This is a genomic window from Flavobacterium xinjiangense, from assembly GCF_900142885.1.
Classification (GTDB): domain Bacteria; phylum Bacteroidota; class Bacteroidia; order Flavobacteriales; family Flavobacteriaceae; genus Flavobacterium; species Flavobacterium xinjiangense.
Genome location: NZ_FRCL01000001.1, coordinates 223,982 through 454,667, shown reverse-complemented (window position 1 = coordinate 454,667; position 230,686 = coordinate 223,982). Strand labels below are relative to the sequence as shown.

Annotated in this window: 193 protein-coding genes, 7 tRNA genes and 1 pseudogene (2 of these 201 cut by a window edge); 129 read left to right on the top strand and 72 right to left on the bottom strand. The window is 33.9% G+C overall.

The annotated features are described in order from the left end of the window. Positions 1–2,592, bottom strand: partial view of a DNA polymerase I gene (polA, locus tag BUC23_RS01930; RefSeq protein WP_073204537.1) — the 5' portion only. 249 nt of this gene lie to the left of the window's left edge; the window shows 2,592 of its 2,841 coding nt (coding positions 1–2,592); it begins with the start codon at positions 2,590–2,592; its stop codon lies beyond the left edge, outside the window. Positions 2,593–2,962: 370 nt separating this feature from the next. On the opposite strand from polA, the gene BUC23_RS01925 reads away from it, so the two are divergent. The 7 genes from BUC23_RS01925 to BUC23_RS01895 all read left to right on the top strand — a co-directional run bounded on the left by BUC23_RS01925 (position 2,963) and on the right by BUC23_RS01895 (position 9,234). Continuing rightward, positions 2,963–4,441 (top strand): hypothetical protein, encoded by a 1,479-nt coding sequence (locus BUC23_RS01925; protein ID WP_073204535.1) that lies wholly within the window; start codon positions 2,963–2,965, stop codon positions 4,439–4,441. Positions 4,442–4,699: 258 nt separating this feature from the next. Then, entirely contained in the window at positions 4,700–4,888 is a 189-nt protein-coding gene (locus tag BUC23_RS01920) for a hypothetical protein (protein ID WP_073204532.1), read from the top strand. Between the two features lie 172 nt (positions 4,889–5,060). Next, positions 5,061–5,762, top strand: coding sequence for a response regulator transcription factor (locus BUC23_RS01915; protein ID WP_244153758.1), 702 nt, complete (start codon positions 5,061–5,063; stop codon positions 5,760–5,762). Between the two features lie 11 nt (positions 5,763–5,773). Then, the gene (locus BUC23_RS01910; RefSeq protein ID WP_244153757.1) at positions 5,774–7,111 is read left to right on the top strand and encodes a sensor histidine kinase; all 1,338 of its coding nucleotides are present in this window, start codon (positions 5,774–5,776) and stop codon (positions 7,109–7,111) included. Positions 7,112–7,212: 101 nt separating this feature from the next. Then, the gene (locus BUC23_RS01905) at positions 7,213–7,407 is read left to right on the top strand and encodes a hypothetical protein (protein WP_073204520.1); all 195 of its coding nucleotides are present in this window, start codon (positions 7,213–7,215) and stop codon (positions 7,405–7,407) included. 221 nt (positions 7,408–7,628) lie between these two features. Then, complete coding sequence (locus BUC23_RS01900; protein ID WP_073204517.1) at positions 7,629–8,864, top strand: metallophosphoesterase; 1,236 nt, start codon at positions 7,629–7,631, stop codon at positions 8,862–8,864. Positions 8,865–8,937: 73 nt separating this feature from the next. Continuing rightward, entirely contained in the window at positions 8,938–9,234 is a 297-nt protein-coding gene (locus BUC23_RS01895; RefSeq protein ID WP_073204514.1) for a thioredoxin family protein, read from the top strand. Positions 9,235–9,247: 13 nt separating this feature from the next. On the opposite strand, the gene BUC23_RS01890 is transcribed toward BUC23_RS01895, so the two are convergent. After that, positions 9,248–9,892, bottom strand: coding sequence for a polysaccharide deacetylase family protein (locus tag BUC23_RS01890; protein WP_073204818.1), 645 nt, complete (start codon positions 9,890–9,892; stop codon positions 9,248–9,250). An 83-nt stretch (positions 9,893–9,975) separates the two neighbouring features. Continuing rightward, entirely contained in the window at positions 9,976–13,251 is a 3,276-nt protein-coding gene (locus BUC23_RS01885; protein WP_073204507.1) for a glycosyltransferase family 117 protein, read from the bottom strand. Between the two features lie 247 nt (positions 13,252–13,498). Between BUC23_RS01885 and BUC23_RS01880 the strand changes: the two genes are divergently transcribed. The 5 genes from BUC23_RS01880 (at position 13,499) to BUC23_RS01860 (ending at position 18,913) form a co-directional block, all read left to right on the top strand. Then, a tRNA-Gln gene (locus BUC23_RS01880) sits at positions 13,499–13,569 on the top strand. Between the two features lie 323 nt (positions 13,570–13,892). Beyond that, complete coding sequence (locus tag BUC23_RS01875; RefSeq protein WP_073204502.1) at positions 13,893–14,726, top strand: helix-turn-helix domain-containing protein; 834 nt, start codon at positions 13,893–13,895, stop codon at positions 14,724–14,726. 91 nt (positions 14,727–14,817) lie between these two features. Beyond that, positions 14,818–16,128, top strand: a complete 1,311-nt coding sequence (locus BUC23_RS01870) for a TolC family protein (RefSeq protein ID WP_073204497.1) — start codon at positions 14,818–14,820, stop codon at positions 16,126–16,128. Between the two features lie 17 nt (positions 16,129–16,145). Then, positions 16,146–17,297 carry an HlyD family secretion protein gene (locus BUC23_RS01865; protein ID WP_073204492.1) on the top strand — a complete coding sequence of 384 codons (1,152 nt, stop codon included), beginning with the start codon at positions 16,146–16,148 and terminating at the stop codon, positions 17,295–17,297. A gap of 2 nt (positions 17,298–17,299) precedes the next feature. Further along, on the top strand, positions 17,300–18,913 hold the full coding sequence (locus BUC23_RS01860; RefSeq protein WP_073204490.1) for an MFS transporter: 1,614 nt from the start codon (positions 17,300–17,302) through the stop codon (positions 18,911–18,913). A gap of 184 nt (positions 18,914–19,097) precedes the next feature. On the opposite strand, the gene BUC23_RS01855 is transcribed toward BUC23_RS01860, so the two are convergent. Beyond that, entirely contained in the window at positions 19,098–19,922 is an 825-nt protein-coding gene (locus BUC23_RS01855) for a universal stress protein (RefSeq protein WP_073204487.1), read from the bottom strand. 177 nt (positions 19,923–20,099) lie between these two features. Here BUC23_RS01855 and rimP point away from each other — a divergent pair, with 177 nt between their 5' ends. The 3 genes from rimP to infB all read left to right on the top strand — a co-directional run bounded on the left by rimP (position 20,100) and on the right by infB (position 24,814). After that, entirely contained in the window at positions 20,100–20,564 is a 465-nt protein-coding gene (gene rimP / locus BUC23_RS01850; RefSeq protein WP_073204483.1) for a ribosome assembly cofactor RimP, read from the top strand. Between the two features lie 13 nt (positions 20,565–20,577). After that, positions 20,578–21,831 carry a transcription termination factor NusA gene (gene nusA / locus BUC23_RS01845; RefSeq protein ID WP_073204480.1) on the top strand — a complete coding sequence of 418 codons (1,254 nt, stop codon included), beginning with the start codon at positions 20,578–20,580 and terminating at the stop codon, positions 21,829–21,831. Positions 21,832–21,931: 100 nt separating this feature from the next. Further along, on the top strand, positions 21,932–24,814 hold the full coding sequence (infB, locus tag BUC23_RS01840; protein WP_073204476.1) for a translation initiation factor IF-2: 2,883 nt from the start codon (positions 21,932–21,934) through the stop codon (positions 24,812–24,814). A gap of 1,155 nt (positions 24,815–25,969) precedes the next feature. Here infB and BUC23_RS01830 read toward each other — a convergent pair. Further along, positions 25,970–26,359 (bottom strand): SPOR domain-containing protein, encoded by a 390-nt coding sequence (locus tag BUC23_RS01830; RefSeq protein WP_073204469.1) that lies wholly within the window; start codon positions 26,357–26,359, stop codon positions 25,970–25,972. A 217-nt stretch (positions 26,360–26,576) separates the two neighbouring features. Here BUC23_RS01830 and BUC23_RS01825 point away from each other — a divergent pair, with 217 nt between their 5' ends. The 10 genes from BUC23_RS01825 to queG all read left to right on the top strand — a co-directional run bounded on the left by BUC23_RS01825 (position 26,577) and on the right by queG (position 40,273). After that, the gene (locus BUC23_RS01825; protein ID WP_073204464.1) at positions 26,577–27,911 is read left to right on the top strand and encodes a c-type cytochrome; all 1,335 of its coding nucleotides are present in this window, start codon (positions 26,577–26,579) and stop codon (positions 27,909–27,911) included. A gap of 29 nt (positions 27,912–27,940) precedes the next feature. Next, a complete protein-coding gene (locus BUC23_RS01820; RefSeq protein ID WP_073204461.1) occupies positions 27,941–30,997 on the top strand; it encodes a TAT-variant-translocated molybdopterin oxidoreductase in 3,057 nt (1,018 codons plus the stop codon). A 38-nt stretch (positions 30,998–31,035) separates the two neighbouring features. Next, the gene (nrfD, locus tag BUC23_RS01815; protein WP_073204459.1) at positions 31,036–32,439 is read left to right on the top strand and encodes an NrfD/PsrC family molybdoenzyme membrane anchor subunit; all 1,404 of its coding nucleotides are present in this window, start codon (positions 31,036–31,038) and stop codon (positions 32,437–32,439) included. Beyond that, on the top strand, positions 32,432–32,956 hold the full coding sequence (locus BUC23_RS01810; RefSeq protein ID WP_073204456.1) for a DUF3341 domain-containing protein: 525 nt from the start codon (positions 32,432–32,434) through the stop codon (positions 32,954–32,956). The genes nrfD and BUC23_RS01810 overlap by 8 nt, the downstream gene beginning before the upstream one ends. A gap of 8 nt (positions 32,957–32,964) precedes the next feature. Then, positions 32,965–33,513 carry a c-type cytochrome gene (locus tag BUC23_RS01805; protein WP_073204452.1) on the top strand — a complete coding sequence of 183 codons (549 nt, stop codon included), beginning with the start codon at positions 32,965–32,967 and terminating at the stop codon, positions 33,511–33,513. Positions 33,514–33,540: 27 nt separating this feature from the next. Beyond that, positions 33,541–35,022: a quinol:cytochrome C oxidoreductase gene (locus BUC23_RS01800; RefSeq protein WP_073204449.1), complete on the top strand. Its 1,482-nt coding sequence runs from the start codon at positions 33,541–33,543 to the stop codon at positions 35,020–35,022. A 20-nt stretch (positions 35,023–35,042) separates the two neighbouring features. Further along, complete coding sequence (locus BUC23_RS01795) at positions 35,043–36,203, top strand: cytochrome c oxidase subunit II (RefSeq protein WP_073204445.1); 1,161 nt, start codon at positions 35,043–35,045, stop codon at positions 36,201–36,203. Between the two features lie 28 nt (positions 36,204–36,231). Next, on the top strand, positions 36,232–38,022 hold the full coding sequence (locus BUC23_RS01790) for a cytochrome c oxidase subunit I (RefSeq protein ID WP_073204442.1): 1,791 nt from the start codon (positions 36,232–36,234) through the stop codon (positions 38,020–38,022). Between the two features lie 161 nt (positions 38,023–38,183). Then, positions 38,184–39,206 (top strand): Holliday junction branch migration DNA helicase RuvB, encoded by a 1,023-nt coding sequence (ruvB, locus tag BUC23_RS01785; protein ID WP_073204438.1) that lies wholly within the window; start codon positions 38,184–38,186, stop codon positions 39,204–39,206. A gap of 134 nt (positions 39,207–39,340) precedes the next feature. Further along, on the top strand, positions 39,341–40,273 hold the full coding sequence (gene queG / locus BUC23_RS01780; protein WP_073204434.1) for a tRNA epoxyqueuosine(34) reductase QueG: 933 nt from the start codon (positions 39,341–39,343) through the stop codon (positions 40,271–40,273). Between the two features lie 44 nt (positions 40,274–40,317). Here the strand turns inward: queG and BUC23_RS01775 are convergent, their stop codons facing one another. From BUC23_RS01775 to BUC23_RS01750, 6 genes are all read right to left on the bottom strand, one after another. Next, the gene (locus BUC23_RS01775; RefSeq protein WP_073204431.1) at positions 40,318–41,343 is read right to left on the bottom strand and encodes a LacI family DNA-binding transcriptional regulator; all 1,026 of its coding nucleotides are present in this window, start codon (positions 41,341–41,343) and stop codon (positions 40,318–40,320) included. Between the two features lie 230 nt (positions 41,344–41,573). Further along, entirely contained in the window at positions 41,574–42,593 is a 1,020-nt protein-coding gene (locus BUC23_RS01770; protein WP_073204428.1) for a LacI family DNA-binding transcriptional regulator, read from the bottom strand. A gap of 156 nt (positions 42,594–42,749) precedes the next feature. Continuing rightward, positions 42,750–44,495: a glycoside hydrolase family 13 protein gene (locus BUC23_RS01765; RefSeq protein ID WP_084538284.1), complete on the bottom strand. Its 1,746-nt coding sequence runs from the start codon at positions 44,493–44,495 to the stop codon at positions 42,750–42,752. Positions 44,496–44,521: 26 nt separating this feature from the next. Next, positions 44,522–45,430 carry a carbohydrate kinase family protein gene (locus BUC23_RS01760; protein WP_073204421.1) on the bottom strand — a complete coding sequence of 303 codons (909 nt, stop codon included), beginning with the start codon at positions 45,428–45,430 and terminating at the stop codon, positions 44,522–44,524. Beyond that, positions 45,423–46,754 (bottom strand): sugar porter family MFS transporter, encoded by a 1,332-nt coding sequence (locus BUC23_RS01755; protein WP_073204418.1) that lies wholly within the window; start codon positions 46,752–46,754, stop codon positions 45,423–45,425. The genes BUC23_RS01760 and BUC23_RS01755 overlap by 8 nt, the downstream gene beginning before the upstream one ends. A gap of 52 nt (positions 46,755–46,806) precedes the next feature. Continuing rightward, on the bottom strand, positions 46,807–48,402 hold the full coding sequence (locus tag BUC23_RS01750; protein WP_073204414.1) for a glycoside hydrolase family 32 protein: 1,596 nt from the start codon (positions 48,400–48,402) through the stop codon (positions 46,807–46,809). A 198-nt stretch (positions 48,403–48,600) separates the two neighbouring features. Here BUC23_RS01750 and BUC23_RS01745 point away from each other — a divergent pair, with 198 nt between their 5' ends. The 27 genes from BUC23_RS01745 (at position 48,601) to BUC23_RS01610 (ending at position 91,417) form a co-directional block, all read left to right on the top strand. Continuing rightward, entirely contained in the window at positions 48,601–50,607 is a 2,007-nt protein-coding gene (locus BUC23_RS01745; protein ID WP_073204410.1) for a kojibiose hydrolase, read from the top strand. A gap of 534 nt (positions 50,608–51,141) precedes the next feature. Next, positions 51,142–54,114, top strand: coding sequence for a SusC/RagA family TonB-linked outer membrane protein (locus BUC23_RS01740; protein ID WP_244153755.1), 2,973 nt, complete (start codon positions 51,142–51,144; stop codon positions 54,112–54,114). A 10-nt stretch (positions 54,115–54,124) separates the two neighbouring features. Continuing rightward, positions 54,125–55,645 (top strand): RagB/SusD family nutrient uptake outer membrane protein, encoded by a 1,521-nt coding sequence (locus BUC23_RS01735; RefSeq protein WP_073204405.1) that lies wholly within the window; start codon positions 54,125–54,127, stop codon positions 55,643–55,645. 268 nt (positions 55,646–55,913) lie between these two features. Then, a complete protein-coding gene (locus BUC23_RS01730) occupies positions 55,914–59,231 on the top strand; it encodes a VCBS repeat-containing protein (protein WP_073204400.1) in 3,318 nt (1,105 codons plus the stop codon). After that, a complete protein-coding gene (locus tag BUC23_RS01725) occupies positions 59,224–62,484 on the top strand; it encodes a VCBS repeat-containing protein (protein ID WP_073204812.1) in 3,261 nt (1,086 codons plus the stop codon). The genes BUC23_RS01730 and BUC23_RS01725 overlap by 8 nt, the downstream gene beginning before the upstream one ends. Positions 62,485–62,558: 74 nt before the next feature. Then, positions 62,559–63,884, top strand: coding sequence for a vanadium-dependent haloperoxidase (locus tag BUC23_RS01720; protein WP_073204397.1), 1,326 nt, complete (start codon positions 62,559–62,561; stop codon positions 63,882–63,884). Continuing rightward, a complete protein-coding gene (locus BUC23_RS01715) occupies positions 63,885–64,802 on the top strand; it encodes a GyrI-like domain-containing protein (protein ID WP_073204394.1) in 918 nt (305 codons plus the stop codon). 129 nt (positions 64,803–64,931) lie between these two features. Beyond that, a complete protein-coding gene (locus BUC23_RS01710; protein ID WP_073204391.1) occupies positions 64,932–66,242 on the top strand; it encodes an MFS transporter in 1,311 nt (436 codons plus the stop codon). Beyond that, the gene (locus BUC23_RS01705) at positions 66,235–67,410 is read left to right on the top strand and encodes a glycoside hydrolase 100 family protein (protein WP_073204388.1); all 1,176 of its coding nucleotides are present in this window, start codon (positions 66,235–66,237) and stop codon (positions 67,408–67,410) included. The genes BUC23_RS01710 and BUC23_RS01705 overlap by 8 nt, the downstream gene beginning before the upstream one ends. A gap of 1 nt (position 67,411) precedes the next feature. After that, the gene (locus tag BUC23_RS01700) at positions 67,412–68,350 is read left to right on the top strand and encodes a carbohydrate kinase family protein (RefSeq protein WP_073204385.1); all 939 of its coding nucleotides are present in this window, start codon (positions 67,412–67,414) and stop codon (positions 68,348–68,350) included. A gap of 32 nt (positions 68,351–68,382) precedes the next feature. Beyond that, on the top strand, positions 68,383–71,460 hold the full coding sequence (locus BUC23_RS17805) for an MFS transporter (RefSeq protein ID WP_084538283.1): 3,078 nt from the start codon (positions 68,383–68,385) through the stop codon (positions 71,458–71,460). Between the two features lie 72 nt (positions 71,461–71,532). Then, complete coding sequence (locus tag BUC23_RS01685) at positions 71,533–71,967, top strand: CBS domain-containing protein (RefSeq protein ID WP_073204382.1); 435 nt, start codon at positions 71,533–71,535, stop codon at positions 71,965–71,967. Between the two features lie 154 nt (positions 71,968–72,121). Then, complete coding sequence (locus tag BUC23_RS01680; RefSeq protein ID WP_073204377.1) at positions 72,122–74,404, top strand: NADP-dependent malic enzyme; 2,283 nt, start codon at positions 72,122–72,124, stop codon at positions 74,402–74,404. 94 nt (positions 74,405–74,498) lie between these two features. Next, positions 74,499–75,080 carry a Holliday junction branch migration protein RuvA gene (ruvA, locus tag BUC23_RS01675; protein WP_073204374.1) on the top strand — a complete coding sequence of 194 codons (582 nt, stop codon included), beginning with the start codon at positions 74,499–74,501 and terminating at the stop codon, positions 75,078–75,080. A 23-nt stretch (positions 75,081–75,103) separates the two neighbouring features. Beyond that, on the top strand, positions 75,104–82,261 hold the full coding sequence (sov, locus tag BUC23_RS01670; protein WP_073204369.1) for a T9SS outer membrane translocon Sov/SprA: 7,158 nt from the start codon (positions 75,104–75,106) through the stop codon (positions 82,259–82,261). A 94-nt stretch (positions 82,262–82,355) separates the two neighbouring features. Then, positions 82,356–82,736 carry a glycine cleavage system protein GcvH gene (gcvH, locus tag BUC23_RS01665; protein ID WP_073204366.1) on the top strand — a complete coding sequence of 127 codons (381 nt, stop codon included), beginning with the start codon at positions 82,356–82,358 and terminating at the stop codon, positions 82,734–82,736. Then, on the top strand, positions 82,729–83,109 hold the full coding sequence (locus BUC23_RS01660) for a VanZ family protein (RefSeq protein WP_244153754.1): 381 nt from the start codon (positions 82,729–82,731) through the stop codon (positions 83,107–83,109). The genes gcvH and BUC23_RS01660 overlap by 8 nt, the downstream gene beginning before the upstream one ends. A 176-nt stretch (positions 83,110–83,285) precedes the next feature. Next, positions 83,286–84,029, top strand: coding sequence for a deoxyribose-phosphate aldolase (deoC, locus tag BUC23_RS01655; RefSeq protein WP_073204359.1), 744 nt, complete (start codon positions 83,286–83,288; stop codon positions 84,027–84,029). 19 nt (positions 84,030–84,048) lie between these two features. Then, a complete protein-coding gene (locus BUC23_RS01650; RefSeq protein WP_073204807.1) occupies positions 84,049–86,172 on the top strand; it encodes an energy transducer TonB in 2,124 nt (707 codons plus the stop codon). A 104-nt stretch (positions 86,173–86,276) separates the two neighbouring features. Further along, a complete protein-coding gene (gene cyoE, locus BUC23_RS01645; protein ID WP_073204355.1) occupies positions 86,277–87,179 on the top strand; it encodes a heme o synthase in 903 nt (300 codons plus the stop codon). A gap of 2 nt (positions 87,180–87,181) precedes the next feature. After that, on the top strand, positions 87,182–87,772 hold the full coding sequence (locus BUC23_RS01640; protein WP_073204352.1) for a cytochrome c oxidase subunit 3: 591 nt from the start codon (positions 87,182–87,184) through the stop codon (positions 87,770–87,772). A 42-nt stretch (positions 87,773–87,814) separates the two neighbouring features. Further along, positions 87,815–88,792: a cytochrome c oxidase subunit 3 gene (locus BUC23_RS01635; RefSeq protein ID WP_073204349.1), complete on the top strand. Its 978-nt coding sequence runs from the start codon at positions 87,815–87,817 to the stop codon at positions 88,790–88,792. 16 nt (positions 88,793–88,808) lie between these two features. Next, positions 88,809–89,159 carry a cytochrome C oxidase subunit IV family protein gene (locus tag BUC23_RS01630; protein WP_073204346.1) on the top strand — a complete coding sequence of 117 codons (351 nt, stop codon included), beginning with the start codon at positions 88,809–88,811 and terminating at the stop codon, positions 89,157–89,159. A 75-nt stretch (positions 89,160–89,234) separates the two neighbouring features. Next, positions 89,235–89,876, top strand: a complete 642-nt coding sequence (locus BUC23_RS01625) for a hypothetical protein (RefSeq protein WP_073204343.1) — start codon at positions 89,235–89,237, stop codon at positions 89,874–89,876. Between the two features lie 12 nt (positions 89,877–89,888). Then, complete coding sequence (locus tag BUC23_RS01620; RefSeq protein WP_073204341.1) at positions 89,889–90,575, top strand: SCO family protein; 687 nt, start codon at positions 89,889–89,891, stop codon at positions 90,573–90,575. Between the two features lies 1 nt (position 90,576). Further along, positions 90,577–91,158 (top strand): DUF420 domain-containing protein, encoded by a 582-nt coding sequence (locus tag BUC23_RS01615; RefSeq protein ID WP_073204337.1) that lies wholly within the window; start codon positions 90,577–90,579, stop codon positions 91,156–91,158. Next, positions 91,151–91,417 (top strand): hypothetical protein, encoded by a 267-nt coding sequence (locus BUC23_RS01610; RefSeq protein WP_073204334.1) that lies wholly within the window; start codon positions 91,151–91,153, stop codon positions 91,415–91,417. The genes BUC23_RS01615 and BUC23_RS01610 overlap by 8 nt, the downstream gene beginning before the upstream one ends. Positions 91,418–91,455: 38 nt before the next feature. On the opposite strand, the gene BUC23_RS01605 is transcribed toward BUC23_RS01610, so the two are convergent. Beyond that, a complete protein-coding gene (locus BUC23_RS01605; protein ID WP_073204331.1) occupies positions 91,456–92,865 on the bottom strand; it encodes a DUF4403 family protein in 1,410 nt (469 codons plus the stop codon). A gap of 335 nt (positions 92,866–93,200) precedes the next feature. Here BUC23_RS01605 and BUC23_RS01600 point away from each other — a divergent pair, with 335 nt between their 5' ends. The 3 genes from BUC23_RS01600 to tsaB all read left to right on the top strand — a co-directional run bounded on the left by BUC23_RS01600 (position 93,201) and on the right by tsaB (position 96,766). Further along, a complete protein-coding gene (locus tag BUC23_RS01600; RefSeq protein ID WP_073204804.1) occupies positions 93,201–94,565 on the top strand; it encodes a TolC family protein in 1,365 nt (454 codons plus the stop codon). A gap of 6 nt (positions 94,566–94,571) precedes the next feature. Then, positions 94,572–95,870, top strand: a complete 1,299-nt coding sequence (locus BUC23_RS01595; RefSeq protein WP_073204328.1) for an efflux RND transporter periplasmic adaptor subunit — start codon at positions 94,572–94,574, stop codon at positions 95,868–95,870. Positions 95,871–96,097: 227 nt separating this feature from the next. Then, complete coding sequence (gene tsaB, locus BUC23_RS01590; protein WP_073204325.1) at positions 96,098–96,766, top strand: tRNA (adenosine(37)-N6)-threonylcarbamoyltransferase complex dimerization subunit type 1 TsaB; 669 nt, start codon at positions 96,098–96,100, stop codon at positions 96,764–96,766. A gap of 10 nt (positions 96,767–96,776) precedes the next feature. Here tsaB and BUC23_RS01585 read toward each other — a convergent pair whose 3' ends face one another. The 4 genes from BUC23_RS01585 to BUC23_RS01570 all read right to left on the bottom strand — a co-directional run bounded on the left by BUC23_RS01585 (position 96,777) and on the right by BUC23_RS01570 (position 99,705). Next, the gene (locus BUC23_RS01585; protein ID WP_073204801.1) at positions 96,777–97,604 is read right to left on the bottom strand and encodes a mechanosensitive ion channel family protein; all 828 of its coding nucleotides are present in this window, start codon (positions 97,602–97,604) and stop codon (positions 96,777–96,779) included. 81 nt (positions 97,605–97,685) lie between these two features. Beyond that, complete coding sequence (locus BUC23_RS01580; RefSeq protein WP_073204322.1) at positions 97,686–98,282, bottom strand: hypothetical protein; 597 nt, start codon at positions 98,280–98,282, stop codon at positions 97,686–97,688. A 214-nt stretch (positions 98,283–98,496) separates the two neighbouring features. Beyond that, positions 98,497–98,697 (bottom strand): dodecin family protein, encoded by a 201-nt coding sequence (locus BUC23_RS01575; protein ID WP_073204318.1) that lies wholly within the window; start codon positions 98,695–98,697, stop codon positions 98,497–98,499. Positions 98,698–98,805: 108 nt separating this feature from the next. Beyond that, positions 98,806–99,705 (bottom strand): NifU family protein, encoded by a 900-nt coding sequence (locus BUC23_RS01570; RefSeq protein WP_073204316.1) that lies wholly within the window; start codon positions 99,703–99,705, stop codon positions 98,806–98,808. Positions 99,706–99,856: 151 nt separating this feature from the next. Here BUC23_RS01570 and BUC23_RS01565 point away from each other — a divergent pair, with 151 nt between their 5' ends. Next, positions 99,857–100,855, top strand: coding sequence for a PorP/SprF family type IX secretion system membrane protein (locus tag BUC23_RS01565; RefSeq protein WP_073204313.1), 999 nt, complete (start codon positions 99,857–99,859; stop codon positions 100,853–100,855). A gap of 15 nt (positions 100,856–100,870) precedes the next feature. Continuing rightward, positions 100,871–101,383 (top strand): gamma carbonic anhydrase family protein, encoded by a 513-nt coding sequence (locus tag BUC23_RS01560; RefSeq protein WP_073204310.1) that lies wholly within the window; start codon positions 100,871–100,873, stop codon positions 101,381–101,383. 13 nt (positions 101,384–101,396) lie between these two features. On the opposite strand, the gene murI is transcribed toward BUC23_RS01560, so the two are convergent. The 8 genes from murI to BUC23_RS01520 all read right to left on the bottom strand — a co-directional run bounded on the left by murI (position 101,397) and on the right by BUC23_RS01520 (position 109,736). Further along, positions 101,397–102,173, bottom strand: a complete 777-nt coding sequence (gene murI / locus BUC23_RS01555) for a glutamate racemase (RefSeq protein ID WP_073204308.1) — start codon at positions 102,171–102,173, stop codon at positions 101,397–101,399. 112 nt (positions 102,174–102,285) lie between these two features. Beyond that, the gene (locus tag BUC23_RS01550) at positions 102,286–102,786 is read right to left on the bottom strand and encodes an OmpH/Skp family outer membrane protein (protein ID WP_073204304.1); all 501 of its coding nucleotides are present in this window, start codon (positions 102,784–102,786) and stop codon (positions 102,286–102,288) included. 20 nt (positions 102,787–102,806) lie between these two features. Further along, a complete protein-coding gene (locus tag BUC23_RS01545; RefSeq protein WP_073204301.1) occupies positions 102,807–103,829 on the bottom strand; it encodes an OmpH family outer membrane protein in 1,023 nt (340 codons plus the stop codon). A gap of 35 nt (positions 103,830–103,864) precedes the next feature. Next, entirely contained in the window at positions 103,865–106,594 is a 2,730-nt protein-coding gene (gene bamA, locus BUC23_RS01540) for an outer membrane protein assembly factor BamA (protein WP_073204299.1), read from the bottom strand. Next, entirely contained in the window at positions 106,527–107,267 is a 741-nt protein-coding gene (locus BUC23_RS01535) for an undecaprenyl pyrophosphate synthase (RefSeq protein ID WP_073204799.1), read from the bottom strand. Before BUC23_RS01535 ends, bamA begins: the two co-directional genes overlap by 68 nt. Positions 107,268–107,271: 4 nt before the next feature. Beyond that, on the bottom strand, positions 107,272–107,955 hold the full coding sequence (porG, locus tag BUC23_RS01530) for a type IX secretion system protein PorG (protein WP_073204296.1): 684 nt from the start codon (positions 107,953–107,955) through the stop codon (positions 107,272–107,274). Between the two features lie 156 nt (positions 107,956–108,111). Next, a complete protein-coding gene (locus BUC23_RS01525; RefSeq protein ID WP_073204294.1) occupies positions 108,112–108,996 on the bottom strand; it encodes an NAD kinase in 885 nt (294 codons plus the stop codon). 80 nt (positions 108,997–109,076) lie between these two features. Further along, a complete protein-coding gene (locus tag BUC23_RS01520; RefSeq protein ID WP_073204291.1) occupies positions 109,077–109,736 on the bottom strand; it encodes a CBS domain-containing protein in 660 nt (219 codons plus the stop codon). A 113-nt stretch (positions 109,737–109,849) separates the two neighbouring features. Between BUC23_RS01520 and BUC23_RS01515 the strand changes: the two genes are divergently transcribed. The 15 genes from BUC23_RS01515 to BUC23_RS17420 all read left to right on the top strand — a co-directional run bounded on the left by BUC23_RS01515 (position 109,850) and on the right by BUC23_RS17420 (position 123,633). Next, positions 109,850–110,563 (top strand): pyridoxine 5'-phosphate synthase, encoded by a 714-nt coding sequence (locus tag BUC23_RS01515; RefSeq protein ID WP_073204287.1) that lies wholly within the window; start codon positions 109,850–109,852, stop codon positions 110,561–110,563. A gap of 145 nt (positions 110,564–110,708) precedes the next feature. After that, a complete protein-coding gene (locus tag BUC23_RS01510; protein WP_073204284.1) occupies positions 110,709–111,470 on the top strand; it encodes an alpha/beta fold hydrolase in 762 nt (253 codons plus the stop codon). Between the two features lie 53 nt (positions 111,471–111,523). After that, positions 111,524–111,868 (top strand): phage holin family protein, encoded by a 345-nt coding sequence (locus BUC23_RS01505; protein WP_073204281.1) that lies wholly within the window; start codon positions 111,524–111,526, stop codon positions 111,866–111,868. Between the two features lie 85 nt (positions 111,869–111,953). Beyond that, positions 111,954–112,319, top strand: coding sequence for a hypothetical protein (locus tag BUC23_RS01500; protein ID WP_073204278.1), 366 nt, complete (start codon positions 111,954–111,956; stop codon positions 112,317–112,319). Positions 112,320–112,470: 151 nt separating this feature from the next. After that, on the top strand, positions 112,471–113,364 hold the full coding sequence (locus BUC23_RS01495) for a DUF3347 domain-containing protein (protein ID WP_073204275.1): 894 nt from the start codon (positions 112,471–112,473) through the stop codon (positions 113,362–113,364). A 2-nt stretch (positions 113,365–113,366) separates the two neighbouring features. After that, a complete protein-coding gene (locus tag BUC23_RS01490) occupies positions 113,367–113,927 on the top strand; it encodes a helix-turn-helix domain-containing protein (protein WP_073204272.1) in 561 nt (186 codons plus the stop codon). A 107-nt stretch (positions 113,928–114,034) separates the two neighbouring features. Further along, the gene (locus BUC23_RS01485; protein WP_073204269.1) at positions 114,035–114,601 is read left to right on the top strand and encodes a heavy metal-binding domain-containing protein; all 567 of its coding nucleotides are present in this window, start codon (positions 114,035–114,037) and stop codon (positions 114,599–114,601) included. Positions 114,602–114,755: 154 nt separating this feature from the next. Continuing rightward, positions 114,756–115,466, top strand: coding sequence for a DUF3347 domain-containing protein (locus BUC23_RS01480; protein ID WP_073204265.1), 711 nt, complete (start codon positions 114,756–114,758; stop codon positions 115,464–115,466). Next, positions 115,467–115,937, top strand: a complete 471-nt coding sequence (locus BUC23_RS01475) for a heme-binding domain-containing protein (RefSeq protein ID WP_073204261.1) — start codon at positions 115,467–115,469, stop codon at positions 115,935–115,937. A gap of 239 nt (positions 115,938–116,176) precedes the next feature. After that, positions 116,177–116,488 (top strand): heavy metal-binding domain-containing protein, encoded by a 312-nt coding sequence (locus BUC23_RS17610; protein ID WP_073204257.1) that lies wholly within the window; start codon positions 116,177–116,179, stop codon positions 116,486–116,488. Positions 116,489–116,564: 76 nt separating this feature from the next. Then, positions 116,565–119,102: a heavy metal translocating P-type ATPase gene (locus BUC23_RS01465; protein WP_073204253.1), complete on the top strand. Its 2,538-nt coding sequence runs from the start codon at positions 116,565–116,567 to the stop codon at positions 119,100–119,102. A 194-nt stretch (positions 119,103–119,296) separates the two neighbouring features. Beyond that, positions 119,297–119,746: a universal stress protein gene (locus tag BUC23_RS01460; RefSeq protein WP_073204249.1), complete on the top strand. Its 450-nt coding sequence runs from the start codon at positions 119,297–119,299 to the stop codon at positions 119,744–119,746. A gap of 200 nt (positions 119,747–119,946) precedes the next feature. After that, on the top strand, positions 119,947–120,522 hold the full coding sequence (locus BUC23_RS01455) for a membrane or secreted protein (RefSeq protein WP_073204246.1): 576 nt from the start codon (positions 119,947–119,949) through the stop codon (positions 120,520–120,522). Between the two features lie 190 nt (positions 120,523–120,712). Beyond that, positions 120,713–123,388 (top strand): multicopper oxidase domain-containing protein, encoded by a 2,676-nt coding sequence (locus BUC23_RS01450; protein WP_073204243.1) that lies wholly within the window; start codon positions 120,713–120,715, stop codon positions 123,386–123,388. 107 nt (positions 123,389–123,495) lie between these two features. After that, a complete protein-coding gene (locus BUC23_RS17420) occupies positions 123,496–123,633 on the top strand; it encodes a hypothetical protein (protein ID WP_167365544.1) in 138 nt (45 codons plus the stop codon). Between the two features lie 128 nt (positions 123,634–123,761). Here BUC23_RS17420 and BUC23_RS01445 read toward each other — a convergent pair whose 3' ends face one another. Together BUC23_RS01445 and BUC23_RS01440 are read right to left on the bottom strand one after the other, a co-directional pair. Beyond that, entirely contained in the window at positions 123,762–123,941 is a 180-nt protein-coding gene (locus BUC23_RS01445) for a hypothetical protein (protein WP_073204240.1), read from the bottom strand. 76 nt (positions 123,942–124,017) lie between these two features. After that, positions 124,018–124,389 (bottom strand): hypothetical protein, encoded by a 372-nt coding sequence (locus BUC23_RS01440; protein WP_073204238.1) that lies wholly within the window; start codon positions 124,387–124,389, stop codon positions 124,018–124,020. A 281-nt stretch (positions 124,390–124,670) separates the two neighbouring features. On the opposite strand from BUC23_RS01440, the gene BUC23_RS01435 reads away from it, so the two are divergent. After that, positions 124,671–124,742: transfer RNA gene (locus BUC23_RS01435), tRNA-Glu, on the top strand. A 206-nt stretch (positions 124,743–124,948) separates the two neighbouring features. On the opposite strand, the gene BUC23_RS01430 is transcribed toward BUC23_RS01435, so the two are convergent. The 6 genes from BUC23_RS01430 to BUC23_RS01405 form a co-directional block, all read right to left on the bottom strand. Beyond that, positions 124,949–125,857 (bottom strand): NmrA family NAD(P)-binding protein, encoded by a 909-nt coding sequence (locus BUC23_RS01430; protein ID WP_073204234.1) that lies wholly within the window; start codon positions 125,855–125,857, stop codon positions 124,949–124,951. A 120-nt stretch (positions 125,858–125,977) separates the two neighbouring features. Next, a complete protein-coding gene (locus tag BUC23_RS01425; RefSeq protein WP_073204231.1) occupies positions 125,978–126,196 on the bottom strand; it encodes a hypothetical protein in 219 nt (72 codons plus the stop codon). A 119-nt stretch (positions 126,197–126,315) separates the two neighbouring features. After that, positions 126,316–127,059 carry a hypothetical protein gene (locus tag BUC23_RS01420; protein ID WP_073204227.1) on the bottom strand — a complete coding sequence of 248 codons (744 nt, stop codon included), beginning with the start codon at positions 127,057–127,059 and terminating at the stop codon, positions 126,316–126,318. A gap of 61 nt (positions 127,060–127,120) precedes the next feature. Next, the gene (locus tag BUC23_RS01415) at positions 127,121–127,381 is read right to left on the bottom strand and encodes a hypothetical protein (RefSeq protein WP_073204224.1); all 261 of its coding nucleotides are present in this window, start codon (positions 127,379–127,381) and stop codon (positions 127,121–127,123) included. Between the two features lie 233 nt (positions 127,382–127,614). After that, on the bottom strand, positions 127,615–128,382 hold the full coding sequence (locus BUC23_RS01410; protein ID WP_073204221.1) for a hypothetical protein: 768 nt from the start codon (positions 128,380–128,382) through the stop codon (positions 127,615–127,617). 233 nt (positions 128,383–128,615) lie between these two features. Further along, positions 128,616–130,151 carry a P-loop ATPase, Sll1717 family gene (locus BUC23_RS01405; RefSeq protein WP_073204218.1) on the bottom strand — a complete coding sequence of 512 codons (1,536 nt, stop codon included), beginning with the start codon at positions 130,149–130,151 and terminating at the stop codon, positions 128,616–128,618. A 476-nt stretch (positions 130,152–130,627) separates the two neighbouring features. Between BUC23_RS01405 and BUC23_RS01400 the strand changes: the two genes are divergently transcribed. From BUC23_RS01400 to serB, 7 genes are all read left to right on the top strand, one after another. Further along, positions 130,628–131,953 carry a trigger factor gene (locus tag BUC23_RS01400; protein ID WP_073204215.1) on the top strand — a complete coding sequence of 442 codons (1,326 nt, stop codon included), beginning with the start codon at positions 130,628–130,630 and terminating at the stop codon, positions 131,951–131,953. Between the two features lie 309 nt (positions 131,954–132,262). After that, positions 132,263–132,937 carry an ATP-dependent Clp endopeptidase proteolytic subunit ClpP gene (gene clpP, locus BUC23_RS01395; protein WP_073204212.1) on the top strand — a complete coding sequence of 225 codons (675 nt, stop codon included), beginning with the start codon at positions 132,263–132,265 and terminating at the stop codon, positions 132,935–132,937. A gap of 86 nt (positions 132,938–133,023) precedes the next feature. Further along, positions 133,024–134,256: an ATP-dependent Clp protease ATP-binding subunit ClpX gene (clpX, locus tag BUC23_RS01390; protein ID WP_073204209.1), complete on the top strand. Its 1,233-nt coding sequence runs from the start codon at positions 133,024–133,026 to the stop codon at positions 134,254–134,256. Between the two features lie 199 nt (positions 134,257–134,455). Continuing rightward, positions 134,456–134,869: a VOC family protein gene (locus BUC23_RS01385; RefSeq protein WP_073204796.1), complete on the top strand. Its 414-nt coding sequence runs from the start codon at positions 134,456–134,458 to the stop codon at positions 134,867–134,869. Between the two features lie 29 nt (positions 134,870–134,898). After that, entirely contained in the window at positions 134,899–135,339 is a 441-nt protein-coding gene (locus BUC23_RS01380; protein WP_073204206.1) for an SRPBCC family protein, read from the top strand. Between the two features lie 24 nt (positions 135,340–135,363). Next, positions 135,364–135,798 carry a VOC family protein gene (locus tag BUC23_RS01375; protein ID WP_073204203.1) on the top strand — a complete coding sequence of 145 codons (435 nt, stop codon included), beginning with the start codon at positions 135,364–135,366 and terminating at the stop codon, positions 135,796–135,798. Positions 135,799–136,093: 295 nt separating this feature from the next. Continuing rightward, positions 136,094–137,332: a phosphoserine phosphatase SerB gene (gene serB, locus BUC23_RS01370; RefSeq protein WP_073204200.1), complete on the top strand. Its 1,239-nt coding sequence runs from the start codon at positions 136,094–136,096 to the stop codon at positions 137,330–137,332. A 67-nt stretch (positions 137,333–137,399) separates the two neighbouring features. On the opposite strand, the gene BUC23_RS17415 is transcribed toward serB, so the two are convergent. Together BUC23_RS17415 and BUC23_RS01365 are read right to left on the bottom strand one after the other, a co-directional pair. Further along, a complete protein-coding gene (locus BUC23_RS17415; RefSeq protein ID WP_167365543.1) occupies positions 137,400–137,549 on the bottom strand; it encodes a hypothetical protein in 150 nt (49 codons plus the stop codon). A 12-nt stretch (positions 137,550–137,561) separates the two neighbouring features. Continuing rightward, the gene (locus BUC23_RS01365) at positions 137,562–139,085 is read right to left on the bottom strand and encodes a GH3 auxin-responsive promoter family protein (RefSeq protein ID WP_073204197.1); all 1,524 of its coding nucleotides are present in this window, start codon (positions 139,083–139,085) and stop codon (positions 137,562–137,564) included. Positions 139,086–139,180: 95 nt separating this feature from the next. Here BUC23_RS01365 and BUC23_RS01360 point away from each other — a divergent pair, with 95 nt between their 5' ends. Beyond that, positions 139,181–139,975, top strand: coding sequence for a DUF2797 domain-containing protein (locus BUC23_RS01360; protein ID WP_073204792.1), 795 nt, complete (start codon positions 139,181–139,183; stop codon positions 139,973–139,975). A 229-nt stretch (positions 139,976–140,204) separates the two neighbouring features. Here the strand turns inward: BUC23_RS01360 and BUC23_RS01355 are convergent, their stop codons facing one another. Together BUC23_RS01355 and sppA are read right to left on the bottom strand one after the other, a co-directional pair. Beyond that, positions 140,205–142,838 carry an AsmA-like C-terminal region-containing protein gene (locus BUC23_RS01355; protein WP_073204194.1) on the bottom strand — a complete coding sequence of 878 codons (2,634 nt, stop codon included), beginning with the start codon at positions 142,836–142,838 and terminating at the stop codon, positions 140,205–140,207. Between the two features lie 177 nt (positions 142,839–143,015). Beyond that, positions 143,016–144,776: a signal peptide peptidase SppA gene (gene sppA / locus BUC23_RS01350; RefSeq protein ID WP_073204189.1), complete on the bottom strand. Its 1,761-nt coding sequence runs from the start codon at positions 144,774–144,776 to the stop codon at positions 143,016–143,018. Between the two features lie 136 nt (positions 144,777–144,912). On the opposite strand from sppA, the gene folK reads away from it, so the two are divergent. Beyond that, positions 144,913–146,046, top strand: coding sequence for a 2-amino-4-hydroxy-6-hydroxymethyldihydropteridine diphosphokinase (gene folK, locus BUC23_RS01345; protein WP_073204186.1), 1,134 nt, complete (start codon positions 144,913–144,915; stop codon positions 146,044–146,046). Between the two features lie 16 nt (positions 146,047–146,062). Here the strand turns inward: folK and BUC23_RS01340 are convergent, their stop codons facing one another. From BUC23_RS01340 to BUC23_RS01330, 3 genes are all read right to left on the bottom strand, one after another. After that, on the bottom strand, positions 146,063–148,240 hold the full coding sequence (locus BUC23_RS01340) for an Ig-like domain-containing protein (protein ID WP_073204182.1): 2,178 nt from the start codon (positions 148,238–148,240) through the stop codon (positions 146,063–146,065). Positions 148,241–148,281: 41 nt separating this feature from the next. Next, a complete protein-coding gene (locus BUC23_RS01335; protein ID WP_073204788.1) occupies positions 148,282–148,818 on the bottom strand; it encodes an RNA methyltransferase in 537 nt (178 codons plus the stop codon). Positions 148,819–148,892: 74 nt separating this feature from the next. Continuing rightward, on the bottom strand, positions 148,893–149,351 hold the full coding sequence (locus BUC23_RS01330) for a DUF1573 domain-containing protein (protein ID WP_073204179.1): 459 nt from the start codon (positions 149,349–149,351) through the stop codon (positions 148,893–148,895). Positions 149,352–149,512: 161 nt separating this feature from the next. Between BUC23_RS01330 and mutS the strand changes: the two genes are divergently transcribed. The 4 genes from mutS to BUC23_RS01310 all read left to right on the top strand — a co-directional run bounded on the left by mutS (position 149,513) and on the right by BUC23_RS01310 (position 152,931). Further along, entirely contained in the window at positions 149,513–152,119 is a 2,607-nt protein-coding gene (mutS, locus tag BUC23_RS01325; RefSeq protein WP_073204175.1) for a DNA mismatch repair protein MutS, read from the top strand. 148 nt (positions 152,120–152,267) lie between these two features. Beyond that, positions 152,268–152,343 (top strand) — tRNA-Gly (locus tag BUC23_RS01320). An 11-nt stretch (positions 152,344–152,354) separates the two neighbouring features. Beyond that, positions 152,355–152,440 (top strand) — tRNA-Leu (locus BUC23_RS01315). A 143-nt stretch (positions 152,441–152,583) separates the two neighbouring features. Continuing rightward, positions 152,584–152,931, top strand: coding sequence for a DUF1508 domain-containing protein (locus tag BUC23_RS01310; protein ID WP_073204171.1), 348 nt, complete (start codon positions 152,584–152,586; stop codon positions 152,929–152,931). A gap of 163 nt (positions 152,932–153,094) precedes the next feature. On the opposite strand, the gene BUC23_RS01305 is transcribed toward BUC23_RS01310, so the two are convergent. Continuing rightward, positions 153,095–153,340: a PG1828 family lipoprotein gene (locus tag BUC23_RS01305; protein WP_073204169.1), complete on the bottom strand. Its 246-nt coding sequence runs from the start codon at positions 153,338–153,340 to the stop codon at positions 153,095–153,097. A 278-nt stretch (positions 153,341–153,618) separates the two neighbouring features. Further along, a complete protein-coding gene (locus tag BUC23_RS01300) occupies positions 153,619–154,863 on the bottom strand; it encodes a 3-deoxy-D-manno-octulosonic acid transferase (protein ID WP_073204165.1) in 1,245 nt (414 codons plus the stop codon). A 176-nt stretch (positions 154,864–155,039) separates the two neighbouring features. Between BUC23_RS01300 and BUC23_RS01295 the strand changes: the two genes are divergently transcribed. Continuing rightward, on the top strand, positions 155,040–156,170 hold the full coding sequence (locus BUC23_RS01295) for a DegT/DnrJ/EryC1/StrS family aminotransferase (RefSeq protein ID WP_073204162.1): 1,131 nt from the start codon (positions 155,040–155,042) through the stop codon (positions 156,168–156,170). Between the two features lie 6 nt (positions 156,171–156,176). Continuing rightward, entirely contained in the window at positions 156,177–157,190 is a 1,014-nt protein-coding gene (gene galE, locus BUC23_RS01290) for a UDP-glucose 4-epimerase GalE (RefSeq protein WP_073204159.1), read from the top strand. Positions 157,191–157,329: 139 nt separating this feature from the next. Here galE and BUC23_RS01285 read toward each other — a convergent pair whose 3' ends face one another. From BUC23_RS01285 to BUC23_RS01245, 9 genes are all read right to left on the bottom strand, one after another. Continuing rightward, positions 157,330–157,581 (bottom strand): hypothetical protein, encoded by a 252-nt coding sequence (locus tag BUC23_RS01285; protein ID WP_073204156.1) that lies wholly within the window; start codon positions 157,579–157,581, stop codon positions 157,330–157,332. Between the two features lie 132 nt (positions 157,582–157,713). Then, positions 157,714–158,586 (bottom strand): ACP S-malonyltransferase, encoded by an 873-nt coding sequence (gene fabD, locus BUC23_RS01280; protein ID WP_073204152.1) that lies wholly within the window; start codon positions 158,584–158,586, stop codon positions 157,714–157,716. A gap of 210 nt (positions 158,587–158,796) precedes the next feature. Continuing rightward, positions 158,797–159,018, bottom strand: coding sequence for a (4Fe-4S)-binding protein (locus BUC23_RS01275; RefSeq protein ID WP_073204149.1), 222 nt, complete (start codon positions 159,016–159,018; stop codon positions 158,797–158,799). A 2-nt stretch (positions 159,019–159,020) separates the two neighbouring features. Continuing rightward, on the bottom strand, positions 159,021–159,428 hold the full coding sequence (locus BUC23_RS01270; protein WP_073204147.1) for an OsmC family protein: 408 nt from the start codon (positions 159,426–159,428) through the stop codon (positions 159,021–159,023). A gap of 2 nt (positions 159,429–159,430) precedes the next feature. Continuing rightward, on the bottom strand, positions 159,431–159,715 hold the full coding sequence (locus tag BUC23_RS01265; RefSeq protein WP_073204144.1) for a GNAT family N-acetyltransferase: 285 nt from the start codon (positions 159,713–159,715) through the stop codon (positions 159,431–159,433). 11 nt (positions 159,716–159,726) lie between these two features. After that, positions 159,727–160,443 (bottom strand): pirin family protein, encoded by a 717-nt coding sequence (locus tag BUC23_RS01260; RefSeq protein WP_073204142.1) that lies wholly within the window; start codon positions 160,441–160,443, stop codon positions 159,727–159,729. 175 nt (positions 160,444–160,618) lie between these two features. Continuing rightward, the gene (locus BUC23_RS01255; RefSeq protein WP_073204139.1) at positions 160,619–161,194 is read right to left on the bottom strand and encodes a Crp/Fnr family transcriptional regulator; all 576 of its coding nucleotides are present in this window, start codon (positions 161,192–161,194) and stop codon (positions 160,619–160,621) included. A 6-nt stretch (positions 161,195–161,200) separates the two neighbouring features. Continuing rightward, positions 161,201–161,527 carry a DUF6370 family protein gene (locus BUC23_RS01250; RefSeq protein ID WP_073204785.1) on the bottom strand — a complete coding sequence of 109 codons (327 nt, stop codon included), beginning with the start codon at positions 161,525–161,527 and terminating at the stop codon, positions 161,201–161,203. A 59-nt stretch (positions 161,528–161,586) separates the two neighbouring features. Next, entirely contained in the window at positions 161,587–161,949 is a 363-nt protein-coding gene (locus BUC23_RS01245; protein WP_073204136.1) for a DUF983 domain-containing protein, read from the bottom strand. 93 nt (positions 161,950–162,042) lie between these two features. On the opposite strand from BUC23_RS01245, the gene BUC23_RS01240 reads away from it, so the two are divergent. Further along, on the top strand, positions 162,043–162,906 hold the full coding sequence (locus BUC23_RS01240) for an AraC family transcriptional regulator (protein WP_073204133.1): 864 nt from the start codon (positions 162,043–162,045) through the stop codon (positions 162,904–162,906). Here BUC23_RS01240 and purT read toward each other — a convergent pair whose 3' ends face one another. From purT to BUC23_RS01225, 3 genes are all read right to left on the bottom strand, one after another. Next, entirely contained in the window at positions 162,907–164,082 is a 1,176-nt protein-coding gene (gene purT / locus BUC23_RS01235) for a formate-dependent phosphoribosylglycinamide formyltransferase (protein ID WP_279625669.1), read from the bottom strand. A gap of 223 nt (positions 164,083–164,305) precedes the next feature. Next, positions 164,306–165,508, bottom strand: coding sequence for a pyridoxal phosphate-dependent aminotransferase (locus tag BUC23_RS01230; protein WP_073204783.1), 1,203 nt, complete (start codon positions 165,506–165,508; stop codon positions 164,306–164,308). Positions 165,509–165,554: 46 nt separating this feature from the next. Further along, on the bottom strand, positions 165,555–166,649 hold the full coding sequence (locus BUC23_RS01225) for a fatty acid desaturase family protein (RefSeq protein ID WP_073204127.1): 1,095 nt from the start codon (positions 166,647–166,649) through the stop codon (positions 165,555–165,557). 104 nt (positions 166,650–166,753) lie between these two features. Here BUC23_RS01225 and rsmG point away from each other — a divergent pair, with 104 nt between their 5' ends. Then, on the top strand, positions 166,754–167,383 hold the full coding sequence (gene rsmG / locus BUC23_RS01220) for a 16S rRNA (guanine(527)-N(7))-methyltransferase RsmG (RefSeq protein WP_073204124.1): 630 nt from the start codon (positions 166,754–166,756) through the stop codon (positions 167,381–167,383). Positions 167,384–167,492: 109 nt separating this feature from the next. Here rsmG and pruA read toward each other — a convergent pair whose 3' ends face one another. From pruA to BUC23_RS01205, 3 genes are all read right to left on the bottom strand, one after another. Next, positions 167,493–169,121, bottom strand: a complete 1,629-nt coding sequence (pruA, locus tag BUC23_RS01215; protein ID WP_073204121.1) for an L-glutamate gamma-semialdehyde dehydrogenase — start codon at positions 169,119–169,121, stop codon at positions 167,493–167,495. A 293-nt stretch (positions 169,122–169,414) separates the two neighbouring features. Further along, entirely contained in the window at positions 169,415–169,801 is a 387-nt protein-coding gene (apaG, locus tag BUC23_RS01210) for a Co2+/Mg2+ efflux protein ApaG (RefSeq protein ID WP_073204118.1), read from the bottom strand. Positions 169,802–169,882: 81 nt separating this feature from the next. Then, on the bottom strand, positions 169,883–171,142 hold the full coding sequence (locus BUC23_RS01205; protein ID WP_073204115.1) for a type IX secretion system plug protein: 1,260 nt from the start codon (positions 171,140–171,142) through the stop codon (positions 169,883–169,885). A gap of 174 nt (positions 171,143–171,316) precedes the next feature. On the opposite strand from BUC23_RS01205, the gene BUC23_RS01200 reads away from it, so the two are divergent. After that, a complete protein-coding gene (locus tag BUC23_RS01200) occupies positions 171,317–174,127 on the top strand; it encodes a M16 family metallopeptidase (protein ID WP_084538287.1) in 2,811 nt (936 codons plus the stop codon). 77 nt (positions 174,128–174,204) lie between these two features. On the opposite strand, the gene BUC23_RS01195 is transcribed toward BUC23_RS01200, so the two are convergent. From BUC23_RS01195 to BUC23_RS01155, 9 genes are all read right to left on the bottom strand, one after another. Further along, positions 174,205–174,975 (bottom strand): class I SAM-dependent methyltransferase, encoded by a 771-nt coding sequence (locus BUC23_RS01195; RefSeq protein WP_073204112.1) that lies wholly within the window; start codon positions 174,973–174,975, stop codon positions 174,205–174,207. After that, the gene (gene map, locus BUC23_RS01190) at positions 174,975–175,793 is read right to left on the bottom strand and encodes a type I methionyl aminopeptidase (RefSeq protein ID WP_073204108.1); all 819 of its coding nucleotides are present in this window, start codon (positions 175,791–175,793) and stop codon (positions 174,975–174,977) included. The genes BUC23_RS01195 and map overlap by 1 nt, the downstream gene beginning before the upstream one ends. A gap of 44 nt (positions 175,794–175,837) precedes the next feature. Beyond that, on the bottom strand, positions 175,838–177,226 hold the full coding sequence (locus BUC23_RS01185) for a TolC family protein (protein WP_073204094.1): 1,389 nt from the start codon (positions 177,224–177,226) through the stop codon (positions 175,838–175,840). Beyond that, positions 177,226–178,572, bottom strand: coding sequence for an HlyD family secretion protein (locus tag BUC23_RS01180; protein WP_073204091.1), 1,347 nt, complete (start codon positions 178,570–178,572; stop codon positions 177,226–177,228). The genes BUC23_RS01185 and BUC23_RS01180 overlap by 1 nt, the downstream gene beginning before the upstream one ends. Beyond that, a complete protein-coding gene (locus tag BUC23_RS01175) occupies positions 178,566–180,236 on the bottom strand; it encodes a peptidase domain-containing ABC transporter (RefSeq protein WP_073204088.1) in 1,671 nt (556 codons plus the stop codon). The genes BUC23_RS01180 and BUC23_RS01175 overlap by 7 nt, the downstream gene beginning before the upstream one ends. Before the next feature lie 14 nt (positions 180,237–180,250). Next, complete coding sequence (locus tag BUC23_RS01170) at positions 180,251–180,922, bottom strand: TetR/AcrR family transcriptional regulator (RefSeq protein ID WP_073204085.1); 672 nt, start codon at positions 180,920–180,922, stop codon at positions 180,251–180,253. A 123-nt stretch (positions 180,923–181,045) separates the two neighbouring features. Beyond that, positions 181,046–182,563 (bottom strand): 2,3-bisphosphoglycerate-independent phosphoglycerate mutase, encoded by a 1,518-nt coding sequence (gpmI, locus tag BUC23_RS01165; RefSeq protein WP_073204081.1) that lies wholly within the window; start codon positions 182,561–182,563, stop codon positions 181,046–181,048. Between the two features lie 141 nt (positions 182,564–182,704). After that, positions 182,705–185,122, bottom strand: coding sequence for a DUF5916 domain-containing protein (locus BUC23_RS01160; protein ID WP_073204077.1), 2,418 nt, complete (start codon positions 185,120–185,122; stop codon positions 182,705–182,707). 181 nt (positions 185,123–185,303) lie between these two features. Further along, positions 185,304–187,697: a DUF5916 domain-containing protein gene (locus BUC23_RS01155; protein ID WP_073204074.1), complete on the bottom strand. Its 2,394-nt coding sequence runs from the start codon at positions 187,695–187,697 to the stop codon at positions 185,304–185,306. Positions 187,698–187,886: 189 nt separating this feature from the next. On the opposite strand from BUC23_RS01155, the gene BUC23_RS01150 reads away from it, so the two are divergent. The 3 genes from BUC23_RS01150 (at position 187,887) to BUC23_RS01140 (ending at position 189,153) form a co-directional block, all read left to right on the top strand. Continuing rightward, positions 187,887–188,609: a murein L,D-transpeptidase catalytic domain family protein gene (locus tag BUC23_RS01150; RefSeq protein ID WP_073204071.1), complete on the top strand. Its 723-nt coding sequence runs from the start codon at positions 187,887–187,889 to the stop codon at positions 188,607–188,609. A 348-nt stretch (positions 188,610–188,957) separates the two neighbouring features. Next, a tRNA-Gly gene (locus tag BUC23_RS01145) sits at positions 188,958–189,030 on the top strand. Between the two features lie 47 nt (positions 189,031–189,077). Next, positions 189,078–189,153 (top strand) — tRNA-Gly (locus BUC23_RS01140). Between the two features lie 128 nt (positions 189,154–189,281). On the opposite strand, the gene pepE is transcribed toward BUC23_RS01140, so the two are convergent. Then, positions 189,282–189,989, bottom strand: a complete 708-nt coding sequence (gene pepE / locus BUC23_RS01135; RefSeq protein ID WP_073204777.1) for a dipeptidase PepE — start codon at positions 189,987–189,989, stop codon at positions 189,282–189,284. Positions 189,990–190,157: 168 nt separating this feature from the next. Between pepE and BUC23_RS01130 the strand changes: the two genes are divergently transcribed. The 8 genes from BUC23_RS01130 (at position 190,158) to BUC23_RS01095 (ending at position 197,079) form a co-directional block, all read left to right on the top strand. After that, the gene (locus BUC23_RS01130) at positions 190,158–190,922 is read left to right on the top strand and encodes a hypothetical protein (protein WP_073204068.1); all 765 of its coding nucleotides are present in this window, start codon (positions 190,158–190,160) and stop codon (positions 190,920–190,922) included. Continuing rightward, positions 190,909–191,676: a carboxypeptidase-like regulatory domain-containing protein gene (locus tag BUC23_RS01125; RefSeq protein WP_073204064.1), complete on the top strand. Its 768-nt coding sequence runs from the start codon at positions 190,909–190,911 to the stop codon at positions 191,674–191,676. The genes BUC23_RS01130 and BUC23_RS01125 overlap by 14 nt, the downstream gene beginning before the upstream one ends. After that, positions 191,663–192,391: a peptidase associated/transthyretin-like domain-containing protein gene (locus tag BUC23_RS01120; protein ID WP_073204061.1), complete on the top strand. Its 729-nt coding sequence runs from the start codon at positions 191,663–191,665 to the stop codon at positions 192,389–192,391. The genes BUC23_RS01125 and BUC23_RS01120 overlap by 14 nt, the downstream gene beginning before the upstream one ends. Further along, positions 192,381–193,136, top strand: a complete 756-nt coding sequence (locus tag BUC23_RS01115) for a BamP family beta-barrel-assembly machinery protein (RefSeq protein ID WP_073204058.1) — start codon at positions 192,381–192,383, stop codon at positions 193,134–193,136. The genes BUC23_RS01120 and BUC23_RS01115 overlap by 11 nt, the downstream gene beginning before the upstream one ends. 126 nt (positions 193,137–193,262) lie before the next feature. Then, positions 193,263–193,766: a DUF6702 family protein gene (locus BUC23_RS01110; protein ID WP_073204055.1), complete on the top strand. Its 504-nt coding sequence runs from the start codon at positions 193,263–193,265 to the stop codon at positions 193,764–193,766. A 64-nt stretch (positions 193,767–193,830) separates the two neighbouring features. Further along, on the top strand, positions 193,831–196,074 hold the full coding sequence (locus tag BUC23_RS01105) for a M1 family metallopeptidase (RefSeq protein ID WP_073204052.1): 2,244 nt from the start codon (positions 193,831–193,833) through the stop codon (positions 196,072–196,074). A 109-nt stretch (positions 196,075–196,183) separates the two neighbouring features. Continuing rightward, positions 196,184–196,510: a Sec-independent protein translocase subunit TatA/TatB gene (locus BUC23_RS01100; RefSeq protein ID WP_073204048.1), complete on the top strand. Its 327-nt coding sequence runs from the start codon at positions 196,184–196,186 to the stop codon at positions 196,508–196,510. Continuing rightward, the gene (locus tag BUC23_RS01095) at positions 196,510–197,079 is read left to right on the top strand and encodes a phosphatase PAP2 family protein (protein ID WP_073204046.1); all 570 of its coding nucleotides are present in this window, start codon (positions 196,510–196,512) and stop codon (positions 197,077–197,079) included. Before BUC23_RS01100 ends, BUC23_RS01095 begins: the two co-directional genes overlap by 1 nt. A gap of 169 nt (positions 197,080–197,248) precedes the next feature. Here BUC23_RS01095 and BUC23_RS01090 read toward each other — a convergent pair whose 3' ends face one another. After that, the gene (locus BUC23_RS01090; RefSeq protein ID WP_073204043.1) at positions 197,249–197,890 is read right to left on the bottom strand and encodes an O-methyltransferase; all 642 of its coding nucleotides are present in this window, start codon (positions 197,888–197,890) and stop codon (positions 197,249–197,251) included. An 80-nt stretch (positions 197,891–197,970) separates the two neighbouring features. Here BUC23_RS01090 and rlmN point away from each other — a divergent pair, with 80 nt between their 5' ends. Beyond that, complete coding sequence (rlmN, locus tag BUC23_RS01085) at positions 197,971–199,014, top strand: dual-specificity RNA methyltransferase RlmN (RefSeq protein ID WP_073204040.1); 1,044 nt, start codon at positions 197,971–197,973, stop codon at positions 199,012–199,014. A gap of 53 nt (positions 199,015–199,067) precedes the next feature. On the opposite strand, the gene BUC23_RS01080 is transcribed toward rlmN, so the two are convergent. Beyond that, complete coding sequence (locus BUC23_RS01080; RefSeq protein WP_073204037.1) at positions 199,068–199,949, bottom strand: hypothetical protein; 882 nt, start codon at positions 199,947–199,949, stop codon at positions 199,068–199,070. Between the two features lie 241 nt (positions 199,950–200,190). Between BUC23_RS01080 and BUC23_RS01075 the strand changes: the two genes are divergently transcribed. The 5 genes from BUC23_RS01075 (at position 200,191) to dnaG (ending at position 205,741) form a co-directional block, all read left to right on the top strand. Next, positions 200,191–201,168, top strand: a complete 978-nt coding sequence (locus BUC23_RS01075) for a polyprenyl synthetase family protein (RefSeq protein ID WP_073204033.1) — start codon at positions 200,191–200,193, stop codon at positions 201,166–201,168. Positions 201,169–201,317: 149 nt separating this feature from the next. Beyond that, on the top strand, positions 201,318–201,878 hold the full coding sequence (locus tag BUC23_RS01070; protein WP_073204030.1) for an RNA polymerase sigma factor: 561 nt from the start codon (positions 201,318–201,320) through the stop codon (positions 201,876–201,878). Next, entirely contained in the window at positions 201,865–202,578 is a 714-nt protein-coding gene (locus tag BUC23_RS01065) for a hypothetical protein (protein ID WP_073204027.1), read from the top strand. Before BUC23_RS01070 ends, BUC23_RS01065 begins: the two co-directional genes overlap by 14 nt. A gap of 32 nt (positions 202,579–202,610) precedes the next feature. Next, entirely contained in the window at positions 202,611–203,651 is a 1,041-nt protein-coding gene (locus BUC23_RS01060) for a hypothetical protein (protein ID WP_073204024.1), read from the top strand. A gap of 113 nt (positions 203,652–203,764) precedes the next feature. Then, positions 203,765–205,741: a DNA primase gene (gene dnaG, locus BUC23_RS01055; protein WP_073204021.1), complete on the top strand. Its 1,977-nt coding sequence runs from the start codon at positions 203,765–203,767 to the stop codon at positions 205,739–205,741. A 1-nt stretch (position 205,742) separates the two neighbouring features. On the opposite strand, the gene BUC23_RS01050 is transcribed toward dnaG, so the two are convergent. Next, positions 205,743–206,372, bottom strand: a complete 630-nt coding sequence (locus BUC23_RS01050) for a response regulator transcription factor (RefSeq protein ID WP_073204018.1) — start codon at positions 206,370–206,372, stop codon at positions 205,743–205,745. Positions 206,373–206,466: 94 nt separating this feature from the next. After that, positions 206,467–207,267: an NAD(+) synthase gene (nadE, locus tag BUC23_RS01045; RefSeq protein WP_073204015.1), complete on the bottom strand. Its 801-nt coding sequence runs from the start codon at positions 207,265–207,267 to the stop codon at positions 206,467–206,469. A gap of 98 nt (positions 207,268–207,365) precedes the next feature. On the opposite strand from nadE, the gene gldB reads away from it, so the two are divergent. Next, positions 207,366–208,322 (top strand): gliding motility lipoprotein GldB, encoded by a 957-nt coding sequence (gldB, locus tag BUC23_RS01040; protein WP_073204012.1) that lies wholly within the window; start codon positions 207,366–207,368, stop codon positions 208,320–208,322. Next, positions 208,322–208,657 carry a gliding motility protein GldC gene (gene gldC / locus BUC23_RS01035; protein ID WP_073204010.1) on the top strand — a complete coding sequence of 112 codons (336 nt, stop codon included), beginning with the start codon at positions 208,322–208,324 and terminating at the stop codon, positions 208,655–208,657. The genes gldB and gldC overlap by 1 nt, the downstream gene beginning before the upstream one ends. An 88-nt stretch (positions 208,658–208,745) precedes the next feature. Here gldC and yihA read toward each other — a convergent pair whose 3' ends face one another. Together yihA and BUC23_RS01025 are read right to left on the bottom strand one after the other, a co-directional pair. Next, positions 208,746–209,366, bottom strand: a complete 621-nt coding sequence (gene yihA / locus BUC23_RS01030; RefSeq protein ID WP_073204007.1) for a ribosome biogenesis GTP-binding protein YihA/YsxC — start codon at positions 209,364–209,366, stop codon at positions 208,746–208,748. Positions 209,367–209,392: 26 nt separating this feature from the next. Next, positions 209,393–210,169 carry an alpha/beta fold hydrolase gene (locus BUC23_RS01025; protein WP_073204004.1) on the bottom strand — a complete coding sequence of 259 codons (777 nt, stop codon included), beginning with the start codon at positions 210,167–210,169 and terminating at the stop codon, positions 209,393–209,395. A 372-nt stretch (positions 210,170–210,541) separates the two neighbouring features. Here BUC23_RS01025 and mraZ point away from each other — a divergent pair, with 372 nt between their 5' ends. The 19 genes and pseudogenes from mraZ to BUC23_RS00920 all read left to right on the top strand — a co-directional run. Further along, positions 210,542–211,015, top strand: coding sequence for a division/cell wall cluster transcriptional repressor MraZ (gene mraZ / locus BUC23_RS01015; protein ID WP_073203998.1), 474 nt, complete (start codon positions 210,542–210,544; stop codon positions 211,013–211,015). After that, positions 210,990–211,898, top strand: coding sequence for a 16S rRNA (cytosine(1402)-N(4))-methyltransferase RsmH (gene rsmH, locus BUC23_RS01010; RefSeq protein ID WP_208609300.1), 909 nt, complete (start codon positions 210,990–210,992; stop codon positions 211,896–211,898). Before mraZ ends, rsmH begins: the two co-directional genes overlap by 26 nt. Before the next feature lie 12 nt (positions 211,899–211,910). Next, entirely contained in the window at positions 211,911–212,258 is a 348-nt protein-coding gene (locus BUC23_RS01005; RefSeq protein WP_073203992.1) for an FtsL-like putative cell division protein, read from the top strand. Beyond that, on the top strand, positions 212,249–214,252 hold the full coding sequence (locus BUC23_RS01000; RefSeq protein ID WP_073203988.1) for a penicillin-binding protein: 2,004 nt from the start codon (positions 212,249–212,251) through the stop codon (positions 214,250–214,252). Before BUC23_RS01005 ends, BUC23_RS01000 begins: the two co-directional genes overlap by 10 nt. Further along, positions 214,249–215,712, top strand: a complete 1,464-nt coding sequence (locus BUC23_RS00995; protein ID WP_073203985.1) for a UDP-N-acetylmuramoyl-L-alanyl-D-glutamate--2,6-diaminopimelate ligase — start codon at positions 214,249–214,251, stop codon at positions 215,710–215,712. Before BUC23_RS01000 ends, BUC23_RS00995 begins: the two co-directional genes overlap by 4 nt. A gap of 6 nt (positions 215,713–215,718) precedes the next feature. Then, on the top strand, positions 215,719–216,948 hold the full coding sequence (gene mraY / locus BUC23_RS00990; protein ID WP_073203982.1) for a phospho-N-acetylmuramoyl-pentapeptide-transferase: 1,230 nt from the start codon (positions 215,719–215,721) through the stop codon (positions 216,946–216,948). 1 nt (position 216,949) lies between these two features. Then, a complete protein-coding gene (gene murD, locus BUC23_RS00985) occupies positions 216,950–218,281 on the top strand; it encodes a UDP-N-acetylmuramoyl-L-alanine--D-glutamate ligase (protein ID WP_073203979.1) in 1,332 nt (443 codons plus the stop codon). Between the two features lie 72 nt (positions 218,282–218,353). Then, positions 218,354–219,643 carry an FtsW/RodA/SpoVE family cell cycle protein gene (locus BUC23_RS00980; RefSeq protein ID WP_073203976.1) on the top strand — a complete coding sequence of 430 codons (1,290 nt, stop codon included), beginning with the start codon at positions 218,354–218,356 and terminating at the stop codon, positions 219,641–219,643. Positions 219,644–219,700: 57 nt separating this feature from the next. Then, the gene (gene murG, locus BUC23_RS00975; protein WP_073203973.1) at positions 219,701–220,789 is read left to right on the top strand and encodes an undecaprenyldiphospho-muramoylpentapeptide beta-N-acetylglucosaminyltransferase; all 1,089 of its coding nucleotides are present in this window, start codon (positions 219,701–219,703) and stop codon (positions 220,787–220,789) included. A gap of 27 nt (positions 220,790–220,816) precedes the next feature. Then, positions 220,817–222,166 (top strand): UDP-N-acetylmuramate--L-alanine ligase, encoded by a 1,350-nt coding sequence (gene murC, locus BUC23_RS00970; RefSeq protein WP_073203970.1) that lies wholly within the window; start codon positions 220,817–220,819, stop codon positions 222,164–222,166. Next, positions 222,153–222,875 (top strand): cell division protein FtsQ/DivIB, encoded by a 723-nt coding sequence (locus BUC23_RS00965; RefSeq protein ID WP_073203966.1) that lies wholly within the window; start codon positions 222,153–222,155, stop codon positions 222,873–222,875. Before murC ends, BUC23_RS00965 begins: the two co-directional genes overlap by 14 nt. A 6-nt stretch (positions 222,876–222,881) precedes the next feature. After that, the gene (ftsA, locus tag BUC23_RS00960; RefSeq protein WP_073203963.1) at positions 222,882–224,264 is read left to right on the top strand and encodes a cell division protein FtsA; all 1,383 of its coding nucleotides are present in this window, start codon (positions 222,882–222,884) and stop codon (positions 224,262–224,264) included. 89 nt (positions 224,265–224,353) lie between these two features. Beyond that, positions 224,354–226,300 carry a cell division protein FtsZ gene (gene ftsZ / locus BUC23_RS00955; RefSeq protein ID WP_073203960.1) on the top strand — a complete coding sequence of 649 codons (1,947 nt, stop codon included), beginning with the start codon at positions 224,354–224,356 and terminating at the stop codon, positions 226,298–226,300. 346 nt (positions 226,301–226,646) lie between these two features. After that, positions 226,647–227,096: a GatB/YqeY domain-containing protein gene (locus tag BUC23_RS00950; protein ID WP_073203957.1), complete on the top strand. Its 450-nt coding sequence runs from the start codon at positions 226,647–226,649 to the stop codon at positions 227,094–227,096. A 155-nt stretch (positions 227,097–227,251) separates the two neighbouring features. Further along, positions 227,252–227,497 (top strand): GIY-YIG nuclease family protein, encoded by a 246-nt coding sequence (locus tag BUC23_RS00945; protein WP_073203954.1) that lies wholly within the window; start codon positions 227,252–227,254, stop codon positions 227,495–227,497. Position 227,498: 1 nt separating this feature from the next. Continuing rightward, positions 227,499–227,572, top strand: a tRNA-Arg gene (locus tag BUC23_RS00940). Positions 227,573–228,923: 1,351 nt separating this feature from the next. Then, complete coding sequence (locus BUC23_RS17605; RefSeq protein WP_208609299.1) at positions 228,924–229,151, top strand: M90 metallopeptidase family protein; 228 nt, start codon at positions 228,924–228,926, stop codon at positions 229,149–229,151. 238 nt (positions 229,152–229,389) lie between these two features. Beyond that, positions 229,390–229,515, top strand: a pseudogene (locus BUC23_RS17830) (zinc-dependent peptidase); the annotation flags it as partial. A gap of 394 nt (positions 229,516–229,909) precedes the next feature. Then, on the top strand, positions 229,910–230,686 hold the start of the coding sequence (locus BUC23_RS00920) for a hybrid sensor histidine kinase/response regulator transcription factor (RefSeq protein WP_073203945.1). It continues 1,947 nt past the right edge of the window; only the first 777 of its 2,724 coding nucleotides appear in the window; its start codon is at positions 229,910–229,912; the stop codon falls past the right edge of the window.

Here is a 230,686-nt window from a genome sequence, read left to right as displayed (position 1 = left end):
TGCATTTACCGCATTTCGTTCTGCGCCTCCACGAACAATGGCATTTTGGGAATTTATATCTTTTAAATAGCGACGACGTCCAAGAATAGTTTGAACGTAGCCATTCTCTCTTGCAAATTCTACTTGTTCGTGTATGTAGGATTTTAATCTTGGATAGGTTTGATAATATGCCTCAATTAGATCAGCGCTTTCTTTGCGTGATAAGTTAGTTTGATTGCTCAATCCAAAAGCCGAAACACCATATATAATTCCAAAATTCACCGTTTTCGCGTGACTACGTTGTTCTCTCGTCACTTCTTCTAAAGGAACATTGAAAACTTTTGAAGCCGTAGATTTGTGAATGTCTTCATGATTTTGAAAAGCTTTTATCATGTTTCCCTCACCACTTAACGCTGCTATAATTCGAAGTTCTATCTGAGAATAATCGGCAGAAACGATAGTGTAATCTTCGTCCCTGGCTACAAATGCTTTTCTAATTTGTCTTCCTCTCTCCGTACGAATTGGAATGTTTTGCAAGTTCGGGTTATTAGAACTCAAACGTCCTGTTGCAGCTACTGTTTGCATATAATCAGTATGAATGCGATTCGTAATCTTATCTACTTGATTGGGTAAAGCCTCTATATAGGTGTTTTGTAACTTAACCAATTGTCGCCAGTCCAGAATATCTTTTACAATAGGATTTTCAGTCGCTAAATAACTTAATATTTCTTCGCCCGTAGCATATTGACCCGTTTTGGTTTTCTTTTGTTTAAGTCCGCCAATTTTTAATTTATCAAACAAAACGTCACCGAGCTGTTTTGGCGAAGCCAAATTAAATTTCTCGCCGGCAGTTTCAAATATGTTTGCTTCTAATATTTTAATATCGTCATCTAATGTTTTTGAAAGGGATTTCAGGAAATCAACATCCACACGAATTCCTTCCTTTTCCATGTCTGCCAAAACTTTTACTAATGGAATTTCTATTTCTTCAAATAGTTTTTTGGTACCTGTTTTGTCTAATTCTAAAGTGAATATTTCCTTGAGCTGCAAAGTGACATCGGCATCTTCAACGGCATATTCTTTGATTTCTTCCAGTTCAATATCTCGCATTGATTTCTGGTTTTTTCCTTTTTTTCCAATTAAAGCTTCAATAGATTTCGGGGAATATTTTAAATATGTCTCGGATAAAATATCCATATTATGACGCATATCGGGGTTGATTAGATAATGCGCAATCATCGTATCAAATAATTTTCCTTTTACGGTAATGTTATAATTAGAAAGAATTTTTAAATCATATTTTAAATTTTGTCCAATTTTCTCGATGTTTTCATTTTCGAAAAACGGAATAAATTTCTCGATTAAAGTTTGTGTTTCTGCCTGGTTTTCAGGAAACGGAACATAGAATCCTTTTCCTTTTTCATAGGAAAATGAAATTCCAACTAATTCTGCATGCAAGGCATCGAGTCCAGTAGTTTCGGTATCAAAACAAACGGATGATTGGCCTAGCAAATTTTGAAGCAGTAATTTGGTTCCCAAGTCACCTTGAATTATCTGGTAGGAATGCTCCGTGTTTTCTAATGTATTATAATATTGATGACGTGTTTCTTCTGAAGTATCGACGGGAATTGTGCTTCCAAAAAGATCGAATTGTTCTTCATTTTTAGGTTGTGGCTTTTTGTATAATTTTGCGTCATCAACTGGTTTGTTAGCCGTCGCGGTTCCGCCTTTTTTAAATATGGCATCAAACTGTTCGGCCATTCTTCGGAATTCCAGTTCGTTGAAAAGTGCATCTGTTTTTTCTACATCAGGAGTTGATAATTCATAATCTGTTTCATCAAAAACTACAGGACAATCCAGTAGTATGGTTGCTAAAGTTTTAGATAATAAACCTTTCTCTTTATTGGCTTCTATATTTTCTTTCATTTTTCCTTTTAGCTTGTCAGTATTGGCTAAAAGATTTTCCATGGTGCCAAATTCCTTTAATAATTTCTTAGCGGTAACTTCGCCTACGCCAGGCAATCCGGGAATATTATCTGCTGTATCGCCCATCATTCCAAGAAAATCAATCACTTGATCAGGTCTTTCGATTTCAAATTTTGCCAATACTTCCGGAATACCCCATATTTCAATTCCATTACCCATTCTTGCGGGTTTGTACATAAATATATTTTCAGAAACCAATTGTGCAAAATCTTTGTCGGGGGTTACCATAAAAACTTTGTAGTTCTGCTTTTCCGCCTGTTTTGCGATGGTTCCAATTAGATCATCGGCTTCATAACCTTTAACTTCTATAATAGGAATATGCATCGCTTTTAATAGATCTTGTATATACGGAATAGCAATTTTTATTGCCTCTGGCGTTGCATCACGATGGGCTTTGTATTCAGGGAATATGTCATTTCGTAGTTGGCTTCCTCCATTATCAAAAGCAACTGCTAAATGATCTGGTTTCTCTCTTTTTATCACATCCATCAATGAATTCATGAATCCCATAATGGCGGATGTATCCATTCCTTTCGAGTTGATTCGAGGGTTTTTTATAAAAGCATAATAACCGCGAAAGATTAAAGCATAAGCATCAAGAAGGAAAAGGCGTTTTTGTTGTGACATGATTGTGATTTTGTAAAGTTTTCAAAAGTACAAAACTTGTCAGATAAAGGAGTGACAGATTGAAATATTTCTTCCTTATTCTTGTCTTGCAGTTTGTTTTTTAAACACGACTATTGCAAAAAAGCAGATCTAAATAAATTTAAAATTATTTAATTGAAAATCATTGATGTTGTTTATTTAGAGGAAAAATATCAATAAATCATTTATTGTTTAAATTAGTAATTATTTTTTGTAGGAAATTAACAATATTTTGTAAAATAATATGTAGTTAATCGATTAAATAAGCATTTAACCGATGTAATTCTTATTTTTGTAGAACAAATTTGAATGCCGATTTCGGTTCTTTTATTTAATCTTTTATTCGTTTTTTATGAAAAAAAATTACTCTGCTAAAAAGGTATTGCAAGCCTGTCTCTTATTTTTCATGATAATAACGACAAATATGTTTGCTCAAGTGGGTATCGGAACAACTACTCCAAATGCGAGTTCGATTCTAGACTTAACATCTTCAACTCAAGGACTTCTAACACCTAGGATGACTACTGTGCAAAGAATGGCTATTGTGTCCCCAGCGGATGGATTGATGGTGTATGACACAAATTTGAAATCATTTTTTCATTATGACACTAGTCTTTCGACTTGGGATAAACTTAATAGTGATGCTAACTATGGAAGGATTAAATTTAAACGTGTAAAATCTACTGATGTTTTGGCAACTGTTTTGGCAGCTGAAAAAACAGCAGGAGGTGGAAGTAAATATCTTTTGGATACTGGTACATTGTATGAAATTAACGGGACAATTAATGTTGATTTTCCAATAGAATTAAATAATGCGTATCTTATTGGTCAGGATAGTAGTGAGGACAAGTTAGTCAAAGCGTCAGGTGATCTTTTTGTAGGTACAACTGGTGGGTCAATTAGAGTCGTGACTTTAACTGCCACAGCAGGAAAAGTTTTTAATATCACAGGAGGAGGTACTCAAAATTTAATTTTTAGAGATGCGATTGTGGCTAGTTCTTCGAATGTAGGTGTAATTGATGGATTTTCTTTGGTATTTGTAAGCATTGTACAATATGCGGCAAACACGACTGGAATTATTTATAAGGATGTTAGCAAATTATTGATTAATAATGCTGGATGGTTCGGGAATAATTCGGGTACTTATGAAACCCTGCAAGGAACTTTTGGCTTGATTCAAAAAGGAGGAGGTTTTACGGAAGTTAACGGAACTAGTGTTGGATTAGACGTTTCTTCAAATCCAACAATAACTGGCGATGCACTACTTGAAATGGTAGTTTTTACAGGTACAAATACCACTGGATATGTAAAAGCATATACAGTTGGAAGTTATACTGGTTTTTATTTTAATGATAGATGGAACGTGCGAAGTTCAGGAATTCCAGTTGAAGGTGATGCAGTGGCGTCAGGAGATGTAAATTTTGATTATGCTGTTGGGTCCGGAGCTTCAACGACAATTACAGGTTTAAATACTCCTGTAAAATTAGCAGGTGCAACTACTTCAGGTGCTCTATACAGATTTGCCGATGGTGGTACGGATAATAAATTAATTTACAAAGGTACAAAAAGGCGATATTTTCGTGCTGCCGCTACATTTTCTTTTCAGTCATCAGTTGCCACTGCTGGAGTATTCATTTTTTATATTGCTAAAAATGGTGTTGTCATCAGCCAATCTAAAGTGTATTGCGGTGTGAATTCAAGTGATATTGATGGTGGAACTATTTTGACAAAAGTAGATATGTCAACTAATGATTATCTTGAAGCATGGGTTTCAAGGTTTTCAGGAACTGGAAATGTGCTGACTGTTTCTTTGAATTTAGTTGTTAATTAATAGTTACGCTTCATATTTAAATCTTGTTGGTTTAAATTTTTTTATTTTTTTTAACAAAAAATGGTTATCAAATAATTTATTTGGTAACCATTTTTTGTTTTTGCTAAAATCAAAAATCTTAGTAAATTGATTTAGAATTGCTAAAACCTTAATAATAAGTTAAACTTTTTTACGAAAGTAAATCTTCATCTTGTCTTCATTTATCACTAGTACATTTGATCTATAAATAACAAATTATTAATATTAAATTTAGAAATCATGAAAAAAGTATTGATGTTAGTTGCAGTATTATTAGGAACAAGCGTTATGGTAAATGCTAAAACAGTTCCAACAAAAAACGCTCCTGTTAAGGAATTGAAAGTTGAAAAATACAAAAAACACAGAAAAGCAAGAGCAGAGAAAAAGGCAGAGGCTCCGGCAATGGAGACTTCCAAAGCAAAAAAATAACTGATGTTTCTATTTTGCTTTCATAAGAAATATAAAAAGGTTATGTATACGTCTGCAAAAAAGAAAGATTAATTATTAAAAGCTGGTAAACATATTTATCAGCTTTTTTTATATCAATTTTGAGTTATTTTTTAAATTATTAGAACAGTTTTATTCGCATTATTTTGTTACCTTGAATAGTTTTATACCACAATTGTTTATGAATATTCTTATTGTTGAAGACAATCCCGAATTAGCCATTGAATTGAAAGATTATCTTTCGATTAGCGGTTATGTTTGTAGAATTTCTAAAAATTGCGAAGCAGCATTAGAAGAAATTAGCAGCAACGATTATGATATTATGTTGTTAGATTTAGGTTTGCCAGATGGGAGTGGTTTTGATGTGTTAAAATCTGTACGGAAAATACAATCGAAGATGGCAGTTGTTATCATTACTGCTCGTGGCGAACTAGATGATAGAATAAATGGTTTGCAACTTGGTGCTGATGATTATCTCACGAAACCTTTTGCTCTGACAGAATTGGGTGCTCGTTTATTTGCGATTATTAGACGTATACATGGTTTTACGGTTAATGATCTGGATATTCATGGTTTTAGTTTGCAGTTGCAAGATTACAAATTGCATTATGGTGGGATTCCAATTAAACTTACTAAAAAGGAGTTTGATATTTTTCAATATTTAGTATTAAATAAAAACCGAGTTATTACCAGATTACAGTTAACTGAACATATTTGGGGAGATATTTTAGAAGTTAATTCTGATTCAAATTTTATCGATGTTCATGTCCGTAACCTTAGGAAAAAATTAGACAAACACGCAGTTATAGAATGGTTTGAGACTGTTAGAAGCGTTGGTTACAGAATAAACGCTTAAATTATTTAGGAGTGAAAATTAAACACCAGTTAACTATATTCAATGCTATAACCCGATCATTAGTAATTTTGATTTTATGGTTAATGCTTCCTGTTTTGGTAGAACGAGTAGTTTACAAGCACATCAATAAAAGTTTACTGGAAAAAAAGCAAAAATTTATTGAACATTTAGATAAGGAAGAAATTAACGATTTTATCATTAGAAAAGATACCACAGAAACGTATGCCAGTTTTTCCACATTGCATAGTGAATTTCTGCAATTATCTAGATTGCCTAAAAATTCTGAACTAGATAAGACGGTTTTTATTAATGAGTCCAGAATTATTGAGGGGGAGCAAGATGATTATAGGATTTTGCAATATCAATTTCTTTACGGCAAATTGCGATATCAACTTGAAATAGGGAGTAGTTTAGGTGAAATCGAAGAACTTACTTTTATCATTAAGCTTTTTGTTTTAATTGTACTAATGATTACGATGATTGTTACATTTTTGATAGATACATTCTACATAGAATATCTCTTGAAACCATTTTATAAAATTATTGACACGAAAATTCGTCGTGTAAATGAACCCGATACTTTTGATCATACTCCGATCAATTCGCATTCTGCAGATTTTCAAGAGTTAGATGTGGTTTTAAACCAAATGATGAATAGAATCAGTGACCTTTTTAAAAAAGAAAAACAGTTTATCGCCAATGTTTCTCACGAGCTTTTGACACCAATTGCTTTGCTGAAAAATAAATTTGAAAACCTCCTACAAAATGATTCATTAGATGATAATGCGGTTGATAAAATTGCTGGTTCTTTGAAAACGCTTGACATGTTGAAAAAAGTTATTAATAATCTATTACTTATCTCAAGAATAGAGAACCATCAGTACGAGTCTAAGGAGATTGTAAATTTGCAAGAAATAGTTAACGATTTGCATGAGGATTTGCAAGATCGTATTGATGAAAAAAGAATAATTGTAAACATTGATATCCGCCATAACTATGAGTTAGTTGGGAATAAAACGCTAATCCATATTCTTCTGTATAATTTAATGGTAAACGCTATTAAATACAATAAAAACAATGGTCTTATTACTATTGTTGATGGATTTTCTCATTCTAATTATTTCTTATCTATTTCAGATACTGGAATTGGAATGACTGAAAATCAGATTGAGAATATATTTAATCGTTTTACACGTAGTAATTCTACTGAGGATGGACACGGTTTAGGACTTGCCATTGCTGAAAGTATTGCGCTTTTTCACCATATAATTATAGAAGTTACTTCAGAGCCAAACGAAGGAACGATATTCCTGTTACGATTCGCAAATAAGGAAAAACTTAAAAAATAGTTAAAGTTTTTTGCACTACTAAATCTTCATTCAATCCTCATTTAGCGATACTACATTTGATTTATAAATAAAAACAAATTAGTAATATAAAAATCACAATCATGAAAAAAGTATTGATGTTAGTTGCAATGGTTTTAGGAACAACAGTAATGGTAAATGCTCAAACAGCTCCAGCAAAAACAACTCCAGCGAAAGAAGTTAAAGCAGAGAAAAAAGCAGCAAAAAAAGCAGAGAAAGCTGCTAAAATTACTAAAGCGGAACCAACTAAAATGGAAGCTACAAAAGCAAAAAAATAATTGACACTTTTGTTTCACTAACGTAAACTGAAAAAGTAATTATAAAAGGTAGTTAGGAAAACAATAGTTTTAATTTAAGCAAAGCTGATAAAGTAATTTATCAGCTTTTTTTATAAAAAAAAGTCGTTTTAAATTGATTTGGTGTAATTTTAGTTAAATTTAGACTAATAAAAACGCATAGTGTTCTCTTAATTTGTTATTTTGTCTAAAATTTTATAAAAATGATTCTTCGAATACTTTTATTATGTATTGTCCTCCTTGTTATTGAACTCTATGCTTTCCAAGCACTACGAACCTTGATAAAGGTCAAATGGGTTTTAGTCTCTTATCAAATTATTAGTTTACTGCTTTTTATATTTATTATTTATTCGTTCATGCAATTTGACCGTTCAGTCGGTCAAACGAAGCAAACCATGTTTACTATGGGTTTGGTGCTTCTTGTATATGTGCCTAAAATGGTTTTGGCTCTTGTGTTACTTGGGGAAGATATTTTTAGAGTGGGAGCGGGATCAATCAACTATTTTATCGAGAATAATGATAAGGCAACTTTTTTTGCTTCAAGAAGAAAATTTGTCAGTCAGGTAGGATTAGGTCTGGCGGCAGTTCCTTTTTTGTCTTTAATTTATGGAGTGACTGTCGGTAAATATAATTATAAGGTTATCAAACAGCGTATATTTTTTCCAGATCTGCCGGATTCTTTTGATGGTTTTACCATTACTCAAATATCGGATGTTCACAGCGGAAGTTTTGATAATCCAGAGAAGATAAATTATGCTATAGATTTAGTCAACGAACAGAATTCGGATATGATTTTGTTTACCGGTGATATTGTCAACACTGATGCGAAAGAAATGCATCCTTGGATCGAAACTTTTAACCGAATCAAAAAGCATGAGTATGGTAAATATTCGGTTTTAGGGAATCATGATTATGGCGAATATGTGACGTGGCCTTCAGAGGCAGCCAAAGAAAAAAATTTTCAAGATATAAAAAATCTCTACGAACAAATTGGTTTCAAGTTAATGTTGAATGAGCATACTTTTATTGAAAAAGGAACCGATAAAATTGCATTAGTTGGAGTGGAAAATTGGGGTCAAAATTTTAAAAAGGCAGGTGACATTACTAAAGCTTCTGAGCAATTAAATAAAGAGGATTTTAAAATTTTAATGAGTCACGACCCGAGTCATTGGGATTATGAAATCAAAAATCACGATAAAAACTTTCATCTTACCTTATCCGGGCATACACATGGAATGCAATTTGGGATAGAAATTCCGGGTTATTTCAAATGGAGTTTGGCGCAATATGTTTATACACAATGGGCTGGTTTGTATGAAAATTTGGGAAGATATGTATATGTAAATAGGGGTTTTGGCTTTCATGCGTATCCTGGAAGAGTAGGAATCATGCCTGAAATCACGGTCATTGAACTAAAAAAGGGTAAGGCTATGGCTTAATTCGTTAAAAATGTTACATTTGTATAATAATTATCTCTTTTTAGTAAATTTAGAAAATTAAATTTTTGGTTTTATGTCAAAATTTGGAGAACTTATAAACGCACAAATACCTGTGTTGATTGACTTTTATACGGATTGGAATGAATCATCAGTTTCGATGCATCCTGTAATCAGAGATGTAGCGGCCGCTCTTGGCGATAAAGCAAAAGTCATAAAAATTGATGTGGATAAAAATCAGGAATTAGCCGAAGCTTTACGAATAAAAGGACTTCCTACGTTGATGATTTATAAAGAGGGTTTGATGATCTGGAGACAATCTGGGGAGTTAGATGCTAATACTATAATTAATCTTGTTCAAGAGCAGTTGTAGTTCTTTGTTACTGCTATTTTATAACTTCACAGACAAAATTATTTTCTTTTAAGTATATTAAGGTTTTGGGTAATACATATTCAAGGTTCTTGAAAGCTTTTATGCTGTCATGAAAAACGATGATGCTTCCCGATTCTATATTAGAAAGAACATTTTGCAAGCATTTTTCTCTTGATAAATTAGAATCAAAATCTACGCTGAGAACATCCCACATTATTATTTTATAGCCTGATTGGCGTATTGCTTTCGCTTGTGATCTTTTTATCTTGCCATATGGGGGACGAAAGATTTTTGAAGTCAGATTGCTGATTTCAAATTTTTGAATAGTTTCCTCACATCGTTCAAAATTTGCTAAATACGTTTCAGTTGTTGTTTTCCAGCCGTTCAAATGATTGAAAGTGTGATTTCCAATAGCGTGTCCCTCACCAATTACCTTTTTGAATATTTCGGGATGTTTGACAATGTTATCCCCAATGCAGAAAAACGTTGCTTTAATATTGTTTTTTTTTAATTCTTCTAAAACCCATTCGGTAATTTCGGGTATGGGGCCATCGTCAAACGTTAGGTATATTTTATTTTCAGTATTGGGTATGTCCCAAATGTATTTCGAGAATATTTTTTTTATTAATGAATTTGTTTTTATCCAATAAAGCCTCATTTTTTTTATTTTAAAGGTAAAAAAAAATAGCGACATTTTTCAATATCGCTACATTTTCTAATTATCTGATTTTCTCATTAATGTCATTCTTTCTCACGACCAAAACGTTCGAACATTTTAATATAGGTATTAAAAGAGGTTCTGTTCTGATTGTAAAATACGGTGTCTCCACTTTCTTTCATTACTTGCAGTAAGCCTCGATAGCGTTCGATATCGGTTATAATGTCAATTGCAATACTTGTTTGATCTGAAGCGCTCAAGTTACCGTAGTAATTAAGATTCTCTTTGTATTTAGACGTCAACTTATTTAGAAGTTCTTGCGCTTTTACTTTTTCACCAATCGCATAATACCCTTTAGCAAATGGCTCAACCAGTGAATAATATCCAAATCTATCCAAAGGCATTTTGGTCATGGCTAAATCGATGATGTTTTTAGCTTTGTCTTTCTTTCCTTCGGCGATTAATTGATCCATCAACCGGGCAAGATTCATTCTATAAGTGATACTGTTTCTTCTGGTTTCAGGATCATGATATATTTTTGGGCTGTCACTATTTCCCCAATCCCATTTCATAACATTGGCGTACATTTTATCCGAATCAATTTGACCCATGTCCATTTGTCCATCGTCTTTTTTAAGCTTAGTTCTAATTGGTACTAATTTATAAACCATTCCGTCTAGTTGAAGATATTCTTTCATCCAGATATAATCTTCATTATCAAATGCTCCACCGCTGAAATAAATAGGTCTTTTCCAATTGTTATTGGCAACGATATCAAGCATCATTAGCCTGTTTTTATACAATGCATTTCCTTTGATGTCAATATCGATGTAAGGAACGATAGAGTCATTGTATTTGGCCGAAACAACTTTATTATTGATGATCATATTTTTGTCAACAGGAATTCTAATTTTATTTGTTGGATAAAAATGTATCGTCTGCCCATTCTGCATTTCAACAGTAGATTTTGGATTTTTGATAAAATCTATAAAATCTTTTATTTCCCATCGGCTTTCCACTTTTGGAATATGAGCTACATAATCCAGTTTGTCTCCTACATATTGGTCGTGTGTAAATGAAATAGGTAAAGGGTCAGATTCGTACGTTTTAGTTTTCATTTGATCGATATACCAATCGGTCATGAAAAGACTCGTGTTTACGATTTTAACGTCTGTTCTTACCTTTTCTATTTCTTGGGCATACCATAATGGGAAGGTGTCATTGTCACCAATAGTGAATAATATGGCATCCTTATCGCAAGAGGTCAAATAGGCTTTTGCCATAGCTACAGCGGTATATTTGCCAGAGCGGTCATGGTCATCCCAGTTTTGTGAAGCCATTAGAACCGGAGCTGCTAATAAACTCGCAGCAATAAGTAATGGACCGGCAATTTTTGGTGCTAAATATTTCTGGGCACTTTCGTAGAGTGCGTAGACACCAAATCCTATCCATATGGCAAATACATAGAAAGAGCCGACTAAGGCATAATCTCTTTCGCGAGGTTCGAAAGGTCTTTCGTTTAGGTAAATTTTTAATGCAATTCCTGTAAATAAAAATAGCGCGAGTAAGACATAAAAGCTCTTTAAATCTTTATTGGCATGATACATCAAACCGATTAGTCCAAGTATAAATGGTAAAAAGAAATATACATTTCGACCTTTATTATTTAGTACATCTGATGGGAGATTATCTTGAGAACCAACATGTAAATTATCAATAAATTTAATTCCGCTAATCCAATTTCCGTCTAAATTATCGTATTTTCCTTGCACATCACTTTGACGTCCAACAAAATTCCACATTAAATATCTCCAGTACATGTATCCAAATTGATATTCGAACATGAAACTTAAATTATCAACAGTTGTTGGTTTTTCAATAATCAAATAATCTCCGTAACTTTTCAAGAAAGAAACATAACCATCATTGTCAATTTGCTTTTGAGCGTAGGCTTGTCTAAACTCATTTATCGTTTTTTCAACCTCGTTTTTCAACTGTGCGATGGCTTTGTTGTATTCCTCTTCAGTTAATTTGCTTGGATCAATACCGTATTTTGCCAAATCATCCTCATAAGGATAATCCGGATTGATTTTGAATGCCGGAGGGTTTGAGAAATTCATGTAATTTGCTACATGCTCCGTACTCCACATTCTAGGCAAAATAGTTTTTTGGTGGTCGTCACTATTTTGTTCGGCATTTTTAAAATTATTTGTAATAATATATTTACCGGTTTTTAAATCTCTTTCGTAGTTAGTCGCTTTGTCTAAGTAAGGATTTTCTTTGTCTAAGCCAGTAAAGGTTTCTGTGTATTGAGGTCCGTAAAACAAAGGATTTACACCATATTGTTCTCTGTTGTAATACGCCAGAACTTCCGCTGCATCTGATGGTTTGTTTTCGTTAATTACCGTATTAGCATTTGCTCTAATTGGTAACATCATCCAAGTGGAGAATCCAATTAAAATAAACAAAATACAAAGAATGATAGTGTTATAAAATATTAAACCTTTTTGTTTGGTGTATTTTAAACCAAAGTAAAAGAAAGCGATAAATAGTAATGCAACAAAAATACTTCCGGAATTAAATGGCATTCCTAGTTCATTCACCATGAAAACTTCTGTCTTTGCAAAGAAAGCCATGGTCAATGGCAGCAATAACTTGAAGATAAATAATAAGATGGCAATAACGAAAACATTGGCAATTATAAAATTTTTGACAGTAACAACTTTATAATGTTTGAAAAAATAAAGAAAACCAATAGCTGGGATGGTCAATAAAGCCATGAAATGAACTCCGAACGAAAGTCCAACAACTAAAGAAATGATCAGTAACCATTTATTTCCTCTTGGCGTGTCCATGTCTTGTTCCCAACGCAATCCCAACCAAAAAAGTAAGGAAATAAATAGAGAAGCCATGGCATAAACTTCGGCCTCTACGGCGTTGAACCAAAAACTATCGGAGAAGGTATAGGCTAACGCTCCTACAAATGAACTTCCAAGAATAACTATTGCGTTGTCTTTGTTTATGTCAGAAAATCGAGAAATTAATTTTTTCAATAGCATTGTAGAAGACCAATACATGAATAAGATTGTAAAGGCACTTGAAAAAACGGACATCATGTTGACCATTAATGCAATATGTTTGTCATCTGTGGCAAACATCGCAAAAAAGGCTCCAATCATCTGGAATAAAGGAGCTCCGGGTGGATGTCCTACCTCTAGTTTAGCGGCGGTTGCAATATATTCTCCACAATCCCAAAAACTCATTGTGGGTTCAACAGTAATCGTATATGTTACTAATGCTATTGCAAATGTAAGCCAACCTATAATCGTATTCCATTTATTGAAATTGAATGTTACCATATTTCAGACTAAAATTTAGTTAAATTTTTTGAGATACAAAGAAAATGTTTTTTTGTCGAATGATGCGAGCATTAACAAAATTTTCAAAAAAAAAATGAACTTTGGTAATCAATTGGTTTTTAGCTATTTTGAAAATAATATTCGATAGGAGTCGAAGAGAATGAAAATTTTTTAAAAAAAACGCATTAAAAAATTTGTGTAGCTTAAAATTTGTATTAAATTTGCACTCGCTTAACAGCAATGGAATTGGTCTATGGTGTAATGGTAACACAACTGTTTTTGGTGCAGTCGTTCAAGGTTCGAGTCCTTGTAGACCAACTGGTATTTTTGAAGAACCCCGTAAACATTAACGTTTACGGGGTTTTATTTTTTAGGGCGTAAAAAATCACGTAGTAAGTGCTTATAGTGATGTATTTCTTCAGTGTCTATTAAAAACCCCAAAGAAGAGTTAGCCCATTCCCTCAGCGGTAGAAAAGCGATTTCAAATTAACTTTCCTAAGAGTAATATGCTGTAAAGTCATGAAAAGGAGAAATGTACTTTTCAGCATCAATATTTTGAAAATATTAAAATTTCAAACTCTTTTAATCACTCTTGTGAGTATGTAGATGTTTCTTTAGTTAACTTTGCTTAAAATGTAACTTTGGAAAAACCCATCCAGATTTTTGATGCTCACAATATTTTTGATTTTATCGAAATCAATCACCCGTATCACCCAAAGAATCCCGCATTTTTAATTCTGAAGAAAGGGAAACTAAATTTTACCGAAAACTTGAACAGCATTGAACTCGCTGAAAATTATGTGGCACTGATAGATTCGCGTAAGGTTTATGAAATCCTCGAAATTAGTGACGATCTGGAAATATTTCTGGTAGCTTTTGACAAAGAATTTACAGAAAAGCTTCCACTGAAGATCAACCGTCTTAATGCCTATGTTTACTTCCGAAATGAACTGGTATGCCATTTTCAGTTAGGAACTCCGCAGTTCGAAAAAATCTGGAAAAATGTAGACCTTCTGAAAAACATTTTGGAGAGTGAAGACTTTACCACCCATCATGACGAAATCATCCGACATCTGTTTTCCTCTTTAGTGTATCAGTTCGGAGATACCGTTTCTAAAAATTCAGATTTTTCAAAGGAAAAAATTTCAAGAAAACACGAACTCGTCCTTCATTTCCTTAAAAAGGTAGGCGAACATTTTCTGGAAGAGAAGGAGGTTACCTTTTATGCCGAACAACAGTTTATTACTTCCAGACATCTTTCAGCTGTATTAAAAGAAGTTACAGGTAATACCGCAGGACAGGTTATTGCTGCTTTTGTTATGAAGGAAGCAAAAGCGCAGCTTTCTTCCACTGACAAATCGATATATGAGATTTCGATGGATCTTAAGTTTAGTGACCAATACTCCTTTGGTCATTTTTTCAAGAAGCATTCCGGCGAAAGCCCACACGTTTACCGCAAGCGTTTCAAAAATTAAATCTTACTTTTGAACATTTTATTCATTGTTTCGGTCATTTCTTATGGGATAGAATACTTTGTATCTTTGCTTATTCAAAACAACGGAAAATATGAAACTGAAATACAGAATGACTCTTTTATTGCTGAGTCTGTTTATTTTCACTGCCAACGCTCAAACTTCGGAACGTAAAATGTCACTTGATGAAGTGGTGCAAACGGCTTTAGAAAATCACACACAGCTGAAACTGTCAAAGGAAAACATACAGATTACAAAGCAGCAGACAAGAATTATCGAACTCCAGAAACTGCCCACAATCAATGCCTCGGCCAATGCATTTTATCTTGGTGATGCTCTAATTCTTGACAAAGACTTCACGAAAGTGGCGACTTTAAGTATGCCTCATTTTGGAAATACCTATGGCGTTCAGGCATCGGAACTGATCTTTAAAGGTGGGATTGTAAAAAAATCCATAGAAATATCGGAACTTAGAGAACAGCTCGCTGAACTGGATTTAGAGAAGGATCAACAAAATATAAAGTTTCTGGTCACTTCGAATTATCTGGATATCTACAAAATCATCAACCAAAAAAATGTATTCCTTAATAACCAGAAACTGGCTACAGAACGTCTTGAAAACGTAAAGAAATTTTACAAACAAGGTATGGTGACCAGAAATGAAATCATCCGTGGGGAACTTTTACTGAAGAATCTTCAACAGGGAATCTTGGTTCTGGATAACAACCGTGCAAGCATAAACTATCAGTTAACAACCGCCATCGGAATCTCAACGGATATCCTTATTGAACCTACCGATTCGTTCAGCGATATCCCGGAAGCTCAGAATCTGAAGTATTATCTTGAACTGGCTCATCAAAATCACCCCGTTTTGAAATCTGCCCAAACCGGAATCAAGATAGCCGGTAAAAACATTGAAATCATTAAAACGGACAGAATGCCCACCATTGCGGCATTCGGAGGATACAATATGGCAAGACCGATTACGGCTACAATGCCAGCTAAGGATTTTTACACCAATTCCTGGCAGAGCGGACTTTCTATAAGCTACAGCATTGACAATCTTTATAAAACCAAAGAGAAGGTAAAGTTAGGTAAGTTTCAGCTCAATCAGGCCAACAACGTGCTGGATTTGCAGCTACAGCAACTTGATGTACAGACTAACGCCGCTTACCTGAAATGGCAGGAAGCGGTGAAACAAGCTCAACTTTATAAGGAAAGTGAAGCGCTTGCCAACGAAAACTATAAAATCGTCGAAGCTAAATATCTCAACCAACTCGCGTTGCAGGCCGACATGACCGATGCAACGAACGCTAAACTGGAAGCTGAATTACTATCTGCAAACAGTGAGATTAACGTTCACTATCAGTATTACAATTTAATGAAAACAACAGGAACTTTATAAAACTAAAACATACAGATATGTCAGAACAAACTCCAGATAAAGCAAATGCAATTCCGCCTGAAGCCGAAGCAAAAGTTTCAGGACAAATGGTTGAAGCAAAAGAGACGGTGGCTCCTAAAAAACTTAAGAAAAAAAGCAGTACCGTTAAAACAACGGTCATCAACTTAATCGTTTTTGCGATTGCGGTTGTCGGATTTTACTGGCTTGTCACGCATTATTTTCATTTGAACGACGATAATTTCACCAATTCCGCGCAAGTAGAAGAATTTATTAATCCGGTGAACACAAGAGTTCCCGGTTATATTAAAGAGATTAAATACAAAGAACATGAGGCGGTAAAAAAAGGGGACACATTGGTGATTCTGGATGAACGCGAACTCCTAACCCAGTTGGCACAAGCAGAAGCGGCGTATCAAAATGCGCTAGCCTCCAGAAACGTTACCTCTTCGGCTGTCAATACGGTTTCGAATAACATAAATGTAGCCAATGCTAACATAGCGGGTGCGAAAGCAAGACTATGGAATGCTGAACAGAATATGAACCGCTACAAAAACCTTTTGGCTTCTGAAGCCGTGACCAGACAACAATACGACCAGGTAAAAACGGAGTATGATGCAACCAAAGCTATGTATCAAACCCTAGTTAGTCAAAAAAACACAGCGAGTCTCGCTACCGGTGAGACCAGAAGCCGACTCGGCGTAAACGATGCCGAAATTAAGAGAACAGCAGCCATGCTAGATATGGCTAAAATTAATGTTTCTTACACGGTGATTACCGCTCCCTATGACGGAATCATGGGCAGAAGGCTGATTAATGAAGGGCAACTGCTGCAAGCCGGTCAGCAATTGGGTACCATTGTATTGAATGGTCAAAAGTGGATTACTGCTAACTTTCTGGAGAGCCAGATGCACCGTGTGAAAATTGGTGAAAAGTTGAATGTGACAGTAGACGCTTTAGGCGGAAAAAAATTAGTAGGTGAGGTAACTGCTATCTCTGCCGCCACAGGGTCAAAATATTCGAATGTTCCCGTTGATAATTCAACAGGAAACTTTGTGAAAGTACAGCAAAGAATCCCTGTAAGGATTGAATTCACCTCAGAAAATAAAGAGGAAGATCTGAACCAGCTCCGTGCCGGTATGAATGTAAATGTGACTTTAAATAAACCGTAATAATGGCTGATTACAATCAAGGGCTTTACAAAAGCTGGGTGCCTAAGCCGGTGCAGCTTTTACTCATTGTGGTATTTACTTTTTTTATTTTATCCATGAATCCTGTAAACGCAGGGAACATCGGTATGATGGTAGGCGATTTAGGAACCATGCAGGAATACCTGATTATGGCCAATTTTGCTACATTTATCGGAATGGGAGCCTCAATACCCCTAATTTTAAGGGCGAAGTTGAGATTCCGCTCCAAAGAGATTATGGTATTTTCACTTGCTGTAACCGCGCTGCTTTCTTTTGTTATTGGCACCACTAATTCCCCGGAACTCATTATCGCCAGTTCATTCCTGATGGGATTTTTCAAGATGTTGATGTTGATGGAATTCATCTTGCCGCTGATGTTTATTTTAACTCCTGACGGGAAAAGAGGAAAATTTTATTCCATCTTTTATCCTTTTTCAATTGTTACCGGAAATATTTCGGGATATTATTTCGCAAATCTGGCCTACCAAACGACATGGCAATATCCGCATCTACTTACGGCGGGGCTCTGTTTGTTGTTGATCATGATTTCATTGCTATTCCAGCATAATCAACGTTTCGCGCGCAAAATGCCCTTGTTCCAAATTGACTGGGTGAGCATCGTTTTTTTTGCTGGCACCTTTCTTTTTATGTCCTATTTTCTGTCTTTTGGAAAGACGCTGAATTGGTTTGATGCCCGAAACATCCGCATTTCCTTTTGGGGTTCTTTGATTAGTTTTGTGCTACTTACTTTGCGACAGTTGCAGTTGAAGAGGAGTTACATTTCCTTCGGTATTTTTACTAAAAGTAATGTACGGAGCGGTTTAATTATGTTGCTTTTTATGGGGGTTTTCCTGGGATCAAGTTCTTTGCAGAATACCTTTACGGTCGGAATTTTGGGATATGATATGGTGACCAATGCATCGCTGAACCTTATGATGATTCCGGGTGTGATTCTAGCAGGAGTGGTTGCCTATTTTTGGTTTAAAAATGAATGGCCGATAAAGATGTTCATCTTCTCCGGTTTTGCGGCTTTTTTTCTAAATTCAGTGATAATGTATTTCATGATGGTTACTGAACTTAATTATGAAAGTTGGCTTCTACCCATGTTTCTTAAAGGTTACGGATTAAGTGCAATATATATCGCGGTTTGGTTTTATATCCTCGACAAACTTGAAATGGAACCAATGCTTCAGGCGATTGGACTTGTTCTGGTGTTCCGGAGTTTTGTGGCCACTGCTGTATTTTCCTCCTTTTTCTCCTGGCTGCAGTATCAGTTTCAGTGGGAGAGTGTGAATAATCTTGCCGTTTATCTGGACGGTAATTTGATGTCATCGCAAGTTGCATTATCCGGCTACAAAAATATACAGCTCAATGCCATTTTAGCCGCTAACAAAAAAATATATGGTCTTATTTGTATCGCATCTATCGGGATGATGATTTATGTAATACAGCATCATTTCGGGAAAGTAAGGTTTTCAAGGTTGCGATGGGAAGAAGTCAGGTTCAACGGTGTTTTAAGAAAAAGAAAAACCAGCGAAGCAAAAATACTGCGTGAAAGAGCGGAAGAAATAAAAGGTGCAGCAGGAGCAACATTTTAGAAAGGAAGCAAAATCCATTTAAGAATTGCTAATCGCTTCCCTCTGTGCTACCATTTTTACGCACTTCCCATTGGGAATGGTGTTTGGTCATTTTATATTTTATACTTGCAGTAAAGCCTCTCGTTTTTTGAGAGGCTTTTTTATTGTATAGGTATTTTAGGTTTTTCCTTTTTTGAAAAAAAAACTAAATTTTGAAGGTGATTACGGGTTTGACTGTATGATTAACCAGATCTTCACTAATACTTCCGTTGAAAAAATGCGCCAATCCAGTTCTTCCATGGGTGCAAAGTCCAATTAAATCAGCATTGATAGAATTTGCAAAATTGAGTATTCCGTTTTCAATGTTGGAATCGTTGAAAATGTGCATGGAGTAGTTTTTTACATCAAAATCCTTAGCAAAATCATTCATTATTTTTTCTGCAGCGAGAGTAGTTTTGAAGCTGTTAGGCGTGCATATCATTACTAAAAAAAGATTTGCATCAAAAATTTCGGTGAATTCAACCATTTTTTTAAATGGTTTTTTTATTTCTTGTGAAAAATCAGAAGCGAAAACGAAATTTTTAGGTTCAAATTTTCCGGGGTCTTTTTTTATAACCAGAACAGGAATGTCGGAAAGTCGTACTACTTTCTCCGTATTAGAGCCAATAAGTATTTCTTCAATTCCTGAAGATCCATGAGAACCCATAATGATTAAGTCAATTTTATTTTTTTTGCTGAATGATAATATACCCTGTGAAGCTCTTTCAAATTGAACCGTTTCAGTTACCGAAATTCCGTTCAATAATGTGCTTTCCTTGATTTTTTGCAGCGTTTCGTTTGCTTTTTTGATAAACAGCATTACCTCAGGGATTCCACTTCCGCCTGAAATTGCATCGCTCATTTGACCGGGTAATTCCAGCATGTGCAATAAGAAAATTTCACACTTGGTTTTTTTTGCGATTTGGGCTGCTAGCTTTAAAGCATCTTCTGCGTGTTTGGAAAAATCAGTTGGTACTAAAATTCGTTTCATAAGTAAAAGGTTTAAATTATCGGAAAAAAACTATTATTTTATGACTTAATAAAGGTAAGAAATATTTTAACAGTAATTGATTATTTATTTTTATAAAAAAAAACACTATATTTGCACCGTTATTTATTAAAATCTAGATAATGAGGGGACTAAGTGTCCCCTCTTTTTATAAAAAATATGACATTTAAAGAAAAAGTAAATACAGTGCTGGCGGAAGCCCTTTTAGAGAAGCCTTCGGTTTTTCTAGTTGACTTGATTATTACGGATGCTTTTAAGGTAATTGTGACCTTAGACGGTGATAATGGAGTGGTTCTGCAAGATTGTATCGACGTTAGTCGTGCAATAGACAATAATATCGATAGAGAAGAGCAAGATTTCTCTTTGGAAGTAGCTTCAGTAGGAGTTGGTTCGGCTCTGAAATTTGTACGTCAGTACAAGAAGAATATTGGTAGAACATTGATTGTTAAGACTGGGTCAGAAATTATTGAGGCAGAATTAGTAGAAGCTAATGATGATTTTGTAATTTTGTCGTGGAAAGCAAGAGAGCCGAAAAAGTTAGGAAAAGGGAAAGAAACGGTTCAAAAAGAACTTAAGTTACCTTACGCAGATATAAAAGAAGCAATTGTTACAGTAACATTTTAATTAAAGAATTCGCATGGAAAATTTAGCATTAATCGATTCATTCTCAGAGTTTAAAGATGATAAACTTATTGATCGTGTAACGCTTATGGCAATTTTGGAAGATGTATTTAGAAATGCATTGAAGAAAAAATACGGTTCAGATGATAATTTCGATATTATTATAAATCCTGATAAAGGAGATATGGAAATTTGGAGAAGAAGAGTAATCGTTGCTGACGAGGATCTAGATTTTGAAAACGAAGAGATTACTTTGACTGAAGCAAGAAAAATTGAAGCGGATTTTGAAATTGGCGAAGAAGTTTCTGAAGAGGTAAAATTAATTGATTTGGGAAGAAGAGCTATTTTAGCTTTGCGCCAAAACTTAATTTCAAAAATTCACGAACACGATAATACGAATCTTTACAAGCAATTTAAAGATTTAATTGGAGATATTTATACGGCGGAAGTACATCATGTACGTCCAAGAGTTGTAATTTTGGTTGATGATGAAGGAAATGAAATCATTTTGCCAAAAGAAAAACAAATACCTTCTGACTTTTTCCGTAAAGGAGATAATGTTCGTGGTATAATTGAAAGTGTTGAATTGAAAGGGAATAAACCTCAAATTATTATGTCTAGAACTTCAGAGAAGTTTTTAGAAAAATTATTTGAACAAGAAATTCCTGAAGTTTTTGACGGATTAATTATGGTTAAAAAAGTGGTAAGAATTCCAGGTGAAAAAGCAAAAGTAGCCGTAGATTCTTATGATGACAGAATTGACCCAGTTGGAGCATGCGTAGGTATGAAAGGTTCTCGTATTCACGGTATTGTTCGTGAATTAGGAAATGAAAATATTGATGTTATCAATTATACCAGTAATATTCAATTGTTTATAACTAGAGCGTTAAGTCCGGCTAAAGTTTCTTCTATCAAAATTAATGAAGAAACAAAAAGAGCAGAAGTGTTCTTAAAACTGGAAGAAGTTTCTAAAGCAATTGGTAGAGGTGGGCATAACATAAAGTTAGCTGGTTTGTTAACTGGATATGAATTAGATGTTATCAGAGAAGGTGATGTTGCTGGTGCAGCCACTGATGATGATGATGTTGAATTAACAGAGTTTTCAGATGAAATTGAAAGCTGGGTTATTGAAGAATTTGCAAAAATTGGTTTAGATACTGCAAAAAGTATTTTGAAACAAGATGTAGAAGATTTAGTAAGAAGAACAGATCTTGAAGAGGAAACAATTCAGGAAGTAATGAGAATATTGAAAGAAGAATTCGAGAGTTAATCTTGAATTCTTTTAAAAAATAAATCTTGATTTTATTTTCCCTATAAGTAGTTAGGGTTCAGTCAAGAAACACAACAAAAGGTAATAATAAAAAGGTTTTATGTCTGAAGAGAGAATTATTAGAATAAACAAAGTTTTAAGGGAATTGAATATTTCTTTAGAAAGAGCTGTGGATTATCTAAAAGATAAGGGAATTGCTATTGAAGCAAATCCAAACACAAAAATTTCTGATGATGTATACAATGTCTTGTGCGGTCAGTTTGCTGGTGACAAAGGGAATAAAGAGGCTTCGAAAGAAGTAGGGGAAGAGAAAAGAAAAGAAAAGGAAGCTTTACGTGTGGAGCGAGAAAAAGAGATCGAAGACAAGCGTAAGCTGGATGAAGAACGATTGAAACAACAAGAGGTTATAAAAGCGAGAGCGGTTATAAGTGGACCTGTGCAAGTTGGGAAAATAGATCTTAATCCAAAAAAACCTGTTACGGTACCAACTCCAAAAGCGGTAGAGAAGATTGAAGTTCCTGTTGTAAAAGTTACAGAAGAAAAACCTGTTGTAACGGAGGCTGTTGAAAAAGCGCCTGCTCCAAAAGCACCGTTGCAAGAAAAACCTGTTTCAGACAAAAAAGAAGTTAAGCCTGTTGTTGGAATAAAAGAAGTGAAGAAAGAACCTGTGAAAGAGGTTGTTTCGGAACCTGCAAAAGTTGAAAAAGTGGATGAAGCGCCAGTTGATGAAACCATCACAACGCAATATCAGAAACTTTCTGGGACTACTTTGACGGGACAAATAATTGATTTGTCTCAATTCAACAAACCGAAAAAGAAAAAAGAAGAGCCTAAAATCACTCCGAATAAACCGGGTGCTCCAGGTTCGGCTGCAGCTAATGCAAATAAAAACAAGCGAAAAAGGATTGCTCCTAAACCGGGTGCTCCAAGACCGCCTGCAACACCGGGAGTTCCTGGTGCTCCTAATCCTAATAAGATTACACCTAATGTAGGTGGTGGAGGTTTCAATGCTAACAGAAGTGCAAGACCTGGTTTCGTAAAAGGAAACAGACCTGCGATTGTTGCAAAAGTGGAGCCTACAGAGGAGGAAGTTAAAAATCAAATTAGAGAGACTTTAGAAAAACTACAAGGAAAAGGTGGTAAATCTAAAGCAGCTAAATATAGAAGAGACAAAAGAGATACGCACCGTCAGAAATCTGATGATGAGCAAAGAGCTATTGACGAAGGAAGTAAAACTATTAAAGTTACTGAGTTTGTTACTGTAGGTGAAATTGCAATCATGATGGATGTGCCAATTACTAAAGTTATTGGAACTTGTATGTCACTTGGAATCATGGTTACCATGAATCAACGTCTTGATGCAGAAACATTGACTATTGTAGCTGATGAATTTGGTTACGAAGTTGAGTTTATTACTGTTGATATTGAAGAAGCGATTCAAGTGGTTGCTGACAAAGAAGAAGATTTAGTCTTTAGAGCACCTATCGTTACTGTAATGGGTCACGTCGATCACGGTAAAACATCTTTACTGGATTACATTCGTAAAGAAAACGTAATCGCAGGAGAGTCTGGAGGAATTACACAACATATTGGTGCCTACGGAGTAACATTGGATAACGGACAAAAAATCGCATTCTTAGATACACCGGGTCACGAAGCGTTTACCGCGATGCGTGCGCGTGGTGCTCAAGTTACAGATATTGCTATTATTGTAATTGCAGCTGATGATGACATCATGCCGCAAACCAAAGAAGCAATTAGTCATGCTCAGGCAGCTGGCGTTCCTATCATATTTGCTATCAATAAAATTGATAAGCCAAATGCTAATCCTGAAAAAGTAAAAGAAAGATTAGCAAGTATGAATTTACTTGTTGAAGACTGGGGTGGAAAAATTCAATCACATGATATTTCTGCCAAAGTAGGAACAGGTGTGAAAGAATTATTAGAAAAAGTATTGTTAGAGGCAGAACTTTTAGATTTGAAATCAAATCCAAATAAAGCGGCTTCGGGAACTGTTGTTGAGGCTTTCTTAGATAAAGGAAAAGGATATGTTTCTACTATATTAGTTCAAAACGGAACTTTGAAAATTGGAGATTATATGTTGGCTGGTAAACATCATGGTAAAATTAAAGCCATGCATGATGAACGTGGGAATATTGTTACTGTTGCAGGTCCTTCGACTCCGGTTTCTGTTCTTGGTTTAGATGGTGCAGCAACTGCTGGTGATAAGTTCAACATCTTTGAAGATGAAAAAGAAGCAAAACAAATTGCATCTAAACGTTCTCAATTAATGCGTGAACAATCAGTTCGTACACAAAGACATATTACATTAGATGAAATTGGACGTAGAATTGCATTAGGTCAGTTTAAAGAATTGAACATTATCCTTAAAGGAGATGTGGATGGTTCTGTTGAAGCATTGTCAGATTCGTTCTCTAAATTATCTACTGAAGAAATACAAATTAATATTATCCATAAAGGTGTTGGAGCAATTACAGAGACTGACGTTATGTTGGCTTCTGCTTCTGATGCGATCATTATCGGATTTAATGTTCGTCCTGCAGGAAATGCAAGACAATTGGCAGACAAAGAAGAAATTGATATCCGTTACTATTCTATTATTTATGCAGCTATCGATGACTTGAAAGATGCAATGGAAGGAATGCTAGCTCCAGAAATGAAAGAAGAAATTCTGGGAACTGCTGAAATTAGAGAGATATTTAAGATTTCTAAAGTTGGTTCTATTGCTGGAAGTATGGTTATGGATGGTAAAATTGTTAAAAACGCCAAAATGAGAATCATTAGAGAAGGTGTTGTTGTTTTCACAGGAGAACTTCTTGCACTGAAACGTTTCAAAGATGATGTGAAAGATGTTGCCAAAGGATACGATTGTGGTATTCAAGTAAAAGGATACAATGACATTGAAGAAAGAGATGTTATTGAATCGTACCATGAAGTAGCAGTTAAAAAGAAATTGAAATAAAATTTCAATATATTAAAAATTAAAATCCCGAGCTATCGGGATTTTTTTTGTTTCATGGTAACCCAGTTGTCAGGAGTGAGAGTTATTTGGGTTTTATTTGGGCGTGCCACCAGCTAGAAAAAAGGGCTAGCAACTTACCGGTCATTGCCCTTTTTTCTAGCTGCTGTCGGGCTATCCGCGCTACAGGGTAGCTAGCTTCTATCCCTCACGCGAATAAAAGATCGTTATCACTAATGAGAGTTTCTTTTAAGAGTGCCTGTTTTAATTTTATATGGAAATTGCTTATGTTTGGTTTTAATATAAGAGTTTAAAAAGTATATTGCATAACAGTGTTCTCTATTTTTTAGAAGCAATGAGTTAAAATAAACTAAACAAAAAATGAAATCTGAAAATTTGATATTGTTTATCATCTTTTTCTTTGTTTGGATACCCACCTTTATCTATCCTAGGTCACATAAGATTTTACGAAGTACAAAATTTTATAATTATAGTTCTGTTGTATCAATATTGATTTTAATTTTATCGATGATGAAATATGAAATGCTTCTTTCACAAAACGAGAAAATTCAAATTCTCATTTCTCTTAGTCCGATATTATTTTTGATTCTCTATAAACAGTTTGACAAAATCATTTTAAGAAAACTAAACCGAAACATGTATTTTAGTGCTAAATATCTAAACGATAAAGAATCTTTAGGTCAAACTTCATTAGAAAGTTTATTTCAGTTTACTCTAGTTTTTATTCCATTGATATGTGCTGCAATAGGGTTATTGATTTTTTAAGATCTTAAAAGAAAAGTACTGGTTGTAATTGTTGTGTGCGCATCACGAAAAATGAGCCAGTGTTGAACTGATCAAGATAGTTTGGGCATGGTGATACAACGCTATAGTAGATTTATGATTTGCGACAGCAAAGTTTTGCCAGCAAAGAAGATCGGCCAGGAATAGCAAAAAGCAAATGAAAAATTGCTGTAAAGAAAATCCTTCCTCTCTCATTTATCGTAGTTTTTTGAAGATCGAGTTTGTCGAGTACCTTCTTAAATTAAAAACGGAAACGTATCGTTTGTAAGAGGATTAAAATAAAAAAGCAACTCTTTATGAGTTGCTTTTTTTTAATAATTAAAGTGCTTTTCTGGAGTAAGTAGTATTGCAAGATTATTTGCTAGGTTTTATCAAGAGTACATTTTTATATTTCTTTCTAATGTCAATCAAATTTCGTTCCGCTTCAATGCGGGTTTTAAAATTACCAACCCAAACTTTATAATTAGGTGTGTTAAATACTATAGTTCCATCAATATCACTAAATTCTTGCTTAAAGCTTCTTAATGTCTTTTTTGCATTTTCGCTGTCCCCGCTAAAAATTTGAATTTTATAACGGTCATTCACAGAGGTTGAAACATTTAATTTTCGCTTTTCATTCAGCAATTGCTCAAATTTAGGGTCTTGACTTACTCTAACTTTCGCGTCTTGAGCATGTATGCAGGATGAAGTAATTATTAAACTTAGAGTGTAAAAAATAACTTGTTTGGGAGCTAAAATTCTCATAATGTGATTGTTTTTATGCAAAAATAGTATTTATAGAATGAAACATAATATTAAATATTATTTAGAATTAATATAAATTGAATTTAAGACTATTTTAAGGTTTTGTGAATAGTTCTTAAGTCGTATTTTTGTGCAAGTTTTAAAGAATGTATTAGTTTTTTCTAAAAGTATTAATAGAAAAAACCGTACCAATTTTAGTAGATAATCATTATACTATATGAAAAAGGTGGGTAACCATAATTCGATCACAAGAAAATTATATTTAAGCTTAGGGCTTACTTTAGTTTTCTCCTTAACATCAATTGCACAAGTTGCGGCTCCGGAAGCAGCAACACCAGCTCCAGCAGATGCTGTTGCTGCGTCAGGTGGTGACCCTGTAAAGGGAAAAGAACTTTTTAATGCAAATTGCGCAGCATGTCATAAATTGGATGCTAAAGCAACAGGGCCTATGTTGAGAGGTATATCTGCAAAGCATGAAATGGCTTGGATTTACAAGTGGGTTCACAATAGCTCTGATATGATAAAATCAGGTGATGCTGCCGCTGTAAAAGTATTTGAAGAAAACAATAAGTCTGTCATGACTGCTTTTCCTCAATTATCAAATGCTGATATAGACAATATTATTGCTTATACTTCAGAGCCAAAAGCGGAAGCTGCCGCTGCTCCTACGGGAACTGCTGGAGTTCCTGGTACTGCTGCTCCAGAAAATGCTATATCAAACAATGTTATTCTAGGTGCGTTAGGATTGGTTATGGCTATGTTAGTAGTTATGTTATTCTTAGTGAATAAAGTGTTGTCGAAAGTAGCAAAAGCAAATGGAATAGTGGTTGCTCCAAAAGAGCCTACTATGCCGATTTGGAGAGCATTCGCAAAAAATCAATTTTTAGTTTTGGTGTCTTCAATATTTTTACTGTTGACGGGAGCATATCTAGTATATGGTTTCTTGATGCAAGTTGGGGTTGATCAAGATTATGAGCCAATTCAGCCAATTCACTATTCTCACAGAATACATGCTGGTAGCAACGGAATAAGTTGTAAGTATTGTCACTCTTCTGCTAGAGTTAGTAAGCATTCTGGAATTCCTTCTTTAAATGTTTGTATGAATTGTCATAAAAACATTGCAGAGGTTTCTGATACGACTGCAACTCCAGATCATTCTAAAGCTTTTTATGATGGTGAGATCCAAAAATTATATAAAGCAGTGGGTTGGGATCAATCTACTCAAAAATACACTGGAAAAACGGAACCTGTAAAATGGATTCGTATTCACAATCTACCAGATTTCGTTTACTTTAATCACTCACAGCACGTAACTGTTGCGGGTATTGAGTGTCAGACTTGTCATGGTCCCGTTCAGACTTATGAAGTGATGAAGCAGTTTTCTCCTCTTACAATGGGTTGGTGTATTAATTGTCACAGAAAAACGGAAGTTAAGATGGAAGGCAATGAATATTATACCAAAATTCATGAGGAACTTTCTAAAAAATACGGTGTAGACAAATTGACTGCAGCACAAATGGGAGGTTTAGAATGTGGTAAATGCCACTATTAATCAAATTATTAAGATTTTAATATTTATATATGTCATCAAACAAAAAATACTGGAAAAGTGTTGAAGAACTAGACGAAAATAGTTCTATTGTTGAGGCGCTTAAAAATAACGAATTTGTTGAAGAAATTCCTACTGATGAATTTTTAGGAAATAATGATGCTTTGTCATCTTCATCAACATCACGTCGTGACTTTTTAAAGTACGTTGGGTTTAGTACTGCAGCAGCTACGCTTGCAGCTTGTGAAGGGCCGGTACACAAGTCAATACCTTATGTACTACAACCAGAACAAATCATCCCTGGAGTAGCTGATTATTATGCAACTTCTGTTTTTGATGGTTTCGATTTTGCTAATTTATTGGTGAAGACACGTGAAGGGCGTCCTATTAAAATAGATAACAACACTATTGCGGGAGCAAAATTTGCTGCTAATGCTAGAATTCATGCGTCGATATTGTCATTATATGATAGTATGCGTTTGAAAGAGCCGAAAATTGAAGGTAAAAATTCAACTTGGTCCGCTGTTGATTCTGCATTAAAATCTAGTATTGCTGATGCTAAAGCAAAAGGCGGTCAAATAGTGTTATTGACTAATACATTAGCAAGTCCTTCTACAGAAGAATTAATTGCTCAATTTATTGGTAAAAATCCAAATGCTAAACATGTTGTTTACGATGCAGTTTCTTCGTCAGAAGCATTAGATGCTTTTGAAAGCGTTTATGGAGAAAGAGCGTTAGTTGATTATGATTTTTCAAAAGCATCGCTTATCGTTTCGGTAGGTGCTGATTTTCTTGGGGATTGGCAAGGTGGAGGATATGATTCTGGTTATGCTAAGGGTAGAATACCTAAAGCAGGGAAAATGTCTCGCCATTTTCAGTTAGAATCAAATATGACTTTATCTGGTGCTGCTGCTGACAAACGTTTTGCAATGTCAACTGCAAATCAAAAACAAGCATTAGTACTTATATATAATATCGTTACTGGTTCATCTGCGACAGTAAATTTAGATAGTAAATTAAAAGCTGAAGTAACTAAAGCGGCTCAACAGTTAAAAGCTGCAGGTTCTAAAGGAGTTTTGGTTTCTGGGATTCAAGATAAGAATGCACAGTTATTAGTTTTAGCTATCAATCAAGTTTTGGCTAGTGAAGCTTTCACTACTTCAGGAACAAGACAAATTAGAAAAGGTTCTAACGAAAAAGTTGCTCAATTAATCAATGATATGAAAGCTGGAAGCGTTCATACTTTAATTATGAGTGGTGTTAACCCTGTTTATACTTTAGCAGATAGTAAAATATTTGTTGAAGCACTTAAAAAAGTAAAAACATCTGTTACTTTCTCTTTGAAAGAGGATGAGACTGCTTTACTTTCTACAATTGCAGCTCCTGCTCCACATTATTTAGAGTCTTGGGGTGATTTAACTTTAACAAAAGGTTCATACAGTATTACTCAACCAACAATTCGTCCTTTATTTAACACTAAGCAATTTCAAGAAATTTTAATGTCTTTGAATGGACTTACTGGTTCTTACTACGATTTTGTAAAAGCAAATGCTTCAACAATCGTTTCGGGTTCTACTTGGAATAAAGTGTTGCATGACGGTGTTTATGTTGGTGTGGTATCATCTGTGTCTGGTGGTTCAGCTGATTATTCTGCTGCCGCTAATGCATTGGCTCAAGCAAAACCTGCACAGGCTTTTGAATTAGTATTGTATACTAAAACAGGTTTGGGTGATGGACAACAAGCGAATAACCCTTGGTTACAAGAGTTACCGGATCCAATCACAAGAGTTTCTTGGGATAATTATGTTACTGTTTCGAATGCCGATGCTAAAAAATTAGGATTGTCTAATGAGATTGTTGCAAATGGTGGTTTGAATGGTAGTTATGCTACTATTACAACGGTTGATGGTTTGAAATTAGAAAATGTTCCAGTAATTGTTCAGCCAGGACAAGCTGTTGGAACTGTAGGTTTAGCTTTGGGTTATGGACGTAGAGCAGCCTTAAAAGAAGAAATGCAAGTAGGTTTAAATGCTTACTCATTATATAAAGGCTTTAACGATGTGCAATCTGTATCATTAGCTAAAGCGGATGGAGAACACGAATTTGCTTGTGTTCAAGGTCAAAAAACATTGATGGGTAGAGGTGATATTATTAAAGAAACTACTTTAGAGATATTCAATACTAAAGATGCTGAATTTTGGAACGAACAACCAATGGTATCTTTAGACCACAAAGAAGTGGCGGCTACATCAGTAGATTTATGGGATTCATTTGACCGTTCTACAGGTCATCACTTTAATCTTTCTATTGATTTAAATGCTTGTACTGGATGTGGTGCTTGTGTAATTGCTTGTCATGCTGAAAACAACGTTCCAGTTGTTGGAAAAGCAGAGGTTAGAAGAAGTCGTGATATGCACTGGTTGCGTATCGACAGATATTATTCTTCTGAAAGTACATTTGCAGGAGATAACGAAAGAAAAGAAAATATCGCCGGATTATCAAGTTCATTATCTACATTTAATGAAATGGAGAAAGCGGGAGATAATCCTCAGGTTTCTTTCCAACCGGTAATGTGTCAGCATTGTAATCATGCTCCTTGTGAGACTGTTTGTCCAGTTGCTGCAACTTCACATGGTCGTCAAGGTCAAAATCAAATGGCTTACAACAGATGTGTTGGTACTCGTTACTGTGCTAACAACTGTCCTTATAAAGTGCGTCGTTTTAACTGGTTCTTGTACAACAAAAACAGTGAATTCGATTATCATATGAATGACGATTTAGGACGTATGGTATTAAATCCAGATGTTAATGTTCGTTCTCGTGGTGTTATGGAAAAATGTTCTATGTGTATTCAAATGACACAAGCTACAATTTTAAATGCAAAGAGAGAAGGAAGAGTAATCGTAGATGGAGAATTCCAAACGGCCTGTTCAAATGCTTGTTCTACTGGAGCAATGAAATTTGGAGATGTAAATGATAAAGAAGCCGAAGTAACTAAATTAGCTGCTGACGATAGAATGTATCATTTATTGGAGCATGTTGGAACAAAACCAAATGTGATTTACCACGTTAAAGTTAGAAATACCTAGTACAAAAAATAATTAATTAAGAATCAATATAAAGGATTATGTCGTCTCACTACGAAGCAACCATTAGAAAACCCTTAGTTATAGGTGATAAGTCTTATCACGATGTAACTGTAGATGTAGCTGCGCCTGTTGAAGGTAAAGCAAATAAACATTGGTGGATTGTATTTTCAATTGCATTAATAGCCTTCCTTTGGGGATTAGGTTGTATCATTTACACTGTATCTACGGGTATTGGAACATGGGGATTAAATAAAACTGTAGGTTGGGCTTGGGATATCACTAACTTCGTTTGGTGGGTAGGTATCGGTCACGCAGGAACATTAATTTCAGCCGTATTATTGCTTTTCCGTCAAAGATGGAGAATGGCAATTAACCGTTCTGCGGAGGCAATGACCATATTTTCTGTAATACAAGCAGGTTTATTTCCAATTATCCACATGGGACGTCCATGGTTAGCGTATTGGGTTTTACCAATTCCGAATCAATTTGGATCTTTATGGGTGAATTTTAACTCCCCTTTACTTTGGGACGTTTTTGCAATCTCTACTTATCTTTCTGTTTCATTAGTTTTCTGGTGGACTGGTTTGTTGCCTGATTTTGCGATGTTGAGAGATAGAGCGATTACGCCTTTTAACAAAAGAGTTTATTCTATATTGAGTTTTGGTTGGAGCGGTAGAGCAAAAGACTGGCAACGTTTTGAAGAAGTTTCTTTGGTTCTTGCAGGTTTAGCAACTCCACTTGTACTTTCTGTGCATACTATTGTATCGATGGACTTTGCTACTTCAGTAATACCAGGATGGCATACTACTATTTTCCCTCCTTACTTTGTTGCTGGAGCTGTATTCTCTGGATTTGCGATGGTAAACACCTTGCTTATCATTATGAGAAAAGTTTCTAATCTAGAAGCGTACATTACGATTCAACATATAGAGTTAATGAACATTGTAATCATGATTACTGGTTCTATTGTTGGGGTTGCCTATATTACTGAGCTTTTCATCGCTTGGTATTCAGGAGTAGAATATGAGCAATATGCGTTCTTAAACAGAGCGACCGGACCTTATTGGTGGGCATATTGGTCAATGATGACTTGTAATGTTTTCTCTCCACAATTTATGTGGTTCAAAAAATTAAGAACAAGTATTATGTTTTCTTTTATTATTTCAATTGTAGTAAATATTGGAATGTGGTTCGAAAGATTTGTAATTATCGTAACTTCGTTACATAGAGATTATTTACCATCTTCTTGGACAATGTTCTCACCTACGTTTGTAGATATTGGAATATTCATTGGTACAATAGGTTTCTTCTTTGTTTTGTTTTTGTTGTACTCTAGAACATTCCCTGTAATAGCTCAAGCGGAAGTAAAAACAATATTAAAAGGAACTGGAGATAATTACAAAAGAGAAAGAGAAGCTAATAAAGATTTACATCATGAGTAATAAAGTAATATACGCCATTTATAATGACGATGATATTTTGATGGATGCGGTTAAAAAAACCAGAGCAGCTCATCATCATATTGAAGAAGTTTTTTCTCCATTTCCCGTTCACGGTTTGGATAAAGCCATGGGACTTGCTCCTACTAGATTAGCAATTTGCGCTTTTATCTATGGCTTGATTGGGTTATCATTTGGAACTTGGATGATGAACTACATAATGATTCAGGATTGGCCTCAAGATATTGGTGGTAAACCAAGTTTTAGTTATATTGATAACATGCCGGCGTTCGTGCCAATTATGTTTGAAGAAACGGTATTTTTTGCGGCTCACTTAATGGTTATTACTTTTTATATGAGAAGTAAATTATGGCCTTTTAAAGTTTCGGAGAATCCAGATGTTAGAACTACGGATGACCATTTTTTGATGGAAGTTGCTGTAAATGATAATGAGGATGAATTGATTTCCTTTTTTGAAAGTACAGGGGCGGTAGAAGTTAAAGTAATTGTAAAGAATTAATTGTCGATATGAAAAGTCTATATAAAATAACATTTTTAATTTGTATTACTATTTTAGTTTCGTCTTGCCACAATAATTCGAAACCTAATTACCAATACATGCCTAATATGTATGAGCCGGTAAGTTATGAAACTTATGAGGAATCCAGTGCATTTAAGAACGGCAAGGAAGGACAACTTCCTCCGGCAGGAACGATAAATAGAGGTTTTGAGCCTTATGAATATGAAAATTCTACTGCAGGGTATGATTTAGCTAAATTAAATTTAAAGTCTCCTCTCGATACTATATCTGAAAAAGATGTTGAAAAGTCAAAGGAGTTATTTGATATTTATTGTGCTATTTGTCATGGTACCGAAGGTAATGGTAAAGGAAAATTGGTAACACAAGGTAAATATCTTGGAGTTCCTAGCTATAAAGATAGAGTGATAACGGAAGGAAGTGTTTTTCATGTTCAAACTTACGGTTTAAATTCAATGGGGTCTTATGCGAACCAATTGAATTCTCATGAACGTTGGTTAGTAGCATCTTATGTTATTAATCTGAAAGCTAAATTATAATTGTTGAACAAACTGATCGTAATAGATATGTATACATTTTCAAGTAAATTAAAAACATTTTCTTTTGTCTTAATGGCTGTTGGTCTATTAGGAATTGGATATGGTTTTTTAACTGCACCAAAAGATATTCAAGAAGTTGAAAAAATTCTTGCTGCTGAAAGTCATGGTGCTCACGGTGAAGCTAAGCATGAAGCAAACACTTCTGCTGAAACCTCACATGAAGTTGCAGCTAGCCATAGTGAAGCTACCGTAGAGAAAAAGAAGGAAGCATCTCCTGAAGCTGTTGCTGCGGATGATACCACAAAAGTTACTGAAAGTACAGTTGCTGAACCAGTTCACGTTGAAAAAGTTACTAGTAAGGAAAGTAATGAAGTTTCAGAAGCTGCTGAACATAAAGAGCACGCTGAACATGTTTTGCACCAATTGCAAAATAAACCGTGGGCTTCTTTATATGTAGCTTGTATTTTCTTTATGTTGCTTTCAATGGGAGTTTTGGCTTTTTATGCCATTCAACAAGTGGCGCAAGCTGGTTGGTCTCCTGTTCTGTTTAGGGTTATGCAAGGAATAACAGCATATTTACCGGTAGGATCTGTTATCTTTTTCATAATACTTGTTGTTTGTGGATTAAATATTTTCCACTCTAATAGTTTATTTATATGGTTAGATCCGGAAGTTGTTGCGCATGATAAAATCATCGCTAACAAATCAGGTTATTTAAATTTTCCTTTTTGGATAATTAGAGCAGCAATTTTCTTAATTGGGTGGAACTTATACCGTTACTATTCAGCGAAAAATTGTTTGGCGCAAGATCAAGCGTCTGATGACCTTAACTATAAAAAGAATTTTAAAATGTCTGCTGGATTTTTAGTTTTCTTTATTGTTACTGAATCTATTATGTCGTGGGACTGGATTATGTCAATAGACCCACACTGGTCTAGTACTTTATTTGGATGGTATGTTTTCGCCAGTTTCTTTGTAAGTGGAATTACGATGATTACAATGGTATCTTTATACTTGAAGTCTAGAGGGTATTTGGAATATGTTAATACAAGTCATATTCATGATTTAGCTAAATTTATGTTTGGAATCAGCGTATTCTGGACTTACTTATGGTTTTCGCAATTCATGTTGATATGGTATGCTAATATTCCTGAGGAGATTACTTATTTTGTAACTAGAATTCAATTATATAATCTGCCATTTTTTGGTGCAGTAGTTATGAATTTCCTATTTCCAATTTTGATATTAATTAATACTGATTTCAAAAGAATAACATGGATTTTAGTAATGGCTGGTACAGTAATTTTGTTGGGACATTATATAGATTTCTTTAATATGGTTATGCCAGGAACAGTTGGAGACAGATGGTTCATTGGTATCTCAGAAATTGCATCCGTTCTTTTCTTCCTTGGATTGTTTATTTATGTTGTTTTCTCGGCATTAACTAAAGCACCTTTGTTACCAAAAAGAAACCCATTTATAGAAGAGAGTAAACATTTTCATTATTAATATTTAAAATAAGTAAACAGATGACAAGTTTGTTGGTAATTATAGTTTTAGTTTTATTAGCCGTTGCTTTATGGCAATTGACGAAAATATTTGATCTTACTCAAGTAGGGGCAAATTCGGACAGTTCTCAGGTAGCTTCTGATAATGATAATAATGTTCAGGGTTATTTAATGTTTGGTTTCCTTGCATTCTTATATATATTCACGATATATGGTTTGTTTAAGTGGGGTCCATTAGTTCTTCATACACCTGCTTCGGAACATGGTTCTTTAGTAGATAGTTTAATGAATATATCGTGGGTACTTTTATTCGTTGTTCAGGCTATAACTCAAGCGTTATTGCATTATTTTGCTTTTAAATACAAAGGTAAAAAAGAGCAAAAAGCATTGTATTTTGCGGACAATAATAGATTAGAGGCGCTTTGGAGTGTTATTCCAGCGGTTGTACTTGCAGGTTTAATTCTTTATGGTCTTTATGCTTGGACTAATATTATGTTCATTGATGATGAAGAAGATACGGTTGTTATCGAATTGTATGCACAGCAATTTAAATGGACTGCCAGATATGCTGGTCCTGATAAGGTTTTAGGTAAAGCTAATGTTAGGTTAATTGAAGGTGTAAATACACTTGGTGTTGACTTATCGGATCCATACGCACAAGATGATATTGTTATTAGTGAATTGCATATACCTAAAGGTAAAAAAATTCATTTCAAAATGCGTTCTCAAGATGTGTTACACTCTGCTTATATGCCTTATTTTAGAGCGCAGATGAACTGTGTTCCTGGTATGGTAACGGAATTTGCTTTTACACCTATTTATACTACTGATGAGTATAGAGAATTGCCTTATATGGTAGAGAAAGTAGCAAATATAAATGCTATTAGAACTAAGAAAAGTATTGAACTTGTTGCAAAAGGACAAACAGCGTTAGATCCTTATAGTTTTGATTATTTATTGCTTTGTAATAAAATATGCGGTGCTTCTCATTACAACATGCAAATGAAAGTAATTGTTGACACTCCTGAAGATTATAAAAAGTGGTTACAAGATAAGCCTACAATAGTGCAAGAAGTAAAAACAGCCAAAACTCCTGCTGCCCCAGTTGATGGCGCTAAAGGCGTCGATTCCACTAAAGGTAAGGATACTGCAGCAGCTGTCGTTAAAATAGCAATGAAATAATTATTAAGAAAATTTAAAGTAAACGTATATGTCAGCAGAAGCTCACGATCACGATCTAGAACACGAACACCATCATAAAGAGACTTTTATTACTAAATATATTTTTAGTATAGATCATAAAATGATTTCCAAACAATATCTTATTACCGGTATTATAATGGGTGTTATTGGTGTGAGTATGTCAATGCTTTTCAGAATGCAACTAGCTTGGCCTGAAGAGTCTTTTAAAATATTTAATGTATTATTAGGTGATAAATTTGCTCCAGATGGAGTAATGGCAAATGATATTTATTTAGCGTTGGTAACCATTCACGGAACTATTATGGTCTTCTTTGTGTTGACCGCAGGTTTAAGTGGAACCTTTAGTAATTTATTAATTCCGCTTCAAATTGGTGCAAGAGATATGGCTTCTGGATTCATGAATATGATATCTTATTGGTTGTTCTTTGTGTCGGCTGTAATTATGATTTGTTCTTTATTCGTTGAAGCTGGTCCTGCATCAGCTGGATGGACAATTTATCCGCCTTTAAGTGCATTACCGCAAGCTATTCCAGGTTCTGGTATGGGAATGACACTTTGGTTGGTTTCTATGGCGATATTTATTGCGTCTTCTTTAATGGGGTCATTAAATTATATCGTTACGGTTATTAATCTCAGAACAAAAGGGATGACAATGACTAGATTGCCATTAACCATTTGGACGTTCTTTGTAACGGCTATTATTGGAGTTATTTCGTTTCCAGTATTACTTTCAGCTGCTTTATTATTGATTTTTGATAGAAGTTTTGGTACTTCTTTCTTCTTGTCTGATATTTATATTGCTGGGGAAGTATTGCATTATCAAGGTGGTTCACCGGTTTTGTTTGAACACTTATTCTGGTTCTTAGGTCACCCTGAAGTTTATATCGTAATTTTACCTGCGATGGGTATTGTCTCTGAAGTTATGGCGACAAATTCACGTAAACCAATTTTTGGTTACAGAGCGATGATTATGTCAGTTTTGGCTATTGCATTTCTATCGACAATTGTTTGGGGACACCATATGTTTATTTCAGGAATGAATCCATTTTTAGGTTCTGTATTTACTTTTACTACTTTATTGATTGCAATTCCTTCTGCCGTAAAAGCGTTTAACTGGATTACAACGCTATGGAAAGGTAACTTGCAGTTGAATCCTGCAATGTTATTTTCAATTGGTATGGTTTCTACTTTTATTACCGGTGGATTGACAGGAATTATTCTTGGAGACAGTACCTTAGACATCAACGTGCATGATACTTATTTTGTTGTAGCTCACTTTCACTTAGTGATGGGTATTTCTGCTCTTTACGGTATGTTTGCTGGGGTTTACCACTGGTTCCCTAGATTATACGGAAGGATGCTTAATAAAAACTTAGGATATGTTCACTTTTGGGTTTCAGCAATTTGTGCTTATGGCGTATTTTTCCCAATGCACTTCATCGGTTTAGCCGGATTACCAAGACGTTATTACACAAATACTAACTTTCCATTATTTGACGATTTACAAAATGTAAATGTACTTATAACTACATTCGCTTTAATTGGTGGTATTTTTCAATTGGTGTTCTTGTACAACTTTTTCAGCAGCATTTTCTACGGTAAAAAGTCGGTACAGAATCCTTGGAAATCTAATACTCTTGAATGGACTGCACCAGTAGAACACATTCACGGTAACTGGCCTGGAGCAATTCCTGAAGTGCACCGTTGGCCTTATGACTACAGTAATCCTGCACATGATGTGGATTTTGTTCCTCAAAATGTACCAATGAAAGAAGGTGAAGAAGTTTTACATCACTAAAAATTTTATGATCAAGTCTCTGCGAAAGTAGAGGCTTTTTTTTGTGCTCTTTTTCTATTTTTTATTTGTGGTTTATATTGTTTTCAAATCACTTTTTTGAAATTTTATAGCATTTAGAATTTATAATTTAGAATTCAATATTGCTTTGCTATCTTTGTTAGATGAATGAAAATTTAGACCCAACTACGAATGGTTACAATTCTGAAGAGCTTGATCTTGAAAAAAGATTAAGACCTCTTTCTTTTGATGATTTTGCCGGTCAAGACCAGATATTAGAAAACTTGAAAGTTTTTGTGCAGGCTGCAAATCAAAGGAATGAAGCGTTGGATCATACGCTTTTTCATGGCCCTCCTGGTTTGGGAAAAACTACGTTGGCTAATATTCTTGCCAATGAATTAAATGTTGGAATTAAAATTACTTCAGGACCTGTTTTAGATAAACCTGGTGACTTAGCTGGTTTACTCACCAATCTTGAAGAGAGAGATGTATTGTTTATTGATGAAATCCATCGTTTAAGCCCTATTGTTGAAGAATATTTATATTCGGCAATGGAAGATTTCAAAATTGACATAATGATTGAATCTGGGCCTAATGCAAGAACAGTTCAAATTAATTTAAATCCCTTTACTTTAATTGGTGCAACAACGCGATCCGGTTTGTTAACAGCTCCAATGAGAGCTCGTTTTGGAATCGCTTCTCGTCTTCAATATTATACAACCGAATTATTGACTACCATTGTGGAAAGAAGCGCTAGTATATTTAAAATGCCAATATCGATGGAGGCTGCTATCGAAATTGCGGGTAGGAGTAGGGGAACTCCCCGTATCGCCAATGCTTTGCTGCGTAGAGTACGGGATTTTGCTCAAATCAAAGGGAATGGTACCATTGATATTGAAATTGCTCGTTATGCCTTAAAAGCGCTTAATGTTGACGCTCATGGTTTAGATGAAATGGACAATAAAATACTGTCAACAATCATTGATAAATTTAAAGGTGGTCCTGTTGGTTTATCAACTTTGGCCACAGCGGTATCTGAAAGTAGTGAAACCATCGAGGAAGTATATGAACCTTTCTTAATCCAAGAAGGTTTCATTATGAGAACACCAAGGGGACGTGAAGTCACAGATAAAGCTTACAAGCATTTAGGGAAAATAAACACTAATATTCAAGGTGGTTTATTTTAGTATTTGGAACTATTTACTTTGTCAGTTCGCTACGCTCGCGTCCTGGTACTCGCTAAATATATTTTGTCAAAAAATATGATAGGATATCGATTGTTTCAGGCTAGTATTTAGTTGTAAATTTTAATTTTTTAGTCATAATTCAAAAATCTAAATATACAGAGTTTATTAAATCCGAAGCAAAACGCCTTGGATTTTTAGCTTGCGGCATATCCAAAGCCGGGTATTTAGAGGAGGAAGCTCCACGGTTAGAAAATTGGTTAAAGAACAATCGAAATGGTGAGATGTCATATATGGAAAATCATTTCGATAAAAGGTTAGACCCGACTTTACTTGTTGATGATGCAAAAAGTGTGATTTCTCTGTTACTGAATTATTATCCTGATCAGTTGCAATCACAAATCGTTACGTCAGAAACCTACAAAATCTCAAAGTATGCTTACGGGTACGATTATCATTTTGTCATCAAGGAAAAGTTGAAAGAATTACTTTTTGCAATCCAGTCATCTATCGGCGATGTTTCCGGGCGTGCATTTGTAGATTCTGCACCAGTGCTAGACAAAGCATGGGCTGCGAAAAGTGGTTTAGGATGGATAGGTAAAAACAGTAATTTGTTAACGCAAAAAGTAGGCTCTTTTTACTTCATTGCGGAACTAATTGTTGACTTAAATTTGGAATATGATAATGCTACTACTGATCATTGCGGAACTTGTACCGCATGCATAGACGCCTGTCCCACTGAAGCAATAGTTGCTCCATATATCGTTGATGGAAGTAAGTGCATCTCTTATTTTACAATTGAACTTAAAGAAAATATTCCTCAGGAGATGAAAGGAAAGTTTGACGATTGGGCTTTTGGATGTGATGTTTGTCAGGACGTTTGTCCGTGGAATAAATTTTCGAAAGCGAATAACGAACCTTTATTTAACCCAAATCCTGAACTTCTTTCTATGACCAAAAAAGATTGGAAAGAAATCACAGAAGAAACTTTTAGGGTGGTTTTTAAAGATTCACCTTTAAAAAGAGCAAAATTTAAAGGAATTAAAAGGAATATTGATTTTTTGCAATAATAGAGTAGATACGGTTTGTGTGAATCTGTATTTGTTTATAAAGACTATGGTCTAACCGTAGATTCTCTGATTATATTACAAGTTTGTAGCTCAACAGTTCTTGGCGTATAGTGTAAACCTTCTTTATGACAAATCATTTCTTCCAATAGCAAAGTGAATGATTGAACTCCCATTTCGTGGCTGGGTTGTTCTACACTGCTTAATTTTGGCGTAAGAACTTGAGACATAAACCAGTTACTGAAACCGATTATGGCTACTTGTTCAGGAATTTTAATGTCGTTATCGTTAAAATAAGTTAAAACACCAACGGCTACTAAATCTGTAATTGCAAAGATTCCGTCCACATCAGGATGCTCCTTTATTATCTGTCTGGCAAAATCGAATCCTTCTTCAAAAGTTACTTTTTCACAAGTGTAAACCAATTTAGCATCAAAAGGAATATGATTTTTTTCTAATGCTTTTTTATAGCCAATATATCGGTCAATTGAATTTTGAGGGTTTAATGGACCTCTGATATGAACGATTCTTTTACAGCCAGTATCTATTAAGTGTTGGACTGCATTAAAAGCCGCCTTTTGGTCATCAATTATTACTTTTGAGCAGGTAGTAAGTTTATTGATTTTGTCAAACATAACAAAAGGAATGTTCCTGCTGATTATTTCCTTAATATGGTCATCATTATTTGACTCGTTTGAAAGGGACATAATGATGCCATCAACGCGCTTATTAATAAGTAATTCAACTTGTTTTTTCTCTAGTTCTAAAGACTCATTGGATTGCAGAATGATGACTAGATAACCATTTTTTTCAGCTTCATCAATAATTGCGTTAACTACATTCGAAAAAAAATGGTGTACTACCTCAGGAATAATTAAACCAATTGTTTTTGATTCTTTAGTTCTTAAATTTACGGCAAAACTATTTGGTGTGTAATGTAGCGTTTGTGCAAGATCAATTACTGCTTTTTTTGTTTTGGCACTGACATCTGGATAGTTTTTCAAAGCTTTTGAAACTGTGGTAATCGAAATTCCCAATTTAGTTGCAATTTCTTTAAGGGTAATATCTTTCATGAATCTATTTTGTACTTATTTTAGTTTAGAAAAATATTTTTCAGCAAAATCATTCTACCTGAATCCTATATATATATTTATATCTTGCTTTATGTCGATGGGTACTATAACAACATAAAATATTCCTTACCAAGATATTAATTTTAATCTAATTTCTTATGATTTTAGCAAAATAAACAAATTAATATTGATTAGTTAAATTAAATAAATAGCAGATTAGGTTGTTATTTTTATGTTGACTGCCTTTCAATTATACTTGTTTCTAGTTCAATTGATTGAAAAACTATAGGTAGGTTATTTTTTTTTGAATAGATTTCATCAAATAAAATTGCTGCTGCTGTTCTTCCAATTTCAAACCCAGGTTGGTCAATTGTACTGAGTTTTGGGGTAATAAGGGAAGACATAAACCAGTTGCTGAATCCGAAAATGGCAATCTGTTGTGGGATTTTGATACCCCTTTCGTTAAAATATTTGATTGCGCCAATTGCAACCAAATCTGTCACTGCAAAAATAGCATCGATCTCTGGTTGCTCGGCAATTGCTTTTCTAGCATTTTCATATCCATCTTCGAAATCCGTGTTGTTATCGCATACAAAAACTAATGATGAATCATAGTTGATATCGTGGTCTTCGAGTGCTTTTTTGTAACCTAAAAAACGATCGATAGAATTTTGAGGCATATACGAACCTCTGAAATGTGCAATTTTTTTATATCCTTTTTTTATAAGATAAGTGACAGCATCATAAGCCGCTTTTTTATCATTTATGCTAACTTTTGAACAGTTGACTATTTTTGCAATTTTATCAAAAAGTACTAAGGGAGTATTGTGTTCAAAAATAGTTTTCAGGTGATGGAATTCTCCCGTTTCATTAGATAAGGAAAGTAATATTCCATCGACTCTTTTGCTTAATAGTAAATCAATTTGTTTTTTTTCAAGTTCATATTTTTCATTAGATTGTAAAATAATAACCAGATAGTTCCTTTTTTCTGCTTCTTCAAGAATTCCATCAATCACTTTTGAAAAAAAATCGTGCAAAACGGTAGGAAGTATTAAACCTATGGTTTTAGACTCTTTGGTTCTTAGATTAACGGCAAAGCTGTTAGGAGTATAGTGCAAAGCTATCGCTAAATCTTTGACGGCTTTTTTGGTGGATTCACTTACATCAGGATAATTTTTTAACGCCTTTGAAACTGTTGTAATAGAAATTCCAAGTTCTGTGGCAATTTGCTTAAGAGTGGTTTCTTTCATGATTGCCCAAATTTTAAAATAAAAAGTAACTGTTTCGTGAAAACAAACTTACAATTTTTATCATTGTAAATCAATTTTCAAAAAAACAGTTTAGCTTTAAGTATTTTTTATGTACGGGTTAGGTTCTTTGTTTAGATTAAATTTAAATAATAGACGCTATTTAAGTTCTATTATTTGCGCCTCATAAGGTTGCAATATATTCGGTTTTATACCTTTCCGGCTTTTATAATTACCTAAAATAATTTTTGACTTAAGGGTTAAAAATCCAATATTATAATTTGCATCTGTATCAGAAAAATTCAATAAAACAATAAATTTTTTGCCATTTAGTTCTCTTTTATAGGCATAAACGTTTGGGTTTTCTTTGTCTAATAACGTGTAATTTCCATAAACAAATGCAGGTTCTTGCTTGCGTAATTTCACCAATTTTCTAAAATAGTTTAATGTAGAATTTTGGTCTTTTTCTTGTGCCTCAGCATTTACAGTTTTGTAGTTTGGATTTATCTTCAACCATGGTGTTCCAGTAGTAAAACCCTCATTTTCAGTGGTGTCCCATTGAAATGGTGTTCTTCCATTTTCTCTGGAAGTTTGTTTTTGCTGTTCTAAAAAAGCTCGAAGATCTCCGCCCTTGTTTTTCAAACCAATATATTTATTACGGGTGTCCACATCTTTATAATCTTCAATTGAATTAAATCGAATGTTGTCCATACCCAATTCATCTCCGCAATAATAATAGGGTGTTCCTCTCATTGTGAGTACAAATGTTGATAGCATTTTTGAAGATATTGCTCTGAATTTAGGAGTGTCATTCCCAAACTTACTGACCATTCTGGGTTGGTCGTGATTTGCCAGAAATATGGCAAGCCATCCTTTATCTTTAAATGCTTGGTCATATCTAGAAAAAATATCTTTGTATTTTACAAGACCAAAATCTTTTAAATGGTTACCAATATCTACACTTTCAAAATGGTATGCCATGTTTAATTCTTTTCGGTCTGGATCTACAAATTGCATCGCATCTTCAGGAGAACTTCCTGCCCCTTCTGCAACAGTCATGATATCATACTTGCTAAAAACTTCCTTGTTCATTTCTTGCAAATACTCATGTAAATGAGGTCCAACCCCATAGTATTTTATGATATTTTTTTCATATCCTTTTGGTAATTCCGGCCAAGTGGTATCTTTAGAAGCAAACTGAAAGGCATCCATTCTAAAACCATCGATGCCTTTGTCTAACCAGAAACGCATAATGTCATAAACTTCATTTCTAACTTTTGGGTTTTCCCAGTTTAAATCAGGTTGTTTTTGGGAGAAATAATGAAGGTAATAGGAATTGGTTTGCGCATCGTATTTCCAGGCGTCGCTATTGACATCAAAAAAACTCCATCTATAAGGTGGTTTTCCTTGTTCGGCCGGCCACCAGTGGTAATAATTTCTATACGGATTGTCTCTGGAACTTCGAGATTGTTTAAACCATTCGTGCTCGTCACTGCTGTGATTTACTACTAAATCCATTATGAGTTTGATGTCTCGCTTATGCATTTCTTTTAACAAAAGGTCAAAGTCTTGCATAGTACCGAAATCTTTCATGATTTCCCTATAATTGCTTATATCATAACCATTATCCTCATTTGGAGATGAATAAATAGGATTAAGCCAAACTGCATCGATGCCTAGACTTTTAATATAGTCAAGTTTAGAAATAATTCCTTTTATATCTCCAACACCATCGCCATCGCTATCTTTAAAGCTTCTCGGGTAAATTTGATAAACTACTGCTTCTTTCCACCATTTCTTTTCTATTGGCATTTTCGTCTTTTGTGCTTGTAAAGTAGTATGGGACAAACAATATAAAAACAGCAGAAGCTCTAATGTCCTGATTTTATTGATTTCTATTCTCATAATTTTATTAGTATGGTATATACGATTTATTCGTCTAAAGGATTTATAAATTGTCTTATCTTTTTTTCTGGAATTTTTGGGTTTGCACCTTCATTAGTAGCCACTAACGCACCCATTGCGCAGGCAAAATTGATTGCCTCCTGTGGATTGTTTTCTTTTAATAGCTTGCTTAACAACGCAGCTAGAAAAGAGTCGCCAGACCCTACAGTATCTATTACTTTAATTTTAAAGCCACTATTATAATACATCTTTCCGTTGTGGTATAAAACAGCACCGTGATCGCCTTTAGTAACGCAAATTTGACTCGTGTTAGTTTGTTCAGCAATAAAAATAATGTTTTGTTCTAGTGAATGATACGGTGAATGGAGGAGAGCGCAAATTTCAAACAACTCATCGTCATTAAATTTTATGAAATCAGACTGTAACATTAATCTAATTAATATTTTTTTTGTGTAAAAAGGAGCGCGTAAATTGACGTCAAATATTTTGTAGGTCGCGTAATTTATTAACTCTAACAAGGTGTTACAAGAAGTTACATCTCTACAAACAAGACTGCCGAAGACAAATGCATCCGCTCTTTTTACAGCATTTTCTATTTCGGGATTGCATCGTATTTTATCCCACGCGACCGGATATTTGATGGTATAGGAAGCAGATCCTTTATCATTTAATTTTACGATTACTTGCCCGGTTTCTAAATGAGGATCAATTTGTACAAAAACAGGATTAATTCCATTTTTTTGAATGAAAGTTAGTAATTCCGTGCCAATTTCATCATTGCCAATTCTGCTTATTATTTGAGCGTTTATGCCAAGGGAAGTAAGACGTAATGCTACATTCAATGGTGCGCCACCGATTTTTTTATGTGTCGGAAAAACATCAAATAATACTTCGCCAAAACAGATAACGCTTATTTCATTTTTTAGATTATTCATTTTTTAGCATTTTATGTTCTACTTCTTCAAGTGTTAATCCTTTGGTTTCTGGCATCATAAATAAAACAAATACCAATTGTAAAACCATCATAAAGGCAAAGAAGGCAAATATTGGCCAAGGATTTTCTTTGAATAGATCAATCACTACAGGTCCCGCTAAAGTTATCAGGGCAGCAAAAATCCAATGAATTCCTGTGCCAAAGGATTGCCCTTTGGCTCTGACATTATTTGGAAATATTTCTGAAATAAAAACCCAAATTACAGCGCCTTGCCCTATCGCGTGAGATGCAATAAATAGCATTATAGAGGCCATTAAAGTGACAGACCCTAGATTGTTGTAAAATGCTAAAGCGACCATGGCTAAACTGACAATATATCCAATTGACCCAATGAGCATCAGTTGCTTTCTTCCTAAAACATCGATTAGTCTCATGCCTGCAATGGTGAAAATTAGGTTTGTAGCTCCAATTAATATAGAATTCATCAGCGATTCTTTGGATCCTAAACCAGCCATTTCTAATATCTCGGGCGCATAATATAATATAAAATTGATTCCTGACAATTGGTTGAAAAAAGCCAATAGAAAAGCTAAAATTACAGGCAATTTGTATTTGTTTGAAAAAATGGTTTCTTTGACAGTTGAGTCAACTAAATCTTTTTTAATTTCATGAAAATTTTCTAGAGCTTCTTCTTTATTGTAGATCATTTCAAGAACTTTTATTCCAGCAGCGTCATCTTTCTTTTTTAAGATTAACCAGCGCGGACTGTCCGGGATTTGCAAAACAATAATACTATAAATCAAGGCGGGTGCCGCTACAATACCTATCATCCATCGCCAGTCGTTGTCGCCAGCAAATCCTTCGAATAAATAATTAGAGAAGAAGGCAATTAGGATACCAAAAACAATATTAAATTGAAAAAGCGTGCCCAGTTTTCCTCTGTTCTCAGGAGTAGAAATTTCTGAAATATAGATTGGTGCCGCTACAGATGATGCACCAACCCCAATACCACCAATAAAACGGAAAAAAGAAAATACATAGGGATTTGGCGCTAATGCTGAACCTAAAGCGGATACTAAAAACAAGATTCCAATCCAAAATAGTGTTTTCTTTCTACCCCATTTATCGCATGGAATACCTCCCAATAAAGAGCCTAATACTGTACCCCACAATGCCATCGACATTATAAAAACACCATGAAACAATGGCGTTGTATGCCATAATTCTTTGATTGGTAAATTAGCTCCCGATATAACTACGGTATCAAAGCCAAATAGAAAGCCTGCAACAGCGACGGTAAGGGACCAGTTCCGAACATTATTCATTTGTATAGTTTTTGGTTATTAATTTTGGTTTTATATTTTTTTAAAATGAGGCTTAATTTTTCCAAATTGTCCTTATTTTGCTTAGGTTTAAATTTTTTAATTCAAGATTTTCTTCAGATCGAAAGCTTAATTTTGTGTACGGTTTTTTAGGAAAGATTTGCTCTGTAAAGCTATAAATACCGCCATTTATGAAAATTTCAATTGAGGACCAGTCAATAATTATTTGGTAGTCAATCGTTTTTGAAATTATATTGGGCGTTGAATTTTTGTGGATTTCTTTTCCGAAATTTTCTTCAAAATCTACAATTCCGGAATGACGTCTGTCAATAGAGAACGTTTTTTCTTTAGCATTATAATCGAGTACCAAAGAATCATTTACAGTATTAGAAAAAATCAATTTTAGATTCTTAGATGGTGCTGTAAATCTTATTTGGGATTGGTTTAAGTTGTCATAATTTATAGTAGAAGGATTATTTGGATGTAAATTCAATGTCTCTTTGGAAAATTCAACATTCAATTGTTTTTTAAGTTGAGTTACCGGAGTATTTTGTAGGACGTAATTATTGTTTACTTTTTCTAAAGTAAGTTCTCTGGGAATTGTCATCGCGCTTCTCCAGTTTTTTGTTGGCGTATTTCGGGCGTATTGCCAATTACTCATCCAACCGATAAAGATGCGTTTATTATTTGGGGCATCATTATAAGTAACTCCTGCATAATTATCCGTTCCATAGTCAATCCATTTGGTTTCTTTTTGTGTAGTTTTGAAACTATTCCCATCAAAATCACCAATGAAATACTGTGTTCCTGAACCTCCATTTGGCGCACCAGGATTGATGCTTATAAGTAAAACCCATTTTTCTTCATTTGAATTTTCGACTTTAATTTTAAAAATATCGGGACATTCCCAAACACCACCATGTGCACCAATTCCTTTTCCAAATTCACTTTTGTACACCCAATTAATTAGATTTTTTGAAGTATAAAATTTCGCACGGTCTCCAGCCACTAAAACCAAATTCCAAAGATTGGTGTCAGAGTTCCAAAAAACTTTTGGATCCCTAAAGTCTTTCAAATCGGTATTTCCTATAATTGGGTTTCCTTTATATTTTAACCAAGTATTGCCTTCGTCTAAACTATAAGCAAGTCCTTGCGTTTGAAAATTTGTTTTTCCTGCTTTTTCGCCATCCATATTGTGATAGGTAAAAATAGCAACCATCGCGGGATTCTCTTTAGTCCCCAATCCGGATGTGTTATTTACATCTACAACGGCACTACCGGAAAAGATTAGACCCAGTTTATCAGGAAATAAAGCTATTTTTTTCGGCGTCCAATGTATTAAATCGGTACTTGTTGCATGACCCCAGTGCATAGGTCCCCAAACAATGTCATTTGGATAATATTGGTAAAATAAATGATAGATACCTTTGTAATATACCATTCCGTTAGGATCATTCATCCATTTTTTTTCGGGTGAAAAATGAAATTGTGGTCGAAAAGGTTCTTTGTAGAGTATTGCAGCATGGCTTTCTATTTTATTACCGGTATTTATTGAAATGTCCTCACTTTCTGAATTTCCTTTGCAAGAAAGTAATAATAATAGACTTCCAATGAAGATACATTTTGATGGTGAATTCCCTATAAATTTCATTTGCAAGGTGTTTTTTTTTTTTGAATTTAATTCATAAAAATAGAATTCATTTTCTAAAAAACCAATTGCAAAAAATCGAAAACGTTTTCGATATTCCGAAAACGTTGTCGGTATTAAATTGTTGGTAGTTAATGGTGTAAAATATAATTTTAATAAATAAATTACATAAGTTTGGGTAAATTATTAAAAAAAACGAATATGATTTCAAATTTTAAGAGTGTCTTGTTTTTGTTTTTTGTCAGTCCAATTGTTTTTGGTCAAACAAAATCAGACGAATGGCATTTGTATGCAAACTCCAGAGAAAATTATTATGGGGTTGCTATGGCGAATGGTCAAATAGGAATAGTTACAGATGATACGCCTCTAAAAACAAAGGAGATAATATTAAACGGAGTGTATGATGGTTCTCCTGAAAATGGCATCAGTAGAATTGTGCGAGGGATTGAATTCCTTAATCTCCACTTGTCTATTAATAATCAGGAAATAAAATCAGATAATATAGATAATTGGAGTCAAGTCGTTTCCATGAAAGAGGGAACAAGTACTACTTCATTTTCGTTCAAAGATTTTGCAAGTATTAATTATACAATTTTAGCCAATAGGGCAGTCCCATATTCGGCGATGGCTATAGTCGAAATTACTCCTAATAAGGATATCGAAATAAATGCTAACAATTATATGACGGTTCCTGATGAATTGAAAGGGGCAAAAAGTCAATTTCGAGTTTTGAAAGACAATCAATACTTGATGCCGGTTTTTGGAACAATTGCAAAAACATTAACTGGTAAGTATACTGTCTCAGCATCCACAACTTTTCTTTTTGACGGACAAAGTGAAGTGTTAAAACAAACGGGGAATGAAGTTGGTTTTTCAAAAAAACTCGTAAAAGGTAAAAAATACAGATTTGCCATTGCGGGCGGAATTTGTACATCCAAAGATATAACCGATCCTTTGAATGAATCCGAAAGACAACCTATATATGCGTTGCAACAAGGAATTGATAATTTATTAGATAGACATAAGCAAGCGTGGGCTGAATTATGGAATACAGGTGATATTCAAATTGAAGGTGATTTAGACGCACAACAAAGGGTTCGTTTTGCGTTGTATAATTTATATTCTTTTATTCGCCCTGAAACAAGACAGAGTATCGCGCCAATGGGATTGTCTTCGCAAGGGTATAATGGTCATATTTTTTGGGATAGCGAACTTTGGATGGTCCCAACGCTTTTGGCTTTACAACCTGATATGGCAAAATCCTGCTTGGATTATCGTTCTGACCGTTTGCAAAAAGCAAAACAAAAAGCTACTATATATGGATACAAGGGAGCAATGTATCCTTGGGAATCAGATGATACAGGTGAGGAAGCTACCCCAACATGGGCATTAACCGGAATTTTTGAACAACATATTACCGCAGATGTATCTATTGCATTTTGGAATTATTATGCTTTAACTCAAGACAAAGCATGGCTGCAAAAAGAATGGGCAGTTTTAAAAGAAACAGCTGATTTTTGGGTGAGCCGTGTTGTTAAGAATCAAGACGGAAGTTTTTCTATATTGAATGTTGTAGGTGCTGATGAGTATGCGCAACATGTGGATGATAATGCGTTTACAAACGCTTCAGCCATTGAGTCTTTGAAAAACACGATTAAGGCGGCTACAATTCTAAACGAACCAATTAATCCAAAATGGATAGCCGTCTCTGAAAAATTAGTAATTCATACTCAAAACGGAATTACACAGAATTACAAAGGGTATAAAGGACAGATTATAAAACAAGCCGATGTGAATTTATTGGCGTATCCTTTGCATGTCATTACTGATAAAGCGCAAATCGAAAAGGACTTAGAATATTATGCAGCAAAGATTGATCCTAAAGATGGCCCTGCAATGGCATCAGGGGTTTTATCTGTTTTATACGCACGATTGGGCGATAAAGAAAAAGCATATAACTATTTTGTAAAATCCTATTTGCCAAATAGTCGTCCTCCTTTTGGTGTTTTTTCAGAATCAGCAAATAGTAGTAACCCTTATTTTGCTACAGGAGCTGGTGCGATGCTTCAAGCAGTCATTTATGGTTTTGGTGGGGTTGAGCAAACGGATCACGGATTGAAATATAATAAGGGGCTATTGCCAAAAAAATGGAAATCTTTAAAAATTATCGGTATTGGCGTAGATAACAAAACTATTACAATAAAGTAGTAAAAGGACATTTTAAGCCACCTATTCTAGATTTTAATCAAATAGTTATGATTAAAATCTAGAATGGATGGCTTTTTTTATTGGAAAAACTCCAAATTTATGCAACTGTAACTTTTTTGTCATGAAATGTTAAATCAAGACTTATCCTCAGATATTTAACTAAAATTTATTGTACATCTTAAATTTAAGGATTTTGTATTTATTGTTAAATGTTTATTAAAAACAGATGTACGTTGAATATTATGCAATGATTTTTGTCAGATTTTATTTTTTTTAGTAAATGTTCAAGTATTGCAAGGTGCTATGTAATGCAAAAATGAAGAATGAATATTTTTTATTGGTTTTTTTTATGTTATTTATAACTTTAGTATTAATATTTTGAGGTATTTGTTTTTAAAATCGAAAACGTTTTCGATATAACGAAAACGTTATAGTTAATAATATTCATAAAATTATCATAAATTTATAACTAAGTTTGACTCAGTATTAAAACAAACCAATTAAACAAATTATTAACCAACTTATTTATTACGTATGAAAAATAGTCTATTAAAAGGCTTGATGGTGTTTCTAACGATGCTTTGTACAAGTTTGACATATTCTCAAGATGTGTCCGGTACAGTATCTGATTCTAGCGGTCCGCTTCCAGGGGCTTCTGTATTAGTAAAAGGAACAACAAACGGAGCACAAACAGATCTCGATGGAAAATTTACTATCAGAAACGTTGGATCAAACGCAGTTTTAGTTTTCAGTTACATAGGTCTTAAAACACAAGAAGTAAATGTAGCAGGAAAATCTTCAGTTAGTGTTCTGTTAAAAGAGGACTCCGCTGAATTAAAAGAAGTAGTCGTGATAGGTTACGGAACTGTTAAAAAGAAAGATGCAACTGGTGCAGTTGATCAAATTAGTTCTAAAAATTTCGACAATGTGGCTTCTCCTTCACCAGCACAATTGTTAAGAGGTAAAGTAGCAGGTGTGCAAGTAACTCAAGCAAGTGGTGAGCCAGGAGGTGGAGTTGCTATTAGAGTTCGTGGAAATACCTCTATTCGTTCAGGAAATGGTCCATTAATTGTTATTGATGGTGTGCCATTAGATGGAGGAAATGTTGCTGCAGGTGGTGATAACTTATTAGGAGCTTCTTCTGCAAGAAATCCATTAAATTTCGTAAATCAAAACGATATCGAAAGTATTAGTGTATTAAAAGATGCATCTTCTACAGCTATCTATGGTTCTCGTGGTGCCAATGGTGTAATTGTAATTACTACTAAAAAAGGTAAGTCTAAAGAGCCGCAATTATCATACAGTACTTCAGTACAATTCAGTAAAATGTCAGGAGATTTTGGTGTGATGACTCCAGAGCAATTTGTTGCTGCAGGTGGTGAAGACAAAGGATCAAGAAGCTACAACTGGAAAGATGCCGTTTTGCGTAACGGTTTTTCTATGAATCATGATTTGTCTTTCAGTAAATCAACAGAGAATTCTAATACAAGAATCTCTTTAGGTGCTTCAAATACTGATGGTATTGTAAAAAACACAGGTTTAGATAAATATTCGGCTACCGTTTATAATTCAAACGATTTTTTCGGTGGAGCTTTGAAAGTAGAGGAAAGAATTATGTATGCCTCATTGAAAGATGAAACCACTATCTTGTCTAATGATGCAGGTTATATAGGAAATATCATTGGTACAGCTTTGTATTGGAATCCAACATTGCCAATTTATAATGCAAATGGTTCATATAACGTGGTTAGTAATACTTATTTAAATCCTGTACAATTATTGAATTCTTACAAAGATTTTACCAATACAAATAAATTTTTAGGAAGTATCAATACAACTTGGAAAATCAGTAATCACTTTAAATACCAATTCTTATTTGGTATAGAAAGTTCAACATCAAGTAGAAAAAGTCAGTTATTGCCAACAATGGACATTCAGAATGTTGCACAAGCTGCTGTTCCTGGTTCAACTGATGTGAAACATGGTCAGGCATCAATTAATGCTCAAAACAAGTTTAATAAAACTTTTGAGCATACATTAAATTATAATAATGACTTCGGTGATAATTTTAATTTAGACGCATTAGTTGGTTATTCCTATTATGACTACAATGCTGATGGAAATTTAGCAGTAGGTAAGGGATATGATATAGCTCAAACTAACTTAATTGATAATATTGAAGGTGGTCTTCAAAATGAATTTAGAGCTTATTCTTATAGAAATAGAACTGAATTGCAATCTTATTTTGCAAGGGTTAATGCTACCTTATACAAAAAGTTAATTCTTACTGGAACTATTCGTTCTGATGGTTCTACTAAATTAGGAGTAAATAATAAATATGATTATTTCCCATCAGTAGGTATAGCTTACAAAGTGGTTGAAGGTAAAGACGGTATCGTAAATGACTTCAAAATAAGAGGTAATTACGGTAAAACGGGTAATCAAGAATTTGCGCCTAACTCAGCAATTGCCAGAGGAGCTTATGGATTAAACGGAACTTTAGGTTTAGATAATAATGGTAACGAAAATTTAAAATGGGAAACTACTAAATCTTATGGTGTAGGTGCTGATTTTGCGTTATTAAATAACAGATTAACAGGAACAGTAGATTATTTCCAAAAAGATACTAAAGATTTAATTTCTCCTGTGCCACCTGCAGCATCGCAACCAGGTCCCCCATCTCCTCGTAACACAAACTTAAAAGGGAATATCATCACTAAAGGTGTTGAGGTTTCTTTAAGTTATAAAGTTATTGACCAAGAAGATTTTACATGGGATGTTTCTGGGAATGCTTCATTTTTAAGTAACAAATTAGAAAACTTTCCTGGATTTATATCTACAGGAGGATTAAACGGTCAAGGTTTGTCCGGTGCTTACGCACAAGTATTGACAAACAATAAACCACTTTATTCTTATTACTTATATGAGTGGAGAGGGTATGATTCTACTGGAAATTCAATTTATGCTGATGCTGCTGGTAACGATACTGGTTTAGGTACCGCTGCTAAAAAATTATTAGACAAACAGCCAATACCAAAAATTAATGTTGGTTTCAATACAAACTTTACATATAAAAATTTCGACTTAGGAGCTTCATTCTATGGTGCTTTTGGACATTATATTTACAACAATACAACTAATGCTTATTTCTTTAAAGGAGCTTTTCTTGGCGGTAGAAACGTAACTCAGGAAGCTGCTACTTCTCCTCAAGCACAAGGTGATCCAAACTCGCCTTCAACTAAATACTTAGAAAAAGGAGATTTCTTAAGAATGGGTAACTTAACTTTTGGATATACAGTTAAAGGTTCTATTTTAGATAGATTTAAAATGTCTTCTGCGAGATTGTATGTAAATGCTTCAAATTTATTTGTAATTACTAGTTATTCAGGATCAGACCCTGAGGTAGATACTGATAAATCATTGAATGGAGTACCTTCTGCAGGGATGGAGTATTTATCTTATCCAAGAGATAAAAGTTTGGCTATAGGTCTTAACGTAACATTTTAATTAAAAAACGATGAAAAGAAATAATATTATAAAAAGCATCTTATTGACTAGTACCATTGTATTAGCGGTAAGTTGTACTAATCTAGATGAAGAGGTATTAGATGGTGTTGTGATAGCTAGTACAGGCGGAGGAACAGTAAATACTGCTTCACTTTTGACTAGTGCTTATGAAGGGTTAAGAGGATTTGAGACGCAAGGACAAATGTTTGCTTTGGATGAAATGTCAGGAGATGCGTTAGTTGGACCAACACGCGGAGGTGACTGGGATGATAATGCCACTTGGAGACAAATTCACGTACATACTTGGGCGCCGGATCATAATGAGGTTAAAAATGCATGGAATGCATTATTATCTCAAGTGTATACTTGTAATTTGGTTATCGAAAATGGTTCAGCTGTTGAAAAAACTCAAGCGCGTTTTTTGAGAGCTTTTTACTACTATAATGTAATCGATTTATTTGGTCAAACACCTTATAGAGAAGCTGGAAGTGCTTTAGGAAATGATCCTAAAGTATGGACTAGAACAGAAGCTACGGAATTTGTAATTAGCGAATTAGAAGCAATTGTAGGTTCGTTGCCTGCAAGAACAGCTGGAGATGCCGGTATCGCAAATGCTGATGCGGCTCACTTTTTATTAGCTAAATTGTACTTAAATAAAGGTGTGTTTGAAGCTTCAAATGCTGCAGGACCATATACTTTTGCTGCTGCAGATATGACTAAAGTTGTTTCTCACGTGGACGCAATCAGTAGTTCATTAGCGACAGATTATTGGGATAACTTCAAACCTGCCAATAATACATCACCAGAGATATTATTCTCTTCTAAAAATGTTCAAGGTGGTGCAGGTGGAGGAATTCAGTATCATTGGAGAATGGGTATGCATTACAATCAAACTCCTGATGGTTGGAACGGTTTTGCAATTGTAGCAGAGTATTATAACAATTATAATCCAAATGACAGACGTATTAAGAATGCTGATTCTCAAATCATCGCTGACTTTGGAAATCCAGTGGGTATGCAAGTGGGACAAATGTATAAGCCAGGGGGTGTAATTCCGTTAAAAGACAGAAATAATCACCCATTAGTTTATACTCCAGCAGTAACTTTAATTACTAGTGGTGCGACTCTTGAAACAGCTGGTATCAGAATGGAAAAATATATTCCAGATGCAGCTAATCTTGGTCAACCAAATAATGACTTTGTATTCATGAGATATTCTGATGCCTTAATGATGAAAGCGGAAGCGATTGCTAGAGGTGGTGCGGGTACTAATGATGTTGCAAAACTTACTGCTCTTGTTTCAAGATCTGGTCAAGTTGGAGTTTTTCCAACAACATTAGACGGGATATATAAAGAAAGAGGAAAAGAATTATGGTTAGAAGGATGGAGAAGAAATGATATGATTCGTTTTGGAAAATTCCTTGCTGCAAGAGAATTGAAACCTTATGTATCTGACAATAGATATGTTTTATTCCCAATTCCTTCAGACGCATTATTTAATCCTAATTTGTCACAAAACCCGGGTTACTAAGAATAGTTTACAATTAATTATGTTTTGAGTTAGTTATAAAGAGGGTATTTATTACCCTCTTTATTTTTTATATAATACACCAAATTGCGTTTTAATTTAATCTTGAGTTCTTAATCGATTTTAAATGTTAGTTTTCAAGTAATTATAGAAATAAGAAGCGTTTTTTTTAACTGTTAAAGCTTCTATTTAATCTATTTTTAATTTTTTTATATAATGTTTATTATATAAATTAGGCACTTCTAATTACCTAATCAAATAGTTTGTAAATATGTTTAATCGTATTTTTTTATTTATTCCTTTTATAATTATTTTTTCTAACTGTTCTAAAGAAAACTCAGGAAACAACGACACTTTATTCTCTAAATTAGAGGCTTCCAGAACAGGAATTAACTTTGTTAATGAAGTAAAGAATGGCGTGGATATGAACATATTCAAGTACAGAAATTTCTACAACGGCGGAGGAGTCGCAATAGGAGATATCAATAACGACGGATTGTCAGATGTTTACTTTACTTCTAATCTTGGCACCAATAAGCTTTATCTAAATAAGGGGAATTTTAAATTTGAAGATATTTCTAAAAAAGCTGGTATCGAAGGAACCAAATCCTGGTCTACAGGTGTGGTGATGGTGGATATAAATGCAGATGGCTTTCTTGATATTTATGTATGTAATGCGGGAAATATAAAAGGGGACAACCAAAAGAATGAACTTTTTATCAATAATAGGAATGGTACTTTTACTGAAAAAGCTGAGGAGTATAATCTTGCCGATACTGGAATAACAACTCACGCCGCATTTTTTGATTATGATAAAGATGGAGATCTTGATTGTTATATTTTGAATAATAGTTTTATACCAGTGAGTAGCTTAAATTATTCTAATAAAAGAGAATTACGCGATAAAGACTGGGATGTTGCAGATATTTTAAAAGGTGGAGGAGATAAATTACTCCGTAATGATAACGGTAAATTCGTAGATGTAAGCCAAGCGTCAGGGATTTATGGAAGTTTGATAGGGTTTGGACTTGGCGTAACGGTAGGTGATGTTAATGGAGATTTATACCCGGATATTTATATCTCAAATGATTTTTACGAAAAAGATTATTTATATATAAACAATAAGAACGGAACCTTTACGGAACAAATTCAGGGTTGGGCTTCTCATATTAGTCAATCATCTATGGGGGCTGATATGGCCGACATTAATAATGACGGAAAAGCTGATATTTTTGTAACAGATATGTTGCCTGAAGAGGATGAGCGCCTAAAAACAACAACTAATTTTGAGAACTATGATTTATATCTTAGGAAGTTAAATCTGGATTTTTTCAATCAATACATGCAAAACACTTTGCAGCTCAATAATGGAAATAATCAATTTCTTGAAATAGCAAATTATGCTGGTGTTGCTAAAACAGATTGGAGTTGGGGAGCCTTATTATTTGACATGGATAATGATGGTTATAAAGATATATATGTTTGTAACGGAATTTACCACGATTTAACTAATCAGGATTTTGTTGACTTTTTTGCTAATGAATTCATGCAAAAAATGATTGTTACTGGCAAGAAAGAGCAGATTGAAACTATAATCAATAAAATGCCAAGTACTCCGATACCAAACTATGCATTCAAAAATAATAAAAATCTAACTTTTACTAATGAAGCGCAAAATTGGGGATTAGACACGCCAAGTTTTTCCAATGGAGCAGCTTATGGCGACTTGGATAATGATGGTGATTTAGATTTGATTGTCAATAACGTAAATATGGCAGCTTTTGTTTATCAAAACAATTCTGATAAAAATAAAAAGAACCATTATGTAAAAGTGAAATTAAAGGGAGATGACCTAAATAAATTTGGAGTAGGAAGTGTTGTTGAATTATTTTCAGGGAAAGAAATTTTAAGACAAGAGTTAATTCCCTCAAGAGGTTTCCAATCTTCAATAGATTACGTAATGACTTTTGGAATTGGAACAAAAAAAATTGATTCGATTCAAGTGATTTGGCCAAATAGTAAATTTCAAACCATTATGAAAATAAGAAATAATTGTACAATCAATTTGAATATTGCTGACGCCAAATCAAATTATATTCCTAAAATTAATAAGCCGAAACAGTTATTCTCTGAGAAAACAAACACTTTTTTGGTAAATAAAGAGAATGATTATATCGATTTTGATTATGAAGGCTTAATCTCAAAAGAACTGTCAAAAGAAGGGCCTTCGTTAGCAGTTGCCGATATTAACGGAGACGGGAATGATGATGTTTTTATTGGCGGAGCCAAAGGAATTCCAGGAAAAATTTACCTAAGTAAAGGAAATGATAATTTTACCATTACAACTCAGAAAGATCTAGATAACGATGCCAATTATGAAGATACTGCGGCTAGTTTCTTTGATGCTGATAATGATGGAGACCAAGATTTACTGGTAGGTTCAGGTGGAAATGAAAAAGCGGATCAAGCGAATTATAAAAACCGATTGTATTTAAATAATGGAAAAGGAGTTTTTTCAAAAAGCAAAACGAATATTCCAACTACCAATAATAACGTGTCAGTTATAGCTGTAAATGATTTTGATAATGACGGGGATGTTGACGTTTTTATAGGTAGTCGAAGTGTTCCAGGTGTTTATGGAATCGATCCAAAGCAATTATTGTTGGAGAATGACGGTAAGGGAAATTTCAGCAATGCTACTGACAAAAAAGCATTCAAACTGAATGAAGTGGGGATGATAACGGATGCTCTTTGGGAGGATATTGATAATGATGGCAAAAAAGATCTAATTATAGTAGGAGATTGGATGGCTCCAAAAATTTTTAAAAATACAGGAAGACGACTCGTAGAATTCAAATCGAATCTTACTGATTACCATGGTTTTTGGAATGCTGTTAGTTGTGTAGATTTGAATAATGACGGTAAAAAGGATTTGATTCTTGGCAATAAAGGAACAAATACTTCTTATAAAGCGTCAAATACAAATCCTATGAAATTATTTGTAAATGATTTTGATAATAACGGTACTATTGAGCAAATTGCAACTCGGACAATCAATAATAAAGATATACCAGTCCATTTAAAGCAAGAATTAGCGAAACAAATTCCATTGATAAAAAAGAAAAATTTGAGCTACGCAGATTATTCTAAAAAATCATTTCAGGAATTATTTGCGCAAGAAGTCGTAGATAATTCTATCCAAAAAATGGTAAATATTCAAGAAAGCGTAATTGCCCTTAATAAAGGAAACGGAAAATTTGAAGTAAAAGCATTACCTAAAGAAGTACAGTTTTCCTGTGTAAACACGATAAGTACAATGGACGTTAATAAGGATGGAATTTTGGATTTGATTTTAGGAGGCAATCAATACGAATTCAAACCACAATTTTCAAGATTAGATGTTAATTATGGAAGTGTACTTTTAGGAAGTAAAAACGGAAATTTCACATGGCTACCCTACAGTAGCTCAGGGTTTTTTGTAAAAGGGGAAGTAAAGCATATTAAATCAATCAAGAACAAGAATAACACTAATTTGATTATTGCTGTTATTAATAATAGCACACCTAAAATATTTAAAAGCAATGAATAATTTTTTTAGAATGGGACTGGCTTCATTGCTGATTGCTGGTTGTTCAAAAAAACAAGATCAATTATTTGAAAAACTATCGCCTGAAAAGAGCAATATTACATTCAATAATCAGTTAGATCCGTCAAAAAACATATCTATTTTAGATTATCTCTACTATTACAATGGAGGAGGAGTTGCTTTAGGTGATATAAATAATGATGGATTAGTTGATGTGTATTTTACTTCAAATCAAGGTAAAAATAAATTGTATCTGAATAAGGGAGACAATAAGTTCGAAGATATTACTGCAAAAGCGGGTGTTGAAGGACAAAGCGATTGGAAAGCAGGAACAGTCATGGCTGATGTAAATGGGGATGGATTCTTAGACATTTATGTTTGTGCTGTCGTAGGAATTAATGGTTTTGAAGGTCATAATGAATTGTTTATTAATAACAAAGACAACACTTTTACAGAGAGTGGCGCTGAATATGGATTGGATCTTGATAATTATAGTTCTTCGGCCGCTTTCTTTGATTATGATTTGGATGGTGATTTAGATATGTATTTGCTTAATCATGCCGTACATTCTGAAGCGTCCTATGGAAATGCTCAAATTAGAAATAATAGAAGTTATGAATGTGGAGATAAATTATTTAGAAACGACAATGGTAAATTTGTTGATGTAAGTGATAAAGCAGGGATTTTTGGTGGGGCCAATGGATATGGTTTAGGATTGGCAGTTTCTGATTTTAATTTAGACGGTTATCCTGATATTTATGTATGTAATGATTTTCATGAAGATGATTATTACTATTTGAATAATGGTGACGGAACTTTTACGGAAAGTTTGAAAAAACATTTTGGACATACCAGCAGATTTTCAATGGGTGTTGATGTCGCGGATATTAACCATGATGGTTTCCCGGATATTATGACTTTAGACATGCTTCCGGAGGATGAAAAAGTTTTGAAATCCTCTTTAGGAGACGACAATGTACAAATGCTGAAAATGAGAACCGAAAAATTAGGCTACCATTATCAGTATACCAGAAATATGTTGCAACTGAATCAAGCGGGAAATAATTTCACAGAAACGGCTTTGCTAAGTGGTGTAGCGGCTACAGACTGGAGTTGGAGCTCTTTATTTGCAGATTATGATCAGGACGGTGAGGAAGATATATTTGTATGTAATGGAATTCCAAAGCGCCCTAATGATTTAGATTATGTGAAATATTATTCTAATGATCAGATAAAAAGTAAAATAAGCACCACTAAATTATTAGATAAAGAGGCGTTGAAAAAAATGCCAAAAGGCAATGTGACAAATTATGTTTTTCAAGGGTCAAAGGATTTAATGTTTAAAAACAGATCGAATGACTGGATTGAAAATGATTCAATAATTTCAAATGGAAGCGGTTATGCTGATATTGATAATGATGGAGATTTGGATGTAATCACAAATAATTTAAACAGTGTAGCGTCAATTTACATAAACCAAACCAACAAGAATTCTAACTATTTAAAGTTGAAATTACGGTTTTTGGGTAAAAATACTTTCGGAATTGGGGCAAAAGTTATTTCTTATGTGAAAGGGCAAAAGCAATTCATGGAACTGCAGACAACAAGAGGATTCCAGTCTTCATCTGAGCCAATGATTCACTTTGGTTATGGTAAAATAAAAACGGTCGATTCATTAGTAGTTATTTGGCCTGACAGATCATATCAAACCTTGAAGAATATTAAAACTTGTCAAACACTAACTGTTAAACCCAATAAAAACAGAAAACTCTTTGATTACAGAAAATTACATCCTGGTGTTTTGCCTATTTTCAAAAAAGTGGAAACTAATTTAGGTATTGACTTCACACATCAGGAAAATGACTTTATTGATATTTTAACACAAAAATTAATTCCTTATCAACGTTCAGATCGCGGACCTGCCACAGCCGTTGGGGATTTGAATGGAGATGGAAAGGAGGATATTTTCTTTGGAGGATCAAAAGGAAAAAAAGCAGCTGTTTTTCTTCAAAATCCTCAAGGTTTTTCTAAGAAAATATATAGGACGATTGAAAATGATTCTGTTTTTGAAGATGCTTCAGCTGTAATTGGGGATTTTGATAATGATAAAATAAATGATTTGTATGTAGCCTCTGGCGGAGGAGAAAATGCATCTAATCTCCAAGATAGATTATACCTTGCTAAAAACGGAGAATTAATTAAAACTATTTTGCCAAAACTTGCGCAAAACGCATCAGTTGTCAAAACATTCGATTACGATAAAGATGGGGATTTAGATATTTTTGTCGGTAATAACTCTGTGAATAATAGATTCGGCAGTATGCCGGATTGCTATCTATTGAACAATAATAAAGGGGTATTTACAATTGTTCAGACTAAAACATTTGAAGGAATTGGGATGGCTACTGATGCTGTTTTTACTGATTTTAACAAAGATGGTAAAATCGATATTATAGTAATAGGGGAGTGGATGAAGCCTACTTTTTTCGCAAATATGAACGGTAAATTCAAGAATGTCACCGAAACTATTTTTCCTGAAAAAAGCAATGGATTATGGCAATCTATAATTCCTTTCGATATTGATAATGATGGAGATGAAGATTATTTGGTTGGAAACTGGGGAATGAATTCTAAGTTTAAAGCCAGTAAAGATTTTCCTATGAAAATGTATTATGATGATTTTGACGCCAATGGTAGTTTTGAAACTATAGTTGCAATAGAAAAAAACGGTCAGTATTATACGACGGCAGGATTAGACGAATTAGCAGAACAGTTTAGTGGTTTATTAAAAAAGAAATTTAACAGTTATAAATCATTTGCCGGAAAAACACTTGAAGAGGTTTTTGATCCAAAAATGCTAGATAAAGCGAAATTATATGAAGTTCATAATTTGAAATCGGGTTATTTAAGAAATGACAATGGGAAATTTACCTTTGTATTTTTTTCGAATAAACTGCAAGTCTCCCCCATTACGTGTTTCGTCAAAGGAAATTTTGATGCGGATAAAAAGGTAGAAGTTTTTGCAGCAGGAAATTATTTTGGGGTCTCACCGTATCACAGTAGATTTGATGGGTTTTCAGGAGCATTAATAAAGAGTGAAAAAACAATCTATTTAGGAAATCAAATTGGAATCGATTTAACTCAGAAGGCCGTAAGACATTTGGATCTTATCAATTTAAATGGGAAGAAATATTTATTAGTAACAATAAATAGTAAGCCAGCTGAAGTTTACGAACTGGCAATGACAAAAAATTAATTTACAATAATGAGCTGTTAAGAACGAGAATTCTATACCGTTCCTTGCTTTTAACAGATAATAAATACAAAAAAATGAAAACACAATTTTTAACACTGGCTGTAATTATTTTTCTTTTTGTTTCCTGCAAAAAAGAAAAATCTATTGTTGTAACACCGAGTGACTACTCCGCCTCAATTGACAATGTAACTCAAATTTTGGTTCACGATATTTTTTCACCACCAGTAGCGAGCAGGATTTACACGTATCCTAATATTGCTGCCTTTGAAATAATTGCGCAAAACAGTAAAAGGTATTCCAGTTTGCAAGGTCAATTAAACGGATTAGATTCTATCCCAGCTTTGGACCCAAAAAGTGGTGTAAATAAAAATGTAGCTGCTCTTATCGCGCATATGGAAGTGAGCAAAGCATTAGTGTTTTCTGAAGAATTGGTTGAAAAATTTAGAGATAGTTTATACCAGAAATGGGGAAATGAAAACGAGAAAGAATTTGAAGTTTCAAAAGAATACGGGCTTAAAGTGGCGGAGAGGATTAAAAAATGGATGGGAAAAGATAATTACAAACAAACAAGAACAATGTCTAAATTTTCTGTTTATGCAAATCAACCCGGAAGATGGCAGCCTACTCCACCAGCGTATATGGATGCTGTAGAACCACATTGGGGTGAGATTAGAACATTGGTTTTAGACTCGGCTTCCCAATTCAAACCAATTCCCGCTTTACCCTTTTCGTTAGACAAAAAATCTCCTTTTTTTAAGCAAGTTCAAGAAGTGTATGATATTAGTCAGCAAATGATAAAAAAAGGGGATTCATCTGAAGAAATAAAAATGGCTCAATTTTGGGACTGTAATCCTTATGTTACGGTTAATCAAGGTCACATGATGTTTGCTAAAAAGAAAATAACTCCTGGAGGTCATTGGATGGGAATTGTTAAAATTGCCTGCAAAAAGTCAAATGCTGATTTCGAGAAAACGATATATGCATACACCCAAACTTCAATTGGGCTTTTTGATGCCTTTATCAGTTGTTGGGATGAAAAATTCAGAAGCAATGTTGTAAGACCAGAAACTGTGATCAATCAAAATATAGATGAAAATTGGAGACCATTATTACAAACACCGCCATTTCCTGAATATTGCAGTGGACATTCAGTAGCTTCGGCCTGTTCAGCCGCTATATTGACGTCAGTTTTTGGGGATAATTTTGCCTATCTTGATAATACAGAGTTACCATATGGTTTGCCAAATAGGAGTTTTAAATCGTTTAACGATGCAGCTAAAGAAGCTGCAATGAGTCGATTTTATGGAGGAATACATTATAAAGCAGCGATTGTAAACGGTATAACACAAGGAGAAAACTTAGGTAGTTTTATTGTTGGAAAATTAAAAATGACAAAATAAATGTTAAGCAGAAAAAAAATCGCATTACTACTGGGTCTTCTATTTTCATTGTTTTTAGTTTGGTATTTATTTCTTAAAAAGAGTGATTACTGTATTTCATTTAAAGTTAAAGCTGCTACTGGTACAATTTTTCAAGGTGTTCAGGAATGGTCTTTCGCTCAATCTGTAAGCCAAAAAGAAACCTGCATAACTCTTGAAAAGAAAAATTTCGATTTTATTAAGCAAGAAATGAATAAAGGTAATACTCGTATGGAATATACTTGGGAAATGAAATCTATAAATGATTCAGTCACATCAATCAACGTTTCAATAAAGGATTTTAACAACAGCATTTACAACAGACTTACTGCTCCTTTTTTTAGCACTAGTTTCAAAGTGGAGCAAATAAAGAAAATTTCGAGTTTCAAAGATGCTTTGGAGAATCATATTAAAAATTTTAAAGTTAAAATTGAAGGAGAGGGTTCGTCTGAAGATACCTATGTAGCTTACATTAATTTAAAGAGTGTGATGCAAGAAAAGGCACAGACAATGATTCGTAATGATGAAATTATTACAGGGTATTTGCAACAAAACAAGATTAAAATTATTGGCAGTCCTTACGTAGAAATTGTAAATTGGAATCAAGATACGGAAACACTAAATTTTAATTATTGTTTTCCAATTGAAAAAGACGCTGCAACTGTAGAAAGTGAGGTGGTACATTTCAAAACGATACCAGCACTTAAAGGCTTAAAAGCTACTTATTACGGAAATTTCAGAACATCAGACAGAGCTTGGTTTACATTGCTTGATTATGCAAAGAAAAATGACATTAAATTAGATAATAAACCCCTGGAGCACTTTCTCGCAAATCCTTTTAATGGAGGAAATGAGTTAGAGTGGGAAACAAAAATTATTATTCCATATGCTAAAAAATAAGTAGTTTTTTCTATTGTTATTTTAACATTTCGAAAACGTTTTCGGTTATTCCGAAAACGTTTTTGTTTTATTTCTTTATTCATTTGGGAATTTTAAAATTAAATTTAGAAAAAATTAACATATCAGGGAATGGGAATTAAAATAAAATTAAGTTTTTGGCAGATTATCAATATGAATGTTGGTTTTCTGGGGATTCAATATAGTTTTGGTTTACAGCAAAGTGCAGTAAATCCCATTTATGATTTTCTTGGTGCCAGTCCAGACCAGTTGCCATTACTTAATCTTGCAGGACCATTGACGGGATTATTGATCCAACCAATAATTGGAGCATTAAGTGATAAAACTTGGTCTCCAAAATTTGGAGGAAGAAGAAAACCTTTTTTTCTAATAGGGGCATTAGTTTGCAGCATTGCATTATTCCTATTTCCTTTTAGCAGTTCACTTTGGATGGCAGCGGGATTATTATGGATTTTAGATGCAGGGAATAATACCGCAATGGAACCGTATCGTGCTTTTATTGCAGACAAGTTAGATGTGTCTCAACAACCTGTTGGTTTTCAGGCTCAGAGCTTCTTCACCGGTTTTGGACAAACATTGGCAAACATATCGTTGTTTATATTTCCCATGATCTTTATCGGTACAACTGGAAAATTACCTACTTGGGTATATGCCTCTTTTTTTCTAGGTGCAGTGTGTTCAATAGCGTCCGTTTTGTGGAGTTCGCACACTACAAAGGAAATTCCGCCTACAGAGGAAGAGTTGCAAAAGATACAAGAGGAGCCTTTACATGTTTATACTCCGTTTATTGATATTTTTAGTGCCGTAAAACATATGCCTAAGGTAATGTGGCAACTGGCTTTGGTGTATCTATTTCAATGGTACGCTTTGTTTTGTTATTGGCAAAATTCATCGAAAAGTATTGCTCTCTCTGTTTGGCATACAACACCTCAAAAAGACATGAAATTATATTCCGAAGCGGTAGGATGGACAGGATTGGTTAATGGTTGGTACAATATAGTAACTTTTTTATGCGCTTTTTCACTAGTATATTTTGCAAAAAAATATTCGGCAAAATTTGTTCATTTTACTTGTTTGATGTTGGCAGCAATTGGCTTTTTAATTTTTCCTCATATAGAAAATAAATATTTATTGTTTCCAGCCATAACTGGTTTTGGAATTGGATGGGCCAGTATGATGGGAATTCCTTATTTAATGGTCGTAAACGACATTCCAAAGGAACGTTATGGAGTTTATATGGGAATTATAAATATGATGATTGTAATTCCGATGTTTATTCAAACGATAACTTTTGGTTATATTTTAAAACATTTTTTGAATAATGACCCTAGATTAGCAATAACTTTTGCAGGAGTATTGTTGATAATTGGCGCAGTATGCACCTTATTTATTAAAACTAAGAAAGTAGAATTAAGTGAATGATTTAAATTACAATAAAGCAATTGAATTGCTACAGAGTGCTTCCTCAACCGAAGGTTTTTTAGCTAGTGCTGAAGATGTTTCTAATTATAAAAGAGTATGGGCCAGGGATGGTGTAATCTGCGGATTGGCTGCATTGGCTTCAGGAAATGAGGAATTGATTGAAATTTTCCGAAGAACATTAGAAACATTAGCCAATAATCAACACCATAATGGGACGATTCCTTCAAATGTAATGACCAATGAGGATGTCATTGAAGTGAGTTATGGAGGTTTGGCGGGAAGAGTTGATGCGGTGACTTGGTTTATTATAGGTATTTGTCAATATTCATTTTATACAAATGATTCCACTTTCGTAAAAAAATACGAAGGTAATATTCAAAAGTGTTTGCAGCTTTTGGAAGCTTGGGAGTTTAATAATAAGCATTTGTTGTATGTACCGCTTTCAGGAAACTGGGCTGATGAATATATTACAGATGGTTATGTTTTATCCGATCAATTGCTTCGAATATGGGCACTAAAGAGTTACAATTATTTTGCAAAAGACAACTCGATTAGCAATAAAATTGAAAAAATCACGGAGCAAATCGAAATTAATTTTACGCCAAATTCGGTTGGTGAGAAATACCATGAGCGAGCATACAATGAAGTGAATTTTCAAAGATATATGCCCTGTTCTTTTTCTCCCGCAGGATACAAAATGCAATTTGATGCCTTCGGAAATTCGTTGGCGCTGTTCTTAAATATTGGTTCCAAAGATTTTCAAAATAGCATTTTGGAATATTCAATAGAACTCAAAAATGAAATGCCTTTGCAGTTATTACCCGCTTTTTGGCCTGCAATAAAAGAGAGTGATTTGGACTGGAACTTGCTTAAAAATAATTGTAAATACGAATTTAGGAATCATCCTAATGAGTTTCACAACGGGGGAACTTGGTCGATGGTGAACGGATTTTATGGTTTGGCTTTATTAGCCAAAGAAAAACGATTGGAGGCAAACCAGCTTTTAGATTCGATAAATCTAATGAATGCTGAGGAGGATTTTAGTTTTTATGAGAATTTTAATAGCAAGACTAAAGTGCCAAATGGTGTTCCTTTTTGTGCGTGGAGTGCAGCAGCAGCGGTTATGTTGGGTCAAAGTATAAATACTAACTTTAAATTTTTAGTGTAAAGTGGGAAAAATAATAGATATAATATGTGCTGGCGAAGTACTGATTGATTTTATAGGACATGAAGTAAATACGTCCATCAATAGAACAAAAGATTACCATCGTTTCCTTGGCGGATCGCCAACTAATGTAGCTGTGAATGCTTCTCGATTAGGTTTGAAATCGGCATTAATTGCTACTTGTGGTCAGGATGGTTTAGGAGAATATATTGTTCGTAAATTAAAAGAGAATAATGTTATTACCGCTCAGGTTAAAAAATTAGAGGGGGTTCCCACCTCCATTATTCTTGTTTCAAAATCTTCCGGCACACCAGATTTTATTCCGTATCGAGAGGCAGATTATCAAATTGAACAAAGTCAAATTCCAAATGAAATATTGGAAAGTGCCAAAGTCTTTCATACCACATGTTTTGCATTAAGCAAAAATCCGGCTCGAACAACTATTTTAGAAAGCGCTAAAAGAGCAAAGAAATTAGGATTGCTAACGAGCATCGACATTAATTTTTCGGAAAGAATATGGCCTGATCGAGAAGATGCAAAAGTTGTTTTAAAAGAATATTTATCTACCAATCCTCTGGTGAAACTAAGTGAGGACGATTGTTACAGACTCTTCGCCGAATCTAAAACGGAAGACTTCATTTTTGAGTATTTTCACGGATTAGGCGCTTCAACTATTTGTTTGACAAAAGGAAAAGATGGAGTTGTATTGTCAAATACTGATTTTGGTATGTTTCATCAAAAGGCTTTGCCAATAGAAGATATAAAAGACACTACCGGTGCTGGGGATGCTTTTTGGACTGGTTTTTTATATGCACAATTAGAAAATAAAAATCTGGAAGAATCCATTACAATAGCTCAAAAATTAGCGGTGCTAAAACTTCAAAACGTGGGAAGGTTGCCGGAAGGAATAAATTTTAAAGACTATTTGAATATCGAATCATAATTTTTGTTAAACCAAAACCAAATATATATTAAATGAGAAAAAGTACTATAAAAATTGCAATGTATTTGAATTATTTTGTGTTTGCTATACTGCTAAATAGTGTTGGGATAGTAATATTAAAAGCACAAAAAAATTATGGCGTAGATGAATTACAGGCGAGTATTCTAGAGGCTTTTAAGGATTTGCCTATAGCAATAGTTTCTTTTTTAATTGCTTCTTTTTTGCCAAGAATCGGATATAAAAGAGCTATGCTTATTGGATTGGCATTAGTTTCTGTAGCCTGTGTGAGTATGTATTTTGGAAATTCGTTCGGCACCGCAAAATTGCTTTTTGCTACGGTGGGTGTTTCTTTTGCATTAATAAAAGTGTCAGTTTATTCTCTTATTGGAACCGTTACGGATAATCAGCAGGAACATAATAGTTTGATGAGTAGTATTGAAGGCGTTTTTATGATAGGGATTGCCGTAGCTTATTTTTTATTTCCCGCTTTTAATTCTGAAGCAGATCCGGATGCCTGGTTGAATGTATATTGGTTATTAGCAGCAATTTCATTAGTGTCTTTTGGATTTTTATTTTTTGCTAAATTTGAAAATAAAACTGAAATACCAGGAGTTGACTTAGCTGATGATTTCAAACAAATGTTTAAATTATTTGCAAAACTATTAACAATTGTTTTTGTAATAAGTGCTTTCTTGTTTGTGATGATTGAACAAGGAATAATGTCCTGGTTGCCTACTTTTAATAGTAAAGTATTACATCTTCCAGAGAATATCAGTATTATGATGGCGAGTATTTTGGCAATTTCATTAGCAGTTGGAAGACTCTTGGCGGGTGTAATAACTAAAAAAGTAAATTGGATTTGGGTACTTAGTTCATGTATTGTAATAGCGATGCTAATTGTAGTTTTTGTACTGCCAAAAACAGTTGGTTTAGATGTGAAAGAAATTAATTCGCTAAGCGATATTCCGTTAATTGGTTTCGCATTCCCATTGGTAGGACTTTTTATCGCCCCAATTTATCCTCTGTTAAATTCGGTAGTTTTAAGTGCGCTGCCTAAAAAAATGCACAGCTCGATGACGGGATTAATTGTCGTTTTCTCGGCACTTGGCGGTACTCTCGGCTCTAGAATTATTGGATATTTATTCAAAAATGAAGGTCCTGAAAAGGCATTCTATTACACTTTAATCCCAATGTCATTATTGCTCGTTTCTTTCTTTATATTAAAAAAACTTACTTCAAAAAAAATGAAATTATTACTTAACATAGACAAGGTATTCCAAGCACTGTTGCTTCAGGAAGATACAGATAATGATAAAAAAATCACTAAAGACGATGAGGGTCCTAAAAAATTTGTTTTGCAGGACGAAAAAACAAAGCAGCAGCAAGTAATAGAAGGAACGTATCATTTATCGAACTTACTTCAGGAATTAGCAATGCTGAAAGAAAGTAATATTCAATTCGGGGAGGTAGATTTAAATCGAATTCAAGAAAATCCTGTAGAACGTATTTCGAGAAAAATCAAAGAAGATTATTGGGACGAACTTTCGCGTACAATAGATAAAATGGGGCTAACCCAAATCATGGAAGACGAAAAGACGTCCAATAAAGTGCCTACGCTCTATGTTTCTGCAAAAGATAAACAAGGGGTAGTTTATTTTAAAGAATTAGAAAAGGAGCTTAGAAATTTTAAACTCGAAATTTTACCTGAAAATTATTCGGTTGAGTATGTTGATACTTTAAATACTAAACCAGGAATTCTTGCCTTAGCACTAGAACAAAAGTTATATAGTTTACAAGGTGTTCCTTTTGTGGTGCCTGGAGGAAGGTTTAATGAAATGTATGGTTGGGACAGTTATTTTATTGGAGTTGGGTTGTTAGTTGACAATCAATTGGAAAAAGCAATGGCTATAGCCGAAAACTTCAAGTATCAGATTATACATTATGGAAAAATCCTGAATGCGAATAGAAGTTATTACTTAACAAGAACACAACCTCCTTTGTATTCATCGCTAATAATTGATATTATTAAATATAAAGCCCCAAGTTTAGAGTGGCTGCGAAGTCATCTTGAAACCGTAATTCTGGAATATAACACGGTTTGGATGGTACAAGGAAATCGATTGACAGAAACTGGGTTAAATAGATATAAAGCTGAAGGGGTGGGCATGCCTTTTGAGGTTGAACCAGGACATTTTGACGATGTTTTAGAACCTTACGCAAAAAAATATAAGTTACCAATTCGAGAATTCGAGAAAAAATATCTGGAAAGAACATTGGTTGATGCGGAGCTCGATCTCTATTTTGTGCATGATCGAAGCATGAGAGAAAGTGGTCATGATACAACGAACAGGTTGATAAATACTTGTGCTAATTTGAACTCAGTTGATGTAAATTGCTTCCTTTATAAATATGAAAAAGATATTGCTTATCTGATAAAAGAGTATTTTCATAATACTTTTCAAATGGAAGAGGTGATCTATACTTCAGAAGAATGGGAACAAAAGGCTCTTTCAAGAAAAGATACAATCAATGAATTATGCTGGAATGAAGAATCAAGTATGTATTTTGATTATGATTTTGTGAATAATAAACAATTTCCATTTGAAGCAGCCACAACTTTTTTCCCTTTGTGGGCTAAATTATGCGATGAACATCAAGCTAAAAAATTGATAGAAATCGCATTACCTCAATTTATAAAGTCGGGCGGAATTACAGGAAGTACCGAGGCAAGTATCGCTAATTTTCCAAAAGACGGACCACAGCGACAATGGGATTATCCATTTGGTTGGGCACCACATCAAATGTTATTATGGGAAGGATTAATTAACTATAACTATCTGGATAAAGCACAAGAGATGGTTTATCGCTGGCTGTGGCTAATCACAAAAAATGCCGTCGAGTATAACGGAACTATTCCTGAGAAGTTTGATTTAGAAATTAGTTCTCATAAAGTTTTTGCGGAGTATGGCAATGTAGGAACTGAATTTGATTATATCGCAAAAGAAGGATTTGGGTGGGTAAATGCTTCCTATCAATATGGTTTACGAATATTGGATGATAATTTGAAACAGGAACTAAACAAATTGACTGCTCCGGACGAACTGTTTTAAAAATAAAAATAATTTTTTTTGTCATTTGTATGTTATTTTTTCTAACTTTATAATTCAATAAATTTATTCAAGATGACTGTAAATCAAATATTAAGCACAAAAGGAAAAGAAGTATATTCAATAGTCTCTACTATTACTGTATATGAGGCTTTAAAAGTGATGGGAGAAAAGAATATTGGAGCAGTATTGATAATTGAAGATAATGTATTAAAAGGCGTTTTATCTGAAAGAGATTATGCTAGAAAAATTGTTCTTAAAGACAAATCTTCAAAGAAAACTCATGTGAATGAAATAATGGAAAAGGAAGTTTTTACTGTAAAACCATCTGACAATCTAGACTACTGTATGGAATTGATGAGTACCAAAAGAATCCGGCATTTACCGGTTATCGAAAATGATCAAACTATAGGGATTATTTCGATGGGAGACGTTGTAAAAGCGATTATCGAAGTTCAAAAAAATACAATAGAACATTTAGATTCTTATATCAGCGGAAGCAAGATGTAAAAAGAATAAATTATAAATTAAAATAGCTGCAAATTTTTGCAGCTATTTTAATTTATACATAATGACTTAGGCTCTTTTTTGTAAAAGAATAAGATAATAGCTTACTTTTTGGGCCAAGTGGTATATCTTTGTAAACTAGGATAAAATCTAAAAAATGGACAAAAATAGCAAAAGAAGAGAGGCATTATTATACCACGCAAAGCCTACTCCAGGTAAAATTCAAGTAGTTCCAACTAAGAAATATGCAACCCAAAGAGATTTGTCTTTGGCCTATTCGCCAGGTGTAGCAGAACCTTGTTTGGAAATTGCAAAAGATATAAATAATGTATATAAATATACAGCAAAAGGAAATCTTGTTGCCGTAATTACAAACGGAACTGCAGTTTTAGGACTTGGAGATATTGGTCCGGAAGCATCAAAACCAGTTATGGAAGGTAAAGGTTTATTGTTTAAAATTTTTGCAGATATAGATGTGTTTGATATTGAAATAGGGACTAAAGATATTGAAGAATTTATTCAAACTGTCAAAAATATTGCACCAACTTTTGGTGGGATAAATCTGGAAGATATCAAAGCTCCTGAATCTTTTGAAATAGAAAGAAGACTGGTTGAAGAATTAAATATTCCGGTGATGCATGATGATCAGCATGGTACAGCAATTATATCATCTGCAGCTTTGTTGAATGCATTGGAGTTAGCAAATAAAAAATCAGAAGACGTAAAATTAGTAGTTTCTGGAGCAGGCTCAGCAGCTCTTGCTTGTGCTGATTTATATGTTTTACTTGGAGTGAAGATAGAAAACATATTGATGTTTAATAGTAAAGGAGTCTTAACAAAAGACAATAAATCTCTTTCTGATTTACAGCAAAAATATGCAAAGGATGTTGAGCCAATGAGTCTGGAAGAGGCATTAGTTGGAGCTGATGTTTTCTTAGGATTATCAACAGGAGATATTATGACGGCTCAAATGTTATTGGGGATGGCAGAAAATCCGATCGTTTTTGCGATGGCAAATCCAGATCCTGAAATAGATTATAACCTAGCAATTGCAACTCGTAAAGATGTTATTATGGCAACTGGTCGTTCTGACCATCCTAATCAAGTAAATAATGTTCTTGGATTTCCATATATCTTTAGAGGTGCACTAGATGTTAGAGCTACCAAAATAAATGAGGCTATGAAAATGGCAGCGGTAAGAGCATTGGCATTATTGGCTAAAGAATCCGTTCCGGAGCAAGTAAATGTTGCTTATGGAGCAACTAAGTTAATTTTTGGAAGAGATTATATTATTCCAAAACCATTTGATCCGAGATTGATTACAATTGTTGCCCCAGCTGTCGCTAAAGCAGCTATGGACTCAGGAGTAGCTTTGAATCCAATATTAGACTGGAAAAAGTATGAAGAAGAGCTTTTAGATCGATTGGGGAATGACAACAAAATGGTTCGATTGATTACCAATAGAGCCAAAACAGATCCTAAAAAAATCGTTTTTGCAGAAGCAGACCATTTAGATGTTCTTAAAGCGGCTCAAATTGTATTAGAAGAAGGAATCGGTTTTCCAATTTTGCTTGGAAATAAAGAAATTATTTTGGAATTAAAAGAAGAGCTAGGTTTTGATGCTGATGTTCAGATTATTGATCCAAAAGAAAAAGTGGAGGAATTTAGAAGAAATAAGTTTGCAAACACCTATTGGTCTTCCAGACAAAGACGCGGGATCTCATTATTGGATGCTCAAAAATTAATGCGCGAAAGAAATTATTTTGCTGCCATGATGGTCAATGAGGGAGAAGCGGACGCATTAGTTACAGGACATTCCAGAAGTTATCCTTCTGTGGTAAAACCAATGTTGCAACTTATCGATAAAGCGCATGGAGCGTCACTAGTTGCTACCACAAATATGATGATGACGGCTCGTGGGCCAATGTTCTTATCGGATACGGCTATAAACATTAATCCTTCCGCAGACGATTTAGCGAAAATTGCCATAATGACTGCAAAAACCGCCAGGATGTTTGGTGTAGAGCCGGTTATAGCGATGATTTCTTATTCTAATTTTGGATCTTCAACTAATGAAAGTGCTTCAAAAGTGAGAGAGGCAGTGGCTTATCTGCATAAAAATCATCCAGAGATGGTTATAGATGGCGAACTTCAAGCTGATTTTGCTTTAAATCCAGAAATGTTAAAAGCAAAGTTTCCGTTTTCTAAACTAGCAGGTAAAAAAGTAAATACTTTAATTTTTCCAAATCTTGAATCGGCTAATATTACGTATAAACTATTGAAAGAATTAAATAAAGTGGACTCGATAGGACCTATTATGTTAGGAATGGGTAAACCTGTTCATATATTTCAATTAGGTGCAAGCGTAGAAGAAATGGTAAATATGGCAGCTATTGCTGTAATTGACGCACAAGAAAAGCAAAAGAAAAAACAGCTATAATAAGTTATTTTTTGGCAATAAAAATAGTTATAAAGATAAATTTAGTAAGATAATTTGCTAATTTTGTTATATTTGGCGACATATAATAATAACAATGATAGCACATTTACAAGGAAAATTAGTAGAGAAGTCACCAACCCAGGTAGTTATTGATTGCGGAGGTGTTGGGTACCATGTAAATATTTCTTTGCATACCTACTCGTTGCTTCCTAATACTGACTTTATAAAATTGTATACGCATCTTCAAATAAAAGAAGATGCGCATACTTTATTTGGTTTTGTAGAAAAATCAGAAAGGGAGATTTTTAAATTATTATTGTCAGTTTCTGGTATTGGAGCTAGCATAGCCAGAACGATGTTGTCTTCCTTAGACCCCAAACAAATTACGAATGCAATTGCATCAGGTGATGTAGTCACTATTCAATCGATAAAAGGAATTGGTAGTAAAACGGCCCAAAGAGTGATACTTGATTTGAAAGAAAAAGTATTGAAATTGTATGATTTAGACGAAGTTTCTTTATCACATAACAATACAAATCGAGATGAAGCGTTATCTGCTTTGGAGGTATTAGGTTTTGTTCGAAAAACTTCAGAACGAATCGTAGAAAAAATTGTAAAAGAGGATCCAGAGGCTTCTGTTGAATCGATTATTAAAAAAGCTTTAAAAAACTTATAAAAGAGACTCAAAAAACGGATTATATGCATAAAATTTCTATTTTTTTGCTAGTCATATTTTGTGGTTTTGTAACGCAAGCCCAGATAACACCAGCTGCTCAGGATACAGTCAAAACTGGTTTTTCTACAGGGAAAGTCCAACTTAAAGACCCTCAAAGTATTCTTTCTGCATACACTTATGATCCTGTCACGGATAGGTATATTTATACCAATTCTATTGATGGGTTTTCTATTGATTATCCTATTATTTTAACTCCAAAAGAATATGAAAACTTGGTTTTGAAAGAATCCATGCGGGATTATTTCAAGAAAAAAGTGGATGCGATAGATGGGAAAAAAGAGGGGAGTGAAGCAGCTAAAAAAGATTTACTGCCAAGATATTACGTAAAATCTGGTCTTTTTGAATCCATTTTCGGAAGCAATACCATTGATGTTAAGCCAACTGGATCTGTAGAAATGGATTTAGGGATGCGGTACACAAAACAGGATAATCCTTCCTTTTCACCGAGGAACAGATCAAATCTTTCTTTTGATTTCAATCAAAGGATAAGTATGAGTTTGATGGGGAAAGTAGGGACGAGACTTAATGTAAATGCTAACTATGACACGCAGTCTACTTTTGCCTTTCAAAATTTAATAAAGTTAGAATACGCCCCTTCTGAAGATGATATTATTCAAAAAATTGAGGTTGGAAACGTAAGTATGCCACTAAACAGTTCCTTGATCAGAGGTGCTCAAAGTTTATTTGGTGTGAAAACACAGTTACAATTTGGTAAAACCACTGTTACTGGTGTGTTTTCGGAACAGAAATCACAGACCAAAAGCATAGTTGCTCATGGAGGTGGAACAATTCAGGATTTTGATATTTACGCATTGGATTATGATAATGACAGGCATTTTTTCTTGTCACAATATTTCAGAAATAAGTATGATGCTTCCTTAAAAAACTATCCTTTTATTGATAGTAGAGTTCAAATTTCAAGATTGGAAATCTGGGTTACCAATAAACAAAACCGAGTAACTACAACCAATAATAATCTACGAAATATTATTGCGCTTCAGGATTTAGGGGAAGGGCAATTAACGGGTTTAGCGGATAATGAGGTGGTCGTGTTAGACCCTTCTGCCGGAATTTTTAATAGTCCAATCGATTCTCCTTCTGACAACTCGAATAATGATTATGATCCTGCGCAAATTGCAGCCGGAAGTGGTTTGTTAAATAATAACATTCGCGAAATAGTAACTTCAAGTTCTGGTTTTAATGCTACTGTAAGCGAAGGACAGGATTATTCTAAGCTTGAAAATGCCAGAAAGCTGAATCCTAATGAATATACATTTAATGCTCAATTAGGATATATTTCGTTGCAACAAAGATTAGCGAACGATGAGGTTTTAGCGGTAGCTTATCAATATACGATTGGGGACAAAGTTTATCAAGTTGGGGAGTTTGGAAGTGATGGAGTAGATGCTACCGTTGTAACGGGAGTTAATCAATCAAATCAGGCAATTATTACGCAAAGTCTGATATTGAAAATGCTTAAAAGTAATTTGACCAATGTCAAAAATCCGGTTTGGAACCTTATGATGAAAAACATTTATCAAATTCCTGGGGCCTATCAAGTAAAACAAGAAGATTTCAGATTTAATATTCTTTACACCGATCCATCTGCTTTAAATTATATTACGGAGGTGTCTGGAAGTCCTTTTCCAGCAAATCCGTTGCCAGAAAATAAAGTAGCTGAAACTCCTTTACTTAAAGTGTTTAATTTAGATAAATTGAATTACAATAATGATCCACAAACAGGAGGAGATGGTTTTTTTGATTTTATGCAAGGCTTAACGATCGATGCTCAAAACGGGAGGATAATATTCACGACCAAAGAACCATTTGGAGAATTATTATTTTCTAAATTATCGAATACTGGTTCAGCAGAAAATTATAACAACGAAAGTAGTTATAACCCAAATCAAAAGAAATATGTGTTCAAAAGTATGTATCGAAATACGCAATCTGGGGCTTTACAAGACAGTGATAAAAACAAATTTTTATTAAGAGGTAAGTATAAATCTACTGGTGGTGACGGAATTCCGATTGGGGCTTTTAATGTTCCAAGAGGATCAGTTGTTGTGACGGCAGGAGGAAGAATTTTAGTGGAGGGGATAGATTATAGTGTCAATTATCAATTGGGACGAGTTCAGATTCTAGATCCATCTCTTCAAGCATCGAATACGCCAATAAATGTTTCTTTGGAGAATAATTCAATTTTTGGTCAACAAACCAGAAGGTTTATGGGCGTTAATGTCGAGCATAAAATTTCGGATAATTTTTTAGTGGGTGCTACTTTTTTAAAAATGTCCGAAAAACCATTTACACAAAAATCAAGCTTCGGCCAGGAATCAGTGAATAACACGATTTTTGGATTCAATTCTAATTTTTCCACAGAGGTTCCTTTTTTAACCCGATTAGTAAATAAGTTACCAAATATTGATACAGATGTTCCTTCGAATCTTTCCATAAGAGGCGAAATTGCATTTTTGAAACCAGATTCACCAAAAGCGGATCGTTTTCAAGGAGAATCTACTATATATGTGGACGATTTTGAAGGTTCTCAGTCAACAATTGATATGCGATCCCCGTATGCATGGAGTTTGTCATCTACACCGGAAAGAAATGCCAGAAGTACATATGATTTTAATGCCAATTCTAATGATTTAAGCTATGGTTTTAAAAGAGCAAAATTAGCATGGTATTCAATTGACCCTGTATTTTATACTCAAAAACCAGCTGGAATTTCAAATGAAGATTTGTCTTTTAATACTACCCGAAGAATTTATAGCGAGGAGTTATATCCTTTGACGGATATTGCACAAGGTCAATCTCAAGTTGTCAATACATTGGATTTAAGTTATTTTCCTTCTGAAAGAGGGCCTTATAATAATAGTTCGAATTATAATACAAACCCAACATCAAATTATGGGGGGATAATGAGATCATTGAATTCAACTAATTTCGAACAAGGAAATGTGGAATATATTCAATTTTGGGTTTTAGATCCATATGTTGGCAACGGTCAAATTCCACAAACTAATACCGGTAAAATTTATTTCAATTTAGGGGAGGTTTCTGAGGATGTCCTTAAAGACGGACGAAAACAATATGAAAATGGTCTTGGTCCAGATCAAATATTGGCAAATCCACCATCAGTATGGGGAGATGTGCCTGCTTCGCAATCTTTAATTTATGCTTTTGATACCAATGCTGATAATAGAAAAAATCAGGATGTTGGTCTAGATGGTTTGGCGAACGTCAAGGAAGCTTCTGTTTATAATAATTTTGCATCAGAGCCGGATCCTGCAGCGGATGATTATACGTATTACTTGAATGCTTCTGGAAATGTTTCAGACAGATATAAAAATTATAATGGAGTAGATGGCAACTCCGCCGTTGATATTAATGACCCTAACAGAGGAGCTTCCACGGTTCCAGATGTGGAGGATATTAACAGGGACAATACCATGAATACTATCAATGCGTATTATGAATATAGTATTGATGTCAAGCCAAATATGAGTATAGGACAAAATTACATTACTGATATTAGAAATACGCAGGTGACTTTGGCAAACGGTTCTGTAACAGATGCAAGATGGATTCAGTTTAAAGTACCAGTTTCACAACCTGAAAATACGATTGGAAATATTTCCGATTTTAGATCGATACGTTTCATGAGAATGTTTATGACTGGTTTTAATGATAAGGTGACAGTTCGTTTTGGAGCCTTAGATTTAGTAAGGGGTGAATGGAGACGATATACAAATACACTTGATTTTAATGACACCAATGTACTTGATGACAAAACTGACTTAGATGTATTAGCGGTTAATGTTCAAGAAAACAATGAGAGATGTCCAGTAAATTATATAACTCCGCCGGGGGTTGTAAGAGAGCAACTGTACAACAACAACACGGTTATTAATCAAAACGAGCAATCTTTAGCGTTAAGAGTTTCTGGAGATGGATTGGAACCAAACGATTCAAGAGCTGTCTTTAAAAATGTAAGTATCGACATGCGTCAGTTCAAAAAATTAAAAATGTTTTTGCATGCAGAGTCTTTGCCAAATGAAATTGCACTTCAGGATGATCAAATGGTAGGTTTTATACGTTTTGGAAATGACTTTACGCAAAATTTCTACCAGATAGAAATTCCCTTAAAAATAACGAAGCCTTCTTCTTCGTCAACTTCTGATTGCTCTGCTTTAAGTGCCGAAGCGGTTTGGCCAGAGGATAATGAAATTGATTTGTCTTTAGCTTTATTAACCAAATTGAAGATTTTGGCTATGAGTGTAAATCCAAATGATTTGCCATTGGACGGAATTTATTATAAATATGAAGATGATGATAAACTGGATCCATCATTATCCAATAAACCTAATAAATTGAGATTAGGGATAAAAGGGAACCCTAATTTTGGTCAAGTTAGAACTTTAATGGTTGGTGTTAAGAGTAATGAAACGCATCAGGATATTAAAGGGGAGGTTTGGTTCAATGAATTGCGTATCGCCGATATGGATAATCAAGGCGGTATGGCTGCGGTGCTGAATGTAGATTCAAATCTTGCGGATTTTGCCACAGTTTCTGCCACAGGTAAAATGAGTACAATTGGTTTTGGAGCGTTAGAACAAGGGCCAAATGAAAGAAGCCGTGAGGATACGCAGCAATACAATATAGTAACGAATTTGAATCTTGGTAAACTATTACCTCCAAAATGGGGGGTGAATTTACCTTTTAATTATGCTGTTGGCGAAGAAATGATTACACCGGAATATGATCCTTTCAATCAAGATATTAAGCTAAAACAACTATTGGACAATACCGATAATCAAGCTGAAAGAGATAATATTAAAAGCAGAGCAACGGATTATACAAAACGAACAAGTATCAACTTTATAGGAGTTCGAAAAGAAAGAAGCCCGGAGCAAAAACAACATGTTTATGATGTAGAAAATTTCACCTTTTCGCAATCTATTAATGAAGTGGAACGACATGATTTTGAAATTGAAGATTATATCGATCAGCATGTAAGTTCATCGGTTGATTATGGCTTTACTTTTCAACCTAAACCAGTGGAGCCTTTTAAGAAAACCGCTTTCATGAAAAAAAGCAGTTATTGGAAATTGTTAAGTGATTTTAATTTTAATTATTTGCCTTCCAATATTTCATTTAATTCTAATATTAACAGGCAATACAACCGTCAGCAATTTAGACAAGTTGATGTGGAAGGAATAGGACTTGATCCTTTGTATCGAAGAAATTTTGCGTTCAATTATCAATATGGGTTTAATTTTAATTTGACAAAATCTTTAAAATTAAATTATACAGCTTCATCCAGTAATATTGTCAAAAATTATTTGAACGAGAACAATGAACCCATTGATTCTTTTACGATTTGGGATAGTTATTGGGATATTGGAGATCCTAATCAACATATGCAACAATTAGTGTTGAACTATGAACTGCCAATTAATAAAATTCCGCTGTTTAGTTTTGTAAAAGCTAATTATTCCTATAAGGGAGATTACAGCTGGCAACGATCTTCTAATGCACTGTCTCAAATAGAAATTGACGGGAATAATTATAATTTGGGGAATACGATTCAAAACGCAAGTTCAAATAATTTGAATGCTGCGTTCAACATGGATTTATTATATAAGTATTTAGGAGTGTCAAAAAACACAAATAAGTCAGTTCCTAAACCTAAAGCCGCTATTCCAAAACCAGGAGAAAAAGTGGTGAATACAAACAATCAACAACCTGCGAAAAACAATGAATTTGTAGACGGTTTGATTGGGGTTTTGACCAGTGTTAAAAATGTTCAAATGAATTACACGGAGAATAGTGGTACAGTATTACCGGGATATACTCCAGGGATTGGGTTTTTAGGGTCATCAAGACCTTCATTGGGTTTTATTTTTGGTAGCCAAGATGACGTGCGATATGAAGCGGCCCGAAATGGATGGTTGACCAATTATCAAGAATTCAATCAGAATTTTACCCAAGTAAAAAATAGAATATTTAAGGCAACAGCAAATGTTGATTTATTTCCGGACTTAAAAATTGATTTGTCTTTGGATAGAGCTTATTCTAGAAATTCCTCGGAACAATATAGAGTTGATATTCAAGATGGGTACATACCTCAATCGCCTTATAGTTACGGTCTTTTTTCTATATCGACTGTTCTAATAAAAACAGCATTTTCGACGAGTGATGAGAATGGATCTGCAGCTTTTGATGATTTTAGAATTAATAGACTCACTGTTGCGAATCGATTGGCTTCACAACGTGGGATAGACGTAAATAACCCGGCTAATCTCGATGCTGAAGGTTATCCATTAGGATATGGTAAAAATAATCAAGCGGTATTATTACCTGCTTTTTTAGCCTCTTATTCCGGTTCTAATGCTTCGGATGTTTCTCTTGGAATTTTCAGAAGTTTTCCAATACCAAACTGGGCTGTGAAATATAATGGATTGATGCGTTATAGTTTTTTCAAAGAAAATTTCAAGCGTTTTTCTATGCAGCATGGTTACCGAGCTTCTTATACAATTAATGCATTTAGGTCTAATTTTGAATATGATAAAAACCCGGATGGAGTGGATGCAAGCGGAAATTTTTTCAATAAGACAATTATGTCTAATATCAATTTAGTGGAGCAATTCAGTCCGCTTATTAGAATGGATTTTGAATTAAAAAATTCATTAAAAATACTTACTGAAATAAAGAAAGACAGAGCGTTATCCATGAGTTTTGATAATAATTTATTGACCGAGGTTAAAGGAATAGAATACGTTGTTGGACTAGGGTATCGATTTAAGGATGTAATTTTTTCTTCCAGGTTGGCTGATAATCCTACGGGGATAATAAAAAGTGATATTAACATAAAAGGGGATTTATCATACCGTAATAATCAAACAATTGTTCGTTATTTGGATTATGATAATAATCAATTAGCCGGAGGGCAAAATATTTGGTCAGTAAAATTTACTGCTGATTATGCTTTCAGTAAAAACTTGACTGCAATTTTCTACTATGATCATTCCTTTTCGAAAGCCGTAATATCAACTTCATTTCCATTAACCAACATTCGATCTGGATTTACGATGCGATATAATTTTGGCAATTAATTTTCTTAAAATCTAAAGGTGATTTGAATTGAGATTGTTACATTTGTCGCATAAAATTTCAATTAGTAAATAGTAATTATCAATAAATATTTTTATGAATATACCAGCAAATTTAAAGTACACAAAAGATCACGAATGGGTTAGTTTAGAAGGTGATATTGCAACAGTAGGAATTACTCATTTTGCACAAAAAGAATTAGGAGATATCGTATATGTTGAGGTAGAAACTTTAGACCAAACTTTAGAAAAAGATGAGGTTTTTGGTACAGTTGAAGCGGTTAAGACGGTTTCTGATTTATTTCTTCCTTTGTCAGGAGAAATTGTCGCTTTTAATGACTCATTAGAAAGTACGCCGGAAGTTGTCAATTCTGATCCTTATGGCGCAGGGTGGATGATAAAGATTAAAGTTGCTAAAATGGATGAAGTTGATTCATTGCTTTCGAGTGAATCATACAAAGAACTTATTGGTGCCTAAATTACTGTACTTTTGGATAGCTTTATCTTGGACAGGAGTGATAGCGTATTTTTGCTTAACGCCTTCAAGTAATCTTCCAAGTGTAAGTATACTCTATTTAGATAAATTTGTACATGCAAGCTTTCATTTTGTATTTACGGTATTTTGGTTTTTGTTTTTTAAAAAACAGTTAGGTTCAAACCTTCTTAAGCCTTTATGCATTTCATTTGTTTTTTCTGTTTTTTTTGGAATAGGAATAGAAATATTGCAAGGGTGCTGTACGACAACCAGAAGAGCAGATTTTATTGATGTTCTGGCAAATATGGCAGGAGCAATTTTGGCAGTTTGCATCGTTTTAATATTTAATAAGTATCGTAGTGTAGATAAAATATAGCAGATAATATAATCCCACTTAGGTGGGATTTTTTATACTTGAACATTTCGTTGTTAATAATGGATGTGTTAAAAGGGTTAGTAAGTACAAAAAGTAAATGTTTATATTAAAAATATGTGAATTTAAAATGTATTTTTGCTCATTAGACCTTATATCATTATAAAACCAAAAGAACAATGAATATTAAACAATATCTGGACGCAACCTATTTAAAAACGGCAACTCAAGCTGGACTTAGTGAAGTTGAGAATGCTATTGTAGTCAAAAACAATATTCAGGAAGCTATTGAGGAACAATTTAAACTCATAATGATTCGTCCTGATATGGTTTCAATGGCCAAAAAAATGATTACTGACGCCAATTCAATTTTGCAAATTGGAACAGTGATTGATTTTCCAGAAGGAAAGTCTAACGCAGAAGAAAAACTTAAAGAAGCGATACAAGCAATTAAAGATGGAGCCGATGATTTAGATTTTGTTTGCAATTATGAAGCATTCAAGCGTGGTGAATTAGATTTGGTGAAGGATGAAATTTTAAAATGCACACAATTAGGTTTAGATAATGGGAAAGTCGTAAAATGGATTATAGAAGTAGCTGCACTTGATGATAAACAAATTATACAATTGTCAGCTTTTATTAAAAACATTGTTGTTTCAAATTTTAAACAAGAATCATTTCCTAATGTCTTTGTAAAATCATCCACTGGCTTTTATAAAACAGAAAACAATTTGCCTAATGGCGCCACGATTCCTTCTATTATTATGATGCTTGAAAATGCCTCGCCGCTACCTGTTAAAGCAGCAGGGGGAGTAAGGACATATGGGGAGGCGGTTGAAATGATTCGACTGGGTGTAAAAAGAATAGGCACCTCCGGTGCGAAATCAATTGCTAATGGGCAAGAATCTAGCTCTGAATACTAAATTCACAAAAAAAGTCAACATGAAAAAAGGTTTGTCAACTGTATTTTTATTATTTTACTCGTTTTTTATTTATTCACAAGAAGTAAATAATAGTTCGTTACAATCAGATCCTTCTGCTGAGCGTTTTCCTGTTTTTTCAAATTGCGAAAATTTGCAATCCACGGAATTAAAAAACTGTTTTTATAATAAAGTATTGGATTTTATTTTTCAAAATTTTGAGGTCCCGGAAAATTTAAAACAAGCCAATTATCAAGGTAATGTCAAGGTTCTTTTTGAAGTAGACAGTAATGGCTCTTTTAAAGTAATTTATACGGATGCTGTTGATGAAAATTTAATAAAAGAAACTAAAAGGGTTTTTGCTAGGTTTCCCAAAATTAAAGCGTCAACATATAACGGTAAGCCTACTTACTCTAAATATACCATTACAATTGCAATACCCTTAAAAAGCCCTGAACAGTTAGAATCAGAAGCACTTGTTCGCGCAGAAGTTATAAAGAATGATACGAAACAATTGACAGAATTAGATAGTATAGTTTATAAAAAATTTAGAAGCCCTGAGTTTGAAAGCCATTTGAACGTTCCTTTTTCCCATAGTTATTATTCTCAGTTTGATGCTTCTTTAAATAAAGTGGGCAGCAATAATCATACAGCATCTAAGCCCTATACTTATGTGGAGGTTTCAAAATATTATGATCTTAAGACGGTTAATGAAAAGCTTAAAAAAAATACTTCTGGCTGGTGGTCTAGAAAGTTATGGAACGAAAGTACGGTAGAAATTCAAGGGGAGGGTTATTGGTTTACATTAAATCCTATTCTTGATTTGGGGGTGGGTGCAGCTACTCATAGTGCTGTTTCAAGAACTTATATAAATACACGTGGATTAAACTTTCGCGGAGGATTAGGGAAAGATATTAATTTTACGGCAACTGTTTTTGAAAGCCAAGGAAGATTTGCTGATTATTTTAACCGTTACGCAGAATCAATCAAGCCAGCGGGAGGTGATCCTGCCATTATTCCAGGTATGGGAATTGCCAAAAGGTTTAAAACTGACGGATATGATTTTCCCTTGGCGGAAGCCAATTTAACTTTTGCGGCCAATAAATACATTGATTTACAGCTGGGGTATGGCAGAAATTTTATTGGAGATGGCTATCGTTCACTATTAGAAAGTGATGGCGCAAGTCCGTATCCGTATGTGAAAATTAACACAAATTTTTGGAAAATAAAATATACCAACACCTATATGTGGCTCAAAGATGTTAGACCAGCGGCGACTCTTGAGCGAACCTATTCAACGAAATTTATGGCAAACCATTATTTGAGCTGGAATGTGTCAAATAGATTTAACATCGGTTTATTCGAGTCTGTAGTCTGGACTAACACTAACGATAGAGGTTTTGATATGAGTTTTGTAAATCCAATTATATTTTATCGTTCTGTTGAATTTGCCTCTTCGGCTAGAACTGGTAATGCACTTTTAGGATTGACTTATAAATATAAAGTAAACAATCAGATCAATGCCTATGGTCAATTTCTGTTGGATGAATTTTCTCTTGGTGAGGTTAAAAAAAGGGATAACAGTTGGAAAAATAAATTTGGGTACCAATTGGGGGTTAAATATTACAATGCATTTAAAGTTGATAATTTAGTATTGCAGTTAGAATATAATCATGTCCGTCCTTACGTTTATTCTCATAGCAATCCTATTACAAATTATGCGCACAATAATCAAAGTATAGGGCATCAATGGGGCGGGAATTTCAAAGAATTTTTAGCAATTGCCCGTTATCATAAAGGAAGATATTATGGTGACGCAAAATTTACAATAGGAACTCGAGGGTTAGATTTTGATACGGTTGCTGATAGTTATAATTATGGAGGAAATATTTATAAGGATTATGATGAAAATAGACCTTTTGATTCAGGTGTAAAAGTTGGACAGGGGAATAAAACTGCTGTTTTTATAGCTGATATTCAAGGAGGATATTTGATAAATCCATCTACTAACCTGAAGCTTTTTGGAAGTTATATTTACAGAAGTTTTGATCCTAAAATGAATACCGCAACTACTTTTAATCAAAGTACCAATTGGCTTACTTTAGGAATACGTTCGGATGTTTTTAATTGGTATTTAGATTATTAGTTTATTATATTTCTAAAGAAGCTTTTTTATGAATTGTTTTTTGTCTAATCCCTTTTGATAAACTACTTTTGCAAAAGTTTTTACAAAGCAAATAACCACTAGCATTGAACGCAACACAAAATACCCTTTCATTAAAGTCTGTTTACATTGATTTCCGCGAGATAACTAAGGCGCGTCTCGCTGTTAGCGTAGTGTTTTCGTCAATTGCAGGATTTATGCTTGGCATTAATGATATTCATTCTTTCAGTTGGATGGTATTGCTGAAACTTGCCGTAGGCGGATATTGTATGGTAGGAGCTTCAAATGCTTTTAATCAGGTTATTGAAAAAGATTTAGACGCTTTGATGGATCGAACAAAAAATCGTCCGGTACCGGCGGGTCGAATGTCTTCAAATACGGCTTTGATTATTGCAAGTCTTCTTACTATTATTGGAATTGTATTGTTATATACAATCAATTCTAAAACTGCCATGTTTGGAGCAATATCCATTTTTCTTTACACGAGTGTTTATACGCCTTTGAAGACAATGACTTCATTGTCTGTTTTTGTGGGAGCTTTTCCTGGGGCAATTCCTTTCATGTTGGGATGGGTTGCGGCAACCGGTGAATTTGGTATAGAAGCAGGAACTTTATTTTTGATTCAATTTTTCTGGCAGTTTCCTCATTTTTGGGCAATCGGGTGGTTTTTGTATGAAGATTATGAAAAAGCAGGTTTCTTTATGCTGCCTACGGGGAAAAAAGATAAATCAACTGCTTTGCAGATTATTTTATATACGGTTTGGCTTATAATAGCTTCACTTTTACCGGCGTTGGGTTATACGGGCCAGTTGTTTATTACTCCTATAGCTGCCATATTGGTGTTTTTATTAGGTCTTTGGATGCTGTATTATGGAGTGCAATTATACAAAAAGCGAAGTGCTAAAGCAGCAAGAACATTGATGCTGGTGAGTGTTTCGTATATTACATTGTTACAGTTAGTGTATATATTTGATAAATTTTTAAGATAGTTATGGAAATCACAATGACAACCGCAGAAGAGCACAAATCTAGAAAGGCAAGATCATATAAGTTACTATTGCTTTTTGCTATGGTAAGCATGATAATGATGTTTGCGGGACTTACCAGTGCTTATGTAGTGAGTAAATCTAGAGCAGATTGGTTAAAAGACTTTCAGTTGCCAACGGCGTTTTATTTTAGCACAGTTGCAATTATAGGATGTAGTGTTACTTTTCATTTAGCAAAAAAAGCAATCCAAAAAGACAATCAAAATGCCACTACTAAGTTTCTTTTGTCTACTTTAGCATTGGGAATATTATTTGTTATTTTGCAATTTGTAGGGTTTGGACAAATAGTCGAAAACGGGTATTATTTTACCGGAAGTGAAAGTTCAATAACAACAACATTTCTGTATGTTGTTACCGTTGTACACTTGATTCACCTTGCTGGTGGGGTAATTTCTCTTCTAATTATAATTTATAATCATTTTAAACAAAAATATAATTCATCTCAAACCCTTGGAATTGAACTGGGTGCAATGTACTGGCACTTTCTTGATTTATTGTGGGTTTATTTGTTTTTATTTTTATATTTCTTTAAATAAGAAAAAAACGTAAATTTGGGAACTTTTTAACGAATAACTTTTATGGAAGCGACAGTTACTACTGCAAATAGTGAAGAGAAAACTTGGGGAGGCGGCAATGAGCCAATGAAGGCAAGTTATGGTAAATTAATGATGTGGTTTTTTATCGTATCAGATGCCTTAACGTTTTCTGGATTTCTAGCGGCTTACGGATTTTCTAGATTCAAATTTATTGAAACTTGGCCATTGGCCGATGAAGTGTTTACACACTTTCCATTTATGCACGGGGTGTCTGCTCCGATGTATTATGTGGCATTGATGACTTTTATTTTGATTTTTTCATCTGTAACAATGGTTTTGGCTGTTGATGCTGGTCATCAAATGAAAAAAGATAAAGTTGTTATTTATATGTTTTTAACCATTATCGGAGGTATGATTTTCGTTGGATCTCAAGCCTGGGAATGGAAAAATTTCATAAAAGGGGAATATGGTGCAATTGAAACAAAAGGAGGTAGTTTACTTCAATTTGTGGATAAAGAAGGGCATCGAGTAGCTCTTGCTGATTTTGCTGCAACATTGCCTGAGGAAAGAGAGCAGTTGACAAGAAGTAAAGGAAAATGGTTCATGTCAGAATCGTCTTTGCCTTCTTATTCTGTTGCCGAAGTTCAAGCGGGATTTAAAGCACACCCTGATCTTTTAATAAGAACAGAGGTAATCACTAAAGAAAAGCATAAAACAATTCTTTCCAGAAAAGATTCTGAATTGAGATTAACTCAAGCCAGTTTAGTTGTTGAAGGGGCTAATTTAACTCACAATGAATACGGAAGTAAACTATTTGCTGACTTCTTTTTCTTTATTACTGGATTTCACGGGTTTCACGTATTTTCGGGGATAATTATAAATATCATAATATTCTTTAATGTACTTGTAGGTACGTATGAGAAAAGAAGAAGCTACGAAATGGTTGAGAAAGTTGGTTTATACTGGCACTTTGTCGATTTAGTTTGGGTATTTGTATTTACATTTTTCTACTTAGTTTAATTTTAGATTTATCATTATGTCACACGAACATGTTTCTAATACAAAAAGGATTTGGACCGTTTTTGGTCTGTTGTCTGTTATAACGATAGTTGAGGTAATTTTTGGAATTATCAAACCAGACGTTCTTCACATGAATAGTTTTATGGCAATGAGTTTGTTAAACTGGTTGTTTATAATCTTAACACTTGTAAAAGCATATTTTATTGTATGGGCCTTCATGCACATGGAAGGCGAAAAAAGTACCTTAAAAAACGCTGTTGTTTTACCAGTAATTTTTCTAGTATTATATTTGCTTTTCATTCTTTTGACTGAGGGGAATTATATTTATGAGGTTTTTAAGAATTCTACTATCAAATGGAATTTTTAACAAGATATTAATTCAATAAAAGGGTGCGCATTGCGTGCCTTTTTTTATTTTTGTACTTTAAATATTATCGAAAAAATGAAAAAAAATATCGTTCTTTTTGTGCTTTTTATTTTGCCTATTGTCGCTTATCTTTTTTTCGCATCCGGAATAAATAGTTTTACCAAATTACCTGTAATCACTCCTAAAGTTGCTGATTTTGGTCAATGGAAATCTCTAAATGGAGAGAAAGTCAGCTTGAATAAAAAAATTACTATTCTAGGTTTTTCAGGGACGGAACTTTTAAAAAATAGAGGTAATTATTTCAATCTAAATGAAAAAATTTACCAAAGATATCATGATTTTGCAGACTTACAATTTGTTGTTATTTGTCCTTTAGGAACGGAAAATGAAGGGAAAAAAATCATAGATGCTTTAGATGATTTTACTGATGTTTCTCAATGGCATTTTCTTTTTACTTCGCCTCAGGAAATTACTGCTTATTATGACCAGTTACAATTAGTTGGGAAATTGGATAAAAACTTCGGAACTCCAAATGTGTATATATTGGATAAGGAAAGAAATTTGAGAGGAAGAAAAGAAAAGAAAGATTACAAAGAAGGATACAATACATTCCATTTAGCCGAATTGAGTAATGAAATGTTGGATGATTTTAAAGTTATTTTGTACGAATATCGTGCTGCGCTTAAAAAAAATCATAATGCCACTAAAGAACTTTAATTCTGAGAAACTATGCTTAAAAATAAATCATATATAGGTATTTCATTTATTATCCTGCTTTTTGGAATATACGCGGTGCCAAAAATAGTAGAAAGAATACAAAATAATGATGTCGTAAAAGGAGATCGTTTGGATAAGATTGGTTCAGCGTCTAAGAATGATCAAAAATTAGTAAAAATTGGTCCGGCTCCAAAGTTTGAATTGGTTAATCAGGACAATAAAAAAATCACTAATGAAACGTACAAAGGCAAAGTTTATGTTCTTGAGTTTTTCTTTACCACTTGCCCTTCCATTTGTCCAAAAATGAATTTGAGTATGTTGGCTATTGAAAATAAATTTTTTGGGAATCCAAATTTCGGGATTGTTTCTATCACAATAGATCCATCACACGATACTCCTGATGTTTTGAAAGCCCATGCAAAATTACTAGGGGTAAAGTCATCTAATTGGAATTTCTTGACGGGCGACAGAGCTTATATTTTTAATTTAGCTAACAAGGGTTTTAATCTTTACGCTGGCGAAAATAGTAAAGTAAATGGCGGTTTTGAGCATTCTGGTTTGTTTGCGTTAGTAGATAAAAACGGAGATATTCGTTGCAGAAGAGATGATTTTGGGAATCCAATTTTGTATTATGACGGTTTAGATAAAAATGGAGTTAGAGATATTCAACAAGATATTAATATTTTATTAAAAGATTAAGATGGAAGAGAATTCGATTGAACAAAAATATAATAAATGGATCATTATCCTTTCTATAGTAATTCCTGTTGCGGTTGCTGTACTTTTTAAGGTGAAACTTAAAGATTTTGGTATTCATGTTGCTCCTTTGGATTTTTTACCTTCCATATATGCTACAATTAATGGCGTTACTGCTGTCTTATTAGTTTCGGCTGTTGTCGCTGTCAAAAATGGTAAAAGAGCGCTTCATGAGAATCTGATGAAATTTGCAATTGGTTGCTCTATTGCTTTTTTAGTGATGTATGTTGCCTATCATATGACTGCCGACTCCACTATATTTGGAGATGTAAATCACAATGGCGAATTAGATGTTGCTGAAAAATTGAATGTGGGAAACTTAAGATTAGTTTATTTTTTAATTTTAATTACACACATAATTTTATCAATTGCGATTATTCCCCTAGTTTTAGTAACTTATGTACGTGCTTTGGCGACTAAATTTGATAAACATAAAAAGATTGCCAAAATTACGTTCCCAATATGGTTGTATGTTGCCGTTACCGGTGTAATAGTCTATTTAATGATTTCCCCTTATTATGCTTAATACAGAAACAATACGCAAGACACAAGGAAAATTTTTTTCAGGAAAAAGGGTTGTATTATTCTTTCTTCTTGTCTCTTTCCTTTTTCCTATAAATTCCCAAGCTCAATGTGCCATGTGTCGCGCTGCATTAAATAGTGAGGGAAATAAAACGAAAGCGGCTGCCGTAAATGACGGAATTGTTTATCTAATGGTGATACCTTACTTACTTGTTGGAGGTATTGGTTATGCTGTTTATCGTATGCGAAAGAATAAAAAATAACCTTATTTCGGTTAAAGTTAATTATTTGTAATATTCATCTACTTTAGGCCATTTACGGATACATTTACAGTTCCTTTTACTTTTATAAACGCAATAATGGCTTGATTGGTTAATTCAATTTTTTGGAATTGAATGTCTTCCATTTTTCCGTTTATATAAACACCTAGCATGGGAGAATAATTTTTTAAATATTTCATCATGCTTTGTTTGCCTTCTTCTAAATTTGGTTTTATCGAGTAACGACAACTTTGTTGAATTTTTCTTAAAACTAATGCTTGAGTAAGCCAGTTGGCAGTGCGTATCAATTTGTTTTTAGTGTCTAGAGCATAATCTAATTGATCAAAAAATACTTCTTTCGTTTGTTCATTATACTGTGGGAAACCTGCTAAATAAATGGTTCCGTTCACAGATCCCGTAACATCTAAAGCAATTATCATTTTAGCTTTTTTTTGCCAAATGGCTACGTTTTGTACTTTTATTTTATTGCTGCCGGATCCAAATTCCTGTCCGGAAAAATTCTTGGTCATTATTTTTGAAGCCTCTTGATAGGTTGAAACGGCCACTATATTAGCTGTTATTTCTTGTGGGATTTTAGTAACCGATTTCAAAATGATTTTTGTTGCGTCAAATTTAGATTCAGGTTTACTTCCTATCAACGTTTCCATATTGCATTTCATTCCCATTTCTAGCAGGAAAGTGTCGTTTTTCAGTTTGGCATTAGTAGAGTAAATTTCGATAGGAACAATCCGAAGCCAACTATGGTATACGTCACTCATCTCAAAAGGAGTACAAATTTTTTCTAAAGCAGCCAGAACATTAGGTTTAAAATCCATTGATTTTTCAATCGCACTGTCAATCTTCTTTTCAATTTTTGATTTAAAAAGCTTAACACCTGGATTAATTAAATAAGTAACTGGTACATTTTTACCAAAAACGGTCATCGTAGGACTTTCATTCCAATCTAATGATTTTAATTCTGTTATAGTGTTTAGTTTCCAATTGGTTAAATTAACATCGCTTAGTAAAGTCACTACCCCGTTTAGATTGAATTCTCTGGTATCATAAAATGAAATGCCAAGTTTTTTTGTGCCAATTCTGTATTTTACGATAGCTTTTAATGGTAAAATTGTTTTTATTCTTTCTCCGGAAACCCCATGATCGTTCACGATTGTAATCGGTGCCAGTTTCCAAATTTTCATTTCAATATCATCGTCTTCAATGTTGTTGTCTTCGTAAATCAAACCATTCAATAATGCGTTAGTTTGGTTCTCAATATCCTTCAGTTTTACACTAATGGGTAAATTAATAAAAGATGGAACATTTTCGTAAACCAAAGGAACGGCATCATCAGGTTCCGGTTTTAGGGTCGCTATCTTTTGGGAAGTGGAACAACCGGAAACCGATACGATAAATAGAATAACAAGTAGAATCGAAAAGAATTTTAGCATTTTGTTTTTATTTCAAGCAACAAAATTAAGAAAACAATTATATTTTAGAGTTAAACTGTAACATTTTGATAGCTATTATGTCTTATTGGTATATTATCAGGAAAAGTAGCTTTTTTTGTGGTAGAATTTATTTTGAGAATTAGGAACAGTGTTGAATAATTGGCGGCATTAGCATTGAATTTGAAAATTAAATTATAGTTTTTTTTAATAAAAGTTAAAAATTATTGTCTAAAGTAGTAAGCGATTAACAGATAAATCGGAGCGTAAAAAAATAAATAGTTTTTAAAAAATGTTAAATTTGTACAGTGCTGTTGCTGTATTTTTATCAAATGAATATGAAAAAAAAGAGTTGTATAAGTTTCATTTTTATTGCCCTGTTTGGATTGGCTACTCAGGCGCAATCTAAAAAGTGGACCTTGGAAGAATGCGTAAATTATGCCGTGCAAAATAATATTTCAATCAAGCAAACTGAATTAGATTCTAAAACGGCAATGATTGATAAAAAAGGAGCTATAGGGAATTTTCTGCCATCTGTTAATGCTAATGCTTCTCATTCCTGGAATATTGGTTTGAATCAGGATATTACGACAGGACTCCTAAGAAATCAAACTTCACAGTTTACTTCAGCAGGAGCAAGTGTTGGGATAGATATTTATAAAGGACTGCAAAACCAAAACACACTGCGAAAAGCTAATCTCTCTATCATTGCTGCGAAATATCAGTTATTGAAAATGAGAGAAGATGTCGCGTTAAATGTCGCTAACGCTTTTTTGCAAATTCTTTTTAATAAAGAAAACCTAAAAGTGCAACAGGAACAAAAGGCGTTCAACGAAAAACAATATAGCCGTTCTGAAGAATTAGTAAAAGCGGGATCAATTCCTCGTGGAGACTTACTGGATATAAAAGCTACAGTAGCGTCTAATAATCAAACTGTCATTGCTGCGGATAATGCGCTGTTGATTTCTAAATTAAGTTTAGCTCAATTACTACAATTAAAAGACTTCGAAAATTTTGATGTAATTGATAATACTTCAGTTAAAGACGAAAATAATATTTTAGCTCAAACTCCTACGGCTATTTATGATAAGGCCAAGGAAAGCAGAACGGAATTAAAAATCGCCCAAACTAATTTAGAAATTGCCGAAAAAAATGTCGCAATTGCAAAAGGGGGTTTTCAGCCTGCTGTTCAAGGGTTTTATAATTTTAACACTAGGGTTTCTTACGCAGATGTAATTTCTGTTTCAAATGGTGTTGTCGTAACGAGTGCTGCTCCACCTTTCTGGACTCAATTTAGTGATAATAAAGGACAATCTTTTGGGGCACAGTTATCCATTCCTATATTTAATGGATTTTCTGCAAGAAATAATGTGGAGCGTTCTAAGGTAAGTTTAGAAAAATCAAAAATCGCTTTAGAACAACAGGATTTAGATTTGCAAAGAAATGTGTATACTGCATTTACGGATGCAAAAGGAGCATTGAACGCTCATGAATCTTCCATTGCAGCTTTAGAATCCAGACAGGAATCTTATAATTATGCTAAGGAAAAATATGCTGTTGGTTTAATGAATTCATTTGATTTTAACCAATCGCAAACCCTATTGTCAAATGCACAATCTGAAGTTATAAGAACCAAATACGATTATATTTTTAAAATTAAAATACTGGAATTCTATTTTGGAATTCCTATTATCAAAAACTAATTTAACATGTCAAAAAAAACAATTTATATCTTAATTGGTAGCGTAGTAGCAATTATAGCATTATTGGTAATACTTTCAAAAACGGGAGTTATTGGTAATAAAGATAAAGGGAAAGAGGTAGAAATAACTACCGTAAATACATCAACAATCATAGAAACTGTTTCTGCCACGGGGAAAATTCAACCTGAAATAGAAGTAAAAATATCTTCAATGGTTTCTGGAGAAATTATTTCATTATCTGTAAAAGAAGGACAGGTAGTTAAAAAAGGTGATTTGTTGGTCAAAATTAATCCGGATTTATATACATCTGGTTTGAATAGAACGGTTGCCAATTTATCAGGAACTAAAGCTGGATTAAGTCAGGCCGATGCGTCTTTTAAAGAAGCTAAATCAAGTTACGACAGAAACAAAACTTTATTTGAAAAGGGAATTATATCCAAATCAGATTGGGACAAAGCAGTTGCTTCTTTTGAGGTAGCAAAAGCAACAAAACAAACTGCTTATTATAATGTTCAAAGTGCTTCCGCTTCTGTAAATGAAGCCAGAGACAATCTTGGCCGTACCGTTATTTATGCTCCAGCAGATGGAACGATTTCTATGCTAAATGTAGAATTAGGGGAACGCGTTTTGGGAACGCAACAAATGGCTGGAACCGAAATAATGAGAGTTGCCAACTTGAATAATATGGAAGTTGAAGTTGATGTGAATGAAAATGATATTGTAAAAATAAAAGTAGGTGATGAAGCAAAAGTTGAAGTTGATGCTTATTTGAAAAAACAGTTTAAAGGAATCGTTACGAGTATTTCTAATTCGGCAAGTTCTTCTTTAACGGCTGATCAAGTAACTAATTTTAAAGTGAAAGTAAGAATACTTAAAGAATCATACCAAGATTTACTAGAAGGAAGACCAGCAACGTATTCTCCTTTTAGACCAGGAATGACAGCGACGGTTGATATAATTACCAAAACAAAAAATAATGTTTTGTCCGTGCCTATTAGTTCCGTGGTTGTAAAGTCAGATACTACGGCTGTGGTTGTTGGTAAGATGCCAGATTCTAAAACAGAGGTTAAAGAAGCAGCTCCTAAAAGTGATAAAAAATTCGAATGTGTTTTTGTGAAAGTAGGAGATAAAGCAAAAATCAGAATCATAAAAACGGGCATTCAAGACGATACTAATATTGAAGTCTTAACCGGTCTTAAAAAAGGAGATGTTGTCATAACGGGCCCTTATACAACGGTATCAAAGGATTTGAATTCTGGAGATAAAGTGACACTTAAAACTGATAAAGACAAAGAGAAGAAATAATTTTTTTAAAATTTTAGAAAGCAAATCTAAAATTCCAAGTTTTATAACGAGATTTGTACTGTGATTGTGTTTTCACAAACAAATAAATTAAGCTTTGTCATTCGGATAGAGAAAGAATCACATTATCTGATTTCTTCTTTATCCGAATGACAATTTTTGGAAAAATAGAAAAATAATAATTATGATTTTATGATTCACGAATCTAAAATCCTAAATCTAAAATAAAATTGGAATACATTCTAAACATCGAAACTGCAACTAAAAACTGTTCTGTTGCTCTTGCAAAAGAAGGAAAAACAATCCTATGCAAAGAAATTGCTGAAGAAGGGTATTCCCATGCCGAACGATTGCATGTTTTTATTGAAGAAATCATAGCAGAAGCAGGAATTACAGTCAATGATTTATCAGCTATCGCAGTAAGTCAAGGTCCAGGTTCTTATACTGGATTGCGCATAGGCGTTTCTGCAGCTAAAGGCCTGAGTTATGCTTTGGGTATTCCTTTAATTGCTGTTGATACATTGAAAACGTTAGCTTCGCGAGTAAGTGTTTCAAATGGGTTAATTATTCCAATGATTGATGCCAGAAGAATGGAAGTCTACAGCGCCATATTCACTCCAAATTTAGAAAGTAAACGATCAATTTTGGCTGAAATAATCACGGAAGATTCATTTAGTGAATTAGAGGAAACAATTTATTTTGTGGGTGATTGTTCAGAGAAATGCAAAGCGGTTTTGACTAAAGAAAACTTTATTTTTTTAGAGGAAATCAAATATCCATCTGCAAAAGAAATGAGTTTGCTGAGTTTTGAAAAATTCAAAAAAGGCGACACTGTAGATGTTGCTTATTTTGAGCCTTATTATTTAAAAGATTTTATGATTACTACTTCGAAAAAATAAGATATTAAAATTAAGAATTAACCTTGGATGATTCTCTAACATAAGGTTGAACAACAATTCCTGCCGCATCAAATGCTAGTTTGCAGCTCTCCAGAGTCTCAGAGAAAACGGCGGCAAAATCTTCATTATTTGCCCAAGGTCTGACCGCAAGTTGGATTGCGTTATCCGTTAAGTTTTTTACGGAAACTTCAGCAACAGGTGTTTTAAGTATCTTTGGATTGCTGTTTAAAACGTCGGTAATGATGTTTTTTGCTTTTTTAATGTCAGTATCATAGGAAATGGCAATTGTTAAATCAGCTCTTCTGAATCCTTGTAAGGAGTAATTTATGATAGTGCCGTTTGATAAAGATCCGTTTGGAACAAAAATTGTTTGGTTGTTGGCATTGATTAATTTGGTGACAAATATTTGAATTTCGCTTACTGTTCCAACAACTCCTTGCGCTTCAATTGTATGGCCAACTTTGAATGGTTTAAACAGAATAATTAGCATTCCGCCTGCAAAATTGGATAATGAACCTTGAAGTGATAAACCTACAGCAAGTCCCATTGCGCCGAGAATAGCGACAAACGAAGAGGTTTCTATTCCCAGATTGGAAATAAAGGTTACAAATAATAAAACCCTTAAAACCCAGAGGAGAATATCCGAAAGAAACTTAGTCAGCGTTGGGTCCAGATCCCTTTTTACCATCATGCTTCTAATGAATCTATTGATAAGCCGAATAGTGTAAAGTCCTGCAAACAGAATAAGAAATGCAGATATTAATTTAGGGGAATAATCAATTAATACTTTAACAAAAGTGCTGGCGTAATCAGTAAGTTGATTAGGATCTAAGTTCATTTTTTTAATAATAAAAAACCTTCTCATAGGAGAAGGTTAAGTTTGAAGCGCAAAAATACAAATTAATTATTTTTTTATAACCTAATCTGCGTCTTCTTCTATTTTATTTATGGTTTTTTTGGCTATTTCTGTAGCTTCTGAATCGGCATCATTGGCAAATTCGCTTGTTTTTTCAGAAATAGTTTCAGCGGTTTCTGACGCAATTGTCTTAGATTCATCTACTATATCTTCAACTTTGTCTTTTGCAACTTCAGCAGTTTCTGCAACAGCCGTTTTAGACTTATCTACTGCATCTTCGACTTTTTCTTCTACTACTTCAGCAGTTGCTTTTGAACTTCCTGTCATTTTTGCAAAAGCATCTTCTGCTTTATCAGAATATTCGCTTACTACTTCCTTTGCTTTGTTAGCATATTCTTCTGCGTTCTCTATAAGTGGTGCCGCTGTTTCTTTTACTTTTTCTATTGTATCATGAGTAAATGATTCTGCTTTTTCAAAATAAGGTGTTGCGGTTTCTTTTGCTTTATCAAACGTTTCCTCTGTAAAAGTCTCTGCTTTTTCAATATAAGGTGCTGCTTTCTCTTTTGCCTGATCAAAAGTTGTTTCGGCTTTGTCAACCAATTCTCCGGCTGATTCTTTGGCTGAGCCAAACAAATTCTTTAAAAATGATAATACTCCCATGATATATTTATTTGATTAGTCTTACAATATTAAGCAATTTTTTCTAAGATTGTTCTAATGTATCGTTAATAATTTGCTGAAAATCAGTGTTTGACGTTAAATAGGTTTTGTTGTGGGCATGCATAAAATCAGTTTTTTGAAAAAAAAGAGAATTTATTTTTACATAAAAAAAAGCGTTTCAAATGAAACGCTTAAATTTTGTCTTAAAATTAATCTATTCGAGTTCGAATGTTAATTTTAAATTTACTCTATATTCTGTAATCTTACCATCTTTAACGGCTGCACTGTGGTCTTTAATATATGCAGATCGTATGTTTTTTAACGATGTAGCCGCCTTGGCAACTCCTTTTCGAGCTGCGTCTTCCCAACTAATTTCTGAATTGGAAAGTACTTCAATTACTTTTAATACTGACATAATTTCTAGGTGTTAAATTAGATATTAAATGTACCAAAATTTTTCTAAAGATTAATTTAAAATCAGGTATTTTTTAATGTAATATTAACGTTGTCAGTAAGTTGTGATTTAAGCGTTTACTGCTTCAACCTTTATGTTATTATCGTTAAGCATGCTTTTTAGCATGTTTTCTATACCACTTTTTAAGGTAAATGTAGATGAAGGGCAGCCACTACATGCACCTTGCAAAATAACTTTTACGGTTTTGTCGGTTTCGTTATAGGAATCGAATGCGATATTTCCACCGTCAGCTTGTACGGCAGGTTTTACATACTCCTCCAATATGTTGATGATTTGTTGTGAAGTCACATCAAGATTATCAAATTCTTTTGCTTTGGTATCTTCTTTTGCTGTAACCGTTTGAATGAAATTTTCATCTAAAACAGTTCCGCCATTTTCAATGTACTGTTTGATAAAACTTCTTAATTCTAAAGTTATTTCTTGCCATTCATTGATTTCATATTTAGTGACAGAGATATAGTTTTCGTCTATAAAAACTTCTTTCACGTAAGGAAATTTGAATAATTCTTTTGCCAATGGCGAAGGGCCAGTTTGATCAATATTCTTAAATTCAATAGCGTTTTTTGTTAACATTTTGCTAACCACAAATTTTAAAGCTGCTGGATTAGGAGTTGTTTCTCCGTAAACAGTTACGGGTTGTTTTTTTGTTTTATTTTCGTCAATATTGATGATTGTGCCACCATTGCTTACAAATATCTCTATTTGTTCCGCAACGGCATCCTTAACATCGTCCCATTCTACAATACTGTACTTCTCGATTGCCATAAAATTCCCCGAGATGTAAATTGTTTTTACAAATGGCAGGTAAAATAATTGTTGTGCAAGGGGAGAAGCTTTAGCTTCATCTATGTTTTTGAATTCAAAGCTCTCGTTTTGAGTTATAAAATCTGGGAATTCAAATTTGAGTATGGTTGGGTTTTGTGTTTCTTTTATACTAATTTTTGTCATGATCTTTGTAAATTTCTACAAATTTAGTAAAGATATTTTCCACGAATCGCTATATTTGAATATTAATAAAATAAATTAACAAAAATTTAGTTATCTAACTGGTTATTGTAAATTTTTTGGTTTCACACTCATCTTATATAATTGTATTACAATGTATAACAAAATTAGACTCATAGCCTTTCTTTTTTTTATGTCTCACTGTTCCTTTGCACAAGAGGGAGTTGCCGTTTATTCCGATTATTTATCCGATAATTATTATTTGATTCACCCATCAATGGCTGGTGCTGCAAATTGTGCTAAAATAAGGCTTACTGCTCGTAAACAATGGTTTGGCCAGGAAGATGCTCCGGAGCTTCAAACACTGAGCTTTAATGGAAGAGTAGGTGAAAAAGCAGGGGCTGGAATTATTCTTTTTAATGATAAAAATGGATATCATTCCCAGAAAGGGGTAAAGTTTACATATGCTTATCATCTTATGTTTTCTAGAGATGAAATTGATTTGAATCAATTGTCTTTTGGGATTAGCGGAGGTTTAATTCAGAGCCAATTAGACGAAACAGAGTTTAGACAGTCTGGTGATTTTGATCCCATTATTGACGGCACAATTGTACAAAAAGATTCTTATTTCAACATTGATTTTGGTGCTTCTTACAATTACTTAGATTTTTATGTCCATGGAACAGTGAAGAATGCGATTGAAACCAGAAGGGATATTTATACAGAATACGAAAGCGATAATTTGAGAAAATATTTATTTAGTTCGGGTTATGTTTTTGGAGATCAGGATAGAATATTATGGGAGCCATCAATCTTATTCCAATTAGTAGAAAAAACTAAGGAGAAATCAATTGACATTAATATGAAAGCCTATAAAAATTTTGATTTCGGAAAACTATGGGGAGGTTTGTCTTATCGTAGAAGTTTTGATAGTGCTGAATATACGAATGGTTCGGGAGTTTCAAAGCAGCGTCTTCAGTATTTCACTCCAATTGTTGGGGTTAATTTTAATAATTTCATGTTCGCCTATACTTATTCGCATGTATCAGGAGCTATGAAATTTGATAATGGTGGCTATCACCAAATTACTTTAGGAATCAATTTGTTTTGCAAACCTGAAAAATATGAATGCTATTGTCCTGCAATAAATTAATTTTACTTTATATCCATGTTAATTAAGTCTGTAAACGGAAAATCTCCTTCGATACCGGAGGATTGTTATGTAGCCGAGAATGCTACTATTGTTGGTGATGTTAGTTTTGGTTCCTCTTGTAGTGTATGGTTTAATGCTGTAATAAGAGGCGATGTGAACTTTATTAAAATAGGAAATAAAGTTAATATTCAGGATGGTGCTATTATTCATTGTACGTATAAAAAGCATCCAACAATAATAGGGAATAATGTTTCAATTGGTCATAATGCCATTGTACATGGTTGCACAGTTCATGACAATGTATTGATTGGAATGGGAGCTATTGTAATGGATAATTGTATTATTGAAAGTAATTCTATTGTGGCAGCTGGAGCTGTTATTACCCAAAATACAGTTATAGGTTCTGGATCGATTTGGGCTGGTGTTCCTGCCAAAAAGGTGAAAGATATTGACCAATCTGATTTTGCAGGGGAAATTGAACGTATTTCCAATAATTACGTGATGTATTCCAGTTGGTTCAAGGAATAATAATAAGAATTTTTTAAAAATCAATTTTTTCGACGGTGTATTTATTCTCTAGAATTTTAGATAATACTTTTGAATCGGTATTAGTGTAAAAAATGGGCTCAGTTTTTTCAGCGGATGAGAAACCTATTTTTTCTTGTAATATTTTTTGCGTTTGTTTAGCAACAGCTTCCCCTGAATCGATGATATGGATATGTTCTGGCAGTATCTTTTTTATTTGAGGAATCAAATACGGATAATGACTACATCCCAAGACCAGATAATCGATGTTAGCCTCAATCATAGGTGCGAGATAGGAGGTAAGTAATTGGGTCATTTCTGGCGAATTGATATCGCCATTTTCAATCAGCTGCACTAATCCATGACCTACTTGTTCAATTATTTTGGTATCTTGATATTTCTCTGTAGTTTTATTAAAAAGCTCGCTATTCAATGTTCCTTGTGTAGCAAGTATGCCTATGATTTGTGTCTTAGAATGTGTTGCAGCAGGTTTTATGGCCGGTTCGATGCCTATGAAAGGAACGTCATACTTTTCGCGTAATTCACGAATAGCATTAGTAGTTGCGGTGTTGCAAGCCACTACTATCAATTTGCAGTTCATCTTAAGCAATAATTCAGTATTCTTTATGCTTAATGCGATAATCTCCTCTTTTGATTTCTGACCATAAGGCGCATTTTTGCTGTCGGCTAGGTATATTGTTTTTTCATTGGGAAGTAAATGATGTATTTCTTTCCAAATGGAGGTTCCGCCAATGCCGGAGTCGAAAATTCCTATAGGTTGATCGTTATGCATAGAAACAAAGTTAAGGGCTAGAATGTAAATATCCTAAAAAATATTTTTAAAAAAAAACTGCTCATTCCCAAAAATAGGGTGAGCAGTTTTTATAATCTAAATGGTGTGATTTTTAAAATCCTAAATCTTTTTTCACATCAGCAGTCAAGTTTGGACCGTCAGCTAATAAAAGTGTAGAACCATCTAATACATATTGGAATCCTTTTGCTTTACCTACTTTTTGGATTGACAATCTTACTTTATCCATCAATGGTTTTACAATATCAGATTCTTTTTGTTGCAATTCTTTTTGAGCATTGTCTCTAAAATCAACAATTCTTTTTTGCATATCTTGAACTTCTTTTGAACGTTCTCCATTTACTGCTTCAGTTACTGTTGCTGATTCTGAATCGTATTTTTTTAATTTTGTTTGGTATTCTTCAACCATTTTTTTATAATTCGCATCATAAGTACCACTCAATTTTTCCAATTGTTTTTGAGCGTCTATCATAGCTGGCATTTTTGCCATAATTTCACTTACATCAACATGTGCTGTTTTTGCTTGTGCATTAATTGTTTGATTTGCGCCAAAGAATAGTATAGCGGCAATTAGTAAAGTTTTAATTTGTTTCATCGTTTTTAAAATATTTAATATTAATTTTTGTTTGTATTTTCTTTTAATTTTTCAGCTTTGGCTTTTTTCAGCGCTTCTCTTTCTTCCAGTATTTTTTTCTTTTTTTCTTCTAAAGCTTTTTTACGATCTTCGATTACTTTTTTACGCTCTTCTAAAGTTGTGGCTCTGTCTGCGGCTTGCTTGATTTTAGTGTCCTCAATAACTTTTTTTGAAGCTAATTTAGCGGAGTCATTTGCAACTGCAGTTGTTTTTGTTTCCTCTGATTTAGATGAGGCAGAAACCGTGCCATTTTTTTTAGCTTCTCTTTCGGATAGAAGTTGATTTCTTCTATCCTCAAATTCTTTTTTCTTTTGTTCCTGAAGCAATTTTCTATCAGCAATAACCTGATCTCTTGCCGCTTTTTTATCGTCTAATGCTTTTTTTCTATCCGCTAAAACTGGATTTTCATCTACCGCATCTTCTTTACTTTCTTTCGTTTCCTGATCTTTAAGTTGTTTTTTAGTCAACTGTTCTCTTTTTTCAGTACGATTCAGTACGCGTAAAACCTGTTCGCTAATGTCAAATCTTTTTGCTGTGAAAAGCATGGTCAAATCAGAGGATTTGTCAAAGATAAAATCATATTTCTTTGCTTCTGCTATGTCTTGAATGGCAGTAAATACTTGGTCTTGAATTGGCTTTGCCAAAACTAATTTTTGTTGTATTAAATCACCGTTTGGTCCAAATCTTTTTTGCTGATAATCTATTATTTCGCCTTCAAGAAACTTGATCTCTGTTTCTCTTTCATCGATTAGTTGTTTCGTTAATAAAGCTTTTTCAGCTTTTAAAGCATCTTTAAGTTTATTGACCTCAATTTTTTTTACCTCAATTTCCTGCTTCCATTTTTGGGCTTTTTGATCTAATTGACTCTTGGCTTCAGTATAGTCGGTAACATTTTGTAAAATGTACTCCATGTCAATGTAGCCTATTTTGGTGCCTCTGGTTTGCCCATTCATTGTACTTAGTACGATAAAGGCTAAAAATGGAAATAAAAATTGTTTTCTCATAACGGTATAGTATTAGAAAATTTTATGTCATTTTTTTAAAATTGTTGTCCGATGATAAAGTGTGTTTCCCATCCGTTAGGTTTTGATGTTCCTGGTAAAGCATCAAAGCCATAACCAAAATCAATACCTAATAATCCAAACGCCGGCATAAATACACGTAATCCAGCTCCAGCAGAACGACTTAATGCAAACGGATTATAGCTTTTAAAATCTTTATAAGAAGAACCCGCTTCCAAGAAAGTCAAAGCATAAATAGATGCAGATGATTTCAATGTAATAGGATAACGCATTTCCAATGAAAATTTATTATATACTGTTGCTCCAATTTGCTCTCCTGCACTGTTTACCGGTGTCAAAGAGTTATTTGGATAGCCTCTTAACTGTATAGTTTCTCTACCATCCATCGAGTAATTTGCTAATCCATCACCACCCACATAAAATCGTTCAAATGGCACAACGCCTCGGTCTTGGTTGTATGCTCCAAGGAATCCAAATTCAGTTAGTGTTCTAAGTACTAATTTACCATAAATTTTTGTGTACCAGTCTGCTTTGAACTTTATTTTGTAATATTCTAACCAATTAAATTTCTTTTGATCAACTAATGCAGGATCTGCAGCTGCATCTTGGTAGCTGAATACTTTGTTTCCGGCTGCATCAACATAGTCTCCAATTTTAACCGTATTTCCGTTTGCATCTGGTGTATTTGATCTGTCAACAGTATTTTTTAATTTATACTCTTCTTTATCTCCTAATGTAGCATAATCAGTTCCATTTAATAACGAATAAGGAGGTGTTACTTTTGCAGAAATGCTAAACTCTGATCCATAAGTAGGGAATATAGGATTTACTCCTTTATTACTTCTTGTTAAACCAATCGTATAAGCTAAATTTCTTGATGTTCCGTTTCCAAAAGTAAATAACCCTGTATTATAATTATGCAAATCATAATGTTGGTAGCTTACAGATTGTGACAATACAAAGAAATCATCTGGCACAGTTAGCCTTTTTGCTAATCCTACCGATAAGGTTAATATATTAAAGCTTTTAGTTTTATCAACTCTTTGTGTGACATAATTATTTAAAAACTGTTTACTATACGATAATGAGGTGCTAAATTGTACCGGTTTTTTTTGTCCAAACCAAGGTTCAGAAAATGATACACTATACGTTTGAAAATAAGTGCTTCCTTGTAATCGTAAGGATACCTTCTGTCCATCACCCATTGGCAATGGTTTGTACGCTTCTTTATTCAAAAGATTACGCGCAGAGAAATTGTTAAATGACAAGCCTAAAGTACCTATGAAACCACCACCACCATAACCTCCTTGAAGTTCTATCTGGCTGGATCCCTTTTCGACAAGGTTATATTCAATATCAACTGTTCCAGCACCTGAATCTACATTTTTGAATTTAGGATCAATTGCTTCCGGATCAAAGAATCCTAATTGTCCAATCTCACGAATGGTTCTTACCAATTCTTCTTTGCTGTATTTGTCTCCTGGTTTTGTTCTTAATTCTCTATAAATTACACGGTCATTTGTCTTGTCATTTCCTACAACCGTAATTTTATTAAAATAAGCTAATGGACCTTCAGTAACTCTAATTTCAAAATCGATAGTATCGTTTGCCGTTTTTACCTCTACTGCATTGATATTAGAAAACAAATACCCGTTATTTTGGTATAAATTGGTAATATCTTCACCGTCTGGTTTAGATTTATCTGCAATACGTTTCTCAAGTAAGACTCCGTTATAGGTTTCTCCTTTTTTAACTCCCAATATTCTACCCAATAATTGATCTGAATAGACAGTATTTCCTAGAAATTTAATGTTTCCAAAATAGTATTTATTTCCCTCTTCAACATTAATTTTAATTGCTAACGCATTTTTATTCTTGTTATAAGTAACAGAATCTGAAAGTATTCGGGCATCACGATATCCTTTTTCTTTGTAAGCGGCTATTACTTTTTCTAAGTCGGTTTTGTATTTTGCCTGTATAAATTTGGATGCTTTTAAAATACGTAACGGGTTTTTTTGTTTTGTATCTTTCATTGCATTTCGCAATGTCTTATCAGATAATTTGTCGTTCCCAACAAAATCAATACTTTGTATTTTTACTTTATCTCCTTTATCAATTGTAACAAGCATGTTTACTTGATTTACAGCTGAAGTGTCTTTAATAGTAGTAATATTTACTTTAGTATTGTAATAACCTTCTTTTTTGTATTTACTTTCGATGTAGTTTTTAGTGGTAGTAATTAAATTTTCATTTACTACTTTGCCTTTTGTAAGACTGTTGTCTTTAATCAGGCCTTCAGTTTTATTTTTCTTAATTCCTACAAATTTCACCTCGTTTAACTTAGGCAATTCTACCAGGTTTAAATCAAGATAAATACTGTCATTTTGTATTTTATTTACATAAAACGAAATTTCATCAAAAAGACCTAATTTTCCAAGTTTTTTAATAGCACCGCTTATTTCTTCACCTGGAATCGTTATTTCTTGTCCTTTTTGGAGTCCTGCAAAAGTTATTACTGTTTGATTATTAAAACTTATTTTGCCAACAACTGCAACATCTGCTAGGATATATTTTTTTCCTTGGTCAAAGGGTACTCGATCTTGAGCTTTAATTTGGGTAAAACTTCCAAAAATTAATAAGGTAAGGGCTATTCCTATTTTTTGATTTAACACTAAAAAATTATTTAATTTGTTCACTTGTTTTTCCAAATCTACGTTCTCTTTTTTGATAACTAATAATAGCCTCATATAAATCTTGTTCTTTAAAGTCTGGCCACAATATATCAGTAAAATACAATTCTGCATAGGCAATTTGCCATAGCAAAAAATTACTTATTCTATGTTCTCCACTTGTTCGTATTAATAAATCTACATCTGGTAAATTTTGCGTGTAAAGATGCTCATTTATAATTGAATCATCAATAGTGTCTATTGAAATTATATTATTTTTAACTTTACTACAAATGTTTTTTACAGCACTGACTAATTCTTCCCTAGAACCGTAGCTTAAAGCTAGGGTTAGAGTCATTTTAGTGTTGTCTTTTGTTTTATTTATTACATCAAGAAGCTCCTTTTGAGCCGATTTTGGTAATTTTTCCAAATTACCGATAGCATTGAGTTTGATGTTATTTTTTTGCAGTGTTACAAGTTCTTTTTTTAATGAATTAATTAGAACTTTCATTAATGTTTCGACCTCTAGTTTTGGTCTGTTCCAGTTTTCTGACGAAAAAGCATATAGCGTAAGAAATTCAATTCCTAATCTAGCACTGGCTTCGATTATTACTTTGACTGATTTTGTTCCACTTTGATGTCCCAAAGATCTCAAAAGTCCTTGTTGTTTTGCCCAACGTCCATTACCATCCATGATGATGGCTAAATGTTTGGGTAAGTTAGTTACGTCAATTTTATTTAATATTTCCATTTCTTTAATCTGCACAATAGCAAGGTTTGTTACCAAAAGTATAAGTTAAGGTTAATCCGGAGAAAACATACCAATCATTATTATTTATGTTACCAAATTGTAAAAATTTTAGATTTTCATTCTTTGGATTGCTTCCGTCAATATCATCAGCGAAGGTATATCTGGCTCCAACTTCTATTCCTAAAACGAAATTAGGTGTAATATTTGATTTTACACCCAAAATCATTGGTATCGCGATAGTTCCGTGATTTGTATCTGATCTAGTTCTTCCGTCTGCAAAAAATAAACCTTCGTATCGCACATAACTTAAACCGGAGTAGACGTAAGGTGTGATTTTGGTTCTTAATTCATGCAAATTAAAATCAAAAAAATTAAATTCAAGACCTGCAGAGAATTCTCTGATGCTGTTTTCAAAACGATACCCTCGTTGATTTCTACCAGCTTCTTCAGAGTTGAGATCGTTTGCTGTAATTTTTGATTGTGTGTAGGAAAATCGATAGGAATGTCTTGGACTTTTATTCCATTTATACAGTAATCCAATTGCGGGTTCATTTGGAGATATATAAGTTGTAGAACCTACATCGCCTATGAAGTTACTACCGCCAACAAAAACACCAATCTCATGAATTTGAGCTTGTATTGCCATGAAAGGGAATAGGAATAGAAAAAAGTTGAGAATACGGTTCATTTAATTGAAAATTGCGTGCAAATATAATAATTATCAATATGATTCAATACCTATTTAGTTAATTGTGTGTTTTTTCTAAAAACAAGTGTAATTTGGTATTTGTTTAATGAAAACGCAAAAAAGGGGTTGAATCGTATAGTATTAGTTATAAATGCTTTAATTCCTTTTGTCTTCTCCCCAAAGTAATTTGGTGCGAAGCGTTTTTAAAAATGTTTCTTCAGGAATTTCCACCATGTTTATTTGAAAGGGAGTTTTTTTAATCGTCAGAATCGATTCATTTTTTACAGAAGTAATTCTGGAATCTAAGGAAACGAGATAGTTTTCCTCTCTACCGGTAACTTTTAATCGGATTTCGGTTTCGTCTGGAACAACCAGTGGTCTCGCGTTTAGATTATGAGGAGCGATAGGTGTGATAACTAAACTTTTTACATCGGGAGTGAGTATGGGGCCACCACAACTCAAAGAATATCCCGTTGAACCCGTAGGGGTGGAAATAATCAAACCATCTGCCCAATAGGAATTTAAAAATTCGTCATTAAGATACGTGTCTATTGTAATCATCGAGGTGGTATCTTTTCTACTAACAGTGATTTCATTCATGGCAAAGTTAATGTCCTGAATAGATTCATTATTTGGGGAACATGATAAACTTAATAGTGTTCTTTTTGAAAGGGTGTATTTTTTTTCTATTACAAATTGCATAAACTCAGCAATATTTTCTTTTTGAACGGTTGCTAAAAAACCTAAACGGCCCGCATTAATACCTAATATAGGTACTCCTGAATCTCGCACTAAGGTTGCAGCTCTTAAAATTGTTCCGTCCCCACCAATGCTTATCAGCATGTCAAAACTAGTATCTAATTCGGTATGAGATTCAAACGTTTTGTATTCTTTTTGAACAATCTTTTTTTCGTAAAGTATTTTCAAAAATGCCGAATCAATAACCATTTCTACCTTATTGGTATTAAAAAAAACGAAGATGTCTTTAATTATAGGTTCGGTGCTGTTCTGGTAATATTGTCCGTATATAGCTACTTTCATTTATTTAAATTAGATAATTAGATAATGTATCAATTAGAAAATTAAACTCCTAATTTTCTCATTTTCCAATTTGTTTTTAATTAGATATTAAGATATTTATCTAAATAATCAGAACGTTCTTTTAAGTTGTTGATGTAATTGTCTTCTTGATGCTCAGATATAATTTCATAATTATACCTTCTGAAAGTCTGGATGATTTCGTTCATTGCGCCCAATGTTATTTTCATAGTAACTTGAACACTTTCTACGTCTGCTTCAGAGATGAACAAGCCTAAAAGTTTCCCGTTATTACTTTCAACTATTTGAGTAATTTGCCCCATTGAGTAATCTAACACTCCTTTTTTGACAATAATAATTCCTCCTGGCTCTTTCAAAAATGGAGTTTCATGAAAAAATCGCATGATGTCTTCGATTTCATAATAGCCAACATATTTATTGTTTTCGTCCAAAACAGGGACTAAGTTAGTATGGTTCTTTGCGAAAATTTCTAAAACATCCAGCCAGATGGTATTCGTTCTGACAAAAAATCCCTCGAGAGTAAATCTATAATCTGCTATTTTTTTCTTATTTTCAAAAGTCACAATATCATCTGCGGCGATACTGCCAATATAAATACCCTCTTCAATTACAGGAAAATGTGAAAAGTGCAAATCATTAAAAAAGTCTTGAACATCCGCAATAGTATCTTGGCTGTCAATCGCTTTAAAATCATTAGTAATATATTCTGTAATTTCTGTCATAAATCAATCTCAATATTTCATGCAAAATAATCAAAAATAAGCAAAAACTCCTAGGTTTTACTTTGTATTTTTGTCACAACAAATACTATTTTTCACAATCAAAAAGTGTTCCAATGACAAAATTAAGCGTAAACATCAATAAAATAGCTACTTTACGAAACGCGCGTGGAGGAAATGTTCCCGATTTATTAAAGGTAGCAGCCGATATTCAAAAGTTTGGCGCCGAAGGAATCACCATACATCCTCGTCCGGATGAGCGACATATTCGTTATCAAGATGCCCGAGATTTGAAATCCATTGTTTATACGGAATATAATATTGAGGGAAACCCAGAGAAAACATTTATTGATCTTGTTCTTGAAATCAAACCTACTCAAGTAACATTGGTTCCAGATGCTGTCGATGCGATAACTTCTAATGCAGGTTGGGATACCATAAAACACGCCGATTATCTTAAAGAAATTGTGCAGGAATTTCAACGCAACGGAATCAGAACTTCCATTTTTGTGGATCCGGTTCTCGAAATGATTGAAGGCGCTAAAAAAATTGGAACCGAAAGAATCGAATTATATACGGAAGCATTCGCACACGAATACAGTTTGGGTAACAAAAGAGGTATACAACCGTATATGGAATCTGCGATTTTGGCCAGCCAAATCGGTTTGGGAATCAATGCAGGTCACGATTTAAGTTTAGACAATATTCAGTTTTTCAAAGAAAACATACCGGGATTACTGGAAGTTTCTATCGGTCACGCGCTGATTTCTGAAGCCATTTATTTGGGCTTGGATAATGTAATCAACATGTATTTGCAAAAATTAAAATAAAATAATTGGGGCGTGACCGCGCTTTCACTAGCGTTACAGCGTGGTCGGGCTATCCGTTGCAATCTTTTTTTCATTCCGCTAGCGCTTCATGATAAAAAAGGATTTTCACTGCTATCCCTCACGCAACTCTAAAATCTAAAATGATATGCTTTTTTCAAAAATAGAAGGTTCAGGCAAGCCACTTTTAATCCTTCACGGCTTTCTGGGAATGTCAGACAATTGGAAAACACTCGGAACTCAATTCGGTGCCGAAGGTTTTCAAGTTCACATGACTGATTTACGCAATCACGGACGTAGTTTACATTCGGAAGAATTCAGTTATGAAATAATGGTTCAGGATATTTTCGAATATTGTGAAGCGCATAATTTAGAAAATATAGATATAATCGGACATTCCATGGGCGGGAAAGTAGCCATGCTTTTGGCGACAACGCATCCGGAATTAGTAGACAAATTGATTGTGGCTGATATTGGACCAAAATTTTATCCGCAACACCATCAGGATATTCTGGCTGGATTAAACGCTGTTGATTTTTCCAAGAAACCAACCCGAAGTGAAGTCGAAGAAATTATGTCTCAATATATTCCTGATTTTGGGACGAGACAATTCCTGATGAAAAGTTTGTATTGGAAAGAGCCGGGACAACTCGCTTTCCGATTTAATTTGGAGGTTTTCAATAAAAAAATGGACGAAATAGGAGTTCCTTTGCCGCAAAATGCCGTTTTTGAGAAACCAACATTATTCATTCGTGGCGGGAATTCTAATTATATTTTGGACACTGATTTCGGAAACATAAAACAGCATTTTCCGAATTCCACTTTTGAAACAATTCCTAATGCAGGACATTGGCTGCATGCTGAAAACCCAGCTTTATTTCATCAAACAACAAGTTCTTTCTTAAAATAATTTAATCAGATTTAAATTTTTCCTACATTTATTTAAATTTTAAAACAAAAACTATGAATTTATTACTTAGAATCCTTATCACTGGAGGTTTAGTGCTACTTATTGCTCATTTTATGCCGGGCGTTCATGTGGCGAGTTTTACGACAGCCTTAATTGTTGCAGTAGTTCTTGGTTTGCTTAATATATTTATCAAACCAATATTGGTAATACTTACTTTACCGGTTACGATTGTTACATTAGGATTATTTTTGTTAGTCATTAATGCATTGATTATTTTACTCTGCACCAATATCGTTGGCGGGTTTAGCGTTGATTCGTTTTGGACCGCATTAATCTTTAGTATTATATTGTCACTATTGCAATCCATTATGAATGGGATTTTAGGAGATGGAAAGTAATTAGCTCTTTTAACAAGTAATTGTGAGTTAATAAATTAGCAATAATCCTTAATTTAATACCTTTGTTTTTTACAAAAGTTAATAAATGACAAAAAAGTTTTACATAATGCTACTTGTTATTCTTGGTTTCTTTATGATGCCAAGCATAGCTTTTGCATGTGGAACTAAATCAGAGAAAGCGTGTTGTAAAAAAGAAGCTGTTTCGCAAAGCGAGAAATCGGCTTGCTGCAATAAGGAAAAAAGTTCAAAAAGTCATGAGGGTTGTAACGGAGGGTGCAAACATGTTTCTTGCACCAGCTCTGTCGTTAATTTGGCTTTGTCTTCTCTTTCTTATGTTGAACTTAACGGTCAACTCTTTAGTTTTTCACACGAGAAACAAAATTATTATTATTCAGAAATCTTCATTTCTTCAGATTTCCGTTGCATTTGGCTTCCACCTAAAATAAGCTAAATTTCTATTTAGACAGCCATTATTGGGTCTAATTCAAAGCATTACTGCTTTAAAATCATTAAATTTATAGTCAGATTCAATTTGAATTGTAGCAATATGCTAGTTTTTCAAAATTGATTGGGACTTATTCACTTCAAAATTATTTAAAACAATGAAATCAATAAGAAAAATATTGACGGCAATTACACTATTGCTTTCAATCACAGTTGCGAACGCACAAATAAAAAATGCTAAAACCGAAACGGTAAAAATCTATGGGAATTGCGGAATGTGTGAAACAACCATAGAGAAAGCAGGAAATTTAAAAAAAGTAGCTCAGGTAGATTGGGATAAAGACACCAAAATGGCTACGCTAACCTACGATTCAACAAAAACCAGTCAGGATGAAATCCTAAAACGTATTGCCTTCGCAGGTTATGACAGCGAGAAATTCCTTGCTCCTGATGCTGCTTATAACAGCCTTGCCGGTTGTTGCCAATACGAGCGTGAAGCTAAAGTATCGGTGACAGGAGATGCTAACACAAATCAGAGCGATAGCGAACAGGCGAATCAAATGGCAGGAATGGAAAATCATGAAAATCATGCAGCAATGCCTAAAAACGATCAAGTAGCAGAAAATCAATTAAAACCAGTTTTTGAGAATTATTTTGTATTAAAAGATGCCTTGGTGAAAACGGATGGGAAAGTAGCTTCTTCAGTGGCAAATGATTTATTGACTTCCTTAAACGGGATAAAAATGGACAAGCTGGCTATGGATGTTCACATGGTTTGGATGAAAGTGGTGAAAGATTTAACTGCTGATACCAAGAGTATTTCTGAAACACAGGATATCAAAAAACAAAGAATGGTTTTTATGTCATTGTCAAAAAAAATATATGATTTGATCAAAGTGGCTAAATATGAAACACCGGTTTTTTATCAATTTTGCCCAATGGCAAATGGAGGGAAAGGTGCTAATTGGTTGAGCAAAGACAATGGAATTAAAAATCCTTATTATGGTTCACAAATGCTGTCTTGCGGTAAGACTGTAGAAACTATTAAATAAAAATGAAGATTTATATCAAAAATATGGTATGCAATCGCTGTAATATTGTCGTGAAGTCTGAACTTGAAAAAATTGGACTTCACGCTGTTTCAGTTCAACTAGGAGAAGTTGAACTTTTGGAAGATTTAAAAAATGATGAAAAAGAGATACTTTCAAAAAGGTTACACGCACTTGGTTTCGAATTATTAGAAGACAAAATAAGGATCACCATTGAGCGGATAAAGAATCTAATAGTTAATTTGGTGCATCATAAAGACATTGAATTAAAGACGAATTTATCGTACTATTTATCGGAACAATTAGGACAAGATTATAACGTATTGAGTAATCTGTTTTCCGAAGTTGAGGGTAAGACTATAGAACATTATTTTATTACTCAAAAGATTGAAAAAGTAAAGGAGTTAATAATGTATAATGAGTTCACACTAAGTGAAATTGCAATTCAATTGAATTATACTGATGTCGCACATTTGAGTAATCAGTTTAAAAAAATCACGGGTGTAACGCCAACTCATTTTAAACAATTAAAAGAAAATAATAGATTGCAAATAGATTGTTTGTAAAATTTACAAATCATTTCCAAAATTCTACAAGAAATCAAAATGTATGCGTTGTAAATTTGTGTAATATAAATCAAATATTTTGTTTAATATTTTTAAAAAAATAAAAAATGAAAACATTAATTATCGCACTAAGCGTATTCTTAGCAGTGAATACAATGGCATCAGCTCAAGAAGCTGTAAAATCTTCGCAAAAAGAATTGGATAAAGAAATGTTTATTTGTCCAATGCATCCGGATGAAATGAGCAGTAAAGAAGGAGAGTGTAGTAAATGCGGAATGAAATTGGTAAAAACACTGAACCACGACACCTCAGGTAAAGGAAGAAAAACAGAAGTAGTTTCAAAATACGTTTGTAAAATGGATGGTACAACTTCTGATAAAGCAGGAAAGTGTCCTAAATGCGGAATGGACATGACAAAACAACAAGCGGTAAATTACACTTGCTCAATGCATCCTAATGAGGTGAGTTCAGAACCTGGAAAATGTGGAAAATGTGGTATGAAAATGGTAAAAACAACCGAAGTAAAACGCAACGTCGCAGTAAAAGGAAGTCAATCAAGTAGGAAAGTTATCACTAAATATATTTGTGCAATGGATGGTGAGCAGTCTGATAAAGCAGGAAAGTGTCCTAAATGCGGCATGGAAATGACAAAAATGGAGAATGAGAAAAAATAATTCATAGGTATAAATTCAAATTCCCTTTAAACTTAATTCAATACGTGATGTGTAGATTATTTTTAAACTTTAAAAAGTTGTTTTTATATTAAAATAGATTTTCAAAAAATGTTGCCAGTAGCAATGCAGATATTAATAATTAAAAAATAAAAAAATGAAAAATGTAGTTCTTTCGGCCATAGCAATGACATTAGTAATGGTTTCTTGTAACCAAAAAAACAAAGAAACGCCAGCTGATACATCAGTTGTAACCAAAACGACTTCGGAATTGTATTCGTGCCCGATGCATCCTGAAATTACAGGAAAAAAGGGAGATAAATGTTCTAAATGCGGAATGGAATTAACCGAGCCGGTTAACCAAAATGCAAAAAATAACCCAACTACGGTTGCTGAAACTAAGACAGAAACAACGGTTGTAGCGACTCCTCAATCTTCTTTTTCTATCAATCAAATCGTAAGTAATTATTTGAAACTTAAAAATGCTCTTGTAAAAGATGATTCAAAAGGGGCGGCAAATGCCAGTAAAACTTTATATGCGACTTTAAATAGTTTAAATTCCAATTCATTGGATGCGAAATTGAAAAAGGAATACGTTGATATTGCCGATGATGCTAAGGAGCATGCAGAACATATTGGCGACAATCCTGGGAAAATTGAACATCAAAGGGAGCATTTTGCCATGTTGAGTAAAGACATAAATGATTTGATAAAAACCTTTGGAACTACTCAAAAATTGTATCAGGATTATTGTCCAATGTATGACGAAGGGAAAAGCGGTTATTGGATAAGTGAAACTAAAGAAATCAAAAATCCATACTATGGTTCGCAAATGCTTACTTGTGGATCAGTAAAAAAAACATTCTAGATGAAAATTAACTTCAAAAAAATATTGACTTTAGGTTTTGTTATTTTTTTGCTGATACAATTTTATCAACCTGCTCGCAATTTAGATTACGGGCAGGTTTTGCCAACCCATTTCACCAAAATTTACGCCGTTCCATCAGATGTAAAAAACATTTTACGAACTTCTTGTTATGATTGTCACAGTAACAACACAGAATATCCGTGGTACTCTTACATTCAACCCGCGAGAATGTTTTTGGATAGTCATATTAAAGAAGGAAAAGAAAACTTGAATTTCAGTACGTTTGGCGATTATTCTCAACGCAAGCAAGGAAACAAATTAGAACGAATTGTTAAGCAAATCAAATCGGATGAGATGCCATTATCGTCCTATACATTGATACATAAAAATGCCATACTTACGCAAGAGAATAAAAAGGTATTGATTAATTGGATAGAAAGCACAAAAGATAGTATATCAAGGCGCTTTTAAAAAGCAAAATAGCTTTCTTACAAAAATGCCAAATATATAACGGTAAGAAATTACAGGAAGAAGTGCGATGCAGAATCTTATTTCTTTTTTTTGGTGGTGAAATGAATGAAATTAGATCTGTTTTTTTTCTCGTTTACAGTGAATTATACAATTTAAACAATAAAAACACAACAGATTTAAAACTATTTTTATCTAATATTATCATGCAGAAATTCATCTGTAATTAATAAACTTTAACCATGAAAAAAATATTTTTTTTTACCCTAATGGCGGCTTTTGTATTGATTTCTTGTAACCAAAAAAATAAAGAGAATCCAACAAATGATTCTCATATGATGGATGATAACACCACTATGATGAATTCTGACTCGGTCATGCACACTGATTCAACCATGATGGGTAATAACACAAAAATGATGAAAAATAATCCAACAATGTATGCTTGTCCAATGCATCCTGAAGTTCAAGGTAAGTTGAATGATAAATGTCCAAAATGTGGCATGAAATTAACTGAGCCTGTTCCCGAAACTGCTGTAAAAAGCAACAAATAAAATAAGAGATTCCTTATTTAACTCTGATCAACTTTACAGTAAATATTGCGGTAAGGTTGATCAAAAACACACTAAAATGAAACATACCTATACTATTACCGGGATGTCTTGCGACGGTTGTCGTTCTAAAGTGGAAAAAACATTGAATGCTGTTGATGGGGTTCAAGCGACAGTTACTTTAGATCCCCCAGTAGCAACCATCACAATGGAAAAACATATTCCTGTTGAACAATTACAAGTTGTATTGACTGCTGCCGGAAAGTATAATATCACTGAGGCAACTTTAATGGAAACTCAAACCAAAACGGAAGATAATCCAACCGTCAAATCGTGTTGCAGCTCTAAAAAGCCCCAAGAAAAATCTTTAGAAACGTTATCTAGCAATTTGCCAGGCAAATACTATTGCCCGATGCATTGTGAGGGTGAGAAAGTATATGATAAACCAGGGGATTGCCCCGTTTGCGGAATGGATTTGGTCAAAGAAGCAGCGTTGCCTAATAGTAAAACGTTATATACCTGCCCCATGCACCCAGAAGTTATTCAGGAAGGTCCCGGTTCGTGTCCCATTTGCGGAATGGATTTAGTGCCAATGGAACCAACCGAAAGTGAAGAAAACAGGGTGTATCAAGACTTGATGCGTAAAATGAAAATCGCAGTTGTTTTTACGGTTCCAGTTTTCTTAATTGCCATGTCGGATATGATTCCGAATAATCCATTAATGAAAATAATGGATGCTTCAAAATGGAATTGGGTACAGCTAATTTTATCGCTTCCGGTAGTTTTTTATGCGTGTTGGATGTTTTTTATTCGTGCTTGGAAATCCATCATTACCTGGAATCTCAATATGTTTACGCTTATCGGAATTGGTTCTGGTGTGGCTTTCTTATTCAGTTTAGTTGGGATGTTTTTTCCTGATATTTTTCCAAATGAATTCAAAACTCATAACGGGACTGTTGCACTCTATTTTGAAGCAACAACAGTAATATTAACGTTAGTTTTATTAGGACAACTTTTAGAAGCCAGAGCACACAGTCAAACCAGTGGAGCGATAAAAGAATTACTAAAATTAGCACCAACCGAAGCCACTTTGGTAATCGACGGAGCTGATAAAGTAATCTCCATTCATGATATCAAAAAAGGAGATTTACTGCGTGTGAAACCCGGAGATAAAATTCCTGTGGATGGAAAAATTACCGATGGAGAAAGTACGATAGATGAATCGATGATTTCGGGAGAACCTATTCCCGTTGATAAAAAAATAGATGATTATGTAGTAGCGGGAACCATAAATGGGAATAAGTCCTTTGTTATGATTGCCGAAAAAGTAGGTTCGGAAACCTTGCTTTCGCAAATCGTTAAGATGGTAAATGATGCCAGTCGTTCCAGAGCACCCATTCAAAAGCTAGCGGATAGTATTGCCAAATATTTTGTGCCGATTGTAGTTGTAGTTTCTGTCGTAACTTTTTTTGTTTGGGCAAAATTTGGACCGGAACCAGCGATGGTTTATGGATTTATCAATGCCATTGCGGTATTGATTATTGCATGTCCTTGTGCTTTGGGATTAGCCACACCCATGTCAGTCATGGTTGGTGTTGGGAAAGGAGCACAATCTGGAGTTTTGATAAAAAACGCGGAAGCACTGGAAAATATGAACAAAGTAAATGTTCTGATTACTGATAAAACAGGAACAATCACCGAAGGTAAACCTTCTGTAGAGAAAGTATTCTCCTTGAACAATGAAGAAGATTATTTGTTACAAAGCATCGCTTCTTTAAATCAGTACAGCGAACATCCTTTGGCGCAAGCCGTAGTCAATTTTGCGAAAGCGAAAAACGTTTCATTAATCGAAGTAAAGGATTTTGAAGCAGTTTCTGGGAAAGGAGTTACAGGTACGGTAACAAACAAAAAAATAGCGCTGGGAAATAAAAAATTGATGGAACAAGTGACCGCCACAGTTTCGGCAGAACTGGAAAATCAGATTATCGCCGAGCAAAAATTAGGTAAAACAGTTTCCTATATCTCAGTGGATGGAAATGCAGTGGGGTTTGTGTCGATTACGGATGCCATAAAACCAACAAGTGTAGAAGCCATAAAAGAGTTAATACGTCAAGGTGTTGAGGTAATCATGTTGACGGGAGACAATGAAAATACGGCAAAAGCAGTCGCTCAGGAATTGCATTTAAGTTCTTATAAAGCGGGTTGTTTACCAGAAGACAAGTTGAAAGAAATAAAAAGATTGCAAGCCGAAGGGAAAATTGTAGCCATGGCAGGCGACGGAATCAACGATGCTCCGGCTTTGGCGCAAGCGGACATCGGAATTGCGATGGGAACCGGAACGGATGTGGCTATCGAAAGTGCGAAAATTACGTTGGTGAAAGGCGATTTACAAGGAATAGTAAAAGCCAAAAACTTAAGTCATGCGGTGATGCGTAATATTAAGCAAAATTTATTCTTTGCCTTTTTCTATAATGTATTGGGAATTCCAATTGCTGCGGGAGTTTTGTATCCGTTTTTTGGAGTTTTGCTCTCGCCAATGATTGCCGCTTTGGCAATGAGTTTTAGTTCGGTTTCGGTGATTGCAAATGCATTGCGATTGCGAAACTTAAAGCTTTAAATAAAAGAAGTTGGAGGCATTTATTTTTAGAGGAGCAAGTTGTATTATAGATCGTTGCGAGTTAGGCCTTGGTTGTTTTTAACATGGAAATAACCACTAAATGTGCAGAAATTGTCTTAAATTTATAGTACGATTTTAATTGATTGTATTTTTCAAATAGCTGATTATCAATAACTAATAAATACTATAGTCAAATGAAAATAATTTTAGCAACTGATGGATCACCTTTTAGTGTGGCAATGGTAAAAGAGTTTGCCGGTAGACCTTTACCCATAAACACAAAAGTGAAAATCATCTCCGTTTATGAAGCAGATAGGCTCATGAATGTGGCTCCAATGGGCGTTTTAACGGAATATTACGACGATGCTAGTATGAATTCTTTGAAGTTTGCAGAGAATTCGGTCGCAGCAGCAGCGGAAATAATTAGAAATAAAAATCCTGAACTTGCAGTTTTAACGGAGGCAATAGAGGGAGTTCCTAAAACCGTTATTGTTGATGAGGCCGAAAAGTTTGGCGCTGATTTAATTGTTCTTGGATCACATGGTTATGGTCTTGTTGAACGTCTTTTATTAGGATCAGTTTCACAATCCGTTGCACTTCATGCAAAATGTTCTGTTGAAATTGTACGTAAAAAAACAAAATAAAAGTGTAGCCGCAGCCTAATAGAAAAAGTGCAAGTGATTTTCTATTAAATAAAGATGAAATCCGGTTAGTTGGCTAGCCTTATTTTTGAATAACAAAAGGAAGTAATTAAATAAATTTTTTTCAAAATTCAACAAGGTTTTTTCGTTTTAAAACGCAGACCTTTATAGGGTTAATAGTTTTAACAAATAAATTCAATATCATGAAAACAGTACAAAAAATTGCATTATCGATTGGGTTAATTGGTCTTCTATATTCTTGCCAGTCAACCAATCAGGTTCTCTCAAAATCAGATAAGAGAATGGAAATTATGAACGAGATTGCTAATAATGAAAGTATGTCTAAAGAGATGATGGCGATACTTATGAATAGCAAAAGTGGTATGATGATGATGCAGGAGAAGGAAAAGGAAATGATGAAGGATAGTCATGCGAAAATGATGACTATGATGAAGGAAAATCCAGAAATGATGAAAGAGAATCATGCTAAAATGATGGCAATGATGAAAGAAAATCCGGAAATGATGAAAGGTATGATGTCCGAGATGATGAAAGGAATGAAGGATAATCCCGAAATGATGAAAAGTATGATGGCAAAGATGATGGAATCATCAAAAGGCGATGATGCTATGATGTCTGGAATGTGCAAAGAGATGATGGATAGTCCCGAGATGATGAAAATGATGGAAAAAATGAAAGGTGAAAAAATGGACATGAAAAAAATGAAAACGATGGATAAAAAAGTGGAAAAGAAAGAAGATCATAAAGCACATCATTAATATTTTAACCTTAATCCTAAAGAATCATGTTAAATAACGGTAACGGAGAAATGCATATGGGAGAATACTCTTTCATGGGAATGCACCCATTTTGGTTAATTTTAGTAATTGTGTTGTTCCTTTTTGCTTTGGTAATGTTAAACCGATTTAGAAAAAGAAAATAAGAATTACAAAATTTAGAATTTTAAAAATGAGAATAATAATAATAGTTTTGATTCTGTTTATCGGTCCTTTTGTGCAAGCGGAAAATAGCAATAACAGAAATATTTCCAAAAAATTGGCTTTTCAACAGGTACAGCCTTCAACCTATACTTGTGTAATGCATCCTGAAATTCATGCCACTAAACCAGGAAAATGTCCAAAATGTGGTATGGATTTAATCAAAGAAAAAGCAAAACCGGTAAAAAAATCCGTTCAAAAAAAGCAAGTACCAAAAGCAGTTGTTAAAAAAACAGTACCTGTAAAAGCAACCGATATTAACACTAAAGCAACAACTGATGATTTGCATCAAAATCACACCAATGTTCCCGCGGATAACAGTAAACCTAAAGCAGAACCGGTTAAAAGAACTGCTAAAAATGCTCCGCCCAGAACCGTTCGGTATGATTTGTATGTTCGGGATACGATTGTCACTTTTGGCGATAAACCCAAAAGAGCGATTGCCGTAAACGGACAAATCCCAATGCCAACACTTACGTTTACCGAAGGCGATATTGCCGAAATTTATGTACATAACGAATTAAATGAAGATACTTCGTTGCACTGGCACGGATTGTTTTTACCCAACAAAGAAGACGGTGTGCCTAATTTGACACAAATGCCCATCAAACCGCATACCACCCATAAATATACCTTTCCAATTATTCAGCACGGAACGCATTGGTATCACAGTCATACAGGTTTGCAGGAGCAAATTGGGATGTACGGTTCTTTTGTAATGAACAAAAGAAATGAAGACCCAAATTTTAGAGCGGGAATAGATGATTTACCAACGGTTCCAATTATTCTCAGTGAATGGACCAATATGAAACCGGAAAATGTACACCGAATGTTGCACAATGCCACGGACTGGTTTGCGATTCAAAAAGGAACCACGCAAAGTTATTCTGAAGCCATAAAAGCAGGACATTTCAAGACAAAAGTCACCAACGAATGGAAACGAATGAACGCCATGGACGTAAGCGACGTTTATTACAATAAATTTCTGATCAACGGCAAAAATGAAAGCCAGCTTTCGCAGTTCAAAGCGGGCGATAAAGTGCGATTGAGGATTGCCAATGGTGGTGCTTCAACTTATTTTTGGCTGAACTATGCAGGAGGAAAAATTACGGTGGTGGCCAGTGATGGTAATGATGTTGAGCCTGTTGAAGTCGATAGATTGCTTGTTGCAGTTTCTGAAACGTATGATGTTGTTGTCACTATCCCTGCTGAAAAAACGGCATTTGAATTTTTAGTGACATCAGAGGACCGAACAAAATCTGCTTCCTTGTATTTAGGGAAAGGGATCAAGCAATTGATTACACCGATGCCTAAATTAAAGTATTTTGAAGGAATGAAAATGATGAATGGAATGATGAAAATGAATGGAGATTTAGACGATATGGGCATGAAAATGTCATTGAATCAAATGGATATGAATGTGGTCATGTATCCTGAAATTACAGGACCTTTAAACGATAATGAAGGAACGCAAAAAGAAGTTCAAATGGATCATTCTTCGCATGATATGGGAAAAATGAAAATGGATGATTCTTCTGCAAAAAAGGGCGACATGAAAATGGATGATTCTTCTGCAAAAATGGACAACATGAAAATGACCGAAGCCGATTATAACAGCAACGAACTTTCAGATATCACGACTTTGAATTATGCGATGCTGAAATCTCCCACTAAAACAACATTGCCCAAAGACGCACCGGTAAAAGAATTGCGATTTGAATTATCAGGAAACATGAATCGCTATGTTTGGAGTCTGGACAATAAAGTAGTTTCAGAAGCCGATAAAATTCTAATTAAAAAAGGGGAGAATGTTCGAATTGTACTCTTCAACGGCTCCATGATGCGTCACCCGATGCATTTACACGGACACGATTTTAGAGTGCTGAACGGTCAAGAAGAGTACGCGCCGCTGAAAAATATCATCGACATCATGCCGATGGAAACCGATACGATTGAGTTTAATGCGAATGTTAAAGGCGATTGGTTTTTTCATTGCCATATTCTGTATCACATGATGGCGGGAATGGGAAGGGTTTTAAGTTATGAAAATCAAGAGCCAAATCCTTTGATTCCAAATCCAAAATTAGCGCAACGCAAATTATTCGCTGATGATAGAGCTTTCCATGTGATGGCCGAAAATGATTTTGCCACTAATGGAAATGACGGAATGCTGATGATTCAAAACACACGTTGGAGTATTGGTACAGAATGGCGTTTGGGTTACACTAAACATCACGGGTATGAAACCGAAACGCATATTGGACGATATATTGGTAAAATGCAATGGCTGATGCCATTCATTGGTTTTGACTGGAGATATCGAAAAATGGAAATGGGAGAAATGGAGAAAAATCTTTTCGGTCAAGAAAGCACCAAAGACAAACGAGCTGTTGCAAGTTTAGGAATTGAATACACGCTGCCTATGCTAGTAAAATTTCAAACAGAAGTTTTTAGTGATGGAAAAGTCAGATTGCAATTTGAACGTATGGATATTCCGGTTTCAAAAAGGTTGAGAATGAATTTAATGTGGAATACAGATAGAGAATACATGGCAGGTTTGCGTTATATTGTTAAAAGAAATTTTGGAATTACAACGCATTATGACAGCGATATGGGATTAGGTTTTGGATTGAACCTGAATTATTAAATTCATAGAGTGAAACGTTTATCACGTGACTCACTGATGTCGGCGTAAATTATAAATCGACTCTGTAGAGTCATTAAGATTCCATTTAACCTTTAAAATAGAAAATCATGTTGAATAACGATAATGGCGAAATGCACATGGGATCCTACATGTTTATGGGGATACATATTTTTTGGTGGTTTTCAATAATCGTTTTAGGACTGGCATTATTAGTGGCAGCTCATAAGTATAGAAGAAGAAAATGATTTTCAACTTAAAACGATATAAATAGCCTTATTGATTTGGCTGAAAGTGTGGGTGTAATAACTGGAAAAATTATCCTAAATTTTTTGTAATGTGTCTTACTGTTGTAGAACAGTAAGACACAATCAAATCAATCTTTTTTATGTTGTTCCGTGTGATTTTGATTTCCGTGAATCGTATGATCCCCCACGTTCATTCCGTTTGACATTCCAATCATAAATGCGGTAATTATTAGCATAATTTTTCTTTTTGCCCAAAGAATAGGTCGTCTAGGTTGTCCTAAACGTGTTTTGTTTTTGTGTTTATACATTTTGTAAATGATAAATGATTAGACATTTGGTATCATCCTTATGCATGGAATTGCATAAATGCGTAGAAAGAAATTTCTAGGCTGTGTATAAACTTTTATAGGGATTTCGGGAAGGAATCATCTCATTTATGAAGATGTGTTGCATTGCAAATAAGCTTACTTTTTGATAAAGCAGCGTTTGTAATTTTAGAAGAACCGGAATTTGAAGACTAAAAATATCTTGAAATTGGAAATAAGCAAACGGAAATGGGAATGAAGTTTTTTCAGCTGAATCTATCTGATTGAAAATATATAATTTCGAACCCTTGTAGTTTAATTCTCTTCTGAGAATTACGCTAGAGAATTGATAATAATCTGCTGAATTTGATCGAGAATTTAAAGCACCATCATTTACCATCAGGCCAAAAGCCAGAAAGAGAGAAATGAGATATTTTAAATACTTTATCATCTATTTAATTTAAATTATAATTTCAAAAGTACAAAAGTAACGGTGAATTAAGGACTATTTTTTATTCATTGTCTTCACAAGCGTCATCCTCGCATTATACTTTAGGATTTTTGTTTGAAAAATCAGCTTGTTAAAAAAATAATGGTATTGTTGATAAGTGTTAGTACTGAATTGATTACAATTTACAAATTCAAAAAGACTATTTTTATTTAAAGGTTTTTGATTTTGGCTTTGTACAACTCAAAAATAGTGCTATTTTTGCACCCGAATACAAAAATCAGGGCCCGTTCGTCTATCGGTTAGGACGCATGGTTTTCATCCATGTAAGAGCGGTTCGATTCCGCTACGGGCTACAATTCATAAACACAATCTTAAAAAGCCTCGAAAATTATTTTTCGAGGCTTTTTTTGTTATTGGTTTTGGCTGTGCGTATTGTAGATCAGGTAATAGTCAGAGACGTTTGCGTAGCATTAATTACAAATTTATTCTTTGAAAGAATACTTTGCAGCGCTGGGTAGTCGATTTTTTCATTCGCTAAATAACTTAACTTTCAAATAGTTTAAATACTTTTTTCTCCATGATGTTTGTATAGAAAATCTTTTACTGTTGTCCAATGTATTTCTGTGTAGCGGCTATTATCGAGTTTTGCTATTTTTGAACGTTCATCTATCATATTGTGCATGTATTGCATTCCTTGCCAAGCAGGATAAAGTTCTTTTTCTCCTGGCGCTAATTTTCTTGCAATCTTTATAATTATAGCAAGAAGACTTTGTCCACCAGGTCTAAATAAGCCAAACTTCTGCCCTGTTACTTGACTAACTACTACTTTTACTTCGCGCGGACTTATTAGGTCACCTGCAATTCTAAGGTATCGAGGAGTGTTTGAGTCAAGAGCTACTTTGGCTGTAAATTCTGCGGTATTATCCATCGTGGTAAAGCCCAATTTGTAATCCTTATTTCCCCAGTATAGAATCATTTTCTGCTTGAAAAGAATCATAGGCATTTCATCTATTAGCAATTCCGTAAAAGCTCCGTTAAAAATTGATGTTGCACTAATTGAAGTTTTGTCAAGGTATTCGTGAAATTCACGTCTTAGATCCAAGTTGCGGTTTTCGCCATACGAAAACTTAGTAAAATCTAATGAATAGTCTGATGGAATAAACCGAGGAACGCCTGCTATATTGGCCGCATCTAATAAAACTTTTTGGGCATCTATAACCACTTCACTTAATCCGGCTAAAGCGGAAACGACGCAAGAAACACCAACGCAAGAAGTTTTTAATTCTTCCAAATTCCAACTGCTCACCTTATAAATTTTAACACCTAAATTTTCAAGTTCTTTTATTTTTTCAATAGCACTGTTCGACCGAACAACTATACGTATTTCAGCATCTTTATTTACTAAAGCCTTTACTATTCTTAGTCCTAAATTACCTGTCGCACCTGCTACTAAAATTATTTTTTTCATTTCTCTATACTGTTTTCTATTGTCCGGAGAAAGGTTTTACAATTAATCAACCTCAGTTCGCCTAAAAATCGACAAACTTGGCTGTTTTTCTTTAAAATACGTATTTAAAATATTTAATTTTTACAAGATAGGAATTCCTAGAAAATGAATAATCAACATTATTACAACGGTTATTCCAAAACTACACAAAGTAAGAATACGCCAATAAGTAGACCTTCCGTTCCCAAATCTCCAAATTCTTTCGCCAGTTTCTTTTCTGTTTGATTTTAAAGTAAATTTCGCCAGTATATATGTTGAAACAATAAAAATTAGAATTGCAATTATCCAAAATTTCATCATAATTTATATTTTTAAAATGCTGTTAAATTTACGCTTTTTTTTCAAAATATTACCAACGTTCCTGCTGCGCAAAGTCTCCCGACTTCGTACCCGATCCTATATGCCGTTAATACTTTACATCACTTTATTATTGGCTCGGAGAGGGATTGAGAACCTGTCGAAAGATTTTCAACCTTTTTTTTATCATTTATAATGAATCGATAAATGAGATAAAACGAAGTGAAATGCAATATTCTATCAAAGGTGTTCAAAACTACATCTTCAATAAAATAAGTTCCAATAGCGGCAAAAATATCGTTAAAAATTAAAGCAAATGCACCAAAAAAGTAATAGTATGCTTTTTTGTTTCCAAATTTTCCCAGATATAAAACTGCTGTAACTCCAAGAAATACAGCTACTATTGCATTAAAAATCAAAATGATGTTAAGAAAATTATCATCAATAATAGACATTAAAACATATAAGATTGCTAATAAAAACACACAATTTATGACTAATATAAAAAGTGAAAATCCTTTTGGTATCGTGTAAAGTTTTTTAGTTTTGATTGAATTGTAGCCTAAATTTATTATTGCTAAATAACAAAAGAAGGATGCCACTAATGCAGTTCTGTACAGCGGTATTGCATCTTCCCACAACAAAAGTAATATCTCATTTAGATAAAAGAAAAAAACGTATAAATAATAATTTAGAGTAAGTTTCTCAAAATTACTCAATACGGCATAAATTATAAAAGTTGGAATTATAAAAGGTTTAATATAAATTACATATGCCGGATTATAAAAAACTCCAGCACAAAAATAGACTATTAATAGAGTAATAGGTATAAATATTAATGATCTTCTAGTATTGATTGTGTACATAGATGTTAAGTTTGACGAAATTGTTGATAGAGTTTCTCTTCGCTGCTGTCCACAATTTTTTCTATTTAGTTTGTTTTAATTCTACTTTTCGGTTGTCAATAAATAATCTACAGCTTACAGAAAAGAAACCTGAAATATTTGTTTTAATATTCAGCTTTTCTCCTTCCTTGTTAATTAGATTACCGGTCATATTACTGGGTGTAATAAAACTTAATTGTTCATCTTGCAATTCATTATTTACATAAAGTTTTTCACCACTAAACCAATTATTAGTTATTTTAATTTCGGTTTCTTCGTATTTTGCAATCCATTCACTTTTCATTATTTAATATTTTTTAGATTAATTTTCATTTTTCTATACGGTTCAAATCTAGTCCACTTCATAAAGTCTCCCGCCTTTGTAGCCAATCCTATATGCCGATAACACTTTATATCAATTTTTTATTTGCTCATTATTGTGGGCGCAAAGTCAGAGACGTTTGCGCAGCGTATACGATAAATTTATTCTTTGAATGAACGCTGTGCGGAGCGGGGTGTTAACTGATGTTTTTTTACTTACTCATAATACTCAATCTTTCTTTCGATATAAAGAAGATCTCGATCTTGTCTTTCAATTTTAATTATCCAATTTCCTTTAGAATCGTATTTATATTGAGAAACAATTGTAGAATGGCCTCCTGTTTGAGGGTCGTTTGTTTGCTCTTCAATTTTATTTCCTTTGGAATCGTATTTATATTTATACAAAGTAGTAAAGCATTTTCCATCAGAGAGGTAGCACGTTTGCTCTTCAATTATACTCCCATTTTCACCATATTTATATTTTTTCATCGAATCCTCAGGTGTTCCATCACTGTTATATCTCTGAGTCTCTATTTGATTACCTTTTTCATCATATTTATATTTCTCTACATGGCTAAGTATTCCATCGCTATAATATTCTTGCTCCTCAATTCTATTCCTTTTTACGTCGTATTGATATTTATCAACGACTTCAAGTTTTCCGTCTCTATAGAATTCAAGCAGAATCCGATTTCCTTTTTTATCGTATTTTAATTTCTCCACATAATCAAGTGTTCGTCCATCATCATAATAATGTTCAATTTTAATTTCATTCCCTTTTTCATTGAATATTTTTAAAGTATTAACATTTGAATAATTTGTCGGTCCTCCTTTCATCACTTCTCCAAATTTCTCAACCCCTTTAAAAGCAATTTCTTTAACAGACTTTACCTGTCCTTTAAGATTTTCTACTTGTAAATCATTTTTTGATAATTGGCTGCAAGAAACCAATGGTACAAAGAGTAAAAAAAGTATTTTTTTCATAATGTATTTAATTTCCCGACACTTTTTTGTGTTTTGGCTTTACTTAGCGGTTGATCGGTTTTCATTATAGTTTCTGATTTCGTCATTTTCAGTAAAATCTCAGTTAACGGTTTGCTGCTTTGAGGTGGCTGGAAGTTCGTAACCTTTCAACTTTCTGCTTTTCAGAAAGTTGATGCAAAACAGTAATTCCACTAAACTCCAGCTAGCTCAAAACAGCCTTTAGCCGACGTTATTTATCTTTTTCTTTGGCAATAATTTCGCAATGTAAAATGAAGAATTATATTATGACTTTTATTAAAGGTAAATATTTCATCATCTTGTTCCCAATGTTTAAAATATGTTTTAAGTTGAATAGAAATATTTCCAATAATTGATAAGTCAAATAATAATTCTAATAATTCATTAGCATTTTCAGAAAATCCGTGCTTTTTTAATTCATTTTCAAAATATCCAAATGTAACAGCTTCACTTATGCAAGTATTAAAAGTATCAAAGATTGAATTAATATCTTTTGATGAATAATGTGCAGATAATTCATTTCTTAATTCTTTAACAAACTCAACAGAATATTTTCCTAGTAAAACATTTACATCATTTTTATTTATTGGAATTGGTAATTTTAGTTCAGATAAAGGTTTAAAAAATAATATTAAATCTCTAGGTCTAATTAATGTATGGTCAATTACATATTTAAAACTTGTATAAGTATAACTTTCATCACTAGCTATTAGACTTTCCCATGGTCTTTCTTTATCAAAATCAAATTCATTATTCTCAAAATTTAATTTTATTCTTTTATTAATAAATTGTTTTATTGCTAATTCATCTTCATTTTTGTAAACACTAGAATGTTGATACCAATTCAACAATATTTCATAACTTGAAAATAATTTTGCTGTATCAGCATCTTCGTTTAGCAGAAATCTTGAAATATCATCTCTTAAAAGTAAAATTATTTTTGCACTTATACCTTCTTTACCGAAAAATGAAATGTTATAATCCTTTACAATTCTTAATAAGTTTAATAAGGTTTGTATATTATTTTCGCTTTTTGAATTAAACCCAATGTCCAAATCATCAAAAATTAAAATATAATGATTATCTCTATTTTGAGTGTTTAAAAATAATTCTTTTACAGTTGCTTTGAGATGTGGTAATAATTTATAAAAAGGTGCTTTTCCACTTTTTATATCATATCTATTTCCGAATTTGGCGGATAAAAATCTTTTAAAATAATCCACATTAATTTCCCAACCTTTGTTTTGAATTACTTCTTCTATCTGATTAGATTTTATATCAATAAAACCTGAATTTTTTTTCAAAAAAATCTTTAAATCTTGAATTTCCTTTTGATTTGAAATTCCTTCATTACTTATCAATTGATTTATTAATTTAGTTAAAATTATCCATTCAATTAATAATTCTTGACTAATAAGATTATCACTTTCACTTGTTAATTGTGTTATTTTTTCAATATCAATATCACCTTTTTTAATAAAGTCACAAAAATATTCAGCATTATCTCTTGAGATAGAATAGATTTTTTCTGCAATTGCAGACTTTCCACTACCTTTTCTTCCTGATATAATGAATTTTTCGTTTTGTAGTTTTCCTAATACATTCAAAAAATCTTCAAATACTACGTCGAGTTGAACTTTTGAGTTCATTGTGCTTTCAGCTTCAGCTTCAGGAGAACCAATGAAAAAGTTACTCGTATCTTTCCTTAACTTACTTATTTCTTTCGTAGTGAATTTTTCGAATATTCTCATATGTATTTCGTTTTTTTATAATGACGGCTAACTTGTTTATATGTGTGACAAAATCACACAAAGCGACCCGAATTTGGGTAGATAGGTGTGATAATTATCGCACAATATTTAATTTCAAATATATAATAATTATCTTATAAATTATAAAAGCAACTTTATATTGTTGAATACCGCGGTCTGCGTGAAGGATGGCAGTGGAGCTCTTTATTGTTTTGTCCCGCAGGGCAAAACATTAAAAGCGGGAACAAACAGCCTGACCCGCAGTCTCGTCTTTTGGGACGAGGCGGAGGGGCACGCCCAAATTATTTTCCGTTTAACTCCTGTGATTTTTTCAAATAAACGGCTAAAATTCAGTTGCGTTTCATTCCGTCCCGACGTTTCGGGATCGGGATTGGGAACGTGAATAAAAAACTTGTTTGGGTTGCAAAAATTTTATAATTTTGCAGTCCGAATTTATAATATAAATAAAGAAGAAGATGGATATCAAAAGAGTAGCAACAGACGCAGTAACTGAGACAATTGTAATGACTGTAGTTCAGATGGATTACAAAGGTCAGGTTGCAAAAAGAATAAATGAAAAAATGCCTTTGGCAACTGTTAAAGGATTTAGAAAAGGGGCTGTGCCTAAAGATCTTGTTGAGAAACAATACGGGAAAGCAATCAAACAAGAAGAAGTTCAAAAAGTGGTTGACTTGGCTTTAGAGCGTTTCGTACAATCAGAAAGATTAAACCTTCTTGGAACGCCATTGGCTAAAGTAAACGAAGATTTCTCTTGGGATACTGAAGAATTGGTTTTTGAATATGAAATTGGTTTAGTGCCAAACTTCGAATTGGATTTAGAAGCTAAAAACGACATCGTAAAATATGTAGTTTCTGCTGATGATAAATTAATCGAAGGTCAAGTGGAACGAATCCAAAAACAATTTGGTAAAGCTATTCCTCAAGATGCGGTTGTAGCGGGTTCAGATTTGACTGGAACTTTCACAAACGAAGAAAAAGGAATCAATAACACGACAACTATTGCTTTGGATATGTTCAAAGACAAAGCTACTGCTGATAAATTCATCGGTAAAAAAGTAGGTGATGTTGTGACTGTAAATACAAAAGATTTATTCGAAGACGTACATCAATTGATGGACGTGTTGAAAGTAAGTCATGATGAGGTTCACGAACTTGCGGTTGACGTAGATTTCACTATCGAAGCAGTCAATACAACTGAAATGGCTGAATTGAACCAAGAATTGTTCGATAAACTTTTTGGAGCTGGAACTGTAGCTTCTCTAGAAGAATTGAAAGCAAAAATCAAGGAAGATGCTGAATCTCAATTTGCGCAACAAGCAGACCAAAAATTATTGGCTGATGTTCAGGATTTCTTGATCGAAAACACAAAATTCGACTTGCCATCTGAATTCTTGAAAAAATGGTTGCAAACGGTAGGAGAGAAAAAATTATCTCCTGAAGAAGCTGAAGTTGAATATGCAAGATCTGAAAGAGGATTGCGTTTTCAGTTGATCGAAGGTAGAGCAATGGCTACAAGTGATATCAAAGTTACTTTTGAAGACTTGAAAACATTCACTACAAAATCAATCCGTCAGCAAATGGCTCAATTCGGACAAACAAATCCTACTGACGAAGAAGTTCAAGGAATTGTTGCGAGAGTTTTGTCTAACCAAGACGAAGTAAAAAGACTTTCTGACCAAGTGGTAGGAGAGAAAATGTTAGAATTGTTCAAAGAAAAAGCAAATCCAACTACTAAAGAAGTTACTTACGACGAATTTATTGCCGCTTCTTACGGAGAATAAATTCTAAAAAAATAAGTATATTTGAGCGTCAAAAGAATAATTTTTTTGGCGCTCTTTTGTTTCAATTAATTTTAGGAGCTAATCCAGCTGTACGTTACAAGTTTTTTCTTCCGTTTAAGTTTTTTAAATTCCTGCAAGAGCTTCTTCCAGTCGCTTTGCAAGAATAAAAAAACTAAAAAACGGAATTCAAAAAGCTTTTTACTCCCATCTGGGCTAAAAATAAGACATATTGACATCATTTGTAAATAGGTATGACCTTTGCATTGATTGGAACAACAAGATATTACGTAAAACTTAGAACAAAAAAATATGAACTACGGTAAAGAATTTAAAAAATTTGCTACAAAGGACCACGGCGTAAACTCCATGTATTACGATAAAATCGTAGGCGCAATGACTCCTAAAAACATGACTCCATATATCATCGAAGAACGTCAGTTGAATATTTCACAATTAGACGTTTTCTCAAGGCTGATGATGGACAGAATTATATTCCTTGGAACAGGAATTGATGACCAAATTGCAAACATCGTTCAAGCACAGTTATTGTTTCTTGAAAGCGCTGATGCTTCTAAGGATATTCAGATTTATTTGAATTCTCCAGGAGGAAGCGTTTACGCAGGATTGGGAATTTATGACACAATGCAATACATCAAGCCAGATGTAGCAACTATTTGTACAGGAATGGCAGCTTCTATGGGAGCAGTTCTTTTATGTGCAGGAGCAGCTGGAAAACGTTCGGCTTTGCCACATTCAAGAGTAATGATTCACCAACCATCAGGAGGAGCTCAAGGAGTTGCTACTGATATGGAAATCAACTTACGTGAAATGTTGAAACTGAAAGATGAGTTATATAAAATAATCTCTCACCACTCCGGACAAACTTTCGAGAAAGTACACGGTGATAGTGAGCGTGATTATTGGATGATTGCTGAAGAAGCAAAAGCATACGGAATGATTGATGAAGTTTTAGTAAGAGGATAAATTATTAGTCGAAAGTCAAAAGTCCGAAAGTCAAAAGCATTGCTGAGACTTTACGACTTTTGACTTTATGACATTAGACTAAAAGAATGGCAAAAGTAGTATTAGAATGTTCGTTTTGTGGAAGAAAGAAGCCAGAAACCAATTTATTGATTGCTGGTATCAATGCACATATTTGTGATAAATGTATCGAACAGGCACACGGAATTGTTTTAGAAGAATTAAAATCCAGCGGAAGTTCAAAACTGGTTGGAGATTTGATTTTGAAGAAACCAAAAGAAATCAGAGCGTTCTTGGATCAATATGTAATTGGACAGGACCAAACTAAAAAAGTAATGTCGGTTGCGGTTTACAATCACTACAAACGTTTGATGCAACAGCAATTAGACGATGAGGTAGAGATTGAAAAAAGTAACATCATCATGGTGGGACAAACAGGAACAGGAAAAACATTGGTGGCTAAAACAATTGCAAAAATGTTGGATGTGCCTTTGGCTATTGTTGATGCGACAGTTCTTACAGAAGCAGGTTATGTTGGGGAAGATGTCGAAAGTATTTTGACACGTCTTTTACAAGCTGCTGATTATGATGTTGCAAAAGCAGAACGCGGAATTGTATTCATCGATGAAATAGATAAAATTGCACGTAAAAGTGACAATCCGTCTATTACTCGTGACGTTTCTGGTGAAGGTGTACAACAAGCATTATTGAAATTATTGGAAGGAACCGTTGTGAATGTGCCACCAAAAGGAGGACGTAAGCACCCAGACCAAAAATTTGTTGAGGTAAATACACAAAACATTTTGTTTATTGCCGGTGGTGCTTTTGATGGAATCGAAAGAATAATTTCGAAACGATTGAACCGTCAGGCCGTAGGGTATTCTACTTCTAAAAATGTGGATAATATCGATAAAGACAATTTGTTGCAATACATTATTCCAAAAGATATCAAAGATTTTGGATTGATTCCGGAGATTATTGGTCGTTTGCCAGTATTGACACACATGGATCCTTTAGACAGAGAAACCTTGCGAGCGATTTTGACACAACCTAAAAATGCGTTAATCAAACAATACGAGAAATTATTTTTAATGGACGATGTAGAATTCACTATTACCAATGAAGCATTGGATTTTATCGTAGATAAAGCGTTAGAATATAAATTAGGAGCTCGTGGATTGCGTTCGTTATGCGAAGCAGTATTAACCGATGCGATGTATGAATTACCGAGTTCTGATACTAAAATATTAGAAATCGATATGGATTACGCAAAGGAAACGTTGAATAAAAATTTATTGAAACGTTTGGAGATTGCATCATAAAGATTGCATTTTTCTCAAAAATACAAACCTGTTCATTGATTTGAACAGGTTTTTTTATAGATTTTTTTAAAAGCTATATTCTTGATTTTAATAGAGAACGGACTTTAAATATTTTGTAATTTTATTGGCGGAATTTAAAAGGGAAACGTTAGTTTTTAAAATATATCTAGAAAATTTTAAATCTAAAAATATAGAAAAGATGATAAAAAAAGTTTGGCTTAATTTACCCGTTAAAAATATTGAAGCTTCAAAAAAATTCTTTCTTGAAATTGGTTTTTCATTTAACGAACAGCACGATACGGCACATTCAACATGTTTGTTAGTTGGAGATGCTAATTTTGCAGTGATGCTTTTTGAAGAAACTCAATTTGCAAGCTGTATTCAAAATAAAATTACGGATACCCAGTCAAGCTCAGAAGTTTTAATTTCTATTGATGCCGAAAGTAGAGAAGAAGTGAATGAGTTCGCAAAGAAAGTAGAAGCAGCCGGAGGTACGGTTTTCGCCAAACCTGCCGAAAATCAAGGTTGGATGTACGGTTGTGGTTTTGCCGATTTAGATGGGCACCGTTGGAATATGTTATATATGGATTTTAGTAAAGTGCCCAAACAGTAGGACTTAAGTCAATTTAAAAAACAAACAAAATGACAACACTGGAATTTAAAATCGAGATAAACGCACCAAGGGAAAAAGTTTGGGACGTTTTATGGGAGGAGGAAACATACAAAAAATGGACTTCCGTTTTTGGTGAAGGGACTTATGCATTAAGCGATTGGAAAGAAGGAAGTAAAATTCATTTTTTGTCTCCAAGTGGGGATGGGATGAACAGTATTATTTACCAGAAAATTGACAATGAATATATTGCTTTTATGCATTTGAGTGAAATCAAAAACTTTCAGGAAATGCCTATTGATGATCCAAATCAAGAGTGGTCTGGCGCTATGGAAACCTATCTATTAACCGAAAACAAAGGAGTCACTGTTTTAGAGGCGAAAATGGATTCAGTCGAAAAATATGTCGATTATTTCAGAATCACATTTCCAAAAGCCTTAGATTTGGTAAAGAAATTTTCTGAAGAAAAATAAAATATTAATTCTAAAATTACACTTATGGCATCAATTAATCCCTACTTAGTCTTTAATGGAAATTGTGAAGAAGCATTCCTTTTTTATCAATCAGTATTTGGTGGGGAATTCCCTTATATTGGAAAATTTAAAGATATGCCACCGGCAGAAGGTAATCCAGTGCTTTCTGAAGCAGAAGGAAATAAAATCATGCATGTTACTTTACCAATCGGTGATGGATCAATCTTAATGGGCAGCGACATTAGTTCAGCAAGCGGCGATGTTGTTTTTGGACAAAACATTTCACTTTCAATCAATGCTCAGAGCAAAGATGAAGCAGATAAATTATTTAATGGTCTTTCGGCTGGAGGAACTGTGACTATGGCAATGAATCAGACCTTTTGGGGCGCTTATTTTGGGATGTTTACGGATAAATTTGGGATTAATTGGATGGTCAATTTTGATGAGAATGAAAAATAATTGTCGTTAAAAAAAGTCTATTTCACTAACGGATTACTACGGTTTGAGATCAAAATAGTTGGAATCAAACTAGACTACGCAAAAGAGATTTTTAATAAAAATTTATTGAAACTATAGGAGATTGCATCGTAAAGATTACATTTTTCTCAAAAATATAAACCTGTTCATTGATTTGAGCAGGTTTTTTTATGAGGAAATTAAACTATTTGTTTTTGTGTAAAAAAACAAACATGATTCTTTTTTTATCACCATTAGAATGCCGATTTTTGTGCATTCTAAATCAAATAATTGCAAGATGGAAGTAGTGGATAAAGAGATTATTTTATTAAAAGTTTCTGGCCAGGATAAACCAGGGGTAACTGCTGGTTTAACATCCATATTGGCGACTTATGATGCCATTATTTTAGATATTGGTCAAGCAGATATTCATGATACATTGTCTTTAGGGATCTTGTTTGAAATAAAATCGGGTTCTTCTTCAGGGCCTGTTTTAAAAGATTTATTGTTTAAAGCCTATGAATTGGGGATCAAGGTTAAGTTTACCCCGATTTCTATTGCGGATTACGAAATTTGGGTAAAAGCACAACGCAAGCAGCGCTATATCATAAATATTTTAGGAGAAACATTGACGGCCGTACAATTGTCGGCGGTGACCAAAATAATGTCAGACAAGAATTTGAATATTGATTCAATCATACGATTAACCGGGAGAACCTCTGTGGTTGAGAAAGAGAAATACCCACGTTCTTGCATACAATTATCCGTGACGGGCGATATTCTTGATAAAACGTTTATGACTGCCAGTTTTATGGAGATTTCCCGAACTCTAGATGTAGATATCTCTTTTCAGGAAGACAATATGTACAGAAGAAACAGACGTTTGGTTTGTTTTGATATGGATTCTACCTTAATTCAAACCGAAGTTATTGATGAATTAGCTGAGTTAGCAGGTGTGGGTGAGCAAGTAAGAGCCATTACTGAATCGGCAATGAATGGCGAAATTGATTTCAGTGAAAGCTTCAAACAACGTATGGCTTTGTTAGAAGGCTTGAGCGAAGATGTGCTAAAAATAGTGGCTGAAAATCTTCCAATAACACAAGGAGCGCATCGACTAATGAAAGCCTTAAAATATTATGGATATAAAACGGCTATTTTATCGGGTGGATTCACCTATTTTGGTAAGTATTTGCAAAAGGAATTAGGGATTGATTACGTTCACGCCAATGAATTGGAGATTATAGACGGTAAATTGACAGGGAAATATTTAGGCGAAATTGTTGATGGTAAAAAGAAAGCAGAATATCTTCAAGCTATTGCCGATAAAGAAGGGATACATATCAACCAAACCATTGCTGTGGGTGATGGTGCTAATGATTTGCCAATGTTGAATTTGGCCGGCTTGGGAATTGCTTTTCACGCTAAACCGAAAGTAAAAGAAAGTGCCTCTACTTCAATATCCAGCTTGGGTCTCGACGGTGTTTTATACCTTTTAGGTTACCACGACAGGCATATTGATATGATGGAGGAAGAGTAAAATAGTGCAATAGTGATATAAAATGAAGGCTGTCTAAAAATACTTTTTGGACAGCCTTTTTTCTGTTTTAGACTTTAATAGTAGCTGTTTTTTTAGGTTTTTCCGATGTTTGCTTTTCTGAGGATTTACAAATTCCTCTAGCACCACATTTCATACGGTGCGGTCCGCAGGAACTCAGTAAAACTAATGTAATCAAGATGTAAATGGTGTTTTTCATCTTAGCTGTTTTTTATACGGTTTGAAACTGCATACTTTTCAATTGTTCCAGATAATCTCTTTGGTTTGATAATCTTGGAATTTTATGTTGACCACCGAGTTTATTTTTTCCTTTTAACCAATCATAGAATAAGTTTTTTCGAGCTACATTAATTACTAGCGGATTCAACGTCATGTTATTGTAGCGTTTTGCTTCGTAATCAGAATTTAGGGATTGTATCGAGTCATCCAAAGCTTTCTGGAATTGAGACACATCAGCAGGATTATCCTTGAATTCAATCATCCATTCATGAGCTCCTTTTTCTTTACCTTCCATAAATATGGGAGCAACGGTATAATCGACTACTTGCATTTGGGTCATTTTACACGCTTTGGCAATAGCCTGATCCGTATTTTCGACCATTAGTTCTTCTCCAAAAACATTGATATGATGTTTGGTTCTGCCGGTAACCCGAATACGGTAGGGATTCAATGAGGTGAAACGCACAGTGTCTCCTATCAGATAACGCCACAAACCGGAATTAGTGGTAATTACCAAGGCATAATTTTTGAAAAGTTCTACATCCGCCAACCGAATAACTTTTTGATCTAGCGTTCCAAAAGTATCCATTGGAATGAATTCATAGAAAATTCCGTAATCCAGCATCAATAATAAATCACTGGAATAATTTAAATCCTGAATGGCGAAAAAACCTTCAGAGGCATTGTATATTTCGTAATATTTAAAATCTTTTTTCGGGAGTATTTTTTTATACTGTTCTCGGTACGGTTCAAAATTCACACCACCGTGAAAGTATACTTCGAGATTCGGCCAAAGTTCGAATAAATTGCCTTTTCCGGTTTCCTCCAACATTTTATTCATTAAAACTAACATCCAGGAAGGAACGCCAGCAAAACTGGTTACATTTTCGTTTTTTGTTTCGTTTATAATCGCAGCAATCTTTGTTTCCCATTCACTCATTAGGGAGATTTTATTGCTTGGCGTACTGCTGAATTCAGCCCAAATAGGCATATTTTCAATCAATATTGCTGACAAATCCCCAAAGAATGTATTGTTGTCCTCGTATATTTGGGAGCTTCCGCCAAGGCGAAGACTTTTTCCTAGAAAAAGTTCCGAATCTTCATTATTGTTCAGATACAAACACAATAAATCTTTACTTCCCTTATAATGACAATCTTCCAGCGCTTCGTTACTTACCGGAATAAATTTACTTTTGGCATTGGTTGTGCCGCTTGATTTTGCAAACCATTTTATAGGCGTTTCCCAAAAAACATTTTGTTCTCCTTTGCGGGTTCTCTCAATCAGCGGCTGTAATTCTTCGTATGTAGAAATAGGGATTCTTTCTGCAAAAGTCGCATAGGAATTTATCGATGCATATTCATATTTTTTGCCTAAAACAGTATTTTTTGAAGAATGAATTAAATTCATAAGCAATTCTTCCTGAACTTCATTAGGATATTTCAAGAAAAGTTCGATCTGATGGATTCGTTGTTTAAGAACCCAAGAAGCAAACGAATTGATTATGGTTAGAGGCATTTTTAAATTATGAATTATGAATTGTGAGTTATAACTTTACCAAAAATAACAAAATTTGTTTAACTAGTAGCGTTAAACCTGAAACTTTAATCACAATGACTTACGAAGGTGTACTTACGAAAATGCAGACTGAATTTGGAAACCCAATTCAATATTACTTGGTTTTTGAAAATAGTTTTTTGAATGTGAATCAATTGCTGAACAAAAATATAGAAATTAATTTTGTTGGATTCCAATGTTTGAATTGCGGAAAAAAGAAAAAGATATTCCGTCAGGGATTTTGCTACGATTGCTTTTATTCTAGTGCTGCAGTGGGAGATTGGATTATGAAACCCGAGTTGAGTACTGCGCATCTGGGTATTCAGGACAGGGATTTGGTTTATGAAGAGAAAGTACAATTACAACCTCATATTGTATATTTAGCTTTGTCAAGCGAAGTGAAAGTAGGAGTTACCAGAAAAACGCAAATGTCTACGCGCTGGATTGATCAGGGTGCAAACAAAGCCATTTCGATTGTTGAAGTCCCAAATCGATATTTAGCAGGAATTACGGAGGTTGCCTTGAAGAATCATTATGCCGATAAAACAAATTGGCGAAAAATGCTAACAAATACTTTTGACCAGGTGGATTTGATTGCCGAACGATTGAAAGTAGAACATTTGATTCCTACAGAAGTGCAAGAGTATTTCTATTCTCAAAAGAATGATTTATATGAAATGCACTATCCTGTTTTAGAATATCCAAATAAAGTAAATAGTTTAAGTTTAGATAAAACGCCTCAATTTCAAGGAAAACTAACAGGGATAAAAGGCCAATACCTGATATTTGAAGGCGGAACGGTTTTTAATATTCGTGGTTCCGAAGGATATGTGGTAACAATTAATGTATAAAAACTCCATAAAAAAGCAGGAATTCCAATCAATTATTGGGATTCCTGCTTTTTAGAATGGAGAAAACCTACCATTTTGGTTCTATTGGCTTTTTTTAACCATTAAGAAATTAAGTTTCGTTACCATTTAAGGCTTAATTTTTCTTAATTTCTTAATGGTTTAATTATAAATGCAAGTTGTTTTTACAACACCTTTAGTGAAGCCGCTATTTTATAATTTAAATTATTCTTTATTGAACTTTAGGCTCCGCTTTGGGTTCTTCTACTTTTTTCTTTTTATTAAACAAACCATTTAATAATTCAGCAGCCTTAGCTTTTACCTCTTCCTTAGTTGCGGGAGTTGCAGGAGTTGTTGTTTTAGCGGTGTCATTTGGTTTTTTGTTCTTATTGATATAATCACTCAGAGCCGAAGTTCCTTGTTTAACCAATCGTTCTTTTTGTTGGTTTACTAACTGAGTCGTGAGCTTCGTCACCGCACTATTGATATCAGTTGTGATTTTCGGATTGGTAAAATTACCTAATAATACGGCATTTATAGGAAAGCTTTGCAATTTTGCAGCATCTGCAGGCGATAGTTTTGCAATTAGCGCATTGGCTTCTGAACCCAAATATTTGGCGGGAACATCAAATTTTAGATTGTAATTCATACTTTGATCAAAACCATGCGTTCCTCCAATAGTCGCTTTGATGTCTTTATACTTGATGTCAAATGGTTTTACATTCACTTTTCCATCTTTGAAGGTAATCGCTGCTTTCAGATCATTCAAATTGATTTTGCTTACATCGATAAATTTCAAATTTGAACCTAACGCCGTCAACAAAGTTGAATTGGTAGAATTTACAGTAGTTGAAAGTAATTGTCCCAATAAATCTCCTGTCAAGGTTTTTAAATCAGGAGTCAATTCTTTTGCATCAAGATTCCCGTTTAATTTGATACTTGAATTTAATTTTCCATTGATAATTCCGGCTATTGGCGCAATTTTTTTCAACATATCAAGTTGCGTAAAAGATTGCGCGATATCGACTTGATTTAATTTTAAATCCATGTTGAAAACAGGTGTTTTTCCTTTTGTGGAAACAGCTCCATTTACGCCAATTGTTCCTCCAAAAATAGATGTTTTTACATTTTCTAAAGTTACTTTTTGGTCGTTTACAATCAGTTTTCCAGATACATCTTTCAAGGTTAAATTGTCATATAGAACCGTAGTCGCTTTTGCAGTCAGCGTACAATTCAAGAAAGCTGGAATTTTCATGGCGTCTGCTTTTTTATCCTGAATCGTCGTGGCATTTTTTGTTTTGTCGGCAGTTGTTATAAAATCACTTACGGCCAATTGCTTGGAATTCATATTAAAATTTCCTTTCAATTCTTGATTTCTAAATATAAATCCGTAAAAATTTTCTAAAATTCCCGTAACACTAATGTCACTTTTGCCTGTTGTTGCATTGAATTGCTTCAAATCGACCTGACTTGGATTAAACTGAACTAAAGCATTGCTGATGTTCATTGTTTTGCTGTTTTCATCCACATAATTGAAACCGGACAAACTCATAGTCCCTGCATTGTTAATATTTTGATATTGGCTTTTCTCTACTGATTCCATATCAAATTTAGTAGTCACATCCGCATTCAAAATCCCAGATAAAGGTTTGTCTAATTTTACAGGATAGGCTTTAGTTACATTAGCCAAGTTGATGGTTCCTTTTAAAGCGGCGTCTATTATGGGGTTTTTTGTGATATTTCTAATGTTTGCTTTGGCATTGAAAACATCCTGATCTATTTTGAAAGAAAGTTTGTCAAGGTTGACATAAGTATCGTTTAGAATACCCGTTTCATTTATGATTTTAGTGTCAATAACAATGTTTTGAACTGATTTAGGTAAATTAGGATACTGAAATGACGCATTGTTCGATGCAATTTCAATTTTGAATTTTGGAACGGTGGTGTCTGAATACAATCCTTGTGCAAAACCCACAACTGTAAAATCCCCAGTAGTTTTTACATTATTCAAACTTGCCGCATATGCCGCAGGAATAACTCCCAAGAAATTTTTGAATGATGAAGTTGGTGTTTTAAATTTTAAATTATATTGCTGACCCGCTTCTACCATTTGAATAAATCCATCAAATTCTAGTGGCAACTGGTTGATCAGTGCTTTGTTTTCTTTGAATGTGTATTTGCTTTTGTCTAAATCAATTCCTAAAACTGCATCGAGAGTCAAGGCAACATTTTTCATATAATTGACTTTATCCATGTCTAAAGAGATTTTCGCAGTAGATTTAGTAACCAAATCTAATTTTTGAGCTGCAAAATTCCCGGTTCCTTCATGGTTCAGACTATCAATTACCATTTTTATTTTTGAACTTTCGTCAAAATATTTAAACTTGAAATTCTCTATTTTATAATCCTGAATTTTTAATGACAAAGGGTTACTCTTACCATCGGCTGCAGTTTTTTTATCTTTTAAAGCGATATCGTAATTCGCAATTCCGTCTTTGTTGAATATGATATTAATTAAACCATTTTTGGAAGTTATCCCGTCAATATTCATCACTTCTTCTTTGCCTTTAAAAAGTTCTTTGATTGACATTTTTAAATTTAATTCGCCCAATGAAACTAAAGTATCTCCCTCAAAAGGAGCTTTGTTAATAATGACTAATTTGTCCAGTGTAACATTCGCATTTGGAAAATTTTTGAACAAACTCAAGTCAGCATCCGCAAAGGAAACCTTGGCGTCAACTTTGTTATTGATGGCTTGGGTAATTTTAGCTTTTATTTGGTCTTTAAAAAAATAAGGTACAGCAAACAGCGAAACTGCAAATAGGAGAATTATAATTAAAAGGATTTCTAGAATTTTCTTTATCATGATGTTCTTTCTTTAGATTACTAAGTTTAGCAAAAAATCTGCATGACTTCCTACAAAAATAATAGTTTAAGATTTAGAACTTTCTAATATTATCCTAAATAATAGTTTATTGCAAAAAGCAAATCCGTTTAAGCAAGTACTTAAACGGATTCGTTTTTAATTTAAATTGAAAAAATACTATTGGATGTTGATTTCAAATGGCATCATGGCTTGGACTCCTTTTTGCGATTGTAATCTTTTTATTTGTTCCATAATTTTATAGTTTTCTTCTCCTATTTCTTCTTTAATAAAGGCTGCTTTAGAGTTAGAAAATGGTAAACTTTCTAAGAGATCATTGAAGTTTTTCTCGTATTCCGGATAGTTTTGTGTACTGTAATTTTTTGTTTTTGCGATTCTTGCGGCTTCATGAATGGCATCATCCAAACCTCCAATTTTATCTACAAGTCCGTTTTTTAAAGCTTCAGAACCAGACCAAACTCTTCCTTGTGCAATGGCATCCACTTGTGCAAATGTCATTTTTCGTCCTTGAGCCACGTGGGTTACAAATGTTTTGTAAATATGTTCGACACCTTCAAGAGTAACGGCTTTGAATTTTTCGTCTAATGGTAAAAAAGGACTATAATTTGCGGCGTTTTCGTGGGTTTTTACCTGTTCTGTATTAATTCCTATTTTTGTTGCCAACTGAGTGAAATTAGGTAATATTCCAAAGACACCTATCGAGCCGGTGATTGTGTTGTTTTCTGCAAAAATAGTATTAGCATTACAGGCAATATAATAGCCTCCTGAAGCTGCATAATTCCCCATAGAAACAACTACGGGCTTAACTTTTTTAGTCAGTTCAATTTCTCGCCAGATCAAGTCAGAAGTCAAAGCGCTTCCTCCTGGGCTATTGATTCTTAGTACAATTGCTTTTACGTCTTTGTTTTTTCGTGCTTCTTGCAACGAACGGCGCATGGAACCTTCACCGATTGTATTTACATCACCTTCACCGCTCATGATTTCGCCTTGAGCGTAAATAATTGCAATTTGATCCTTAGCATCACTCATTTTTGAAGTTGTTGCTACATTTTTGGCATAATCCAAAATAGTAACTTTATTGTAGTCTTCGTCTTTGTCGACTTTCAAAATGTTTTTAATGGCATTATGATAGACATCTTCGTAAGCAATAACATCGACTAATTTCTCCGCTTTTGCCATTTGAGGGGTTCTTGCCAAAAGCCCGTTTGCAATTTCATTTAATTTAGCCACCGATACATTTCTGCTTTTGGAAATATCAGTTACAATTGAAGCCCAAACCGAGTTTAATAAAGCGGTAACTTGTTCTCTGTTAGCATCACTCATTTTATTTTCAAGGAAAGGTTCTACGGCACTTTTGTATTTTCCGTGACGTATCACTTCCATTTTAACACCTGATTTTTCTTGTAAATCTTTGAAAAACATAAGTTCAGCAGAAAGACCTTTGAAATCCATATCACCTACAGGATTCAAATAAACGGTATTGGCAACAGAGTTTAAATAGTACTCTTTTTGAGAATAAGAATTGGCATAAGCCATTACAAATTTTCCAGATTTTTTAAAATCTTCCAGAGCGTCTCTCAACGCTTTGCTTTGGGCCATACCTATAGAAGAATTGTTATTTAGAATTGATATCCCTTTGATATCATCATCCGTTTTTGCTTCCTCAACGGCATTTATTATGTCTGTTAGACCTACTTTTTTGTTTTCTGAAAAAATAGTCATCCAAGGATCTTTATATTTTCCTGCATAATCATTTTTTATATCTTCTAAATTCAGTTCAATCACAGAATTGCTTTTGACCTTAACGCCTTCAGATTCTCCTCCAAAAATGGCTCCAATAATCAGTATCCCGAAAAAGAACAGCATGAAAAAAACAAAAATACCTATGATGGTAGCCAGTACATTTCCTAAAAATTTCATATTTATATTTTTTTAATAAGTCTCAAAAGAGGTCAATTTGTTACAGCTTTAGGGTTTTAAATTCTAAAATTAGTTATCAACACTCTTTGCAAAGATACTTCTATTCTAAAATTCTTTTAGTTAATTTGCGCTTAATATGAAATCACAACATCAGGTCGTTTTATCTCTAGGAAGTAATCAAGGAAATCGATTGGAAAATATCGAAAATTGTTTGCAATTGATTCATCAGGAAGTGGGAACAGTAATAAAAGTTTCCAGATTGTATGAGTCTCCGGCATGGGGTTTTGAGAGTGATGCTTTTTATAATTGTGTTGCAGTTATTCATACGACGAACTCCGCGCAGAAAGTTTTAAATCAAGTTCTAAAAGTTGAAAAAAAATCAGGTAGGGTTCGAAGTAACAAACTAGGGTATCAATCTCGAATTATAGATGTAGACTTGATCTCTTTTGATGAGGAAATTATTGATTCTGAAAAACTCCAGATTCCACATCCTTTAATGCAAAACAGGAAGTTTGTTTTGCTGCCTATCCAAGATTTAAATTTAGATTGGAAACATCCTGTTCTCAAAAAAACAATTTCGGAGTTATTAGAATCCTCACCAGATCAAAGTGTTTGCAAAGTAATCCAGGAATTAAGAAGCCCTTTGCAAAGTATTTCTTTGGAACAATTTAATTACGTTGCCTTTGAAGGAAATATTGGAGCAGGGAAAACAACTTTGGCTACAAAAATTTCGGAAGATTTCAATGCAAAAACAGTTTTGGAACGTTTTGCCGACAATCCTTTTTTACCCAAATTTTACAAAGACCAAAACCGCTATGCGTTTCCGCTTGAAATGTCATTCCTTGCCGACAGGTACCAGCAATTATCAGATGATTTAGCGCAATTTGATCTGTTTAAAGATTTCATAGTGGCTGATTATCATATTTTTAAATCGTTGATTTTTGCTAAAATCACGCTTGCAGAGGATGAATATCGTTTGTATCGTAATCTTTTTGATATCATTTATAGAGAAATGCCAAAACCGGATTTGTATATTTATTTATACCAAAATTCAGAACGATTGTTGCAAAACATCAAGAAGAGAGGCAGAAGCTATGAACAAAAAATTCCAGCTGAATATTTAGATAAAATCAATAATGGCTATTTGGACTATATTAAATCACAAACGGAATTAAATGTATTAATCATTGATGTTTCGGATCGGGATTTTGTAAAAAACCAAGAAGATTATCTTTATATTTTAAATGAGATTCAGCAGAAAATCAGCTGATAAAATTAAGAGGAGCTTATCTTTTAAGAGAAAAATGGCCGCTTAATTGAGGTTTGGTATTGTCAATTTTTAAAATGTACCAATAATCGGATGCCGGTAATAAACTTTTATTAAATGTACCATCCCACATTAGTTTTTTTGCATTTAGACGTGTAATCAACTTTCCATATCGGTCAAAAATAGAGACTTCGGCTTCTGGATAGTTTACCAATCCTTTTACTTCCCATACATCATTATAAGAATCATTGTTTGGAGTGAAATACTTAGGTGCAATTAGTACAATAAAGGGTTTTGTATCATAACTACAGAAATTAACTTCTCTTACATAAGCAGTTTGCAGGCCACTGGGCGCATTAAAAAATACATTTGAATTTTGAAAGTTGATGCCGTCAACAGAATATTCAAAATAAGCTTCTTCCTTTTTTAAATAAATTACGACTTTTGTTTCATTGACATCAACACGATCAATCTCAGGAGTATTATGTTCAATAACATTTATCTTTTTCCTGCTGGTGCAGTTTTCCGGTGTAGGGCTAGTTATATCAACGTAATAATTTCCGGCAGTTTTAATGCTAATTGTTTGCGTGTTTTCTCCAGTTGACCATAAATAGGTCATGTTTGGGATTTGGGCGTCAAGTGTTAGTATCGCTGATTTGCACAAAGTTAATTCCTGATCCATAACGACAAGTGGCGTGTAAATTTTAATTTCAACGGGAATTCGGGTGCTACTAGTACAACCGTTATTTTGCGCTTCAGCGTAATATGTTGTGTTTTGAGAAATAGTAGAAATAATAAAGCTTGTCCCGGTTCCTTCAACTGCTCCTCCGGTTGCAACTGAATACCAATTGATTGTCCCTGCACTAACAGTTGCTTGGAGCGTAACTGCGCCGGCACCGCATCTTGTTGCAGGTGTATTGGTTGAAGTTATTATAGGAGTAGCATTTATAGTCGCAATAATTGCTGTTCGCGGGGTGGTGCAATTAGCACCTGCATCTACATAATAGGTTGTGGTTGTAGATAAATTTGGCGTTGAATAGGAGTTTCCTGTTGCTAATAGATTTCCTCCGGTTGCAGCATCAAACCAATTTACAGTTCCGTCAGAAGCTGAGGCTTTAAGCGTCACGCTTCCTGAATCGCATCTTTGCGAGGGAGTTGTATTTGTAATTTTAGGAATCGTGATTGTTGTACTTGTTGAAATTTGGAGTGGTAAGTCGTTTGGCATTCCGCCAAATTCTACAATGTATCCTTTAGCTTGATAATTTCCTGTTGCATCCCCGTTTAATTGTAAATCATTCCATGACCCTGCGATTCCTGTAACGCCGGGAGCTTTTACGTGTGCATAATGTTCATTATTATTACTGTTATTAGGTTCTCCTATGTTCCAATTTGAATAAGTTGGTGATGTGCCATTCACTCCTCCATTCCAGAATACAGTACCGTTTTCGGGGCCAGTTACCCATTTCCAGACGCCCTCTGTTTCTGCATCGCTGGCACCAATCCATCCGTTTCCGTTTGCTTGTGCTCCGCAAAGTTGTGCTTCATCGGGAGCGGTAATTGTGGCTAAATATCCTTTTAGTCCAAAATAAGTGCTATTCTCTGCGGCTGCTTTTGCTGCTGTCCAACTGATTCCAGGATTCGAGATGTATTCATAATAATGACCGTTTCTGGCTAAGTAATTTGCTTGGCCTATTGTAATTGAGAAACTACGAATTCCCGAAGGAGATGCGTTGCTACTGGAATATTTTATGTCTTTTATGGCGGCTATGAACGCTGCAGTGCTTGGTTGTCCTGTTGATCCGGTTAAAGTAAATTTTCCTGATAAACCATCCCAATTACTTGTAATTGATGGATGGGTTCCTGCCAATGAAAGTACGTCTTCACCGTTAATATAGCCCGAAGAAATCTGTATATAAATAGAAGTGATGAAATTGTCGGGGTCTGCTATTAATATATCACTTACAATATTTAAAGAAGTTCCTGGGCAGTAGGGTTGATTGTTGTTTTGAGCAATTAGAATGGGAGCAATACTAGCAACGGATTCTTGAGCCCTTTTTTTATAAGCTGGATTTAAGGTGTGGCGTGTTTTATGGAAAACATTTTTTTTTATCGTATAATCAAAGTTGGATGCGTAGTTTGCTTCCGTAGTAAAAAATCCTAATACTAAAATTATTTTAAAAAAAACATGTTTTCCCATTTTGTAAAAATATTGTTTTTCTTGTTTGAAAAAACATTAATCTATGCAGGCCAATTTATTTTTTGAAACAAATCCCAAACGACAATTCCTGCGCTTACTGAAATGTTCAAAGAATGTTTGGTTCCTAATTGTGGTATTTCAATCGAACCATCACATAGAGCGACTGCTTCTTGTGAAACGCCATAGACCTCATTCCCAAAAACTAAGGCGTATTTTTTATTATTTTCAACTTTGAAATCTTGAAGAAAAATAGCACTTTCCACTTGTTCGATTGCCAGAGTGATTATATTATCTTTTTTTAAATTTTCAATTACTGTCAGGACATTGTCACTGTGTTCCCAAGTAACCGTTTCTGTTGCTCCAAGCGCGGTTTTATGGATTTCCTTATTTGGAGGAGTTGCCGTAATACCGCACAAGTATATTTTTTCAATCAAAAAGGCGTCAGCGGTCCGGAACACAGAACCAATATTATGTAAACTTCGAATATCATCTAAGACTAAGATAATGGGTGTCTTTTTAGATTCTTTAAAAGCTTCGATTGATTTTCTTTCCAATTCGCTATTTTCTAGTTTTCTCATATTTTTCAGGGTTTGTTTCAATAAAAAAGCTTCCACAAGTAGGGAAGCTTTTTAATGTAAATTAAATTTAGAAATTAGCTTTTTGGTGCATCATCTGCTAAAACTGTTCCTTTTATTGTGAGTGTTTTTGTTGCTTGTCCAGCTGCATTTGAGGTTACAGTCACCGTTTTTGTGAAAGGACCTACTCTGTCAGTAGCATATTTTACGCCTATAATACCTTTTGCACCAGGAGCGATTGGCTCTTTTGGAGTTGTAGGAACTGTACATCCACATGAACCTTGAGTATTAGTTATAATTAATGGTTTGTTTCCATTATTAGTAAAAACGAATTCACGTTTTCCGTCGGCATTATGGGCAACAGTACCATAATCGATAGTTTCAGTTACAAAAACCATTCCTGCTCCATCAACTTTTAGAGTTGAAATTTTAGCAGTTGAAGCTTTTATTTTTTTGGTAACTTTCGATGTTTCTTGCGCATTAGAAGCAGTAACTCCTAATACTAATAATAACGCTAGTGTAACTATTTTTTTCATTTTCTTGTTTTTTTAATTAGTTAAACAAATTTAAAGAAAAAATCATGCCATTAGCTTAATTTTTCCTTAAAAATATTAATTTTTTTGTAGTCCACTATAATTCGTTTTAAAATATATAAATTCGCTGATCATTTTTTTTCATTTTTTAAATATAAAATAACTTGGCATCTAAAGATAAAACGGTTAAGGAAACGCCATTAATGAAGCAATATAACGAGATCAAAAGGAAATATCCTGATGCGTGTTTATTGTTTCGAGTAGGAGATTTTTATGAAACTTTTGGTGAAGATGCAGTACGTGCGTCCAAGATTCTTGGTATAACACTGACAAAACGTGGCGCAGGTTCCGAAACGGAAACAGCGCTTGCAGGATTTCCGCATCATTCTATAAATACTTATTTGCCAAAATTAGTAAAAGCTGGACTTCGTGTTGCAATTTGCGATCAGCTGGAAGATCCAAAAATGACCAAAACCATTGTGAAACGTGGAGTTACGGAACTGGTGACGCCCGGTGTTTCAATGAATGATGAGGTTTTGCAGTCCAAGACTAATAATTTTTTGGCATCCATATATTTTGCTAATAAATCAATTGGAATTTCATTTCTGGATGTGTCAACTGGTGAATTTCTCACTGCTCAGGGAAACGCGGAATATATCGATAAGCTGCTACAGAATTTTAATCCCAGCGAAGTGCTAATTCCTAAAAACAACAAAAATGATTTTAGGGAGACTTTCGGAGAAGATTATCACAGTTTTTATCTGGAAGATTGGATTTATAAAGAGGATTACGCTTTTGAAGTCCTAACCAAGCATTTTCAAACAGTATCGCTGAAAGGTTTTGGAATCGAAGAATTGAAAGAGGGAATTATTGCTTCGGGCGCAATTTTGTATTATTTGTCCGAAACGCAACACAATAGAGTCCAGCATATCACTTCCATTCAGCGTATTGCGGAAGATGCGTATGTATGGATGGACCGATTTACAATACGCAATCTGGAGTTGTATCACAGTTATAATCCAAATGCGGTTACACTTCTCGATGTTATTGATAAAACGCTTTCGCCAATGGGTGGTCGTTTATTAAAACGATGGCTGGCCCTGCCGTTGAAAGACAGTAATAAAATTCGAAGTCGTCATGAAGTGGTTTCGTATTTAAAAGAAAATCAGGACGTTTTAAAAAACATCCAACATCAAATCAAGCAGATTTCTGATTTGGAGCGTTTGATTTCCAAAATTGCTACTGGGAAAGTGTCACCACGCGAAGTAGTTTATTTGAAAGAATCTTTGGATGCTATTATTCCAATAAAGACATTGGCATTGCAAAGTCCGCAGGAAGCCGTAAAAGTAATTGGAGACAGTTTGCACAGTTGTGATTTACTTCGCGAAAAAATAAAAATAACATTGAATCAAGATGCTCCTGTAGCTGTTTCTAAAGGGAATGCTATTGCAAAAGGGATCAGTGCCGAGTTAGATGATTTGAGAGCGATTTCAACTTCTGGAAAAGAATTTTTAGAAGGAATTGAAAAGCGAGAATCACAATTAACTGGAATTTCTTCTTTGAAGATTTCCTTTAATAATGTTTTTGGATATTATATTGAAGTTAGAAATTTACATAAAGACAAAGTGCCGTCTGAATGGATTCGTAAACAAACGTTGGTGAATGCAGAGCGTTACATTACCGAAGAATTAAAAGAATACGAAACCAAGATTCTTGGTGCCGAAGAAAAGATTTATAAAATTGAGGTGGAATTGTTCGAGCATTTAGTGAGTTGGATTGCTACCTACATAAAGCCGGTTCAAATGAATGCGAATTTGGTAGCGCAATTGGATTGTTTGTGTTCGTTTACACAATTAGCTATCGAGAATAAGTACGTTTGTCCGGAATTAGACGAAACATTCGAACTCGAAATTAAAAACGGAAGACACCCTGTTATCGAGAAACAGTTGCCCGTTGGAATGCCTTACATTGCCAACGATGTTTTCTTAGACAGAGAAACGCAACAGCTGATTATGATTACCGGACCAAATATGTCTGGTAAGTCGGCTATTTTGCGTCAAACGGCCCTAATTGTGTTGTTGGCTCAAATGGGAAGTTTTGTTCCTGCTGATAGCGTAAGAATGGGGATTATCGATAAAATATTCACAAGAGTAGGAGCGAGTGACAATATTTCGATGGGGGAATCTACTTTTATGGTCGAAATGAATGAAACGGCTTCCATCTTAAATAATATTTCTGACCGTAGTTTAGTATTGTTAGATGAAATTGGGAGAGGAACCAGTACTTACGATGGGATTTCTATTGCTTGGGCGATTGCAGAGTTCTTGCATGAACATCCTTCAAAGCCTAAGACCTTGTTCGCCACGCATTACCATGAGCTGAATGAAATGAGTGAGTCATTACCTAGAATCCAGAATTATAATGTTTCGGTGAAAGAATTAAAAGACACCGTACTTTTTATTCGAAAGTTGGTAAAAGGAGGCAGTGCGCATAGTTTTGGAATACATGTGGCAAAAATGGCCGGAATGCCACAGATAGTGATTTTGAAGGCTCAAAAGTTATTAAAAAAACTGGAGAAGAACCATTCAAGCGATGCTTTAAACGGAATTAAAGAGGCGAAAGATGAAATGCAAATGAGTTTCTTTAATTTGGATGACCCTTTATTAGAAGAGATCAAAGAAGAGATCTTAAATTTGGATATAAATACCATAACTCCAATGGAAGCTTTGATGAAACTCAATGAAATTAAAAGAATGTTAACCAGAAAATAATTTATTGGGTTTTAAAGTTTACGTTATCAGAATGTTAACTTTAATCTGTGAATTTTTTATAAAAAAGGCTTGTGTAATTCAATAAATGTCCTAAATTTGCATCCGCAATACGGAACAAGTATCGCGGTTCTTTTTAAGAATTGAAAATGCGAAAATAGCTCAGTTGGTAGAGCGCGACCTTGCCAAGGTCGAGGTCGCGGGTTCGAGCCCCGTTTTTCGCTCCACACCACATAATGCTCGGATGGTGAAATTGGTAGACACGCTGGACTTAAAATCCAGTGAACAGCAATGTTCGTGCGGGTTCAAGTCCCGCTCTGAGTACTAAAAAGCTTCAAACTATGTTTGGAGCTTTTTTTATTTTATAATAAATCCATTTAGATTTTACAATTTTAATTGCAAGTGCTTAAAAGTATAGCTCTTTTAGCGTCTGCATTAATTTCATTTTATTCAAGATATACTAAACTATGGGAGCTTTTGTAATTAGTAAAAGATTTAATGATGAGTATAAATTTGTTTTTACTTCCAGAAAAGGAAAGATCATTTTTACTAGTTTGAGTTATGAACTTAAGTTTGAGTGTGAGGAAGAAATTGACAAATTAAAAGAGAACATTGAATCAGCAGACTTTTTAAAGTTTAAGTCTTCAAATGGTAAGTATTATTTTAAATTGATGCTAAAGGGGTGTCATCTTGCTACCAGCAGAAAATACACTACTTCTTTGAGGCTTCAAAAAGGAATAGATGAAATTGTTAAATATGGATCCGTAGCCGAAATTTTAGATTTTTCGGCAAATGATTTTATTTTTGAAGATTAACGTTTATTACGGAGCAGTACGTTAATAAAAAAGAGAGCAATGGGTAATTTACCCATTGCTCTCTTTTTATATCCATAAACGCCCTAAAAGCGTAAGTATAAATAATTAAAAAAGCCATCTCGCTTGCGCGGATGGCTTTAAAATTTTTAGAATTGGATTCTAATTATTTTTTTGCAGCTTCAGTTGCAGTAGCAGCAGCTTTAGTAGCAGTTGCAGCAGCGTCAGTAGCAGTTGCAGCAGCAGAGTCAACAACAACAGCAGCAGAATCAACTACAGCAGCAGCAGAATCAACAACTACAGCAGCAGAATCAACTACAGCAGCAGCGTCTTCAGCAGGAGCGTCAGCTTTTTTACATGATACAACAGTTAAAACAGCAACAACAGCTAAACTTAAAAATACTTTTTTCATCTTACTTTATTATAAAAGGTTAATTATTAATTCGTGGCAAAGATATAAATTTTTTAATATGTAAAATATTTTTTTATTTTTTTTTTAAAAAATAATATTTTTCGCCAACATTCTCATTTACAACAACTATTATGCCAGAGCGCTAATTTTATGAAATATGGGCCGTTAAATTAGTAAAAGAAACTTTGTGGGGCTTTTTTTATAATCCAATGACAAGGAATGCGCTATCGTGCCTTAATTGCAGTGACTGATTTATCTCCTGATTTTTTTTTAGAAAATTAGAGCAATTCAAAATTCGAAATAGTTTTCATTATAATAGTGGTAGCACCTTTATTCATTTGCACAAATGTTTCGCATATATGTCCTTTCTCGTCTCTTTCAACCTCGATAAGGATTAAGTTCCTTAAAGTGGTTTCCAGTTCCTTTATATTGGAAATAGAAATACAGCCTTCAAGGTTCACTAAAGCGATTGCTTCTGTAAAATGAGAGTAGTTAGGGCCAATCACTATTGGAACACCATAGGTAGCTGGTTCCAATATATTATGTACGCCAGGATTTCCAAATCCACCACCCACATAGGCAATGTCAGCATAACTGTAAATTTTCGTCAAAATGCCAATAGTGTCAATTATAAAAACGTCGTAATCAGCAAGATTTTTTTCCTTTCTTTCGCTGAATAAAACTGTCTTTGTGGCGATGCTGTTTTTTAGATGTTCAATTTGTTCTGTTTTTATATTGTGTGGTGCAATTATAAATTTGACATTGTATTTATTGGAATTGATAAAATCAACTAGTAAACTTTCATCTTTTGGCCATGAGCTTCCTACTACGATGGTAAGTGTGTTGTTTTTGAACTGGGATATAAAATCCAAAGAATTGTCTTTTTCTAAAATTGCTGCCACTCGGTCAAAACGTGTGTCTCCTGAAACTGCAACATTGGCTTTGCCTAATTGTCTTAATAGTTTTTTTGAATTCTCATTTTGCACAAAAAAATAAGTAAAAGTATCCAGTGCTTTTCTATAAAACCCGCCGTACCATTTAAAGAACATTTGATTTTCTCTAAAAATACCTGAAATCAGGTAAGTTGGCGTATTTAGCTCCTTAAGTTCGCTTAAATAATTTAACCAGTATTCGTATTTAATAAAGAAAACGAGTTCAGGATTCACTAAAGTTAAAAACTCTTTCGCATTTTTCTTGGTATCCAAAGGCAAATAAACCGTGACGTCCGCAACCGTATTGTTTTTGCGTACTTCATAGCCTGAAGGCGAAAAAAAAGTAACTACAATTTTATGGGAAGGAAATTTCTCTTTAATTTTTTCGATTACAGGCAGTCCTTGTTCGTATTCTCCTAAAGAAGCAGCATGAAACCAAATCGTTTTGTCCGAAGGTTTTATTTTTTGTTCCAAAGTTGGAAAAACAACTTTGCGACCTTCCACAAAAAGTTTGATTTTTGGACTGAAAATAGCGACTAGTTTTAAGGCTTGTGAAGCGAAAATTACAAATAAATTATAAAGGAAAAGCATCGTTAAAAATTTATGTGCTAAATTACATCACTTTAAATAATTTTCATTGTAATAAGTCATTAAATAACTATTTTTGTTCTCGTTTTATAAAAGGTTTTATGGCGTTCAGTAACTTCAAACCATAAACTAGCATCGTCCTTAGGTCAGTTGAAGGATAAATTTTAAACAAAATCTCAATGAAAAAAATTCAAATGGTTGACTTAAAAAGTCAATATGATAAAATAAAAGATACTGTAAATACGGCTATTCAAGAAGTTTTAGATACCAATACTTATATTAATGGACCTCAAGTTCATCAGTTCCAAAAATCTTTAGAAAACTATTTAGATGTAAAACATGTTATTCCGTGTGCAAACGGAACTGATGCGTTACAAATCGCTATGATGGGATTGGATTTAAAGCCTGGAGATGAAGTCATTACTGCTAATTTTACCTTTGCCGCAACAGTTGAGGTGATTGCTTTGTTGCAACTTACGCCGGTTTTAGTTGATGTAGATATGCATAATATGAATATTTCTATTGAGGGAATAAAACGCGCCATTACACCAAAAACGAAAGCGATTGTTCCTGTACATTTATTTGGCCGTGCGGCTAATATGGAAGCGATAATGGCTTTGGCGGCAGCACACAATCTGTATGTTATAGAAGACAATGCACAAGCTATTGGAGCCAATTGTAAGTTTTCTGATGGAACAAAAAAGAAAGCAGGAACAATTGGTCATGTAGGGTCTACCTCTTTTTTTCCCTCTAAAAATTTAGGTTGTTATGGTGATGGTGGAGCCATTTTTACAAATGATGATGCTCTGGCTCACAAACTTCGCGGAATTGTAAATCACGGAATGTACGAACGCTATCATCATGATGTAGTAGGAGTGAACTCTCGTTTAGATAGTATTCAGGCCGCAGTTTTAAATGCAAAATTGCCTTTATTAGATGAATACAACAAAGCAAGACAAAACGCAGCCAGAAAATATTCAGCAGCTTTTGAAGGCCATAAAAATATCGTAGCGCCAAGTATTTGTGATATTTGTGACTGTCATGTTTTTCATCAATATACATTGAGAATCATTGATGCCGATAGAGATGGTTTGATGCAACATTTGCTGGATAAAGGTATTCCATGTGCCATTTATTACCCAATCCCGTTGCATTCACAAAAAGCGTATTTAGATACAAGATATAAAGAAGAAGATTTTCCTGTAACCAACCAATTGGTCAAAGAAGTAATTTCATTACCAATGCATACGGAACTGGATAACGAACAAATTAAATTCATCACGGATAGCGTTTTAGAATTTTTGAAATAATAAATCATGAAAATACTAGTAACAGGAGGTTTAGGTTTTATAGGATCTCATACCGTAGTCGAATTACAAAATGAAGGTTTTGAGGTATTAGTTGTAGATAATCTTTCTAATACTTCTTTGAGTGTATTAGACGGAATTGAAGCTGTTACAGGAAAAATTCCCGCATTCGAAAAGCTAGATTTACGTGAAAAAGATAAAGTACAGGATTTTTTCAAAAGACATAATGATATTTCCGGGGTGATTCATTTTGCTGCTTCAAAGGCCGTTGGTGAAAGTGTCGAAAATCCTTTGTTGTATTATGAAAACAATATCAATGCGTTGGTATATGTTTTGCAGGAATTACAGAAAAAACCCGAAGCCAGCTTTATTTTCAGCTCTTCTTGTACCGTTTATGGTCAAGCCGAAAAAATGCCAATCACTGAGGATGCATCAATTCAAACAGCCATGTCGCCTTATGGTAACACAAAGCAAATAGGAGAAGAAATCATCACTGATGTTGCTAAGGTATCTAATATCAATGCCATTCTATTGCGCTATTTCAATCCTATTGGAGCACATCCGTCAGCTGAAATTGGGGAATTACCTATTGGCGTACCACAAAATTTAGTGCCTTTTATAACTCAAACGGGTTTTGGTTTACGAAAAGAATTATCCGTTTACGGAGATGATTATCCTACGCCTGATGGGACAGCTGTGCGTGATTACATTCATGTAGTCGATTTGGCAAAAGCGCACGTAATTGCTTTGCAAAGGCTATTAAACAAAAAGAATCTGGCCAAAGTAGAAACCTTTAATCTAGGAACAGGGACAGGAAGTTCTGTGTTAGAAGTCATTCATACTTTCGAAAAAGTAAGCGGTAAAAAATTATCATATAAAATTGTAGGTCGCAGAGAAGGCGATATTACATCGGCTTACGCTAATACGGATAAAGCTAATACTGTTCTAGGATGGAAGGCACAATCAACGCTTGAAGAAGCAATGGCAAGTGCTTGGAAATGGGAACAAAAAATTAGAAGTTAGTACTCAGTTTAAAAAATAGAAATCCCAAATTATCACGATGATAATTTGGGATTTTTTTTGATTGGAAAAAACTACGAATGAAAACTGATTTTCTTAATTTATAATTCGTTCAGGACTTTCAATTCAGTTTTTCTGGAAATTATTTTTTTCCTGCTTCTTTCAGCTTTTCAGCAGCTTCATCCATTTTTTTAGCTCCTCTTTCAAGAGTTTCTCCAGCTTTAACCTTAGTAGAATCAACTGCAGCGTCAACTTTTACAGCAGCTGTATCCATTGCTTCTCCCATTTCGTTCCCAACTGCTTCAGTTGCCTCTTTTACTTCGTCTTTTGTTTCTTTTTTACAAGAGGTCATTAAAGTTGCAATAAATGCTATTCCTAAAAGTGCTTTTTTCATTTTTTTTATTTTAATAAATTTATAATTTAGTGAACTCCTATTATAAAGATAAAAAAAATCCTCATAAACGTATGTTCACGAAGATTTAATTTTTAATCTATTTCAAAACGGAGTATTGCGATTGAATACTAATTACGCATTCGCGGTCACCGCTTCTCTATCAATTTTTCCAATCAATCCGGCTAATACTTTTCCCGGGCCCACCTCGGTAAATAAAGTTGCACCATCAGCAATCATTTGTTGCACGGATTGCGTCCATTTTACTGGCGCAGTCAATTGTATGATTAAGTTTTTCTTGATCTCATTATGGTCAGAAACCGCATTAGCTGTCACGTTTTGATACACGGGGCAAATAGGAGTTGAGAATGTCGTTGCTTCAATAGCTGCTGCTAATTCTTCTCTTGCCGGTTCCATCATTGGGGAATGAAAAGCACCTCCCACAGGTAACAATAAAGCACGTTTCGCTCCAGCGGCCTTCATAGCTTCGCAGGCTTTTTCAACTGCGGTTGTCTCTCCTGAAATTACCAATTGTCCTGGGCAGTTATAGTTTGCAGCGACTACGATTCCGTCAATAGAAGCACAAACTTCTTCTACAATATTGTCTGCTAATCCTAAAACGGCAGCCATAGTCGATGGTTTTATTTCGCAGGCTTTTTGCATCGCCAAAGCGCGTTTACTAACCAATCGCAATCCATCTTCAAAAGACAAAGTGCCATTTGCTACCAATGCTGAAAATTCGCCTAATGAATGTCCCGCAACCATTTCTGGTTTGAAATCTTCCAACGTTTTAGCTAAAATAACCGAATGTAAGAAAACTGCTGGCTGCGTAACTTTGGTTTCTTTCAATTCCTCGGCCGTACCTTCAAACATGATATCTGTGATGCGGAAACCTAATATATCGTTCGCTTTTTCGAATAATTCCTTTGCTAATGGGGAGTTTTCATATAAGTCTTTGCCCATTCCGGTGAATTGCGCGCCTTGACCTGGAAATACGTATGCTTTCATTGTTGTCTATTTAAATTTGTCGGGACAAAAATAGTATTTTTTTTAGGAGCACCAACTTTTGTTCTTCTTATCAATATTCCTCCTGCTGTACGCTGCAATCTCTGCGAGGATTTCCGCTTCCATCAGGGCTAAAAAGAAACTGTAGGATTTCAAGAAACAAGAAAAGCGTTGTGTGTTTACAACGCTTTTCTTTCAATATAGGATTTTTTATTAGTTCTCGTAATACGTTAACGCTCCCGAAGGGCATTTCTTTACCGTATCAATAATTTTCTCTGTCGAAGAACCTTCAATTTTAATCCAAGGTTTTTCTCTGGGTTGAAACACATCAGGATTATTGCGGACACAGTTGCCCGAGTGAATGCATTTGCCAGATTGCCATACCACGGTGACTTCACCATTGGTATATTCTTTTTTAATGTTTTCCGGATCCATAGTTACAAGGTGGTGTTAATCGTTATTGTTCCTTTTAAAATTCTGGAAACAGGACATTTTTCAGCAATCATCAACAGTCGTTCTTTTTGTTCTGGAGTAATTTCAGTCGAAAAAGAAATTTTTCTGGAGATTATAGTAGTCACTTCATTGCCTGTTTCTTGTGTTGCGTTCAATGTAATATTAATTTCTGGGATTATCCATCCTTTTCGGTCAATATACATACGTAAAGTTGATAAAGTACAGCCTGCTAAAGAGGCAAGAAGAGTGGAGTAGGGATCTGGACCCAGATCATTTCCATCTATACTTTCCGGCTCATCCATAATAAGCTGACCGTTTCGCCAAGAAATGGTACACAGGTATTTTTGTGTCCCAATATGGCCGCTAATATCTTTTTCTAATAAATTTCCCATAATTATAAAACGTCTCTAAATTCGGGGTTTTTATCAAAAACACTTTTCGCAAAAGGACATAAAGGAAGAATTGAAATGCCTTTTTCTCGGGCAAATGCGACTGCTTTTTCCACCATTTTCTTTCCAAATCCTTTCCCGTTATTACCTACATTCACTTCGGTATGGTCAATGATGATTTTATCTTTGCCAGCAAAAACAAATGTCATTTTAGCTTCTATTTTATCATTTACAGCCATATAGAAGAACCCTTCTTTTTCGTTGTATTCTAATTCTAGGATTTCACTCATAATAAAAAAAATTAATGTTGCATCGGAATTTCCATCAATAAGAACTCGGCATCTGAGGTCGCTTTAATGTCCAAAGAATTGGTATTCCAAATTCCAAATCCATCACGGGTTTCTAATTCCTGTCCGTTAATTGTTATAGTTCCAGAAAGGATAAAGGCATAAACGCCATTTCCTTCTTTTTTCAAATTGTAAGTGGCTGAAACATCTTTGTCAAATTTACCCAAATGAAACCAAGCATCCTGATGAATCCAAACGCCTGAATCATCAGCATTGGGGGAAAGAATTTGTTGCAATTTATTTTTTCGATCCTCAGGATTTAAAGTGATTTGTTGGTAACGTGGTGCTACATTTTGCTGGTTTGGATAGACCCAAATTTGCAATAATTTAGTTCTTTGATCAGCATTTGGATTAAATTCAGAATGTTTTACTCCAGTACCGGCACTCATGACTTGAATGTCGCCACTTTTAATAGTTTCTGTATTTCCCATACTGTCTTTGTGCGCCAAATCGCCTTCAAGTGGAATGGTGATGATTTCCATATTATCGTGCGGATGTGTTCCAAAACCCATTCCGGCTGCAATGGTATCGTCATTCAAAACACGAAGCGCTCCAAACTGGACTCTTTCTGGGTTGTACCAACTGGCGAAACTAAAACTGTGATAAGCATTCAACCAGCCATGATCAGCATGACCACGTGTATTTGCTTTGTGTATGATTGTATTTTCCATGATGAAATAAATTTAGTAATTATTATGATACAAATTTACAATCATTGCATGAAGAAGGCACTTAATGTAGATTAAGAAAATCAGTATTCAGTAAAAAAGTGGTCAGTGCTCAGTAAAGTATTAAGGAGAATTTCGCATTCTTAATAATTGAATACTAGAAACTGATTACTGAACACTACTTTCGCAGCAGTCTCGACTTCATCTTACTCAAGAATTCAGGTGTGACGCCAATGTAAGAAGCAATTTGTTTTTGAGACACTTTTTGAATGAGACTCGGGTATTTTTTGCAAAATTTTTCAAAGCGCTCTTCTGCTGATAAACTTAAATTATCCATCAATCGTTCTTGATATGCTACCAATGAATTTTCAGTTAGAATTCTAAAAAAGCGTTCTAGTTTTGGAATTTCTATATAAAGTTGTTCTTGATTTTCTTTTGAAAGCATAGCGACTTCGGCATCTTCTAAAACTTCAATAAAAAGATTGCCGGGTTTTTGCGAAATTAAGCTGTACATATCGCCAATCCACCATCCTTCACAGGCAAAATTTAAAACATGCTCTACAATGTTATCATTGATATTGAAACTTCTCAAGATTCCTGAGTTCACAAAATAGGAATGTTTGCAAACTTGCCCTGAATTGAGTAAAAGACTTTTGGCTTTAAAATGATGCGTTTCAATTTTGGACAAAAAAAGTTGCTCTTCTTCAGGAGTAAGTGTTATATGCTTGGTAATATTTTGAAGAATTAAAGGCAACTTTTGTTATTTTTTCTTTTCTTCAGGAAGTAATTTAAATTCTGAAACTACAAAACGGGTGTCTTTTATTTCACCAACAACTGCTGCTTTTCTAATGGCAGCACAAAAACCATCATCAGCGTGAGCATCACCATGAGAATCGATAGAAGTTCCGTCTATAAAATAGCTTTTTCCATCAATACGTACAGCTAATTCACAACCATTTCCCTTCATTCCAAATTGACATTGTCCGCAAGCGGCATCTACAATTTGGGTTTTTGGCTTTTCTTTTTTATCCTGAGCAGTTGCTATTAGTATAGAAAACAAGAATATTGAAGTTATGATTTTTTTCATTTCTTTTAAAGAATTTATTCCTGACAAGATAGTCCTTTTTTTGATTTGTTTTGCGATTTTTAGCTGGAATAATTCTTGAACATGTAAATCCATAATAATCTGGATAGACGAATGTTGAAAGAAGACATTGCAATGATAACCACTCCAATAATTGGAATGATTCTTAAATCGAAAGTTTCGGTAAAGAAAAACTGAGCTATGACATAAGTCGCAATACTTTGCGCTACAGTCAGTCCATAATTGACATACATGGCACCAAAAAAATAACCAGGTTCCTTCTCGAATTTAAATTGACAACGGGAGCAAAATTTGTTCATTTTGGGAAATCCAATAGTAAAGAAAATGCTTTTTTCATTGAAAACCTTGCCTTCAAGGCAATGTGGACAATCATTATTTAGGATATGTGCAATAACATGTGACATTTTTATTTATTTTTATCAAAGGTATTTATTATCCATGTTCCAGATGTTTTCTATATTCGCTTATTGTAGCACAATAAAGACATTGTATTAGTTATGAAAAAGTATCCTATTTATCCCATTCAGCGTTTTAACTGTAATTCAGTAAATAGTGATTTGTATATTAATACGTTCAAAAATCACTTAATCAATCATAGTTTTGTTGAAGAGCCGCACCGACATAATTCTTATGTGCTTGTTTTTTTTACTAAAGGTTCAGGAACGCATGAAATTGATTTTGATAAATTTATAATCCAACCCGGAAGTGTTTTTTTTATGCAGCCTGGACAAATACATCATTGGGATTTGTCCGATGATGTAGAAGGATTTGTAATTTTCTATTCGCAGGAAATGTATAATCTCTATTTTGGACAAAAAACTATAGGTGAATATCCTTTTTATTCTTCGGTTAATAATATCCCTGAAATTTTATTTGATATGGCTGAATCCAAAGCGATTCTGCCATATTTTGAGAGCCTAATTTCGGAAACTGAGGGAAACCAAATTATGAAGCAGGATAAAATCATGAACCTGCTAGATATTATTCATATTGAAATTGCCAGAAAATATAGTGAAACTTATCTCCATGAAACGCATTCGTATAATGTGAAAATTAAAAATTTTGAAGTACTTTTGGAAAAGAATTTTAAGGCAGATAAAACGCCTTCTTTCTATGCTTCGCAACTCCATATTACTTTAAAACATTTGAACAGGGTATGCAATGAAATCCTGCAGAAGACCACAACCGAAGTAATCACAAACCGAATTATTCTGGAAGCAAAACGAATGCTGATGGATAAAAAGTTCACCGTTAATGAAATTGCAACCGAATTAGGATATGATGACTATTCCTATTTTACACGATTATTCAAAAAACATACTGCAATGACTCCGACAGATTTTCGTGTTTCTAAAAAGTAATTACGAATTCACGGTAACCAAACTAGCTGCTTTTTTAGCTTTTTCTACGACTTCTTCAATTGGAGTTTCTAAAGTGTCATTGACTAAAGCCACGCCCATTCTTTTGTACGGACGAGAAGTTGGTTTTCCAAAGATTCTGAAATCAGTTTTAGGTAAAGATGCAACTTTTTCGATGCCGGTATAAGTTGGGTTTGTTGAATTTTCTGAAGCTAAAATAACTGCACTTGCTCCCACTTTTTCTAAAGTAATTTCGAAAATTGGTAAACTTAAAATGGCTCGTAAATGCAATTCGAATTCATTGAAGTTTTGCGTTCCCGCCAAAGTTACCATTCCGGTATCATGTGGACGAGGTGATAATTCTGAGAAATAAACGCCATCATCAGCCAAGAAAAATTCTACTCCAAAAAGTCCTGCGCCGCCCAAAGCTTCGGTAACTTTTTCGGCCATGTCTTGTGCTTCGTATAAATCTTTGTCGGAAATTCTTGCGGGTTGCCAGCTTTCTTGGTAATCGCCACGTTCTTGTCGGTGACCAATTGGGGCACAAAACAAAGTGGGATTATTATTTTGAACTACTGTCAATAAAGTAATCTCCGAATTGAATTTCACAAATGCTTCTACGATAACTTCCACAACATCCCCGCGAGAACCTTCCACGGCATAATTCCATGCTTTTTCGATATCGGATTCTGTTTTTATAGTGGATTGTCCTTTTCCAGACGAAGACATTAATGGTTTTACCACGCATGGCATTCCAACGGCTTCAACTCCTTTTTGCAATTCTTCGGCAGTTGTGGCGTAGCGATAATTGGCGGTTTTTAATCCTAATTCTTTGGAAGCTAAATCTCGGATTGCTTTTCTGTTCATGGTGAAGTTTGCTGCTTTCGCAGAAGGAACTACGGTAATTCCTTGCTTCTCGTAATCGTAAAAACGCTCGGTACGAATGGCTTCAATTTCAGGAACGATGAAATCAGGTTGGTGTTTGGCAACAATTCGGTCTAAGGCTTCTCCATCAAGCATATTGATGACTTCAAAAGCGTGTGCCACTTGCATAGCGGGCGCGTTTTCATAACTATCAACTGCAATTATGGTTTGCCCGATGCGTTGTGCTGCGATTACAAATTCTTTTCCTAATTCGCCAGATCCAAGAAGTAGTATTTTCATTTTTTGAAGTTTCAAGTTGCTTAATCGTATGAAAACGATTTAAATTGGAAGCAAAAATAGTGTTTTTTTGCGTGAGGGATAGAAGTGGAAATCCTTTTTTATCTCGTTCTTTAACGAGGTAAAAAAGATTGCAGCGGATAGCCCGACCCTTGGGTCACGCCCATAAAAAAATAGTTTAAAGTATAAAGCGGTAAAACTTTAAACCTTAAACTATTTTAAATTTGAAACGAATTTTATATTATGCAGGAACTTCAGTTAATGTTACTGCTTCTTTTATTCTTCTTAGTGCTTCTCTCAATAAATCTTCGCTTGTGGCGTAAGAAAAACGGATGCAATTAGGGTTTCCGAATGCGTCACCGGTTACAGTTGCTACATTTGCTTCGCCCAAAAGATACATTGAAAAGTCATTAGCATCTTTGATTAAAGTTCCTCTCAATGTTTTTCCGAAGAAAGAAGATACGTCTGGGAATACATAAAAAGCACCTTCAGGAACGTTTATTTTCACTCCTGGAATGTCTTTTAATAAACCTACAACTAAATCTCTACGGCTATGGAAAGCGTCAACCATATATTTTAAAACACTTGGATCAGCATCTACGGCAGTAATGGTGGCACGTTGAGCAATACTATTGGCTCCACTTGTTACTTGTCCTTGTATTTTGATACAGGCTTTAGCAATGAATTCCGGTGCGCCAATATATCCAATTCTCCATCCTGTCATAGCGAAAGCTTTTGCAACACCGTTTACAGTGATGGTTCTTTCTAACATGCCTGGAATAGATGCGATACTACAAAAAGTCCCAGAGAAATTGATGTGCTCATAGATTTCATCAGCAACAACGTAAACGTTTGGATATTTTTCCAAAACTTTAGCCAATGCTGTTAATTCTTCTCTATTGTAAACAGATCCGCTTGGGTTACAAGGAGAACTGAACCACATCATTTTTGTTTTTGGAGTGATAGCAGCTTCTAATTGTTCTGGTGTGATTTTGAAATCAGTATCTACAGAAGTTGGAACTTCTACAGGAACTCCACCAGATAATTTTACAATTTCGAAATAACTAACCCAGTAAGGAGCAGGTAAAATTACTTCGTCACCATCATTCAGCATTACTTGCGCAATGTTGTATAAAGATTGTTTTGCTCCAGTTGAAACTACAATTTGAGATGGTTTATATTCTAAATCATTGTCTCTTTTGAATTTTCTACAGATTGCTTCTTTTAAATCAGCATATCCTTCCACTGGAGAATAGGTACTGTAATTTTCGTCAATCGCTTTTTTAGCAGCTTCTTTGATGAAGTCTGGTGTATTGAAATCAGGCTCGCCTAAACTTAAGCTGATAATGTCTTTTCCTTGTGCTTTTAATTCTCTGGCCAAAGCCGCCATTGCTAATGTTTGCGATGTGGCTAAGTTGTTAATTCTGTCTGAAAGTGGATTCATTTTTATTAGTGGTTGTAGTTTAATATTGTGTTGATATGCGTTGCGATTATACAAGTTCTGGTTTCATTCCTAATTCTTTCAAATGTTTGAAATGAGCAACAACAGCGCTTCGCATTGTTTTATATTCGTAATAAGGCAAGTTGCATTCCTGAGCAGTTTCTTTTACGATTTTTGCAATTTTACCGTAATGAACGTGACTGATATTTGGAAAAATATGGTGTTCTATTTGGTGATTTAATCCTCCAGTGTACCAATTCACGATGCTGTTTTTTGGAGCAAAATTAGTTGTGGTAAACAATTGGTGAATGGCCCAAGTATTGTCCATTTCTCCTAATTCATTTGGAGACGGATTAGTGGTTTCTTCCACAACGTGTGCCAATTGGAATACAATACTTAAAATTAATCCCGCAGTATAATGCATGATAAAGAAACCAATAAGTACTTTCCACCAAGTGATTCCTATCACAATAGGCAACACAATCCAAATAGATACGTAAATAACTTTTGTAATTATTAAAGTTGTCCAAAGTGTTTTTGGGCTTTTGGCTTCACCGTATGATAATTTTCTTTTAAGATAACTTCTCATTTGCTTGAAATCAGTGGTGATAGCCCAGTTGAAAGTTAGCAATCCATATAGAAATACAGAATAATATTGTTGAAAACGGTGAAAACTATACCATTTTGCTTCTTTTGTAAAACGAATAACACGCCCAGCATCTAAGTCTTCATCATGACCTGGAATGTTTGTGTAAGTATGGTGTAAAACATTATGTTGCACTTGCCAATTGTATACATTTCCTGCAAGGACATAAATAGTACCTCCCATAAATTTATTAACCCAATTCTTGTTAGAATAAGATCCATGATTCCCATCGTGCATTACATTCATTCCCACTCCAGCCATGCCTATTCCCATTACGATTGTTAATAGAAGATGAGCCCAAAATGGCATACCGAGTGTCAGAATTAAAAAGTAAGGCGCAAGAAAAACAGTAAACAAAATTATGGTCTTCAAATAAAGTCTCCAATTTCCTGTTTTTGAAATGTTATTTTCCTTGAAGTAGTTGTTAACCCGAGAGTTAAGAGTTCTGAAAAACTTCAGATTATCTTGCTTTGCAAATGTAGGTGCGGTATTGGTCATATAATTTAATAAAGTTCAAAGGTAATTATTATAAATTTTTCGATATACAAAATTGAGATAAATATTTTAACTCTAAAGTATTACTTTTGTTAAAAAATTAGAACATGGACGAGATTCTTAAGTATTTTCCTAATTTGAATGATATTCAGAAAGATCAGTTTCAAAAATTGGATTTTCTATACCACGATTGGAACGAAAAAATAAATGTTATTTCGAGAAAAGATATTGATGCTTTGTACACCAAACATATTTTGCATTCATTGGGAATTGCCAAAATTATAAAATTTGAGCCTGGAACTTACGTTCTTGATGTTGGGACGGGCGGGGGATTTCCGGGTATTCCTTTGGCCATTCTTTTTCCTGAAACTCGTTTTCATTTGATTGATATTATTGCCAAAAAAATTAAAGTGGTTCAGGCTGTTGCCGAAGGCTTGGAGCTGAAAAATGTAAAAGCAGAGCAATTGCGTGCCGAATTAGTGAAAGGTGATTTCGACTTTATCGTGAGCCGTGCCGTTACTAATATGCCAGATTTTGTTTCTTGGGTAAAAGATAAAATTAAAAAGAAAAACAAGCACGAGCTGAAAAATGGGATTCTTTATCTAAAAGGCGGTGATTTAACGGAAGAATTGAAAGATTTCCCGAAAGCTACAGAATATAATTTGGCTGACTTTTTTGAAGATGAATTCTTTGAAACTAAGAAGGTGGTGCATTTACCTTTGAAGTTTCAATCATAGTGTTAAGATCTATATAAAATGTAAAAAAGCCGAATCTAAATTTTAGATTCGGCTTTTTGTGTATCAGAAAATCCTTTAAGACTTTCGACTTTCAAACTTTAGGACTTATTTATTCTCCTAAAAACGCGTATCTGTAATCTACTGGAGTGATAAAAGTTTCTTTGATGGTTCTTGGTGAAGCCCAACGCAGTAAGTTCAATGCTGAACCCGCTTTGTCGTTCGTTCCTGATGCTCTTGCACCACCAAAAGGTTGCATTCCTACAACAGCTCCCGTTGGTTTATCATTTATGTAGAAGTTACCGGCAGCATTTTGCAATTTCGTAGTAGCTTGCTCAATCGCATAACGGTCTTTACTGAAAACCGCACCTGTTAGGGCATATTCTGAAGTCGTATCAACCAACTCTAAAGTTTCTTCCCATTTGTCGTCTTCGTAAACGAAAATCGTCATTACAGGTCCAAACAATTCGGTTTCCATTGTTGAATAATGAGGATTTGTCGTTACGATAATCGTTGGTTCAATAAAATAACCAACAGATTTGTCATAATTTCCTCCAACTATAATTTCGGCATCAGCATCTTTTTTGGCTTGGTCAATAAAACTAGCCAATTTGTCGAATGAACCTTCGTGAATAACTGCAGTGATGAAATTTCCGAAATCTTCCGGAGAACCCATTTTCATTGATTTTGTGTCGGTGATCAGTTGTTCTTTTATTGCTGGCCACAAACTTCTAGGAACATAAGATCTTGAAGCTGCAGAACATTTCTGACCTTGATATTCAAATGCACCACGAACAATTCCTGTTGCCACTTGTTTTGGATTCGAACTTGGATGCGCGATGATAAAATCTTTTCCTCCAGTTTCTCCAACAATTCTCGGGTAGGTTTTGTAATGGTGAATGTTTGTTCCAATTTTTGCCCATATATCTTTAAATACATGAGTTGAACCTGTAAAGTGAATTCCAGCGAAATCACGGCTTGCCAAAACAGTATCAGTAATCATCAAAGCATCTCCAAAAACAACGTTGATAACGCCATCAGGAACTCCTGCTTCTTTGAAAACTTCAATGATGATTTGTGCAGAGAAAACTTGGCTGTCGCTTGGTTTCCAGATCACAACATTTCCCATCATAGCAGCACTTGCAGGAAGATTTCCGGCAATTGCAGTAAAGTTGAATGGTGTAATCGCGTACACAAAACCTTCAAGAGGTCTGTACTCTAATCGGTTCCACATATCCGAATTAGATTTTGGTTGATCGTTGTAAATTTGTGTCATGAATTCTACGTTGAAACGTAAAAAATCAATAAATTCACAAGAAGCATCAATCTCTGCTTGATGTATGTTTTTTGATTGTGCAATCATTGTTGCTGCATTTATTCTTGCTCTATAAGGACCTGCAATCAATTCAGCTGCTTTTAGGAAAATAGCGGCTCTTTGTTCCCAAGCCATATTTGCCCATGCTGTTTTAGCTTCTAATGCGTTTGCAATCGCTTGCTCAACATGAGATTTTTCGGCTAAATGATACGTTCCTACGATATGTTTGTGATCGTGAGGAGCGGTCATATTTTTTGTGTTTCCAGTTCTAATTTCTTCGCTTCCAATATATAATGGCACATCGATTTTAGAATTCCACATTTTTGTGTAAGCTGCTTGTACAGCTGCTTTTTCTGGTGAATTTGGTGCGTATCCTTTTACTGGTTCGTTTACCGCTTTTGGTACATGAAAAAATCCTTTTAACATATTTGTAAAATTATAAAATTAGAAATCCTTGTAGTGTGTTTTTAAATATTGCACAAAAGTACGAATGATTGTTTGAAAAATAGACATTTTTGCTGTAAACTAAAAGTGATGTATTTAGATGGAGTGTTTTAGCCCAGATAGAAATGGAAAGCTTTTTGTGGTCTCGTTATATTTTTTCTTGTGAAATAAGAGCGACTTTAGAAGCTCCTTATTTAACTTAGAAAAAAATAAAGGAGGATACGAAAACTTGAAGGGAAGAGCTGGATGAGCTCCTTAAAAAAATGGGGTAAATTCTAATTCAAGGCAAATGGTGCGCACAATCTAAAAGTTGGCACTATCACTTTGAAATTTTTTGTGGAAGTAAAATTGATCATGTTAAAATAACCTTTCATGGCGCCATAAGGAGACGACAATAAACAACCAGAACTGTAGGTGTGAAATTCACCTGGTTTTAGAACTGGTTTTTTACCAATTATTCCTTCACCATCTACGGTTTCTATTTCATTTAAGGAGTCGAAAATTTCCCAATGACGAGAAATTAACTGAACAGAATCTTTACTGTGGTTTTCAATTGTAATTTCATAACTAAAGGCAAAGTGAATCTTATAGTTTTTGAAGTAGGTTCCTTCAAAACTAGTCAATACCGATATTTTTATGCCTCTTGTTATTTGAGAAACCATGCTAAATAAATAATTTAGGTTCTTAATACTGACAAATTTACGAAAAATTGATTTCGTTTTGCTGTTTTTAGAAAAGTTTTTTTAGTTGATGATATTTAGTGAATTGGCAGTTCCTTTCCCAATTACTCTATCATAGCGGTCATTGTTTTCGCGGTAATAAACAATTATTGAATATTCATTTTCTGTTTGATAGAAATTTCCGTCAATTGCATTTTCGTGATCAATAATTCCTTTACTGTCCGCAACGGTATATTGGAAATTTGTAAATCCTTGTTTGATCAAAATGGCTTTTTCATAGATTCCTTTTTTAGGATTATAGTCCATTTTATTTTCGGGAGTCAGATTGTAATTATTAAACATTCCGGTGATGTAAATATCTTTATTGATTCTAAAAGCTGGAGCAGAAAGACTAAAATAGACCCAGACATAATCGGCTTCGATTTCGTTCTTCTCCGCATTGATGTTCTTAACGACAAAATTCCCGTTGATATCTTCGGTTACAGAATAAGGAAAAGTAGCTCGGGCATTATTGGTATATAAATAAGAACTGTAGATTTCATTATCTGCATTTACTCTTGCAACATTATTATTTGCTGCTCTGATCTCTTTATTTTCAAAATATAAAAACTCGTTTCCTGCCCAAAATTGGGTTTGAGTATCATATTTATAAACTAAATCATTCCCGATGGTATATTGGGGAGAAATGTTTTTAATAGCATTATTGCATTGTCCATTTTGAAGTATAACCACTTTTATGTTTTTCAATGGATTTTGAAATGTAAGGGTGTTCGATTTTATTGTAAATTCTAAGTTGTGTTTAAAATCTAAATTACTGACGGTTCTTGCTCGTTTTACCTGAATAGGAACTGTGGCCAAATCTTCATAGAGAATGAATTTTCTAGAGAAAACGACTTCTCTTTCTTCATTTAAAATTTTGAGAATGTAATTTCCGCTAATCAGTAATTGTGTAAATTGATTTGGAATCGACAGTTTGTAGTGCGAATAGATTTGCAAAGTATTGAACGAATTGGTGTAATCTGTGATTCGTTGGTTATCAAAACCTTTTAAATACTCGCTTTTTGGTATTTGCGAAGGTGTCCAATTGTAATCACAATGTGCGATTTCATAATAATAGTTTGCCTCGTTGCCAAATAAGTCATCAAATTGCAATTGAAATCCTTCTCCTAATTTCAGGATTGGAATTATATTTTGGTTGCTTTGCGAAACAGAAATGGTTTTGATATTATACGGCGGAGCCACTTCATTTTCTACTTGAGCAAAAGTGAAATAAGAGGAAAAAAGCAGGAATAGCGAAAATATTTTGAGAAAGTTTTTTGTCATCTTATGTATTGCTTGGACATTGTAAATATAGTAATTCGGATTCATTTTAATCAGCGTTGTTTTTATGTAAAAAACTAAGATGTATTTGTGCGTAATTTCTGTTAAATATTTTGTAATAATTGAGTGAAAATTAAATTTATCTTTTTAGATTTGACTAAAAATAAACCAAACAATATGAAACAACTTAGTAAGTTAGCTTTAGGGCTATTACTATTTCCAGCAGCGATTTTTGCGCAGGAAATTGATTTTTCAAAAGCGATTCCTTTTGATTCCAGTGTTAAAACAGGAAAACTAAAAAACGGTCTTACCTATTACATCAAGAAAAATGCCAAACCAGAGAACAAAGTCGATTTAAGACTTGTAATCAATGCAGGCTCTATCCTCGAAAATGATGACCAACAAGGACTGGCTCACTTTATGGAGCACATGAGTTTCAATGGAACGAAACGTTTTCCAAAAAACAAATTAGTTGATTACCTACAAAGTATTGGTGTGAAATTCGGGCAACATTTGAATGCTTATACGAGTTTTGAAGAAACAGTTTATTTTCTTCCAATACCATCAGATAGTCCGGAAAAATTAGAGAATGGTTTTAATATCATTGAAGATTGGGCCTTTAATGCAAACCTGACTCCGGAAGAAATTGATAAGGAAAGAGGTGTTGTGCTTGAAGAATACCGTTTGGGTTTAGGTGCTCAAAAAAGAATGATGGGTCGTTATTTGCCAAAAATGATGTACAAATCTCATTATGCAGATCGTTTGCCAATTGGTAAAAAAGAAATTTTGCAAAACTTTAAATACGACAAACTTGTAAGTTTCTATAAAGATTGGTACCGCCCAGATTTAATGAGTGTTATCGTTGTTGGAGACATTGATGTAGCCGAAATGGAGAAAAAAGTTATTGCTCACTTTTCGAACTACCAAAATCCTAAAAATGAAAAACCAAGAAAAACTTTTGAGGTACCAAATCACAAAGAAACTTTCGTCGCAATTGAAAGTGACAAAGAAGCAACAAGCGCACAAGTGCAATTGGTGTATAAGGATTATGGTATGCCGAAACCGGTTGTTACCGTAAAGGATTTTAAAGATTATGTAGTAGAAGGATTATTTACCACCATGTTGAATTCAAGGTTGAGCGAATTGACAAATTCTGCCACACCTCCTTTTACTTATGGATATTCCTATCACGGTGAAACTTGGGCAAGAAACAAAAAAGCGTATCAGTCAGTAGCAATGTCGCAAGAAGATAAGCAATTAGATGCTTTGAAGGTTTTGGTTACTGAGAATGAAAGAGCTAAGAAATTTGGTTTTACACAAGGAGAATTAGATCGATCAAAAGCTGAGTTTTTAGCTTCTATCGAAAAATCATACAATGACAGAAATAAAACCAATTCAGAAAGTTTTGTTGGGGAATACCAAGCTAATTTCTTAGAAAAGGAACCGACTCCAGGAATTGAATGGACATTTGGTACAATGAAACAAATTTTGCCTACAATTGAGTTGAAAGATGTAAATGGTTTTATAAAAGAATACATCAAAGATGACAATCGCGTTATTGTTCTAACTGGACCAGAAAAAGCAGGTCTTAAAAAACCTTCAGAGCAAGACGTTTTGAATGTATTAAAAGTGAATGTTGACCAAATTAAACCTTATGAAGATGTAGCTGTGGCCAAAGGCCTTTTGAGAGAAGACGTTGTTTCAGGAACTATCATTAAAAGAGAAAGCAATGATATTATGGGAACAAAAACCTTGCTTCTTTCTAACGGAGCTAAAGTTACTTATAAAAATACCGACTTTAAAAATGATGAAATTCTTTTTGAAGCAGTAAGTTTAGGTGGAAGCAATTTGTATTCTAATGAGGTAATGAAAAAAGTTCAGTTTGCTAACGGAGCTTTAACAGAAGCTGGTTTCTCAGGTTTGAAATTGAATGATATCAATAAATTTATGACAGGTAAAATCGCCAGTGTAAATCCTTATATCGGAAATACAACTGAAGGTTTGAGAGGGAAAACTACTCCTAAGGATTTAGAGTATTTGTTCCAAATGACTCATGCTTATTTTACAGATTTAAATTTAGATGCAACTGCTTTTGAAGGTTACAAACAAAAACAATCTGCTTTTTTCAAAAATATGGCATCACAACCAGGATTCTTTTTTCAACAAGAATTTTACGGTTATTTGAACAAGGAAAATCCAAGATTTAATGGTTTGATCCCAAATGAAAAAACTTGGGGTGAAACGGATTATACTTTAGCCTATAATAAATACAAAGAGCGTTTTGCAAATGCTGGAGATTTTGAATTTTATTTTGTTGGAAATGTTGATGACAAAACAATGGAAGCCTATGCCACTAAATATTTAGCGTCGTTGCCTTCTACAGATAAGAAAGAAAAAGCGACTGATTTAGGGTACAGAATGCTTAAAGGTGATTTGAAAAAAGTGGTGAATAAAGGAACTGATCCAAAAAGTTCTGTAACTATTATGTATTATGGTGACGCTGTTTATTCTGATAAAGAAGCTGCCGCGATGGAAGCCTTAGGCGAAGTTTTGACTATAAAATTAATTGAAGAGTTAAGAGAAAACGAAAGCGGAGTATACGGAATCAGCGCAAGAGGAAGTATGAATAAAGTACCAAATGGTTCATATAATTTTAGTATAGGTTTCCCATGTGGACCAGAAAATACGGAGAAATTAACTGCTTCTGCATTAAAAGAATTGCAAAAAATAATTGACAACGGACCAGAAGCAAAAGATGTTGTTAAATTTAAAGAAGCGGAATTACTTGACTACAAAAAGAATATTAAAGAAAATAAATATTGGTTAAGCAATTTTACTAAGTCTTTTATAAACGGAAAAAATCCAGGTGAGATTCTTCAAACGGAAGAAAAAATCAGTGAAATAACGGCAAAAGACATTCAGAATGTGGCCAAAAAATATCTTACAAAAGATAAAGTGGTTGGAATGTTGATGCCGGAGAAAAGCTAATGATCTTTGTTATTTAATACTAAAAAGCCCGCTAAATATTTTTTTAGTGGGCTTTCTTATTTACTGTCTGAACTTGTTTATTTAAAACAAACAGGAATGATTTCCCCTTTTGCCAAACAATATTTTTCTACTAATTCCGGTGCTATTTTATTAGTGTAATCTTCTTCTATTACTTTGAAACCGATGCTTCTTAATTTGTCAAAATAATCTCGTCCATAGATACGAACGTGGTCATATTGCCCAAAGATTTTAGCTCGTTCTTTTTGGTCTGTAATGCTATCATCGGCAAACGTAGTAGCTCTGGACAAATCTTGTGGAATTTGTAAAATCGCCATTCCACCGGGTTTCAAAACCCGATATAACTCCTGCATTGCTTTTGTATCGTCTGGTATGTGTTCCAAAACGTGATTGCAAAGTATAACATCATATTGATTGTCTTCAAAAGGCAAATCACAAATGTCTGCTTTCACATCGGCCAATGGCGAAAATAAATCGGTTGTGGTGTAATCCAGATTTTTTTGATTTCGAAACAATTTATAGAATGCTTGTTCTGGTGCAAAATGCAATACTTTCTTTTTTGTTGTCGAAGTAAAAAAATCAGTTTGTTCATTCAAATATAGCCAAAGCAAACGATGTCTCTCTAATGAAAGTGTACTTGGTGAAAGAACGTTGTTCCTTTGTGTTCCGTAACCGTAAGGCAAGAACATTTTGAAACTTTTTCCGTCAATAGGATCCGTGAATGTAGTTCCTTTTAATGCAAAGGCAAGAACGGGGCGCGCTACATAACTTAATCTGATCAATAAAGGACGCGGTATTGTATTAAGTATTAATTTAAAAAGTTTTTTCATTACAATACCAAAGGTGTTTTTCTAAATTCATCCTCTTCATTACTCACAATTCCTAATGCCTTATACACATAAGCGAACGTCGATAGTATTTCTGGTTTTCCATCGATAATAGCAACATCATGTTCAAAGTGGGCACTTGGTTTTCCATCAGCAGTAAGGATTGTCCAACCGTCTTTCAATTGTTTGATGTTTCTGGTTCCCATGTTAATCATAGGCTCAATTGCCACAACCATTCCTTCAACAAAAAGCTTTCCTCTTCCTTTTTTACCATAATTTGGCATTTCAGGATCTTCATGCATTTTTTGTCCTAATCCGTGTCCGACTAGTTCACGAACAACTCCATAACCATGTGCTTCGGTATATCTTTGGATAGCATTACCTACATCTTCTACGCGGTTCCCTAATTTCAATTCGCGGATTCCTACGTATAATGATTCTTTGGTTACCTGCAATAATTTTTTGGTTTCCGGAGCGACTTCACCAATCTCAAAAGAATAGGCATGATCACCATGGTATCCATTTTTATAAGCGCCACAATCTACTGAGATTACATCACCACTCTCTAATGGTTTATTGTTTGGGATTCCATGAACTACTTGAGCATTTGGACTCATACAAAGTGAATTTGGGAATCCGTATAGACCAAGAAAACTTGGCTCAGCTCCGTGGTCACGTATAAATTCTTCGGCTAATTTGTCCAGATATAAAGTGGTAACTCCTTCTTTTATTTCAGAAGCAATCATCCCTAATGTTTTTGATACTATTAATGCACTTTCGCGCATTAATTCTATTTCTTCGCGTGATTTTACAATGATCATATTACTTGTTTTTCAGTTTGCAAAAGTACGATTTTATAAATTATTTAATCGGGATTGGCCATAATTTTAAAAAGCTCTGAATTTGAGACGTAAAATCGATTCTCTAAAGCAATTTGTGAAAGTTGTGCACTAACCAAATTATTTTCCCGCGTATTGATTAAAAACAAAGAACTTTCTCCAAAAGAAAACAATCTTTCCTCTGAATTTAACATCGTGAGATTATCTTCTACTAAACCTTTTATCAACTCTTTTTGTATTAGTAACGATTCAATTTCCATTTTTTGGGCATTGATTTTATTGGACAATTGTACTTTTTCTAAGTCCAATGCAAATTCAGTTTCCTGAACTTTGTATTTCGCCAGTTTCAAACTTCCGCGTTCTTTTCTTAGAAATAAAGGAAAATAAAAATCTAGACCTATTTTGTAGTCCTTAAATTGGTAATTATCAATATAGCTGGGTTCCGATAAATAGGAGTAGCCCACATCAATTTTTGGTAAAAGCATATTGGCTTTTAATTTTTTCTCCACATTCAAGATGTCAATTTTACTTTGTAGCGCATTTATTTTTGGATGATTGGTGATGGAGAAATCGGCGTTTAACAAATCATTCGTTTTTAAACTTTCCTGAATCGTGAACTCTAACTGTGTTTCGGGAATCAATTGCTCTGATAATTCAAGCGGAATGTTATTTTCCAACCAAAGGAAATTAGCAAGTTCTAATTTGGCTTTAGCCAATTTAAGTTTGGAATCTTCTAAATTTAATATTCGGTTTTTTACAATGATTCCGGATTCAATACTGTCAATTGCAGGTTTGTCACCTTGAATGATTAAGGTTTTAATTCCTTTGAAACGTGTTTGTGCATTTTTATTATATTCTTCATATAGCTTTACTTCGTTGAAGTTTTTCTTCCAATTAAAATATGCCAAAGAAGCATCATACAGAACCGCTATGGCCTGCAATTTTCTTTCTGATTGACTCAATTGCATTTGAATCTTTGCTTTTCGAACATCGGCCATTCTTTGATTAATAAATAATCCTTGTCCCAGCGGAACACTAATTCCCAATGAAGTCAAGCCTTGATTAGGAACCGTATTTTCAGGATTGAGATACACTCCTTCAGTGTTGTCAAATCCTGCTTTTATCTCGATTCCATACCAAGTTGGGATTTTGAAACTGCTGTTTAAAATCGAATAATATTCTTTGTCTTTGAATTGTTTTTTGCTGAAATCTACCTCGATTTTTGGATCAAACCCACCTCGTGCCATCATCAAATTAGCTTGTGCTTTATTGATTTCTAAGTTGGCATTTTTAACTAATGGATGGTATTTTTTTACATAACCTAAAAACTCGGTATAAGTAAGTTCTTTGGATGGAAATTCCTGTCCAAAAACGGTAAAACCAAATAATAAAAAAGCGAAAAGGAGTTGTTTCATTATTTCTTTTCTTTTGTTGTTTTTGTTGCAGTTTTGTAATAGTTAGGAGGGAAACCGTTTAGTGTTCTCCATATTTCAAACCATATTGGCACATTGTGTAATAGAGCAATAGTTTGGGCTCCCGAACCAATGCTTAATTGTTTTGGCCATTTTGCTTCGGAAGAATCAGGGGCAATTAAGACTCTGTATTTGCCATTTTCACTGATGAAATTTTCTATTGCTACAACTTTACCTCCAAAAGTTCCGTATGACATGTCTGGCCATCCTGAAAAAACGATCGTAGGCCATCCGTCAAACCAAACACGTACTTTTTCGCCTTTACTTATTAAAGGCAAGTCGATTGGATTTACAAATGTCTCCACTGCAATATCATAATTCGATGGCATAATTGTGGCTATTGGTGTACCTTCCTTAATAGTTTCTCCAATGCCGGATTGCAACGCTCTGTTGATATAACCACTTTGTGCGGCTTTGATATAATACATACCATTTCGAATACTATAATTAGCATATTGATTTTCTAATTTATTTACTTGCGCATCAGTATCATATTGGCTGCTCATTGCCGTGAATTTATCGCTGTTGGCTTTAGAAACTTTTTCTGAATACTCAGCGGTTATCCTGTTGATCTCTACTTTTGCGTTTATAAATTCATTTTTACTGGTTAAGTATTTGTTTTCTTGAGTAATGATTTTTGCTTCAACTTCTTGTAATTTTAACCTCTTGTCTTCGGTATCGGTTAATGGTTTTAAACCTTCTTTGTTCAATTGCAAGGACCTGTTGTATTGTGTGTTTGCGATCTTTAGTTGTGTTTTAACGGCAACGAGATCCATACTGTCACTTTTTATTTTTAAAAATGATTGTTTGATTTTATTTCGCGCCTGTTCTAGTTTTAATGTTTTTTCGGTTTCAATAGCTTGAATTTGTGCTCCCAGGGTATTTACCTTTGAACCATACGATTGTAAAGATTGTTTTTTTGCATTCATCTGGTTTTTAGTATTTTCTACCAAATTAGGGTCCATATAATCCTCTTTAATCTCCGAGATAAAAAGAATAGTATCTCCTTTCTTTACAAAATCACCTTCTTGTACATACCATTTCTCTATTCGACCAGAAATAACACTTTGAATAGATTGTGGTCTTTGGTTTGGTTTTAATGTAGTTACAGCTCCAGTTCCTGAAACGTTTTGTGTCCAAGGTAAAAACAGTGCAATTACGCCAATTATTGAAACACCTGCTATAATTCTGTTTAAGATTTTATAATGTGGTCTGTTCCCTAAATTTTTCACTGTTTCGTATTGATTTAGTGATGGAAGTTTTGTTTTATTGTCGGATATGTTTAGCATGATGTATCAGTTTTTGAATCCAATTGAATGAATCCGTTTTGCATGGTAATTCTTCGGCTGCATTTGGTTTTCCAATGCGGATTTTTTGAGGAAACTATAATTGTCCATTTGTTTTTATCGGAAGTAATAAAATCAATAATTTCATTAGCTACTTTTTCATCCATACTATCAGTTGGATCTTCGTAAAAAAGTATTTTAGGTCTGTGAATAATACTTCTCGCCAATAATATCTTTTGTGCATTAGAAGAAGATAATTGCTTTCCTTCAGGGAAAAGCTTAGAATCTAAGCCTTTGGGTAATGATTTGATAAAGGAACTCAGTTGAACGCCATCAATCGCCCATTTTATATCTTCGAAAGGTATTGATGAATCGTTAAAAGTGATGTTTTCTAATATTGTCCCTTCAAATGGAGTTTCACTTTGGATAACTCTTCCTATTTGTGATCGATATTGTTTGAGGTTTATTTTTCTAAACGTATCATCATTGATGTAGAAAGAACCGGATATGGGCTGTATTAAACCAGCAAGCAATCGTATCAGGGTTGTTTTCCCGGAACCGTTGTCACCTTCAATTACTATTTTTTCTCCTTGTTCAATTTTCAAGCTGATTTTATTTAGGACCTCGTTTTCTGAATCAGGAAATTTGAATTTAATGTTTTCTGTTTCCAAAACGATATTTGTGTAGCACGTTTCACTTTTTATATTTGAATCTTCTTCTAACTCTAAATCTGTCACTTGTCCTATTTTTTCGATAGAAGTTAGTACATCATATAAAGTTTCCAATCCAATAATTATTTTTTCAACCGAATTTATTACCAATAAAATAATGATTTCTGCAGCGACAAACTGCCCAATATTCATTTGTTGGGACAAGACTAAAAAACCACCTATTGATAGTAAACTGGCAGTAATAATGATTTTAAAAATAATTAACTGAGTGAATTGTCTTTTAATTATATTGAAATGTTTTTCGCGGTAGTTGAGATAATCGGTTACGATATGATTGTTTTTTTCTAAAGCAAAATCATAATTAAGTTCATTTTTGAAACTGAAATTATTACGCGCCATTTCCTGCAGCCAACTGGCAACTTTATATTTGAATTTTGACTCTTTCAAACTAGTTTCCAATCCTGATTTATATGAAAACCTGAAAATGAAATAGAGGAGAAAAAGCAATAAAATACCAAATACAATGAAGTAGGGGTGGTATAATGACAACAATAGAATTCCAAAAACAATTTGAAGTAAGGCTGCCGAAAAATCTATTAATAACTTAGAAGTTCCTTTTTGAATTGTCATAGTGTCAAAAAATCGATTTGCTAATTCAGGAGGGTAGTTATTGTACAATTGCTCTGATTTTATTTTTGGTAAACGTGCTGCAAATTCAAAAGAGGACCGAACAAATATTTTTTGTTGTAAATTTTCTGTAATTCGCAATTGCATTAGGGATAAAATCCCGACTAGCGCCACACCAAAAACAACTAAAATAATTAGAACAATCCATGAAGCACTAACTCTTCCAGATTGAATAAAATTGATAATGGCCTGGATTCCAAGAGGAAGAGACAAACTGATTAATCCAGCAAAAATGGCATAAAAGAATATTTGAGAAACATCTTTTTTGTCTAATGCAAGTAAATTGTAAAATCGTTTTAAAGGAGTCATGTTTTTTTTGTTTTTTAGTGTAAAACGTTTTCGATCAAATGGAGATAAAATTGTGTTGTACTTTTAGAAGTATTGCAATCAGTTATATTAGTAAAGTGTTCGGTCAAAAAGTGTTGATGTAAACTGCCTTCCACAATTGTAGAGACCAGAGATTTAGCATATAAATAACTTGGATTTACTTCCGTTACAATATTCACAATTCTGTTGATTACTCTTTTGTAAATTAGGAAAAAACCTTCTTTGTTTTCCTGGTCAACCTCTTTGGTGTGAAGCGTTTTTGTGAATTCCGCAATAATAATTTTGTTTAGAATAGCCTCATTAATGTGTTCGGTGCTGCTGTCATCGATTACTTTTTCGGTAACAATAGTGATTGCGTTTCTAAGTTTTTCTTTTGGGTCAGTAATATTTGTGGTGGCAAAAACAAGTTTGTATTCCATCCAGCTCCAATACCAAGAGGATAAATATACCAATAGTTTGTGCTTGTTTTCAAAATAACGGTATATGGAACTTTCATTAGAACCAATTTTTTCACCAAGCTTTTTGAACGTAAAATTGTCGAATCCAATTTCATCAATCAAAAGGATACTTTGCTCAATGATTTTTTTTCCCAAGGCAGACGTTTCGGGATCTTTAACATAGATTTTTTCGTTGACTTGTATTTTCAGATTGGATAGTATTGTATTCATAATTAATCATATTTTATGCAAATATAATAGTAATACTATCGATTATGAAATTTTAACTTTTATTTATAAAAAAAAGCTACTCGCATGGAGTAGCTTTTTTATGAATATTTGAATTAATTTTATTTAAAGTAATGAGTGACAAGTCATAACTTCTGGTTTTTCAACTCCCATTAATTCTAAAATAGTTGGAGCGATATCACCCAAAACACCATCGTGTATTTGTTTTAAATCTTTGTCGACCAAGATAATTGGAACTGGGTTTGTCGTATGGGCTGTATTAGGACTTCCGTCGGGATTAATCATGGTTTCACAGTTTCCGTGATCTGCAATTACAATAGTTGTATAATTGTGGGCTAATGCGGCTGTAATTACTTTTTCGACACATTTATCAACAGCTTCACAAGCTTTTATGGCAGCGCTCATAATTCCGGTATGGCCTACCATATCGCCATTAGCAAAATTAAGGCAAACAAAATCCGCTTCTTCTTTTTCCAATTCGGGAACCAATGCATCAGTCAATTCAAATGCGCTCATTTCTGGTTGCAAGTCGTAAGTAGCCACTTTTGGAGAATTTTTCAAGATGCGACTTTCGCCAACAAAAGGTAATTCTCTTCCGCCAGAAAAGAAGAAAGTAACGTGAGGATATTTCTCGGTTTCGGCAATACGAATTTGTTTTTTGTGTGCTTTTTCTAAGACTTCACCAAGAGTTTCGGTAATGTTATCTTTGTTATAAACAACTCTTACGTTTTTGTAGGTTTCGTCATAATTGGTTAGCGTTACATAATACAAATTTAATTTGTGCATGTTTTCCTCATGGAAATCTTGCTGCGATAGCGCTTCGGTCAGTTCTCTTCCTCTGTCAGTTCTAAAATTAAAGAATATAACTACATCATCATCTTCAATAGTAGCTAATGGTTTGTCATTTTCATCCACCATGACCATTGGATGAATAAATTCATCGGTTACATTAACTTCGTAACTTTCTTCTATTGAAGCAACAGCGTTTGTTGAATGTGTTCCAGTTCCGTTTACCAATAAATCGTAAGCTAGTTTTACTCTTTCCCAGCGTTTGTCCCGATCCATTGCATAATATCGCCCAATAACAGAAGCTATTTTAACAGTTGTATTGTCAATATAATCTTGTAAATCCTGAATATAATTTTTCCCGGATTTTGGATCAACATCGCGGCCGTCAGTGAAGGCGTGAACGAATACTTTTTGCAGTCCGTATTGCTGTGTTGCATCAATCAAACCTCGCAAATGTGAAGTATGGGAGTGAACACCACCATCAGAAACAAGACCTAAGAAATGTACTTTTTTATTGTTTTCTTTTGCATAAGTAAAAGCGTCAACTAATACTTGTTCTTTCGCCAAAGTATTATGCGCTACGGCAAGGTTTATCTTAGCTAAATCCTGATATACTATGCGGCCAGCACCCAAGTTCATGTGTCCTACTTCGCTATTTCCCATTTGTCCTTCTGGCAATCCTACATTTAAGCCATCAGTTCTAAGCTGTGCGCTTGGGAATTTTTTATAAAGACTATTTATAAATGGAATATTTGCATTATCGATTGCAGACACTTTCGGGTCAGGAGATTTCCCCCAGCCGTCTAATATCATTAGAATTACTTTTTTGTTCATCATAATATATTTTATACAAAGATAAAGTATTTCTAAAAACGTTCGAAGTATTCAAAACGACTATTATACATTCAGGAATTTACGCTATTAAAAAACAATAATTTTGCTGCAGAAAAGGCATTTTTTTGAAATTAATGCAACTTAGAATTTATTTTTCACTTCATTATAGTCAATAAAATAACGGACACTAATAGAAAAAACGTGTTTTAGTTGATCATTGGTCAATAAAGTAGTTACTTTTTTTCCGAAATCCTTATCTATTTCTCTCTGAAAATTGGCTGCATTATTTCTGTATAAAACAGAGATTTCACTTCCAGGGGCAAACCACCAAGAATATGAGATGTCACCATTCCATGAGAAAAAATTAGAGTTCTTATTTTGGGTATAATTATTATAATCCGTTAATCTACCGTTTTGTTGCAATGACAAGAAGTTTTTATTTTCGGCGTACGACCAATAATGGCGTAAGGAAAGATTAAAAGTCATTTTGCTATTGATAGAATATTTTCCAGAAAGAGAGTTGGAATAAGTAATAACATTTCGGTTGGCAAATATAATGGCGTTAGGAGTTGCGGAATTCAAATCATCATTTACACTGTCTATATATCCTTTATTATTGTTTTGTCTAAAAAAATGGAAAAGGTAATTCAATGAAAATTTATCATTGAAACGATATCTTGGACCGATATCAAAACCAAAAGAATTTCTTCCAGGTTCACTTAATACAGCTACCGATGGATTAATGTCGATAGCAAACTTATTGTTGTAATTTGAAGAAAACATGAACCAACCGCCTAATCGTTTTGGAAAAATTAAATACCTGTTTTCAGTTCTGGATTCATAATAATCATAGGATTCAATTGGATTTGCGTTTATTCCTAATCCAAAAAAATGATTTTTTTTATTATTCGAGTTTATATTAATATTTATGTTGTTACCTTGAATTTTACCGGTCTCTTTTTGAAATTGGGTATACATATTCAGATTTACTCGGAACGAATTGAAGTGTTTTGTAGGATTTAAAATCCTGTAATTTGCGTTTCCATAAATGGCATAATAGTTAGTTTCAAAATTGATTCCTAAATCATTGTTATCGAAATCTTTTGAAAGTATTTCGGTTCCAACACTGTATCGGTATTTTCCAGAAGTTTCTCCAAAGTTTAGCGATGTCGCAGTTCCTTTTTTATCTTCAATGTCATTTATATAACTGTACTTGAAATTTCCAGAAAGATTATAGGTGTTTTTCTTTGTATTTAAATCCCAAACTAACGCAGAGACATTTCCATCGCGGAAGCTTCCATTTCTGGTGACATTGGTATTTATAAATGAAACAGAAGAGTTTTTACGGAAACGCTGATCCAAAACCAAAACGTTATAGTTTGCTAATGGTTCAACTACTTCTTTTCTTATTTCTTGGGTATCGTTATTTTGTATGGACGCATATGTTTTTTCAGTAACAGCATTTAAAATTCCGATTCCAAGTCCATGTTTTGTTCTTCCAGATACTTTTAGGGCATTGATTAGATTGACACTTGATGGGTTTTCAATAATTTCTTCATTACTGGAAATAGTCGGCGAACTTGAAGGTCGTCCTCCAATTCTTCTGGAGTACAATAAATTTCCCTTGCTGAACAAATCAGTTCCTTCGGTAAAAAAAGGTCTGTTTTCATTAAATTGCTGCTCGAACGGACCTAAGTTTAAAATTTGATCGTCGTATTTTGTTTGTCCAAAGTCTGGAATAAGAATCATGTCCAACGTAAAAGCGTCATTGATTCCATATTTTATATCTAAGCCACCTTTAATGGTACCGTAGGTTTTTTGTCCTTTGCCGGCATTTACATAAAAAGAAGAATAAGGTAATAAAAAGAGTCGTGTAGGCGGTTTTATGTTTTCAATTCCTTCTAGGATTCCAGTTTGTTGTGTGAAAGTTCCAAGCTTAGAATCGATAAAATTCCACGAGTATTTATGTCTGTCCCGTTTAATTTCTCTAAAAAAGTTGAGTCCCCAAGTTTGTTTGTTTTCACCCGAAAAACGAAGTGCAGCGTAAGGAATTCGCATTTCTACAATCCAGCCAAAATCAGTGATTACAGCTTTGCTTTTCCAAACTGCATCCCAGGAATAATCTTCTCCATTAGTGTCTGTCGTTATACAATCAGCTTGTCCATCAGAGGCGGAGACGTAAAATTGAAAATCTTGCTGTCCGTCGTTATAGCCATTGACAAAAACGCCAAAAAGATCTGATGCCCCAAAATTATCGCGTTGGGAGATTTCTTTCATGATTTTTTTTGGCTCATTGTCATACATCAATGCAGCAACATAAATGGCGTCATTATCATATAAAACTTTTACTTCAGTTTTTTTATTTTCTGGAATCACCTTGCCGTTATCAGGTTCAAACATGATAAAATCCGACGCTACAGGGGCTGATTTCCATGCGGCTTCTTCTATTTTTCCGTCGATGGTTATGTTTTCTGAAATAGATTTAGTTTGCAGCACCTTTTTTTGGCTATGGCCAAGAACTGAAAAAAAGAGAACGATTATAAGAAGTAATTTTCGCATGCTGTTTTGATTAATTTGATTTGATTGATGAAATTCTTTTGATTGAATTTTAATAATAGACTAAACTTTTAAGAATTCGTTACAGTTTTTTAAGGAAAATTTAAGTCGTATTTTGTTGCATAAAAAAATGAGATTGAATACCAAGGTGTTTAATCTCATTTTATACAAATCTTAATATAGGTTAGAATTTATTTTTGACTACATTATAATCAATGAAATAACGAATAGATACAGAAACAATATTAGTGAGATTTCCATTAAAAACACTTTTAAAATTAGTATTGAGATTCTTCTCAACCCTACTAGCTCTTTCAAGCGAATAGTTTCGATACAAAAAGGAAATTTCGCTTCCTGGTGCAAACCACCACGAATAGGCCAAATCAAAATTCCAAGAATTAAAATTTCGGTCCTTATTAGCGGAATAGTCCTTATTTGGAATTAAATAACCGTTGTTTTGTAGCGTAAAAAATTGATGATTTTGAGAATAGGACCAGTAATAACGGGCAGTAAGATTAATAGTCATTCTGTTGTTTATGGCATATTTTCCGGTTATGTCATTTTGTAGTATTTCCCTATTGCGCTCTGCAAAAATAATTCCTGCATTGTCAAAAGCTACCCAGCCCCGGTCATTTTTTTTACTAGTATAATCTAATACATAGGACAATGAAAACTGGTCATTAAACCTGTATTTTGGTCCTAAAGCCAGTTCGTAAGTAATTCTGCCATCTTGGTCGTATTTTGTGAAACTTGGTGCGAAATCAAAAGTAAAAGCGTTGTTGCTGTTAAATTCAGTTCCAAAATAAGAAGTTATTCTTCGTGGGATTTGCAGGTATCTGCCATTTTCACGTGGTTCATAAAAATCGAATGTTTCTATTGGATTGACGATAAGAGCCAATTCGAAGTAATTATTATTTCGCGACCTCGCTTTGATGACCGTTTTATACCAGCCCTCTTGCAATTTACCGGTTGTGTTCTGAATTTCTAAATTCAATTCCTGTTCTATCTTAAAAGTATTAAAAAACTTTGTAGGATTCAATATTCTGTAACTTCCATTTGCATATGCACCGTGATAATTAGTATAAAATATAATCCCTAAATCATTGATGTCGTAGTCTCTTGAAAGATACTTTCCAGAAAGTAAGTAACGGTATTTTCCGCTTGTTTTTGCAAAGTTTAATGAAGTTTTAAAACCGGTATAATCTTCTGTTGTATTGATGGTGCTATACTTAAAATCACCATATAAATTATACGTATTTGCTTTTGTATTTAAGTCGAATAATAGTGCAGAAACATTGGCATCCCGGAAACTCCCATTTCTGGTAGTATTGGCATTCACAAAAGAAACCGATGAGTTTTGGTTAAAACGCTGATCCAGAACTAACATGTTGTAATTAGTCAATGGTTCAATAACTTCTTTTCTGATTTCGTTGGTGTCATTGTTTTGAATGGTAGCGTATGTTTTTTTAGTAATAGCATTCAAAAAACCAATTCCCAAACCTTTCTCAGTTCTGCCGGAAATTTTTACAGCATTGATTAGTTTCACGCTACTCGGGTAATTGGTGATTTCTTCATTACCTGCAATTTGTGGTTCGGTGCTTGGCGCGCCACCAATCCTTCTGGAATAAAACAACCCTCCTTTGTTAAATAAATCCGTTCCTTCAGTAAAAAAAGGACGATTTTCATCAAGTTTTTGTTCAAAGGGTTCAAGATTCAAAATAGCATTGTCAAATTTTGTTTGTCCAAAGTCAGGTACCAAAATAGCATCCAGTGTAAACGAATCATTAATTCCATATTTTATATCTAAACCAGCTTTGAATGTAGTGCTGGATCCTATTTCGTTTTGCTGATAGTAGGCGGAGGAGTAAGGTATAAAGAAAAGACGGGTGGGAGTTTTTACATTTTCTATTCCTTCAAGAATTCCAGCTTGTGGAATCACCGCACCTATTTTAGTATCAACTCTGTTCCAAGTATATTTTTGGACATCTCGTTTAATTTCGCGCATAAAGTTGATGCCCCAAGTTTGTTTTTCCGCATTCGAAAATCGTAAAGCGGCATAAGGAATTTTCATTTCTACAACCCAACCAAAATCAGTAAGTGTTGCTTGACTGTCCCAAATGGCATCCCAGGTAAAATCTTCACTGTCTTCGGTCGCTAAACAATCCATTTGAACGCCGGCTGAACTTACATAAAATCTAAAATCTTGCTGTCCATCATTAAATCCGTTGATATAAACGGAAAAAACATCAGAAACACCAAAAACATCGCGGTTGGTGATTTCTGTTTTTATTTTGGCAGGATTATTGTCATATAGTAGCGCGGCAACGTAAATGGCATTATTATCGTATAATATCTTTACGTCTGTTTTTTTATCGGTACTAATTGGTTTTCCGTTATCAGGCTCATACATTATGAAATCAGTAGCCACTGAAGCAGTTTTCCAACCTTCCTCATTTATTTTTCCGTCAATTGTAATGTTGTCCTTTATAGATTTTGCATGAAGTACTTTTTTTTGACCATATGTGGTAATACTGCAAACTATTAAAATAAGTAATGATAAATAATGATATTTCGCCATGAATTAGTAATGTATGTGGACAAAAATAACAAAATTTGCAGATATTGTATTTTTATTTCAATGTTATTAAGCAATATTTTTCAATTTATTTTGTTTTATTATAATTAAATTTATCATAATTTTTGTTTGAACGGTGAATTTATGCGTACGTTTGCCATCCCAAATTAATGTTTAACTAAAAGATATTCAATGATTTATAAGATATTTCCCGCAATTTTGTTTTTGCTTTTTTCATTTTCAACAAGCAAACCCAATATTTCTGAACCAAAGATTGTTAAACCTGTAATATATGCCAAAGTACTAACTACTAGTATAGATGCTAAAATTGAAATGGTTTATAATAGTTTGCATTCCAATGAATTTGGTTTGCCAAAACTAGAAAGTTTTAGCGAAGCGTTAAAGGGTTTTTATTTGCTGAAAGAAAAAGGATTAGTTCAGAAAGATATATTGACTTTGGTTGATTTCAGTTTGTCATCTAGTACCAAAAGGCTTTGGGTAATCGATTTGACAACAAATACGATATTATATAATTCCCTTGTTGCACATGGAAGAAATACAGGGGACGATTTCGCCTCTTCTTTTTCAAATGCTGCCGAATCATATAAAAGTAGTTTAGGATTTTACTCCACAGGTGAAATTTACAATGGAAAACACGGAATGTCACTTAAGTTAGATGGATTAGAAAAAGGAATTAATGATAACGCAAGAAATAGAGGTGTGGTAATGCATGCGGCAGAATATGTTTCTAATTCGTTTGTACAAAGTAATCATAGATTAGGAAGAAGTCAAGGTTGTCCAGCTATACCGGTAGAATTGTCTAAGGATATTATCAATACGATAAAAAACAAATCATGTTTCTTTATTTATCATCCATCAAGAAGTTTTAAATTGGATTCTGAATTAGTTTCGTAATTTTTCGGACATTATCATATGTTCGTTCCTGTATATTTTCGATTTCAAATGGCATATCTTTTTAGGTATGCCATTTTTTTGTTACGATGAGTATTTTCTGTTGGTTTTTCATGTCGAAGAACAGGATTGAGTTGCAGGAAAGATTTCTTTTGCCCTAATTTCTATGATATTTTGTATTCTTTGTAAAATAATTTTTCAGTGAAATAAAGGTATAATAATTTCATATTAAATTCTTTATGCCTAAAATGTGCTTTCTTAAAAAGCTTTTGAATGTAATTTTATGATTTTTTTCAAAAAAAAAACTTGCATTGAACCTATATTATTATCTATATTTGCACCGTTGTTAATGCGAAAGTAGCTCAGTTGGTAGAGCTCCAGCCTTCCAAGCTGGTTGTCGCGAGTTCGAGCCTCGTCTTTCGCTCTAAACCTCAAATTCTGGTTTGAGGTTTTTTATTTTACTGTTTCAATGCGAAAGTAGCTCAGTTGGTAGAGCTCCAGCCTTCCAAGCTGGTTGTCGCGAGTTCGAGCCTCGTCTTTCGCTCCAAAAACCTCAAACTTTTGTTTGAGGTTTTTTATTTTAAAATTGTGCGAGAAGTTCATCCCGTGAACGAAGTGATACGGGAAGCCTCGTCTTTCGCTCTTCAAAGCCGAAACTTAATTGTTTCGGCTTTTTTATTTTATAAAACTCAAATCAGCGCCACTTTCTAATTCTTCAGGAATTTGGTTTTGTTTAAAAAGTCTGGCTGATAAATTGCCTTTTAAAGTTATTTTTTCGCCTTTAACGTCAAGCCAGCCTCCCTCTCGTAATCCTAAAACTGGCACAGTATTAAAAGCGTGAAATTCTTTGATTCTGGTTTCTCTCGTTTCGCCCATATGTGTTGATTGTTTGTCAGCATCTAAATAATGAGGATTCAAATTGAAAGGAATCCACCCTAAGGTTTTAAAACTTGGAGGATAAATAATGGGCATGTCATTAGTAGTTTGCATCGTCAGTCCACAAATATTGCTTCCTGCGCTTGTGCCTAAATACGGTGTTCCATTTTTTACTGCTTCTGCAAGAATGGTCATAATGTTGTTTTTGTACAATTGGGATACCAGTAAAAATGTGTTGCCTCCACCGGTAAAAATCCCCTTAGCCTCTTGAATTGCAGAAACAGAGTCATTAAATTCATGAATTCCTTTAACCGCTATATCTATTTTGGCGAAAGCCGAAGCTACTTTTTTAGTATATTCATCATGGGAAATACCACCAGGACGTGCGTACGGAATAAAAAGAATCGTTTTGCAATCCTTGAAATGCAATTGTAATTCAGGCAAAAGATAGTCTAAATAGTCCCCGCCATGAAGGGTGGAAGTGCTAGCAATAATAATATTTTTCATTTTTATTCGTGTAAAAATAGTTTGCATAAAGGTATTAATTCATGCTTTTTAAAATTGTGTTTTGGGATTTTTAATTAACATATTTTTACCAAGTCATTAGTAATTAATTTGGAAGAGAGTAAGATACTTTTACTGTTCGTACAATAATTCAAATTTCACTTTAACCTAATGACTAGAGCGGTATGCGTTTTTTTTATTTTGATGGCGACAAAAGCATTAGCACAACAGCCAATTCTTGAAAACTTGCATGGAAAAGTTATTGCAGGTTTGTCTAATCTTGAAGGGATTTATGTCATTAATTTAAAAACCGAAAAGGCTGTAATTACAAATAAAGAAGGGGAGTTTTCTATAATTGCAACAATTGGAGACACGTTAATGTTTTCAGCGCCCCAATTTAAAACGATAAGAGTTGGCGTCACTTCGGAATATTTTCAACAAGATTTATTTTCTGTTAAAATGAATCCTATTGTAAATCAATTGAAAGAAGTGATCGTTAAAAGATACACAAATATCAATGCAGAATCTTTGGGAATTGTTCCCAGCAATCAAAAAAAGTATACTGCTGCGGAACGCAAATTATATTCCGCTACTGACCTCAATTCGTCGGCGAGTGTAAGCGGGATGGCAGGCGGTTCTATTTCTGCGGATCCGCTATTGAATTTTCTTTCCGGAAGAACTAAGATGCTTAAAAAAGAAATAGAAGTAGAGAAGAAAGAATCATACTTGAAAAAGCTTGATGATTTATTCGATTTGGATTATTTTGTAAAAAAATTAAGAATACCTTCTGAGTATGTAAAAGGATTTCAATATTATGTTGTGGAAAATGATAGATTCACGACTATTTTAAAATCTAATAATAATGCAATGACCTCTTTTTTGATTGGAGAATTAGCCACTAAGTATAACGAAATTATAGCCAGTGAAAATAAATAATACACTACTGTTTGTTTTCTTTTTTCTCAGTCAATTTACTTTTGGACAAAATAATACCGGAAAAGAAATTCGAGGTAAAATCACCGTTGAAGCTGTTGCTGTTGAAGGGATAAATGTATTGAATTCAACGAATCAAAGAGGAACTGTTTCTGATAGAGATGGTTTCTTTTCGGTATTTGTAAAAGAAGGTGATATTTTAGTGTTTTCGGCTGTAAATCTTACTACCTTATATCGAAGAATAAACAAGCAAGATTTAATTTTGGGTGCAATTAAAATTCAAATGAGTTCAAAAAGTATTGCACTTGAAGAAGTTGTCGTCAATGAAAATTCAAAAATTACTGCTGAGAACTTAGGGATTATTCCGTATGGTCAAAAGAAATATACAGCAGCGGAAAGACGCTTACAAACCGCAGGAGATTTCAAACCTATCATGCTGTTGAGTATATTAGGCGGATCAATGCCACTTGATCCTCTGATAAACAAGATTAACGGACGAACGAAACGCCTTAAGAAACTGGTTGTTTTGGAAAAAAAAGAAGAATATATCAAATTGATTTCTGAATTATACAATGAAGAATATTTGACAGTCAAGCTAGGAATTCCTGCTGATTATGTAAACGGGTTCAAATATTTCGCAGTGGATAATGAACGATTTACCGCCATTTTAAAATCTAATAACAAAACAATGTCCTCTTTTTTGATAGGGGAATTAGCTGTTAAGTATAACGAAATTATAGCCAGTGAGAATAAATAATACACTACTGATTGTTTTCTTTTTTCTCAGTCAATTTACTTTTGGACAAAATAATACCGGAAAAGAAATTCGAGGTAAAATCACCGTTGAAGCTGTTGCTGTTGAAGGGATAAATGTATTGAATTCAACGAATCAAAGAGGAACTGTTTCAGACAGAGATGGTTTCTTTTCGGTATTTGTAAAAGAAGGTGATATTTTAGTATTTTCGGCTGTAAATCTCGTAACTTTACGTAAGAAAGTCACTAAGGGAGATTTTTTGTCAAATGGGATTCAAATTCAAATGACAACCCAAAGCATTCCTCTAAAAGAAATCATCGTCAATGAGAGCTCAAAAATAACGGCTGAAAACCTGGGAATTATCCCTTATGGACAAAAAAAATACACCCCTGCAGAAAGGAAATTATATACCGCAACTTCTGGCGGTGGTATTGACGGTTTGTTAAACACAATTTCTGGACGTAAAGCAATGCTTAAAAAAGAAATTGTTGTAGAGAAAAAAGAAAATTCGTTATCCAGACTTGAAGTTCTTTTTGAAAATAAATATTACACTGAAACCCTGAAAATTCCGAGTGACTATATACGGGGATTTCAATATTATTGTATTGAAGATGCCTCATTTGCGGATGCATTGAGTACAAAGAACAAAACGTTAACGATGTTTTTGATTGTCAGTCTAGCTGAAAATTATAATAAAACCATTGAAAATGAAAAATAAAATAACAATCCTTGTTTTGTGTTTATTTTGTCAATTTTGTTTGAGTCAGGGATTGACAAGAAAAACGTTGCACGGTCAGGTCGTAAACGATTCTATTAGGTTAGAAAATGTGATTGTTTTTAATGTGAATTCTAAAACGGGAATGCTCATAGGACCAAAAGGGTTTTTTAGTATTCTGGCAAAAGTGAATGACACCTTGGTTTTTTCAAGCTTAGCATTCAAATCCAGAAAAATTGTACTGACTGAAAAACAACTTTCGACTCCTTTATTACGAGTAAAAATGGAGGCATTTACAAATCAGCTGACCGAAGTGATTGTTCCCGTAAAAAAGGCACTAAAGCCAAATTTGGGAAATACACAGGCAATTGTTGATAAGCAATATTTTGACGACGATAAGTCTTCTCCAAGGAATAGAACAATGCCGCCGAATGGAACTATTGATAACGGGATGAACTTTGTCCGAATTTATAAAGATGTTTTTAAAACATTAAGAAAAAACAATCCAGAGATAGTAGATTTCACACAAAATAAAAGCTTTACCGAAGTAGCTCTGAAAAGGGTAGGATATGATTTTTTTGCGAATACATTACAGCTGAATGATGATGAAATTAGACTTTTTCTAATTTTTTGCGAGAATGATCCTAAATCAAAAACGCTTCTTAAGCCCGAGAATGAATTCCAATTAATTGACTTTCTTGTTACTAAAAACAAGGAATATAAAAAAATTACTGTTATTAAAAAATGAAATTACCCAGTTTTAGGAATTGAAAACGGAATGAACTTTAGAAAGATTGCTGGTACGATTGTTGTTTACTTCATTAAAAACAAACCTAAAAAACCAAGAGTTTAAAAGAATTACTACTTTTGCCAAATGAAAAAAACAATCTTATATATCTTTTTCGGACTTTTGATTTTGACCACATCAGCCTTTGGTGTTCATAAATTTTATATGGCAATCTATCAGGTAAATTATGCTCCAGAAAAGAAAATGTTGCAAATAACTTCTCGAATTTTTGCAGATGATTTGAATCTTGCTTTGCAGAAAAAGTACAACAAGAAACTGAATTTAGGAACTGATAAAGAAACGGCTGAAGAAATAGTGTTGCTGAAAAAATATCTCGCAGAAAATTTTTCCATTAAAGTAAATGGCCAATCTAAACCAATGACTTTTTTGAGTAAAGAATTAGATGGGGATGTTTTGGTATGCTATTCGAATATTAAAGGGATACCCAAAATTAATTCCCTTGAAATTTCTAATTCAATTTTGATAGATTGGAACTCAGAGCAGCAAAACATTACACATATTACGGTACTAAGTACAAAAAACAGCATACTCTTTACCGATTCTTCAAGGAATGGAATGTTAAAATATTAATATATAGAGTGTGTTTTGTTAAAAATTGTTATTTTCACAAACTGAAATAACCACTGTTTACCATATGAAAAAATTATCCTTATTATTTTTTCTTCCGGCGATTTTATTAGCCCAAGAAAAAGCTACTACTGTAACCCCAAAACAATCAGGAAAGTACGACACAAGCAAGTTTAGCCAGATGTATGATTTATTGGCTACGCCAAATATGTTTCGTACAGCATCTGGAGCTCCGGGACCAGCCTATTATCAGCAACAAGCAGATTATAAAATAGATGTGGAGCTGGATGATAAAAATGCTAAATTAAGTGGTTCTGAGACCGTTACTTACTACAACAATTCCCCGGATAGTTTAGAGTATTTATGGGTGCAATTAGACCAAAACCAAGCAGCTAAAAATTCGCAATCTCCATTGGCAGAAAGTGAAAAAATTGAACAGGTTTTGCCTGCTGAAAAATTTTCAAACGAGTATTTGAAACAAGGAACAGATCGTGGGTTTAAAATTGAATATGTAAAAGATGCGAAAGGAAATCCTTTGTCTTATGTCATAAATCAAACGATGATGCGTATTAATTTAGCTACTCCTTTGAAGCCGGGTGAAAAATTTATATTTTCTACTAAATGGTGGTACAATATTAATAATTACATCCAAGACGGAGGTCGTTCTGGTTACGAGCCATTCGAAAAAGAAGGAAATAAATTGTATGTAATTGCACAGTTTTACCCTAGAATGGCAGTTTATAATGATGTTGAAGGATGGCAAAACATGCAATTTTGGGGAGGTGGAGAATTTGCTTTGCCTTTTGGAAATTTTGATGTAAATGTTACTGTTCCTGCTGATCACGTTATGGATGCAACAGGAGAATTGATGAATAGAAGCGAAGTGTTTACGCCAGCACAAGTTAAAAGATATGAGTTGGCTCAAAAATCATTTGACAAACCAGTTGTCATTGTGACTCAAGCGGAGGCGGAGGCTGCTGAAAAAGGGTTTTCGGACAAGAAAAAAACATGGAAATTTAGTGCTAAAAACGTAAGAGATTTTGGTATTGCCACATCTAGAAAGTTTATCTATGATGCAATGGCAGTGCAGTTGAGTAATAAAGTTGTAATGGCTGAATCTGTTTATCCTAAAGAAGCGAATCCGCTTTGGGGAGAAACTTCAACCAGAACAGTTGCTCATACCTTAAAAAGTTATTCATCCCACACTTTCGATTATCCTTATCCAAAAGCAGTTTCCGTTTCAGCGGAAGACCAAGGAATGGAATATCCTATGATTTGTTGGAATTATGGACGTCCTGACGAAAAAGGCGTTACAAGTGAGCGTACAAAAAACGGAATGATTGGAGTGGTAATACATGAAGTAGGGCATAACTTTTTTCCAATGATTGTCAATTCTGATGAGCGTCAATGGACTTGGATGGACGAAGGATTAAACTCATTTATGCAATACATGGCAGAACAAGAACTAGGAACTAATTTCCCTTCTAATCGTGGAATTCCTAGTAAAATTGTTCCTTACATGAGCGGAGATCAAAAATTATTGGAGCCTATTATGTCAAACTCGGAGAGTATTATTCAGTTTGGAAATAATGCTTATGGGAAACCAGCTGCGGGTTTAAATATTCTTAGAGAAACCATTATGGGAAGAGAATTATTTGACCATGCCTTTAAGGTCTATGCAAACAGATGGAAATTCAAACACCCAACACCAGAAGACTTTTTTAGAACCATGGAAGATGCTTCGGCAGTAGATTTAGACTGGTTTTTTAGAGGCTGGTTTTACTCCACTGATTTTGTTGATATTGGTATAAATGAAGTAAAACAATATTATGTGACCGAAACGCCGACTGCAGAATTGAAAGATGTCAAGGTGAGAAAAGGACGTTTTGGTTTGGATAAAGGACCATTTGTATATTTAGTTTCAGATAAAAGTACAGAGTTAAGCCAAACATCTAAGAAAGCATTGAAAATAGAAGAAGTAAAATTACTTTCGGAATATGTAAATCAAAAATTTTCAGATGAAGAAAAAGCGAATCTAAAAGCGCCTAAGTTTTTTTACGAAGTAGAATTCAATAAACCAGGCGGAATGCTAATGCCTATTATTGTTGAAATGACTTACGAGGATGATACGAAAGAAGTTTTCAAATATCCGGCACAAATCTGGAGAAAGAATAATGATACAGCCAAAAAAGTATATGCTACTGAAAAAGCAATAAAAAAGATTCAGATTGACCCAAAATTAGAAACTGCAGATATTGATGTGACCAATAACACTTGGCCAAAAGTTGAAACAAAAACTAAATTTGATTAAGGAAAAATAAAAATAAAAAAAGACTCAATTTCGAGTCTTTTTTTTATGAAAAATTTAAAACACAAAGTTTCAAAAAATGATATCTTTGTAGCACTAAAAAATAGGAAATATGTTTGGCATAGGTGGAGGCGAATTAATTTTTATCATGTTTATTGTACTTATGCTTTTTGGGTCTGATAAGGTTCCAGAAATAGCGCGTACGATGGGTAAAGCAATGGCACAGATTAAAAATGCGACCAACGATATTAAAAGTGAAATCCAAAAAGGAGCTGAGGCTAATGGCTTTGATGCGAAATCATTGACGGACATGACAGGAAATATTTCATCAGAAATTAATAAGGCGAAGGATAATCTTCTGGGAGAAACTGCCACGCATGTTGATAAAGCTAAGGAAATAATTGATGACGTTGCAGGTCCTATTAAACGCCAAATGTAATGCTGGAAAAATTACTTTCCCTTGATACTCAATTATTTATTTATTTGAATGGCTTAGGTTCTGAAACCTATGATCCTCTTTGGTTAATAATTACCAATCAACTCAATTGGTTGCCACTCTTTTTGCTATTGGCCTATTTAATTTTTAAAAAATTAGGAGCAAAGCAAGCCTTAATTTTACTTTTGTTTATAGCTGTTTTAATAACCATTACGGACCAAACGACCAATTTATTTAAAAACGGATTTCAGCGATTGAGGCCCTGTAACGATCCCGCACTCAACACTTTTATTAGAGTAGTAAAAAAGAGCTATTCGTTTAGTTTTTTCTCCGGTCATGCAGCAAACACGATGGCTGTAGCTACCTTTCTATATTTTAATTTCAAGAGCAAAATTAAATATTTTGGTTTTCTTTTCTTATGGCCGTTAATATTTGCTTACAGCAGGATATATCTGGGATTACACTACCCAATCGACATTGTTACAGGATATTTTTTCGGATTTATTTTCGGCTTTATGATGTTCATTATCTACGGGCTGGTACAGCAAAAATATTTTTCCGACGCCAAATAATATAGTGTTTTTAGGAGCTTTTTCCTGCTGTTTGCTATATTTTATCTAGTCCAGAACTTGTTTCAAGATCCTGAAACAAGTTCTGGACTAGATAAGGATACCGCTTCCATCAGGGCTAGGGCATTGGTTGTTAAAATGTCTTTTTAATTTCTAAAAGCCTACCTGAAATCTAAAGCACACGACTCACCGTCAATCCATCACGAATAGGTAATAAAACGGTTTCTACTCTAGGATCGTTTTTCAATAACTCATTGTATTCCATAATAATTTTTGTACTCAAATCATTTGGTTGTAAGGGTTCTAAAACCTTACCGCTCCACAATACATTATCGGATAAAATAATGCCGCCTTTGTTCATTTTAGGAAGTATCAATTCAAAATAGTTGAGGTAATTTTCTTTATCAGCATCGATAAAAACCAAATCAAATTTTAACTCAAGAGTTGGTATGATCTCAACTGCTTCACTAAGATGTTGCACAATCTGTTTACCCCAAGGAGACTTATCAAAATGTTTTCGTTGAAAATCAACCAATTCTTCTTTGATGTCAATCGTATGAAGTTGACCGCCTTCCTGCATGCCTTCGCATAAACATAATGCGGAATATCCTGTATAAGTCCCAATTTCGAGAATGTTCATTGGCCGAATCAGTTTACTCAACATACTTAAAACGCGTCCCTGAAAATGCCCGCTTAACATGCGAGGCAACAAAATCTTCTGATAGGTTTCTTTATTGAGTGCTGCTAATAATGCAGGTTCTTTTTCAGAATGTTGCTCGATATAGTCTTCTAATTCTTGGGAAATAAAATGCATTTTTTTAAATTTTTCACAAAATTACAAATAACCAAATTCACAAATAACGAAAACCTCAAAATACTTACTAACTTTGCACCATGCAAATCGAGAAAAAAGACATAAGAGCCTTATCAAAAGAACAATTACGTGAGTTTTTTGTGGCAAATAACGACAAATCCTTTCGTGGGAATCAAGTTTATGAATGGTTGTGGAGCAAAGGCGCACACAGTTTTGATGATATGACCAATGTTTCAAAGGAAACACGTTCTATGCTTGAAGCAAACTTTGTAATCAATCATATTAAAGTTGATACCATGCAGCGAAGTGAAGATGGAACCGTCAAAAATGCGGTTCGTTTGCATGATGGATTAGTGGTAGAATCGGTTTTAATTCCTACGAATACTCGAACAACTGCCTGTGTATCCAGTCAGGTAGGTTGTAGTTTAGATTGTAACTTTTGTGCCACAGCACGATTAAAGAGAATGCGTAATCTGGAACCAGCTGAAATTTACGATCAGGTAATTGCCATTGATAAAGAAAGTCGTTTGTATTACAACCATCCGCTTTCAAATATTGTTTTTATGGGAATGGGAGAACCGCTTATGAATTACAACAACGTTTTAAAAGCGATTGAAATGATTACTTCTCCGGAAGGTTTAGGGATGTCGCCAAAACGTATTATGGTTTCGACTTCGGGAGTGCCAAAAATGATAAAAAAACTGGCAGATGATGACGTTAAATTTAAACTGGCTGTTTCGCTGCATTCTGCAATAGATGAAATTCGTTCCCGAATCATGCCTTTCAGTGAAAATTTTCCTTTGGCAGATTTACGCGAATCATTAGAATATTGGTACAGAAAAACAAAAAGCAAAATCTCCTACGAATATGTGGTTTGGAAAGATATCAATGATAACAAAGAGTCTATTGATGCATTAGTGAAATTTTGTAAATATGTTCCTTGTAAAGTCAACCTTATAGAATACAACCCCATTGATGATGGCGAATTTCAGCAAGCCTCAGAAGAATCGATTAATGCGTATATAAAAGCACTCGAAACTAGCGGTATTGTTGTAAAGGTGCGCCGAAGCCGAGGTAAAGATATTGATGCTGCCTGCGGGCAACTAGCAAATAAAGAAGCATAAAAAAAATGGAGTTCATAATTGAACTCCATTTTTGGTTTTTATCTTTCTATAAATTAATTACCCAGGACAATTGGAGTTGCAGCTGCGCCATCAATAGATAGCATGGCTAAATTATCGCAATCACCGTTTCCGTAATCAATTGTTGCAGTATGCGAATTTTTTGTAATTTTCAATTTGCCGGATACTGGAAAAGGCATAGGAACCTGCAGTAAATTACAAGCAGTTTTATTGATTAAAGGAGTTGATGCTTCAATTAAAGACGTAAAAACAGATCCATTTGGATGTGTGGTAGTAAATGTACCGTAAGTTGAATATATATCATCTGTTGGGCTTAAACGGGTCGAGAATCCTGCAGTCATTTCTCTTACTCGATCGCCATTACGAGTATAAACTCCGGATTTTGTAGTCAACGTCATAGCTGTCATTGTAAATGTAGTCTTAGGGTGTAAAGTAACTCCGTCACCAATCATTTCTCTTTTCCAGGTCGACATTCCATCCAGTTTATTATCGTTTATATAGAGATTGTTAAAAGTAACAGTCATTATTTTAGGAAAAGAGGTTCCAATGGTACGAGTCAAAATGATTTGACCTTTTACGGAGTGTCCTCTAAACAAACAAGCATTAGTTGTGGTCCCGAAAGTAATAGTTATAAGTCTAACAGTAGCCGTTGAGCCTAAATCACTAATTGTTGCACAGGTTGGTAGAATCGAATAATAATTCCCTACTATTTTACCTGTTGTAGAGCCTTCGGTTAATTCATACTGATTGTCAGCAATAAGCGAGATATCATCGATTGAATTATCCATACTTTGATTGGCGGCAACATCATTGCTTGTAACAGCTGTGTCTGCTGTAGTTGAATTTGAGTCTGAAGAACAACTTGTAAAAGTGGCAATACTCAAAAGCATTCCAAATAATAAAATTTTCTTTTTCATAATAAATGGTTTTTAGGTTAAGGCTTTGATTAGCAAAAGCATAAAAGGTTTAATTGGGGCTCAATTAAGCACTAAATGTATAAAAAATTTACTTACGATTAATTTTTTTAAATTGAAATTGACGAATTTAAAATTTTGCACGACAGTCAGAATGAATTATAATGCCTGAATTGTACAATAAAACACATACTTAATATAAATAGGTGACTTTTTTATTAAAAATAGTATATTTGAATTCTAAATGAATGTCACCTCTAAAATAAAGCAGCCCATATTTGATGAAATGGAACTTTTTGAAAAAAAGTTCTACGAATCGATGACTTCACAAGTGGCTTTACTCAACAGAATCACGTACTATATCGTTAATAGAAAAGGGAAGCAAATGCGTCCAATGTTTGTTTTTCTGACGGCCAAAATGGTTTCCGAAGGAAGTGTAAACGAAAGAACCTATCGCGGAGCGTGCGTTATTGAACTTATTCATACCGCTACTTTAGTTCATGATGATGTAGTTGATGATAGCAATCGTCGAAGAGGTTTTTTCTCTATCAACGCACTTTGGAAAAATAAAATTGCCGTCCTTGTAGGGGATTATTTGTTGTCTAAAGGCTTGTTGCTTTCCATTGACAATGGGGATTTCGATTTGCTACGAATTATTTCTGTTGCAGTTCGCGAAATGAGCGAAGGTGAATTGCTCCAAATAGAAAAAGCCCGAAGACTTGACATCACAGAAGATATCTACTATGAAATCATTCGAAAAAAGACAGCTACACTTATTGCTGCCTGTTGTGCTCTTGGTGCAAAATCCGTTATTGAAGATGAAGTCCAGGTAGAGAACATGCGCAAATTTGGTGAACTGATTGGTATGGCTTTTCAGATAAAAGATGATTTATTCGACTATACGGATGAAGCCATTGGAAAACCAACCGGAATTGACATCAAGGAACAAAAGATGACTTTGCCGCTTATTCATGTTTTGAATACGTGTACTTCCAAAGAAAAAAGCTGGTTAATTAACTCCATTAAAAACCACAATAAAGATAAAAAACGCGTGAAAGAGGTTATTGCTTTTGTAAAAGACAATAATGGTTTGCTTTATGCCGAACAAAAAATGGTAGAATTCCAGCAAGAGGCACTTTTACTTTTAAATAATTATCCACATTCTGAGTTTAAAGACGCATTGATTTTAATGGTTAACTATGTTATTGAAAGAAAAAAATAATTTTTTTTTAAAATATTTTTCCTTCATTAACCATTGGTTTTTCAGGCTTTTTTGGTTTTCGAACGATAAAACTTCATTTTTTTTAAATTGCGATGCAACCTTTTTGCAATGTTAATCGTCTATGCTAATAGAAACACTTTATAAATATTTTGAAAGTAATCAACTTACATCAGGAGGAAAATGAATTGATCCGGTTAGCTGTCGGAAGTAATCGGCAGGCGCAACAGAAGATTTATACCCAGTTTTCTCCAAAAATGTTAAGCGTTTGCCGCCAGTACGTAAAAGATATTCATCAGGCCGAAGATATCATGATTACTGCTTTTATGAAAGTGTTTACCAACTTGAAAAATTTTCAACACAAAGGAAGTTTTGAAGGTTGGATTAGAAGAATTATGGTGAACGAATGTATTTCTTTTATCCGAGTTGAGAAAAAGCTGAAATACGTTGAAGATGAAACTTATTTTGAAGAAAGTTTCAATAATACTGAAAGCCAATTTTCAATAGACGATATCCAATTTTTGATTGATAGTTTGCCGGATGGGTATAAAATGGTTTTCAATTTATATGCTATTGAAGGATTTAAACATCATGAAATTGCCAGTATGTTAGGGATTAAGGAAGGAACATCAAAATCGCAATTATCACATGCCAGGAAAATGCTGCAAGGACAGATTAATACCTTAAAAAATTACGAGTATGGAACCGAATAAAATAGAAACTCAGATTAAAGAGCAATTGAATTCTCGGGAGATTATGCCATCAGAAATGGCTTGGGACAGACTCGATGCAATGCTTACGGCTGCTGACCCGAGCAATATCGAACAGGCGAAGCAAAAACCAAAAGTGAAGTTTCGATGGATGTATATTGCTGCAAGTATTTTAGGGTTTTTATTAGTTGGGACAGTTTATTTCAGTCAAAATAAAAATGAAATTGGAAAACAAAACAATGAAGTTGTGATCCAGAATTCGGGGATAAAAAATAATAGTAAGACGCCTTTAAATACTCTAACTCCTGATCCTCAGGTGGAGGATACGGAAGATGTAGTTGAACAAAATAATTTGGCTAAAGCCGAAAAAAAATCAGAAAAATCAACAGACATACTCCCTAAAAATAATTCAGATCTAAATCAAGTAGTAGAAGTTTCAATCAATAATCAAAAAACAGAACAAAAATCAATCAAACAACAAATGAACACTGATTCAGTTGACGAACTACTGGCAGCTGTTGAAAATTCTTCGAAAAAGGAAAATCATTTGAACCCAAAACCAGTTGTACATGTAAATGCCAGTAATTTACTCTCGCAGGTAGATGGAGAACTAGAGCTTTCCTTTCGAGAGAAAGTAATCAATAAGGTAGGTAAGAATTACCAAACAGTAAAAGTAGCTTTAGCCAATCGCAACTTAGAATAAAAATCATCAATCATCTTTAAAATCAAAACACTATGAGAAATTTTACGATTTACTTAGCACTACTATTATGTCTTTTAGCCAGTAAAATGCTTGGGCAGCAAACATTTGAAAAACGTGCAAAAACTATTGCGTCAAGAATTGAAACCATTACAAAAGAAGAAAAAGCCGCCTTGAAAATAGAAGTCGAGGAAGTTAATGTTCAGTTAGAAAAAGGAACACTTACTAAAGAGCAAGCCGATTTCAAAAAACAACAATTGGCGCAGGCAAGAGCAACAATTATTGAGAATAAAGTTGCAGTTGCTCAAGAGGAACTGAAGAATTTAGTGCAGGAGAAAGTGGATGGAAAAATTAAGGAGCAAGATTCTACAAAACGATACAGTTTTACCTTCCGAAAAAATAAAAATAGAGACAAAGATAAGGATAGTATTCAAAGCGAAAAAAGAACAACTTCTCAATTTGTATTGGCCGCAGGGTTAAATAATTTAATTACGGATAGCAAGTTAGAAGATTCGGATTATAGATTTCTAGGTTCGCATTTCTACGAATTGGGTGTTAGCTATAACAGTAGAATTTTAAAAAATGACAACTTTTTACACGTTAAATATGGTTTGTCACTAATGTATAATAATTTACGTCCTACAGAAAATCGTAGTTTTACAGTAAATGGCAATCAAACTGATTTAGTTGTCAATGCGATAAATTTGAAAGACTCCCGTTTTAGAAATGTATATTTAGTGGTGCCGGTTCATTTAGAATTTGATTTTTCAGGTAAAAGAGATTCCGCTGGAAAACCTTTTTTTAGAACGCATAATAGTTTCCGTTTGGGAATAGGGGGTTATGCGGGAATCAATTTGAAATCAAAACAAATTCTCAAATACGATGATAACAATCTAAAAGCTATAGAAAAAACCAGAGGAGATTTCAATACGACTAATTTTATTTATGGTTTGAGCACTTATATTGGTTACAAAGAAACAAGCTTGTACTTGAAATATGACTTGAATCCTTTGTTTAAAGATAATGCAGTGAAACAAAACAATGTTTCCTTAGGATTGCGTTTTGATTTAAATTAAAATTTGTTTGGTTAGTTTTTTAAGAACCCTTTTAGAGTTTCAAACTTTGAAAGGGTTTATATATTCAAAAACTTTGTAACTTTGAACCTTTATAACTTTGACCCAAAATTAAATTGATTTCAAAAGCCACTATAGATACTGTTTTCGAAACTGCTCGAGTAGAGGAGGTTATCGGTGATTTCGTAAACTTAAAACGTGCAGGAAGTAACTTCAAGGGATTAAGTCCTTTTTCTGAAGAGCGTTCTCCATCGTTCATGGTTTCGCCGGCAAAGGGAATTTGGAAAGATTTCAGTTCTGGAAAAGGTGGAAATTCTGTGGCTTTCTTAATGGAACACTCCCATTTTACGTATCCAGAAGCTATTCGATATTTAGCTAAAAAATACAATATCGAAATAGAAGAAACGGAGCAAAGCGATGAAGAGAAAGCCATTACAGATGTTCGGGAAAGTATGTATTTGGTTTCTGAGTTTGCAAAAACCTATTTTCATAACACCCTTTTTAATTCGGAAGAAGGCAAAGCAATTGGGTATTCTTATTTTAAAGAAAGAGGATTTAGTAATGACACCATTAAGAAATTTAGTTTAGGATATTCGCCTGAAAGCTGGGATGCTTTTACGAAAGAAGCATTAGGCAAAGGGTATAAATTAGAGTTTCTGGAAAGTACAGGTCTCACAATTCCCAGAGATGACAGGCCGTTCGACAGGTTCAAAGGACGTGTTATGTTTCCTATAGAAAGTATGTCAGGAAGAGTGCTAGGTTTTGGAGGTCGGATTCTTACCAATGATAAAAAAGCAGCCAAATACCTTAATTCTCCCGAAAGTGAAATTTACCATAAAAGCAAAGTGTTGTATGGTATTTTTCAAGCCAAACAATCTATTGCGAAATTGAATAATTGTTATTTGGTAGAAGGATATACGGATGTGATTCAATTCAATCAATCCGGAATTGAGAATGTCGTTAGTTCTTCGGGAACTGCTCTGACACCGGATCAAATTCGATTGATAAATAGATTAACAAAGAATATTACGGTGCTTTTTGATGGTGATGCTGCAGGTTTACGAGCTTCTATCCGTGGAATCGATTTGATTCTTGAGGAAGGGATGAATGTAAAAGTGTGTACTTTTCCTGATGGTGAAGATCCGGACAGTTTTGCTAAAAAAACATCGTATGATGATTTAGTTTTATATCTCGAGAATAATGCCAAGGATTTTATTCAGTTCAAAGCGTCGCTTTTAATGAATGAAGCCAAGAATGATCCGATCAAAAAAGCGGATTTAATCAGGGATATGGTAGTGAGTATTTCCAAGATTCCGGATAGAATTCAACGAGAGATTTACATTCAGGAATGTTCGAGAATTATGGATATTTCGGAGCAGGTTTTGCAAAGCACCTTGGCGCAATTAGTTCAAAAAGATGTTTCTGAAGTTGGTAAAAAACAAAAACAGGAACAACAAGCTTTTGAAGTTGTCAAAAATGAAAATCCAATTGATGCAGAGAAAGTAGATGTTTTATATCGATTGGAACGTAAAATTATTGAGATTCTTTTGTTATATGGAAATAAAACAGAAGAGTTTGAAGATGCTTTTTTGAGAACAAACGAGGAAGGGGAAATCGAAAATGTTATTGAAAAAAAAGATTATAAAGTATATCAGAGAATCTATTTGAGCCTGCAGGAAGATGAGGTAGAGCTTGCTAATCCTTTGTTTAGAGCTATTTTTAATGATCTGATAAATTTCTACCATCAGAATGAAAACTTTAGTTTAGAAAAATATTTAATGCATTTGCAACCTGATTTTGCACAGGAAGTTACGGATATTTTGATGGAAGATGAAAGAGTCGTATTGCACAACTGGGAAGGACAAAATATTTTTCCAAAGTCTAAAAGTGAGACAATTAGTCAAAATGTATCTGAAACGATTCTAACTATGCGTTGGTATCTAGTGGGGAAAATAATTGACGAACTAAAAAGCTCTCTATCATCTGAACCGGATTCAGATAATACAGAGCCTTTATCTTTGACGATGGATTACAACACATTAATTCATTCATTTTCAAAAAAACTAGGAAGAGTAATGTCTAGGTATTACTAAACTAAACTATTTCTAATGTTTTCGCTTTATTGACTAAATCAACTAAATTAGTAACATTTAATTTTGTCAATAGACGTAATTTATACGTACTAATTGTTTTTTCGTTAAGATTTAAAATTTCCGCAATCTCATGATTCTTTTTTCCATCACTTAAATAGCGTAAAACTTCTACTTCACGATTAGAAAGCTTTCGATATAATCGTTCGCTCTTGCTTTGTTTTGCAATTAATGCCAAGTTTTTCTTAACTGTTTCATTCATGATTATTTTTCCTTGATGGACTTTAATAATCGAAATGCCTAAAGTTTCTAGTTTTTCTTTTTTGTGAATAAATCCAGAAACACCAGCTTTTATAGCATTAGGTGCATAAATTTGTTCTGAAAGACCACTGAAAATAATAATTTTAGTTTTTGGGAAGTTTTTCAACACATTTTTAACTTCAAAAATGCTCGAAAGACCTTCCAATTCCAGGTCTAATATTAATACATCAATGTCCTTGGTAAGGAGTATATCCCGAACCATCAAAAAATTCCCCACATTGGCAACAATTGATATTTCTGCGTGATCCTTAAAGTAAGATTTTACTCCAAAATGCACTACGGGATAGTTGTCTGCTAAGCATACTTTAATCATAGTTTTAATTTTTAGTGTTGTTTAAATTTTGGATAGTAAATTTAATAAATAAATTCTGTAAATAACTGAAAATCAATGTAAAAATGTTAATATTTTAGTTTGTTGGTATTAAACAAACCGGAATTGCTTTCATTTTATGTTGATTGATAGTATTTAATCGCTTATAAATCTCGAAAACAGTTTTTTCACGTCCTGAAAAATCATTCGCAGACTTCGCTGATTCATCCTGAATCATTGCCCATTCTAATTCGTCGTAACTGGCGCCTAATTGTTCTTCATCGGTTCTTTCATCTCCAAATAATCCATCAGATGGAGAGGCTTTCAAGATTGAATCCGGTATTTTTAAATAACTGCCTAAAAGATACACTTCTGATTTCATTAAAGCGGCAATTGGACTTAAATCGACACCGCCGTCCCCATACTTGGTGAAAAATCCAACACCAAAATCCTCTACTTTATTCCCGGTCCCTACAACCAATAATTTATGAATACCAGCAAAATAATACAAAGTGGTCATTCGTAAACGGGCACGAGTATTAGCTAAGGATAAATGAAGTTTATTTGTTTCCACATCGTCTGGAACAATTTTTTTGAAAGATTCAAAAACGGATGTTAAATCAGCTTCAATACTGGTTACGTTTGGGAATCTATTTTTTAATTGTTCTATATGTTCCCGCCCGCGGGTTACGTGGCTGGCTGCCTGATGTATAGGCATTTCAATACATAAAACTTGTAATCCGGTTTGTGCGCAAAGTGTTGAGGTTACTGCTGAATCAACTCCACCTGAAATTCCTATGACAAAACCATTGACTTTTGCGTTTTCAGCATAGGTCTTTAGCCAATCTACAATATGTGTATTTGTTTTTTCAACTTGCATGGTGGTATTTTTAATCATAATAGTTTAGGTATTAAAAAGGAGGAATGTATATTTGCAATATCATTCGTAGTTTATTCGTTTCCCTATTACTTTGGCTACAAACTTAATTAATAAATATGAAAACACACCTGTTTTTGATTGTCTTTTGTCTCTTTTTTTTGTCATGTGATAAAAAGCATACTATAGAAAATGCAGTTGATAAAATTCCTGTAGAAGTTGAAATAGTGCGTTTTGACAAAATATTTTTTGAAACTCCGGCTCAAGATTTAGGAAAAATTAAAAAAAAGTTCCCTTATTTCTTTCCTGCAGGGAATGAGGATAGTATATGGATTAATAAAATGCAAAATCCTTTATGGCGCGAGTTATACGGAGAAGTTCAAAAAAAATATGCCGATTTTAAACCTGTAAAGGAGGATCTAAATTTGCTTTTTAAACATATTAAATATTATTTCCCCAAAACTAAAACGCCTAAAGTTATTACAATAATCTCTGAAATGGATTATAATAGCAAAACCATTTATGCGGATAGTTTGGTTATTATTTCTCTTGAGTTGTATTTAGGAAAGGAGCATAAATTTTATCAATTTCCAAATTATATAAAACAAAATCTGGAACAAGGACAAATAATGCCCGATTTAGTTTCCAGTTTTTCTGTTCGAAAGATTGCGCCTGTTTCAGAAAAAAATTTACTGAGTCAAATGGTCTATTTCGGAAAACAATTATATTTAAAAGACTTACTTTTGCCTGATTATAGTGATGCGGATAAAATGGGTTATACTGCGGAACAGGTTAAATGGTGTCAGGAAAATGAAAGTTATATGTGGCGTTATTTCATAGAAAAAGAAATGCTTTACAGCGATGATCAAAAACTACTGCCTCGTTTTATCAATGCCGCTCCATTTTCTAAGTTTTATTTAGAAATTGATAATGATTCGCCAGGACGTGTTGGTGCTTGGATTGGTTGGCAAATGGTACGCTCTTACATGAAAAATAATGATGTGCCAATCGCAGATTTATTGAAAACAGATGCAAAAGAAATATTCGAAAAATCAAAATACAAACCTAAAAAGTAATGTCAGATAAAAATACATCAGAAATTAAATTTCTAATCGAATTAGACGATAACCGTGTTCCGGAAAAACTAATGTGGTCCGCTAAAGACGGTGGAGTTGAGGCTCAGGAAGCTAAAGCTATTATGTTGTCTATTTGGGACAGTAAGGCCAAGGAGAGTATGCGTATCGATTTATGGACTAAGGATATGCCGGTAGATGAAATGAAGATTTTCTTTCATCAGACCTTAGTGGCTATGTCTGAAACTTTTAAACGCGCTACAGATGATGAAAAAATGGCAGATACAATGAAAGATTTTTGCGATTATTTTGCGGAAAAATTAGAGCTAACGAAATAAATTAGATTCATTATCTTAAAAAATAAATCCCAAAACTCTTGTTTAAGTTTTGGGATTTATTTGTTTTAAAATGTGAGGAAGAAAGTTTCTAAAACTGATTGTTGTTTTTGAAAACTTCTTGATTTACTTCATCAATATAGATTAATAATTCTTCTTTTCCAGTAGATTCAGTTGCCGAAGTAACAAAATAATGTGGCATTTCAGCCCAGTTATTAGCAAACATTTTCTTTTTGTAAGCTGCAACGTGAGAGTCAATTTTTACTTTACTGATTTTATCAGCTTTGGTGAAAACGATGCAAAACGGAATTTCGCTCTCTCCCATATACGACATAAATTCAATGTCTATAGTTTGGGCTTCGTGACGAATATCAATTAAAACAAATGCACAAACTAATTGTTCTCTTGTTTCAAAATAATCAGTAATGAATTCCTGAAAAATAGATTTTGTCTTTTTAGAAACTTTGGCATAACCATAACCCGGTAAATCGACAAGAAACCAATTATTATTAATTAAAAAATGATTGATCAATTGTGTTTTCCCTGGTCTTCCAGACGTTTTCGCTAATTTTTTTTGATTAGTCAGCATATTGATCAATGAGGACTTACCTACATTTGATCGGCCTATAAAAGCATATTCTGGCATAAAGTCTTTGGGACATTTTGCTACATCAGAGTTGCTAATAATAAATTCGGCAGTATTAATTTTCATGATTTGCGTATCTAATTATTCTTTTTTTAAGCGTGTACTTGTAAATGAGTTACTGATAACCATTCTTCCAGCAAACGATTAAATTCTTCCGGTTGTTCCATCATGGCGGCATGTCCACAGTGGTCAATCCAATATAAGGTTGAATTTGGCAATAATTTATTAAATTCTATAGCAACATCAGGAGGAGTTACTTTGTCATTTTTACCCCAAATGATGCAAGTTTGCACGTGCATCTTTGGTAAATCTTTTGCCATGTTATGACGAATGGCGCTTTTGGCAATCGTCAATGTTTTTATTAATTTTATTCTATCATTTACAGAAGCATAAACTTCATCAATAAGTTCTTTAGTCGCTACTTTTGGATCATAAAATACATCTTCTGCTTTTTTCTTAATGTATTCGTAGTCCCCTCTTTTTGGGTAACTATCTCCCATGGCACTTTCGTAAAGTCCAGAACTTCCGGTTATTACAAGTCCGGCCACTTTCTCGGGATACATTTTTGTATGGTATAAAGCAATGTGTCCTCCTAACGAATTTCCTAAAAGAATTACTCGTTCTAAACCTTTAAACGTAATAAAATCTTTAACGTATTTTGCAAAACTCTTAACATTAGTTTTTAGAATGCTTTGTGTGTATATTGGAAGATCAGGGATTATTATTTTGTATCCTTTGTTAGAAAAATAACTGGCAACAGCATCAAAATTACTTAATCCTCCCATCAAGCCATGAAGAATGACAATAGGGATTCCCTCTCCAGCTTCATAATAGCTGTATCTACCTTCTTTTTTATAGTATTTTTCCATGTTTTTAGAATCCGGATTTTCAATTTTGACAAATATAGGATTTAAAAAATAAAAATAAATTTTTACGACAATTTTAATTAGTTAATTCTTTAGGTTAATTATGATAAATTTTACTTGTTTATGATCTAAAATGTTAATTATTTGCTCTTTTTTAGTGTATGCAATATGGAAATTGTATGGTGTTTTTAGGGGTTATTTTTTAATGATGTTATCTTTCTTACAAATAAAACAAAACACTCGTAACGTTCTGATTGTCCAAAAATTAAGGGTTTTTATTCGAAAGTGGTTAAACTTATTAACAAAGTGGTATATAGTGGTAAAATGTGGTAATATTTTTTATATTTTTGCTCTACACCATTTAATACATTTTACTTGGATACAATAGTTGGAACATATGAATGTAAAGTCGATGCTAAAGGAAGGTTGCTGTTACCGGCACCTTTGAAAAAGCAGTTGGCCTCTTCTCTTCAAAACGGATTCGTTTTGAAGCGTTCCGTTTTTCAGCCGTGTCTGGAGTTGTACCCTATGCAGGAATGGCTATTGATGACAGAAAAAATCAGTAAGCTGAACCGATTTGTTAAAAAGAACAATGATTTCATACGCAAGTTTACTGCCGGGGTGAAAATAGTTGAGATAGATGCTTTTGGGCGATTATTAGTGCCAAAGGATTTAGTGCTTTTTGCTAGTATTAGTAAAGAGGTAGTGTTTTCATCAGCAATCAATATTGTGGAAATTTGGGATAAAGACTTATATGAGAAATCTATAAGTGATGAAGAATTAGATTTTGCTGATTTAGCAGAAGAAGTAATGGGAAATATAAATAACAACGACGATGGAATATCATAATCCGGTTTTGCTTCACGCCTCAGTAGATGGTTTAAACATTAAGCCTGACGGTATTTATGTTGATGTGACTTTTGGTGGCGGTGGCCATTCAAGAGAGATTTTAAAAAGACTTGGCCCAAACGGAAAGTTATTTGCTTTTGACCAAGATGAGGATGCGTTAGCAAATGCTTTGGATGACGAAAGATTTACGCTTATCAATGAAAATTTCAGGTTTATAAAGCGTTTTCTTCGTTTTTACGGAGTGAAAAGTGTTGATGGGATTTTAGCTGATTTAGGTGTTTCGTCGCATCAGTTTGATGTGCCGGAAAGAGGTTTTTCGACCCGCTTTGATGCAGATTTGGATATGAGAATGAGTCAGAAAAATGATTTGAATGCTTATCGTGTGGTTAATGAATATGATGAGGCGAACCTGAAAAGAGTGTTCTTGGATTATGGAGAATTGAAAAATGCACCTGTTTTAGCAAGAACGATTGTAGAAGCAAGAGAGGAGCAGCCAATCAAAACCACAGATAAATTGAAAGAGGTTTTGGCGAAATATTTACCGGAAAGAGTTAGAAATAAAATATTGGCTCAAATCTATCAGGCGATTCGTATTGAAGTAAATCAAGAGATGGATGTTTTGAAAGAGTTTTTAGAACAATCCTTAGAAATATTAAATCCAGGCGGTAGATTAAGCGTGATTTCGTATCATTCTTTAGAAGATAGATTGGTAAAACGATTTGTGAAAAACGGAATGTTTGAAGGAGAACCTGAGCGTGACTTTTTTGGTAATTTTTCGGTTCCATTTAAAACCGTTGGAAAATTAATTGTGCCGGATGCTGCTGAAATAAAGGAGAATAACAGAGCGCGAAGTGCCAAACTAAGAATAGCTGAAAAGATATAATTACCTATAAAAATGAAAAACGGAGTTTACAATCTTTTAAAAGCTAGATTTCTGATAGATGATGATGCTGTTAAAAACTGGCGTTTCATTGTTTTTGTAATTGTCTTAGCTATAATTATGATTGCTAATACGCAGCGATTTGAACAAAAAGTATTCAAGATTACCGAGTTGACAAATAAAGTAAAAGAATTGCGTTCGGAATTTGTAGACAGACGTTCGGAGCTAATGAAATTGAAAATGGAATCGACAGTTTCTGAAAAGATGGTTGAAAAAAATATTTTTCCATCAACAGTCCCTCCGGTTAAAATTGAAGTTAAAAAAGAAGAAGAAAAAAGTTTCTTTAAAAAAATATGGCAGTAGAAGATAAACACATATCGTACAGAATTTATCTGGTTGCATTCGCTATCTTTTTGATGGCAATTGCGATTGCTGTAAAGTTGACAAATATTCAATGGGTGGAAGGGGATTATTATAGAAAATTAGCCAAAGAAAGAACGGTTAGAAATTTTGTGATTCCTGCCAATAAAGGAAATGTTTATTCTGCTGACGGAAGCCTTTTAGCGACCTCTATTCCAAATTATGAAATACGTTTTGATGCTGTTACACCAAAAGCGGAATCATTTGAAAAAAATGTGAAGGCATTATCTGATTCGTTAGCTTCAGTTTTAGGAAAACCGTCGAGTTATTTTCAAAATGAATTGAGAAAAGCAAGAGCAAACAAAAACAGATATTATTTGATTGCTCGAAATTTAAGTTATACCGAATATTTTAAAATTAAAGGGTTTCCACTTTTCAATTTGGGAAGTAATAAAGGTGGAATAATCATTGAACAAGAAACGGTTAGGAAACACCCAATAGGAAAAATTGCCGAACGTACCATAGGTTACGAAAGAAGAAATTCAAACGGAACTTCAGATGGTAAAGGTATTGAATGGGCTTATCGCAAATACCTTAATGGTAAAGACGGTAATATTTTAAAGCAAAAAATAGCAAAAGGACAATGGAAACCGTTGCGAGACATCAATGAAGTAGATCCGCAGGACGGTTACGATGTAATATCCACAATTGATGTTTTTATTCAGGATATTGCGCATCATGCTTTATTGAAGCAATTAGAAGATTACCAAGCGGATCACGGTTGTGTGGTGGTTATGGAAACGAGTACGGGACAAGTTAAGGCTATTTCGAATTTAGGAAGAGGTAAAGACGGAACCTATTATGAAACTACTAATTATGCAGTTGCTGAGTCGCATGAACCAGGTTCTACTTTTAAATTAGTTGATTTAATGGCTATTCTTGAAGATAAGGTGGCCGATACCAGTACTGTTTTTGATAGTAAAGGTGGGGAAATCAGATATTCAGGAAAAGCAGTAAGAGATTCTCATAAAGGCGGTTATGGAAAAATATCGTTAGCGCGTGGATTTGAAGTTTCTTCGAACACAGTTATGGTGCAAGCCGTTTATAACAACTATAAAAACAATCCTTCAAAATTTGTGAATCATGTCGATTCATATGGTTTGAACAGAAAATTAGGATTGGACTTAAAAGGAGAAGGGATGCCAGTTATTCCTCAGCCAAAGGATAAAAACTGGTCTAATATTTCGCTTCCTTGGATGGCTTTTGGCTACGGAGTGTCAGTAACGCCTATGCAAACTCTTACGTTTTATAATTCAGTTGCCAATAACGGAGTAATGGTAAAACCCCAGTTCGTTTCTGAAATAAAAGAATGGAATAAAACAATCAAAAAAATTGACAAAGTAGTTTTAAATCCGAAAGTATGTTCGCAAGAAACTATTTTGAAACTAAAAGCAGTTTTGCTGAATGTGGTTAAAAAAGGTACTGGTTCTAAGCTTTACTCGAAAGATTTTTCTATGGCCGGTAAAACAGGAACGGCCCAAGTAAATTATGCAAAAGATGGTGGATCTGGAAAATATTATGCTTCATCATTTGTTGGATATTTTCCAGCAGATCAGCCAAAATATTCCTGTATAGTTGTCGTTCATAAGCCTAGTACGGTAAATAATAATTATTACGGTGCGGACGTGGCAGGTCCCGTTTTTAAAAGGATCGCTCAAAAGATTTTTACGGATGCTCCTTCGACTAATAAAATTAAAAATTTAGATAGGAAGATTCCAAAACAAGAAAATAATTATGATTCTTATTTTGTAAAATCACAGGTGAAGTCGCCATCAATTCCTAATGTAAAAGGAATGTCAGGGATGGATGCATTGGCTTTATTAGAAAATTTAGGTTTAAAAGTGAAAGTTAACGGAATAGGAAAGGTGAAAAAACAATCACTTCAAGCGGGTCAAAACATTGTGAAAAACACAACTATACTATTGGAATTATCATGAGTATATTAAAAGACATATTATACAAAGTAGCTATCGAAGCCGTAAAAGGTTCAACGGATATTGCTATAGACAAAATGGATTTCGACTCAAGAAAAATCGAAAAAGATGATGTTTTTATTGCTATTCGTGGTTCTATTTCTGATGGCCATGATTATATAGAAAAAGCAATTGAGCAAGGCGCCGTAGCCATTGTCTGCGATACTTTTCCAGAAACTATTACAAAAGGAATTACCTATGTTCAGGTAAAAGACACGAATTCAGCCTTAGCATTTATGGCTGCGAATTATTTTGGTGATCCTTCTGAAAAATTGAAATTAGTTGGTATTACAGGAACAAACGGTAAAACGACCATTGCTTCTTTGTTATACCAATTGTTTAAAAAGGCAGGTTTCAAAGTTGGATTACTTTCCACAGTGAAAATCTTAGTTGACGAGCAAGAATATAAAGCGACACATACCACTCCGGATTCGATTACAATCAATCATTATCTGAAGGAAATGGTGGAGAATGGTGTTGAATATTGTTTTATGGAGGTGAGTTCGCATGGAATTCATCAAAAAAGAACGGAAGCATTGCATTTTGTTGGCGGTATTTTTACCAATTTGTCTCACGATCATTTGGATTATCACCCAACGTTTGCAGAATACAGAGATGTAAAAAAATCATTTTTTGATAATTTGCCTAAATCAGCTTTTGCATTAGTAAATATTGATGATAAAAACGGACCAGTAATGTTGCAGAATACTGTAGCAAAAAAATTGACGTATGCTTTAAAATCTTATGCAGATTATAAAGCGCAAATCCTGGAAAATCAATTGTCAGGTTTATTATTGAAAATAAATGGAAATGAAGTTTGGGTAAAACTGATAGGAACATTCAATGCTTATAATTTACTGGCTATTTATGGAACTGCAGTTCAATTAGGAATGGAAAGTCTGGAAGTGCTTCGCTTATTATCAGATTTAGAAAGCGTTTCAGGTCGTTTCCAATTTATTGTTTCGGCTTCAAATATTACTGCGATTGTAGATTATGCGCATACTCCTGATGCATTAGAAAATGTGCTGAAAACAATCAATGATATTCGTACAAAAAACGAACAATTGATAACAGTTGTAGGTTGTGGCGGCAATAGAGATAAGACAAAACGTCCAATTATGGCTGGAATTGCTTCTGAGTTGAGTGATAAAGCAATTTTCACTTCGGATAATCCAAGAAATGAAGATCCAGAAGTTATTATTGCTGAAATGGAGCAAGGAGTTGCCCCTCAAAATTATAAAAAAACATTGACTATAACCGATAGAAAGCAGGCAATAAAAACGGCTTGTCAATTGGCACAGCCAAATGATATTATATTAATTGCTGGAAAAGGGCACGAAACTTATCAGGAAATTAATGGTGTTCGCCATGATTTTGACGATATGAAAATAGTTAAAGAAATATTAGAACAACTTCATAAATAGAAAAATATGCTATACTACTTATTTGAATATTTAGACAAAATATTAGATGTTCCTGGAACAGGTGTTTTTCAGTACATTACTTTTAGATCCGCGTTAGCACTGATGCTTTCTTTATTATTGTCTACGATTTATGGTAAAAGAATCATTCGTTTCCTGCAAAGACAACAAGTAGGGGAAACCGTGCGTGAACTTGGTTTGGCGGGTCAAAATGAAAAAGCGGGTACGCCAACTATGGGAGGTTTAATTATCATATTTGCCACTTTAGTTCCTGTTATTCTTTTTGCAAAACTGCATAATATTTACATCGTTTTGTTGATTGTCACCACCCTTTGGATGGGAATCATTGGTTTCATAGACGATTATATCAAAATTTTCAAAAAAGATAAAGAAGGTTTAAAAGGTATATTTAAAGTTGTTGGCCAAGTAGGTTTGGGTTTAATAGTTGGGACTGTTCTTTATTTTAGTCCGGCAGTAACGGTTCGTACTGATACTTCTACATCAGATATTTTTAAAACACCTACAGAAAATGTAATTGTTCAATCCCCAGTCGAGGAAAAATCTACGGCGACTACGATTCCGTTCTTTAAAAACAATGAATTTGACTATGCTGAATTATTAGCTTGGACAGGTGAAGGTTATGAAAAATGGGCATGGTTGATTTTTATTCCGGTTGTGATTTTTATCATTACGGCAGTTTCCAACGGTGCAAATTTAACGGATGGTATTGATGGATTGGCTGCAGGGACTTCTGCTGTTTCGGTCCTGGCATTAGGGATTTTTACGTTCGTTTCTGGGAATATTATTTTTTCTAATTATTTGAATATAATGTATATCCCTAATTCGGGGGAAATGACCGTTTTTATAGCTGCATTTGTGGGATCATTGATTGGATTTCTTTGGTACAATTCCTATCCGGCATCTGTTTTTATGGGAGATACGGGAAGTTTGACTATTGGAGGAATCATTGCTGTATTGGCAATCGCCGTTCGAAAAGAAATGCTGATTCCTTTACTATGTGGAATTTTTCTTGTAGAAAATTTTTCAGTCGTTTTGCAAGTCGCTTATTTTAAATATACAAAGAAACGCTTTGGCGAAGGCCGAAGAATCTTTCTTATGTCGCCTTTACATCATCATTATCAGAAAAAAGGATATCACGAAAGTAAAATTGTAACCCGTTTTTGGATTGTAGCCATAATGTTAGCCATATTGTCAATTGTTACTTTAAAATTAAGATAATATGAGGCTAGTAATTTTAGGTGGTGGAGAAAGCGGTATTGGAACTGCTATTCTTGGTAAAAAGAAAGGATATGATGTATTTGTGTCTGATTTTGGAAAGATAAAAGAAAATTACAAAGAGGTTCTTATCATTAATGAAATTGCCTGGGAAGAGGAAAAGCACACGGAAGATTTGATTCTGAATGCTGATTTGGTGATGAAAAGCCCGGGAATTCCAGAGAAATCTCCGATAGTAAAAAAACTCATTGAAAAAGGAATTCCAGTGCTATCAGAAATTGAGTTTGCAGCCCCTTATACAAACGCTACAATAATTGGAATTACTGGCAGCAACGGAAAGACAACAACTACAATGCTTGCATATCATTTGCTAAAATCAGCAGGTTTGAATGTAGGACTAGGAGGGAACATTGGAAAGAGTTTTGCTTGGCAGGTAGCAGATAATGATTATGAGTCGTACGTGCTAGAGTTGAGCAGTTTCCAATTGGATGGAATTGTAAATTTCAAACCGCATATTGCCATTATTACGAATATTAGTCCGGATCATTTAGATCGATACGATTACAAATACGAAAATTACATTGATTCAAAATTTAGAATTACAATGAATCAAACCGAGGACGATTACCTCATATATGACGCAGATGATGAAGCCATTGCAGAATGGTTTAAAACACACACAACCAAAGCTAAATTAATTCCTTTTTCATTGACTAAAACTTTCAGCGAAGGAGCTTATATAAAAAACAACAAAATGGAAATTTCAATTAATCAAGAAGAGTTTACAATGGATACAGAGCATATTGCCTTGGAAGGAAAACATAACATGAAAAACGCAATGGCAGCAACTTCTGTGGCAAAATTGATGCAAATTAGAAAGTCGACAATACGCGAAAGCTTGTCTAACTTTCAAGGAGTAGAACATCGTCTTGAAAAAGTTTTGAAAATTCAAAATGTACAATACATCAATGATTCAAAAGCAACCAATGTAAATGCCACTTTTTTTGCATTAGATAGTATGAATACGCCTACAGTTTGGATTGTGGGTGGTGTTGATAAAGGAAATGATTACAATGAATTGATGTCGTTAGTTCGTGAAAAAGTAAAAGCAATTATTTGCCTTGGAGTTGATAATAAAAAAATAATAGATGCTTTTGGGAATGTTGTAGATATGATGGTCGAAGTGGATAATATGAATGATGCAGTGAGAATGGCACAGCGTTTAACCGAAAAAGGAGATACAGTATTACTGTCACCGGCCTGCGCTAGTTTTGACTTATTCGAAAACTATGAAGACAGAGGAAACCAATTTAAACAAGCTGTTAAGAATTTATAAAAATTTTTAGGTTTAAAATTTTAAGGGAAGAAACTTTAAAATTTAAACATAAAAATTTTAAACAAAAAAGAAATGAAACAACTAGTAAACAATTTAAAAGGAGATAAAGGTATTTGGTCATTCGTGGCCTTATTAGCCTTGTTTTCGTTTATGCCTGTTTTTAGTGCAAGTAGTAATTTGGCTTATATAGGCCAAGGGAACGGAAATACATTGGGGTACTTGGTAAAACATTTGGCTCATATTTGTATTGGTTTCGCCATTATCTATTGGATTCACAAAGTTCCGTATCATTATTTTAGAGCTATCTCTAAAGTAGGATTACCGGTTGTTTGGATTTTATTAGCCTACACTTTAATTAAAGGTACTGTTATCGCCGGTGCAAATGCCAGTAGATGGATTCAAGTGCCGTTTATTGGAATAACATTTCAAACATCAACATTAGCGTCTATAGTGTTATTTATTTTTGTAGCACGTTATTTGTCTAAAACCAGAGAGGAACCTATTACATTCAAGGCCTCTTTGTGGGAGCTTTGGTTACCGGTATTTTTCACTTTGATATTAATTTTGCCTGCTAATTTCTCTACGACTGCACTGATTTTCTCAATGATATTAATGCTGACTTTTATTGGGAAGTACCCATTAAAATATATTGGAATCATTGTAGGATCAGGAATATTATTTCTTGCTTTTTTTGTTCTTCTATCTAAAGCTTTTCCTGACTCCAGATTTTTCAGTAGAGTACATACTTGGGAAAGCAGAATCGAGAATTTTAGTACAGATAAACCAGATGAAGACGATTATCAAATCGAGAAGGCAAAAATTGCAATTGCTTCTGGTAAAATATACGGGTTAGGTCCTGGAAAAAGCGTTCAAAAGAATTTCTTGCCTCAGTCCTCTTCAGATTTCATTTATGCCATTATTGTTGAAGAATATGGGCTTATAGGTGGTTTAGGTGTTCTGGCTTTGTATTTATTATTGTTGTTCCGATTTGTCGTAGCCTCTCATAAAGCCAATTCACTATTTGGAAAATTAGTGGTTATCGGTTTAGGTTTTCCCATGATATTTCAAGCAATGATTAATATGGCTGTTGCCGTAGAATTATTGCCTGTTACAGGACAAACATTACCCTTGATAAGTAGTGGAGGAAGTTCTATCTGGATGACCTGTTTTGCACTTGGAATCATAATAAGTGTAACCAAAAAAGAAGAAGAAATCGCGCAGGAATTAAAAGAGTCAACTTTAAGAGACGAAGCACTTCAAAAATTAATTGACAAACAATTAGAAGAGGAATATTGTACAGATAATGATTATTCTATAGAGGATAAAGCTAGTAATCCAATGAATGCAGTTTTAAATAAGTAATCGCTTTTAAGATTAAATAATTTTTGAAAACAGAGGAACTCAGTAACATTATAAAAAATGAAACAATACAAATTCATATTAAGCGGTGGCGGAACTGGAGGACATATTTATCCTGCCATTGCGATTGCCAATGAATTAAAATCTCGCTTTCCGGATGCTGAATTTCTTTTTGTAGGAGCTCAGGATAAAATGGAAATGCAAAAAGTTCCTCAGGCTGGGTATAAAATAAAAGGGCTTTGGATTTCTGGTATTCAACGAAGGTTGACATTTGATAATTCCCTTTTTCCGCTCAAACTTCTGGCAAGTTTATTAAAATCTAGAACTATAATAAGAGAGTTTAAACCCGATGTAGTTATAGGAACAGGCGGCTTTGCAAGCGGACCTTTATTACAGGTGGCTGCAATCGCCGGAATTCCAACGGTAATTCAAGAACAAAATTCATATCCCGGAATTACAAATAAATGGTTAAGCAAAAAAGCAAATAAAATTTGTGTTGCTTATGAAAATCTGGAGCGTTTTTTTCCAAAAAATAAAATGATTTTGACAGGAAATCCGGTTCGACAAGATTTAATTGATATTCAAAGTAAAAGAGCCGAAGCAATTCAATTTTTTAATTTAGATTCTAACAAGAAAACGTTGTTGGTTCTTGGTGGAAGTTTGGGAGCAAGAAGAGTAAATCAACTTATTGAAAAGGAGTTGAAAAATTTGCTTTCTCAAAATGTTCAGGTTATATGGCAATGCGGAAAATTATATTTTGAAGATTATAAAAAATATAATGAAGGTGATGTGCAAGTAATGGCTTTTATTGAAAAAATGGATTTAGTTTATGCCGCCGCCGATATTGTCATTTCTCGTGCAGGTGCGTCATCAGTTTCGGAATTGTGCATTGTGGGGAAACCTGTGATTTTTATTCCTTCTCCTAATGTAGCTGAAGATCACCAGACTAAAAATGCTCAGGCAATTGTAGATAGAAAAGGAGCAATTATGTTGAAAGAATCTGAGCTAGATTCGCAATTTGGTCTTGTTTTTGAAGCCTTGCTGAAAGATCAGGGAAAACAGAATCAATTATGTGAGAATATAGAACAATTGGCCAAACCGGAAGCAACGAAACAAATTGTTGACGAAATCGTCAAGTTAATTAAATAAAAAATAAACGAGTAAAGTATAAATAATATGAATTTAAATCAAATACATAACGTCTATTTTATAGGAATTGGAGGCATCGGTATGAGTGCTTTGGCTCGTTATTTCAAAAATATCGGCAAGCAAGTCTCGGGTTACGATAAAACACCTACGATGCTTACAGATGAATTAATAGAAAGTGGTATTACAATTCATTTTGAAGATAATATTGATTTAATTCCAAAAGACTATTATTTAGAAAACACGTTGGTTATTATTACTCCAGCGGTGCCTAAAAATCATTCTGAATGGAATTTCTTTTTGGAAAGAGAATATCAGGTTAAAAAAAGAGCTGAAGTTTTAGGGATAATAACCAAAGATACTTTTTGTTTTGCAGTTGCGGGAACTCATGGTAAAACTACTACCTCAAGTATTTTGGGTCATGTTTTACATGAAAGTGGTGCTGATGTAACTGCTTTTATTGGAGGGATTGTAGAAAATTACAATTCGAATTTAATAGGAAGCGGTAAAACAGTTACTGTTGTTGAAGCAGATGAATTTGACCGTTCATTCTTGCATTTGCATCCCAATATTGCTTGCATTACATCAATGGATGCGGATCATTTGGATATTTATGGGACCAGTCAAGCCATAGAAGAATCATTTATTGAATTTGCTTCTAAAGTAGAAGATAAAAGTAATCTTTTTATAACGAAAGAATTACCAATTGAAGGAGTTACCTGTGCGGTAAATGAAGATGCAGTCTTTAAGGCGTTTAATGTTAGAGTTGGGAATGGCAGTTACACGTTCGATGTACAAACGCCTACTGAAACAATAAAAGATTTACAGTTTGGATTACCTGGAAAACACAATTTAATGAATGCTTTAATGGCTATCGCAATGGCAAAATTATTCGGCACCCCAACCGATGCCATTGCAAAAGCCATAGCGTCATTCAAAGGCATAAAAAGAAGGTTTTCCTATCAAATAAAAACAGATAAATTTGTTTATATAGATGATTATGCGCATCATCCAACGGAAATAAATGCGGTGCATCAGGCAGTTAGAGAATTATATCCTAATCAAAAAGTTTTGGCTATTTTTCAACCTCATTTGTTTAGTAGAACCAGAGATTTTTCAGATGATTTTGCCAAAAGTTTATCTGCTTTTGACGAAGTTGTTTTGTTGGATATTTATCCTGCTCGTGAATTACCAATGGAAGGAATTACTTCCCAATGGTTAATGGATAAAATGACGAACGATGATAAAAAATTGGTATTAAAAAATGACTTAATTCCAACAATTCTTGAATCCGATGCTACCGTTATTGTGACCATCGGTGCAGGAGACATAGGAGAACTGGTTCCAACAATTAAAAAAGCGCTAAATGAAACTCTTTAATTGGACAAATATTCGATTAATACTGATGTTTGCATTAGTTGTTTTTCTGTTTTCATTCACGTCAAATCGAAATGCAAACAGAAAATTAATTAAATCTACCGTTGTTTTTGTAGGAGATGTCTCTCCATTTGTAAGGCAAGAAACGGTTAATAAATTGTTAATAGAAAATAAAAAAGATGCATCGAGCATTCAAAAAGTTAATTTAGATTTGAATAAGCTGGAAAAAATACTAGATGCACAAGAAATGATTGAAAAGTCAGATGTATTTGTGAGTATCGATGGCGTTTTAAAAGCAGTAGTGAAACAAAAGACTCCAATAGCCAGGGTTTTTGATGAAGGAGGTTCTTTCTATATTGATTACAAAGGGAATAGAATGCCATTGTCAGCAAATTTTACAGCTAGAGTTCCACTTGTTTTAGGGGGGATTAATAAAAAAAATAACGAAGATTTAGCTGATTTATTTCGCATAATATATGACGATGCTTTTTTGAAAAAAAACATCATCGGAATACAAATTATGCCGAACGGTAGCTTAATAATGCTCAATAGAAATTTTGATTATCAAATTGATTTTGGCAGAATGATAAATGTAGAGCGTAAATTCAAAAATTATAAAGCTTTTTTTCAAAAGGCGGTTTTAGATAGTACGTTGTATAAATATAAAAAAATAGATCTCAGATTTACGGAACAAGTAGTTTGCACTAAATAATAGATAATGGAAAAAGAGAATATTGCAGTAGGTCTAGATATTGGGACAACCAAAATTGTTGCCATGATAGGCAAGAAAAATGAGTATGGGAAATTAGAGATTTTGGGAATTGGAAAATCCAAAAGCTTAGGAGTTGCAAGAGGTGTTGTGAATAACATCACTCAAACTATTCAATCTATCCAACAAGCAATTCAAGAAGCGGAAAATAATTCAGGTTATAAGATTAAAGACGTAGTGGTTGGAATTGCTGGTCAACACATACGCAGTATTCAACACACAGATTATATTAGCAGAAATAATCCCGAAGAAGTTATTGGGGAGAATGACATACAGCTTTTGATTGACCAGGTAAATAAATTGGCCATGTTACCAGGTGAGGAAATTATACACGTACTGCCACAAGAATTTAAAATTGACGGACAATCGGAAATCAAAGAGCCTATAGGAATGTATGGCGGAAGATTGGAATCAAGTTTTCATGTTGTAGTAGGACAGGCCTCATCGATACGTAACGTGGGAAGATGTATTCAAAGCTCAGGGATAGAATTATCAGGTTTGACATTGGAGCCGTTAGCGTCTGCTGATGCCGTTTTGAGCCAAGAAGAAAAAGAAGCAGGTGTTGCGCTTATCGATATAGGTGGCGGCACAACGGATTTGGCCATTTTCAAAGATGGTATTATTCGTCATACTGCTGTAATTCCTTTTGGAGGAAATGTAATTACTGATGATATTAAAGAAGGCTGTTCAATCATTGAAAAGCAAGCGGAGTTATTAAAAGTTAAATTTGGTTCTGCTTGGCCAGGGGAAAATAAAGACAACGAAATTGTTTCTATTCCTGGATTAAGAGGCAGAGAGCCAAAAGAGATTTCGTTAAAGAATCTTTCGAAAATAATTCACGCTCGTGTTGTCGAAATTATAGATCAGGTTTTCACGGAAGTGAAAGCTTACGGGCATGAAGATCCTCGTAAAAAGCTGATTGCTGGGATAGTACTTACTGGTGGTGGAGCACAATTGAAACACATCAAGCAGTTAGTGGAATACATTACCGGAATGGATACCAGAATAGGATATCCAAACGAGCATTTAGCTGGAAATTCTGATGAAGAGATTTCGAGTCCTTTATATGCTACCGCTGTAGGACTAGTAATGAATAGTATTCAAAATAATTCTCAAAGTGCCATAAGAATGGACGCTATTGAACCGCCAAAAGCTACAGTTTACAGAGCGCCAGTTACGCAAATTCAAGAGGTGGTAGTGCCGGTAACAGAAGCCGAAGTGGACGGACAAAACTTTGGAGAAAAACAAGTATCTACGGGAGATAAAATACAAAGATCATTTTTTGACAGGTATGTTGATAAGATTAAGGATTTCCTGGATAACGCAGAATAGTTAATAAATAATAAATATTTCATTCTCCTTTTTGCCCCACGCTTTAAGAAGAAAAAAAGAATTAAACAAGAATTTTAAAACCAAATAAAATGATGAGCAACTCAGAATTTGGAAGTATTTCATTTGATTTACCAAAAAATCAATCAAATGTTATAAAAGTAATTGGTGTAGGTGGAGGCGGTAGTAATGCCATTAATCACATGTTCAAACAAGGTATTAAAGGCGTTGATTTCATCGTTTGTAATACGGATTCTCAAGCCTTACAGAGTAGTTCTGTGCCTAATAAAATTCAGTTAGGGGTACATTTGACTGAAGGACTTGGTGCTGGAGCAAATCCAGATGTAGGACAGCAATCTGCTATTGAAAGTATTGCCGAGATTGAAAAAATGTTGGATCGCAATACTAAAATGGTTTTCATCACTGCAGGAATGGGTGGTGGAACTGGAACTGGAGCTGCGCCGGTAATAGCGCAATTGGCTAAAGAAAGAGATATTCTTACGGTAGGAATTGTGACTTTGCCTTTCTTATTTGAAGGGAAAGTGCGTCAGGAGCAAGCCTTAATAGGTATCGATAAATTACGTAAACAAGTCGACTCATTAATTGTTATCAATAATAATAAATTAAGAGAAGTATACGGAAATCTTGGTTTCAAAGCTGGGTTTTCAAAAGCGGATGAAGTTTTGGCGACAGCCTCAAGAGGTATTGCCGAAGTAATTACGCATCACTATACTCAAAATATCGATTTAAGAGATGCTAAAACAGTATTGTATAATAGTGGAACGGCTATCATGGGATCTTCTGTTTCTTCAGGCGAGAATAGAGCTAAAGAGGCAATTATTGCAGCTTTAGATTCTCCTTTGTTAAATGATAATAAAATTACAGGTGCCAAAAACGTATTGTTGCTTATCGTTTCTGGAACTAATGAAATTACAATTGACGAAATAGGAGAGATTAATGATCATATTCAAATTGAAGCAGGTCATAATGCAAATATTATCATGGGGGTTGGTGAAGACGAATCACTTGGAGATGCTATTGCAGTTACCATAATCGCTACGGGATTTGATATTGAACAACAAAATGAAATTGTAAATACAGAGCCAAAAAAAATTATACACACATTAGAAGATGAACAAAGAAGTGTTCATAATCTAAGTAATAGAGCTGTTGCTGCATTCGATTTAAATAACGTAACACCGGTGTCTAATACTAACGAAAGAATTGTTTTCGACTTATTAGAAGATACAACAGTAGTGGCTCCTGAGCCAGTTGTAACAGTACCAGCGCCAACAATCAATAAAGAAGAGTTGATGGTTATGTCTGAATTTATAAAAAATTTAGATGTGACTTTTGAAATCGTTTCTCCAATTAATGATAGTGAATTTACTTTTACCGCACCAGAAGTTAAAGAAGTAAAAGCAGTTCAGCCAAAAATTATCGAAAGACAGGAACAAACGGTTTTCTCTTTTGATTTGCCACTTTTTAAATCGGAACCAGTTGCTCCCGTTGAGGAAAGCAAAGTTTTATTTGAACTAACGAATGAAACTCGCGATATCAAAGTAAACGAAGCAGTTCAATTTGTTCCGGTTACAGAATTGTCTGACAGAGGAATTATCAAATATTCTCTTGAGGAGTACATGGAAGCAGATACTGATTTCGCAGCTAAACCAATTGCAAAAGTAGTTGAAGTTCCTGTTCCTGCCGAGTTAAATATTACAATGAAACAAGTAGATGCAGCTACAAATGCACCAACTCATTTCGAAAATATTTCTCCAATGGAAATGACAATTGAAGAAACTTTGAAGCTTAGAGCTGACGAAAGAAGAAAAAAATTAAAAGAATTCAATTACAAGTTTCATAATAATGTTTCTAAAATTGATGAGTACGAAAAAGAACCTGCGTACAAAAGATTAGGAATAGATATTTCAAATAATCAACCAAACAATACAAATTCGAGAATTTCAGTGGGAACAGACAGCAATAATGATTTACAGTTGCGTTCAAACAACTCGTATTTGCATGACAATGTAGATTAACGAACTCAAACCGAAATGATATAGCCCGAAAATTCAATTTGATTTTCGGGTTATTTTTTTGTGTGGAGAGAAGAAAGTAATCTATTGTTAATTCAAGTAAATTTCTTTAAATTTGCGGGGCCTTAATCCAGCTGTCGTTTCAAGCTTTTTCTCGAAAATGCTTTTTTCTAAGCTCTCAAAAGAGCTTCCTACGGTCGCTTTTTAAGGGCAAGAAAAAATACATTTTCTCTTAAAAAGGCTTTTCACTACCATCTGGGGCATTAAAAAAAAAGAAAACGTTTTTATAATAAGCATTTCAATAATCGATTAAACTAATAGTTGATTAACTAAATTAACAATAAAGAATATGAGTTTATCAGTACAAATCATGGACGAAATGAAAACCGCCATGAGAGCCAAAGATACCGTTGCACTTGAAGCGTTAAGAGCTATTAAATCTGAAATCTTGTTAGCTCAAACAGCCACAGGATCTAAGGAAGAAATAACACAAGATGACGAGGTTAAATTGCTACAAAGACTAGTAAAAACCCGTAAGGAAAGTGCTAGAATTTTTACCGAGCAAAATCGTTTGGATTTAGCTGAACCAGAATTGGCACAAATTGCAGTAATCGAAAAATTCTTGCCAGCACAATTAAGCGAAGCAGAAGTAGAAGCCGTAATTGCAAAAATCATCGCAGAAACTGGAGCGTCAGGAATTGCATCAATGGGAAAAGTAATGGGATTAGCAGCAGCACAATTAGGCGGAACTGCCGAAGGAAAAACTATTTCTACAATAGTGAAAAAACTGTTGACATAAATTTTATGATTCAAGGTTAACGATTTTAAGTCACAAATCTAAAATCGTTAATCAACAATCTTAAATCAAATGGCTGCGTAGTTCCTGCCTGCCGGCAGGCAGGCAACTGGATACCTGCCTGCCGGCAGGCAGGGAATATCAGATTTCGACAATAAATGGAATATTTTGTATATGTTATACAAAGTGAGATTGATGCAAGACTTTATAAAGGTCAGACTAGTGATATAGATAAACGAATAAAAGAGCATAATTCAGGAAAGACAAAATCGACCAAAGGTTTTGTGCCATGGAAATTGGTTTATTTAGAAACATTTGGCACAAGAGAAGAAGCTGTTCTACGTGAAAAATATTTTAAAACAGGAAGTGGAAGAGAGTTTATAAAAGAAAAAATAATACAATAAAGGCTGCGTAGTTCAACTGGATAGAATATCAGATTTCGACTCTGAGGGTTGCAGGTTCGAACCCTGTCGCGGCCACTTTACATAACGTAAACATTTTATTTATAAGTGTTTACGTTTTTTTTTTGTTTTTAGAACTTGCCCAAATATTGCTCAACCATTTCAAATAAGGATAAAAAACAACCCTTTTTTTTATATTATTTACGGTGCAAAAATATCTTTGTTGAGGGGTTTAAATAAAACCTACGTTATTATATTAGTTTTATCTAATTTGCCTTACTTTAGATAATAATCGAAATAAATCGTTAATGATTATTTGAAAAAAATGGATTAATCAAACTTGAAAAAAATGGATTAATCAACTATTGATACAATTTTTTAATTCGTGTTATAAGTTGTGTTAAACATAAAGTAATTAATACAAATTAATTAATGTTTTCATGCGCGTAACAGATAGTTAAAAATGTTTTTATGGATATCGCGCGCGCATAGGTTGCGTAATGGTCGGATTCTAATTGAAAAACATTGGTTAATAATTATCTGTTAAATTCCTTTTAAAGTTTATTTATGTGTTAATTCCAGGTTGTTGGTCTGTGGAATATTTAATTGGTATTTTTGTTAGAGAGTATTCAACCAATTCTTGCGCATTTTGGTTTTGTGTTATATTTTTTAGCAAAATATATTTCTATTAAGATGTGTGCAATTGGCATAAAAACAATAAAAAATATTATTGGTAAAACAAGAAATTCGAAACTGTAACTGTGCCAATACTCAAGAAAATAAATAATTAAACATAAAAATGAGATTGTAAAAGTTGCAATAAATATTTTGTCAACTTTTTTATGAATGTAAAAGCAGTTTTTACATCTTTTGGAAGTGTATTTTCTCGTTTTTTGATGTTTGATTTTTGGAAGCCCAGTAATTTCTAGCCAGTTTCTGCTAACTTCCTCAATATTTAAATATTTATTGTCAGCTAGATTTCTTTTGCAGTACCAACATTTTTCAACAATATCAACATTTTGGCCTTCACTTTCTTGTAATTGCATTTTCAAGGTATTTAAATTAAAGAATTCAACAATAGTAACCTTTAAAAATTACTTTCCTTTACGGTTTTCCACATAGCCTAGTAGATTTTTTCTATACTCATTGAATTGTATTTTTAATTTATTTTTTTCAATTGGGGTTGGAGAGGACGAATTTGCAAAGGGGTTTTAAAATCGTTACAAATGAAACTTTGCGAATTTTTAAGTCTTTCTGAAGATGAACATTTTAATTCTATATGGTTTTTGGGCATTCAAGTAGATAGTTTTATTAAAGATAATTTAGCTATTAGCCTTTATCTAATTAACGGTTTTTACTGCGAAGTGCATTATTATATTGAGACAAATAATTATTTCCCGTTTTAAATAGGCTTTGTCCCGAAAGAAAAGTGTATTTTGAGTATCGGTTTAAGGGGTTTATTTCGAACTATGAGTTTATAGGCAAGGAGATTGTTATTACGGAACAAATGCAAATGTTGGTTGCCGGAACTTATGTGATGTTGACTTTTAGGATGCAAAATTATCTGGTTAGTTTATTTAATAAAATAATTATTTCTCAATCTAGTTATTGTTCTACTGTAAATAAGGAATATCACAAAGGAGAATTCAATCCATAAATGATAGTAGTGGTTTTTCGTTGGAAGATTTTTTTTATTAGGGCATTTAACCTCAAATGATAATATTAATCTGGGTTTACATGAGAATTCTCATGTGTTGCATTTTCATTGCTTAAAAAGTAACGACCCAAGTGCCATTATTTTTTTGATGAATTCAAGGAAGTCATAAAATATTACACTGACCCAAATTTAAACCAAGAGCTAAAACAAAAAGGATACTTTAGGCTATGCGTACGCGAATCAATTTGAATTCTTATCGGTAATTTTGGAACATTTTTTTGAAACGCCACGAAGTTTTAAAACAACACATCCTGAATTATACGCGCATATTGTTAAGATGATCAATTTTAAAGAACAATATTAGATTAAATGGAAATAAATTTAAAGTTTCATCTTTTACTTTTTTTAGCATCTTAATTTGGTTTTATATTTTATAATAAGTTCTTTTTGATAAAAAATAGTCAGTAAGTTCCTAAAAAGAAAATCGTTAAGTAAAATGAATACTAATGCCATATTTTTATATATTTGTCAATAATTCTAATAATCATTTTATAATCAAAAGAAAATGATATTAGTTCTACAAAAAAGAGCAATTACTACACCATTTGAAATCATCATTATCAGGAATTATTTTTGTAAGGTTAAGATCGTCTATAATCGCTGATGCTATTATTGAAATGATTTAGAAAAATCAATTACAAGAATAACTGAAATTACTCTAAAATTTTTTTATTGTTATTTTTATAATCATAAACCGTATGTCAAGAATAGGCTGTTTTATACTACTAGCAAGTTTTATATGTATTCTGAATTCCTGCAATTCATCAGATAAAGATAAAAGTGAAATTTCCATAGGATTTTCACAATGTGTTGGTAGTGATATTTGGCGGGTATCAATGAATCATGCAATGGAAGTAGAAGCCTCGCTTCATCCGGAAATTAATTTGACTATTTACAATGCCAATAGGAAAGCAAGTAAGCAAATTAGTGACATTCAGAAATTCATTGATAAAAAAGTAGATGTCATTATAATTTCTCCTTTTGAATCAGATTCAATTGTTCCGGTAATTGAGAAGGCCCAATCTAAAGGTATACCAGTAATTATTGTTGATAGGAAAGCAAATACTTCAAGTTATACCACTTATTTAGGAGCAGATAATCTTGAAGTAGGTAGATTGGCAGGAAAACATATTGTTTCTATTTGTCATGGAGATGCAACTGTGATTGAAATTAATGGGGACTTCACTTCATCACCTGGTTTAGAAAGGAGTATGGGGTTTAAACAAATTGTAAGTCAATATCCTAATATTAAGGTTTTTACTATCGAGGCAGATGACTTTGGGCATCCCAGAGCAGATTATGGTAGACTGTTAGATAGTTTACATGATATTGATTTTGTATATTCATTTAGTGACATGATTGCTTATAATGCTTGGAAGATTGCAAAGAATAAAGAAGTAGATAAAAATATAAAATTTATAGGTGTTGATGGCCAAAATGGTCCTTTAGGCGGCATTCAATTAGTAAAAGATAAG

What these genes read in the sequence shown, in the direction of transcription:
- BUC23_RS01925 (WP_073204535.1), top strand. Translation starts at nt 2,963, where the DNA reads ATGAAAAAAAATTACTCTGCTAAAAAGGTATTGCAAGCCTGTCTCTTA.
- BUC23_RS01920 (WP_073204532.1), top strand. Translation starts at nt 4,700, where the DNA reads ATGAAAAAAGTATTGATGTTAGTTGCAGTATTATTAGGAACAAGCGTT.
- BUC23_RS01905 (WP_073204520.1), top strand. Translation starts at nt 7,213, where the DNA reads ATGAAAAAAGTATTGATGTTAGTTGCAATGGTTTTAGGAACAACAGTA.
- BUC23_RS01900 (WP_073204517.1), top strand. Translation starts at nt 7,629, where the DNA reads ATGATTCTTCGAATACTTTTATTATGTATTGTCCTCCTTGTTATTGAA.
- BUC23_RS01895 (WP_073204514.1), top strand. Translation starts at nt 8,938, where the DNA reads ATGTCAAAATTTGGAGAACTTATAAACGCACAAATACCTGTGTTGATT.
- BUC23_RS01890 (WP_073204818.1), bottom strand. Translation starts at nt 9,892, where the DNA reads ATGAGGCTTTATTGGATAAAAACAAATTCATTAATAAAAAAAATATTC.
- BUC23_RS01885 (WP_073204507.1), bottom strand. Translation starts at nt 13,251, where the DNA reads ATGGTAACATTCAATTTCAATAAATGGAATACGATTATAGGTTGGCTT.
- BUC23_RS01870 (WP_073204497.1), top strand. Translation starts at nt 14,818, where the DNA reads ATGAAACTGAAATACAGAATGACTCTTTTATTGCTGAGTCTGTTTATT.
- BUC23_RS01865 (WP_073204492.1), top strand. Translation starts at nt 16,146, where the DNA reads ATGTCAGAACAAACTCCAGATAAAGCAAATGCAATTCCGCCTGAAGCC.
- BUC23_RS01860 (WP_073204490.1), top strand. Translation starts at nt 17,300, where the DNA reads ATGGCTGATTACAATCAAGGGCTTTACAAAAGCTGGGTGCCTAAGCCG.
- BUC23_RS01855 (WP_073204487.1), bottom strand. Translation starts at nt 19,922, where the DNA reads ATGAAACGAATTTTAGTACCAACTGATTTTTCCAAACACGCAGAAGAT.
- rimP (WP_073204483.1), top strand. Translation starts at nt 20,100, where the DNA reads ATGACATTTAAAGAAAAAGTAAATACAGTGCTGGCGGAAGCCCTTTTA.
- nusA (WP_073204480.1), top strand. Translation starts at nt 20,578, where the DNA reads ATGGAAAATTTAGCATTAATCGATTCATTCTCAGAGTTTAAAGATGAT.
- infB (WP_073204476.1), top strand. Translation starts at nt 21,932, where the DNA reads ATGTCTGAAGAGAGAATTATTAGAATAAACAAAGTTTTAAGGGAATTG.
- BUC23_RS01830 (WP_073204469.1), bottom strand. Translation starts at nt 26,359, where the DNA reads ATGAGAATTTTAGCTCCCAAACAAGTTATTTTTTACACTCTAAGTTTA.
- BUC23_RS01825 (WP_073204464.1), top strand. Translation starts at nt 26,577, where the DNA reads ATGAAAAAGGTGGGTAACCATAATTCGATCACAAGAAAATTATATTTA.
- BUC23_RS01820 (WP_073204461.1), top strand. Translation starts at nt 27,941, where the DNA reads ATGTCATCAAACAAAAAATACTGGAAAAGTGTTGAAGAACTAGACGAA.
- nrfD (WP_073204459.1), top strand. Translation starts at nt 31,036, where the DNA reads ATGTCGTCTCACTACGAAGCAACCATTAGAAAACCCTTAGTTATAGGT.
- BUC23_RS01810 (WP_073204456.1), top strand. Translation starts at nt 32,432, where the DNA reads ATGAGTAATAAAGTAATATACGCCATTTATAATGACGATGATATTTTG.
- BUC23_RS01805 (WP_073204452.1), top strand. Translation starts at nt 32,965, where the DNA reads ATGAAAAGTCTATATAAAATAACATTTTTAATTTGTATTACTATTTTA.
- BUC23_RS01800 (WP_073204449.1), top strand. Translation starts at nt 33,541, where the DNA reads ATGTATACATTTTCAAGTAAATTAAAAACATTTTCTTTTGTCTTAATG.
- BUC23_RS01795 (WP_073204445.1), top strand. Translation starts at nt 35,043, where the DNA reads ATGACAAGTTTGTTGGTAATTATAGTTTTAGTTTTATTAGCCGTTGCT.
- BUC23_RS01790 (WP_073204442.1), top strand. Translation starts at nt 36,232, where the DNA reads ATGTCAGCAGAAGCTCACGATCACGATCTAGAACACGAACACCATCAT.
- ruvB (WP_073204438.1), top strand. Translation starts at nt 38,184, where the DNA reads ATGAATGAAAATTTAGACCCAACTACGAATGGTTACAATTCTGAAGAG.
- BUC23_RS01775 (WP_073204431.1), bottom strand. Translation starts at nt 41,343, where the DNA reads ATGAAAGATATTACCCTTAAAGAAATTGCAACTAAATTGGGAATTTCG.
- BUC23_RS01770 (WP_073204428.1), bottom strand. Translation starts at nt 42,593, where the DNA reads ATGAAAGAAACCACTCTTAAGCAAATTGCCACAGAACTTGGAATTTCT.
- BUC23_RS01765 (WP_084538284.1), bottom strand. Translation starts at nt 44,495, where the DNA reads ATGAGAATAGAAATCAATAAAATCAGGACATTAGAGCTTCTGCTGTTT.
- BUC23_RS01760 (WP_073204421.1), bottom strand. Translation starts at nt 45,430, where the DNA reads ATGAATAATCTAAAAAATGAAATAAGCGTTATCTGTTTTGGCGAAGTA.
- BUC23_RS01755 (WP_073204418.1), bottom strand. Translation starts at nt 46,754, where the DNA reads ATGAATAATGTTCGGAACTGGTCCCTTACCGTCGCTGTTGCAGGCTTT.
- BUC23_RS01750 (WP_073204414.1), bottom strand. Translation starts at nt 48,402, where the DNA reads ATGAAATTTATAGGGAATTCACCATCAAAATGTATCTTCATTGGAAGT.
- BUC23_RS01745 (WP_073204410.1), top strand. Translation starts at nt 48,601, where the DNA reads ATGATTTCAAATTTTAAGAGTGTCTTGTTTTTGTTTTTTGTCAGTCCA.
- BUC23_RS01740 (WP_244153755.1), top strand. Translation starts at nt 51,142, where the DNA reads ATGAAAAATAGTCTATTAAAAGGCTTGATGGTGTTTCTAACGATGCTT.
- BUC23_RS01735 (WP_073204405.1), top strand. Translation starts at nt 54,125, where the DNA reads ATGAAAAGAAATAATATTATAAAAAGCATCTTATTGACTAGTACCATT.
- BUC23_RS01730 (WP_073204400.1), top strand. Translation starts at nt 55,914, where the DNA reads ATGTTTAATCGTATTTTTTTATTTATTCCTTTTATAATTATTTTTTCT.
- BUC23_RS01725 (WP_073204812.1), top strand. Translation starts at nt 59,224, where the DNA reads ATGAATAATTTTTTTAGAATGGGACTGGCTTCATTGCTGATTGCTGGT.
- BUC23_RS01720 (WP_073204397.1), top strand. Translation starts at nt 62,559, where the DNA reads ATGAAAACACAATTTTTAACACTGGCTGTAATTATTTTTCTTTTTGTT.
- BUC23_RS01715 (WP_073204394.1), top strand. Translation starts at nt 63,885, where the DNA reads ATGTTAAGCAGAAAAAAAATCGCATTACTACTGGGTCTTCTATTTTCA.
- BUC23_RS01710 (WP_073204391.1), top strand. Translation starts at nt 64,932, where the DNA reads ATGGGAATTAAAATAAAATTAAGTTTTTGGCAGATTATCAATATGAAT.
- BUC23_RS17805 (WP_084538283.1), top strand. Translation starts at nt 68,383, where the DNA reads ATGAGAAAAAGTACTATAAAAATTGCAATGTATTTGAATTATTTTGTG.
- BUC23_RS01685 (WP_073204382.1), top strand. Translation starts at nt 71,533, where the DNA reads ATGACTGTAAATCAAATATTAAGCACAAAAGGAAAAGAAGTATATTCA.
- BUC23_RS01680 (WP_073204377.1), top strand. Translation starts at nt 72,122, where the DNA reads ATGGACAAAAATAGCAAAAGAAGAGAGGCATTATTATACCACGCAAAG.
- ruvA (WP_073204374.1), top strand. Translation starts at nt 74,499, where the DNA reads ATGATAGCACATTTACAAGGAAAATTAGTAGAGAAGTCACCAACCCAG.
- sov (WP_073204369.1), top strand. Translation starts at nt 75,104, where the DNA reads ATGCATAAAATTTCTATTTTTTTGCTAGTCATATTTTGTGGTTTTGTA.
- gcvH (WP_073204366.1), top strand. Translation starts at nt 82,356, where the DNA reads ATGAATATACCAGCAAATTTAAAGTACACAAAAGATCACGAATGGGTT.
- deoC (WP_073204359.1), top strand. Translation starts at nt 83,286, where the DNA reads ATGAATATTAAACAATATCTGGACGCAACCTATTTAAAAACGGCAACT.
- BUC23_RS01650 (WP_073204807.1), top strand. Translation starts at nt 84,049, where the DNA reads ATGAAAAAAGGTTTGTCAACTGTATTTTTATTATTTTACTCGTTTTTT.
- BUC23_RS01640 (WP_073204352.1), top strand. Translation starts at nt 87,182, where the DNA reads ATGGAAATCACAATGACAACCGCAGAAGAGCACAAATCTAGAAAGGCA.
- BUC23_RS01635 (WP_073204349.1), top strand. Translation starts at nt 87,815, where the DNA reads ATGGAAGCGACAGTTACTACTGCAAATAGTGAAGAGAAAACTTGGGGA.
- BUC23_RS01630 (WP_073204346.1), top strand. Translation starts at nt 88,809, where the DNA reads ATGTCACACGAACATGTTTCTAATACAAAAAGGATTTGGACCGTTTTT.
- BUC23_RS01625 (WP_073204343.1), top strand. Translation starts at nt 89,235, where the DNA reads ATGAAAAAAAATATCGTTCTTTTTGTGCTTTTTATTTTGCCTATTGTC.
- BUC23_RS01620 (WP_073204341.1), top strand. Translation starts at nt 89,889, where the DNA reads ATGCTTAAAAATAAATCATATATAGGTATTTCATTTATTATCCTGCTT.
- BUC23_RS01615 (WP_073204337.1), top strand. Translation starts at nt 90,577, where the DNA reads ATGGAAGAGAATTCGATTGAACAAAAATATAATAAATGGATCATTATC.
- BUC23_RS01610 (WP_073204334.1), top strand. Translation starts at nt 91,151, where the DNA reads ATGCTTAATACAGAAACAATACGCAAGACACAAGGAAAATTTTTTTCA.
- BUC23_RS01605 (WP_073204331.1), bottom strand. Translation starts at nt 92,865, where the DNA reads ATGCTAAAATTCTTTTCGATTCTACTTGTTATTCTATTTATCGTATCG.
- BUC23_RS01600 (WP_073204804.1), top strand. Translation starts at nt 93,201, where the DNA reads ATGAAAAAAAAGAGTTGTATAAGTTTCATTTTTATTGCCCTGTTTGGA.
- BUC23_RS01595 (WP_073204328.1), top strand. Translation starts at nt 94,572, where the DNA reads ATGTCAAAAAAAACAATTTATATCTTAATTGGTAGCGTAGTAGCAATT.
- BUC23_RS01585 (WP_073204801.1), bottom strand. Translation starts at nt 97,604, where the DNA reads ATGAACTTAGATCCTAATCAACTTACTGATTACGCCAGCACTTTTGTT.
- BUC23_RS01580 (WP_073204322.1), bottom strand. Translation starts at nt 98,282, where the DNA reads ATGGGAGTATTATCATTTTTAAAGAATTTGTTTGGCTCAGCCAAAGAA.
- BUC23_RS01575 (WP_073204318.1), bottom strand. Translation starts at nt 98,697, where the DNA reads ATGTCAGTATTAAAAGTAATTGAAGTACTTTCCAATTCAGAAATTAGT.
- BUC23_RS01570 (WP_073204316.1), bottom strand. Translation starts at nt 99,705, where the DNA reads ATGACAAAAATTAGTATAAAAGAAACACAAAACCCAACCATACTCAAA.
- BUC23_RS01565 (WP_073204313.1), top strand. Translation starts at nt 99,857, where the DNA reads ATGTATAACAAAATTAGACTCATAGCCTTTCTTTTTTTTATGTCTCAC.
- BUC23_RS01560 (WP_073204310.1), top strand. Translation starts at nt 100,871, where the DNA reads ATGTTAATTAAGTCTGTAAACGGAAAATCTCCTTCGATACCGGAGGAT.
- murI (WP_073204308.1), bottom strand. Translation starts at nt 102,173, where the DNA reads ATGCATAACGATCAACCTATAGGAATTTTCGACTCCGGCATTGGCGGA.
- BUC23_RS01550 (WP_073204304.1), bottom strand. Translation starts at nt 102,786, where the DNA reads ATGAAACAAATTAAAACTTTACTAATTGCCGCTATACTATTCTTTGGC.
- BUC23_RS01545 (WP_073204301.1), bottom strand. Translation starts at nt 103,829, where the DNA reads ATGAGAAAACAATTTTTATTTCCATTTTTAGCCTTTATCGTACTAAGT.
- bamA (WP_073204299.1), bottom strand. Translation starts at nt 106,594, where the DNA reads ATGAGGCTATTATTAGTTATCAAAAAAGAGAACGTAGATTTGGAAAAA.
- BUC23_RS01535 (WP_073204799.1), bottom strand. Translation starts at nt 107,267, where the DNA reads ATGGAAATATTAAATAAAATTGACGTAACTAACTTACCCAAACATTTA.
- porG (WP_073204296.1), bottom strand. Translation starts at nt 107,955, where the DNA reads ATGAACCGTATTCTCAACTTTTTTCTATTCCTATTCCCTTTCATGGCA.
- BUC23_RS01525 (WP_073204294.1), bottom strand. Translation starts at nt 108,996, where the DNA reads ATGAAAGTAGCTATATACGGACAATATTACCAGAACAGCACCGAACCT.
- BUC23_RS01520 (WP_073204291.1), bottom strand. Translation starts at nt 109,736, where the DNA reads ATGACAGAAATTACAGAATATATTACTAATGATTTTAAAGCGATTGAC.
- BUC23_RS01515 (WP_073204287.1), top strand. Translation starts at nt 109,850, where the DNA reads ATGACAAAATTAAGCGTAAACATCAATAAAATAGCTACTTTACGAAAC.
- BUC23_RS01510 (WP_073204284.1), top strand. Translation starts at nt 110,709, where the DNA reads ATGCTTTTTTCAAAAATAGAAGGTTCAGGCAAGCCACTTTTAATCCTT.
- BUC23_RS01505 (WP_073204281.1), top strand. Translation starts at nt 111,524, where the DNA reads ATGAATTTATTACTTAGAATCCTTATCACTGGAGGTTTAGTGCTACTT.
- BUC23_RS01500 (WP_073204278.1), top strand. Translation starts at nt 111,954, where the DNA reads ATGACAAAAAAGTTTTACATAATGCTACTTGTTATTCTTGGTTTCTTT.
- BUC23_RS01495 (WP_073204275.1), top strand. Translation starts at nt 112,471, where the DNA reads ATGAAATCAATAAGAAAAATATTGACGGCAATTACACTATTGCTTTCA.
- BUC23_RS01490 (WP_073204272.1), top strand. Translation starts at nt 113,367, where the DNA reads ATGAAGATTTATATCAAAAATATGGTATGCAATCGCTGTAATATTGTC.
- BUC23_RS01485 (WP_073204269.1), top strand. Translation starts at nt 114,035, where the DNA reads ATGAAAACATTAATTATCGCACTAAGCGTATTCTTAGCAGTGAATACA.
- BUC23_RS01480 (WP_073204265.1), top strand. Translation starts at nt 114,756, where the DNA reads ATGAAAAATGTAGTTCTTTCGGCCATAGCAATGACATTAGTAATGGTT.
- BUC23_RS01475 (WP_073204261.1), top strand. Translation starts at nt 115,467, where the DNA reads ATGAAAATTAACTTCAAAAAAATATTGACTTTAGGTTTTGTTATTTTT.
- BUC23_RS17610 (WP_073204257.1), top strand. Translation starts at nt 116,177, where the DNA reads ATGAAAAAAATATTTTTTTTTACCCTAATGGCGGCTTTTGTATTGATT.
- BUC23_RS01465 (WP_073204253.1), top strand. Translation starts at nt 116,565, where the DNA reads ATGAAACATACCTATACTATTACCGGGATGTCTTGCGACGGTTGTCGT.
- BUC23_RS01460 (WP_073204249.1), top strand. Translation starts at nt 119,297, where the DNA reads ATGAAAATAATTTTAGCAACTGATGGATCACCTTTTAGTGTGGCAATG.
- BUC23_RS01455 (WP_073204246.1), top strand. Translation starts at nt 119,947, where the DNA reads ATGAAAACAGTACAAAAAATTGCATTATCGATTGGGTTAATTGGTCTT.
- BUC23_RS01450 (WP_073204243.1), top strand. Translation starts at nt 120,713, where the DNA reads ATGAGAATAATAATAATAGTTTTGATTCTGTTTATCGGTCCTTTTGTG.
- BUC23_RS17420 (WP_167365544.1), top strand. Translation starts at nt 123,496, where the DNA reads ATGTTGAATAACGATAATGGCGAAATGCACATGGGATCCTACATGTTT.
- BUC23_RS01445 (WP_073204240.1), bottom strand. Translation starts at nt 123,941, where the DNA reads ATGTATAAACACAAAAACAAAACACGTTTAGGACAACCTAGACGACCT.
- BUC23_RS01440 (WP_073204238.1), bottom strand. Translation starts at nt 124,389, where the DNA reads ATGATAAAGTATTTAAAATATCTCATTTCTCTCTTTCTGGCTTTTGGC.
- BUC23_RS01430 (WP_073204234.1), bottom strand. Translation starts at nt 125,857, where the DNA reads ATGAAAAAAATAATTTTAGTAGCAGGTGCGACAGGTAATTTAGGACTA.
- BUC23_RS01425 (WP_073204231.1), bottom strand. Translation starts at nt 126,196, where the DNA reads ATGATGAAATTTTGGATAATTGCAATTCTAATTTTTATTGTTTCAACA.
- BUC23_RS01420 (WP_073204227.1), bottom strand. Translation starts at nt 127,059, where the DNA reads ATGTACACAATCAATACTAGAAGATCATTAATATTTATACCTATTACT.
- BUC23_RS01415 (WP_073204224.1), bottom strand. Translation starts at nt 127,381, where the DNA reads ATGAAAAGTGAATGGATTGCAAAATACGAAGAAACCGAAATTAAAATA.
- BUC23_RS01410 (WP_073204221.1), bottom strand. Translation starts at nt 128,382, where the DNA reads ATGAAAAAAATACTTTTTTTACTCTTTGTACCATTGGTTTCTTGCAGC.
- BUC23_RS01405 (WP_073204218.1), bottom strand. Translation starts at nt 130,151, where the DNA reads ATGAGAATATTCGAAAAATTCACTACGAAAGAAATAAGTAAGTTAAGG.
- BUC23_RS01400 (WP_073204215.1), top strand. Translation starts at nt 130,628, where the DNA reads ATGGATATCAAAAGAGTAGCAACAGACGCAGTAACTGAGACAATTGTA.
- clpP (WP_073204212.1), top strand. Translation starts at nt 132,263, where the DNA reads ATGAACTACGGTAAAGAATTTAAAAAATTTGCTACAAAGGACCACGGC.
- clpX (WP_073204209.1), top strand. Translation starts at nt 133,024, where the DNA reads ATGGCAAAAGTAGTATTAGAATGTTCGTTTTGTGGAAGAAAGAAGCCA.
- BUC23_RS01385 (WP_073204796.1), top strand. Translation starts at nt 134,456, where the DNA reads ATGATAAAAAAAGTTTGGCTTAATTTACCCGTTAAAAATATTGAAGCT.
- BUC23_RS01380 (WP_073204206.1), top strand. Translation starts at nt 134,899, where the DNA reads ATGACAACACTGGAATTTAAAATCGAGATAAACGCACCAAGGGAAAAA.
- BUC23_RS01375 (WP_073204203.1), top strand. Translation starts at nt 135,364, where the DNA reads ATGGCATCAATTAATCCCTACTTAGTCTTTAATGGAAATTGTGAAGAA.
- serB (WP_073204200.1), top strand. Translation starts at nt 136,094, where the DNA reads ATGGAAGTAGTGGATAAAGAGATTATTTTATTAAAAGTTTCTGGCCAG.
- BUC23_RS17415 (WP_167365543.1), bottom strand. Translation starts at nt 137,549, where the DNA reads ATGAAAAACACCATTTACATCTTGATTACATTAGTTTTACTGAGTTCC.
- BUC23_RS01365 (WP_073204197.1), bottom strand. Translation starts at nt 139,085, where the DNA reads ATGCCTCTAACCATAATCAATTCGTTTGCTTCTTGGGTTCTTAAACAA.
- BUC23_RS01360 (WP_073204792.1), top strand. Translation starts at nt 139,181, where the DNA reads ATGACTTACGAAGGTGTACTTACGAAAATGCAGACTGAATTTGGAAAC.
- BUC23_RS01355 (WP_073204194.1), bottom strand. Translation starts at nt 142,838, where the DNA reads ATGATAAAGAAAATTCTAGAAATCCTTTTAATTATAATTCTCCTATTT.
- sppA (WP_073204189.1), bottom strand. Translation starts at nt 144,776, where the DNA reads ATGAAATTTTTAGGAAATGTACTGGCTACCATCATAGGTATTTTTGTT.
- folK (WP_073204186.1), top strand. Translation starts at nt 144,913, where the DNA reads ATGAAATCACAACATCAGGTCGTTTTATCTCTAGGAAGTAATCAAGGA.
- BUC23_RS01340 (WP_073204182.1), bottom strand. Translation starts at nt 148,240, where the DNA reads ATGGGAAAACATGTTTTTTTTAAAATAATTTTAGTATTAGGATTTTTT.
- BUC23_RS01335 (WP_073204788.1), bottom strand. Translation starts at nt 148,818, where the DNA reads ATGAGAAAACTAGAAAATAGCGAATTGGAAAGAAAATCAATCGAAGCT.
- BUC23_RS01330 (WP_073204179.1), bottom strand. Translation starts at nt 149,351, where the DNA reads ATGAAAAAAATAGTTACACTAGCGTTATTATTAGTATTAGGAGTTACT.
- BUC23_RS01310 (WP_073204171.1), top strand. Translation starts at nt 152,584, where the DNA reads ATGGGAGCTTTTGTAATTAGTAAAAGATTTAATGATGAGTATAAATTT.
- BUC23_RS01305 (WP_073204169.1), bottom strand. Translation starts at nt 153,340, where the DNA reads ATGAAAAAAGTATTTTTAAGTTTAGCTGTTGTTGCTGTTTTAACTGTT.
- BUC23_RS01300 (WP_073204165.1), bottom strand. Translation starts at nt 154,863, where the DNA reads ATGCTTTTCCTTTATAATTTATTTGTAATTTTCGCTTCACAAGCCTTA.
- BUC23_RS01295 (WP_073204162.1), top strand. Translation starts at nt 155,040, where the DNA reads ATGAAAAAAATTCAAATGGTTGACTTAAAAAGTCAATATGATAAAATA.
- galE (WP_073204159.1), top strand. Translation starts at nt 156,177, where the DNA reads ATGAAAATACTAGTAACAGGAGGTTTAGGTTTTATAGGATCTCATACC.
- BUC23_RS01285 (WP_073204156.1), bottom strand. Translation starts at nt 157,581, where the DNA reads ATGAAAAAAGCACTTTTAGGAATAGCATTTATTGCAACTTTAATGACC.
- fabD (WP_073204152.1), bottom strand. Translation starts at nt 158,586, where the DNA reads ATGAAAGCATACGTATTTCCAGGTCAAGGCGCGCAATTCACCGGAATG.
- BUC23_RS01275 (WP_073204149.1), bottom strand. Translation starts at nt 159,018, where the DNA reads ATGGATCCGGAAAACATTAAAAAAGAATATACCAATGGTGAAGTCACC.
- BUC23_RS01270 (WP_073204147.1), bottom strand. Translation starts at nt 159,428, where the DNA reads ATGGGAAATTTATTAGAAAAAGATATTAGCGGCCATATTGGGACACAA.
- BUC23_RS01265 (WP_073204144.1), bottom strand. Translation starts at nt 159,715, where the DNA reads ATGAGTGAAATCCTAGAATTAGAATACAACGAAAAAGAAGGGTTCTTC.
- BUC23_RS01260 (WP_073204142.1), bottom strand. Translation starts at nt 160,443, where the DNA reads ATGGAAAATACAATCATACACAAAGCAAATACACGTGGTCATGCTGAT.
- BUC23_RS01250 (WP_073204785.1), bottom strand. Translation starts at nt 161,527, where the DNA reads ATGAAAAAAATCATAACTTCAATATTCTTGTTTTCTATACTAATAGCA.
- BUC23_RS01245 (WP_073204136.1), bottom strand. Translation starts at nt 161,949, where the DNA reads ATGTCACATGTTATTGCACATATCCTAAATAATGATTGTCCACATTGC.
- BUC23_RS01240 (WP_073204133.1), top strand. Translation starts at nt 162,043, where the DNA reads ATGAAAAAGTATCCTATTTATCCCATTCAGCGTTTTAACTGTAATTCA.
- BUC23_RS01230 (WP_073204783.1), bottom strand. Translation starts at nt 165,508, where the DNA reads ATGAATCCACTTTCAGACAGAATTAACAACTTAGCCACATCGCAAACA.
- BUC23_RS01225 (WP_073204127.1), bottom strand. Translation starts at nt 166,649, where the DNA reads ATGACCAATACCGCACCTACATTTGCAAAGCAAGATAATCTGAAGTTT.
- rsmG (WP_073204124.1), top strand. Translation starts at nt 166,754, where the DNA reads ATGGACGAGATTCTTAAGTATTTTCCTAATTTGAATGATATTCAGAAA.
- pruA (WP_073204121.1), bottom strand. Translation starts at nt 169,121, where the DNA reads ATGTTAAAAGGATTTTTTCATGTACCAAAAGCGGTAAACGAACCAGTA.
- apaG (WP_073204118.1), bottom strand. Translation starts at nt 169,801, where the DNA reads ATGGTTTCTCAAATAACAAGAGGCATAAAAATATCGGTATTGACTAGT.
- BUC23_RS01205 (WP_073204115.1), bottom strand. Translation starts at nt 171,142, where the DNA reads ATGACAAAAAACTTTCTCAAAATATTTTCGCTATTCCTGCTTTTTTCC.
- BUC23_RS01200 (WP_084538287.1), top strand. Translation starts at nt 171,317, where the DNA reads ATGAAACAACTTAGTAAGTTAGCTTTAGGGCTATTACTATTTCCAGCA.
- BUC23_RS01195 (WP_073204112.1), bottom strand. Translation starts at nt 174,975, where the DNA reads ATGAAAAAACTTTTTAAATTAATACTTAATACAATACCGCGTCCTTTA.
- map (WP_073204108.1), bottom strand. Translation starts at nt 175,793, where the DNA reads ATGATCATTGTAAAATCACGCGAAGAAATAGAATTAATGCGCGAAAGT.
- BUC23_RS01185 (WP_073204094.1), bottom strand. Translation starts at nt 177,226, where the DNA reads ATGAAACAACTCCTTTTCGCTTTTTTATTATTTGGTTTTACCGTTTTT.
- BUC23_RS01180 (WP_073204091.1), bottom strand. Translation starts at nt 178,572, where the DNA reads ATGCTAAACATATCCGACAATAAAACAAAACTTCCATCACTAAATCAA.
- BUC23_RS01175 (WP_073204088.1), bottom strand. Translation starts at nt 180,236, where the DNA reads ATGACTCCTTTAAAACGATTTTACAATTTACTTGCATTAGACAAAAAA.
- BUC23_RS01170 (WP_073204085.1), bottom strand. Translation starts at nt 180,922, where the DNA reads ATGAATACAATACTATCCAATCTGAAAATACAAGTCAACGAAAAAATC.
- gpmI (WP_073204081.1), bottom strand. Translation starts at nt 182,563, where the DNA reads ATGAACAAAAAAGTAATTCTAATGATATTAGACGGCTGGGGGAAATCT.
- BUC23_RS01160 (WP_073204077.1), bottom strand. Translation starts at nt 185,122, where the DNA reads ATGCGAAAATTACTTCTTATAATCGTTCTCTTTTTTTCAGTTCTTGGC.
- BUC23_RS01155 (WP_073204074.1), bottom strand. Translation starts at nt 187,697, where the DNA reads ATGGCGAAATATCATTATTTATCATTACTTATTTTAATAGTTTGCAGT.
- BUC23_RS01150 (WP_073204071.1), top strand. Translation starts at nt 187,887, where the DNA reads ATGATTTATAAGATATTTCCCGCAATTTTGTTTTTGCTTTTTTCATTT.
- pepE (WP_073204777.1), bottom strand. Translation starts at nt 189,989, where the DNA reads ATGAAAAATATTATTATTGCTAGCACTTCCACCCTTCATGGCGGGGAC.
- BUC23_RS01130 (WP_073204068.1), top strand. Translation starts at nt 190,158, where the DNA reads ATGACTAGAGCGGTATGCGTTTTTTTTATTTTGATGGCGACAAAAGCA.
- BUC23_RS01115 (WP_073204058.1), top strand. Translation starts at nt 192,381, where the DNA reads ATGAAAAATAAAATAACAATCCTTGTTTTGTGTTTATTTTGTCAATTT.
- BUC23_RS01110 (WP_073204055.1), top strand. Translation starts at nt 193,263, where the DNA reads ATGAAAAAAACAATCTTATATATCTTTTTCGGACTTTTGATTTTGACC.
- BUC23_RS01105 (WP_073204052.1), top strand. Translation starts at nt 193,831, where the DNA reads ATGAAAAAATTATCCTTATTATTTTTTCTTCCGGCGATTTTATTAGCC.
- BUC23_RS01100 (WP_073204048.1), top strand. Translation starts at nt 196,184, where the DNA reads ATGTTTGGCATAGGTGGAGGCGAATTAATTTTTATCATGTTTATTGTA.
- BUC23_RS01095 (WP_073204046.1), top strand. Translation starts at nt 196,510, where the DNA reads ATGCTGGAAAAATTACTTTCCCTTGATACTCAATTATTTATTTATTTG.
- BUC23_RS01090 (WP_073204043.1), bottom strand. Translation starts at nt 197,890, where the DNA reads ATGCATTTTATTTCCCAAGAATTAGAAGACTATATCGAGCAACATTCT.
- rlmN (WP_073204040.1), top strand. Translation starts at nt 197,971, where the DNA reads ATGCAAATCGAGAAAAAAGACATAAGAGCCTTATCAAAAGAACAATTA.
- BUC23_RS01080 (WP_073204037.1), bottom strand. Translation starts at nt 199,949, where the DNA reads ATGAAAAAGAAAATTTTATTATTTGGAATGCTTTTGAGTATTGCCACT.
- BUC23_RS01075 (WP_073204033.1), top strand. Translation starts at nt 200,191, where the DNA reads ATGAATGTCACCTCTAAAATAAAGCAGCCCATATTTGATGAAATGGAA.
- BUC23_RS01065 (WP_073204027.1), top strand. Translation starts at nt 201,865, where the DNA reads ATGGAACCGAATAAAATAGAAACTCAGATTAAAGAGCAATTGAATTCT.
- BUC23_RS01060 (WP_073204024.1), top strand. Translation starts at nt 202,611, where the DNA reads ATGAGAAATTTTACGATTTACTTAGCACTACTATTATGTCTTTTAGCC.
- BUC23_RS01050 (WP_073204018.1), bottom strand. Translation starts at nt 206,372, where the DNA reads ATGATTAAAGTATGCTTAGCAGACAACTATCCCGTAGTGCATTTTGGA.
- nadE (WP_073204015.1), bottom strand. Translation starts at nt 207,267, where the DNA reads ATGATTAAAAATACCACCATGCAAGTTGAAAAAACAAATACACATATT.
- gldB (WP_073204012.1), top strand. Translation starts at nt 207,366, where the DNA reads ATGAAAACACACCTGTTTTTGATTGTCTTTTGTCTCTTTTTTTTGTCA.
- gldC (WP_073204010.1), top strand. Translation starts at nt 208,322, where the DNA reads ATGTCAGATAAAAATACATCAGAAATTAAATTTCTAATCGAATTAGAC.
- yihA (WP_073204007.1), bottom strand. Translation starts at nt 209,366, where the DNA reads ATGAAAATTAATACTGCCGAATTTATTATTAGCAACTCTGATGTAGCA.
- BUC23_RS01025 (WP_073204004.1), bottom strand. Translation starts at nt 210,169, where the DNA reads ATGGAAAAATACTATAAAAAAGAAGGTAGATACAGCTATTATGAAGCT.
- BUC23_RS01005 (WP_073203992.1), top strand. Translation starts at nt 211,911, where the DNA reads ATGAAAAACGGAGTTTACAATCTTTTAAAAGCTAGATTTCTGATAGAT.
- BUC23_RS01000 (WP_073203988.1), top strand. Translation starts at nt 212,249, where the DNA reads ATGGCAGTAGAAGATAAACACATATCGTACAGAATTTATCTGGTTGCA.
- BUC23_RS00995 (WP_073203985.1), top strand. Translation starts at nt 214,249, where the DNA reads ATGAGTATATTAAAAGACATATTATACAAAGTAGCTATCGAAGCCGTA.
- mraY (WP_073203982.1), top strand. Translation starts at nt 215,719, where the DNA reads ATGCTATACTACTTATTTGAATATTTAGACAAAATATTAGATGTTCCT.
- murD (WP_073203979.1), top strand. Translation starts at nt 216,950, where the DNA reads ATGAGGCTAGTAATTTTAGGTGGTGGAGAAAGCGGTATTGGAACTGCT.
- BUC23_RS00980 (WP_073203976.1), top strand. Translation starts at nt 218,354, where the DNA reads ATGAAACAACTAGTAAACAATTTAAAAGGAGATAAAGGTATTTGGTCA.
- murG (WP_073203973.1), top strand. Translation starts at nt 219,701, where the DNA reads ATGAAACAATACAAATTCATATTAAGCGGTGGCGGAACTGGAGGACAT.
- murC (WP_073203970.1), top strand. Translation starts at nt 220,817, where the DNA reads ATGAATTTAAATCAAATACATAACGTCTATTTTATAGGAATTGGAGGC.
- BUC23_RS00965 (WP_073203966.1), top strand. Translation starts at nt 222,153, where the DNA reads ATGAAACTCTTTAATTGGACAAATATTCGATTAATACTGATGTTTGCA.
- ftsA (WP_073203963.1), top strand. Translation starts at nt 222,882, where the DNA reads ATGGAAAAAGAGAATATTGCAGTAGGTCTAGATATTGGGACAACCAAA.
- ftsZ (WP_073203960.1), top strand. Translation starts at nt 224,354, where the DNA reads ATGATGAGCAACTCAGAATTTGGAAGTATTTCATTTGATTTACCAAAA.
- BUC23_RS00950 (WP_073203957.1), top strand. Translation starts at nt 226,647, where the DNA reads ATGAGTTTATCAGTACAAATCATGGACGAAATGAAAACCGCCATGAGA.
- BUC23_RS00945 (WP_073203954.1), top strand. Translation starts at nt 227,252, where the DNA reads ATGGAATATTTTGTATATGTTATACAAAGTGAGATTGATGCAAGACTT.